The sequence below is a fragment of the Terrabacter sp. MAHUQ-38 genome (assembly GCF_014518425.1).
Lineage (GTDB): Bacteria > Actinomycetota > Actinomycetes > Actinomycetales > Dermatophilaceae > Terrabacter.
Map to the genome: position 1 here is coordinate 230,687 of NZ_JACVCU010000003.1, position 230,686 is coordinate 461,372.

Here is a 230,686-nt window from a genome sequence, read left to right on the forward strand (position 1 = left end):
CGTCCCAGTCCTCCTCCTCGATGTCGAGGTCGTCGGCTGGGGCGTCGGTGCTCATCCGCTGCTGGAGGACGGCGCGGTCCTCGAGCCACTCCTCCGGCATGTCGTCGAGGTAGGACTCGAACGCGTAGTCCTCGGCACCGGGCGCCTCGACCGCCGCACGCAGCGCCTCCCGGTCGGTCGGCAGCCGTTGCTCACTGCGCAGCACCGTCTGGGCGACGACGAAGCCGTGTCGGGTGGCGAACGCCTCGGCCGTGTCGGCCCGCCCGTCGGCCCACTCGCTCTCGACGAGGAGCGTGGTCCGGCCATGATCGGCCGCGACCCGCTCCCCCTCGGCCAGCAGGCGACTCCCGACCCCGAGCCCGCGCGCCGACGGCAGGACCGAGAGCCAGAGCATGGCGCTGTGCTGGTTGTCGCGGAGGGGAAGGTGCACCTCGAGCGCCCCGACGAGGTCGCCGCCGCGCCAGGCCCCGAGGGCCACGCGCTTCTTGTCGGCGCTCCGCACGAAACCCTGGATCTCCTCGAGGGTCCAGACACTCCCCCGGTCGCCGAACAGGTCGCGCTGCACGGCCGCGTGGACGCCGATCCAGTCACGCGCTGTCTGTTCCTGCTGCGGGTCGAGCAGGTCGACCGGACGGACGTCGAGGGCATCGAGGGTGTCGAGGGCATCGCTCATGCGGGCAGTCTGACGACCCCGCCGCGCCCACCGCGAGCGATTTGTCGGGTCGGCGGCACACGGCATACGCAGGGGGCCGCCGACGTTACAGGGACGTAAGACGCTCCCGGCGCGAAGGATGTGACACTGGCATGGTGTTCGGTTTCGGTAGGAAGACCCAGATGCCCACTCGTGACGAGGCGCTCCCCGGCCGCGAGACGCGCCCGTATGCCGTGAACCCCGTCCACGCCGTGTTCGGCACCCCGCTGGACGGGCCGTGGCCCGACGGCTCCGAGGTGCTCTACGTCGCGATGGGCTGCTTCTGGGGCGTCGAGCGGATCTTCTGGCGCCAGGAGGGCGTGGTCTCGACCGCCGCCGGCTACATGGGCGGCTACACCCCCAACCCCACGTACGAGGAGACGTGCACCGGCCTGACCGGTCACGCCGAGACCGTGCGCGTCGTCTACGACCCGACGAAGACGTCTCCCGAGCTGCTGCTCAAGGCGTTCTGGGAGAACCACGATCCGACGACGGCCAACCGGCAGGGCAACGACATCGGCACCGCGTACCGCTCGGCCATCTACTGGACCACCGAGGGGCAGCGCCTCGCCGCGGAGGCCACGCGCGAGGCGTTCCAGAAGGTGCTCGACGACAACGGGCTCGGGCAGATCACGACCGAGATCCGCTCCGCCGACGACGCCGGCCCGTTCTACCTCGCCGAGGACTACCACCAGGGCTACCTGCACAAGAACCCCGGCGGCTACTGCAACCACGGGCCCAACGGGCTCACCTGCCCCGTCGGGATCGTCCGTCAGGACCAGCTGCCCGCGCAGCAGGAGATCGCCCCGCCGGCCTGAGCCGGCACCGAGCCACCCGCACAGCACCGAGCCACCCGTATGCGGGTGGCTCGGTGCCGTTGTGGAGGCTCAGGGCGCGCAGGCGACCGACTCGAAGTGCCCGGGAGTCGTCGGGTATGCCGCACCCGACCCGTGGGCGTTGATGTCGGCCGTGAAGACCATGGCCAGCTCGCGGAAGGCCGAGGTGCCCGGTGTCGTCACGTCCGACGCCTGCCGTCCGGCGCCCGTCCCCCACGCGACCTGCTGGAGGAAGGTCTGCATCGCCGGGGAGATCTGCCGCACGTCGTTGAAGCCGCCGTAGGCCGCGTTGCAGTGCGTGTAGAGGTTGTAGACCCCGACCCAGTCGATGAGCCGGTCTCCCGGGTTCGGGCCGTTGGCCGCGACGTCGCCCTGCATGACGTCACGGTCCCAGCCGCCGTAGATCCAGTCGGTGCCCTGGTGGTGGCTGTTGTCGGCCGGGTCGGCGTTGTCGAGCCCGGTCAGCTCGAACCACAGGCACGGGTCGACGGTCACGGCGTTCTTGCCGTTGCCCGTCGTCTGCGGCCAGCTGCCCAGCGTGCAGCCCGAACCCGGCGTGTGGCTGCCGCGAGGTCGAACGTCGAGCAGGTCAGACCCGGCGATGTCCTGCTTGGCCACCACCGGCTCGCCGGTGCCACCGAACAGGTGGTCGACGAAACGGTCGTCGGTGCCTCGTGACGTCGGGTCGAACACGCCGTTGGTGCGGCAGTCGGGCGTCGCACCGTCGAGGGCTGCGTCGCAGCCCTGGCCGCCCCAGAGGACGTCCTCGCCGTCGCCGCCGTAGACCTCGTCGCCGCCACTGTCGCCGTTGGCGACGTCGTCGCCCCAGCCACCGTGGATGTTGTCGGCGTCGCTGCCACCGCGGATCAGGTCGCGACCGCCCTCGGTGAGTCCGGCGTGCGGCATGGCCGGGTCGGTCGACGTCCCGATCCACTGGTCGCCGTCGACGTCGTGGAGCAGGTCGACGCGCCGGTCGTAGGCGCCCCGGCGGAAGCCCGTGTAGGACTCGGCCGGCGGGCTCGTCAGCGACGTCGTGACCTGGGCCGGGGTGTCGGCTGCGCTCAGCAGCTGGTTCACCACGCCACCGCGGTCGCCCACGATCGCGTCGCGTCCGGCGTCACCGTCGATGCGGTCGTCGCCGAGCTCGCCGTAGAGGTCGTCGTCATCACTGCCTCCTGAGATCCGGTCGTTGCCGTCCTGTCCCCAGATGCCGTCGTCGCCGGTGTCGCCCCAGACCACGTCGTCACCGAACGCGCCACTCACCTCGCACGTGGCCTGCGCCGTGGTGCAGAACCGTGTGCTGGGCCCGGGCAGCGCCGGGTCGTGCGTACGCGACACGGTCGCGTCCGCGGGCACGGCACCGTCCGGGTAGCGGTCGGCGTACACCTTCTCCGAGCGCGCACCCGCCGCACCGACGAGCGTCCTCAGCAGCGACCCGTTGTCGCCGAGGACGACGTCGTCACCGCCGTTGCCCTCGATGACGTCGGCGCCGTCGCGGTAGCCCGGCGTCGGCGTACCACCGATGACGTCGTCCTGGCCGGGGACCGAGCTCGTGCCGCGCAGCAGCGCGGTCGGGCTCGCTGATCCAGGCCAGGCGGCAGTCACCGCGGCAACGGAGGTCCCGTGGGCCGAGGCCTCGCCGAACGGCAGGTCGCCGAACAGCAGGTCCGCTCCGCCGTTGCCCTGGAGGTGGTCGGCCCCGGCGTCACCTGTCACGGCGTCGTTGCCGTCCTGGCCCTCGAGCACGTCGACCCCGTCGCCGCCGGAGAGACGGTCGAAGCCGTAGAGCTGTGCCGACGGGGTCGTGAGCAGGTTGGCGCCGCGGTCCCAGGGCTCGATGACGCGCGGCGTCGTCGCGGCGCCCGGCGTGCTGCCGAGACGAACGGTCACCGACGTCGGCGCCTGTCCCGGGACGGGACGCAGCACCTGGCCGTTGTCGCCCAGGACGACGTCGTCGCCGGGACCACCGAAGACGGCGTCGTCGGTGTCGGGCTGACCGGCCGTCGTGGCGCCGGAGCCACCCGACGGCGTGGAGCTGCCGCCGACGAGGTCGTCGTCACCGAGGTCACCCTCGACCCAGTCGGTGTCGGGGCCGCCCTCGACGTAGTCGTCGCCGGCGTCGCCCTTGAGCCGGTCGGTGCCGCTCTGGCCGAGCACGACGTCCTGGCCCTCGCCACCGAAGACCTGGTCGGCCCCCGAGTTGGCGAGCACCGGGCTCGTGCCGAGGTCGAGCAGCTCGACGCGGTGCGTCAGCGCGAAGCCGCGCATCCGGGTGACCGGGGTCGTGTCGGCTGCCGCCACACCGGACGTGACGACCGCGTTGTCACCGGCGACGAGGTCGGGCCCGGCGTCACCGAAGAGGACGTCCCCGGCATCCGGACGCCCGACACCCGTCGTGGCCTGCTGGAACGACCCGCCGACGACCTCGTCCTCGCCCGCGTCGCCGTGCACGGTGTCCGAGCCGTTGTTGCCCTCGAGGTGGTCGGCGTCGTCGCCACCGTTGACCTTGTCGTCACCGAGGCCGCCGTATGCCGTGTCGTCATCGGCGCCGCCGAAGATCTCGTCGCCGCGGCCGGCGTCCGGGGACGTGCCGGCGAGGTCGAACGGGATCGCCTCGGCGTCGGCGCTCGTCGACGGGTCGTCGACGGTGCCGTTGTCACCGACGATGACGTCGCGTCCGGTGTCGCCGGAGAGGATGTCGCCCGCGCCGGCCGGGCCGACGTCGTCTCGACCCGCTGCCCGGGTGCCGCCGTAGAGGACGTCGTCGCCGTCGCCGCCGCTCGCGCGGTCGGAGCCGTCGTTGCCCTCGAGGACGTCGGTGCCGTCCTGGCCGTAGAGCTGGTCCTGGCCGCCGTTGCCGAAGACGAGGTCGGCGCCGACCTCACCGTAGCCACGGTCGTCGCCGGTGCCACCCCAGATGCCGTCGCCGGCGTCGCCGCCGAAGAGGACGTCGTCGCCCTGCTGGCCGCAGACGAGGTCGCCCGCGCCGGCCGCGAGGACACGGTCGCTCGCGCCACCGGCCGAGATGGTGTCGACACCAGCGCCACCGAGGACGAGGTCGTTGCCGTCGCCACCGGCCGCCGAGGTGCCCTCGGGCACCGCGTCGGACGCGACGGTGCCGGCGCGGCACGTCTCGTCGGCGCCCGAGCCGACCGTCGCGGCGTCGCGCAGGGCGTCGCCGAAGACCGTCGCCGGTCCGTCACCGCCGAGGACGTGGTCGTTGCCGCGGCCACCGACGAGCGTCTTGCTCGACGACGTCTCCCCGGCGGGGACCTCGAGGTGCTTCACGAAGCGGTACGCCCCGAACCCGACGCCCTCGATGACGTCCGGGCCGCGCGCGTTGCCGGCCTCGTCGAGGCCGCGGGCCCCCACGACGCTTGGCTCCGCGATGACGTAGTCGTCCCCCGGGCCGCCGAAGACGGAGTCCGTGCCGTAGCCGCCGACGAGGGCGTCGGGCCCGTCGCCGCCGATGATGCGTGCGTGCTCGCCGCCCTTCGAGTGGCTCGTCACGACGTCCTCCACCGAGCTGCCCCAGACCTCGTCGTCGCCCGATCCCGTCTCGACGATGTTGGGGATCGACGGCTTGCCCGCCGGGGTCGTCAGCGTGTCGGCCGTGCCGTTGTCGTCGACGCCGAAGGCGCCCTCGGTGGAGGCGTAGACCTTGTCCGGACCGGTGCCACCGGTCACCGAGTCGCTGCCGAGCCCGCCGACGAGGACGTTGCCCTTCGAGCGGATCGTGGTGCCCGCCGTGGCGCCGGGTCGGTCGGAGGCGACCCCGATCTTGTCGTCGCCGTCGCCACCGTTCACGCGGTTGTGCCCGAGGCCGACGCTGATGACGTCGAGCCCGCCACTGCCCTGGGCGCCCTGGGTCGGGTCGACGTCGAGCGCCGACCAGTCGATGACGTCGCCGAGGTCGACCTTGGTGATCTTCGGGTCGGAGTTCTCGACGTCCTCGGGGTTCAGGGCCGCGCTGACGGCCTTGGTGACCGTCGGCAGGGCGCCGTCACCCGAGACGAAGTCGTCGCCCTGGCCGGTCGTGATGGAGTCGTCGCCGGCCCCACCTGCGACGCGAGCCACCTTGCCCGCGACGTCCGCGGTGACGACGCGGTCGGCGCCGCCGCCCGCGTCGACCCACGATCTGCCGGTGCCCGTCTGGATCTGGTCGTCACCGGGGGTGCCGAAGACGACGGCGTCCTTGTCGAAGAGCGACAGGTCGCCCTGGCTCGTCGTCGACGACGGGTTCGAGTCCTTCTTGCCGTCGCCGACGAAGCTGACGACGAGCGGCGTCGATGAGCTACGACCGTCCACGACGACGCGCTTGAGGTTCGGGTCGAGGTAGTCGCGACGCTCACCCAGCATCTGCACCGAGAACCCGTCGAAGTCGGGGTTCGTGCCCGCGTCGTCGCCCGCCTTCTGCGCGAAGCGAAGCGCGGTCACCTTGACGACGTCCGCCTCGGTGTCGGCCGTGTTGCCCCACGGGTTGCCCCGTGCGGAGTTCGTGCCGAAGTGGCCGGCGAACACGACGAGCGTGTCGCCGCTGGTGCCGCCGAGCCGCGGCGGTGGAGGTTCGCAGTCCGGCTGGGCCGTGAAGTCGAGCAGGGTGATGTCCGCGATGTTGATCGAGAACGACACGCTGAACGGCGAGAAGCCGATCGTGACGTAGAGGCGCAGGAACAGGCTGAGCCGCCCGGTCGTCGTGAAGAGGCAGAGCGGGTTGTTGATCGCCGTCTGGAGGAACTCGCTGACGCGGAACTTGCCGTCGTTGTTCGGGTCGTTCCAGTGGAACCCGATGGTCAGGTGCAACCCACCCTCGATGCCGACGGTGATGATGACCGCCGTCACCGCGGCGCCGGCGGCGATCTCGCCGTCGAGCTGCACGACCGGCACGGGCCGTCCCTCGGAGTCCGTCGTCTTGAAGTAGAGACCGTCGAGGAGCTTGACGGCGTCGACGGGCGCACCCGCCTGGGCCGCTTCGACGGCATACCTGATGCCGGCGGTGTCGAGACCCGCCATGAAGCGCAGGGTCACCGAGGCGGAGCCGGACAGGGTCACCATGACGGGCGGCGGTGCGTACACCGGGCCGAACGCCTGGCGCCACGTGAAGCCGAGCGTCAGCGGCCCGCTGTCGAACTCGACGAGCGAGACGTCGCTGCCCATGAGCAGGCTGAACACCGACGACGGGTTGTCGAGGATCGGGAAGGAGAAGCCGGACGTGTTGGCGCTGCCCTTGTCAGTGCCCACGCCGAAGACCTTGCCCTTGCCGCCCTTCGTGTTGAGGGCGTTCTTGACCGTGGTCTCGTCGCCACCTGTCTTGGTGTCGATCAGGGAGCTGGACGTGCCGGGCTCGAGGCTGCTCGTCGGGGTCACGTCTGTGTCGAGCGCCTTCGACCCGCTCACGGTGAAGCTGCCGATCGGGATGAGGCACGTCGGGTCGCCGGGGCCTCCTCCGCAGTCGGGCAGGTTGTTGATCAGGGTGGTCAACGCCGCGATCCTGTCGACGAAGTCGAGCTTCGGCCCGCCGGCGAGCGTGTTGAACGTCTTCGCCAGCGTGATGAGGCTGACGTCCCCGCCACCGGCCATCCGGCTGAGGTCGGAGAGCACCGGGATGGGCGCATAGAGCGTGTCGATGACAGGCTGCAAGGGTCCGGTGACGGACTTCACCTTCTTGAGCACCGGCCCGAGCAGGTTGGAGAAGAAGCCACCGGCGTCGATCGAGACGTCCTTGAACTCGATGCTCGGGGCCCCGAGGTTCTTGAGGTCCTTGTTCGAGAACTCCCAACCGAGAACGAAGTTCGCCTGGACTCCGGGGAGCACCGAGTCGACCGAGGCCTTGACGATCCAGTCAGCCTTGATCTTCGCGGTCAGCGCGATCCCGAAGAGGGAGGCCGCGTCGCCGCCCGCGATGTCGGCGATCGTCAGCACCGAACCGGCCGTCTCCGTCGTGTCCCGGGACTTCAGGTCGACGAGGAACGCGCCGGCGAAGAGGGGCGCGGTGCCCTGCTTCTTGACGTCGATGTCGAGGAAGGCCAGCTGGGCCTTCATCGTCGCGGGCATGTCGAAGCGGGCGCCGAGGCCGAACTCCGGCGCCGCCGCACCGTCCTTCCACGCATCGTGCGTGTAGATGACGAAGCCGTCGTCGGTGTTGATCCCGGCCTTGAGGTGCAGCTGCAGACCGATGCCGTAGGTGATGGCGTCGTCCTCGCCCGCCTTGAGCGCGAGGCCGGGGATGCCGATGTCGAGCGGCAGCTCCTCGCCGTCGCCGAGGCAGCCGGAGCCGGCAACGCAGCCGTCGTCGGCGTTGACCGTGCCCGCCTTGATGTCGAACGCGACGTTGACGCCGTTGATGCTCGTCGTCGGGCAGTCGATGAGCATCGGCTTGGTGTCGACGGGCGTGTATGCCGTGGCGGTGGCGCTGCCGTCGTCGGTGTACGACTGGGCGCTGCCGGATGCCGCGTCGACGACCTTCACGAGCTCGTACGCGCCGCCGTCCTTGCTGCGCAGCACCTTGTACTTCGTGGCTCCGTCAGTGGCGGTCCACGACACCTTGATCGAGTTGGCGCCGCCGAGCGTCGTGAACGCCGTGGTCGTCTCGGCGCTCGCCGAGGGCACGGTGTCGCCGTCGGTGCCGGAGCCGCTGCCCTGGCTGGCGACGATCTCGTAGCGCCACTTCGTGGCCCCGGTGGCCGCCGGGGTCGCGACGAGCGTCGGGGCTGCGGTCGGCTCGAGCTTGGCCTTGCACTCGTAGTTGACCGTGAGGCTGGTCTTCTCGAGCCCGGCTGCCGTGATGGCCTCGTCGAGCTTCGTGTTGACGTAGTCGCGCGCCTCCTTGGGGCTGGCCGGGACGGATCCGAGCTTGGCCTTGATCTCGGCGCGCAGGCGGCCGATGGAGTCGGCGCCCTGCTGGAGGTCCTCGCCGACGAAGGGCAGCTTGCCGTCGAAGGTCGCGAGGCGCATGGCCTGTTCGATCTTCTCGAGGTAGCCGTCGAGGCCGGGGCCGATCTGGGTGAAGTCGGCGAACGCGTTGGCGAAGGCCGCCGACAGGTCGGGCAGCTCGAAGCGCTTCTTCGCGTCGTCGGGCGCGGGGAGGTTGCCGGTGAGGTCGACGAGGTCGGACGCGACGGTGGAGTCCTCGAGGCGCAGGGCCACGGTGCCCAGCGAGGTCGTGGGCCCGCCGGAGACGGTCGCGTAGAGCGGGACGACGCCGCAGACCATGAGCGGGGTGGTCAGGCCCTCGCCGCAGTCGACGGGGCTGTTCGACGCGTTGAAGTTCACGTCGAGGGCGGACAGGAACGTCGAGAAGCTGACCGGGGTGTCGGCAGTGGCTGCGGCATCCGAGAGGTCGAGGCTGAGGTTGGCCCGCAGCTTCGCCTGCTTCGCCGGGTCACCGCCGGGGTCGCCCGCCGAGACCGTCAAGGGGCCGATCGTCCCGGCGGCACGTCCGGTGAACGCGGCGTCGGCCGCGATGCTGACCTTGGAGTCGGCGAGCACCTTGAGCGACGTGGCGTCGCCGGGACCGGTGCCCGGCGCGAGAGGCACGACGAGGCCGACGTCGACCCCGCCCTTGACGTGCACCGAGCCCTGTCCGGTCGCGGCCGCCGAGACCAGGGACTTGTCCCCGCCGAGGTCGAGGCGCAGCGGGGCGTTCGTGCGGTAGTCGCGCTTCCAGTCGAGGTCGAGGACGACGCTGGGCGTGCCGCCGTCATCGAGGTAGCGGAAGTCCAGCGCACCATTGCCGAGACGGTCGTCGAGGAACTCGACGAGGTCCTGCATGTTCTGCGGCGGGTGCACCGACATCGCGTCGATGGCGTCGTCGAGCGGCGAACGGAAGGTGTATGCGGTGTCGTCCGCCGGCTTCGTCGGCCAGTTGTCGGTCAGGGTGAGGGTGTCACCCGAGGCGGCGGCCACGACGGCGACCTGCGTGCCGACGACGATCGTGCGACCGACGAAGGACGCGTCGAACGTGCGGCCCACGTGCTGAAGGGTGTTGGCGCCGTAGTTGACGTCGCTGCCGACGCCCGAGGTGTCGCGGCGCATGAGGTCACGCAGTGAGGTGCCAGTGCCGGGGATCTCCTGGCTGTAGATGCCGGAGGCCCCGCCGGGCTGCGCCTCGGCGAGCTGGGCGGCCAGGGTCTGGAGCGTCTTGAGGACGATCGCGAAGAGCTCGGCCTGTGAGCCCGGCTTGATGTCGAGAGCGAAGATCCGGTCGAGCTTGCTGAGGTCGAGCTGCGGTCCGTCGGCGCCGGAGAGCTGGGTCAGGTCGTTCCACGTCGCGGAGACGCCGACGTCGGAGCCGGCGGGCAGGAAGCCGTCGGCCTCGGGGATCGACACCGCGAGGGCGGCGGCCGCGCGGACGTTCACGTCGACGTCGAGGAGGCTGCCTGCCTGGCTCGGGCCGGTCGGGGTCGCCGTGACGAGCTGCTCGAACAGCTGGCGCAGCCGGATGTCGTGCTGGGCGTCTCCCGCCTGCTTCAGCCCGATCGAGAGCATGTTGCCGGTGCCGGCGGCCGAGCAGTCGGCAGGTGCCGAGCTGTTGCAGACCTTGAGGTTGCCCTTGAGCCGCACCTGGAAGAAGCCCGCGTTGGCCGTGAAGTCGACGGCGGTCTCGATCGGGAAGTCGGCCGTGAGGAGCGGGCTGCCGGTGCGCACCATGATGCGGTCGGGCCCGAGCGGCAGCGAGGTGACGTTGGTCGAGAACGCCCCGGTCTTCTGGAGGAAGGGGCAGGCCTCGGTGCTGCCCTCGAAGCCGATGCAGGCATCACCGGTGCGGGCGTCCTGAAGGTCGAGGACGAGCGTGAGGTCCGCGGCGAAGGACGGCTTGACCGTCGCGAAGGTCTGGGCGGCGTTCGCCCGCAAGATGCCGCGACGCGGTCCACCCACGACGGGCTGGTCGGTCAGCTGGTCGCCGAAGGTCACGGCGCCGAGCTGCGCCTCCGGGCCAACGATGACGAATGGCGTGGCGGCAGAGGGCTGGCCGCCGATCCACGGCCCCGAGAGAGTGAGCGAGTTCTTGGTGTTCGAGGCGATCTCACCCGCGGAGGTGCCCGCCATGACGCGCATGCCGACCCACTGGTCGGCCGTCCACGGCTGGGTGCCGTCGTCGAGCGTCAGCCCGCTCGCGGCATACGTTGCCGATGGCCGGGACGTGCGCGCCGCGCCGGCGTCCATGGAGACGCCGGACGACGGGGCCGTCTTGACCATCCGCATCCGGAAGACGAGCTTGCTCGTCGTCGCGTCCCACGAGAGGTTGTCGAGGCCTATCCCCGCCGCCTTGAGCTTGGTGATGAGGTCCTGGAGCGAGGTGAACGTGGGGTTGCCGACCGTCGTCGCGTCGAAGCCTGGTGGCGCCGGCTGGTCCGGGTCCGGCTGCTGGACGACGTTGGCCTTGAGGAAGTCGACGAGGACCTGGTTGGCCTTGATCGCGTCGGCGACGGTGCCACGCAGGAAGGGCAGGTCGAGGTTGCCGGTCGTGGGCAGCGGTCCGGCGCCGTCCGGGTCGAACTTCGCCTGCTGGATCCCGGTCAGCGCAGTTGCGACCTGGGCCAGGCCGTCGGCGAGGTCGCGCAGGCTCATGTTCTGGAACTTGCCGACGAGCGAGGCCAGGGTCGGAGCCGCGATCGACGGCGCGCCCGTCGAGATGTTGGGCCAGGTGATCGCGATGTCGGCTGCCACGTTGCTCGGGAAGCTAACTCCGGCAAGGCCGCTCGTGTCAGCAGCGATCGAGAGCGTGCCGTTGACCGACCCGGGCGTGCCGGGGTCGGAGGTCGAACCGGTCGGGTCGAGCGCGGCAGTGACGAGTCCGGCGAGCGACCCGTCGGCGGCGAGCTCTCCGTCACCGGTGCCCGCCGCGTCGAAGGCGAGGACGCCGTCGTTGTTCGGGTCGTTGACGCGCGCGAAAGCGTGCGCCTTGACCGTGAAGTCGGTGCTGCTCAGGGTGACCCCGAGGATGCCGACAGCGGCTTTCGCGGATGCCGAGAGCTGGGCCGTCACGTCGACGTCGAGGCGCGGGGCGTGCGGTCCGTCGCTGGCGAGGTAGACCTTGTTGGTCGTCGGGCCCGTCCAGACCACCCAGAGCGAGAGGGTGGCCTCGACGGTCGCGGTGACGCCCTTCGGCGACGACAGCTCCACCTTGGGGCTGGAGGAGCTCACGGCGAGGGCCTGCTGCGTCGCGGTTCGTGTCACGACGAGGTTGACGTGGACGCGCTTGCCGTCACCGAGGTCGTCGACGCTGATGTCGAGCGTGCCGGAGCGCCCGCCCGGGAGGGACACCGACTCCCCCGACGTGGCGAGGTCCGCCCACGTCGCCGTGCCGGCGAGCGCCCCGGCGACACCTTCCTCGACGAGGTCGTCGAGGCCGGCCAGTCCCCCGGGGCTGGCCGACACGAACGGGAGTGGTTTGCCGAAGGACCCGATGCCGGCCAGGCCACGGGTCCACACGGCGAGGTTCTTCGTCCCTCCGCCGCCGCCGAGGAGGGTCACCACCTGCTGCACCCCTGGATCGGGGTCGGCCGCGAAGGCCGGCGACGGCCCCGCAAGCGCTCCTACCACGACGAGGAGTGCGGTGACGCTGGCTCCGAGGGCACGACGAATCGACTTGCGCACCATGGTTTCTCCCAAGTGAGCGCGCGCGCCTGTGCTCGTTCCCTGGCGACCATCTCCCAGCGCGCGACCTGCTCGACAACGTAGTCACGAACTAGTCACGCGTCCGGCGAATCAGGAGAAAAGCGGACGATCCGGTAACTGCGGGGCCATTGGGACTGATGAGGCGTGGAGCGCGCCCGCGCACCGTGCGTGCCGGACGGTGGCAGGATGCCGCCCATGGCCGCCAAGACCTTCCACATCAGCCGCGAGACGACGATCTCCGCACCGCCGGAGCGCATCCACGCCCTCATCGACGACTTCCACGAGTGGCAGGCGTGGTCGCCGTGGGAGGGCCTCGACCCCGCCATGGACCGCACGTATGCAGGCGCAGACTCCGGGGTCGGGGCCGTCTACGCGTGGAAGGGCAACAGCAAGGCCGGCGAGGGCCGCATGGAGATCCTCGAGTCCGAGCCGCACCACGTCGGCGTCGACCTGCTGTTCGCGGCGCCGATGAAGGCCCACAACCGGATCGACTTCACCCTCACGCCGGTCGCCGACGGGACGCGCGTCGAGTGGGCCATGACGGGCCCGCGGAACCTCGTCATGCGCCTCATGAGCGCCTTCTGGTCGATGGAGAAGCTCGTCGGCCCCGACTTCGAGAAGGGCCTCGCGCAGCTCAAGCGGACCGCCGAGTCCGCATGAGCGACATCGTCATCCGCCCGGCCACGTCCGACGACGTCGCCGCGATCGTGGCGATGCTCGCCGACGACCCGCTCGGCGCGGCCCGGGAGGACCTCGACGACGCGCAGACGTATGCCGCTGCCTTCGCGCGCGTGTCAGCCGACCCCGGTCAGCACCTCGTCGTCGCTGTGCGCGACGGACGCGTCGTGGGCACCCTGCAGCTCAGCGTCATTCCCGGCCTCTCCCGCCGGGGCGCGACACGCTCGATCATCGAGGGCGTACGCGTCGCGCGCGGCGAGCGCGGCAGCGGCCTCGGCACCCAGCTCGTCACGTGGGCAGTCGACGAGTCCCGCCGCCTCGGAGCCACGCTCGTCCAGCTGACGAGCGACGCGAGCCGCACCGACGCCCGACGCTTCTACGAGCGGCTGGGGTTCGTCGCCTCGCACGTCGGCTTCAAGCTGCAGCTCGACTGAGGAGCGCCCGGCCCCGTCAGAAGATGCGGACCCGCTCGTCCTCGTCGAGCCACATCTCGTCGCCGGGCCTGACCGCGAACGCCTCGTGGAACTCGGTCACGTTGCGCACGGCGTTGCCGCGCACGTCCTGGGGCGAGTGCGGGTCGATGGCGAGCAGGCGGATCGCCTCGGCCTCACGGGTCTTGCCGCGCCAGACCTGCGCCCAGCCGATGAAGAATCGCTGCGGTCCGGTGAAGCCGTCGAGCTCCGGCATGCTGCCGCCCTCCGACGCGATGCGGTAGGCCGAGTAGCCGATCTGCAGCCCGCCGAGGTCGCCGATGTTCTCGCCGACCGTCAGGCCGCCGTTGACCGTGTGAGTCCCGTCGAGTCCCGCGGGCGTGTACGTGCTGAACTGCTCGATGAGGCGCTGCGACAACGCGTCGAAGCGCTCACGGTCGGCCTCTGTCCACCAGTCACGCAGCGCCCCCGTCCCGTCGTAGCGCGAGCCCTGGTCGTCGAAGCCGTGGCCGAGCTCGTGCCCGATGACTGCCCCGATGCCGCCGTAGTTGACGGCGTCGTCGGCCTCGAGGTCGAAGAACGGCGGCTGGAGGATCGCCGCCGGGAAGACGATCTCGTTCATCGACGGCATGTAGTAGGCGTTGACGTGCTGGGGCAGCATGAACCACTCGGTGCGGTCGATCGGCCGCCCGACCTTGGCGAGGTTGCGGTCCACCTCGAACGCCGTGGTGCGGCGGACGTTGCCGACGAGGTCGGTCGGGTCGATCTCGATCGAGGAGTAGTCGCGCCACACGTCCGGGTAGCCGATCTTCGGCGTGAAGGCCTCGAGCTTCTCGACCGCCTGGGCCCGGGTCTCGGGCCCCATCCACTCGAGCGAGGAGAACGAGCGCCGGAACGCCTCGACCAGGTTGGCGACGAGCTGCTCCATCCGCTCCTTCGCGGCGGGCGGGAACCAGCGCTCCGCGTACAGCTGGCCGACGGCCTCACCGACACCCGACTCGACGACGGCCACCCCGCGCTTCCAGCGCTCCTTGTTCTCCGGCTGGCCCGAGAGGGTGCGCCCGAAGAAGTCGAAGTCCTCGTCGACGAACGACTGCGGCAGCAGCGGCGCGAACTCCGACAGCGTGTGCCACGTCAGCCACGACCGCCAGTCGCCGATGTCCGTCGACTCGAGGGCGGCACCGAGGGCCGTGACGAAGCTCGGCTGGCGGACGACGATCTTCGTGAACGCGCCCTCGGGCGCCTGGAGCCCGGACAGCCAAGCGTCCCAAGGGAACCGCGGCGCCAGGGCCCTGGCCTCGTCGAGGGTGTAGGCGTTGTACGTCTTGATCGCGTCGCGGTTGGTGACCTTGTCCCAGTGCGATGCGGCAAGCACGGTCTCGAGGGCCATGATGCGGGTGGCCTTGTCCTCGGCGTCGGGAATGCCGGCGAGGCCGAGCAGCCGTCCGATGTGCGCGACGTAGGCGCCGCGGACGTCGGCGTACTTGTCCTCGCGGTAGTACGACTCGTCGGGCAGGCCCAGCCCGCCCTGCTCGAGGTAGACGACGTAGTCCTCCGGCGACCGCTCGTCGGGTGCGACGAAGTGGCGCAGCGGCCCGTCGACCCCGTCACGCTCGAGGCGCCCGATCGCGGCGCCGAAGCTGTCGATGGCGTCGACTGCCGCGACCTGCGACAGCACGGCCTGCAGGGGCGCGAGCCCGAGCTCCTCGATGCGGTCGGTGTCCGTGAAGCTCGCGTAGAGGTCACCGACCTGCCGCTTCGGTGTCCCGGGCGAACCGTCCTCGGCCGCGGCCGCCTCCTCGATGAGGTCGCGCACGCGCGCTGTCGACTCCTCACGCAGGATGTCGAACGTGCCGAAACGGGCCCGGTCGTCCGGGATCTCCGTCGTGTCGAGCCACGTGCCGTTGACGAAACGGAACAGGTCGTCCTGCGGCCTCGTGGACCGGTCGAGGGCGTCGAGGTCGATGCCGGACTTCATGAGCACGTTTGTCTCCCCACTGCGGGCGCCGGACCTCCCGGCGAGCGTGCTCCCGAGCCTAACCACGGCCCGGCGTCCTGCGGGCGAGAGGCCCTTTCAGCGGCGCAGCTTCCCGGCGACGACGCCGGCGAGCCCGACGATGAGCAGCATCCCGCCGAAGGCCCCGATCATCGGCGGGCCGACGAGGTGGAAGCTGAGGTCGGCGTTGGTGAGGTTGGCGACGAGGATGTAGGCGCTGACGATCATCGTCAGCAGGCCGAACATGATCGACCCGGGACGTGGACCCTTGCGCACGGTGACGAGGGCTGGGCGAGGTGCCTCGTGAGCGACGACCGGAGGCGGCCACGTCGGGTCCGGGGCGGACCCGGAGGGTGGCGGGAGGTGCGGCAGGGCCGAGGCCTCGTCGGCCGCGTCCGTGTCGGCCACGGTGTCGTCGGGCACGGGGGTGGCCGGCTCGACGCGGTACGGCGCCGGCGTCGGCATCGCGAGCGTGGGCGATGCCGGGATCGTCGTGGTCTCGTCCGGCGCCGCCGTCGGGTCGCTGAACTCCGGTGTGGAGGGGGTGTTCTCGTGCTGGGTCATCGGGCTCGTCTCCGGTGCGTTCGTGGACTCGGTGGTGGGCTCTGCGGTGGGCTGTGCGGTGGGGTCGTGACGCTCGGTGCTCATCGGGCGCCCTCCGTCGTGATGCCGATCGAGGCGAGGCCGACCTCGGCGTTGACGACGATGTCGGGGGTCCCCGTCGTCGAACCGAAGGTGACCCGCTTGGTCCAGTCGGCGCCCTCGTAGTCGAGCTGGTCGGGCCCACGCTCGCGCATCCCGTCGCCCGACACCTCTGGGCCCGTGGCGACGATGTCGCCGGCGCGTGCCTTCGCGTTGACGACGACGTTCGCCCCCTCGGGCACGACGATGTTGAGCTCGCCCAGCCCCAGGGTGGCCGTGACGGTGTCGGTGCCCTGGGTCGCCTGGTAGTTCGCCTTGCTCAGGTCGATCTTCATCTCGCCCACGCCGAGCTCGTAGTCCCGTGCGGGGGTCATCGAGGTCACGGTGAACGTGCGTTCACCGATGTTCCACGGCTGCGACAGGCCGTGGGGTGCGGCGGTCGTCGCGGCGGCGACGACCATGCCGACCACCGCGAAGAAGGGCAGGCCTCCCGAGCGTCGCCCGGCGATGCCGGCGACGACGACGCCCAGACCGAGCATGCCCACCGCAGAGGCGATCCCGACGGCCACGTTGTTGCCGGTCCACCCAGACGCGTCGGCGGCGGTCGAGACCACGACGCCCGTGACGATGGCCAGGCCGAGGACGAGCAGGCCGCCGGCGAATCCGATGGAGGGCGTCCGGTACCGCACCGGAGTGGGCGCCGGAGGCCGCGGCGTCGCGAGGGCTGCGCCGGCGTTGGCCGCCGCGTTGCCCGTCGAGGCGTATGCCGGGTGCGGCGCCGGGCCCGCCGGCACCGTGCCGCCGCCGGTTGCCGTCGCGCCCGGTTGCGGGGCACTTGCCGGGTCGGTCGAGGCGCTCCCATCGGTCGTACCGGCGCCGCGGTTCCTCCACGGAGCCTGGGCGAGCAGGTCGCGGCCGGTGTCGGTGCGCGTCAGGAACCACCACGCACCGGCGAGGAGGAGGGCGAAGCCGAAGAACCGGAAGCCCTGGAAGTCCCCGCCCCACCACGGGCCGCCGCCGAGGACCGAGATGACCGTCACGACGAGCAGGAAGATCGAGTGGCCCTCGCCGTGCTTCAGCGCGCGCTCGACGTGGACCTCCCCCCGCTCGTCGGGCATGAGCAGCCAGAGCACGAGGTAGAGGGCCAGGCCCATGCCGAAGAAGATCGAGAAGAGGATGAAGCCCGCACGCACGACCAGAGGGTCGACGCCGAGCCAGCGGGCCAGCCCCGTGGCGACACCGGCGAACCAGCGGCCGTCGGACTGCCGCATGATCCCGGGTCGCCTGAGGGCGGCGTAGAAGCCGTCCAGACCGTGCCCCTGCGTCGGGGCCCCATTGCTTTTCGTCATGCCACCAGAGTGTCGGCTGGGGCACGACCCAGCCATGAGGGTCGACCCTGAGCGCACCCTGACGCGACCCCCAAAGGAGGCCCGGATGGTCGCCCGAGCGGCTCGCGTGGGCGAGGATGGAACGGTGCAGACGGCATACGAGAACGGAACGGGCCCGGTGCGACCCGCCTGGCGGGCGACGCCCCGGCCCCCGCTCGTGCGCCACCGGCAAGGCAAGGTCGTCGCCGGCGTCGCCGCCGGGCTCGCAGCCCACCTCGGCGTCCCGGTCAACGCGGTGCGCATCGCACTCGTCGTGTCGAGCATCCCCTTCGGCGCGGGTCTGGCCGTCTACGTCTTCCTCTGGGCGACGATGCGCGAGGTCGGCGACGTCGATCCCGCGATGGCCGCCGCGGCGAGCCCGGGCATCGACCCCGTCACCGGCGCGCCGGTCCCCGGCGCTGCCGCGACGACGGGTGCGGCCGGCTGGGCCGGCGCCGCAACCGGGCCGGCGACCATCGGCGGGCACCAGATCGACCTCGCGAGCGTGCGCACCTGGCTGCGCAGCGGCAACCAGGCCGTCCTCATCACCCTGTTCGGTGTGGCAGCCCTCGCGCTCGCGGGTGCCCTGTGGCTGGGCAGCGCCGGCCTCGACGTCCATGCCGAGGTGATCCTGCCGATCGTCGCCATCGTCATCGGCGCGATCTTCTTCTGGTCGCAGCTCGACGACACCGATGCGATCGGCGCGCGCCGACCGGTGCGGTGGATCTGGCTCGTCGTCGGTCTCGGTCTCACGATCCTCGGCCTCGTCGGCCTGCTCGTGCGCGGGACCAACCTCACCGAGCTGTGGCAGGTCGCCGGCGCCGTGCTCGCCGCCCTGGTCGGGGTGGCCGTCCTGTCCGCGCCATGGGTCCTGCGGCTGTGGAGCAACCTCCGGCTCGAGCAGGCCGCCCGCATCCGCGCCACCGAGCGCGCCGACATCGCCGCCCACCTGCACGACTCCGTGCTCCAGACCCTCGCCCTCATCCAGCGCCAGTCCGCCGACGCCGCCACCGTGGCCCGCCTGGCCCGGGCGCAGGAGCGGCAGCTGCGCAGCTACCTCTACGACGAGGATGCGCGGGCCGGCAGCCTCGGCGCCGCCCTCACTGCGGCGATGGGCGAGGTCGAGGACCTCCACGGCGTGCCCGTGGAGCTCGTCGTCACCGGCGACCGCCCGATGGACATGCACCTCGACGCGCTCGTCAAGGCGGTGCGCGAGGCCACGTGGAACGCCGTGCGCCACGCGAGCCCCCCGGTCAGCACGTACGTCGAGGTCGGGCCCGACGCCGTCGAGGCGTTCGTGCGAGACCACGGCTCCGGCTTCGACCTCGACACCGTGCCCGACGACCGCGCGGGAGTCCGCGAGTCGATCATCGGCCGGATGGAGCGCCACGGCGGCACCGCGCGCATCCGTCGGCGTCCCGACGGCACCGAGGTCGAGCTGCGGCTACCGGTCGGCGAGCCGCCCCAGGGCGATCCGACCGCCACCCCCACCGCCACCCCGGCCCCGTCCCCGTCCGCGAACGCCACGCCGTCAGTCCCGAGCACCCCGGACCCCAAGACCCAGGAGCAGGCTTCATGACCGACCCGCGGACCATCCGCATCGTCATCGTCGACGACCACCACATGTTCCGCACCGGCGTGCGGGCTGAGCTGACATCGCTCGCGGCGTCGGCCGGGGCGGCGTCGTTCCAGCTCGAGATCGTCGGCGAGGCCGGCGCCGTCGAGTCCGCGGTCACGGCGATCACCGAGCAGCAGCCCGACGTCGTGCTCCTCGACGTCCACCTGCCCGGCGGCGACGGGCACGGAGGCGCCGACGTCATCCGCGCGTGTGCCGCCGTCCAGTCGCGGGCCGGTGTGCCCGTGCGCTTCCTCGCCCTGTCGGTGTCGGATGCCGCCGAGGACGTCATCGCCGTCATCCGGGCCGGCGCGCGAGGCTACGTCACGAAGACGATCAGCGCCGAGGACCTGCTGACCGCCATCGGGCGCGTCGCCGACGGCGACGCCGTCTTCAGCCCGCGGCTGGCCGGCTTCGTCCTCGACGCATTCGGCGCGGCGGCCGGTGAGGTCGCCGAGATCGACGAGGAGCTCGACCGGCTCTCGGCCCGGGAGCGCGAGGTCATGCGCCTCATCGCCCGCGGCTACCAGTACAAGGAGGTCGCGAAGGAGCTGTTCATCTCCGTCAAGACCGTCGAGACCCACGTCAGCTCGGTCCTGCGCAAGCTCCAGCTCAGCTCCCGCCACGAGCTCACCGCGTGGGCGATGGGCCGGCGCCTGCTCTGATCCACCCATCGCTGCTGCATTCGATGTATTCACGCAGCCCAGAAGCCGCGCCGATACATCGACCCGAGGTCAGGCGGGGGCGTGCAGGACTCGGCGCAGGGCCGTCACGACGATCTCGGGCGCGTCGGTGTGCACCCAGTGCCCGACGCCCTTGATCGTGAAGAGGCGCGTCCTCGGGAAGTGGCGGCGCATGCGTTCGGCGTCCTGGCGCTGGATGTAGCGCGAGTCGCCGCCCGCGATCCAGAGGACCGGGCCGGCATACGGCGGGAGGTCGTCGACGGCATCGGGCCAGTCCGCGATGCGTGAGCCCGACCCGAGCGCCGCGTCGCCCGCGACGAGGTCGAGGTTGACCTGCCAGCGCCACGAGTGGCCGTCACGCCGGAGGTTCTGCAGCAGGAACGCCTTGACCCCCGGGTCGGGTTCGTCGAAGCGCGCCTCCGCGTCGGCGCGGCTCGTCAGGTCGGTGAGCGGCAGGTCCTGCATCTCGCGGATGTAGCCCTCGAAACGCTCGAGCGAGCCGTAGCCCTTGGGCGCGATGTCGACGACCACGAGACGCTCGACGAGGTCGGGATGGCGCAGCGCGAGGACCATCGCGACCTTGCCGCCGAGCGAGTGCCCGACGACCGTCCACGGCTCCTCCGGCGCGGTCCCGCGGAGCGTCCCCGCGACGGCATCGGCGTATGCGTCGAGCGAGAACTCCTGTGACCACGGCGAGCGTCCGTGGTCGGGCAGGTCGACGAGCAGGCATCGGGCGTCGGTGCCGTGGGGCCCGCTCACGGCCTTGGCGATCTGCATCCAGTTGCGGCCCTGCCCGAAGAGCCCGTGGAGGAAGGCGATGCGCGGACCCGTCGTGCCCACCGACAACGTGTTGAGGGACTCCTGGTGACGTGCCGCGGTCATGCCCGCGAGCCTACGCGGCACTCGTCTCACGGCCGCGGCGCAGGTCGGTGAGACAGGGGTTCGGGGCGTGCCGTGCGTGACCTCACCGGAGTCCTCGGCCGACGTGAGGCAGATGTAACGCCCACGTCACAGCGGCTCGCTCGTCGTGCAACACCGGGTTCCTAGCGTGGGCGTCACGCTCTCGCAGCGTCCCATGCAACCCGGCTCGAGCAGCCCAGGAGGAACCGTGAGCACCACCACCGGAGGAACCACCGGCACCACCAGCACGACCGGCAGCGCCGCCGGGTCCCCCGTCCTCGCCCCCACGACGACCACCGAGGGCCCGAGCCGCTTCCGCGAGCTCACCGCGCCGAAGAAGCGCGTCATCCGTGACTGGGACCCCGAGGACACCGCCGCCTGGGAGGGCGGCAACAAGAACGTCGCCCGACGCAACCTCATCTGGTCGGTCGCGACCGAGCACATCGGCTTCTCGATCTGGTCGATCTGGTCGGTGATGGTGCTCTTCATGCCGCAGGCCGTCTACGGCTTCACGCCGGCGGACAAGTTCTTCCTCGTGGCCGTGCCGACTCTCGTGGGCGCACTCCTGCGCGTCCCCTACACGATGGCGACCGCGTTCTTCGGCGGTCGCAACTGGGCCATCTTCAGTGGCGTCGCCCTCCTCGTCCCGACGGTGCTGACGTGGTGGCTCATGGTCAACCCCGGCCACTCGCTGACGACCTTCCTGCTCGTGGCCGCCCTCGCGGGCCTCGGCGGAGGCAACTTCGCCTCGTCGATGACGAACATCAACGCCTTCTACCCGCAGCGGATGAAGGGCTGGGCCCTCGGCCTCAACGCCGGCGGCGGCAACATCGGCGTGCCGGTGGTGCAGCTCGTCGGCCTCCTCGTCATCGCCACGCTCGGCAACCGCCGCCCCGAGGTCGTCTGTGCCGTCTACCTGGTGCTGCTCGCGGTCGCGAGCATCGGGGCCGCGGTCTTCATGGACAACCTCGACCACCAGACGGCCAACCCGAAGGCGATGCTCGAGGTGCTGCGGCACACCGACGCCTGGGTCATCTCGCTGCTCTACATCGGCACGTTCGGCTCGTTCATCGGCTTCGGCTTCGCCTTCGGCCAGGTGCTCAACCAGACGTTCCTGGCCGGCCTCACCGGTGGCGCCGTGCCCACCCCGGCGCAGACAGCCGCAGCGAGCCTGCACGCCGCCCAGATCGCCTTCGTCGGACCGCTCCTCGGCTCGGTCAGCCGGGTCTGGGGTGGCAAGCTCGCCGACCGCCGCGGCGGCGCCGCGGTCACGCTCTGGACCTTCGTCGGCATGGCTGCCGCCGGCGTCCTCGTCACGCTCGCCGCCCGCTCCGACGACGTCACGAAGGGGGCCGCCACCGGCCTGCAGCTGACCGGTCTCATCGGTGGCTTCGTCCTGCTGTTCATCCTCTCGGGCATCGGCAACGGCTCGGTCTACAAGATGATCCCGGCGCTCTTCGAGGCGAAGTCGGCGACGATCCCCGGCCCGACGGTCGAGCGGACCGCCTGGTCGCGCTCGATGGCCGGCGCGCTCATCGGCATCGCCGGTGCGATCGGCGCCGTGGGCGGCGTCCTCATCAACCTCGGCCTGCGCGCCTCGTACCTGGGCGCTGCCAAGTCGGCCACGGCAGCCTTCGTGGTCTTCACGCTCTTCTACGTCGGCGCGGCCATCCTGACGAAGGTGCGCTACCGCCGATGACCGACGTCCGCATGCCGACTCGCGCGCTCGGAGGGGACACCCCCTCCGAGCGGGCGGGCGTCGCCACCCACTGCGCCTACTGCGGGCTCCAGTGCGCGATGACCCTCACCGGTTCGTCGGCGGCCGACCTCACCGTCACCCCGCGCCGCTTTCCCACGAACCGGGGTGGCCTGTGCCAGAAGGGGTGGACGAGCGCCGAGCTGCTGCGCACCTCGAGCCGCATCACGACCCCTCTCGTGCGCCGCGACGGCGAGCTCGTCCCCGTGTCCTGGGACGAGGCCCTCGACGTGGTCGCCGCTGCCATCGTGCAAACGCAGTCGGCACACGGCCGCGACGCCGTGGCGGTCTTCGGCGGCGGCGGCCTGACGAACGAGAAGGCTTACCAGCTGGGCAAGTTCGCGCGGGTCGCGCTGCGCACGAGCCAGATCGACTACAACGGCCGGTGGTGCATGAGCTCCGCCGCGGCGGCCGGTATCCGGTGCTTCGGCCTCGACCGAGGGCTTCCCTTCCCCGTGACCGACATCGGGTCGGCGCACGCCGTGCTGCTCCTCGGCGCCAACCCGGCCGAGACGATGCCGCCCTTCCTCACGCACCTCGTGCGCGCGGCCGACTGCGGGGGCCTCATGGTCGCCGACCCGCGGCTCACGCCGACGGCGGCCAAGGCCGTCGACGGCGGTGGCCTGCACCTGCAGCTGCGTCCCGGCACCGACGCGGCCCTGGCCCTCGGCATGCTCCACCTCGCGATCACCGAGGGGTATGCCGACCGCCGCTTCATCGCGGAGCGCACCACGGGCTTCGACGACCTCTGGTCGATCGCAGCGCAATGGCTGCCCGAGCGCGTCGAGCGCGTCACCGGTGTCGCCGTGACGACGATGCGCTCTGCGGTCGCCGCCCTCGCCCGTGCCCGCGACACCGAGCGCGGCGCGTACATCCTCTCGGCCCGCGGCACCGAGCAGCACGCGAGCGGCACCGACACGGTGACGGCCTTCATCGCCCTCGCCCTCGCGCTCGGCCTGCCGGGCAACCCCGGCACCGGCTTCGGCACCATCACCGGCCAGGGAAACGGCCAGGGCGGGCGCGAGCACGGCCAGAAGGCCGACCAGCTCCCCGGCTACCGCAAGATCGACGACCCGGCCGCCCGCGCGCACGTGGCGGCGGTGTGGGGCGTCGACCCCGCCGACCTGCCCGGTCCGGGACGCAGCGCCTTCGAGCTGCTCGCCTCGCTCGGCACCGAGGGCGGCCCGAAGGTCCTGCTCGTCCACGGCAGCAACCCGGTCGTCTCGGCCCCCGACGCCCGCGTCGTCTCCGAGCGCCTCGCCGCCCTCGACCTGCTCGTCGTCTGCGACTTCGTCCTCTCCGAGACCGCCGCCATGGCTGACGTCGTCCTGCCGGTCCTCCAGTGGGCCGAGGAGGAGGGCACGCTGACGAACCTCGAGGGTCGCGTGCTGCGTCGCCGTCGCGCACTCACGGCGCCCGCGGGCTGCCGCAGCGAGCTCGAGGTCTGGAGCGAGCTCGCGCGTCGGATCGGTTGTGGCACAGGCTTCCCCACCGACCCGCGCATCGTCTTCGACGAGCTTCGCCGGGCGTCCGCCGGCGGTCCGGCCGACTACTCCGCCGTGACGTGGGAGCGGCTCGACGCCGGCGAGAGCCTGCACTGGCCGTGCAGCACCGAGCGCCCGCAGGGCACCCCCCGACTCTTCCTCGACCGGTTCGCGACGCCCGACGGCCTCGCCCGGTTCGTGCCCGTCGACCACGTCGGTCCCGCGGAGGCCCACGACGCGGCATACCCCCTCGTCGCGACCACGGGCCGCGTGCTCCAGCACTACCAGTCGGGCGCGCAGACGCGGCTGGTCGAGGAGCTGTCGAGCGCCGCGGGAGACATGTTCGTCCAGCTGCACCCCGACACGGCAGAGGCCGCCGGCCTCGTGGAGGGCGAGCCCGCCGACGTGGTGAGCCGCCGCGGGCGCACCCGCGCGACCGTACGCCTCGACGACGACATGCGCCCAGACGTCGTGTTCCTGCCGTTCCACTGGGGCGGTGACGCGCGCGCCAACTCGCTCACCCACGCCGCCCTCGACCCGACCAGCCGCATGCCGGAGTTCAAGGCGTGCGCCGTCCGCCTGGAGGCCGTCTCATGACCCCCACCCCCCGCCGCGTCGTCATCGTCGGAAACGGCATGGCCGGTGCGCGTCTCGCGGAGGAGATCCGCCACCGCGATCCCGACGGCTCGCGGTTCGCCGTGACGATCGTCGGCGAGGAGCCGCACGCCGCCTACAACCGCGTGCTCCTCTCCACCGTCGTCGCCGGCAAGATCACGCCGCGCGAGACCCGTCTGAAGCCCGAAGGCTGGTGGGCAGCCCGCCACATCGAGGTCGTCACGGGTGCCCGCGTCAGCGCCGTCGACCTCGAGGCGCGCACGGCGACCCTGACCGGCACGGTGTCACCGGCCGACGACCGCCTGCTCGAGTGGGACGAGCTCGTCCTCGCAACCGGCAGCACGTCCTTCATCCCGCCCATCGAGGGCGTCGACCGCGACGGGCTGGACGCGTCAGGCCCGGACGGCGTCGTCGCGTTCCGCACCGTCGACGAGTGCCAGCGCATCGTCGAGCTCGCGGGGTCCGCCACGCACGCCGTCGTGCTCGGAGGTGGGCTGCTCGGCCTCGAGGCCGCTCGCGGCCTGCTGGGCCAGGGCGTCGACGTGACGATCGTCCACCCGATGGGCTTTCCCATGGAGCGGCAGATGGACGCCGACGGCGGTGCCGTGCTCGCCCGGGTCGTCCGCGAGCTGGGGGCCAAGCTCGTGCTCGGCCGCTTCGTCGCCGCCCGTCGATCCGCCGACGCCGAGGGTCCGGCTCGGGTCGTGCTCGACGACGGCTCCGAGCTGCCCGCCGACCTCGTCGTCATCTCGACGGGGGTGCGTCCGCGGGTCGACCTCGGCCAGAGCCTCGGCCTGGAGGTGAACCGGGGGATCGTCGTCGACGACCGGCTCGCCACGTCGGCCCCGCACGTCCACGCCATCGGCGAGTGCTCCGAGCACCGTGGCGAGGTGCCCGGTCTCGTCCAGCCCGGCTGGGACCAGGCGCGGGTGCTCGCCGACGTGCTGACCGGGGCCGACCCCGCCGCCACCTATACCGGCACGAGCGTGCTGACCCGGCTCAAGGCGCACGACATCGACCTCGCGAGCATGGGGTCGATCACCGTCGACGTGCACGACCCGGAGCACGAGGTCCTCTCGTTCACCGACCCGAGCCGAGGCCGCTACGCCAAGCTCGTCCTGCACGCCGACCGCCTCGTGGGCGCCATCCTGCTCGGCGTCGGTGACGCCGCCGGGGCCCTGACCCAGCTCTACGACAGCGGCTCGGCCGTGCCCCGGGACCGCCTCGCCCTGATGCTCGGACGCGCCGTGACGCGCAGCTCCGCGCCCGAGAGCGCCAACCTCGCCGAGATGCCCGGCAGCACGGTCATCTGCCGCTGCAACACGGTGACGAAGTCGGCCATCGTCGGCGCCTTCCGAGCCGGCGCCGGCTCGGTGCCCGCCGTCGCCGAGGCCACCCGGGCCACGACCGGCTGCGGCTCCTGCAAGGGCGCCGTCGAAGGCCTCTGCTCCTGGCTCCGTTCCTCCGAGCCCTCGACGAGCCCCGCCGCCCACACCTCATCCGACACCGACTCCACAGCAACCTCCGCGCCGGCGCCCGCCGCAGCCCTGGCCACCGCCCTCACCGAAGGAGCCGCATGATGTCCGCCCCCACCGGCACCAACACCGTCGCCCCCACTCGGACCGTCGTCGTCGTGGGCCACGGCATGGTCGGCCACCGCTTCGTCGAGGCCCTGCGCTCGCGTGACGCGGAGAGCACGTGGAAGGTCGTCGTGCTCTCCGAGGAGGCGGAGGCGGCATACGACCGCGTCGGGCTCTCCGCGTACGTCGGCGCCTGGGACCGCAGCGCGCTCGCCCTCGCGGGCAACACGTACGCCGGTGACCAGCTCGTCGACCTGCGCCTCGGCACGCGCGCCGACCACATCGACCGCGACTCCCGCAAGGTCACGACGAGCGACGGCGACGTCATCGCCTACGACGACCTCGTCCTCGCGACCGGCTCCTACCCCTTCGTCCCGCCGGTGCCCGGGCACGACTCGGCCGGATGCTTCGTCTACCGCACCCTCGACGACCTCGACGGCATCCGGGCCGCGGCGGAGCAGGCCATCGCCCGCGCCACGGCCGAGGGTCGCACGGCGAACGGGCTCGTCGTCGGTGGCGGCCTGCTCGGGCTCGAGGCGGCCAACGCGCTGCGCCTGCTCGGCCTCACCCCGCACGTCGTCGAGTTCGCCCCACGGCTCATGCCGCTGCAGGTCGACGAGGGCGGCGGTGCGGTACTCAAGGGCCTCATCAGCAACCTCGGCGTCCAGGTCCACACGGGGGCCGGCACGAGCTCGATCGATGCGCAGGACGACGGCCGGCTCGCCGTCGACCTCTCCGACGGCACGGCGCTGCTGACCGACCTCGTGGTCTTCTCCGCCGGCGTGCGCCCGGCCGACGCGGTGGGCCGGGCCGCCGGCCTCGACATCGCCGAGCGCGGCGGTGTCGTCACCGACGTCACGTGCCGCACCTCCGACGAGAACGTCTGGGCCGTCGGTGAGGTCGCCGCCGTCGAGGGCCGCTGCTACGGCCTCGTCGCTCCCGGCTACACCATGGCCGAGGTCGTCGCCGACCGGCTGCTCGGCGGTGAGGCGACCTTCCCGGGCGCCGACCTGTCGACCAAGCTCAAGCTCCTCGGCGTCGACGTCGCGTCGTTCGGCGACGCGATGGCAGCCACGCCCGGCGCGCTCGAGATCGTCCACACCGACGCCACCAAGGGCACCTACGCCAAGATCGTCGTCTCCGACGACGCGAAGACGCTGCTCGGCGGCATCCTCGTCGGCGACGCGTCGGCCTACACGACGCTCAAGGCGTACGTCGGCCGCGAGGTCCCCGGTGACCCGGGCGCCCTGATCTCCCCCGCCGGGGCCGAGCTCGGCGCCGACGCGCTGCCCGACGACGCCGTCATCTGCTCGTGCAACAACGTCACGAAGGGCTCGATCTGCGGCGCCATCGCCGAGGGGGCCTGCGACCTGGCCACGATCAAGGGCTGCACCAACGCCGGGACCACCTGCGGCGGTTGCCTCCCCACGGTCAAGAAGCTGCTCGTCGACTCGGGCGTCGAGCTGTCCAAGGCGTTGTGCGAGCATTTCGAGCAGAGCCGCGCCGAGCTCTTCGAGATCGTCGCCTCGACCGGCATCCGCACCTTCTCGGGGCTGATCAGCCGCTACGGCACGGGCACCGGGTGCGAGATATGCAAGCCGACCGTCGCCTCGATCCTCGCCTCGACGAGCAGCGACCACATCCTCGACGGCGAACAGGCGGCGCTGCAGGACAGCAACGACCACTTCCTGGCCAACATCCAGAAGAACGGCACCTACTCGGTCGTCCCCCGTATGCCGGGTGGCGAGGTCACCGCTGAGCAGCTGATCACCATCGGCCAGGTCGCGAAGGACTTCGACCTCTACGTCAAGGTCACCGGCGGCCAGCGCATCGACCTCTTCGGTGCCCGCGTCGAGCAGCTGCCGGCGATCTGGCGGCGCCTCGTCGAGGTCGGCATGGAGTCGGGCCAGGCCTACGGCAAGTCGCTGCGCACCGTGAAGTCCTGCGTCGGCTCGACGTGGTGCCGCTACGGCGTGCAGGACTCCGTCGGCATGGCCGTCGACCTCGAGCACCGCTACCGGGGGCTGCGCTCACCGCACAAGCTGAAGTTCGGCGTCTCGGGCTGCGCGCGCGAGTGCGCCGAGGCGCGGGGCAAGGACGTCGGCGTCATCGCGACCGACAAGGGCTGGAACCTCTACGTGTGCGGCAACGGCGGTCAGACGCCCGCGCACGCGAAGCTCCTTGCGAGCGACCTCGACGACGAGACGCTGCAGCGCTACATCGACCGGTTCCTCATGTTCTACGTCCGCACGGCCGACCGGCTCCAGCGCACGGCTCCGTGGCTCGACTCGCTCGAGGGCGGGCTCGACCACCTCAAGGCCGTCATCTGCGACGACTCGCTCGGCATCGCCGACGACCTCGAGGCCGCGATGGCGCGCCACGTCGAGGGCTACCAGGACGAGTGGAAGGCAGTCCTCGACGACCCGGAGAAGCTCGGTCGCTTCGTGTCGTTCGTCAACGCCCCCGAGGAGGCCGACCCGACCGTCGCGTTCGACGAGTCCGGGCCGCGCAAGGTGCCGGTCATGCTGGGCATGCCGTCCACGAACCGCCCGCGCTGAACCCAGACCGCCTGTGCCAGAAGGGATCCCCATCATGACGAGTCTCATCACCCCTCCCGAGGTCGCGCCCGTCGAGGAAACGCCTGTCGAGGACGTGGCGGTCCGGCCTGCTCGCACCGTCGTCCGCCCGGGCATCCTCCCCGCCCCCGGGCCCAAGCAGTGGGTCGCGGCGTGCTCCCTGCACGTGCTGGTGCCCGGCCGCGGCGTGGCTGTGCTGCTGCCGGGCGGTGGCCAGGCCGCCCTCTTCCTGCTGCCCAACGGGATGATCTACGCCGTCGACAACATCGACCCGTACTCCGGCGCCGCAGTCATGTCGCGGGGCCTGACCGGCGACCACGGCGGGGAGCCGACCGTCGCGTCACCGCTGCTCAAGCAGGTCTTCTCGCTGCGCACCGGCGCAGCGCTCGACGACCCCGACAACCCCGAGGTCGCCCTGCCCACCTACAGCGTCCGCGTCCACCACGGCGTCGTCCGCATCGGCATCCCCCTCCCCTGACCCCCGCTCCCCTCCACCCGCTCCCCTCCTCCGTCGAGTGGTCATTCCCGTACAGGCCCGGGCGTACGAAAGTGACCACTCGACGGGCAGTTCCAGTCGAGTGGTCACTCCCGTACAGGCCTGGGCGTACGAAAGTGACCACTCGACAGTGCTTTTCGGTCGAATGGTCACTTTCGCCCGGTGGTCAGGCCTGGACGAGGGCCGCGCGCACGGCGTCCTCGACGCCGGTCGTCGGGCGACCGGCGAGACGGGACAGGTCGCCGGTGTCGGTGAACAGCGCCCCGGCGGCGATTCCGCGGTCGCTGTCGGCGAGCACGGCGGCATACGGCTCGGGCAGGCCGGCCGTGACGAGCGCGGAGGTGTAGTCCTCGACGGACAGGTCACGGTAGGCGACCTCCCGGCCGGTCACGCGGCTCACGGCGGCGGCGTACTCCGCGAGCGAGAACGCCTCGTCGGCGCCGAGCTCGTAGACCGAGCCGTCGTGCCCGTCGCCGGCCAGCACTGCCGCGGCGGCCGCCGCGTAGTCGGCGCGGGTGGCCGCGCTCACCCGGCCGTCTCCGGCGGCGCCCAGGACGGCGCCGTGCTCCTGGACCGTCGGCAGCTGGCCCGTGTAGTTCTCGATATACCACGAGTTGCGCAGCAGAGCGTGCGGCAGGCCGGAGGCGGCGAGCAGCTCCTCGGTGGCGCGGTGCTCGGCGGCGAGCGCCAGGTCGGACGTGGCGGCCCGTGTGATGCTCGTGTAGGCCACGAAGCCGACGCCGGCACGCTTCGCGGCGTCGATCACGTTGGCGTGCTGGGCGACTCGCTGACCGACCTCGCTGCTGGACACGAGGAGCAGGCGGTGGACCCCGGCGAAGGCCGCGTCGAGGGAGGTCGGGTCGGCGTAGTCGGCGCGGCGCACCTCGACGCCCCGCTCGGCGAGGTCGGCGAGCGCCTCGGGCTTGCGCGCGGTGGCCACGATGTCGGAGGCGGGAGTACCTCCGTCGAGCAGGGACTCGACGACGAGGCGGCCGAGGTGGCCACTCGCACCGGTGACGAGGAGGGTCATGGGGTTCCTTTCGAGAGGATGGACACCCTCCAGAACGACGCATCCCGCGGCATACTTCCCAGAAGTTAGTACCCACTTTGAAGTAAGGTACTGGCATGACGGTTAGTCAGACACTGCGCCAGCACTTCCCCGACGGGGTCTTCGCCTCCGGATGCCCGAGCCGCGTCGTGCTCGACCACGTATGGAGCAAGTGGGGCACGCTCGTCATCCTCGCCCTGGCCGAGGGCGAGCCGCTGCGGTGGAGCGAGCTGCGCCGACGCGCCGAGGGCGTCAGCGAGAAGATGCTCGCCCAGACCCTGAAGATCCTCGAGGCCGACGGGCTGGTCCACCGCGACGCGCGGCCGGTCGTCCCCCCGCACGTCGAGTACTCCCTCACCGAGCGCGGTGCGCAGCTCGCCGAACGCATGGTGCCGCTCATGGACTGGATCGCCGACCACGCCGCCGCCATCGTCGCCGACGCGCAGGTGGCAGTGCTCACACGTTGAGGCGGTAGCCCCGTCGCACGACCGTCTGCACCAGGTGGCGGTCGGGAAGCGCCGAGCGAAGCCGGCTGACCGCCATGTCGAGCGCGTGCTCGTTCTCGGCGTCGGGCAGCTCGTCGAGCAGCCGCTCACGACTGAGCACCGCCCCGGGCTCTGACATCAGCGCGGCGAGCATCGCCCGCGGCCCGCGGGCCAGCGTCACGGTCTCGCCGCCGAACGTCACGACGCGCCCGTGCACGACGAGCGGGCCGAGCGCCGTCTGGACCTCCTCGACGCCGTTGAGCGTCAGGTGCTCGATGACCGTCCGGATGAGCGCGCCCATCCGGAAGCGCTCGGGCACGATCGGGGTGATGCCGAGGTCGAGCAGCGGTGCGGCCGTCACCGGACCGACCGCTGCCGCAGTCACGCCGCACCGCATGGCGTCGACGAGAACGCCGTCCATGCCGAGCTGGGCGGCCGCCGAGACCAGCCCGTCGACGGCGGGCGCCGACGTGAACGTGACGACGTCGACCTCTCGCGCCGCCACGGCGGCGATGAGCCGGCCGAGCCTGCTCTCGTCGGTGGGTCGCACCCACCGGTACGGAGCGACCGTGAGCACCGAGGCACCCGCCGAGCGCAGTCGTTCGAGCTGCTCGACGTCCTCGTGCCCGTGCAGCTGCACCGCGACCCGCTTGCCGCGGACGCCGTCCTCGAGGGCGAGCCCGACGGTCGACGCCGTCCGCTCGTCGTGGGCGATGCCGTCGTCGTCGTGGCCGGCGGCCCGCACGGCCCCACGTGCCTTCGGGCCGCGCACGATGATGCGGGCCCGGTCGAGGGTGCGGGCGAGGTCCTCCCCCAGGCCCGCCGCGTCGGCGCCCTCGATCCAGCGTCGGAAGCCGTATGCCGTCGTGACGATGACGATGTCGGGCCGGCTCTCGATGACGGCCCGGGTGTCGCCGACCAGGATCTCGTCCTCGTCGACCGGGGCGATGCGCACGGCGGGTGCGTGCAGCACCTCGGCACCGCGGCGCACGAAGGCGTCGATGAGGTCGTCGGAGCGGCGGTCGGAGGTGACGGCGATCCGGAAGCCCTCCAGCACAGGGCCGCTCGCCTCGACCCGCGTGGCGTCGGTGTCGGGGTCGCCCAGCTGGGCGGACCACTGCGTGGCCGGGTGCGAGCGGCGACCGCTAGCCCCGCCGGCCGCTGGCGCGCGCCCCTCCTGCTCGGTCGGTCGCTCGTTCACGCGAGCACACCGACGGGGGTGGCGTCGCGGGCCCCGACCCGGCGGGACCACACCTCCGACTGCCGTACGACCTCGCCGACGACGATCACCGCGGGCGAGGCTGCGCCTGCCCGGGCCGCGAGGTCGGGAAGGGTGCCGAGCGTGCCGACGATGCTGCGCTGGTCGGGAGTGAAGCCGCGCTCGACGACGGCAGCCGGGGTGTCCGTGGGCAGGCCGGCGCGTGCGAGCGCGGTCGTGAGGGGAACGAGGTTGTGCATGCCCATGAGCAGGACGATGGTGCCACCGAGCCCGGCAAGGGCCTGCGCCCGATGTGACTCCAGGGGGACATGGCCCGAGACGACGGTGACGACGTGGCTGACTCCGCGGTGGGTCACGGGTATGCCGGCCGCACCGGGAACGCCGACGGCCGACGAGACCCCCGGCACGACAGAGACCGGCAGGCCTGCCTCGACGGCAGCCGCGACCTCCTCGCCGCCGCGACCGAAGACGTACGGGTCTCCGCCCTTGAGGCGCACGACGGTGAGCCCGGCGAGGGCCCGCTCCACCATGATCCGCTCGATCTCGTCCTGTGGCACGGCGTGGTGGCCCGGCCGCTTCCCGACGTCGATCACCTCGGCGCCGGGCGCAAGGGCTGCGACGTCACCGACCTCCGCGAGGCGGTCCGTCAGCACGACGTCGGCGGTGGCGAGGGCGCGGAGCCCGGCGAGCGTCAGCAGCTCGGGACCCCCGGGACCCGCGCCGACGAGAACGACCCGACCTCGCGGCGCCTCCGGCACCGGCTCCGTGACGACCGCCGCACGGCCCGTGAGCGCCTCGCGGGCCGCGGTCCACGTCGATGCCGGCCCGACGATGACCGCCACGCGTGCGCGCGCGCACGCGTCGCCCGTCACCTCGTCGGGCGACGTGGCCAGGGTGACCGCGGCACCCGCGCGCTCGTACCGGCGGACGACGGATGCCGTGACCCCTGCTGGTCCGAGGACCAGCACGGGCAGCCCGGTGAGGTCGATGTCGATCAGCACGGCGGACTCCCTTCCGTCGCCGGTCGCGTTCTGCGTCGGTGCCCACGGTAGGAAGCGCGTGTTTCGCCTGCGTTTCGATCATGGGTTGCCCCGGTAACGACCGGCTCACCCGGTGGCCCGTGATGGGTGCGCCACCGTGGACCTGACACAGTGGCCGACATGACCAGGGAAGCGCCCGTTCTCATAGCAACCGCCCACGGCACGTCGTCACCGGCCGGGCGCGCGGCGATCGCGGGCCTGGTCGCCGCGGTCGCAGCGCGCCGCCCCGACCTCACGGTCCGGGCCGCCTACGTCGACGTGCAGCAGCCCGAGCCCGCTGCCGTGCTCGCCTCCCTCGGCGGCGCACGTGAGGGTCGGCTGGTGCCGCTGCTGCTGTCTGCGGGGTACCACGTCTACGTCGACCTGACCGACGCTGCCGACGCCGTGCCCGGCACGACGGTGGCGCCGGCGCTCGGACCCGACGACCGGTTGGCGGAGCTCCTCCGCCGGCGGCTCGTCGCGTCGGGCCTGCGTGACGACGACGTCGTCGTCCTCGGAGCGGCGGGTTCGTCGCAGCCGTCGGCCGTCGAGGACTGCCGCACGGTCGCCGACGCGCTCAGCCGGCTGCTCGGGCGACCGGTCACTGCCGCGTTCCTGTCGGCGGCCGAGCCCCGGCTCTCGGATGCCGTTGCAGCGCAAGGCCTTCCAGGCCGGCGCGTCATCGTCGCGACCTACTTGCTCGCGCCGGGATACTTCGCCGACCTCTCAGCGGCATCGGGCGCAGACGTCGTCACCCCGCCCCTGCTGCTCCCCGACGAGCCCGTCCCCGACGAGCTGGTCGACATCGTGCTCGAGCGCTACCTCAGCTGACGATCGCCCACGCGCCCCAGACCACGGCCAGCCCGACGGCGACGTTGGCGACGACGTTGACCACCGCGTCCCGTCGCCGGTCCTCGACCCACAGCTCGACCGTGTCGGCCGCGAGCGTGGACAGCGTCGACAGTCCCCCGCAGAACCCACCGATGAGAACGAGCGACCACGTGATTCCCAGCGCGTCCCGGTGCGCGACGACAGCCCCACCGACGGCGGAGGCGACCGTGTTGGCGAGGAGCACCCCGAGGGGCACCGGCCGCTTCGCGAGTCGCCGGACCACCCAGGTGCGCAGGAGGGCGCCGGCCGAGCCGGCTGTGACGGCGGCCACCCAGCCCCACCACGCGATCTCGGTCACCCGGCCTTCTCCTCGGACGCCAGGTGGCCACCGAGCCACATCCCGAAGGCGGCTGCGGCCACGCCGAGGACGATGCTCGTGAGCAGCCCGAGCGCGACGGCATACCCCGGCGTCGCGTCGGCGAGAGCGATGCTGAGCGCGGAGAACGACGTCAGCGAGCCCAGCACTCCCGACCCGAGCAGCGAGCGGACCTGCGGTCGCACGGGGATCCGCGCGAGCACGCCGAGCAGGAACGCCCCGACGACGTTGATGACGCTGATGCGCGGGTCCCAGCCACCTCCGCCACCCCCGCCGCTGGTGAGCAGGAGCCGCAGCAGCGTGCCGACGGCACCACCGATGGCCACGGCGAAGGGATGCATGCCGCGATTGTCTCAGCGACCCCGTGCCTCACGCGCGACGTATCGGCTCCGGGGCGTCGGCGGCGGTCCAGCACGCCCGGCATACTCGGAGCGTCCCACGCGAACCGAGGAGGTATGCCGCTGAGCTCGCCACGCCGCTACGTGACCCTGGCCGCCCCGGCCTCCGCGGAGATCGAGGTGCGCCGATCGCGGTTCCGCTGCGACGTCGCGCCGGTATCGGCGGAGGAGGGCGCACGCGCGTTCGTCGACGACGTGCGCAGGAGCAGTCGCGACGCTCGCCACCACTGCACGGCCTTCGTGCTGGGACCCCACGGGGCGACGGCGCGCAGCAACGACGACGGTGAGCCGTCGGGCACGGCCGGGGCTCCGATGCTCGACGTGCTGCGCGGCCGCGGCCTCACCGACGTCGTGGCGGTCGTGACCCGGTGGTTCGGCGGCACGCTGCTCGGCACCGGTGGCCTGATCCGCGCCTACGGGGATGCCGTCACGGCAGCCCTCGACGCGGCAACCCCTGCGGTCCGTGAGCTGCGTGAGGGACGAGTCGTCGACGTCGACCACGCGGCGGGGCCCCGGGTTGAGCACTCCCTGCGCGGGCTCGCCGGTGTCGTCGTGGGCGACGTCGAGTACCTCGCGACGGGCATGCGCCTCCACGTCGCCGCCGTGCCGGAGGCCGTCGGTGATGTCGACCGCACCGTGGCCGCCCTGACCTCGGGCGTCGGACGTGTGCGCCCGAGTGAGCCCTCGTGGGTCGAGGTGAGCGAGCACGACTGAGCCGCAGGGGAACTCATCCTCGCAGGTGCGACACCATCTCCCAGGCCGGATCGCGCGTCACGGTGACTGACGCCGAGCCCTCGGTCCACCGCTGGGCAGCCGCACGCACGAGGCCGGCGGCGCCTGTGGTGCCGTCGACGTAGACGTGCAGGACGCGCGTGCCCGCCGACGACTGGTGGGCGACGATCCGGCCCGTGCCGCCGAGGTCGACGGTGATCCCGTCCTCCAGGCGTCGCAAGGAGTCCAGCGAGCCGGGGCTCGGCAGGCCCGAGTCGTCCGTCGACAGGTACGGCAGGAAGACCGCCACATGGGTGTCGAGCTCGGGCGCCGTCGCGGCCGCCAGCGGCACCTGCGCCATCGCCACCAGCGGCCCCTCGGCGCCACTCCCCTGGAACATGACGTACTGCGGCTCGCCGTCCTGCGTCGTGTGCTCGGCCTTGAGGTCGCGGACGAGGCCCCGCAGCCACGTGATCGGGAACGCGTCGAGCGGTGTCGACTCCGCGGCCACCACCTCTCCGACCCAGCACTCGACGTCTTCCTCGCCGAGCACCGTGTCGAGCGCGAGGTAGGTGATCGTCGCGCGGGTGCCGTGGTCGACGTCCGGGAAGGCCGGGTGGTAGACGGTGACCGGGATGCGCAGCCCTTCGCGACGCGCGGTGATGACGACGTCCTTGAACGCGATGACGCGCCCGTTGACCTCCAGCTCCAGCCCGTCTAGGTCATCGACGGGCTGGCGGGTGTCGGCATAGGCCCAGGTCGCATCCGCCGGCGGAGCAGCACGTAGCCACCGCCGTGCGGTCCCGCGCAGGTCCGGGTTGCCCTCGGGACTCACGACGAGGAGGTGGGCGCTGCTCGTGCCGGCTGCCAGCTCCCAGGCGAGGTCGGGGTGGATCGCCCCGACGTGCGTGCTGACGGCCTGGCCGGCACGCTCCGGCGCCCGGTCCGCGACCGCCGTCGCGGTAGCCGTCGCGCCCTCGGCCTGCCACCACGCCCAGAACTGCGCGATCGCATCGGTTGGCGGTGTCTCGTCGCGCCGGCCGCGCCTGAACAAGCCCATGGCGTCATCCTGCCCGACGACGTGGTGTCCACGTGCGCCCGACCCCACGAGACCCGGCAGGCCGGGCTCGCCCGCGTGAGAGCATGCCTCCATGGGCTTCCAGATCGCCAACGAACCAGCCGCTGACCAGGTCCTGGACGAGCACCCGTTCGCCGTCGTCGTGGGGATGATGCTCGACCAGCAGTACGGCATGGAGCACGCGTTCCGCGGGGGTCACAAGCTCCTGAGCCGGTTCGGCACGCTCGACCCGGCTGCGATCGCCGCCGCCGACCCCGACGAGTTCAAGGCGATGTGCAGCACCCCGCCTGCGATCCACCGGTTCCCCGGGTCGATGGCCGCCCGGCTCCAGGAGCTCGCGGCCCTCGTCGAGAGCCGCTACGACGGTGACGTCACCAGGCTGTGGACCGAGGCGACCACCGGCAAGGAGCTGTTCAAGCGCGTGCAGGAGCTGCCGGGCTTCGGCAAGCAGAAGGCGCAGATCTTCGTGGCACTGCTGGCCAAGCAGCTCGGGGTCCGGCCCGACGGCTGGGAGGCCGTCGCGGGCGACTACGCACTGGACGGCTACCGCTCGGTGGCCGACGTCGTGGACTCGGACTCCCTCCTCAAGGTGCGGGAGTACAAGCAGGCGAAGAAGGCCCAGGCGAAGGCCACCCAGGACACCTGAGCCACGTCCCTTCTCGCGCACATGCTGCTGGGCTCGCTTCTCGTGGAAGCGAGCCCAGCAGCATACGTGTATGGGACGCGCCTCAGCTCGCGAGGAAGCCGAGCAGGTCGGCGCGGGTCAGCACACCGATCGGCTTGCCGTCCTCGACGACGAGGATCGCGTCGGAGTCCTCGAGCTCCTTGCGCGCGGCCGACACCGGCGAGCCGGCGCCGACGAGCGGCAGGCCGGGCTCCATGTGCTTCTCGACCGAGTCGGCGAGGTGGGCCTGGCCCGTGAAGAGGGCCTGGAGCAGCGCGCGCTCGCTCACCGAGCCCGCCACCTCACCGGACATGACCGGCGGCTCGGCCTTGACGACCGGCATCTGCGAGACGCCGTACTCGCGCAGGATCTGGACGGCGTCGCGGATCGTCTCGTTGGGGTGCGTGTGCACGAGAGCGGGCATGTCGCCGGACTTGCCGTGCAGCACCGACCCGACCGTCTCCTCGGTGTGGTCGTTGAGGAAGCCGTAGGAGTGCATCCACTCGTCGTTGAAGATCTTGCTCATGTAGCCGCGGCCCGAGTCGGGCAGCAGCACGACCACGACCGCGTCCTCGGGCAGGTCCTTCGCGGCCCGGATCGCCGCGACGACGGCCATGCCGCAGGAGCCGCCGACGAGCAGCCCCTCCTCGCGGGCCAGCCGGCGCGTCATCTCGAAGGAGTCCGCGTCGCTGACGGCGATGACCTCGTCGACGACGGACGGGTCGTAGGCGCCGGGCCAGAAGTCCTCGCCGACCCCCTCGACGAGGTACGGGCGGCCCGTCCCACCCGAGTAGACGGAGCCCTCGGGGTCGGCCGCGATGATGCGCACGGCGCCGTCGCTGACCTCCTTGAGGTACTTGCCGGTGCCGCTGATCGTGCCGCCGGTGCCGGCGCCCGCGACGAAGTGCGTCACCTTGCCGTCCGTGTCGCCCCAGACCTCGGGACCGGTCGTCAGGTAGTGGCTCTTGGGTCCCTCGGGGTTGTAGTACTGGTTCGGCTTCCAGGCCCCGTCGATCTCGCGCACGAGGCGGTCCGAGACGGAGTAGTACGAGTCCGGGTGCTCGGGCTCGACCGCGGTCGGGCACACGACGACCTCGGCGCCGTACGCCTTGAGCACGTCGCGCTTGTCCTGGCTCACCTTGTCGGGGCACACGAACACGCATGAGTAGCCGCGGCGCTGGGCGACGAGGGCCAGACCCACGCCCGTGTTTCCGCTCGTCGGCTCGACGATGGTGCCGCCGGGCCTGAGCAGGCCGTCGCGCTCGGCGGCCTCGACCATGCGCAGCGCGATGCGGTCCTTCACGGAGCCGCCGGGGTTGAAGTACTCGATCTTCGCCAGCACCGTGCACGTCACCCCCGCATCCGCGACGACGGACCCGAGCTTGACCAGTGGTGTGTTGCCGACGAGGTCGACGACGTTCTCTGCATACTTCACCCGACCATCCTAGGAGGGGCGTCCCACTGGACGAGACACGTGGTGCCGTGCGTGAACCTCGCGAACGGGCACGGAGCGTCGGGTCCGGGCGTTACCGTTGTGCACCCGGTTCGACGACGGGAGAAGGGGGCCTTTCAGATGGGGCGTGCACGGCGCGCGCGCAAGATCGCGCAGGCTGCGGCATACGGCAGCGGGATGGGCATGGCCGGCCTCGGCGCGCTCAGCCTGCTCGGCTACGCCCTCATCAAGGCGGAGGCCACCATGGCCCGCAGGATCGTCGGGCAGCCGTTCGAGGGTGCACCCGAGGACAGCGGCACCTACGGCTCCGGCCACGGCAGCCCGATCCGTTTCCTCATGCTCGGCGACTCGACCGGCGTCGGCATGGGCGCCGACCACGCGCACCAGACCATCGGCGCGATCGTCGCGAGCGGCGTCGCCGCGTTCAGTGGTCGACCCGTCGAGCTCACCAACGTCGCCGTCATCGGCGCCGAGTCCCCCGACCTCGACGAGCAGGTCGAGCGCGCGCTAGCGGCCGTGCCGCGGCCCGACGTCGCCGTCATCGTGATCGGCGCCAACGACGTCACGCACCGCATCGACACGTCGGTGGCCGTGCGCCACCTCGAGATGGCGGTGCGGAGCCTGCGCGAGGCCGGTGCGGAGGTGGTCGTCGGCACGTGCCCCGACCTCGGCGCCATCGAGCCGGTGGCGCAGCCGTTGCGGCTGCTCGCACGCCGGTGGTCGCGTGACCTGGCCGCCGCGCAGACCGTTGCCGTCGTCGAGGCGGGCGGTCGCGCCGTGTCGGTCGGCGACCTGCTGAGCGACGCCTTCTCGGCCGAGCCCACCGTCATGTTCAGCAAGGACCGCTTCCACCCGAGCCCGGCCGGCTACGCCCGTGTCGCCGCGGCGCTGCTGCCGACCGTGAGTGCCGCGCTCGACCTGTTCGGTGAGCGCAGCGCCCCGATCGAGCCCAACCTGCGCCGCGGTGAGAGCGTCGGTCCGGTCGCGAAGGCCGCCACCAAGGCCGTCACCCAGCCGGGCACCGAGGTCGCACCGGCCGTGGTCGCCGGGCAGTCCCGCGGGGCGCAGGGCCGCTGGGCCGTGCTGCTCCACCGCATCCGGCCCGCCGTTCCGCTCCCTGGGCTGCCGGGCAGCATCCCCACAGTCGGGAGCACTCCCGACCCGACGCCGTATGCCGCCGGGTCGCCTCGAGGGCTCGACGCCGCGGCCGCGGACCTGCCAGAGGGGCCGCCCGGCTCGGACGACCCCTCTGGGCGCATGACCAGCGGACTCAGCCGATCTTCATGACCTGACCGGCCTCGGGCGCCTTGATGCCGAGGTCCTCGTTCCACTTGGAGAAGTCGAGCTGACCCGGGCTCGACACCGAGCCGGTGAAGCGGACCACCTGGAACGCGTCCTTGGACACGTAGAGGGCGCCCTCCTTCTTGCCCTTCGAGTCGCTCAGGACCCAGCAGTCGACGCCCGAGACGGTCTCGCTCTCGACCTCGGTGGCGAGCTGCTCGGGCGTGACCGCACCGAAGGCCTTCTCGAGGAACGACTTGAGGGAGAGGCTCTCGGTCATCGCACCGGCCGACGCCGGCGCCTTGATGAACTTGTCGCCGGCCTTCTGCACCGAGGCCGGAGCCCCCTGCTTCTTCCAGAACGTCTGGTCGCCCTGGATGTAGATGCCGTCGGCGAGGGAGATGATGCGGGCCTTGCCGTCGCCCTCCATCTCGATGGCGATGTCGGCGGTCTTGCCGTCGCTCGTGCCCTTGAAGTCGATCTTGATGGTCTTGCCGCTCTGGTCGACCTCACCGACGAAGGCCCCCGACTTGGCGGCGAGGGCGTTGTCCTTGGCCTTCGTGAGGATCTCGGACGCCTCCGGGGCGTCAGTCGCCCCCGTCGAGCTTGCCGAGCTCGTCGAGCTGGTCGAGCCCGACGAGGCGGAGGACGCCGAGCCCGACGAGGCCGGGGTCGGCGTGTCGGACTTGGAGCACGCGGCGGCGCCGAGGCTGATCGCGAGCGCGCCCGAGAGGGCCACGACGCGAGTCGTGAAGGTCTTCATGGGTGGTCCCCCTGATGGTCGGCGGCCCGGAGCGAGACCCCGGGCACGGTCGGCGCAGCCTGCGCCGAGAACTGCTCCACCCTAGCGGCCGCCCCTCCGGCCCCTCCCGACGTGCCCCCGGCCACCGGCCGAGACGCAGGTCATGCCGGGCACCCTGTCCAACGGTACGTGGACGTCCTACCATCGAAGGGCTGAGCAAGCGCTTAGTCGCCCGTCGCACAGGCGTGCGGGCCGTCGATGAAGTCCGATGCACCAGCAGGAGAACCCCCGTGACCGAAGCCGTCATCGTCTCGACCGCCCGCTCGCCGTTCGGCCGGGCCTTCAAGGGCTCGCTCAAGGAGGTCCGCCCCGACGACCTCGCCGCCACGGTCATCCAGGCCGCCCTCGACAAGGTGCCCGCCCTCGACCCGAGCCTGGTCGAGGACCTCTACCTCGGCTGCGCCGAGCCCTCCGGTCGCCACGGCTCCAACATGGCCAAGGTCGTCGCCACGCTGCTCGGCCTCGACGCGACGCCGGCCGCCACCATCAACCGCTTCTGCGCCTCCTCGGCCCAGACGACGCGGATGGCCTTCCACGCCATCAAGGCGGGCGAGGGCGACATCTTCGTCTCGGCCGGCGTCGAGTGCGTCTCGCAGTACACCGACTGGGCCGGTGCCGGCGGCGCCAAGGAGGACCAGCAGAACCCACGCTTCGCTGACGCCAAGGCCCGCACGGCCCGCATCGCCGAGACCAACGAGACGTGGACCGACCCGCGCACCGAGGGCCTGCTGCCCGACATCTACATCTCGATGGGTCAGACGGCCGAGAACGTCGCGACGGCATACGGCATCTCCCGCGAGCGCCAGGACGAGTGGGGCGTCACGAGCCAGAACCGTGCCGAGGCCGCCATCGGCCGGGGCTTCTTCGACTGGGAGATCACGCCCGTGACGACGCCCGACGGCACGACCGTGGCGAAGGACGACGGCCCCCGCGCCGGGGTCACGCTCGAGGCGGTGCAGTCCCTGAACCCGGTGTTCCGCCAGGAGGGCACCGTGACGGCCGGCAACTGCTGCCCGCTCAACGACGGCGCCGCCGCGCTCGTCGTCATGAGCGACACCAAGGCGAAGGAGCTAGGGCTCGAGCCGCTCGCCCGGGTCGTGTCCACCGCCGCCACCGGCCTCTCCCCCGAGATCATGGGCCTGGGGCCGGTCGAGGCGACCAACCTCGCGCTCAAGCGGGCCGGCCTGTCGATCGGAGACATGGACCTCTACGAGATCAACGAGGCCTTCGCCGCACAGGTGATCGGCTCGGCCGACCAGATCGGCATGGACTATGACAAGCTCAACGTCAACGGCGGAGCCATCGCGATCGGGCACCCCTTCGGTGCCACGGGGGCCCGCATCACCGGCACGATCATCAACGCGCTGCGCGAGCGCGACGAGCAGTTCGGCCTCGAGACGATGTGCGTCGGCGGCGGCCAGGGCATGGCCGTCATCTTCGAGCGCCTCAGCTGACGGCCCGACCCAGGACACGTCGAGTGGGCACGTTCACCCCGGCCGGGTGAACGTGCCCACTCGACTCAGAGGGAGCGGCGTATGCCGACCAGCTCGGCCGCGACGTCCGCGGGGTCGGTGCCGGGCTCGACCCGGAAGAGGTCGAGGACCATGACGGTGAGCTGGTCCATCACGACGGCCGGTCCCAGGTCGGGCACCGGGTGGGGCGGCAGCCCGCGCGACCCGGCCGCGCGGTCAGCGAGCGACTGGACGAGCGCCCGGACGGACGGCATGCGAGAAAGCGCGTGGTCGAGCGGAAGCTGGTGCCACCGCTCGACCACGCGCCGGAGCTCGTCCGACACCTCCTGCGGGGTCGGCGATCCCACGCGAGGAGAGGTCATCGGTCAGTCGCGTAGACGCGCGAAGAGACGGACGAACTCGATGTAGAGCCAGACGACGGAGACGATCAGTCCGTGGGCGAGCAGCCACGAGTACTTGGCCGGCGCGCCCACCTGGACGGCGTGGTCGATCGAGTCGAAGTCGATGGCGAGCGAGTAGGCGGCGAGACCGACGCCGAGCAGCGACAGACCGATGCCGAGCGGGCCGCTGCCGCCGAAGCCCCAACCGTCGAGGACCCCGGTCCACTGCAGGACGACCTGCAGCAGGCTGAAGATCATGTAGCCGACGATGGCGAGGAAGAACATCCGTCGGGACTTCGACGTGACCTTGATGAAGCCCGTGGCGTAGCCGGCGTACATCGCGGCGAACGTGCACACCGTGGCCAGGACGGCCATGAGGACGACGCCCTCGTAGCCCCGGATCGAGTTGATCGTGTAGCTGAACGCTCCGAGGAACGCTCCCTCGACCACCGAGTAGACCACGATGAGCGGCACGGAGACCGTCTTCATGAACGCGATCGCGAGGCCCAGGACCAGGCCGATGACCATGCCGCCGAGCCAGATCGGACGGGCCAGGCCGGGCGAGCCGGTCACCATGACCCACGTGACCGCGCCGGAGGCGACGAGCAACGCGAAGAGGCCCAGGCTCTTCATGATGACCGCGTCGAGCGTGACCCGACCGGTGTCGACGGGGCCGGCGCTCTGACGGGCGTACATCTCGTTCAGCTGCTCGGCGGTCATCGCGTCCTGCGTGGCGTAGCCGGCGCCCATCGCCTGCTGGCCAGCGGGAGCCTGTCCCTGGCGCTGGGGGGAGCCGAAGCCGGCGTACCGCTCCTGCTCGATCTGCTTGTTGAGCCGGTCGAAGACCGGGTTTCCACCTGCCATGTGAGTGTGCTCCTTGGGGCACTGGCGCCACCGTTCGTGGCGACTGTCACCAGACTAAGCGTTCGGGGCCACCGTGCGGGTTCCCCGACGGCGCGCCACAGCGCGACCGCAACGGGATCGTGACGCGAGTGGACGACCCTCGACGCATCGACGGGAGGCATCGACCTGCGCCCGGCGGCATACTGGGCATCCCGCCCCCGTGGCCCAACTGGCAGAGGCAGGCGACTTAAAATCGCCAACGGTGAGGGTTCGAGTCCCTCCGGGGGTACCAAGCAGGGGCCGGTCGTCGCGGACAGCTCGTATCCGCCCTGCTCACGCCTTGGGCGTGGCGCGGCAGGCACCCCGCCGCACCGCCTAGAATGACCTGCGAGAACGAGGTCCAGGGGCTGATCCGTCGCGCTCCTTCACGACCGTGCCGCGCCCGGGGGGCGCGAACCTCACACCTCACGAAGGAGCAGCGGGTGCTGGAGCAGCGTGTCGCCGGAGCGACGACGACAGCTCCGCCGCGCACGCCGTGGCTCGCCGAGCCCCGCGTCGTCGAGTTCGTCGACCGGTTCAACGCCGCGCTCGTGCGCAGCTGGGCCGACCCGATGGTCCGCCGCGGCACCGCCGGCATGGCACTCGTCGCCGCCGGCTCGATCAGCCCGGCCTTCCTCCCCGGCGACACCTTCGACACCCCGGCCTCCCCTCTCATCGAACGCTTCGGCCTCGAGTGGCTCGGCACCGGGCTCGGTCGCGTCGTCACGACGGTCCTGCTCGCCGTCGGCATGCTGCTGCTCGTCGACGCGTGGCTGCGCATGCGCCCGGTCCACGGTCGCAAGGCGCCGTCGATGGCGTGGCTGCTGTGGAGCCTGCCGATCATGCTCGTGCCGCCGCTCTTCAGTCGTGACGCCTACAGCTACGCCGCCCAGGGCCAGATCGTCCTGCGCGGCATGGACCCGTATGCCGTCGGCCCGTTCTGGGTGGCGGGACCGTTCGCCGACCAGGTCGACCCGATGTGGGTGCAGACCCCGGCGCCGTACGGCCCGCTGGCCCTCCAGGTCCAGCACGCCATCGTGGCGTTCTTCCCGGAGAACGCGTACGTCTCGGCCGTTGCCATGCGGGTCCCCGCGCTGCTCGCGGTGGGCCTGCTCGCGTACGCCCTTCCCCGGCTTGCGGAGCGCTACGGCGTGAGCGGTCGGCACGCCCTTTGGCTGGGCGTGCTCAACCCGCTCGTCATGATGCACTTCGTCGGCGGTGCGCACGGTGACGCCGTCATGGTCGCGCTCGTGACGCTTGCACTGCTCCTCGCCAGCCGCGGACAGCTCATCGTCGCGACGATGACGCTCGCGGCCGCCACCGCGTACAAGCAGACGGCCGTCCTCGCCCTCGTCGGCATCGTCGGCATGGCCCTGCAGGCGCAGACCGACCTCGCACCGGGCGCCGCCGCCCGGCTCAAGGCGCTGGCGCGCCACGGGCTGGCGTACGGCTCGGTCCTCGTCGCGACGTTCGTCGCCATCACGACGCTGACCGGGCTCGGCTGGGGCTGGGTCGGCAACCTGTCGGTGCCGGTGTCGCTGCGCTCCCTGCTCTCGCCGCCGACGTTCGTCGGCAGTGCCGTCGAGTGGCTGATGCGCGTGGGCGGGATGCCCGAGAGCGCGACCGACGTGCCGGTCCCGCTGGCCCAGACGATCGGGCTCGTCGCCGGTCTGGCCGGTATCGCCTGGATCACGTGGCGGGTCGCGCCGCGCAACCCGGTGCTCGCGACGGCGGGCGCGATGCTCGTGCTCTGCGCATCCGGCCCGGTCCTGCACCCGTGGTACCTCCTCTGGGGAGGCCTGCTGCTCGCTGCGGTCCGCCTCTCCGCCCGGCAGCTGCGCACCATCGTCGTCGTGACGCTCTTCTTCGTCACCTACGGCGTCGTCGACGCCACGGTCTCCAACGGCACGTGGGCGCTCGGCGTCTCTGCGGCCCTGTGGATGGTCGCCCGGCTGCGCGCGCACCGCAGGCGCGCCCACGAGCAGGCGAACGAGCCGGTGCTGGTGACGGCACTCCCCCGCGCCTGACGACGCGCCGCACGACGCGCCCGTGGCGCGAGCAGCACCGGCGAGCGGCTCAGCCTCGCGGGCCCGGCGCGACGCTCAGGGCGATGCCGTCGAGGATGTCGTGCTCCGAGGTCATGACCTCGGTGATGCCGGCCCGCGCCGCGACGCGCTCGACGACCCGGCGCCAGACGAGCGCGCCGGCGCCGATGACGTCGACGCGGCCGGGGTGCATGTAGGGCAGCTCGGTCCGCTGCGCGCGAGACAGGTGCAGGAGGTCGTCGCACGCGGCCAGCACCTCGGCCACCGGCGCGCTCGAGAGGTGGATGCGCTCCGGCTGGTATGCCGGCAGGCGGAGCAGGTGCGCCGTGATCGTCGTGACGCTGCCGGCCAGCCCCACCAGGGTCGCGACACCGTCGATCGGGACCGTGGACTCGGCGAGGTCGATCGCCGCGTCGATGTCACGCGTGGCGGCAGCGATCTCGTCGGGCGTGGGCGGGTCGCTGACCAGATGGCGCTCCGTCATGCGCACGCAGCCGATGTCGACCGATCGCGCGGCCTCGACCAGAGCGGATCCGCGGACGAACTCGGTCGAGCCACCCCCGATGTCGACGACGAGATACGGACCCGGGACGCCTTGCGCGGCAAGGCCGGCCGTCGCGCCCGCAAAGGAGAGCGCCGCCTCCTCGTCACCGGAGACGACCTCGGGCGAGACCTCCGCGCCGTAGTGCTCGAGGAACGTCGCCCGAACTCCGTCGATGAACTCGCCCGCGTTGCTCGCGTCGCGCGACGCGGACGTGGCGACGAAACGCGCCCGCACGGCACCCAGGTCACGGCACGCCGCGGCATACTCCCGGGCGACGGCCAGGGTGCGCTCCATGGACTCGGGCGCGATGATGCCGGTGCGGTCGACACCGTGGCCGAGACGGACGATCTCCATGCGCCGCAGGACGTCGGTCACGGCGCCGCTGATGGCGTCGACGTCGGCGACGAGCAGGCGGATCGAGTTGGTGCCGCAGTCGATCGCGCCGACGCGGACCTTCGTCTCACTCATCGGAGGCTTCCGGGTCGGCGTCCTCGGCGGCGTGGATCGCGGCGCACGACGTCGGCGTCCACCAGTCGTCGAGCATCGCGAGCGCCTCGTCGCCGAGCGGGTTGACGCCGGGGCCGGCGGCCAGCGAGTGGCCGACGAGGACGTGCAGGCACTTGACGCGACTCGGCATGCCGCCCGCGGAGATGCCGTCGATCTCGGGCACGTCGCCGAGCTCGGCACGCTTCGCGAGGTAGTGCTCGTGGGCGCGCGCGTAGGCGGCGGCGAGCTCCTCGTCGCCCGCGAGGCGCTCGGTCATCTGCTTCATGACGCCGGCCGTCTCGAGCGTGCTGACGGCCCCGGTGAGGCGCGGACAGGTCGCGTAGTACGTCGTGGGGAACGGCGTGCCGTCGGGGAGCCTCGGCTCGGTGCGCAGCACGTCGGGCTCGCCGCACGGACAGCGGTGCGCCACCTCGGCGACGCCACGGGGACGGCGACCGAGCTGGCGCTCGACGGCGTCGAGGTCCGCCGTCTCGACCGGAGGCGGGGCGGGACGTGCGGGGTCCTTCACGCGGGGCTCACTCCTCGGGGCTGTCGGCTCAGCCGGCGTCACTTGGTGCGCGCGACACCGGCGGTCGGCCGGTCGGCGATCTGGATCGACTGCCACACCTTGCCGTACCAGGGCGAGGCCGCGTTGGCCATGGGTGCGGCGACGACGGGGCGCTCGGACGCCGGGGCACTCGCAGCGTCGGTCGAGGGGTCGATGACGGTGTAGGCGCGGTCGCCCACCCGGACGAACTTCAGGCGCTCGCGGGCCTGGACCTCGATGTACGCCGGATCCTTCCAGAGCGCCGCCTGGCGCTCGAGCTGCTGCACCGTCTGGCGCTGCTCGTCGACCTTGTCCTGCAGAGCGCTCGTGTCGCCGCGCTGCTGCACGAGCGATCGCAGCGTCGGCACGATGGTGACGGCGAGCATGACGAGGATGCCGAGCAGGATCGCGCCGCGCACCCAGGCCGTCGAGGCAGAGGGCGGCGTCGGCTGGGGCGTGCGGGCGCGGGCGGCCAGGGCGGGACGCTCCTTGCCGGCGCCGGGACGGCTCGGGCGCGAGGCGCCGGGCCGCGCCTGGCCGGGCCGAGTGCCCGACTGGCGACCCGTAGCGGTGCGCGCCGTGCCCGTCCGCGGGGTCGATGCGGGCGTGGGGCGTGGGGTCTGACGTGGTGCGGCCGGGCGCGCGCCACCGCCCGAGCGGCCCGTCGACGACGGGCGACCCGGGCGGGACGGCGTGCGGTCGGCCACGAGGTCAGCCCTCGGCGCCGAAACGGCCGGCGTCGAAGCGCGGGAACGCGCCGGCGCCGGCGTAGACCGCGGCGTCGTCGAGCTCCTCCTCGATGCGCAGCAGCTGGTTGTACTTGGCGACGCGCTCGGACCGGGCCGGGGCGCCGGTCTTGATCTGGCCGCAGTTCGTCGCGACGGCGAGGTCGGCGATCGTGACGTCCTCGGTCTCGCCGGAGCGGTGGCTCATCATGCAGCGGTAGCCGTTGCTCTGCGCGAGCGTGACGGCGTCGAGCGTCTCGGTCAGCGTGCCGATCTGGTTGACCTTGACGAGCAGCGCGTTGGCCGTGCCACTCGTGATGCCCCGGCCGAGGCGCTCGGGGTTGGTCACGAAGAGGTCGTCGCCGACGAGCTGCACCTTGGCGCCGAGCAGGTCGGTCATGGACTTCCAGCCGTCCCAGTCGTCCTCGTTGAGCGGGTCCTCGATGGACACGAGCGGGTACGCGTCGACGAGCTCGGCGTAGTAGGCGACCATCTCGTCGGCCGACTTGCTCGCGCCCTCGAACGCGTAGGAGCCGTCCTCGAAGAACTCGGACGCCGCCACGTCGAGGGCGAGGGCGATGTCACGGCCCGGCTCGTAGCCGGCGACCTTGATGGCCTCGAGGATGAGGTCGAGGGCAGCTCGGTTGGACTCGAGGTTCGGCGCGAAGCCGCCCTCGTCGCCGAGGCCCGTGGCCAGGCCGCGCTCGTGCAGGACCTTCTTGAGCGAGTGGTAGACCTCGGTGCCCCAGCGCAGGCCCTCACGGAAGGTCGGGGCGCCGATCGGCGCGATCATGAACTCCTGGATGTCGACGTTGGAGTCGGCGTGCGACCCACCGTTGAGGATGTTCATCATCGGGACGGGGAGCACGTGGGCGTTGGGGCCGCCGACGTAGCGGAAGAGCGGGAGGCCGGCCGACTCGGCGGCGGCGTGGGCCACGGCGAGCGAGACGCCGAGGATGGCGTTCGCGCCGAGGTTCTCCTTGTTGGCCGAGCCGTCGAGGGTCATCATCTCGGCGTCGATGAGTCGCTGCTCGCTGGCGTCGAAGCCGACGAGGCGCGGGTTGATCTCCTCGATGACGGCGTCGACGGCCTGCTCGACCCCCTTGCCGAGGTAACGACCCTTGTCGCCGTCACGGCGCTCGGAGGCCTCGAAGGCCCCCGTCGAGGCGCCCGACGGGACGGCCGCACGGGCGAACGTTCCGTCGTCGAGGCGGATCTCGACCTCGACCGTGGGGTTGCCGCGCGAGTCCAGGATCTCGCGGGCGCCAATCTCCTCAATGCTGGCCACTGACTCTCCTGTGCTGATGCTGCTCGCGCTGCCGGGCGCCGCCCGGCGGTGTTTCGAGCAGAAGGGGTGGGGTGGGATGGGGTCCGACGTGCCCGGCGAACGAGCCGCGATCGGGGCGGACCCCGACGCACACGGGGCACCGGTGCTGGCAACGAGCGTAGCCCGTGGCGCGGGCAGGCCGACGGAGCGACCCGGCATACGGGCGGGTAGGTGCTGGCCCGGCCGCCCCCGGGACAAACACGGCTCAATGCATCGAATCATTTTTTACCGATTCCTTACCATTCCCTGACCAGAACCCGGCATACTCGCACTTAGCCATCCGGGGGGGTGGAGCTGGTCGGAGATGGCACCGCTGGGTGCCGGGGGTGGGGTGTGGACATGGGTCAACCCATGCGTGAGTCGGGGGTAGTTCTTCTAGACGTCAGTGCGCGTCCCGTGACGCAGCCGCTCAGCGAGAGGGGCCGGGGGCAGCGACTGCTGCAGCTCGGGATCGCCGGGGGCGACCTGGTCATCATCGCTGCGGCGACGGCTCTCGCGGCGGTCGGGCGCACGAGCCTCGACGTCTTCGACGTCGCCAACGACGTCAACCAGGTCGCCCAGTCGGTCGGCCTGTGGATCGTCGCTGCGTGGATGGTCGCGAACCTGTGCCTCGGCACGTACACGAGCAGCCACCTCGGCGTCGGCACGATCGAGTACGCGCGGGTGTGCAGCGCCGCCGGCCTCACCGCCGGTGCCATCGGCATCCTCAGCTACCTCACGAAGTTCAACCTCTCCCGAGGCTTCTTCGTGCTGATCTTCGCGATCGGGCTGCCACTCGTGCTGCTGTGGCGCTGGTGGGCCCGACGCCTCGTGCACCGAGCCCACTCGAGGGGCCACCTGCTGACCCGGGTGCTCATCTCCGGATCGGCGGCGCACGTCGACGACGTGGCGGCCGTGCTCGAGCGCGAGTCCTGGCTCGGCTACCGCATCGTCGGCGCCCTCATCCCGAGCTCGCAGCCGACCCCGGCCACACCGCGCGGTGTCCCGGTCGTCGGCAACACCACGCAGACCGCCGAGTCGGTGCTCGCCGAGAAGGCCGACATGGTCGTCTTCACCGAGGGCGCCTTCCCGTCGGCCGTGGACTTCCGCCGGATCGCATGGGACCTCGAGGGCCACCACGTGCAGATGGCGGTCGTGCCGAGCCTCAGCGACATCAGCTCGGGACGCATGGCGATGCGTCCGGTCGGCGGCCTGCCGCTGGTGCACGTCGAGCAGCCGCAGAGCCTGGGCGCCTCGCGTGGCCTCAAGCGCGCCTTCGACTTCGTCGGCGCCACGCTCCTGCTGCTGCTCGCCTCACCCGTCATGATCGCCTTCGCCATCGCGACGAAGCTGCAGGACGGCGGCCCGGTGCTCTTCCGCCAGACGCGGGTCGGCCGCGACGGCGAGCTCTTCGAGTGCCTCAAGTTCCGCAGCATGGTCATCGACGCCGAGGCGCAGCTCTCCGGCATCACGCACCTCAACCAGAACGGCGACGGCGTCCTCTTCAAGGTGCAGCGCGACCCGCGCGTCACCCGGGTCGGCGCGGTCATGCGCCGCTACTCGATCGACGAGCTGCCGCAGCTCATCAACGTCATCAACGGCGACATGAGCCTCGTCGGGCCGAGGCCCGCGCTGCCTGCCGAGGTGCGTCGCTACGTCCCCGACGTGCAGCGCCGCCTCCACGTGCGTCCCGGCGTCACGGGCCTGTGGCAGGTCTCCGGCCGCAGCGACCTCTCGTGGGACGACACCGTGCGCCTCGACCTCTACTACGTCGACAACTGGTCGATCGTGCAGGACCTGTCGATCCTGGCCAAGACGATCCACGCGGTCGTCCGCTCGCGCGGCGCCTACTGAGGGGGGACCCCTGCGCCCGACGAGGGCCGCGTCACCGCACCCGGGTGACGCGGCCCTCGTCGTCTCCGCAACGGTTCGAGCGCGAGATCGGGCGCGAGATCGGGCGTGAGATCGGGCGCGGAATGTCGTGGGACGACAGCAACGGCGCGATCTCGCGCGCGACGAGCCCGGGGGCGTATGCCGTCCGGCCGGCTCAGGCGTCGTCGCGCGGCGGCGCGGTGGCCTCGCTCGCGGCGGCGAGGCCGCGCAGGGTGTCGCGGAGGGCAGCCTCGGCGTCCACGCCCTCGGCCCGGGCTCGGCGCACGAGGTCGAGCAGCTGCGCACCGAGGTCTCCCGTGGCGACGGCCGCGTCGACGAGGTCGTCGCGGCCGGCCTTGCGCAGCCGGGAGACGTACTTCTCGGCGCGGGCCAGCGCCGGCAGCGAGTGCGGCACGCCCTCGATGGGGTGCGTGCGGTGCTGCTTCTCCCCCGCCTTGATCGTCTCCCAGTTCGCTGCGACGGCGTCCGGGGTGTCGGCCTCGACGTCGGCGAAGACATGCGGGTGTCGGCGCACCAGCTTGTCGACGAGCGAACCCGCGACGTCGTCGATGCCGAAGGGCTGGCTCGGGTGCTCCTCGGCGACCCGCGCCTGGAACGCGATCTGCAGCAGCAGGTCGCCGAGCTCCTCCTGCATGTGCGCGGGGTCACCGGTCTCGATGGCCTCGATGGCCTCGTGCGCCTCCTCGAGCAGGTACGGCACCAGGGTCTCGTGCGTCTGCTCGGCGTCCCACGGGCACCCACCGGGCGAGCGGAGCCGGTCCATGACGGCGACCACGTCCAGCAGGCGCGCGCCGGGCACGTCGAAGGAACCTATGAGCAGCTCGACGTCGGGAGGTTCGGGCAGGCGGGTCACCTCGACGGCGATGGCGTCGCTGAGGCCCGGGTCGCCGTCGGACGAGCCGACCCACACGACGTCGCCGGACTCGGACGCGGTGACGAGGTCGCGCGCGAGCTGCGCCGGGTGACCGTCCTCGCGAGGGAGGACCTCGATGCCGGCCTCGACGATCGCGGCGACCTGCGGCTCGTCGGGACGGCCCCACACGGCATACGCCTGCTCGAGGCCCGCCCACGCCTCACGGGTGAGCAGACCCGGCGCGACGCGCGGGGTCGTCACGAGCAGGACGACGCGGGCAGTCAAGTCGAAGGCGCCCGAGGACTACTGGGCCGTGGCCGGCGCGGCGTTCGCACCCGGCTTGACCCAGTTGGGCGTCTGCTGGCCGATCGTGAAGTAGACCGGGCCCTCCTCGGACTTCACGACCGCGCCGTACTTCGGGTTGATCGAGATGTCGGCCTTCTTGAGGTCGTCGCGGTAGGCGGCGACGTCGGCCGGCGTCATGCGCTGCGACTGGATGAGGGCGACCGCCTCGACGAACTCCTTCGTCGTGTCGGTGGCGTCGGGGATCGAGGCGATGACGGAGGCGTAGGTCTCGTCGGGCTTCCAGCTGCCGGTCTTGGCGACGGCCTCCTTGAGCAGCGGGGCCGCGACGAGGGCCGTGACGACGATGTTCTCGGCGAAGTCGAGCTTGGCGGCCTTGAGCTGGTCGAACGTCTGACGCACGTCGGACTCGTGGATGACGTGCCCGTTGACGATCGCGGCGGCCTGCTGGCGCGTCTCGAAACCACACCCGCCCAGGAGCGACACGGCACCGAGCGCGGCGATGCCGACGACGGCGACGCGCCTCGTGGGCTGAGCTGACCAAGCCTTCACTGATTTCCTCCTCTGGCGGATGCGTCTGACATCCTACGGGGCGCCCACTGCGGATCTTGCCGCGGTCGACGAGGCGTCTGCTGCCGAGGCGATGTCGTCGAGCAGCACGGCCGAGATGAGCTGCCGCGCCCACGTCAGGACCTCGACGTCACGCAACGGCTTGCCACCCACGCGGGCCGTCATGGGCACGGGCACGAGGATCGTGCCCAGGGCCTCCTTGACGATGGTGCCCGGGTAGAGGCGCATGAGCCGCAGCTGCTGGCTCTCGCGCAGGTCCTTGACGGGGCCGAAGCGCACGACCCGGCCCTGGACGCCGATGTCGCCGATGCGAGCCTCGCGAGCGACGACGCGCAGTCGGGCGACCTCGAGGAGGTTCTCGACCGGCCGGGGCGGCGCGCCGTAGCGGTCGCGCAGCTCGGCCTCGATCTCGTCGACGGCCGCGAACGTCTCGACCGTCGCGAGCTTCTTGTACGCCTCGAGGCGCAGCCGCTCCCCCGGCACGTAGTCGTGGGGCAGGTGCGCGTCGACGGGCAGCTCGATCTTGATCTCGGCCGGCACGTCGGCGGCGTCGCCGCGGAAGTCCGCGACGGCCTCACCGATGAGCCTGACGTAGAGGTCGAAGCCGACCCCCTGGATGTGCCCGGACTGCTCGCCGCCGAGGAGGTTGCCGGCGCCGCGGATCTCGAGGTCCTTCATGGCGACGGCCATGCCCGAGCCGAGGTCGGTGTTGCTCGCGATGGTGCGCAGGCGGTCGTGGGCCGTCTCGGTCATCGGCTTCTCGGGCGGGTAGAGGAAGTACGCGTAGGCCCGCTCGCGCCCGCGGCCGACGCGGCCGCGCAGCTGGTGCAGCTGCGAGAGCCCGAGGACGTCGGAACGCTCGACGATGAGGGTGTTGGCGTTGGAGATGTCGAGGCCGGTCTCGACGATCGTCGTGCAGACGAGGACGTCGAACCTCTTCTCCCAGAAGTCCTCGACGACCTGCTCGAGCTTGTGCTCGCCCATCTGGCCGTGGGCGGTCGCGATGCGCGCCTCGGGAACGAGCTCACGCAGGCGCGACGCAGCCTTCTCGATGCTGCTCACCTTGTTGTGCACGAAGAAGACCTGACCCTCGCGGAGCAGCTCACGCCGGACCGCCGCGGTGATCTGCTTCTCGTCGTAGGCGCCGACGAAGGTGAGGACCGGGTGGCGCTCCTCGGGCGGCGTTGCGAGAGTGGACATCTCGCGGATGCCGGTGACCGCCATCTCGAGCGTGCGCGGGATCGGCGTGGCCGACATCGACAGCACGTCGACGGCCGTGCGCATCGTCTTGAGCAGCTCCTTGTGCTCGACACCGAAGCGCTGCTCCTCGTCGATGATGACGAGACCGAGGTCCTTGAACTTCGCGTCCTTGGCGAGCAGCCGGTGCGTGCCGATGACGAGGTCGATGGTGCCGTCGGCCATGCCGTCCATGACCTCCTTGGCCTCCTTGTCACTCTGGAAGCGCGACAGCGAGGCGACCTTGACGGGGAACTGGGCGTAGCGTTCGGCGAACGTCTGCTGGTGCTGGCTCACGAGCAGGGTCGTGGGCACGAGCACCGCCACCTGCTTGCCGTCCTGGATCGCCTTGAAGGCGGCGCGTACCGCGATCTCGGTCTTGCCGTAGCCGACGTCACCGCAGATGAGGCGGTCCATCGGGACCTGCTTCTCCATGTCGGCCTTGACCTCGTCGATGCTGACGAGCTGGTCGGGCGTCTCGACGTAGGCGAAGGCCTCCTCGAGCTCGCGCTGCCAGGGGCTGTCGGGCGCGAAGGCATGGCCCTTGGTGGCCTGCCGGGCGCTGTAGAGGCGGATGAGGTCGGCCGCGATCTGCTTCACGTAGCGCTTGGCCCGCGACTTCGTCTTGCTCCAGTCGGAGCCGCCCATCTTGTTGAGGGTGGGCTCCTCTCCGCCGACGTACTTGGTCACCTGGTCGAGCTGGTCGGTGGGGACGAAGAGGCGGTCGCCGGGCTGGCCGCGCTTGCTCGGGGCGTACTCGATGACGAGGTACTCGCGGGTCGCCCCGGCGACGGTGCGCTGCATCATCTCGACGAAGCGGCCGACGCCGTGCTGCTCGTGGACGACGTGGTCGCCCGGGCGCAGCTGGAGGGGGTCGACCTGGTTGCGGCGACGCGACGGCATACGCCGCATGTCCTTCGTCGACGTGCCACCACCGGGCTGGCCCGTCAGGTCGGTCTCGGTCAGCACCTCGATGCGGCCGCCCTCGTGGACGAAGCCGCGGCCGAGCGAGGCCGTGGTGACGTGCACCGCGCCCGGCACGAGCGAGTCGTCGCGGGACGTGTCGAGCGGCTGCACGGCGACCTCGCGGTCACGCAGCACCTCGGCGACGCGCTTGGCGAGGCCCGGGCCCTCGGTGACGACGGCGACGGCCCACCCGTCGCGGACCCGCTCGCGCAGGTGCTCGACGGCGCGGTCGGTGTCGCCGCGGAAGGCGTCGGGGTCGACGGACCGCACGGCGATGCGCTCTTCGACGTGGTCGTCCTCGATCGCGAGGTCGGCGTCGGCGACGAACGGGGTCAGCGTCCACCAGGCCCGGCCGGTGGCCTCGGCGTGCGCACGCACCTCGGCGATCGACCAGTACGAGGCGCTGCCGAGCAGTGACTGCAGGTCGACGGGGACGTGGTTGCCGGCCGCCGCGTTGGCCCAGCTCGCCTCGAGGAACTCCTCGCTCGTGGCGACGAGGTCGTGCGCGCGACGACGGACCCGCTCGGGGTCGGCGACGAGGACGATGGAGCGCTGCGGCAGGACGTCGAGGACCGACTCCATGCCGTCGACGAGAGCGGGGGCGAGCGACTCCATGCCCTCGACAGCGATGCCCTCGGCGACCTTGGAGAGCATCTCCGAGACGCCAGGCAGCTTGTCGGCGAGCGCCCGGGCCCGCGCGCGCACCTGCTCGGTGAGCAGAAGCTCGCGGCACGGCGGGGCCCACAGCCCGTGCTCGGCGACCTCGAGGGAGCGCTGGTCGGCCACCTTGAACCAGCGCACCTCCTCGACGGTGTCGCCCCAGAACTCGATCCGGACCGGGTGCTCCTCGGTCGGCGGGAAGACGTCGAGGATGCCGCCGCGGACGGCGAACTCACCACGCCGCTCGACGAGGTCGGTGCGCGTGTAGGCGGCGGCTGCGAGTGCGTCGACGACCTCCTCGAGGGGCCGGTCGTCGCCGGGGCGCAGCGCCACGGGCACGAGCTCGCCGAGGCCCTTCGTCAGCGGCTGGAGGATGGCCCGGACGGGCGCCACGACGACCGACAGCGGGCCGTATGCCGGGTCGTCGGGGTCCGGGTGCGCCACGCGTCGCAGCACGGCGAGGCGACGACCGACGGTGTCGCTGCGCGGGGAGAGCCGCTCGTGCGGCAGCGTCTCCCAGGACGGGAAGACGGCGACGCGCTCGGAGGGCAGGAAGAGACCGAGCGCCGATGCGAGGTCATCTGCCTCCCGCGTCGTCGCCGTGACGACGACGAGCGGAGCGGCGGCGGCGGCAGCTGGCGAACCGTCGGCCTGCTGGGCGAGCGCGGCGACCAGGAAGGGCCGGGAGCCGTCACTCGCGGAGACGTCGACGAGGCGTGAGCGGCCGACCTGGTCGAGGACGTGGCGGACATCGGGAAGCGCCCTGAAGGCGGACAGCAGTGGGTGCGGCATCAGTGCTCCAGTCTAGGTCGGTGCGGCGACAGCCTCCGACTCGGATGGGCGACGGACGCGGCGCTGGGCCGCGATGAGCTCAGCGCGGCGCGTGGAAGCGCTGCTGGGCGTCGAGCAGGCCGACCTCGATGAGCGACTCGACGGCGTCGGAGCCCTCGTCGAGCAGGAAGGGCAGCACCTCGGTGCGCTCGGCCTTCGAGAAGTCCTTGAGCACGAAGTCGGCGGGATCCTGGCGGCCCGGCGGCCGCCCGATGCCGAGACGCACGCGCAGGTAGTCGCGGGTGCCGAGCGACCGGGAGACCGAGCGCAGGCCGTTGTGGCCGCCCTCGCCACCACCCTGCTTGAGGCGTACGAGGCCCGCGTCGATGTCCAGCTCGTCATGGAGCACGACGACCCGGTCCACCGGCACGTCGTAGTACTTCGCGAGGCCCGCGACGGCGGAGCCGGACTCGTTCATGAAGAGCGACGGCACGGCGAGAACGACCTTCGGGCCGCCCACCCGCAGCCGTGTCTCCGCCACTCGGGCCCGGGCGGCCTTGTGCGCCTTGAACGTGGCGCGCCCGCCCACGGCCCGACCGGCGAGCTCGTCGACGGTCATCGCCCCGACGTTGTGCCGGTTGCCGGCATACCCGGGCCCGGGGTTGCCGAGCCCGACGACGAGCCAGGTGTCCATGCGGTCCTCGATCAGGGGTCAGTGCCGGAGCGGTGTCAGGCGGTGGTGCGCGCACGGGCCCCGCTGAGCCGAAGCTCCGACGGGACCCGTGGACGCGATGTGTGGCGCAGCGCGCCACGGATGAGGCGCAGGCTCAGGCCTCGGCGCCCTCGGCCTTGGCCTCGGCGCCTTCGGCGCTCTCGCCCTCCGCACCCTCGGCGGCCTCGCCCTCGGCGGCCTCCTCGTGCTCCTCGCGCTCGATGCCGGCCTCGGCCTCGGCCTCGGCGAGCTCGGCCTCGAGGGCCTCCTCGGAGATGGCCTGCGTGACGTTGACGACGAGCGCCTCGGCGTCGGTGACGAGGGTCGAGCCCTCGGGCAGCTCGACGGCACCGGCGAGGATCTGCGTGCCGGGCTCGAGGCCCTCGACCGAGACGACGACGTTCTCGGGGATGTTCGTGGCGAGCGCCTCGATCTGGAGCGTGTTGTGGTCGAGCGTGACGACGGTCTCGGGAGCGGCCTCGCCCTCGAGGTGGACCGAGACGTCGACGGTGACCTTCTCGCCCTTGCGGACGACGACGAGGTCGACGTGGTCGATGACCGGCTTGATCGGGTCGCGCTGCACGTCCTTGGCCAGGGCGAGCTGCTCGTTGCCCTCGACGACGATGGTGAGCAGCGCGTTGGCCTGCTTCAGCGCCATCATCGTGTCGTGGCCCGGGAGCGAGATGTGCACGGGGTCGGTGCCGTGGCCGTACATGACGGCGGGGATGTTGCCGGCGCGGCGGATCTTGCGGGCGGCGCCCTTGCCGAAGTCGGTGCGCTTCTCGGCGACGAGCTTGGTGTTGTCGGACACGGGTGTCTCCTGTGTATCTCGGATGAGGCGGTCTGGGTGGTCGGCCTCGACGCGGGACGACGCGCGGTGTTCGGCAGGACGGAACAGAAGGCCCAGGGTCCGCGCGCAGAGGCGGACCCGACCGTGGAGGAGCTCCACGTGATCAGGTACCGCGTCGATCACGGACCTGGGAACGACTGCCGCAGCAGCCGTGCACCGTCCCTCGCCGAGGCAACTGCTCGATCTTACGGGACGGAGCGCCGGCCGCGAAATCCGCATGAAGGGCCGGCCCGGTGGGCGAAGGGGCCCACTCGACCGTCCGCCCCGGTGGGCACTTCGACCTGCTCGAGAGGCTAGCGAGCCCCCTCGGAGACGTCGTCGACGTGCACGCTCGAGGGCGTGCTCGTCGCGGGAGCCTCGTCGGCCCGCACGGCGACGAGGCCGGCGACGATGAGAGCGCCGCCGACGAGCTGGACCGCGGTCGGCAGCTCGGCCAGGACGAGCCACGCGAAGACGACGGCGAAGAGCACCTCGGTGAGGGCGACGAACGAGGCGACCTTGGCACCGAGCATCCGCACCGCGGCGATGCCGGTGACGTAGGCGAAGGCGGCGGCGACCAGCGCGATGACGAGGACCGGCACCCACCAGGGCACCACGACCTCACCGAGCGGGACCTGCGGGTCGCCGTGGGTCATGTCGAGAACACCCATCAGGGCGGCGACCCACAGCGAGGCTGCACCGACGACGAGCCCACCACCGGCCAGGGCGAGGGGCGGGACGTCGTCGTCGACGTGGTCGGCGAGGAGGAAGTAGAGCACCAGGCAGACCGCCGCGGCGAGACCCCAGAGGACGCCGACGAGGCTGACGCTGGCGCCGCCGACGACGTCGAGGACGAGGAGCAGGCCGACGACAGCGAGGGCGACGCCCGCGAGGGTGAGCCGGCGAGGGGCGTGGCCGTGGCGCACCCAGAGCCAGCCGACGATGAGGACGGGCGCGAGGTACTCGAGCAGCAACGCCACACCGACCGACAGGTGGGTCACGGCGTTGAAGTACGCGAGCTGGCAGCCGGCGACGCCGGTCAGGCCGTAGCCGACGACGACCCAGGCGTTGCGGCGCAGGGCCGGCCAGCGGCCGCGGAGCGACCAGAGCGCCGGGACGAGCAGGACGAGCGCGGCCAGCGTGATGCGCAGGGTCACGACGAGGCCGGGCGACCACCCGCCGACGAGGAGCGACTTGCCGAACGCGCCGGACGTCGCGAACGCCGCGGCCGACACGAGGGCCACGACCAGCCCGAGGAGCGGGTGGGAGACGACCCGGACACCGGCGGAGGTCCGGCCCGGCGCGGGCTCCTGCACCGTCGCCGCCACTGTGAGCTCGCCGCCCTGAGCCGTCATGCCGTCACCACCCGTTCCCGCCGGTCGCTCATGCGCCACCGGTCCAGGGGTCACGTCAGGAGCTAAATTGATTACACTCATGACAGTAGCGACTACCCATGTCAGGAGTCAACGGCTTGTTCACCCATGACACCGAGGCGGCACTCATCGCGGCCGCCGCCCTGGTCAACACGATGCCCGGGAGCATCCCGGGCGACACGAGCGAGGACACCCTCACCTCCGTCGAAGAGCTCGAGCGGCTGTTCGCCGCCCAGCAGTGGACCGGCCGGTTCGACCGCGACACCGCCGAGCTCGACACCGTGCGGGCGCTGCGGCCCCGGCTGCGCGCCCTCTGGGAGGGAGACGAGGCCACCGTCGTCGCTCTCGTCAACGAGCTGCTCGCCGACGCCCGCGCTCTGCCCCAGCTCGTCGACCACGACGGCCTCGGCTGGCACATCCACGCGACTCCCGCCGATGCCCCACTCCCCCAGCGGATGGCCGTCGAGGCCGCGATCGCCGTGGTCGACGTCGTGCGAGCCGGCGAGCTCGACCGGCTGAGCATCTGCGAGGCCGAGGACTGCGACGACGTCGTCGTCGACCTGTCGCGCAACCGTTCACGCCGGTTCTGCGAGGGCGGCTGCGCCGCCCGGGCCCACACCGCCGCCTACCGCGCACGCAAGGCAGGCGCCTGACACCGTTGCCGTGAGGACTCACCGGCACGCGCCACGCACCGAGGCCGTATGCCGCCGGGCCCCACCCGGCGGCATACGGCCTCGTCGTGCGCTGGGCTGCTCAGGCCTTGCCGTCGAAGAGGCTCGTGACCGAGCCGTCCTCGAAGACCTCCTTGATCGCCATCGACACAAGGGGCGCGATGGACAGGACCTCGAGCTTGTCGAAGCGACGGTCGTCCGGGATCGGGAGGGTGTTGGTGACGATGACCTCCTCGACGCGGCAGGCCTTGAGGCGGTCGACGGCCGGTCCCGAGAGGATGGCGTGGGTCGCGGCGATGATGACCGCGTCAGCCCCCTGGTCCATGAGGGCGTCGGCCGCCTTGGTGATCGTGCCGGCGGTGTCGATCATGTCGTCGACGAGCACGCAGACCCGGCCCTTGATCTCGCCGACGACGCGGTTGGCGACGACCTCGTTGGGCCGGTTGATGTCGCGCGTCTTGTGGATGAAGGCCAGCGGGGCACCGCCGAGGCGCGAGCTCCAGTCCTCGGCGACCTTGATCCGGCCCGCATCGGGCGAGACGACCGCGAGGTCGAGGTGGCCGTACTTCTTGGCGACGTAGGCGGCGAGGATCGGCATGGCCATGAGGTGGTCCACCGGGCCGTCGAAGAAGCCCTGGATCTGCGCCGTGTGCAGGTCGATCGCCATGAGCCGGTTGGCGCCGGCGGTCTTGAAGAGGTCGGCCATGAGGCGGGCCGAGATCGGCTCGCGACCCCGGTGCTTCTTGTCCTGGCGGGCGTAGCCGTAGAACGGCAGGACGACGGTGATGCGCTTGGCCGACGCACGCTTCAGCGCGTCGATCATGATGAGCTGCTCCATGATCCACTCGTTGATCGGAGCGGTGTGGCTCTGGATGACGAAGGCGTCGGAGCCGCGGACCGACTCCTCGTAGCGCACGTAGATCTCGCCGTTGGCGAAGTCGTAGGCCGACGTCGGCACGAGGTCGGTGCCGAGCTCCTTGGCGACCTCCTGTGCCAGCTGCGGGTGCGCCCGGCCGGAGAAGACCATGAGGTGCTTCTCGGTCGTCTTGCTGATGCCGCTCATCCCTGGGCGCCCTTCGTGTCGTTGGTCGGCTGGGTGGTCGGCTCGTCGTTCGGGGCGGCTCGGGCGGACTCGGCGGCCCGGGCCGCCTCGTCGGTCTTGGTGCCGGCCCGCCGGCGCGCGACCCAGCCGTCGATGTTGCGCTGCTGCGCCCGGGTCACCGCGAGCTGACCGGGCGCGACGTCGCCGACGACGGCCGATCCGGCCGCGACGTAGGCGCCGTCTCCGATGGTCCGCGGCGCGACGATGACCGAGTTGCTGCCCACGAAGCTGTGCGCGCCCACGTGCGTGTGACTCTTCGTCACCCCGTCGTAGTTGGCGAAGATCGTGCCCGCGCCGATGTTCGCGCCCTCGCCGATCGTGGCGTCGCCGCAGTACGTCAGGTGCGGCACCTTGGCCCGGTCGCCGATCTGGGCGTTCTTCGTCTCGACGAAGCCGCCGATCTTGCCATGGGCCCCGAGGCGCGTCCCGGGCCGCAGGTACGAGAAGGGTCCGACGGTCGCGCCGGGCCCGATCTCGGCGAGCTCTGCCTGGGTGCGTACGACACTCGCGCCGTCGCCGACCTCGACGTCGGTGAGGGTCGTGTCCGGACCGATGACGCAGTCGCGGCCGATCGTCGTCGCGCCGAGGAGCTGCGTGTTGGGGTGGACGACGGTGTCGTGGCCGATCGAGACGTCGGCGTCGAGCCACGTCGTCGCCGGGTCGATGACGATGGCGCCCTCGCGCATGGCCTGCTCGACGGTGCGGCGGTTGAGCTCGGCGCCGAGGCGGGCCAGCTGCACCTTGTCGTTGACACCCTCGGTCTGCCAGAGGTCGGCGACGAGGTGGGCGCGAACCGTGAGGCCGCGGCCCCGCGCGATGGCGATGACGTCGGTGAGGTACTTCTCACCCTGGGCGTTGTCGGTGCCCACCTCGGTGAGAGCCTCACGCAGGACGGTCGCGTCGAACGCGTACAGGCCGCTGTTGACCTCGCGGATGGCGAGCTGCTCGTCGTCGGCGTCCTTCTGCTCGACGATCGCGAGGACCGAGCCCTTGTCGTCCCGGATGACGCGGCCGTAGCCCGTCGGGTCCTCGAGGGTCGCGGTGATGACGGTGACCGCGTTGGCGGACGCCTCGTGCGCCTCGACCAGGCCCTCGAGCGTCTCGGTCGTCAGGAGCGGCACGTCGCCGTAGGTGACGACGACGGTGCCGGACAGGTCAGCAGGCAGCACCTCGAGCGCGCACTCGACGGCGCGCCCCGTGCCCTTGACGTCGTCCTGGTCCGCCACGATCGCCTCGGGGTCGAGCTGGGCCACGTGCTCGGCGACGCGGTCGCGCTCATGCCGCACGACGACGGCGAGGTGGTGGGGGCTCGTGCCCCGGGCCGCCCGGATCGCGTGGCCCACGAGACTGCGGCCCCCGATCGTGTGGAGGACCTTCGGGGTCGTGGACTTCATGCGTGTGCCCTCACCGGCGGCGAGGACGATCACGGCGGTCGGCCGTCGATCGCTCACAGGGCGCAGCTCCTTTGTGGATGGGGGTGCACTCGGGTGCGGACGACCCCGGACCGCATGGCGTGGGGGCGCCGGGCCCATGCTACTCGGGCGCCGAGGGCCGGCTCGCCCGGCCGTGGGCAGGCCGTGACCCCCCTCACAAACGGGCCGGAAGCCGAGGACGTATGCCTCCGGCCGGGGCGCCCGGCGCCGCTCGCTTCGCACGCGGCGGCGTTGCTCCCCGGGTAGGAGTCGAACCTACGTCGCTAGTCCTGATTCAAAGTCAGGCGGGCCCTGCCGGCAGACCAACCGGGGAACGTCGCCGGCCGTGCCACGAGGGGCACCGGCGGGACCACCACAGGGTAGTGCAGGCCACGCCGGAGGCTTCGTGCGCGTCGTGGTCGTGGCCGACGGGCAGAATGGCGCCGTGAACGTCGACCGACCCGACCGAGCCGAACGCTCCCGCCCCCGGGCCCGGATGACGGGACCGGAGCGGCGCGAGCAGCTGCTCGCCGTCGGCCGCAAGCTCTTCGCCGACAAGGGGTTCGAGGCGACCACCGTCGAGGAGGTCGCCTCCAAGGCCAGCGTCTCGAAGCCCGTCGTCTACGAGCACTTCGGCGGCAAGGAGGGTCTCTACGCCGTCGTCGTCGACCGTGAGATCCAGGCCCTGCTCGGCGGAATCAGCGCCGCACTTGAAGAGCCCGAGGGCGCCCGGGTGCTGCTCGAGCGCGCGACGATGGCGCTGCTCGACTACATCGAGAGCGACCCCGCAGGCTTTCGCATCCTCGTGCGCGACTCGCCGCCGGGGCAGTCGACAGGTTCGTTCGCGAGCGTTCTCGGAGAGGTCGCCTCGCAGGTCGAGCACCTGCTCGCGGCCGAGTTCAAGCAGCGCGGCATCGACACGAAGTCGGCCCCGATCCACGCGCACATGCTGGTCGGCATGGTCGCCCTGACCGGCCAGTGGTGGCTGGATCACCGCAAGTTCAAGAAGGACCAGGTCGCCGCGCATCTCGTCAACCTCGCCTGGAACGGCCTGTCCGGGCTCGACCAGGCCCCCCGTCTCGTCACGGTCCCCCACCGCTGACCTGACCCGGGGAGCCCGGCTGGCACGACGGGTTCAGGAAGGCGTGAGCAGCTCCGTCCAGGTGTGGCCCACGGCGTCAGTGACCCGCACGACGACCGGCTCGGGACCGCCCGTGCCCGACTGCTCGAGGAGGGCCTGGCCGCGCCCGCCCGTGCACGTGACAGCCGACCTGAACGTCTGCGCGCACGTCCAGCTCGAGTTGCGCACGGTGAGGCGGCCGGAGCCCGACTCGTTGCTGATGCGGACCGTCACCGTGCCCGGAACCAACGAACGCACGCGCACCGAGATGCGAGCCGGGTCTCCGTCGGACACGAGCCGGGCCGTCATGGTGGGGGGAGGTCCGCCGGCCGGGGGCGGCGTCGTGCTCGGCGGAGGGGCCGGTGTCGTCGTGGCGGGAGGTCTGGGGGCCGGGGCCGGCGGCGGCTTCTCCACCGGGGCTTCCGTGCTGGTGCCAGGGCCGGCACTGCCGGCGTCTGCGGTCGGCCTCACCGGGTCGGGAGCCGGCCGCTCCACCATGGCCGTGGCGGGGCTCGGCGTACCGGTGACGGTGACGCGCCGAGGGGCCCGGCCCACGGACGGTATGGCCGACGCGCTGACGGTCGAGACCGGCTCACTGCGAGGCGCCGTGGCCCCGGGCGATTGGGTCGACCCGCCCCCAGCGGCGCGGGGCGCGGTCGCGGTGACGGCCGACGAAGGCGTGGGGGCGGCCGCCGGCGGCGGGGGCGCACCCGGCAGCGCCAGGGCTCCGGCCACCCCCGCCGTGATGGCCACACCGGCGACGAGACCGGTGACTCGGCTCGCGACCTGCGCCGCGGCGTCGATCGCCGGCGCGCCCGACGACGCGGGCGACAGCGGGCCGGATGACGGCGTTGACGACGAGGCGTCGGCCGCCCCGAACGGCCCCGACCCAGGCCCGGAACCGAGGACGCCGGACGACCCCGTCAGCACCGCTGTGCTGACGAACCCCGGCGTGCCCAGCCCGGCCGTGAGGACGAGCGGCACGAGCAGGGCCGGGAAGCCGTCGTGGATGAGCCTGAGGTCCGCTGCGAGCGAGGCGGCGTGCGGGCAGCCGGCGACGTGCGCCTCGGCGCGTTCGGTCTGGCGCCTGGGCAGCCGGCCCCGCACGAGCGCCCCGAGGTGGCTGATCGTCCAGCGGCACTCGTCGTCGTCGGCGTGCGCCAGGCCGCGCTGGGCACGGGCGTCGAGGTAGAGCGCGCGCAGGGACTCGCGGGCTCGCATCGCCCTGACGCTGACGGCGTTAGCCGTCATGCCGAGGACGGGTGCGACCGCGCGGGGCGCGGCGCCCTCCACGGTCGTGTGCCACAGCACGCGCTGGTCGCGCTCGGACAGTCCCGCGAACGCCTCCCGGACGAGTGCGAGGCCCTCCTCGTCGACGGCGAGGCCCGCGAAGGGGTCCTCGAGCGGCGGGGTGAGCTCGTCGAGGTCGTCCGGCTCGGTGGGCACGAGTCGCAGGTCGCGCCGGCCCTGGTCGATGGCGACGGTGCGCACGGCGGAGAGGAAGTACGCGCGGAAGTGCTCGTCGGGCCCGCGACCGTCGCGGATCAGCGAGAAGACGCGCGCGGCCGCCTCCGCGACGATGTCGTCCGGGGCCGCGCGTCCGCGGTGCCGGCCGGCGACGGCATACGCGGCAGGCAGGTGGCGGCGCCACAGCTCCCCGAACGCCTCGGCCGACCCTTCCCGGGTGAGCTGCAGGAGGTAGCCGTCCGGAGCCGAGGCCCACGCCTCGCTCGACCACAAGGTCGCGTCTGCCGACAACCCTTCGCCCTTCTACTGCCCCGAGTGCGAGCCAGTCTGCCAAGCAGCGGGGTGGGCGTCGAGCCGAGACACCGGCGCGTCCACTATCGGGACAAGACGGTCCGGATCGGGCGAGCCCGAAGGGGGTGGCAGGTTTCGTCCTCCCGAATGATCCCCTCCACGAAACCACGCGGGAGGACGAAACCTGACGGCACCACCGAAGACAACCCGTAGGGGCCACTCCCTCCCCTGACCAAGCGGGAGACCCCTGCGGTGCCGTCATCTGTATGACGTGCCATGACCCATTTCATGACACCCTTTTCCGAAATGGGAGCAAATGCCGGAAATTGACCCAGATTTTCTTCCACGGTGAGATGGCCGACCCGCCCGAGAGCCCCGCCTTACCGAGCCGAGACTTCCGTCTTACCCGGTCCGGGCGCCCTCTGACGGCGGGTGCGCGCGACCGCGAAGGTCCGCGTGAACGGGAAGAGCACCCCGAACGGCCGCCGCGGGTATGCCCTCTCGAGCTCACTCTCGTAGTCGGCGACGAACGCGTCGCGTTCCTCATCGTCGAGGACGCCGAGCACCGGGCGCAGGCCGGTGCCCCGCACCCACTCGAGGACAGGGTGCGGGCCGCCGGCCTGCGCCGGCAGCACGTGCTCGTACGTGGTCTGCCACACGTCGACGTCAGGGGTGAGGTCGAGCAGCAGCGAGGCGTACGTCTCCGGTCGGGCAACGGCCTGGGCGCGGTCGAGGCCCGGACGCAGGTCGTCGGCGCGGGGGTGGCGTGCGGCGACCTCGCGCATGAGGCGGTGGGACGGCGCGTCGAAGTTCGAGGGCACCTGCATCGCGAAGGTACCGCCGGGGGCGAGTCTCTCGAGCCACGACGGGATGAGGCGGAGGTGGCTCGGCACCCACTGGAGCGTGGCGTTGGTGATGAGTACGTCGATCGGCCCGCCGGACCCAGTGGGGTCCCAGTCCTCGGCGGCGGCCTCCACCCACTCGACCCGCCCGTCGACGTCGAGGTCACGCGCCTTCCTCAGCATCTCGGGCGAGCTGTCGACGCCGATGACGCGCGCGCCCGGCCAGCGCTGGGTCAGCCCCAGCGTCAGCTCCCCCGGACCGCACCCGAGGTCGATGACGAGGCGCGGGTCCCGGGCGTCGACCTGCGCGAGCAGGTCGGCGAAGGGTCGGCCGCGATGCCCTGCGAAGACGACGTACTGGCGCGGGTCCCAGGCGGCGTCCGAGGTGTGGTCGACCGCGCCGGGAACGGCGCCGTGACCCGGGTGGGGCGCCACCTCTGCGGTGACTGGGACTGTCGGTCCGTCCATGACGTCCTCACTTTCTTTCGATGTCAAGAGTCTTGACGGCGACTACAGTTGGCCCATGAGCGCCGACCGCAGGCCAGCCGATGACGTCGACGAGATCGTCGCGGCGTGGCGTCGCGAGCGCCCAGACCTCGACGTGTCGCCCCTCGAGGTCCTCTCGCGCGTCTCCCGGCTCGCCCGCCGGCTCGACCTCGCCCGCGGGTCGGCCTTCTCGGAGCACCTGCTCGAGGGCTGGGCCTTCGACGTCCTGTCGGCGCTGCGCCGCGCCGGCGAGCCGTACGAGCTGTCGCCGGGCGCGCTCGTGCAGCAGACGCTCGTCACCTCCGGCACGATGACCAACCGCGTCGACCGCCTCGAGCGCAGCGGCTTCGTCGAGCGCCGACCCGACCCCGGCGACCGCCGTGGCGTGCTCGTACGACTGACCCCGGCGGGGCGCGACGTCGTCGACTCGGCCATGGCCGACCTCATCGAGCAGGAGAAGTCTCTCCTGTCGGAGCTGAGCGCGACCGACCGCGAGCAGCTCGCGGGCCTGCTGCGGCGCATGCTGGCCCCGCTCGAGGCGCGCGCCGGCGGCGCCCAGGTCTGAGACCGGGCCGGCCTTCGGGTCACAGCGCCGGTCACGGCGCGGCCTGCTGGAACTCCAGCCGGTTGCCGACCGGGTCGGTCGTGTGGAAGCGGCGGAGCCCGGGGATGGCGTCGTCCCACGTGACGGGGGCACCGGCTGCCTCGACGGCGCGCGCCAGCTCGTCGACGTCCGATACGGCGATGCCCGGGTGGGCCTTGCGTGCCGGGGTGAACCCCTCCTCGATGCCGACGTGCACCTCGGCGGCACCAGCGCGGAACCACACGCCACCACGGGCGCGCAGCCGCTCCGGCTTCTCGAGCTCCGCCATCCCGAGGGCATCCACGTAGAAGGCTCGCATGGCGTCCTCGCAGCCTGCCGGGCCGGAGACCTGGACGTGGTGCAGGAACATCTCCATGTTCAGCAATTTATCTTGACATCAAGATAAATTCAACGGCCCGACGATGCTCGGGACCCTGGGCCGTACCTTTCGGTAACTCTGTCTCGTTTCTCCTGCACCGGGCCGGCCGCCTCGGCGTGACCCGACGAGCACTCCTAGGAGAACCGCGTGAACACCACCCGCAGGCACGTCCTCGCCATGGGACTGTGCGTCATCACGGCGGCGGCGGGAGCCCCGCTCGCGGCGGCGACGACGCCGGCCGCCAATCCCTCGGCCGGCACCGGCCCGACCACGACGCTCACCAACACGCTCACCGACACCGTCTCCGACCTGCTCGCGACGCTCGACACGAGGGCGCTGACCACGCCTGTCGTCCCGACGAGCGCCACCCGTACCGCCGTCACGAAGCTGCTGACGGCATCCGGCGCCGGCGCGCGCGCCACCTGGGACCCGCGCTTCGGCACGCTCCGTGCCCTGCGCGCCACCGGCTACCTGTCCGATGTCCGGCCCGGCTCCGCGGTCGACGTCGCGCGTGGCTGGCTCGCGTCGCAGCCGTCGGCGTTCGGGCTCACCGCCTCGCAGGTGCAGTCGCTGGCGGTCGCGCGCGACCACACGCTCCCCGGGACCGGCACGCACGTCGTCAGCTTCGTGCAGACGTTCGCCGGTGTGCCGGCCGCCCGCGGGGGCCGGCTCAACGTCGCCGTCGGGTCCGACGGCCGCGTCCTGTCGTATGCCGGCGAGTCGGCTCCCGGCACGACCCTCGGTGGCGCCTGGGTCCTCGGTGAGACCGGCGCGCTCCTCAAGGTCGCCGGCGCGCTCGCCCCGGGAACGGCGTACGCACCTGTCGCGGACGGCACGCAGGCCGGCTTCACGACGTTCTCGGCCGGCCCCTTCGCGGGACCCGGCTACGTGCGCAAGGTCGCGTTCCCGACGCGCACCGGGCCCGTCGCGGCATACAAGGTCTTCTTCCTCAAGAGCCAGACCGAGGCCTGGGAGGTCATCGTCGACGGCGCGACGGGCGCGGTGCTGCACCGCACGAGCGTGGTCCAGTTCGACGACGCCCACGGAACGGTCTATGACAACTACCCGGGCGCGGCGAGGGGCGGCCAGCCGCGCCAGCAGTCGTTCGGCCCCACGGCCCAGTCGCCGAAGGGATGGGTCGACCTGACCGGTGCGACGGGCACGGGGGTCACCACCCTCGGCAACAACGCCGACACGTACGCCAACTGGTCGAACTTCATCGGCCCCGTCGACAACGCGCCACGGCCGGCCGCCCCCGACGGCCACCTCGACTACGTCTACACGAACCAGTGGGCCGCGACGAAGGGCCAGACCGTGCCACCGTCGTACGCCTCGGACCTCAACCCCGCCGCGACGAACCTCTTCTTCCAGCACAACCGGATCCACGACGAGTACTACGCGCTCGGCTTCACCGAGACGGCCGGCAACTTCCAGGTCGACAACGGCGGCAAGGGCGGCCAGGGCGGTGACGCCGTCCGCGGCCTCGTCCAGGCCGGCGCCGCGTCCGGAGGCGCACCGACCTACACGGGCCGCGACAATGCATACATGCTGACCCTCGACGACGGCATCCCGCCGTGGAGCGGCATGTTCCTGTGGGAGCCGATCGACGACGCGTTCGAGGGGCCGCACCGTGACGGGTCGTTCGACATGTCCGTGATCCAGCACGAGTACACCCACGGCCTGTCCAACCGTTACGTCGCGGGTGGCGCGGGCCTCGCCTCGCAGCAGGCAGGGTCGATGGGGGAGGGTTGGTCGGACTGGTACGCCCTCAACCACGGGTTCGCGACCGGCCTGCTGACCAAGCCCATCGTCGGCGACTACGTCACGGGCAACCCCACCCGCGGCATCCGCAACTGGAACTACGACCAGAACCCGACGACCTTCGGTGACATCGGCTACGACCTGACCGGGCCCGAGGTGCACGCCGACGGCGAGATCTGGACCGCGACCCTGTGGGACCTCCGCAAGGCGCTCGTCGCCCGCTACGGCGCGGTCGCGGGAGGTGAGGTCGCCGCCCGGCTCATCACGGACGGCATGCCGTTGACGGCGCCGAACCCGTCGTTCCTCGATGCGCGCGACGGCATCCTCTCGGCCGACCTCGACCGCTACCACGGCGACAACACCGCACTCATCTGGTCGGTCTTCGCCAGGCGCGGAGCCGGCGCGTCGGCGCTCAGCGCGACGGGCGACGACACGGACCCGCAACCGGCCTTCGACCACCCGGCAGCCGCCCGCAACGGCACTGTGGCCCTCACCGTCGTCAACGCGACCACGGGTCAGCCGATCCGGAACGCGCGGGTCGTCCTCGGCCGCTTCGAGGCCCGCGTGTCGCCGCTGGTGCGCACCGGATCGGCGGGCGGGGCGAGCGTCAAGGCCGTCGCCGGCACCTACCCGCTCACGATCCAGGCGCCCGGCTTCGGCGCCCAGACGATCGAGGGGTTCTCGGTCGTTGCCGGGAAGAACACGGCGAGGAAGATCTCGCTCGCGCCGAACCTCGCGTCCACGGCCGCCGGCGCCACCGTCGTGTCGGTGTCCGACGAGGACGCGGGCCAGCCGGCGAAGTTCGCCTTCGACGACACCGCCGCCTCAGCGTGGTCGACGAGGAAGGACGCCGAGGGCTCCTACAACGCGGGGCCGGACGAGCGGGTCACCGTGAAGCTGGCCGCCCCGGCAACCGTCTCGTCGGTACGAGTCAGCGCGTTCAAGGCGACGAACGCCTCACGCTTCGCAGCCCTGAAGGACTTCACGGTGCAGGCCTCGCTCGACGGGGTCACGTGGACGACGGTGCGCACCGGCTCCTTCGGGTACCAGGCACCGCGGCCGACCGCCCCCGACCTCAACTACACGACGTTCACGCTGGCGACGCCGACGAAGGCCGCCTTCCTGCGCTTCTTCGTCGACTCGGTCCAGGGCGGCACGTCGACGTACGCGCAGGTCGCGGAGATCGAGGCGTTCGGCTCGGGCACCACCGTCGCCAACGGCACCGTGACCCCCGACCCCGACTTCACCGACAAGGGGACGATCGCCGTGCCCAACCCGGCCGCGGGCGACCCGACCGGGTTGCAGAACGTCTTCGGCGTCACGGGCACCGAGATGAACACGACGTGCACGTTCCCGCCCGCATCCCAGGGCGTCGACGGCTGGGTGACGAAGCTGCCCAGCGGCTTCTCCGACGGTCTGCACTCCGTGGCGGTCACCGGCACGAGCGAGGCGGACAGCACGGTCGGGCACGACCTCGACCTCTACTTCCTCGACAGCTCGTGCGAGCTGACGGGGTCGGTGGCCACGGCCTCGGCCGACGAGTCCGCTGTCATCCCGCCGGGCTCGGTCTTCGTCGTGACACAGCTCTACACCGGCGCGAACGTCACTGTCGCCGTCACGGCCGTCGACAACCGCTGACACTGCAACACCACCGGGCAGACCGCAACGCACCGGGATCCGACCCCGGTGCGTTGTCGGTTCCCGGTGTGTCGCGGGGAAGGGCCGGTTGGGTCAGCCGACGAGCTCGGCGGCCTCGAGCCACTCGAGCTCGAGCTCTTCGCGCTCGCTGACGACGGCCTGGAGCTTCTCGTTGAGGCCCGCTAGTGCTGCCGGGTCGGTGGCCCGCTCAGCCATCTCGCCGTGCAGCCGCTCCTCGCGGTCCTGCAGCCGCGAGAGCTGCTTCTCGATGCGGGCCATCGTCTTGCGGGCCTCGCGCACGTCGGCCGGGTTGGCGGTCGGCGCGGACGGCGACCCAACAGGTATGCCGTCTCGCTGGGCGCCGCTGGCAGCGCGCGCCGCAGACGTCGTGGCCGATGCGGACGCGGCCACGGCCGCCGCCCGCAGCCGGAGGTACTCCTCGACACCGCCCGGCAGGTCACGCAGGCGGCCGTCGCCGAGCAGGGCCAGCTGGTGGTCGCAGGCGCGCTCGAGCAGGTAGCGGTCGTGCGAGACGACGACGAGCGTGCCGGCCCAGCCGTCGAGGACGTCCTCGAGGGAGGTGAGTGTCTCGATGTCGAGGTCGTTGGTCGGCTCGTCGAGGATGAGGACGTTGGGCTCAGTGAGCAGGAGGCGGGTCAGCTGGAGCCGGCGCCGCTCGCCACCGCTGAGGTCACCGACGCGCGACTGCTGCCGCCCGCCTGGGAAGCCGAGGCGCGTCGCGAGCTGGCTGGCGCTGATCTCCTTGCCGCCCAAGGTCGTCCACTGCCGCACGTCCTCGATGGCCTCGATGACGCGCCACTGCTCGTACCGCTCGAGCTCACGCACCTCCTGGGTCAGGTGGGCGATGGCGACGGTCTTGCCGATCTTGCGGCGGCCGCTGTCGAGCGGGATCTCGCCGGTCAGGGCCCGCAGGAGGGTCGACTTGCCGGCGCCGTTGACTCCGACGATGCCGACCCGCTCCCCCGGCGCGAGGCGCCAGGTGACGCGGTCGAGCAGCCGACGCTCCACGGGCGGTGCGCCGACGGTGACCGTCGCGTCCTCGAGGTCGAGCACGTCCTTGCCGAGGCGCCGGCCGGCGAACGACGCGAGCTCGACGCTGTTGCGCGGCGCCGGCTCGTCGGCGATGAGGGCGTTCGCGGCGTCGATGCGGAACTTCGGCTTGCTCGTGCGGGCGGGCGGACCGCGCCGCAGCCAGGCAAGCTCCTTGCGCATGAGGTTGGCGCGGCGGTCGGCGACGACCCCGGCGAGGCGGTCGCGTTCGGCCTTCGCGAGGACGTATGCGGCATACCCTCCCTCGAAGGCGCTGACGCCGCCGGCCTCGACCTCCCACGTCATGGTCGCGTACGCGTCGAGGAACCACCGGTCGTGCGTGATGGCGACCGTCGCATTGCCCGGGCGAGGCCGCTTCGTCGCGAGGTGGTCGGCGAGCCAGGCGACGCCCTCGACGTCGAGGTGGTTGGTCGGCTCGTCGAGCAGGAGGAGCTCGGGGTCGGCGACGAGCAGGCGCGCGAGGGCGAGCCGACGGCGCTCACCGCCGGACTTCGGCCCGACGCGGCTCTCGAGGCCGCCGACGTTCTGCGCCTCGATGCCGCCGAGCAGGCCGGTCAGGACGTCGCGGATGCGCGGGTCACCGGCCCAGACGTGTTCGGGCAGGTCACCGAGGACGGCCTCGCGGATCGTCCACTCCGGGTCGAGCGAGTCCTCCTGCGACAGCATTCCGATGCGGATGCCACCCTCGCCGCCCTGCTTCGTGATGCGCCCCGCGTCGGCCTCCTGGAGGCCGGCCATGACGCGCAGCAGCGTCGACTTGCCGCCACCGTTGACGCCGACGACGCCGATGCGGTCGCCGGTGAGGACGCCGAGGCTGACGTCGTCGAGGACGTGCGTGGTGCCGAAGACGAGCGAGACGCGTTCGAGAGAGATGAGATTGGCCATCGGTGACTGACCCTACGGCCTGCGCCTGCGCCGACTGAAATGCGCGCCCGGGCCTCGAACGCAGGAAGGGGTCAGTCGCTGCGTGGCGTGGCGACGACCTGGGCGCCGTGGACCGGGCCCTTGGCCCGGCGCAGGTCACGGCACAGGTCGGACGCCGCCAGCGACACCGACAGGTCGAGGGCCGCCTCATGGCTCTCGGTGAGGAAGGCGACGGTCGGGCCGGAGCCCGACACGATGCCGCCGAGCGCGCCGAACTCGACACCCGCGTCTCGCAGCTCACGCAGCTGCGGGCGCAGGGAGAATGCCGCGGGCTCGAGATCGTTGTGCAGCGCGGCCCCGAGAGAGGCCGGTTCGCCCGACCGGAGAGCCGCCATCAGCTCAGAGCTGACCTTGGGCTCCGGCGCGTCGACACCGTCACGCTCACGCAGACGGTCGCACTCGGCATACACCTCGGGGGTCGACAGACCCGTGTCGCTGATCGCGAAGACCCAGTGGAAGGTGCCCCGAGCCAACACCGGCGCGAGCTGCTCGCCGCGGCCCGAGCCCATCGCATTTCCCCCCGTCAGCACGAAGGGCACGTCACTGCCGAGCGACGCCGCGAGCTCGGCCAGCTCGTCACGGTCGAGGCCGAGCCCCCACAGCTGGTCGCAGGCGATGAGGGTCGCCGCGGCGTCGGCAGAGCCACCGGCCATGCCACCCGCGACCGGGATGTCCTTGTCGATGCGGATCGAGAGGCGCTCGTCGACGTCCCAACGCTCGGCCACGAGGCGGGCGGCGCGGACCGCGAGGTTGTTGCCGTCGGTGGGGATGCGGTCGGCATAGGCGCCGGCCACGACGACCTGCCAGTCGTCCCACCGGGCGACGGAGACCTCGTCGTGGAGGGAGACGGCCTGGTAGACGGTCGCGAGGGCGTGGTAGCCGTCGGCTCGCCTCGGGCCGACGCGCAGCTCGAGGTTGACCTTGGCCGGGACCCGAACGGTCACGGCGCCGGGCAGTGTCGGCGCGACAGTCATGCGCCCACCCTAGGGGCCTTCCCGGTCCGGTTAGTCCTGATGGCGCCGACGACGCACGCGCGGCTCGGCGGCGGCGCCGGTGGGGCGGGCCTCGGCGATGCGGGCGAAGGTCGTGATGTCGAGCTGCTCGCCCCGCGTCCGCGGGTCGACGCCTGCGGTGACGAGCGCCTCCTCGGCCCGGTCGGGCGAGCCGGCCCACGATGCAAGGGCGCCCCGAAGCGTCTTGCGCCGCTGGAGGAAGGCCGCGTCGATGCACCGGAACACCTCCTCGCGGCTCGCGGTCGTCTTCGGAGGCTTGCGACGACGCATTGACACGAGGCCCGAGTCGACGTTGGGGGCCGGCCAGAAGACGTTGCGCCCGACGCGTCCAGCGAGCTCGACGTCGGCGTACCACGCCGCCTTCAGGCTCGGGACGCCGTAGATCTTGGAGCCGGGCTTGGCGGCCAGGCGCTCGGCCACCTCGAGCTGCACCATGACGAGCACGCGCTCGATCGACGGGAACTGCTGGAGGAAGGACAGTACGACCGGGACCGAGATGTTGTACGGGAGGTTCGCGACGAGTGCCGTCGGGTCCGCGCCCGGGAGCTTCGTGACGGTGAGGGCGTCGGCGGCGACGAGGCGAAGCCGGTCGACGTTGTCGGGCTGGAGAGAGCGGACGGTCTGCTCGAGCGCCCCCGCGAGCCGCGGGTCGACCTCGACGGCCGTGACGGACTTGACGACGGGCAGCAGGGCGAGGGTGAGGGAGCCGAGCCCGGGGCCGACCTCCACGACGACGTCGTCCGGGCCGACGCCGGCGACGCGGACGATCTTTCGCACGGTGTTGGCGTCGACGACGAAGTTCTGGCCCCACTGCTTCGTCGGCCGCACCTCGAGCCGCTCGGCCAGCTCGCGCACCTGCGCCGGGCCGAGGAGCGCGGCGTCGTCGGCCTGCGGCGCGGCGTGCTTCTTCGTCATGCGTTCACCCTATGGCGCGACGGGTGGGCTCGCCGCGGGCCGCCGCCCCGACGTCCCGTCGATGCCTGGGCGGACGCGAGAGCCCCCGACCGCGTGCGGTCGGGGGCCTCTGGCGGATGCCGGGTGTGCGCTCAGCCACAGCTCCACTGCGACGTGCCGTTGTCGTCGTAGGCGCGGTTGGCCACGGTGATCTGCTGCTCGCGCGAGGCGAGGTCGGCGCGCGACGCGAAGTCGCCGCCACCGTAGGCGAGCCACGTCGAGGTGAGGAACTGCAGGCCGCCGTAGTAGCCGTTGCCGGTGTTGATGTGCCAGTCGCCCCCGGACTCGCACTGGGCGATCTGGTCCCACATCGCTGCACGGGCCAGGTTGATGCCGGCACCGGAGCTCGAGCCACTGTCGCTCGTCGTGGTGGTCCTGGTCGTCGTCGCTGCCGGCCGCTCCTTCGTGCCGACGAGCAGGATCCGGTCGACCGGCTGCTTGGTGACCTTCGAGGAGATCTCCTTGGTGGACACGACCTTGCCGTCGACGACCGTCGTGCGGACGGTGACGACACGCTGACCGTCGACTCCGGCGCGCGAGACCTTCGTCTGGTCGGTGTAGAGGTCGTTGGTCTTCTTCTTCGTCGTGCCGTGGGCGATCGACTCGGTGACCTTCTTGTCCTTGGTCCGGACGCGCTGCACGACGACCTTGACGCCCGAGGTGAGGCGGGTCGTGACCGGCGGGTTGACCTTGTCGGTCTTCGCGAGGCGCACTCCGAGCTGGGTCAGGGCCTCACCGACGGTCGCGGCGGCGACGGTCTTGGTCGTCGTCTTGCCGTCGGCGGTGACCGTGACGGCCTTGGGCGTGACGATCGTGAGCGTGAGGCCCTGTCGACCGATCGTCTGCGAACGCGACACCGACAGGCGGGCGCCCTCGCCACGCAGGCCGAGCGCGAGCAGGGCGCCGTCGACCGTGGTCTCGGTCGTGCGCAGCGTGCGCGTCTTGCCATCGACGGTGAGGGTCAGCAGGCGGGCGTACTTCACGGTGACCGTGTCACCGTCGCTGATGGCGGTGCCGGCCGCGGGGACGACGACGTCGCCCTCCTTGACCGCGATGCCTTGGCTGTCGAGCACGTCACCGACGGTGGAGCCGAAGACGTGGGCGGTGGTGGCCTTGCCGTCCACCGACAGGTTGACAGTCTTGTCGAGCTGCGCCGCGCCGACTGCACCACCGGTGAGGACGACGGCTGCGCCAGCGGCGGCCAGGATCTTGGCATTGCGAGAAATCAAAGCACTCCGAACGTCGTAAGACCCGGGTGCGACGCGCTCTCGATCCGTCCGCCTCACGTCGTCGGGAGGAGGTCGATGCGGGGTAGCAACCGGCCAACAGTCGTCCACAGTGACCGATCAATGACGGAAAGGTCAAATTTCGATAACGACGGCCGGTGTCGTTGGACCCCCGATCAGCCGTGCGCTATGCGGTTTGCACCAGACGCTCTGCACCCCATGGTCCATAGACCCGTTCGCTGTTCTCGGACACGGCGCGGCACAGGGACGGGACGTCGATGTTGAGGACGCCGGCCATCGCGCGGATCGTGACCGGCACGAGAAACGAGGCGTTCGTGGCCCCCCGGTGCGGGGCCGGGGCGAGGTAGGGCGCGTCGGTCTCGACGAGCAGCCGGTCGAGGGGGATCGCGGTCAGCGCGTCGCGCAGGTCGCGGGCGTTCTTGAACGTCACGGTGCCGGCGAAGCTGAGGTAGTAGCCGCGTTCGACGCACTCGCGCGCCATGGTGAGGTCACCGGAGAAGCAGTGCAGGACCGTGTGCTCCGGCGCGCCCTCCTCCTCGAGGATGCGCAGCACGTCGGCGTGCGCGTCACGGTCGTGGATCTGGAGCGCCTTGCCGAGCCGCTTGGCCAGGTCGATGTGCCACCGGAAGCCGTCCTGCTGGACGGGCACTCCCTCGGGGCCGGTGCGGAAGTAGTCGAGGCCGGTCTCGCCGATGACCCGGACGCGGTCGTGCCCGGCACACCGCTCGACCTCGGCGTACGCCTCCTCCAGCTTCCCGGCGGCGGCGAGGCGAGGAACCTCGTTGGGGTGCAAGGCGATTCCGCCGACGAGCGCATCGTGTCGCTCGATCGCGTCCATGGTGAAACGGATGCCGTCGAGGTCGCAGCCGACCTGCACGAGACGCGTCACACCGACCGCACGGGCGCGCTCGATCGCGTCGGCGACGTCGAACGGCTCGTCGCCATCGCGCGTGATGTCGAGGTGCACGTGGTTGTCGACGACGTCGATGGGCAGCGGGTCGGGCAGGCGCTCCGGCAGACCGCGCTGCCCCGAAGCTTGAGGGCTCATGCGCTCTGGGCGGGGTCGGACGTGCCGGGGTCGGCGAGCCGCCGCCGCTCGTCCTCGATGACCTGCTCGGGGTCGAGCTTGACGAACACGCCGGTCGGCTTGGCGATCGGGGTGCCCACGATGACCGGCCGTGACCCCCAGGTCGGGGTGGCGGTGTACTCCCCGGTGATGACCGGGTAGCACCGCGAGTCGTCGTCGAGGTCGCGGACCGTCTCGAGGCGAGGCATCGGCATGAACTCGCCCTCGCCACCGAGCACCGCGTGGACCCGGTTGGCGGCATGCGGGAGGAACGGTGAGATGAGCGTGTTGATGTCCGAGACGGCCTGGGCCAGGGTGTGCAGCACCGTGGCGAGACGCTCACGCTGGTCGTCGCCCTTGAGCTTGAACGGCTCAGTCTTCGAGACGTACGCGTTGGCCTCGCCGACCACGCGCATGACCTCCGCGAGCGCCGCCTTCTGGCGGTGGCGCCCGAGTGAGGCACCCACGGTCTCGAACGCACCCCGCACGGTCGCGAGCAGCTCCTCGTCGACGGGCTCGGCGGCATACGGCTGCGGGATCTCACCGAAGTTCTTCGCGATCATCGCGGCGGTGCGGTTGACGAGGTTGCCCCAGCCGGCGACGAGCTCGCTGTTGTTGCGCTGGACGAACTCCGCCCACGAGAAGTCGGCGTCCTGGCTCTCCGGGCCGGCGGCGCAGATGAAGTAGCGGATCGGGTCGGGGCCGTAGCGCGCGACGATGTCCTGCACGTAGATCACGTGCTTGCGGCTCGTCGAGAACTGCTTGCCCTCGAGCGTCATGAACTCGCTCGCGACGACCTCGGTCGGGAGGTTGAGGGTGCCGTACTCCCCCGGCTCGCCGCCCTTGTCGCCCCGGCCTGCGTAGCCGAGCAGCTCCGCCGGCCAGATCTGGCTGTGGAAGGTGATGTTGTCCTTGCCCTGGAAGTAGTAGGACACGGCTTCGGGGTCGTTCCACCACTCGCGCCAGCGGTCCTCGTGGCCTGGGCCGAGCCGGCGGGCCCACTCGATCGAGGCCGAGAGATAGCCGATGACGGCGTCGAACCACACGTAGAGGCGCTTGGACGGGTTGTCCTCCCAGCCCTTGAGCGGGATCGGGATGCCCCAGTCGATGTCGCGCGTCATGGCGCGCGGCCGGACGTCCTTGAGGAGGTTCTTGGAGAACTTGATGACGTTGGGGCGCCAGGTGCCGGACGCCTCGCGGCCGTCGAGCCACTCGGAGAGCGCGCGGGCGAGGGCCGGCAGGTCGAGGAAGAAGTGCTGGGTCTCGATGAACTCCGGAGTCTCCCCGTTGATCTTGCTGCGCGGGTCGATGAGCTCCTCGGCGTCGAGCTGGTTGCCGCAGTTGTCGCACTGGTCGCCGCGCGCCTCGGGGAAGCCGCAGATCGGGCACGTGCCCTCGATGTAGCGGTCGGGCAGCGTGCGGCCCGTCGAGGGGCTGATGGCACCCTTCGTCGTCTGCTCGATCATGTAGCCGTTGGCGTGGACCTGGCGGAACATCTCCTGCACGACCGCGTAGTGGTTGCGTGTCGTCGTGCGGGTGAAGAGGTCGTAGGACAGTCCGAGGTCCGTGAGGTCCTGGGCGATGACGGCGTTGTACTTGTCGACGAGCTCCTGCGGCGTCAGGCCCTCCTCCTCGGCCAGCACGAGGATCGGCGTGCCGTGCTCGTCGGTGCCGGAGACCATGAGGACGTCGTGCCCGGCCATCCGCATGTACCTGCTGAAGACGTCGGAGGGAACGCCGAAACCGGCCACGTGGCCGATGTGGCGCGGGCCGTTGGTGTACGGCCAGGCGACGGCAGACAGGACATTGCTCATGGCGAGCAATCCTAGGCGGGCGGGACCGCCCCCCGCGCACGAGTATGCCCTCGCGCAGGGCCGTCCTGTCGCTGCCCGATCGGCCACCTTCTGGCGGAAGGGCGCCGCGGCGAGTAGGACTGAGGGATGACTGGACACATCGCACGCGCAGAGGTCATCGTCGACGCGAAGCCGAACGCCGTCTGGGACGCCTTGACGGACCCGGAGCAGGTCAGGGCGTGGATGGTCGGCACCACCGTGACGACCGACTGGCAGGCGGGCAGCCCCATCACCTGGCAGGGCGAGATGAACGGGAAGCCGTACGAGGACAAGGGCGAGGTGCTCGAGGCCGAGGCGCCGAGCCGGCTGTCGATGACGCACTACAGCCCGCTCATGGGCCAGGAGGACCGGCCCGAGAACTACCACACGGTGACCTACACACTCACTCCGACGAGGGACGGCCGCACCACGGTGGCGCTCGAGCAGGACGGCAACGAGTCCGCCGAGCAGGCGGAGCAGTTCTCGCAGAACTGGCAGAGCATGCTCGAGTCGCTCAAGCAGACTGCCGAGAAGTCCTGACCCGCAAGGGAGTCCGCCCGAAGCCTGAGTATGCCGCCCAGCTCGCTGGACGGCATACTCGGGCTCGGACGACTGGGGTCAGGCCAGTCGCGCCTCGAGCGAGATCGGGACCGCCTTGAGCGCCTGGCTCACCGGGCAGTTCACCTTCGCGTCCTCGGCCGCGGCCTGGAAGTCCTCGGCCGACATGCCCGGCACGTCACCCACGACGGAGAGCTTGATCTCGGTGATGCCCGTCCCGGGGACGAACGTCACCGCGGCCGTGGTGTCGAGGCTCGTCGGCGGGGTGCCGGCCTTGGCGAGACCGTTGGAGAACGCCATCGAGAAGCACGACGAGTGCGCGGCAGCGATGAGCTCCTCGGGGCTGGTCTTGCCGTTCGGCTCCTCCGTGCGCGCGGGCCAGCTGACGTCGTAGGTGCCGATGCCGGAGCTCTCGAGGGTGACCTGTCCGCCACCTTCGAAGAGCGAGCCCTCCCAGTGCGTGGTGGCGGTGCGAGTGGCGGCCATGGGTTCTCCTTCGCTGCAAGGGACGTCGCGGAGACGGGGCCGCGACGAGGTACCCGCCCAGCCTTGTCGCGATCCCCGGTCGACACAAGCCCGGCTCGCCCCTCGACCGGGCCGGCTGGTCAGCGCGCGGCGAGCGACGCGTCGTACAGCGCCTTCTTCGACAGGCCGGTGTGCGCGGACACGTCGGCCGCGACGTCCTTGAGCCGCTCCCCCGCCTCGACGCGCTGCCGTATGCCGGCCACGGCGTCCTCGAGGGACGGTGCCACCCGCTCAGCTCCCGCCACGACGATGGTGATCTCGCCCTTGACGCCGGCCTCGGCCCACTCGGCAAGCTCGGTCAGGGTGCCGCGACGCACCTCCTCGTAGGTCTTCGTGAGCTCCCGGCAGACAGCCGCGCGCCGGTCGGCGCCGAACGCGTCGCGCATCGCGGCCAGCGTGTCGGCGAGGCGGTGCGGAGCCTCGAAGAACACGATGGTGCGCCGTTCGTCCGCGACGTCGGCGAGCACCCGGGCCCGCTCACCCGGCTTGCGTGGCAGGAAGCCGTCGAAGCAGAAGCGGTCGACGGGAAGTCCTGACACGGCCAGTGCCATGAGCACTGCGCTCGGACCGGGGACGCACGTGACGCGGACGTCGGCCTCGACGGCAGCGGCGACGAGGCGGTAGCCGGGATCCGACACCGACGGCATCCCGGCATCGGTGACGACGACGACTCTCGCGCCCATGCCGAGTCGTTCGACGAGCTCGGGCGTGCGGGCTGCCTCGTTGTGCTCGTGGTAGCTGACGACCGAGCCGGACGGGGTGACGCCGAGATCGGCCAGGAGGCGACGGAGACGGCGAGTGTCCTCGGCGGCGACGATGTCGGCCGTCGCGAGCTCGTCGGCGAGCCGTGGGGCGGCGTCCCGGGGGTCGCCGATGGGGGTGGCGGCCAGGACGAGGGTGCCGGTGCTCATGGCGTCATCCTCGCAGGCGCCGGCCCGTCGCCATCGTCCTCGACTCCGCACGTGCGCACCCTGCTGCGAATGCCGCACCACCTCGGCCCTGCCGTGGCTCACGTCAGTCAGGCGGCGAGCATGAGCGAGAGGGCGCGTTCGAGCGGGCTGTCCATGGTGCCGGGCGGCAAGCCGGGGAGCAGCGGTGGCGCGGTCGAGCGATATCGGTGCCCGGTCGGGGGTCGTCGTCTCAACGGTGTGCGGGGCGCCCAGGTTTGGCCGGCCCGGATCTTGGGCGCTTCGGAGCCGACCGGGTGGGGCGATGGTGCGGGCGATCCGGCCGGGCAGCGTCTTGGTGTGGTTGCACCGCACGCACAGGCCCTGCCCGTTGTCGGCGCTGGTCGGGCCGCCGTCGGCGTGGTCGGTCACATGGTCGACGTGCCGGACCGGCGCGTCGCACCACGCGGTGCGGCAGACCCCGGCGTCGCGGGTGAGCAGGCAGCGGCGTAGCCCGCCGTCGAAGGTGCGCCGCGTCGAGTCCATCGCGACCAGCGCCCCCGCTGACGGGGTGGGTGTAGAGCCGCCGCAGCCATACGCTCGCTTGCGAGAGCCCTGCGGTCCGCGGTCGCTGGTCGCACCCATCGCGCCGGTCGCGCCGGTCGCGCCGGTCGCGCCGGTCGCGCCGGTCGCGCCGTTGAGGCCCGCGCGGTCCGTGGGGGTCGGGGGCGTGAGCAGGGCCCGGGCCCAGGCGGCCGGGACGGTGCCGTAGCCGGGAATCTGCGCCGGCGTCTCGCCGTGCCCGTCAATGCGACCATCACGGGGCCTGTCACCGTGCCTGGCGCCGAGCAGGGCCCGGTCGGTGATCACGAGCTGGATCTCGACCGGGACCGCGTCCGCGGTGGCCTGACCGGTCAGGCGGGTGACGAACGTGTCGGCCATGACCTGCCCTTGCCGCGCTCGTCCCCGCTCGCGGGCGGTGCCGGCCGCGACAGTGAGCGCGGCGTGCGCGGCCACGGCCTGCGCGACCGGCAGCAGCGCGGTCACGTATGCCATCGTGTCCGGCGCGGGGCGGATGGTGACCCGACGGTCGGCCCGCGCCCGAGCGGCCCGCGACATCACCGATGCCGCGTCGATCCGGTAGGCGACCGCCCGCACCCGCCGGGTCAGCTCCTTGTCCCCCAGCCCGCCGACCTGTTCGCCGAGCACTCCGGCGATCTCGGCGTCGACGAGGGTGCGCTGCTCGCTCGTCAGGGTCGCGGTCTCCCGGACGATGAGCTGGGCGCGCCACTCACTGAGGCGCCCGGCCGTCAGCGCCGCCAGCGTGTGCGGCATCTCCCGGGTCAACGCCAAGGCCAGCCCGACATGCTGCGCGCCGCGCACCGGCGACTCGTGCCGCGCCAACGCGACCTGAGCCGCCAGCCCGGTCACTGCCCGGGGTCGCCGCCTGAAGCGGATCGCCGAGACGCCCTCACCACCGCCGGCATCGTTCGCCGAGTCGCCCAGCCAGAGATTCCGCCCGCGCCTGGTCACGCGCGGCCCGCCAGCCCTCGAAGTCGCCCGAGTCCGAACACTCCCGCGCTCGCTCCCGCCATGCCTGTGCGACGTGCTCCTGCGAGTCGACGAACGCCGCCGTCACGCGCGCCTGCGCGGCGGCCGCCGCGGCCTTGACCCGCTCCAAGGCGGCCAGCTGGTCGATCCGGTCCGCATCGGACACCGCCCCGACGTCAGCCGGCTCGCCGTCAGCCGGCCCGCCGTCAGCCCGCACGTCCCGCCCGACCAGCGACAGCGCCGACACGAGAGCTTCCAAGCCCTCTGTCGTCGCCAGCGCCGATGATCCGAACATGTGTTCGATTCTATGCCAGAATGGACAGAACGGGAAGGGCTCATACACGGCCCAAACCCGATGTGCGGCCGCATGGCTGTCCACTATTCGAAACTCACGTTTCCCATGCTGGACCAGAAATCACGCCGAAACCTCCACGCGGTACGACAGGACCATGACCATCTCGGGACAGACCTCGACCGAGCAGCTGCTGGCGGCAGACCGACGCGAGCCGAACGCCGCGACGTTCGCAGCGGGCGTCTCATCGGCCCAGCAGCACACTGCGCTGCGCGCTTCCGTCCGCCAGCTCGGGGCGCTCCTGGGCGAGGCGCTCGAGCGGCACGAGGGCGCGGAGCTGCTGGCCCTCGTCGAGCGCGTCCGCAGCCTCGCGCGCCAGCCGAGCGACGACGACCTGCGTTCGACCCTCGCGAGCGTCGACGCGAAGACGGCCGTGGTCCTGGCCCGGGCGTTCACCGCGTACTTCCAGCTCGTCAACGTCACCGAGCAGCTGCACCGGTGGCAGGAGGTGACGGCGGTCCGCGAAGGCCCCCTCGCCGCCGCTGTCGGACGCATCGGCGAGGCGCTGGACGACGGCAGCGTCGACCGCGACCTCGTCAGCTCGGTCCTCTCGCGTCTCGAGTACCGCCCCGTCTTCACGGCTCACCCGACCGAGGCCACCCGTCGCTCCGTCATCGACCTGCTGCGCCGGATCGCCGACACCGTGCAGACCCTCGAGGACCCCCGCAGCGCGCCGGCTGACCAGCCGCGGCTCGAGCGCCGCCTGGCCGAGCTCGTCGACCTCGTCTGGCAGACCGACGAGCTGCGCATCCAGCGGCCGGAGCCGACCGACGAGGCGCGCACGGCCATCTACTACCTCAACACGCTCGCATCGCGGGTCGTCCCCGAGCTGCTCGCCGAGCTCGACCGCTCGCTCGCGACCATCGGCCTCGAGCTGCCGCCCGGCGCCCGCCCGCTCCGCTTCGGGGCCTGGGCAGGCGGGGACCGCGACGGCAACCCGAACGTCACCCCGCAGGTGACGCTCGAGGTCATCGGCCTGCAGCACGACGCAGGCCTGCGCGCCCTCATCGCCCACGTCGAGAACCTCCTGGCCGAGCTGTCCCCCTCGACCCGGGTCGTCGAGGTGACCGACGAGCTGAGCCGGAGCCTCGCGGCCGACGCCGAGGCCCTGCCCGTCACCTACGACGCGCTCAAGCGCCTGAACGCCGAGGAGCCATACCGCCTCAAGCTGAGCTTCGTACGCGTCCGCCTGCAGCGCACCCGCGACCGGCTGGCCAACGGCACCGCGCACGAGCCCGGCCGCGACTACGCCGGGTTCGACGAGCTGATGACCGACCTCGCCCTGGTCCGTGACTCCATGCTCGCGGGCGGCGACGAGCTCACCGGCAACGGCTCGATCCTGCGCCTCATCCGCACCGCGACCACCGTCGGCCTCGGCCTCGCGACGCTCGACATCCGCGAGCACAGCGGCAAGCACCACGAGGCCCTCGCCGACCTCTACGACCGCCTGGGCGAGCTGGACACGGCATACGGCGACCTCGACCGCCCGGCACGCACGGCGCTGCTGTCCCGCGAGCTCGCGTCGCGCCGGCCGCTGACCGGCAGCCGGGCCGCCGACCTCGGCCAGGCGGCCACCGCCTCGCTCTCGCTGCTGCACGCGATCCGCACGGCTCTCGACACGTACGGCCCAGAGACCGTCGAGACGTACATCGTGTCGATGACGCACGACATCGACGACGTGTTCGCGGTCGTCGTCCTCGCCCGTGAGGCCGGTCTCGTCGACACCGGCTCCGACACCCACGAGGCGACGGCTCGCATCGGCTTCGCGCCCCTCTTCGAGACGGTGGCCGAGCTCGAGGCCGCGGGTCCCCTCCTCGACGCGCTGCTGAGCGACCCGGCCTACCGCCGGGTCGTCGCGGCGCGCGGCGACGTGCAGGAGATCATGCTCGGCTACTCCGACTCGTCGAAGGACGCCGGAATCGCCGCGTCGCAGTGGCAGATCCACCGCGCCCAGCGGGCGCTGCGTGACGTGGCCCGCCGGCACGGCGTCGTGCTGCGGCTCTTCCACGGCCGGGGCGGCTCGGTCGGGCGGGGTGGCGGTCCCACCGGCGAGGCCATCCTGTCGCAGCCCTACGGCAGTCTCGACGGGCCGATCAAGATCACCGAGCAGGGCGAGGTCCTGAGCGACAAGTACACCCTCCCCGGCCTCGCCCGCTTCAACCTCGAGGTCGCCCTCGCGGCGGTGCTCGAGGCGTCGGTGCTGCACCGCAACTCCCTTCTCCCGAAAGACGTCCTCGACAGCTGGAACGGCACGATGGACCTTGTCGCCGGCCGCGGCCAGGACACCTACCGCAGCCTGGTGCGCGACCCCGGCCTCGTCCCGTTCTTCGTCTCGGCCACGCCCGTCGACGAGCTCGGCAAGATGAACATCGGCTCGCGCCCCGCCAAGCGACCCGGCGGCGCCGGTGGCCTCGAGGACCTGCGCGCCATACCCTGGGTCTTCGGCTGGACCCAGTCGCGCATCATCCTGCCGGGCTGGTTCGGCGTCGGCTCCGGTCTCGCCGCCGCCCGGGAGGACGGCCGCGAGGAGACCCTGCGCGAGATGTACGGCTCGTGGGCGTTCTTCCGCACGTTCCTGTCCAACGTCCAGATGACGCTCGCCAAGACCGACCTCGAGATCGCCGCCGGCTACGTCGACGAGCTCGTGCCGCCGGAGGTCGCGGGGCTCTTCGACACGATCCGTGAGGAGCACGCCCGCACGCTCGAGGAGGTGCTGCGCGTCACCGGCCAGTCAGAGCTGCTCGAGTCGGCGCCGACGCTGCGCCGCACGCTCGAGCTGCGCGACAGCTACCTCGCGCCGCTCCACGCCCTGCAGACCTCGCTCCTCGCCCGGTCACGCTCCGTGCCTGACGAGGCCGAGCCGGACGCCGACGTGCAGCGCGCGCTGCTGCTCACCATCAACGGCATCGCCGCGGGCCTGCGCAACACCGGCTGAGGGCGTATGCCGTCCGGTCGGCTCGCGCCCACACGCGCGTCAGTCGCCGGCCGGGTCTCCGATCGCCCGAAGCATCCGCCGCGCCTGCTCACGCATCGTGTCGCGCAGCTCCGGTGGGTCGAGCACCGTCATCTCCCACGGCAGCGCGCCGATGTGCATCGCCATCGCACCGAGGTGGTTGCCACCGGCTTCGAGGATGCACCGCGAGCGGCCGTCGGCGGTCACCGTGCCGACCGACGGCGGGATGTGCTTCTCCACCAACGACTTCGGCGCTTCGATGCGAACGCGCGCCACGTGGTCGTAGGCGTCGCGGGAGATCGAGCGCCGCACATACTCGACCGCGTCCGGCGCCTCGCGAGGTGTGAACCGCCACCCCCGCGCCTCCGCGTCGGTCATCCGGTCGAGCCGGAACGTGCGCCAGTCGTCGCGGTCGAGGTCGTAGGCGAGCAGGTACCAGCGACGTCCGGTGGCGACCAGGCGGTAGGGCTCGACGCGGCGCTCCCCGGAACCGCGCGGACCGGCATACGCGAAGGTGACCCGTTCGGTCTCGCGGACCGCTCGGGCCAACACGAGCAGGGTCGACGCGTCGACCGGTGAGGCTGCGCCGTCGAGGGTCACGGTCGCCTCGTGGATCGCCTCGACCTGCGAGCGCAACCGGGCGGGGAGCACCTGGTCCAGCTTCGCGAGAGTGCGCACCGCCGCCTCGCCGAGCCCCTCCACCGTGCCGCCCGCGGCGAGCCGAAGACAGACGGCGATGGCGACCGCCTCGGTGTCGTCGAGCAGCAGCGGCGGCAGGCGGCGCCCCGCCCCCAGCTGGTAGCCCCCGCCGGCCCCGTGTGCGGCGTTGACCGGGTAGCCGAGCTCGCGCAGGCGCTCGACGTCGCGCCGCACGCTGCGTGTCGTGACATCGAGGCGCTCCGCGAGCTCCGTGCCGCTCCAGACGGGTCGGCTCTGGAGGAGGTCGAGCAGCCGCAGGACGCGGGCCGTCGTGCCGGTGGTGCTCTCGGGCGTCGAGGACATGTCACGAGTGTGGCAGCCTCTGCGGACAGTTTCTGTCCTATATGGGTGCCACGATCGACTCATGACACAGACGCAGACCACCATCGACTGGACCCGAGTCGTCGTCGAGCAGGCCGACTGGCACTGGACACACCAGCTCCGTCCGCGCTTCGAGGGACTGACCGACGAGGAGTACCTCTGGGAGCCGACCCCCGGAGCCTGGAACGTGCACCCGCGCGGCCAGGGCATCACCGAGATCCAAGGCGGCAGCGGCGAGCTCACCATCGACTTCGCCTATCCCGAGCCCGTCCCCGCCCCGGTCACGACGATCGCCTGGCGTCTCGCGCACCTCATCGTCGGCGTCCTCGGCGCACGCTCGCACAGCCACTTCGGCGGGCCCGAGGCCGACTACCAGACGTTCGCCTACGCCGGCACGGCCTCCGAGGCCCTCGCCCAGATCGACGCCGCCTATGCCGCGTGGTTCGGAGGCGTGCGCACCTGGGACGTGGACGCCCTGGCCGAGCCGTGCGGTCCGGCGGAAGGACCGTTTGCCGAGTACTCCCGCGCCGAGCTCGTCCTGCACATCAACCGCGAGCTCATCCACCACGGTGCGGAGATCTCCCTGCTCCGTGACCTCTACGCCCACCGCAACGACTGAGAGAGCGAGAACCACCATGGCAGCACAGGTCCCACCCGTCGCCGACGAGCGCGAGAGCCTCATCGCCTACATCGACCAGCAGCGCGACGCGTTCGTCTCGGTCGCCTACGGCCTGACCGAGGAGCAGATCCGACTCGCGCCCACGGCAGGCACGCTGACGATCGGCGGGCTCATCAAGCACGTGACGCACTGTGAGCGCGGCTGGACCGAGCGGATGGCGGCTGCACCCGCGGCGCCGGCGCCTCCAGAGACGTCCGTCGAAGAGCAGGCCGAGGCCTACGGCAGCGACTTCGTCGTCACCGACGACGACACCCTCGAGTCCCTTCTCGCCGCTCTTGCCGCGCAGGGAGACGTGACCCGCGAGGTGCTGCGGCGGGCGGATCTCGGCGCACCGGTGCCGGTGCCGCGCGACGCGCCATGGTTCCCGAAGGACATCGACGCCTGGTCGGTGCGGTGGGTCGCCATGCACCTCGTCGAGGAGCTCGCGCGGCACGCGGGGCACGCCGACATCGTCCGCGAGTCGATCGACCGCGCCACGATGTACGAGCTCGTCGCCGGCCGTGAGGGCTGGCCCGAGACACCGTGGCTCAGGCCGTGGCGGCCGACGGCGGCGGCGACCGTCTGACGCGAGAAGCATTGCAGGACAAAGGCGAAGGGCCCTTGGGAGTATGAGTCTCAAGGGCCCTTCTGGTTGATCGGTCGATGGTGACGCTCCCGATCGACATCTCGTCGTCTCCGGTCCCGGCCGCCCCGTCACCCGGCTGCCGCAGTGGGTTGCCCCACCGTTTGGACCCTCGTCTCCGAGCTGTCCCGCTCTCCCCGAAGGGAGTGCGTGAGAGATTTCTACGCCCGTCGCGAGGGGCCCGCAACCGGTTCGGCGAAGAATTCTTCGCGTCCACAGGTCGTCGGCGTGTCGTCCACCGGAAAAGCCACCTTCTCCACATGGCCAAGCCGGCGGTGCACAGGTTGTCCCCCGGCCCTGTGGACAAACCGTCAGGTCGGGCTCGTCCCGTCCAGTCCTGCCAGGACGTCGTCGAGCAGGGCCGCAGCCCGGCCGGCCTCGCTCGCCCGAACGGCCTCCCCTGCGACGGCGTACAGCCGCTCAGCCTCGATCAGGCCGCGGATCTCGTCACCGACGATCTCGCGCTCGTCACCGTCGGTCAGCAGCAGGCGGTCGGCTTCCGCCGCACCGACTCCGATCGCCGCGCCCGCGACGTGGGCGGACGTCACCGGACCGCGTCCGTCACCGGTCGGCACGGCCTCGGCGTTGTCCAGCGCCGCGATCGCGGACCGCAGTGTCGCGGCCGCGGCGCGGTCGCGCTCGCGCAGTGCCACGGTGAGGCGGGACCGGAGGGTGGCGCGCAGCCTGGACGACGTCATGACCCACGACGGTATGCCGTCGGCTGCCTTGCGCGCCAAGGGTTAACCGTCAGGAGTGGGCCAGCAGTCGCTCGCGGAAGAACGACGTGACGCGGGCGACGGCCTCCGGGTGCCGGTGGTCGGTGAGCGTCGAGTGCCCGTAGCCGTCGAGCTCGACCGAGATGAAGCCGTCACCGAGCTGCGTGCGCAGCGTCTCGAAACGGGTGCCGGTGATCCAGTCGTGCCGATAGCGCACGCCGAGGACCGTGCACCCGTTGGCCGCCCTGTCCCGCACGACGGCGAGGTCGCTCGGAGAGAGGTTCACGTCCGCCGCCCGCGCGGCCCCGATGGGCAGCGGTGTCGCCGGCTGTGCGATCACGGGGGCCACGACGACGGGGTCGACCATCATCGCGAGCGCGAAGCCCCCGGTGACGCACATGCCGATCGCGCCCACTCCCGGCCCGCCGGCGGTGGCGAAGACCCGGCGGGCGAGCGATCGCAGCCAGCCGGCCAGCGGGGCCGTGCGACCGGTGGCGAACATCGTGAACTCCTTTGTCACGCAAAGGCGCGGCACGACACGGGCCGCCTCCCACGTACGCGGCGGCGCATGGGACGAGCCGAAGAGGTGAGGGAGGACCACCGTGAAGCCTTCGGCGACGAGCTCGTCTCCGAAGGCGATCACCTCCGGGGTCAGGCCCGGACTCTCGTGGATGACGACGATGCCCGGCCCCTCGCCGCGCTCGTAGACCGGGAACTCGAAGCCGTCGGCCACATGGCGACCGGCGGTCCATGCGGCGAGCAGCGACATCTGCCGAGCGTACGACCAGCGCGCGGCAGCGGGGGCCACACCCCAGCACACGGGGACCGGACTCTCGTCAGCCGGCTCACAGGCGCGCGTAGCTACGCTGGCGCCATGTCGATCCCAGCGACCGCGGCGCGCGGTCGGTTCGCCGGACTGCTCGCCCCGTCGGAGCGCGACCCGGAGCCGGTCGGTGACCCGGCCGCGCACCGGGGGCTGCGATGGGAGACCGTCCTCGTGCTGGGCGTGAGCCTCGGCTCGTCCGCCGTGTATGCCGTGCTCAGCATCATCGAGAAGCTGACGCGGCCGGTTCCGCTGTCGCAGCAGACGACAGCCATGAACGAGTCGGCCACGCCGGGGCGACCGTGGCTCGACCTCGCCTACCAGCTCGCCGGCATCGTCCTGCCGCTCGCCGCCGTGGCTCTTGCGCTCTACCTGCTGAACTCGGTGCGCCGCCCGTCGGTCGACGCACGCGCGGGTCACTTCGTCGGTCTCGACCGCCGCGAGCCCGGCCGGGACCTCCTGCGCGGCCTCGGGCTCGCAGCCGTCATCGGCATCCCGGGCCTCGCCTTCTACTTCCTCGCCAAGGCGATCGGCATCAACACGACGGTGTCGGCCGCCAACCTCGAGCCGGTGTGGTGGTCGGGTCCCGTGCTCGTCCTGGCCGCCGTCGAGAACGCCCTGCTGGAGGAGGTCGTCATGGTCGGCTACCTCTTCACCCGGTGGCGCCAGACGGGCTGGTCATGGCCGGTCGTCATCGGCCTCTCGGCCCTCGTCCGCGGCACCTACCACCTCTACCAGGGCTTCGGCGGCTTCGCCGGCAACATCGTCATGGGCCTCGTGCTCGGGCTCGTCTTCGTGCGCACCCGTCGCGTCATGCCGCTCGTCGTCTGTCACGCCCTCCTCGACATCGTCGCCTTCCTCGGCTACTCGGTCCTGCGAGGACGCGGCATCACCATCTGAGCGCTCCCCCCGCGGCCCTCACCTTCAGCGGCGGTCCTGGGCTCGCGCTGGGCACGGCGCGCGTGCGCCGCGCCCAGCCGCACTGCATACGATGGCGCCCATGAACTCGGCCAGGCAGGTGCGCGCTCGCCTGCTCGGAGACCCGGCCGACGACTTCCGGCTGGCCCGCCGAACGGCCGGCCGCATCGCGTGGCTCGGCTGGGGCGGCCCGCTCTTCTTCATGCTCGTCGGCGGCTTCATGCGGTTCTGGCACGTCGGCGCGCCGCACCAGCTCGTCTTCGACGAGACGTACTACGTCAAACAGGGCTGGTCGATGGTCCTGTACTGGTTCGAGATGAAGAACGACCAGCTGCTGCAGGACACGAAGCAGGTCGACCAGCACTTCACCGCCAACGACCCCTTCATCTACGGCACCGAGGGCGACTTCGTCGTCCACCCGCCGGTCGGCAAGTGGCTCATCGGCTGGGGCGAGGTGCCCTTCGGCATCCTCAACTCGCTCGGCTGGCGTTTCGCCGTCGCGCTCGCCGGCACGCTCTCGATCCTCATGATCGGGCTCATCGCCCGGCGGCTCTTCCGCAGCGACGTCCTCGGCACGGTCGCGGCCGCGCTGCTCGCGTTCGAGGGCCACCACTTCGTCCACTCGCGTACCGGGCTCCTCGACATCTTCGTCATGTTCTTCGGGCTCGCCGCGTTCGGCGCCCTCCTCATCGACCGCGACCGGGCGCGGGAGGTGCTGGCGCGCAAGGTCGGCGACCGGCCGCGCTCCGAGACGTCGTGGCTCGGGCCGTGGCTCGGCTGGCGGCCGTGGCGCTGGGTCGCCGGAATCACGCTCGGGCTCTCCGCGGGCGTGAAGTGGTCGGGCCTCTACTTCCTCGTCTTCTTCGGCCTGCTCACCGTGCTGTGGGACGTGGGCGCACGCCGGGCTGCCGGTGTACGCGGGTGGTCGGCCGGCGCTGTCCTGAAGGACGGGCCGTACGCGTTCGCCCAGCTCGTAGGCGCCGCGTTCGTCACGTACGTCGCCAGCTGGACGGGCTGGATCCTCACCCAGGGCGGGTCGTACCGCACGTGGGCGCAGAACAACCCGGAGACGACGCACGCGTGGCTGCCCGACTGGTGGCGCTCGCTCTGGGCCTACCACCAGCAGATGTACGCCTCGACGCAGGCGATCAACTCGCCGCACCCGTACCAGACCAACCCGTGGTCGTGGCTCATCCAGGGGCGACCGACGTCGTTCTTCTACGAGGGGCCGAAGAAGGGCGCAGACGGCTGCCTCGTCGACCAGTGCAGCAAGGCGATCACCTCCATCGGCACGGTCTCGATCTGGTGGGGCGCGACGCTCGCGATCTTCGTGCTGCTCTTCATGTGGGCACTGCGCCGGGACTGGCGAGCGGGCGCGATCCTGTGCGGCCTGTTCGCGGGCTACGTACCGTGGTTCTTCCTCGGCAACCGGACGATCTACTCGTTCTACGAGGTGGCGTTCGTCCCGTTCGTCGTGCTGGCGTGCGTGTACGTGCTGGGCCTGGCCATCGGGGGCCGCGACGCGTCGCCGACCCGGCGGCGGGTGGGCTACGGCGTGATGGGGGCGTTCGTGCTGGTGACGATCGCACTGTTCGCGTTCTTCCACCCGATCTACGTCGCCGACGTCATCCCGTTGTCGGAGTGGCAGGCCCGTATGTGGTTCCCCAGCTGGGTCTGACGGCGCGACGCTCCGCGGGGCGCATGATGGGTGAATGGACGTGCGGGTCGTGGAGGGGGCTGTCATGAAACGCGTACTGGGGCTGGCTGTCGGTCTCTACCTCGCGGCCGCGGTCGTCGGGTTGGTGCGCGAGCGCGCGGGGCTCATCGCCTGCGGCTGCGCGGACGACTGCTGGTGCCACCGACCGGGGCTACGGGTGTTTCGTTGGGTCTTTCCCCGCGGCCACAAGAGCGCGTGGACCGGAAGGCCCAAGTCGACTCTCGAGTCCTGAGGCCTGCCGCTCCCGGCAGGTGTGGGCATGAATCTCAGCTGCCACGTGCCTCGGCGAGGGTGAGCTGTCGCCTGTGGTGGTCGTAGTGCTGGGTCGGGTAGTGGTAGATCTCGCGGAGCGTCATGTACTCCTTGAAGTACGGGTCCCAGCCGACGGGGAAGTGCATGCCGCGGTCCAGCGCCGCCGCCGACTGTCGACGGAGCGACGACTGCAGGCTGTGGGTCACGCGGTCCATGAGCCGTTCCATGCGGGCGTACCCGAGGACACGCGCGCCCCCGAGAGAGCCGATGTAGTTGACGACGTGGAACGGCCGCGTGCCGGCGTCGAGGAGCGCCGCGAACCGTCTGGACACCGCGTCAGGGAGCCGTGCGAACGCGCGGACCAGCACGAGAAGGTTCCGCACGAGCAGGTAGCCGAAGAGCATGTGGAACAGCAGCTGCTCGTTGGTCCACCTGGTTCCGTCACTGGGCTGGCGCAGCTGGGCAACGGTGGCGGTGTCCAGCAGGTCCCGGAAGTCGGCGCGAGCTCGATCCAGCTCGGCGCAGATCTCGTCGGGCTCCATGGTTGGCTCGGAGCCGCCGTCAGGCTGGCTGTCACGAGGCCTCGGCCAACGATCCACCGTTCGGCTAGCTGCGCGTGACGGAGATGTCGTCGGCGTAGAAGCAGGTGCCCGGTGGGGCAGCGGAGACGTAGCCGTTGAGGTCCAGGGTCGAGGAGCCCGGGGCCGCGGCGACGTAGGTGGCGGTGACCTGCTGCCAGGCGGTGGTCACGGTGGCTGAGACGGTTGTCGACCCGGAGAGCGTGCTTCCGGTGTACTCGCGCAGCCGTAGCTTGAACGAAGCCCCTGCAGTGTCGGACCGGACCCACATGCTGACGGCGTAGGTGCCTGGCCCGCTCGTCGTGACGACGTTGGGTGAGTCGTTGAGCACGCAGGTGGCCGACGTCGAGCCGGTGTTCGCCAGCCGTGCCGCCCAGCCGCCGGAGTGGCCACCGCTGACCCGGCTCAGGGTGACCCCCGTTCCGGAGCCCGAGCTGTTCCAGCCCGAGGTGCTGACCTCGAAGCCGGGGTTCGCCACCAGGTTCGGGTCCGAGGCCGTCACCGTGACCGAGACCCGTGCCGTGTCGGTGCCGCCGCGGCCGTCGGCCACCGAGTAGTCGAACGCGTCTGATCCGGAGTAGCCCGCCGTGGGTGTGTAGGTGACGGTCCCGGCTGCGTCGACCTGCACCGCTCCGTGCGCCGGCTGGCTCGCGCCGGTCACCGTCAGCGTGTCGCCGTCGGGGTCCGTGTCGTTGTTGAGCACGTTCACGACGACGGCCTTGTCCTGTGTTGTCGAGGCGGTGTCGTCGAGGGCGTCGGGTGGAGCGTTCTGCACCACCCCGTCCGCGCGCGTCAAGGAGATGGTGTCGGCCTGGAAGCAAGTGCCCGGCGGGGTGGATGTCGTGTAGCCGTTGAGGTCGAGGGTCGACCCGCCCGGGTTGGCGGGCGAGTAGCGGACCAGCACCTCTTGCCAGGCGGCATCGAGGGACGCGGTGCTGGTCTGGGATCCCACGAGGGTCGTGCCGCTGTACTCGCGCAGACGCAGCCGGAAGAGGCCACCGGGCGTCTCGGACCGCACCCACAGTCGGGCCGTGTAGGTGCCGGCGACCGTTGTTGCGACCCAGTTCGGCGAGTCGTTGAGGGTGCAGCTGGTTTGCGAAGTGCCCGTGTTGGTGACGCTCGCCGACCAGTTGCCGGAGTGCCCGCCGGCTACTCGCTGGAGGACCACACCGGTCCCCGACCCAGCTGTGTTCCAGCCGGTCGTGTTGCTCTCGAAGCCGGGGTTGCCGACGTGGTCTCTCGGCGTGACCGTTACCGACACCGTGGCTGTGTCCTGGCCGTCACGACCGTCCCCCACGGTGTACTGGAACTGGTCTGGGCCGTTGTACCCAGGGCTCGGCGTGTAGCTGATCGTCCCGTCCCCGACCGCCACGGCGGACCCGTGGCCCGGCGCGCCGACGGCGGTCACGCTGAGGGGGTCACCGTCCGCGTCCGAGTCGTTGCCCAGCACTCCGATCGAGACGGAGGCTCCCTCTTGGGTCTGGGCCTGGTCGTCGACCGCTGTCGGAGGCCTGTTCGTGGGGTCGGCTGCGGTGACCGTCACGGACACCGTCGCCTGGTCGGCTCCGCCTCGGCCGTCGACCGCTGTGTAGGTGAACGCGTCGGTGCCGGCGTACCCCGGTGCGGGGGTGTAGCTGATCGTCCCGTTCGGTGCCGCAGAGGCGGAGCCATGCGCAGGCAAGCCGACGTTTCCCACCGAAAGGCTGTCGCCGTCGAGGTCGACGTCGTTGGCCAGCACGGGAACGGCCACAGTGGTGTCGGCCGGCGTCGACACAGCGTCGTCCTGGGCGTCCGGTGCCCTGTTCGGGGTCGGCACGAACTCGAGCGCCCCTCGGTCGTCGTAGCTTCGGGGGCCCACGCCCGTGTTCGTCGTGGCCGGATCGTCGACCCGGGCGGCACCGGTCAGATCGGTGGCGGTCTGCCCGCTGACTCCTGAGTCCGCAGAGTCGATCGCCGGTGAACCAGCAGACAGGCGGAAGTCCCCGGCGCCGGGCGCGCGCCATCGGGGGTCGGCCTGCAAGCCGCGGGCCTCCTGCCCGGTGGCGGTCCGGAGCGCCGCCACCGAGGAGTAGTTGACGCCGTTCCAGATGACCATGACGTCCGGGGAGGAGAGGAACATCAGGTCGCTGTTCATCGAAGAGCTGGTGTCGGAGGACGAGTCGACCCGGATGTTGCCGCGAGTGCGGGTACTGCCGATCCCGTTGTCGACCGAGACGTTGTTCGCGAATGCGGTGCCGGTGGATCCGCCCTCGGCGTTGAGGCCAGCCGTCGCGTTGCGGTAGATGGAGTTTCCGACGACGCGGTTGCCGGTCGAGCTGTAGACGTCGACGCCGTGGTCGCCGTTGTCGAAGGAGACGTTGTCGACGACGAGGTTGTTGAGGCTGCTGGTGTAGATGTTGATGCCGGAGTCCTCGTTGTGGTGCACCACGTTTCCCTTGAGGGTGTTGGACGTGGAGCGGTAGACATGGATTCCGGACGCCTCACGCACGTACACGCGGGCATTGCTGTAGACCTCGTTGCCGACGATCGTGTTGCCGGACGCGCCGGTCAGGTAGATCCCACGGTCGCTGTTGTGGTGAACCCTGTTGCCCGAGACCGACGAGTTCGTCGTGCCGTCCAGAATGATGCCCACCGCCTTGCCGGAGGAGGTGGTGACGCCGCTGCCCAGCACCTCGTTGTCGGCGACGGTGATCTGGGTCGAGTCCTCGATGTCGATGGCGTCGCCGACGCTGTCGGCAACTCGGAAACCACGGATGACCACCCAGCTGCGGTTCTCGACCTTGAAGGCGTGGCCATCGCTGTTGACGGTGACCACGGCGCCGGGCGCCGGGGTGAAGACGATCGGGCTCGTGGACGTCCCCGATTGGTCGACGTAGACCTCCTCGTCGTACGTGCCGCTCGCCACTTGGACCGTCTGGCCGGCCACGGCCACCGACGCGGCGCGGTCGATGGTGCAGAACGGTACGGCGGCGGTTCCCGGCCCCGTGTCCGAGCAGCTCGAGCTGTTGCGGTTCACGTACAACAACGGCTCGGCGGCCACCGCCGCGCCCGTGGGGCCGACCAGGCCCAACATCGCCGTCACGACCGGCAGCGCAGTCGCTCGTCGCCAATGGCGCGCGGACAGACGGGTCGCTCGTGTCTCGTCGTACGACTTGGTCATCGTCATCGGTCCCCCACGGCAGCGGCCGCTGAGGCCTCTGTGTCGTTTGCCGCTGCCCACTGGCGAGTGAACAAGAGTCCGGCCACCGACCGACACCTGCAAATGACGTAGACCTGATGGCTGAGGGGACTCCGTCGGTTCCAGCGCGCTCCGCTGCCTCCCGAATCGCGCCGTACACATCCAGAACATGAAGAAGGACCGGACGAAAACTCGGTCCGGTCCTTCTTCATGTTTGTGGAGCTGAGGGGGTTCGAACCCCTGACCTTCTCATTGTGAACAAATGCGGGGCTCGGATCGGGCGTCTCTCGGCGTTGTGCACACGTTGCACAGGTGTCAGCGGTGAGTCCCAACTTTCAGGCACCCGGGGGCACGGCTTCACCGGACGAGCAGCTGCCGATCGGGTCCGCGCCGTTGCTCATGCCCGCGGCATCCGCTGCGACCGGGCGTGATCGGCGGTCGAGGCCGCTGCGGAGGATGAACAAACGTGAGTCCCGACGATGGGGTCACTCGACCTCGGGCGGCCGCTTGAAGCGGCGAACCTCATGGGGCCAGCCGCAAGCCTCCGCGATCTTGCCCGCCCACACCTTGGCGGCCTCGTCATCGGCCACGTCGACCACGGCGAACCCGCCCAGAAACTCCTTGGTCTCGACAAAAGGTCCGTCGGTGATCATCACGGTGCCACTGGTGGGATCGGCGCTGTAGACCGGGCCGTCCTCCTCCTCCAACCCACCGGCGAACACGTAGACCCCGGAGGCCTTCATCTCGTTCACCACCGCCATGGCGAGCGGTCCGCGCCCACGGAACCACTCCTCGGAGTGGTCGCCCACCCACTGCTGATTGAAGTAGAGAAGGTACTCGGCCACGACTGCTCCCTCTGTTCCGGCGGACCTCGTTGGTCCGCGTTCATACCTACTACACGAACGGCGACGGCCGAATTCGACACGGTTGTCCCGGAGATGAGACTCCGATCCGGCGGCGCGGAGAGTCACGAGAGAGAAGCCGCCCCTCGCCCCGTGTTTCGCGGGTGCGGCGGTTTGCTGTGTGGTGGAGCTGAGGGGACGCCGTCGCCGCCGCGGCGCTCCGGGGGCTCCCGAATCGCAGGACTGCTCCACCAGACAGCAGAAGGGCCGTCACTCCTGTGACGGCCCTTCTGCTGTGTGGTGGAGCTGAGGGGATTCGAACCCCTGACCTTCTCATTGCGAACGAGACGCGCTACCAACTGCGCCACAGCCCCTCGGTGCGGAAGGAACGATAACACCACGCCGACCGGCATACCCAATCGGCACATCGCCGCTGGAGACGGTCGGGGATCGTCGGCGCCGTCCCCGAGAACCACCACGGCGTGGCCTGTGGGGACGAGACGGCACTGTCCCGGTCGCACGGATGCGACCGGGACAGCCGAGGGGGATGAGAACTGGGGGACGAACCGTCACGGAGGGCTGCGCTCACGGTTGCGGCGTCTCGAGACGCGAGCAGCGGGGCGAGGACGGACGTGTGACGGGGTGGGCGGGCGGCTGCTGCGCTGTGGACCGGAACCACCGCGGCGGGAGGGTCGGGGCACTCGGTCGCCCGGCGGGGGCTCGGCGAGGACGGCGGCGACGAGCTCGTCGAACTCGGCCTGCAGCAGGTCGTCGTCCGCGAGCACCAGCTCGGCGAAAGCGACCTCCACCTCGAGCTCGACGTCAGACACGGGGCCCGGCATCGTCGTCACCTCCATCACATCGGCCTGCCCGTCATGGATCGACAGCCACGTCAGATCTGTGGTGTGCGTTGTAGATTTGTTCTAGCACCGGCAGCAGCCTGATGCAAGACCACTTTTCGAGACGAGGCCCCGTGGCACGGTCCGACAGCGCCAGACCCGACGACGACCCGGACCGCGGGCTGTACGGCATCACGGTCGCGGCCGAGCTCGTGGGGATGCGCGTGCAGAACCTGCGGCTCTACGAGGCCCGCGGCCTGCTCGAGCCGCACCGCACGGCAGGTGGCACCCGGCGCTACAGCGGCAACGACCTCGAGAGGCTGCGACGCATCGGCGAGCTGCTCGACGAAGGCCTCAACCTGGTCGGCATCGGCAAGGTGCTGGGCCTCGAGAGCCGCGTGGAGCACCTGGAGACACAAGCCGCGCGGCGCCGGGGCACGCGGTGAGCGGCCGCGCGCTCGTCGGCGTCTCGGGGTGGCGCTACCCGTCCTGGCGCGGCGACTTCTACCCGAAGGGGCTGCCCCAGCGGCTCGAGCTGACGTACGCCGCCGAGCGGATGACGTCGGTCGAGGTGAACGGGTCCTTCTACTCCCTGCAGCGCCCGAGCTCGTATGCCGCGTGGCGGGCAGCCGTCCCCACCGACGTCGTGCTGGCCGTCAAGGGCGGACGTTTCATCACCCACATGAAGGCGCTGCGCGACGTCGAGACCGCGCTCGCCAACTTCTTCGCGAGCGGGGTGCTGGCGCTCGGGATGCAGCTGGGGCCGGTGCTGTGGCAGCTGCCCGAGCGGCTCGCGTACGACGCCGACCGCGTGTCCGCCTTCTTCGACCTGCTCCCGCGCACCACGGGCGAGGCGGCCCGCCTCGCGGGGGGACACGACGACAAGCTCGTCGACGACCGGGTGCTGACGACGTGCGAGGTCGACATCCCCCTGCGCCACGCGCTCGAGCCGCGGCACGCGAGCTTCGACTCGCCGGAGGCCAGAGCCCTGTGCTCCGAGCACGGCGTCGCCGTCGTCGTCGCCGACAGCGCGGGTCGCTGGCCGGTCATGCACGACGCGACGAGCGACTTCCGCTACGTGCGGCTGCACGGTGAGACCGAGCTCTACGCGAGCGGCTACACCGACGACTCGCTCGACCGTTGGGCCGAGACGTGCCGGGGTTGGCTCGACGAGGGGCACGACGTGCACGTCTACTTCGACAACGACGCGAAGGGGCACGCGCCCCACGACGCCGTGCGTCTCGTCCGGCGACTCGGCCTGACCACCGCGGCCTGAGCCGCCGGCTCCACGGACGCCACCCGAAGACGGCCTGGCCGTCCTCAGGCGATCCGCCGCGCCCCGGCATACGGTGGGCGCGCAGACCGTCCTCGCGCCCTGGAGGCACCATGACCGAGCACGTCCACAAGCAGCTTCCGCGCACGAGCGCGCGGGTGATCCGGCCGACGAACTGGCACGAGAGCCGCAAGGAGTCGCTGTCGTCCGGTGAGCGCGCGGCCGACATCCTGCGCAACAGCATGGGCAGCTGGACGTTCGTCTTCGCGTTCCTCGCGTTCATGGCGGTGTGGGCGCTCGTCAACACGGTGGTCAGGGCCTGGGACCCCTACCCGTTCATCCTGCTCAACCTCTTCCTCTCGATGCTCGCGGGCCTGCAGGGCGCGATCCTGCTCATCGCTGCGAAGCGGCAGGACGCCGTCGCCGCGGCCCTGGCCGAGCACGACTACGAGACCAACGTGGCTGCCAAGAAGGACGTCGAGACGCTGCTCGACCTCACCGGACGCCAGCTCGTCATGCTGCACGAGCTGCGCGACCGCATCGACGCGCTCGAGCGTGGCAGTGGGGCGAAGCCACCCGGACCGCTAGGTTCGTGACCGTGAGCCGAAGCGTCTACGTCGCCTCGCCGGAGGGCCTGACGGGCAAGTCCGCGGTAGCCCTCGGCCTGCTCGACGCCCTCATCCGCGAGGTCGGCTCGGTCGGGGTGTTCCGGCCGCTGACGACGTTGGGCACCGGGCCGCACGAGGTCGACCACATCGTCGACATGCTGGTCAGCCAGCCCGGCATGGACCAGACGTACGACGAGGCCATCGGCGTGACGTACGCGCAGGCCCACGACGACCCCGACGAGGCCCTGCACGTCATCGTCGAGCGGTTCGGCGCCCTGAGCGCCCGGTTCGAGGTCGTCGTCGTCCTCGGCTCCGACTACACCGACGTCTCGACCGGCACCGAGCTGTCGTTCAACGCGCGTGTGGCCGCCAACCTCGGCTCGGCCGTCGTGCTCGTCGTGCACGGCCGCGACCGCACTCCCGAGCAGATCAAGGTCGCAGCCGACGGCGCCATCGCCGAGCTGCGCGCCAACCACGCCCAGACGGTGGCCGTCGTCGCCAACCGGGTCGACCCGGACGAGGTCGAGGCCGTGCGTGCGGTCCTCGCCGCACTGCCCTTCCCGGTGACCGCGGCCATCCCCGAGAACGCCCTGCTGTCGGCACCGAGCTTCCGGGCGCTCGCCGACGCGGTCGGCGCGCGGCTCGTCCTCGGCAGCGAGTCGTGGATGGACCGCGACAGCCTCGGGCTCGTCGTCGCCGCCATGAGCCTGCCCAACGTCCTGGCCCGTCTCGGCACCGACGTCACGGTCATCGCGCCGAGCGACCGCACCGACCTCATCCCCGGGCTCATGCTGGCCCACCAGTCGGGCACCTTCCCGACGCTCGCCGGCATCGTCCTGACCGGTGGCTACCCGATTCCCGAGACGATCGCGCGGCTGTCGGCAGGCGTGCAGCAGGACCTGCCGATCGCGCTGACCGACGACGGGACGTTCCGGACGGCCGAACGCCTCATGCAGGTGCGCGGCCCGATGACGAAGGGGTCTCGCAACAAGATCGAGACGGCTCGCCGGCTCTTCTCCGAGAGCGTCGACCAGGTCGCGCTGCTCACGGCGATCGACGTGTCGGCGTCGGAGGTGCGCACCCCGTTGATGTTCGAGTTCCAGCTGATGGAGCGGGCACGGTCCGACCGGAAGCACATCGTGCTCCCCGAGAGCCAGGACGACCGCATCCTCGAGGCGGCCGACGTGCTGCTGCGCCGCGGTGTCGCCGACCTGACGCTGCTCGGCGACGAGACGAAGGTGCGGGCCCGTGGGTCGGCCCTCGGGCTCGACCTCGACGCCGCGGCGGTCGTCTCCCCCACCGAACCCGAGCTCGTCGAGCGCTTCGCGCACACGTATGCCGAAGCGCGAGCGCACAAGGGGATGACCGTCGGACGCGCGCGTGAGGTCATCACGGACATCTCGTACTTCGGCACGATGATGGTCCACCTCGGACTGGCCGACGGGATGGTGTCGGGGGCGGTCAACACGACGGCTCACACCATCAGGCCCGCCCTCGAGTTCATCAAGACAGCCGAGGGCGTCAAGACCGTGTCGAGCGTCTTCCTCATGTGCCTCGCCGACCGCGTCCTCGTCTACGGCGACTGTGCGGTCATCCCCGACCCGACGGCGGAGCAGCTCGCCGACATCGCGATCTCGTCGGCGCAGACGGCGCAGCAGTTCGGCATCGACCCCCGCATCGCGATGCTGTCGTACTCGACGGGGTCTAGCGGCTCCGGCGCCGACGTCGAGAAGGTCCGCGCCGCCACCGCGCTCGTGGCAGAGCGTGCTCCGGAGCTCGCCCTCGCGGGCCCGATCCAGTACGACGCCGCGATCGACCCCGTCGTCGGGCGCGCGAAGATGCCCGACTCCGAGGTCTCGGGCCGCGCGACGGTCTTCGTCTTCCCCGACCTCAACACCGGCAACAACACGTACAAGGCGGTGCAGCGCAGCGCGCACGCCGTCGCGGTCGGTCCGGTGCTCCAGGGTCTGCGCAAGCCGGTCAACGACCTCTCGCGCGGCGCGCTCGTGGACGACATCGTCAACACCGTCGCCATCACAGCCGTACAGGCGCAGGGCACGACACAGCAGGCCACGAGCCGGGCCACGACACAGCAGGGAGCCGCATCGTGACGGAGCGCCCCGTCCTCGTCCTCAACGCCGGCTCGTCGTCGCTGAAGTACCAGGTGCTCGTCCCCGAGTCGGGTGACGTGCGCGCGGGCGGGGTCGTCGAGCGCATCGGCGAGTCGGGCAGCGACGTGGCCGACCACGCGGCCGCGCTGGAGGCCATGACCGAGCGACTCCGCAGCGATGACGTCGACCTCGATGAGGTGCCACTGCGGGCGGTGGGCCACCGCGTCGTCCACGGCGGGCCCGACTTCTCCCAGCCGGTCGTCATCGACGACGCCGTGCTCGACCGGGTCCGCGACCTGAGCTCCCTTGCGCCCCTGCACAACCCGGCCGCCATCACCGGCATCGAGGCCGCGCGTGAGCGCTTCGACGTGCCGCACGTGGCCGTCTTCGACACCGCGTTCTTCTCGGCACTGCCGCCCCGGGCATCGACGTATGCCGTGCCCCGCGACCTCGCCGAGAAGCACGCGATCCGCCGCTACGGTTTCCACGGCACCTCGCACGAGTACGTCTCCCAGGCGGCCGCCGACCTGCTCGGCAGACCGGCGGCCGACCTGCGCCAGGTCGTCCTCCACCTCGGCAACGGCTGCTCGGCGTCGGCCGTGCGCGGCGGTCGCCCGGTCGACACGTCGATGGGGCTGACCCCGCTGCAGGGACTCGTCATGGGCACCCGCTCCGGCGACGTCGACCCGGGACTCCACGCGTACCTCGCGCGCGAGGCCGGCCTGTCGCTCGACGAGATCGACACGCTGCTCAACAAGAAGTCCGGCGTGCTGGGGCTCAGCGGCGTCAACGACTTCCGCGAGCTCGAGGACCGGCTCGAGGCCGGCGACGCGGCGGCTCGGCTCGCGTTCGACGTCGTGGTCCACCGGCTCAAGCACTACGTCGGGGCCTACCTCGCCATCCTCGGCGGTCTCGACGTCCTCGTCTTCACCGCCGGCGTCGGCGAGAACAGCACGACCGTCCGGGCCGCCGTGACCGAGGGCCTGTCCGAGCTCGGCATCACGGTCGACCCGGCGCGCAACGCCGCCCGCTCCAAGCAGGCACGCGTCATCTCGCCGGACGGGTCACGGGTCGTCGTCGCGGTCGTGCCGACCAACGAGGAGCTGGCGATCGCCCGCCAGACAGCACGGCTCATCGGCGACGGGGCCCGCCCGGGCGCCTGATGCCCCCGAGTGGTGCGCGAGCACAGGCTCTCAGGCGTCGCGCCGGGCTGCGAGGTACTCGCGCAGCGACATGGGTCTCTGCCCGGTCACGCGCTCGACGTCGTCGCTGACACCGGCGAGCTCGCCGGCGGCGACTGCGGTGTACGTGGAGACCCAGGCGTCCACCTGCCAGTCCGGCGCCCCGTAGACGGCGCGTGAGGCGTACGCCTCCTCGACCGTCTCGTCGTGGAAGCTCACCTCGCGGCCGGTCACGTCGCTGACGACCTCCGCCATCTGCGCGAACGTCAACGCCTCCGGTCCGGTCAGGGCGTAGGTCGATCCGGCGTGCGCCGCCGAGTCGAGGAGCACCGTCGCCGCGACCCGGGCGATGTCGGCGTGCGACACGACCGCGGCGCGTCCCTCGCCGGCGGGTCCACGGATGACGCCGTCCTCGCCGACCATCTGGTGCACGAACTCGAGGTAGAGGTTGTCCCGCAGGAAGGTCCAGTCCATCCCGGAGTCCCGGAGGTGCTGCTCGGTGGCCGCGTGGTCGCGCGCGAGGGTGAATGTCGCATCGGGCGACGCACCGAAGAACGAGATGTAGACGACGTGGCGCACCCCGGCCGCGGCCGCGGCGTCGACGAAGGTGCGGTGCTCGCGCAGCCGGTCCTCGTTCTCCGAGGCCGAGACCATGAAGAGCGTCTCGACGCCGGCCAACGCCACCTCCGCTGCCGACCCGTCGCCGTAGGTGGCCTGCACCGGCTCGGCGCCGGGAAGCGCGGGCGCGCGTGCGAGGTCGCGCACGACGAGCCGCTGCCCGACGCCTCGTGCTGCGAGGTCGCGGGCGACGAGGCCACCGAGCCAGCCCGTCGATCCCGTGACGGCGAGGGACGGACGGCCACGGTCGAGGGGTGCGCTCATGCTCCCGAGCGTACGCAGCAGCGTCGGGTCAGGCCGTACGCACCGCGACGCAGGTCGGCGCAGGCGCCACCGCAGCGGGGTGATCCACCGGAAGCGTGGCGCGGCGGCATACGGTGTGGTCGTGACCGACAACCCGGCTGCCGCCCCTGCCGTCCAGACGCCCGGCCCGTCGACCCCGGCCCGTGTCGACCCGAGGCCGTCCGAGCCGGACCGGCTCCCGGGCATCGAGGCGGCCGCGGTGCCGCCCGGCGTCCGCGTCGCCAGCGAGTGGTCGTGGCGGCTGCTCCTCATCGCAGCAGCCCTGTTCGTGCTCTCCGTCGCCGTGCGCGCCGTGTCGGAGATCGTCGTCCCCGTCGCCATCGCGCTCCTGCTGACGGCGCTGCTGCGGCCTGTCGCCACGTGGCTCCAGCGCCGGATGAAGCCAGGGGCGGCCGCCGGTCTCACGCTGCTCGGCACCATCGTGCTCGTCAGTGCCCTCTTCACTCTCGTCGGCTCCCAGTTCAGCAGCGGCTTCTCGGATCTGACGGCGCAGGTGGCGACCGGCCTCGAGCGCATCCGCGACTGGGTGCGCACGACCTTCAACATCACCGACGCCCAGTTCGACGAGTACTTCAACACCGTCCGCGACAAGGTGAGCGAGTCCGGCAACCTCGGTGCCACGGCGACGTCCGTGGGGCTGACGGCCACGCACTTCCTCGCCGGGCTGTTCATCGCCCTCTTCTCCCTCTTCTTCTTCCTCTACGAGGGGCCGCGCATCTGGAGCTGGATCGTGCGCCTGTTCCCGAGCGCGACCCGCCCCCGCGTCAACTCCTCGGGCTTCATCGCCTGGCACCAGCTGTCGGCGTTCGTCCGGGCGACGATGATCGTCGCCTTCGTCGATGCGGTCGGCATCTCCGTCGGCGCCGCGATCCTCAAGGTGCCGTTCGCCTTCGCGATCGGCATCCTCGTCTTCCTGCTGGCATTCATCCCGATCCTCGGCGCACTCCTGTCGGGAGCGGTCGCGGTCCTGCTCGCACTCGTCGCGCACGGCCCCGGCGTCGCCCTCATCATGCTGGCCGTCGTCATCGGCGTTCAGCAGCTCGAGTCGCACGTGCTCCAGCCGTTCCTGCTCGGCAAGGCCGTCAGCGTCCACCCCCTCGCCGTCATCCTCGCGATCGCGACGGGCTCGATCATCGCGGGCATCGTCGGCGCCCTCGTCGCCGTCCCGTTCGCGGCCGTGCTCAACGCCGTGGGCAAGCACATCTTCAGCGACGAGACGCCGGCCGAGCTCGACCGGGAGATGGCCGCGCACGCCGACGAGGGCGGGACACCAGCCAGCGCCTGACCCCGCCGTGTGCCGTGCGGCGGCCGCACGGCACACGGCCGGGTGCGCGTCGCGGACCTTCAGGTGGCTGGCCGGTGGGTCGCTCGGTTGCTCTCGAGTGGGTCTCGACGGCTACTGAGAGACGGCGCGCCGGGCGAAGAGGGCCCGGTCGTCGAGCTCCTCGGCCTCGTCGGCGAACTCCGGCGTGTCGAACACGTCAGCCGGGATGCCACCCTCGGTGTAGCGCGGCTCGGCCTTCGCCTTGAGCGCGTAGGTCGGGCGCGGCACGGGCACGGGGCTCCAGCTGCCCTCGGGCACCTCCTGCACCTCGGGGGCGGCCACCGGCACCTCACCCGTGACCGGGGCCTGGACGTCGAAGACGCCGGGCTCCGGCGGCTGGGTGGCCGCGCTGGGGGCGGAGCTGACGACCTCCGCCTCGGGGGCGACCGAGCTGCGGATGACCTGCGTGTCCTCGGTGGACAGGACCGGCTGGTGGGCCGGCGCGTAGTCGTCGTGGCGACGCCGACGCCGGCGGCCCTTGCCCTCGCCGTGTCGATCGTCCGAGCCGGACGCCGGCGCGGCACGCAGCCGGTCGGCCCTGGCCTCGGCCCGCAGCCAGACGAGGACGGCGACGACGGTGAGGACCGCGAACGGCACCGAGACCCACATGAGGACGCCGGTCACCGAGAGCGCGACCGACGTGGGCAGCCAGGCGACCGCCGCGAGGAGCAGCGCTGCGCGCAGGCGCCGCTGCGCGAGCGGCACGCGGACCGGCGCCGCGGCGGTGCCGTGACGGCGCGGGGCGTGGGGGCTCGACGTGCTCGCTGAGTCGGGCATGCGGTCCACCTCGGCGGCGTAGGGGGCGATGTCGTGGTCGGTGTGGCTCAGGTCGACGTGGTTGGGGTCGACGTGGTTGGGGTCGACGTGGTTGGGGTCGACGCGCACGTCGGCGGAGGCCCGCACCTGTCCGTCGGACCGGCGCGCGACGAGCGGCGAGTGGCGGTGCGCCGTGCCGGCCGGCACCGCCCGCTTCACGTCGACGGTCGGGCGGGCCATGCTCGCGGGCTTGACGGCGTACGAGTGGGGGCGCGGCGTGCGCAGCTCGGTCGTGGCGAGGGCGGGCCGCTTCTCGAGGACGCGCATCGCCTCGGAGAAGCCGTCGACCGAGCGCGACGCGGCCGCGTCCTCGCGGCGACGCGCCCAGTGCTGCACGAGGTAGGCAGCCCAGATCGCCACGATGACGACGAAGATCAGACTGCTGACAGGCACGTGACCCACGGTAGGACGCCGCTACGTGAGGTCCCCGCACATTCGAGGCGTGTCGCGCAAGAGGCTGGTGTTACACCTGTGACAGGCGTTCCATGAGGGTCGAGCCCCCGAGGTCCTCCGTCGTCACGGCGAAGGAGCGGTGGTCGCGCCAGGCGCCGTCGATGTGCAGGTAGCGTTCGCGCACCCCTTCGTCGCGCAGCCCGAGCCGTTCGACCACGCGCAGCGAGGGCAGGTTGTCGAGCCGGATGTTGACCTCGACCCGGTGCAGTCCACCGTCCCCCAGCGCATGGTCGATCGCCATGGCCAGCGCGCGGGTGGCGATGCCGCGGCCGGTGGCGGACTCGGCGATCCAGTAGCCGGCCGCGCCGGACTGCTGGGCGGCGCGGACGATGCCGAAGAGATGGACCTGCCCGACGATGCGGCCACCGACCTCGATGCACCAGGGCAGGGCGCGGTCGGCGCGGGCCTCGGCATCGAGGTCACGGACGAACTGGCGGAACGACACGGGCGGGCGCGTGGGGGCGCCCGGGGGCAGGGTCGGCTCCCACGGCTGGACGTAGGCCGCATTGTCGCGTCGCACGCGCTGCCAGTCGCGCTCGTCCGCGGCGCGCAGAGGCCTCAGCACGATGGCCGGCTCGGTGGACGCGTCGCGCAGCACCACGGGCCAGCGGGCCTGCCCGTCGCGGTGCGGACGCCACGGCATCCTCACGGTCGATCGCCCGTCGGAGGGTCATGGCGGATCACCGTGTGCCGCAGCGAGGTCAGGACGCCCTTCAGTGGTCGCTCCCGGGGACCTGGTCGAGCGCGTGGCCCAGGACGGGCTCGAGGACGTCGAGGGCATCGGCCACGCCCCCTCGTGAACCCGGCAGGTTGGCCACGAACGTGCGTCCGGCGACACCGACGAGGCCGCGCGACAGCATCGCGGTGGGAACGCCGCCGGCGACGCCTGCCGCACGGATCGCCTCGGCCACACCGGGCACGAGCCGGTCGAGCAGCGGCGCGGTCTGCTCAGGGGTCACATCGGTCGGGGTGAGCCCGGTGCCGCCCGTGGTCAGGACGAGCTCTGGTTCGCCGGCGAGCGCCACGCGCATCGCCCGGCCGAACTCATCGCCGTCTGGCACGACCACCGGCTCGCCGACGTCGAAGCCCCACGACCGCAGACGCTCGACGATCACCGGCCCCGACCGGTCCTCGTAGACACCGGACGCCGCCCGGGTCGACGCCGTGACGACGACCGCTCGCCGGCCGGTGCCGATGCCGTCACTCATGCCAGTCCCCCGAGCGGCCGCCCGACTTCGCGGTCACGCGCACGTCGGTGATGCGCCCGTGCTTGTCGACCGCCTTGACCATGTCGATGAGGGCGAGCGCTGCGACCGTGACCGCGGTGAGGGCCTCCATCTCGATGCCGGTGCGGTCGGCCGTGCGAACCGTGGCGGTGATGTCGGCGCCGTCATCAGCGACCGTGACGTCGACCTCGACGCCGTGCACGGCGATCGGATGGGCCAAGGGGATGAGCTCGGGGGTGCGCTTGACCGCCTGGATGCCGGCGATCCGGGCGACCGCCAGGGCGTCGCCCTTGGGCACCGTGCCCGATCGAAGGGCGGCGACGGCGTCGGCGCTGAGGAGCACACGCCCGGCGGCACTGGCCTCGCGGGCCGTCACTGCCTTGGCCGAGACGTCGACCATGTGGGCGCTGCCGTCGGGACGGACGTGCGTCAGCGAGGGCGCCTCGGCGCCGGCGGGCGGCTGCTCGCCCATCACGCCTCCTTGTCGAGCACGAGGACGTCGACGACCTCACCGGCGACGAGCTCGGTGACCTCCTCGGGGACCACGAAGAGGGCGTTGGCGCGGGCGAGGTCGGCGACGAAGTGCGAGCCCTGCCCGGCCACCGGGACCGCGACGAGGGTGCCCTCCGCCGAGCGCGAGACGACCGCACGGCCGAACTGGCGGCGACCGGCGAACGACTCGACGCCGGAGATGAGGGTGGCGGGTCGGAGGCGGCGCTTCTCGGGGGTGAGCCGCATGAGGCGGCGCAGGGCGGGACGCACGAACACCTCGAACGACACGAACGACGAGACGGGGTTGCCGGGCAGCGCGAAGATCGGCACGCGCCGCCCACCCGGCCCGGTGAGCAGCCCGAAGCCCTGGGGCTTGCCCGGTTGCATGGCCACCTTCACGAACTCGATGCCCTCGCTGCGCAGGGCGCTCTTGACGACGTCGTAAGCACCCATCGAGACGCCACCGCTCGTGATGACCACGTCGGCGCTCGCGACGACCTCGTCGAGCACCTCGAGCAGCTCGTCGTCGGAGTCGCCGACCGACGAGCGGATCTCGGCCGAGGCCCCGGCGCCGACCGCCGCTGCCCACAGCATCGAGGAGTTGGAGTCGTGGATCTGCCCGGACCGCAACGGCTTTCCGGGCTCGACGAGCTCCGCCCCGGTGGAGAGGACGACGACGTGTGGTCGACGGTGCACCTCGACCTCGGCATACCCACAGGCAGCGAGCAGGGCGAGGGTGCGCGGCCCCACGACTTCGCCCGCCGACACCACCACGGCGCCCGACGCGACGTCCTCCCCGAGCGGTCGCACGTAGCGCCCGGGGCTCACCGAGGAGCGGCACTCGACCTTTCCGGACGCGGCACCGTCCGTGTCCTCGACGGCGATGACCGCGTCGGCGCCGTCGGGAATTCGCGCACCGGTCATGATGCGGGCAGCCTCCCCCGGGCCCACCGAGAACGCCGGGTCGTCGCCGGCCGCCACCTCGCCGACGATCCGCAGACGCACCGGGGAGGCATCGGCGCCATCGAGCGACGCGGCCTGCACCGCATACCCGTCCATCGAGGAGTTGTCGAAGTGCGGGAGGTCGACCTTCGCGCGCACGTCGCGGGCGACGACGAGGCCGAGTGCCTCGGTGAGTGGTGTCGACGCGGTCGGAGCGGGATCGAGCGTCGAGAGGATCACCTTGAGGTGCTCGTCCACGGTGCGCAGCTCGCCAGGCGTGGTGACGGGCGCCGCTGTGGGAGTAGGCAGCTCGCCGAGGACCGCATCATCGAGGACGCGGCGGTAGCCGTCGATGAGGACGTCACCGACACAGCGCACGTTGCGTCCGAAGACGGGGTCGCCGATGACCCGCAGGCTCGTGCAGTCACGCATCGAGGGCACGCCCTTGGGGAAGCGCTTCTCGAAGCCCGGCACGAAGCGGTAGGCGGAGTCGAGGTCGACGTAGGGCTCGGGCCCGTCGACGGCCGCCACGACGTGGTAGCTCTCGTCGAGCGAGAAGAAGTCGGAGCGGATGACCAGCAGGTCGTTCGTCGTCTTCACCGGCCGGAATCGCGTGCGCGGCACGAGGATCGCCTCGGACCCCTCGAAGACCTCGATCGCGGTGCCCATCGCCGACTCCATCTGGATGACCTCGGGCGAGCTCGGGTCGGCGGGGTCGACGTTCTTGCGGTTGACGATGATCGGCAGGCCGAGGACGCCCTCCTTCGCCGTCATCCGCTCGCGCAGCACCTGGAGGTCGATCCACACGTTGTTGGCGTTGAAGGTGTTGTGCCGCTTGACGTCGCGGAAGTGCCGCTCGTCGCCCTCGGCGACCTGGGCGGTGTCGCGCAGCACGATGCGGCCGTCGCACTTGCGCACCGCGAGGTGGCCACCCTTGCGGTCGCTCTTCGTGCGCTTGCAGACCTCCGCCACGTAGGACAGGCCCCGCTCGATCATCCAGGCCGCGACGTCGGGGTCGCACGTGGCTCCGAGGTTGTCGGAGTTGGAGAGGAACGCGTAGCGGATCCCCTTCTCGAGCAGCGCATCGAGCACACCGGACGTGACGAGCGACACGTAGATGTCGCCGTGGCCGGGCGGGCACCACTCCAGCTCGGGGTCCTGGGGCCACTTCACCGGCATGAGGTCGTCGGGGCGCAGCTTGGGCTCGGCGTTCTGGATGAAGTCGAGCGGAAGGCCGTCGACCGGCAGGTCGGAGTACTTCGACAGGATCTTGAGCGACTCGTCCGAGGTGCGGAAGGAGTTCATCAGCACGAGCGGGAGCTCCACGCCCCACCGCTCGCGCAGTGCGAGGACCTGCAGGGCGATGATGTCGAGGAAGGTGAGGCCGTCCTTGACCTCGAGGGCCGACTTGGCGCCGGTCATGCCCATGCCGGTGCCGAGCCCGCCGTTGAGCTTGATGACCGCGGTCTTCGAGAGCGCCGCCCTGGCCTCGTCATCGGAGACCCTGACCTCCCGGAGGGTCTGGACCTCACGGAGGGGCTCGATGGACTCCTCCGGGATGGTCCCCTGCGCGCCGGCCTGCAGCTGCTCGTAGTAGTGCTCGAAGACCCTGATCGCCTCGGGACCGAGGCCCCGTTCGCGCATCAGTGCCACGGACGCGTGCAGCCCCTGGTCACTCATGGGCATCACCTTACGATGGGCCGCATGTGCGACACCCGAGTGCGCGGAATGTCCCGCTTGTGAGCCCGCTGGTCAAGGGTGACCTCCGTCACGCAGCGCGGGCCCGACGACGTGAGCTCGCGGCCACGATGGACCGCGACGCGGCCGCGGCGGCGATTGCCGAGGCCGTGCTGCGTTTCGTCCCGGACCGCTCGCGGGTGGCCGTCTACGAGTCCCTGCCCGACGAACCCCCGACGGGCCGCCTCGTCGAGGCCCTCCTCGCGGCGGGTCACGAGGTCCTGGTGCCCGTCCTGCTCGCCGACTGGTCGCTCGAGTGGAGGTATGCCGTCCCCGGCGCCTCGGGTCACCGCGGCACCGTGACCCGGCCGGTGGGGTCGCCGGACGTCGAGGCACGCGCCGGCTGGCTGGGCACCGACGCGCTCGCCACGTGCGACCTCGTCGTCACGCCCGGCCTGTCGGTCGACCAGCACGGCACCCGTCTCGGCCAGGGCGGCGGGTGCTACGACCGAGCGCTGGTACACCGCGACCCGGCCGCCCCGGTCGTGACGCTGCTGCACGAGGGCGAGCAGAGCGAGTCGGACCTGCCCGCTGACGAGCACGACCTCCCCGTCGACGGCTACGTCACGACGAGCGGACGCGTCGTCCGGCTGCGCTGACCGACGCGGGCGAGACCTCAGGGAGCCGGCGTCGGGCTGGGCGGGACGAGCGTGAGCTCGTCGTCGGCAGCGTCGTGCACCGCCGTCGCACTGAACGGCCAGGGGAACGTCTCGTTGTCGGCCCACGCGTCGATCTGGTCGGAGTAGTGGTCGTCGTACGTGTGCCCCGACTGCCCCGTCGAGTTGACCCAGCGTGACGCGTCGAAGTTCGAGAGGTCCACGACCATGCGCATCGACGGGCCACTCGTCACGTCGTAGCCGGGCCTGGAGGGGTTCCACGAGTTGGCGTTGACGATGGAGTTGCCGCCGCCGAGCTCGATGTCCTCGCGGTTGAAGAGGTTCTGGATGACGTCCGGCACGCTGTCGGCGCCCATGACCTGGTGCTTGAGGTCGAGCTGGTGCAGGCGGCCCCAGCGCCACGCCGCGGGCACCTTGCCGAGCTGGCGCGCGAGGTCGAGACGGGCCTCGACGAGGGCGCGCTTGAGGATCTCGCCCGAGCCCTCCGTGACGCCGGGCGTCGTCTTGTCGTCCCACCAGTCGTTCTTCGGGTCCTTGAGCAGCTGCTCCATGACGACCATCCAGCGGCTGCCGCCGTCGGGTGCGATGTCGGGCGGGAGCTCGTCGAAGGTGAACTCGAGCAGGTGCTTCCACACGGCGTTGTAGTACGCCGCCGAGGCCGAGTCGCGGGACTTGTCGTTGGGCTGGCTGCCGTCCCAGTCACGCAGCAGGCGCTGGGCCTGCGCCGTGAAGTCGTCGACCTGGACGGCCAGGAGCCGCTCGACGAGACCGGGCGCGTAGGTGTTGCGGCTGTCGCCCTGGATCTGCGACATCGTCTCGGGCGAGACCTTCGGGGTCGCGGCGAGGAGCGTGCGGATGCGCTGCGCGCGGAAGCCGTAGTCCCACTCGGACGTCAGGAACGGGGACGGGCTCGCCGTGACCGCCTGGTTGGCGGTGACGATGAAGCCCTCCTCCGGGTCGAAGGAGTACGGCAGCTGGTCGAAGGGCACGTAGCCCTTCCAGTCCCACTGCGAGTCCCAGCCCGGTGCCGGCCAGAAGCCGGGGGACGCCCCGGGCGTGGCCGACCGGCGGATCGGGATCTGGCCGGGCGACTGGTAGCCGATGTGGCCGTCGGTGTCGGCGTAGACGAGGTTCTGCGAGGGCACGGAGAAGAGCGCCGCCGCCTTGCGGAAGTCGGTCCAGTTGCGGGCCTTGTTGAGCGCGAAGATCGCGTCGGCGGCCGTCCCCGGGGTCAGCGCCGTCCACGCCATCGACACGGCATACCGGTTGGACTGGGGCGCCCCCCGCACGACGCTGCGGTCACCCGCGGCATCGATCTCCGGCACGATGTCGGACAAGATCGGTCCGTGCACGGTCGAGCGCACCCGCAGCGGCACGTCGGCGCCGCCCGCCACCTTGATGACCTCGTCGCGCATCTTCATGCGGGCGTTGAGCCCGTCACGCAGGTACGTGTCACCGGTGACCTGCTCGAGGTAGAAGTCGGTGACGTCGGCGCCGAGGTTGGTCATGCCCCAGGCAACCTTGTCGTTGTGCCCGATGACCACCCCCGGCAGGCCGGAGAACGTGAAGCCGGAGACCCGGAACGGGCAGGCCTCACTCACCGTGCGGCACTGGAGGTTCACCTGGGACCAGATGCCCGGGATCGAGAGCGAGAGGTGCGGGTCGTTGGCGAGGAGCGGTTTGCCCGTCGTCGTGCGCGACCCGGACACGACCCACGAGTTCGAGCCGATGTCGTCTCCCTGCCCGAGGCTGACAGGCACGGCCTCGACCGACGCGAGCGCCGACGCGATGGCGTCGTGGCCGTCGGCGGACCGCATCGCCGTGAGCGCGGCCGGCGCGGTGGAGGCGGCCTGGTCGGTCTCGGACGACGCCGGCTGCCAGTCCTGCTCGGACAGGATCGGCTGGTTGCGGTCCACCGGGTACGGCGGGTAGAGCAGGTTGATCTGCTTGACCGAGCGGTTGTTGCCACGGGAGAGGCGGGCCCGGCTGAGCTCGTCCTTGTAGTCGCCGCGCAGGTCCCACGCCATCGCCTTGAGCCAGGCCAGCGAGTCGACGGGGCTCCACGGCTCGACCCGGTAGTTCGGGTTGCGGCGCGCGAGCACGGTGTACTCGAGCGACATCTTCTCGGGCGACTCGACGGCCTTGATGTACGCGTTGACCCCGTCGGCGTACGCCTGGAGGTACTGGCGGGTCTCGGGGGCGAGCTTGGGCAGCTCTGCCTCGGCGACCCGGCGCCAACCCATCGCACGGACCACCTTGTCGCTCTGGAGGCCGGAGCTGCCGACGAGCTCGGAGAGCCGGCCGGCCGTCACGTGGCGCCGCAGGTCCATCTCGAAGAAGCGGTCCTGGGCGCTGACGAAGCCCTGCGCGCGGAAGAGGTCCTTGGCGTTGTCGGCAGAGATCGTGGGGACGCCGCGAGCGTCGCGGTTGACCGTGACCGAGCTCGTCAGGCCCTCGATCTCCAGCTGTCCGGAGGTCTCGGCGAACGACTGCCGCACCACCGAGATCGCCAGGATCCCCGACCCGACCACCGCCATGACGAGGAGGACGGCGATGAGCAGGACGATCTGACGGGCGCGCTTCAACCGTGACACGCACCGAGCCTAGGCCACGCTCGAGGGGCTCTGTCGCACCCCGTCCGGCGCCGCGCCACATCGTTGCCGAACCGTCTGCCCACCCGGTTCCGACGGCCGGACGTGGGGCGGACGAGCCCGCGGCCGACCGCGCCGGGGTGGTTGTATTGCCCCACACTGAGGGGAGCTGCCGGTGACCGCACTCGCGTCCATCACGTCGTCGACCATGACGCTCGACGACCTGACGCGCGTGCTCCTGGTCGGCTCCCTCGTCCTGCTCGTCGCCGTCGCCGCGGTCCGCCTCTCGGTCCGCTCGGGCCTGCCCTCGCTGCTCATCTACCTCGGGATCGGGGTCGCGCTCGGCAACGCCGGTGCCGGCATCGAGTTCGACGACGCGTCGATCACGCGCGTGCTGGGCTATGCCGCACTCGTGCTCATCCTCGCCGAAGGTGGCCTGACGACGTCGTGGAGCAACATCCGCCGGTCCGTCGCGCCGGCGGCCGTGCTCTCGACCGTCGGCGTGGTCGTGTCGCTGCTCGTCGTCGCCATCGCGGCCTACAACCTCCTCGAGCTGAGCTGGACCCTCTCGCTGCTCATCGGGGCGATCGTCACCTCGACCGACGCGGCTGCCGTCTTCGCCGTGTTGCGCAACGTCCCGCTGCCCAAACGCCTCTCCGGCACCCTCGAGGCCGAGTCGGGCTTCAACGACGCCCCGGTCGTCATCCTCGTGGTCGCGTTCGCCGCCCAGGGGATGCCCGGCGGAGAGGTCCAGGCGTGGTACGTCCTGCTCCTGCACGCCGTCGTCGAGCTCGCCGGCGGTGCCGTCGTCGGCATCGGGCTCGGCTGGCTGGGCGGCGAGCTGCTGCGGCGGGTCGCGGGCGCGTCGTCGGCCCTCTTCTCCATCGGCGTCGTGGCGCTCACCGTGCTCGCCTATGCCGCCGGCGCCGCCCTGCACGTGTCCGGCTTCCTCGCGACGTACCTCGCCGCGCTGGTGCTGGGCAACATGGGCCTGCCGAACCGCACCGGCTTCCAGAGCTTCGGCACCGCCCTGGGCTGGATGGCGCAGATCGGGCTGTTCGTGCTCCTCGGGCTGCTCGCCGACCCGTACCGCCTCGACGAGCAGCTCGTCAGCGCCATCACCGTCGGCCTGGTCCTGCTGCTCGTGGCCCGACCGCTGTCGGTGGTGCTGTCGACGGTCTGGTTCGGCGTCTCGTGGCGCGACCAGGCGTTCCTGTCGTGGGCCGGCCTGCGAGGTGCTGTGCCCGTCGTGCTGGCCACGGTCCCGCTCGTGACCGGCACCCCGGGCGCCGAGGGCATCTTCGACCTCGTCTTCATGCTCGTCGTCGTCTTCACGATCATCCAGGCGCCCACGCTGCCCTGGGTCGCGAGGCGGCTCGGGCTCACCGAGCAGGTCCACTCCGTCGACGTCGACCTCGAGTCGACGTCGCTCCTCGAGATCGGCGCCGACGTGCTGCAGGTGACCGTGGGGGCGGAGTCGCGCCTGCACGGCGTCGCGGTCTTCGAGCTGCGCCTGCCGAGGGGAGCCAACGTGACGCTCGTCGTGCGCGGTGGCGAGGGCTTCGTGCCGGAGCCGCACACGACGATCCGGCACGGCGACCGGCTGCTCGTCGTGACCACGTCGTCGGTGCGCGGCCGCACCGAGCGGCGCATCCGCGAGATCAGCCGCGGCGGGCGCCTGGCCGGGTGGCCGTAGACTGGCCTTCAGTTCATCCCATCGTCGACCTCGAGGTTCACCTGTGCCCACCTACTCCTACGCGTGCCAAGAGTGTGGCCACGCCTTCGACATCCGCCAGTCGTTCTCGGACGACGCCCTGACGGTGTGCCCGGAGTGCGGTGCCCCCCGCCTGCGCAAGGTGATCCACCCCGTCGGCATCGCGTTCAAGGGCTCGGGCTTCTACAAGACCGACTCGCGTGCGTCCGCGAAGACCGCGACCGGCTCCGGCTCCGGCTCCAACGGTTCGGGCTCCAGCGACGGCGGCACGAAGACCGAGACGGCCGCGTCGACCTCGTCGTCCGACTCTTCCTCACCCGCCGCCACGGGCGCGTCGAGCGCGTCGGCGGCTTCCTCGAGCACCTCGTCCAGCACGTCGTCCAGCACGTCGTCCACAGCCTCCTGACTCCCGGGGGCCTTGTCCCCACCCACCGGGGTATGCCGTCCGCGGCTTCGCGCGCCCACCCTAGGCTCGGCGCATGACGACTGAGCAGACGACCGTTCCCGACCCAGCCGGCCCGAGTGCGCCGGCACACGGCCCGCGCGCGGAGATCGGGGTCATCGGCGGCTCCGGTCTCTACGACTTCCTGGTCGACTACGAGACCGTCGCGGTCGACACCCCGTTCGGGCCGCCGAGCGACCCGCTCGTCGTCGGTGAGGTCGAGGGACGCAGCGTCGCCTTCCTCGCGCGTCACGGCAAGGGGCACCGCTTCGCCCCGCACCGGGTCAACTACCGTGCCAACCTCTGGGCTCTGCGCGCCGTCGGAGTGCGCCAGATCCTCTCGCCCTGTGCCGTCGGCTCGCTCCGACCCGAGCACGGGCCCGGCACGATCGTCGTGCCCGACCAGGTCGTCGACCGCACGTGGGGCCGCGCGCACACGGTCTACGAGCAGGAAGGGCCGGTCGTCCACGTCGCGTTCGCCGAGCCGTACTGCCCCCGCGGCCGTCAGGTCGCCCTCGACGCGGCCCGGCTGTCCGACCTGCAGGTCGTCGCCGACGGCACTCTCGTCGTCGTCAACGGTCCGCGGTTCTCGTCGCGAGCCGAGTCGCTCATGCACCAGCAGGCCGGGTTCGGCATCGTCGGCATGACGGCCATGCCCGAGGCCGCCCTCGCGCGCGAGCTCGCGATGTGCTTCACCACCATCGCGATGGTCACCGACCTCGACGCGGGGGTCGAGGGCGGCGACGCCGTCACCCACGAGGAGGTGCTGCGGGTCTTCGCCACCAACGTCGGCCACCTCACCTCCATCCTCCGCGACGCCATCGGACAGCTCCCCGCGCACGAGCCCGACGAGACGGCGACGTGCCCGTGCCGACGCAGCCTCGACGGGCTCGAGCTGCCGTTCGCGCTCCCGTGATGACCGCCACCCGGGCGGCAGGCGTGGCAGGGCCGGTGCCCGACAGTCCCCGTCGTCGCCGCGCCCGGCGCGCCCGGTGGCGGCGGTGGGTCGCAGCCGTCCTGGCCGGCGCTGCCGTCCTCGTCACCGTGGGAGCGCTGCGACCCGCCCCGGCTGACGGCTCCGGGGTGCCGACGGTCGTCATGCTCCGGGACGTCGCGGCCGGGCAGGTGGTCACGCGCGACGACGTCGAGCTGGTCGCCCGTCCCGCAGGTCAGCGGCCGAGCACCGCGCTCGCGGCCCTGGAGCCTGCCGTCGGACGAGTCGCCGCTGTGCGGCTGACGGTCCGCGAGGTCGTCACCTCCGAACGACTCGTCGGCAGCGGACTGCTCGCCGGCCAGCCCACCGACCACGTCGCCATCAGCGTGCCGGTCCTCGACGTCTCCTCGACGGGTGTCGGCGCCGGTAGCCGCGTCGACCTCTACGCCACCGGTTCCGGCACCCGGGCTGCCACCGACGTCGTCGTGCTCGCCGTCCACGACGCCGAGGAGTCCACGGGGCTCGGCACCGCGACCCCACCACGGGTGACCCTTGCCCTCGACCCGCGGCAGGCCGGAGAGCTCGCACGCAGCCTCAGCGCACTGGAGGCCGGACAGACTCTCGTCGTCGCCGTCCGCCAGCCGGGTGCACCTGCGCAGTAGGGTTTCAGACGTCCGCGCACCGACCACAGGCGTCCAGCGTGACCCGCCTGGGCGCACCACCGACACAGTGAAGACCTGGGGGTGACGCCATGGACAGAGCGAGGCGGGTCGGGCGTGGAAGGCGCGACCACCCCCCATGCCGGGCAGGCGACCTACCGTCCGTGCGGGTTCCACAGAGATAGGACTATCGAATGATCAAGGGCTTCAAGGACTTCCTGATGCGGGGCAACGTCGTCGACCTCGCGGTCGCCGTCGTGATCGGCACGGCTTTCGCCAAGGTCGTCGAGTCGTTCGTCACGGTCATCATGGACCTCGTCGGCAAGCTCGGCGGCACTCCCGACTTCTCGAGTTTCAAGCCGGGAGGGGTTGCCATCGGCGGATTCCTCACGGCCCTCGTCGGCTTCCTCGTCGTGGCCGCCGCGGTCTACTTCATGGTGGTCGTGCCGATGAACCTTCTCGCAGAGAGGCGCAAGAGCGGCGTCGAGCCGGAGCCCGAGGCTCCCTCCGAGGAGATCATCGTCCTGCAGGAGATCCGCGACGCCCTGCGCGTTCGCTGACCCATCCACCGTCCTCGGCCCCTCGTCGAGGCGGCCCGGGCGAGCCGCGTACGAAAGTGCCCACTCGACCTTGGCTTCAGGTCGAGTGGGCACTTCGGTGCGCTCGGGTCGCCGTCAGCCGGCAGAGACCCCAGCGGGGTCGGTCTCGTCAGAGGTGCCGGGCGTGCCGTAGGCGGTCGGCTTCTCGTAACCGCCGAGGATCTCGGCGAGTGCGAGCGGGCGGGCGGCATCGGCATGCCGACCGGCGCGCTGCAGGGTGCGCCCCAGGAGCAGGTGGGCGTAGGCCTCCGTCGGCGACTCCTCGATGATGCGCAGCAGCGTCGCCTCCGCACGGCCGAACTGAGCCGAGTGGAAGTAGGCACGGGCCAGCATGAGCCGCAGGTCGGTCGTCGAGTGCAGCACGGTCTCAGCCGGCACCGCAGCCGGCCCGGACGACTCGACCTCGTCGACCAGCTCAGCCAGCGCCGTCGCGGCGCCGATATGGTCACCTCTCTCGAAGAGGCCCAGGGCCAAGGAGAGGCGCAGCGAGAACGGGGTCGTCATGGTCATGCGCCCCACAACGCCGCACGGGCCGCCGGCATTCCGTCGGCCCGCACGCTGCCCCCTCACTCGTAGTGCGGAGGACGCTGCTCCTCGAGCCAGCGGTCGCCGACCCCCGAGCCGCCGGGACGCTCACCCCACCCGAGGTCGAGCTCGTCGCTGCCGCGCCGGAGTGCGGCGCCGGGCTCGGCCGCCCCGGCGTCCGCCTCCTCTGCGTGGTCGGCCGCTGCGCCAGTCCCCTTACGGAAGACCCTGCGACGTCTGCGCTTCGGAGCCTCTGGGGCGGCGGCCGGCGCGGTCGCGGGTGCGTCGTCACCGTCACCCGGGTCGCGTGGCGCTGGTTCCGCTGCGCCGGCCTCGTCTGTCGGCTCGACGGAGGAGGGGTCAGGGGTGCTGATCTCCGGTGGTGCGGGCGGCTGCGACGAGCGCGCGACGGTGACGAGGCGAGCGATCTCGCGTGCGGGGTCACGGAAGACGTCGGTGCTCCACACCCGCTCGTGCACCCAGCCGAGGCGGGTGAGCTGCTCGGGCCGCAGACGGTCACGGTCACGAGTGCTGCGCAGGGCGGCATACCGGTCGCCGTCGGTCTCGACAGCGAGAAGCGCACGCCCGCGGTGGTAGGGGTCCTCCACCGCGATGTCGATACGGTGGTTGGCGGTGCCATAGTCCTCGTGGACGGTCAGGCCCTCGCGGCGCAGCCGCTCGGCGAGGTCGTGGCGCAGCGGGTCGGTCGTGACGGGGGCCGCGGCGAAGGGCGTCTCGTCGTCGCCGGCGGCGCCGCGGCTCTCGGCGTAGGCGAGGAAGTCACGCAACATGACCGCCCCGCGGGCCTTGAGCCGGCTGGGGTCGAGGTCGGCGGCGCGCAGGGCAGAGACGACGGTCATCCGTGCCCGGGCGCGGGTGATCGCGACGTTCAGGCGCCGCTCCCCTCCCTCGATGTTGAGCGGCCCGAACCGGTGGAGCACCCGGCCGTGCGGCGTCTTGCCGTAACCGATCGAGAGGACGATGGCGTCTCGCTCGTCGCCCTGGACGCGCTCGAGGTTCTTGACGAAGAAGCGTTCGTCGCGGGCGTCGTCGAAGAAGTCCGCGACGTCCGGCGCCGTGCGCAGCGCCTCCGTGACGGCGTCTTCGAGCCGGTCGGCGTGCTTGATCCCGAGCGCGATGACGCCCAGCGACTCGGTGGGCCGGGTGCGCGCGTGGTCGAGGACGAGCTCGACGACGCGGGCGACCTCGCCGTCGGTCGTCTCGATGGTGTCGACACCCGGCTGGACGTCGGCCTGGCCGTCGACCGGCTCGAACGTGACGGCCGAGTCGATCGAGGTGCCGGGGAAGGTCGTGAGGCGCCCTTCGTACATCGCCTGGTTCGCGAAGGCGATGAGGCGTTCGTCGCGGCTGCGGTAGTGCCAGGTGAGGTTGCGCGTCGGCAGGGCGGCGGCGAGCACGTCGAGCACCGACTCGAAGCCCTCCGTCAGCGTCTCCTCGCCGACCGGCGCGTCGGACTCGTCGTCTGAGACGACCGTGAAGAAGTTCGTCGGCGGCAGCTGCCGCTCGTCCCCCGCGACGACGACCTGGCGGGCGCGCGAGATGGCCGAGATGGCCTGTGCCGGCTGCACCTGCGACGCCTCGTCGAAGATGACGACGTCGAACCAGCGGCCCGGCGGCAGGGTCGAGGCGACGACGAGTGGGCTCATCGCCCAGCACGGCTTGATGGCGGTGAGGGTGGTCGACGCCTGCGGCATCAGGTCGCGCAGCGGCTTGTGCCGGCGGGCCTTGCCGGCCTCGGCGCGCACGAGCGCCTCGTGCGCGGGGTTGTCGGACAGGACCTCGCGGACGTTGCGCGCGACGGCCGAGCGGACGCGGTCGACCGTGGCCGACTGGTGGGCTCGGTCGGCCTCGGCGAACTCGGCCACGTCGCGCCGGAGCCCGGCACCGTCGTGCGCGCCGTAGGCCGGGTCGCGCACCGTGATCTCCTGCGCGAGCGAGGCCCACCAGACGTGCTCGACCTCGGCGATGACGTGGTCGGTCGCGACTCCGCGCCGGGCGAGGTCGTCGACGACGCCGCCGAACCCGACGGCCCGCAGCTCGTCGAGCGCGGTGGTCACCTGCGGGAGCACCGCGATGCGGTCGGGGCGGCTGGCAAGGTCGGTGAGGCGTCCACGCAGGTCGCGCAGCGGGAGAGACGTCAGGGTCTGGCCGTCGCTGCCGACCTGGAGCCGCGCGTCGAGCCACTCGAGGTCGGCCGTGAGCGCGCCGAGGAGGGTGAGCCCCTCGTCGAGCCGTGGCGAGATCTCGGGCCGGCCGCCGCCACCGACGAGCGCGAACCAGTGGTCACGCTGCTCGCTCGCCGACACGAGCTCCTCGTGGAGGTTCGCCGGGGGCCGGCCCGGCCGCAGCAGGCGTTTGGTCTGCTGGCGGATCTTCCACCGGGCGACCCAGCCCATGTCGATGTCGCGCGCCTCGCGCCAGTCGCGGGTGGCCGTCGCGGCGATGTGCTCCTTGAGCGGGATGTCGAAGACCTCAGGGCGGAACACCTCCAACGTCTCTCGGACGCGGGACATCGTCTCGAAGGCGGACTTCCAGTCCTCGAGCGAGTTCGCCTCGGGCACACGGGATTCGGCCATGATCGCGTTGAGCTCGCGGGCGGCCGCGTCGATGCCACCGGTGCTGTGTCGCGTCGTGATGTCGAGCGCGCGCGCCGCGTCGTCGGGGGTGACGATGCGGGCGCCGAACCACGGGTCGTCCCCCTCGCGGGTCCACGCGCCGAGGCCCGCGGCGTCGCGCAGCCGGCGGCCGAGCTCGACGGCACGGGTGCGGCTCACGGCCGCCAGGTCGCGGCCGGTGAGCCGCACGTGGCACGTGGGCGGAGGCGTACGCGTACCGAGCTCGACGAGAGCCTGTTGTGCCTCGTGCGCGGACACGCCCCATGGCGCGCGGACGTCGTGCAGGGCACGGAGGTGGGTCTGCAGCCGCGCGCGCCGGTCGCGGAGGGTCGAGGTCGTGCGGTCGGCAGCTGCCCCGTCGTTCTCGACGGCGGCCTCGAGGCTCCGGGCGAACTGCTGGGCCGTCGCGCGCTTGTTGGTCGGCCCGTCGTAGGCGTCGAGGACGAGGTCGCCGAGGCCCAGCCGGTCGAGGCGGCTCAGGACGGCGTCGATGGCGGCACGCTTCTCGGCGACGAAGAGCGTCGACTTGCCCTCGGCCGCGAGGGAGGCGATGAGGTTGACGATGGTCTGCGACTTGCCGGTGCCGGGTGGCCCCTTGATGACGAGGTGCGCGCCCGCCCGGACGGCGTCGATGGCGGCGTGCTGCGAGGAGTCGGCGTCGAGGACGAGGTGCTCGTGCTCCGGGTCGGGATCGGCCTCGCTGTCGGGCAGGCGCAGCCGCACCGCCGCGAGCGCCGACTCGTCACCCGCGAGCGCGGCGACGACGTCGTGGTCGGCCAGGGTGTCACCCTGCAGGGCGAGGTCGGCGACCATCGGCAGCTTGGCGTAGGAGAAGGTGCCCAGCACGAGGCGTGGGGAGATCGCGAAGTCGGGCACGCGTTCGCACTCCCGGCCGAGGGCGGCATACACCGGGTAGGGGTCGAAGCCGTTGCCGACGGTCGCGAGGTCGGCGAGCGCGTCACCGTCGAGCTCGATGCCCTGCTCGGAGCGGAGGTACTCGCGCAGCACCGGGTTGAACTCGACCTCGGGGCCGAGGTCGATCTCGAAGTCCTCCTGCGCCGCGCCCGTGGGACGCAGCACGCACGAGCGCATCAGCAGGGGTGATGCCGGCGGGCGCGCCGCGCGGGGCACCGACCACGTGGCCATGCCGATCGCGACGAAGCCGGCCGCGATGCCCCGCTCCTCGCGCAGCTCGAGCGCCTTGGAGCGGATCGCCCGGGCCCGGCGGCGCGCCTCCTCGAAGGCCACAGGCTCGCGGACGAGGTCGGACAACCGCGTGCGGCGCCCCGCGAGCAGCATCGACACACCGCCGGGGTGCGCGGTCGTCAGGTCGAGCGTGCCGGAGGGCAGGTCGCGGTACCAGAGCAGCGTGTTGCGGCCGCCGAGGTCGACGAGGGTGCGCTGCCACGTCCGGACGGCGGCGCCCACGCGATCGGCACGAGGATCGCCCGAGGGCGACTCGGCCTCGCGGGCAGGGTCGGTCCTGGGGGCGTCGGTCATTCCAGCAGGCTAACGAACGAACGTCGGGGCGCAGGCCACCGACAGACCCACAGGACACTGATTCCCGACCGGCGTCGGGGGTCTCCGTCGGCGACCTGACGCTCCGCCGCGTCAGCCGACCTGCTGGATGCGCACCATGTTGCCGGCGGGGTCGCGGAAGGCACAGTCGCGCACGCCGTACGGCTGGTCGATCGGCTCCTGGACGACCTCGGCGCCGCTCGCGGCCACGGCCTCGAAGGTGTCGTCGACGTTCGTCGTGGCCAGGTTGATGCTGGCGAAGCTGCCCTTGGCCATCATCTCGGCGACGGCCCGGCGCTCGTCGTCGGTGAGCCCCGGGGTGGCGGCCGGCGGGTGCAGGACGATCGAGGTGGCCGGCTGGCCGACGGGTCCCACGGTGATCCACCGCATCCCGTTGTAGCCCACGTCGCCGCGGACCTCGAAGCCGAGGGTGTCGCGCCAGAAGGAGAGCGCGGCGTCCGGGTCGTCCTGCGGCAGATAGCTCTGGTGAATGGTGATGTCCATGGACGTCACGCTAGGTGGGACTCGGTGGCCGGCGCTTCTCGATTCCTGACCGGTCTCGTCACCTGTTTCGCGACGCACGCCGGCATGCCGTCCGTGGCCTCCGTGGCCTCGCGCCGGTAGACGCTGGGCGGCACCCCGACGAGCTCGGTGAAACGGGTGCTGAACGTGCCGAGCGACGAGCAACCGACCGCGAAGCAGACCTCGGTGACGCTGAGGTCGCCGCGGCGCAGCAGCGCCATGGCGCGCTCGATGCGCCGGGTCATGAGGTACGCGTAGGGCGGCTCACCGTATGCGGCGCGGAACTCGCGGCTCAGGTGGCCCGCCGACATGTGGACGTCGCGGGCGAGCGCCTCGACGTCGAGCGGCTGGGCGTACTCGCGGTCGATCCGGTCGCGGACCCGGCGCAGCCGCGCCAGGTCGCGAAGGCGCTGCTCGTCGGCGGGTCGACTCGTCACCCTTGGATGCTGCCACGCCGCGCTCGCCGTTGCCCAGCGGCGGCCCGCGCGCACAGCGGGACGCCCGACCCCAAAATGAGATGTGTCGAAGGACCCGGGCGCACCACCGAGGTGGTTAGGTACGTTTCGCGCCCACAGGGCGTAGCAACGCACAGTCGCACTGCCATGGAGGCACTCAAAATGTCGTTCGTCGACGCCATCAAGACCGTCCTGTCGAAGTACGTGACCTTCTCAGGGCGCGCCCGCCGCTCGGAGTACTGGTTCTGGCTCCTGGCCGTCGTCATCGCGAACTTCGTCGCCAGCTTCATCGACCGTGGCCTGGGCACCGAACCGGGCAGGGTCGGCATCATCTCGGGGCTCCTGGTCCTGGCGACGTTCCTGCCGAACCTCGCGGTCACGGTCCGCCGCCTGCACGACACCAGCCGCAGCGGCTGGTGGGTCCTCATCGGCCTGGTCCCGCTCGTCGGCGCGATCGTCCTGATCGTCTTCGCCGCCCAGGACAGCCACGGCGACAACCAGTACGGCCCCTCGCCCAAGGCCGTCGGGCAGGGCGGCGCTCCGGTCCTCCAGTGACCCGTCACGTCGCGTCGCACTGACGCGTCGCTGCTTTCAGGACCCCGGCCCGCTCCTCGAGCGGGCCGGGGTCTCGTGGTTCCGGCCGTATGCCGTGTGGGCCTTGCCGCGCTTCCACTGACCGATTTGTCCGATTCCGGAACGCTTGTGAGATCTGCTGGGTACCGTCGCCGCCATGACTGCTCAGACTCCCGCGTCGCCCTCGCCACGAGGAGCGGCGTTCGCCGCGCCCGGGCGGCGGCGCGTGCTCTCGGGCCTCGGGGGCGGAGCAACGGCGGCCCTCGCACACGCTGCCGCGGGGTCCGCGGCCACTGCGGTAGCGGCGCCGGCGGCTGTTACGGCAACGACCGCGGACGATCCCGTCCTGCACCTCCTCCGGCGTGCGACGTTCGGGCCCACACCCGCACTGGTCGCCGAGGTCCGCACGATGGGGACGACCGCGTGGCTCGACGCGCAGCTCGCTCCGACGACCAAGGTGCCGGATGCAGACATGGACGCGCTCCTCACGCGGTGGCCGCGACTCGGCTGGAAGACGTGGCAGGTGCGCGAACGCCTCGCCCCCGGCGACACCTGGGCCGTCATGGACGACCTCCTCGAGGCCCACCTCGCCCGGGCGCTGTTCTCCCGACGCCAGGTGCTCGAGACCGCCGTCGACTTCTGGACCAACCACCTCGTCGTCCCCGTGCCGAGCAGTGAGGTGTGGGACAGCTCGCACCTGTTCCAGCGCGACGTGATCCGCCGACACGCGCTCGGCAAGTACTCCGACATGCTCATCGCCGCGGCACGTCACCCCTCCTTGCTCAAGGTGCTCGACAACGCCGACAGCACGAAGAAGGCACCCAACGAGAACTACGGGCGGGAGCTGCTCGAGCTGCACACCGTAGGCATCGGACAGTTCACCGAGGCGGACGTGAAGATGTCGGCGCTCACGCTGACAGGGCTGAGCGTCGACTCCGAGTCGGGGCTCTTCTCCTACAAGCCGCAGCGCCGCTACGTCGGGGCCCTCCGAGTCATGGGCTGGAGCCACGCGAACACCAGCGCCGAGGGTGGCGAGTCCGTCGCCGGCGGCTACCTGAACTACCTGGCCAACCACCCGGCGACCGCAACCCGCATCGCGACGAAGCTCGCCACGCGGTTCGTGTCCGACGCTCCCCCAGCGACGCTCGTCAGCACCCTCGCGCAGGTGTACCTCGCCAACGCGACGGCGATCGCTCCGGTTCTGAGAGCCCTCTTCCTCTCGCCGGAGTTCGCGGCGTCCGCGGGGCTGAAGGTCCGCACGCCATACGAGGACGCCCTCGCCACGGTCCGCATCCTCGGTCTGACGCCGCCACCGGTGACGACGTCCGGCGACAGCGACCTGCGCCACCTCGTGTGGACGCTCCACGGCCTCGGGCAGCCCCCGATGGGGTGGCCGGCGCCGAACGGCTACCCTGACGTCGCCGCAGCGTGGGGTGGCGCGACGAGCACCCTCAACCGCTGGAACTTCCACCTCGGGGTCGCGGGCAACTGGTCCCTGACATCGATGAAGCGGCCCGCGCTGTCCACCATGCTGCCCGCGACCCTGCCCGCCACGTACGGCGCCCTCGTCACGGCGCTCGCGAGCAAGCTGCTCGTCACGCTGACCACCGTGCAGCGCGACGCGATCTGCCGCTTCCTCGACCACGCGCCCACGGACGCCCTCACAGCGGGCTCGGCCGCCGTCACCTGGCGGCTGCCGTCCGTCGTCGCCCTCCTGCTCGACTCCCCGAACTTCGCGATCCGCTGAGGACCACCATGACCAGCACACCCACGAGGTCGACGCCCCAGCTGCAGGAGTGCGGCTGCCCGCAAGGACAGGCGCTCGCCTCCCAGGTCTCCCGCCGCACGCTGCTCGCCGGCGCCGGCGCGCTCGGGGCGCTCGGCGCCGTCGTCGGTGTCGCCGGGCCCAGCGCGGCGACACAGCTCGCGTTCGCCGGTACGGCATACACCGGAGACACCCTGATCATCCTCAGCCTTCGCGGGGGCTTCGACGGACTGTCCGCGGTCGCTCCCGTCGGCGACCCGGCATACTTCACCGCTCGTCCCTCGATCGCCGTCCCGGCCTCACGGGCGATCAAGCTGGACAGCCTCTTCGGGCTGCACCCGGCGCTAGCGCCGCTCAAGGCGATCTGGGACCGCGGCGCGCTCGCAGCGGTCCACGCCGTGGGCCAGGTCAACCCGACGCGGTCGCACTTCGAGGCGATGGCCACGATGGAGAACGCGGCACCCGGGTCGACGCTGCGCACCGGCTGGCTCGACCGGATGATCGGGCTGAGCGGGCCCGTCTCGACGTTCTCCGCCGCCGCGGTCGGCTCGTCCTCGACGCCGCCGTCGATGATCGGCCCCAACGCCGAGCTCGCGATCCGCACGGTCGACAGCTTCAAGCTCGCCGGCGCCGACACGGACGCCGAGCGGGCTCGCTGGTCGACCGCGCTGAACGCCATGTATGCCGGCACGTCGGCCACGCTCGCCGGACCGACCCAGGTGGCGCTCGGTGCGCTGACGACGATGACCCAGGTGAATGCCGCGGGCTACACGCCCGCGAACGGCGCCCTCTACCCCAAGGGTGCCGTCGGTGACTCGCTGCGTGACCTGGCCCGGCTCATCAAGGCCCGGGTCGGGCTGCGCGCGGCCACGATCGACGTCGGCAACTGGGACATGCACACCAACCTCGGCGCGAGCGACTCCGGCTGGATGTTCCGTCAGCTGACCGAGCTCGGGCAGGCGCTCGCGGCGTTCGACCGGGACCTCGGCGCGCAGATGGGCGAGGTCACCCTCGTGACGCTCAGCGAGTTCGGGCGTCGCGTCGCCGAGAACGGCTCCGGCGGACTCGACCACGGGCACGGCAACGTCTCGCTCGTCATGGGCGGCGGCGTTCGCGGTGGACGCGTCTACGGGCAGTGGCCCGGCCTCGCCCCGGCGAACCTCGATGCCGGAGATCTCGCCGGCACGACGGACTACCGCACGATCCTCGCGGAGGCGCTCGAGCGGCGCGCGATGCTCCCGTCGACGACGGTCTTTCCCAACCTCAGCACCGACCGGCTCGGGATGTTCAACGCCAAGGTGTAGCTCCGGCCGCCCGGGCGGCGCGGATGCCCACGCCGCCCGACCAGCCGGTCGGGACGACCTCAACCAGGCCCTTGCGTGACTAGACGCATTCCGCGAAGTAGATGGCCACGTTCGTGATCCCGTGACAGCTCGGGCCGTTGAACTGTGCCAGCTCAGGGATCTCGTCATCGCGTCCGACGACGAAGGTCTGGAAGTCGACGGTTCCGTCTCCGTCGAAGTCGAACCCGATGAGCCCGTGGAAGCCTGCGCCGGTGTCAGGGTCGATCAGTCCCTGGGAGATCCGGGTGGCCACGCCGGCGGTCGACCACTCGATGCCGCTGGGCCCGAGGAGGACCTGGATCCCTGCCTGCGACGGCTTGCTCGCGTTGACGCATTCGGTGGCGAGCGACGGTCCTGCGGCCAAGACGATCGCCGACGCGGCCGCGAGGCCGGCCAGGCCAAATCGAGTCGTGCCCTTCATGTTCCCTTCCTTCCTGTGGTTTGAGCGGCACGCCCTGGGCCGCCCATCTCACAAGAGTCGACCTGCGCCGTGGCCTGCGCAGCCGTTTGGTCGAAGAGACCGGCGCCTCGCCAGACGGGTCAGCGAGGCGCTCGCAATCATGAACTGTCAACTCGTGCAACTCATCCCGTTTTGGGCGCAGCCGGGCCGAGTCGGTGCACTCGCTCCCCCCGCGTGCGCGCGTCGCGACGAACCGCGGATCGGATAACGCATGACAGCAACGTGGCGGAGTCCTACCTTGGGATCCGGGAGTGACACCAGGTCACCGTCGCCGTCCCGCTCTCTCTTCGTGGAGGCGTCATGGGCGTGCGGTGGTCGTTCAAGAAGTCCTTCGGCGGGACGGCTGTCGCCGTTCTCGCCCTGGCCGGGGGCGCGTTCGCCGTCGGTCCGCAGTCGGCGGTGGCGAGCGACTCCGGTGGCACCACCCGCCAGATCAGCAGTAGCGGCACCACGAGCATCGGGGGCGTGCCCGGCGGCCCGGACGGCCTGGCCTTCCCCGAGATCCGTGGCACGGAGTCCGACGCGGGCACCGTCCCCTCGGACGTCACCATCACGAACCGTGCGGCGAGCCGCCCGGGTCGAAGCGGCTCGAGCGTCGCGAGCGCCGGGACGACGAAGTCGAATGCTGAGCTCACAGGCGGCTTCGACGGGCTCGACCACCGGCAGCAGAGACTCGCCAACGGCGGCAACCAGTTCTCTCTCGAGCCGCCCGACCAGGGCCTGTGCGTTGGCAACGGCCGCGTGCTCGAGACCGTCAACGATGTACTGCGCGTCTACGACACGTCGGGCAACCCGCTCACCGGTGTCATCGACCTCAACACCTTCTACGGCTACGCCGCGGCGATCAACCGCACGACGGGCGCCCAGGGCCCCTTCGTCACCGACCCCAGCTGCATCTTCGACGCGGCGACGCAGCGCTGGTTTGTCACGGTGCTGACCCTCGACGTCGATGCCGACGGCGCCTTCACCGGCACGAACCACCTCGACACGGCCGTCAGCATGTCGTCCGACCCGACCGGCTCGTGGACCCTCTACCGGGTCGCCGTGCAGGACAACGGAACGGCCGGAACGCCCGACCACCACTGCGCGGGCGGCTTCTGCCTCGGCGACTACCCGCACATCGGGGCCGACGCCAGCGGCTTCTACATCACGACGAACGAGTACCCCTTCTTCGCCGACGGCTTCCACGGTGCACAGATCTACGCGTTCTCGAAGCAGGCGCTCGCGAGCGGTGCATCCACCGTGGCCGTCACGCAACTCGACACCGCAGGCCTCGATGCAGGTCACCCGGGCTTCACCGTGTGGCCTGCCGTCTCGTCGCCAGACCAGTTCGCGACCTCTGCCGGAGGCACCGAGTACTTCCTCAGCTCGAACGCAGCGGAGGAGGCCGACGGCTCCGGCTCGTCGAACCAGCTGCTCGTCTGGGGCCTGACGAACACCGCCTCGCTCGCGTCGACCCCGTCGCTGCGGCTGAGCCACGTCACCCTCGCGGTGAACCCGTATGCCGTGCCACCGCGCTCGGCCCAGAAGGCCGGCCCGGTGCCGCTCGCGGAGTGCCTCAACGTGCCGAAGTGCGCGCGGCTCGTCCTCGGCGCCCCGGACCACCTCGCCCCCGAGGTGGAGTCCCCGCTCGACAGCAACGACACCCGCATGCAGCAGGTGACGTGGGCCAACGGCAAGCTGTGGGGGGCGCTCGACACCGCGCTCACTGTCGACGGCCACAACCAGGCCGGTGTCGCGTGGTTCGTCGTGACGCCCGGCGTCACGGCCGCCGGCACGGTGACGGCGAAGCTGACCCTGAACGGCTACCTCGGGCTCGCGGGCAACAACGTCACCTACCCGGCCATCGGGGTCACGAGCAGCGGCCGCGGCGTCATGGCGTTCACGGTGGTCGGCGCCGACCACTACCCGAGCGCTGGTTACACGACGATCGACGCAATCGCCGGCACGGCAGCCGTGCACATCGCACGCGAGGGTGTCGGTCCGCAGGACGGCTTCAGTGGCTACAAGGCGTTCGGCAACCCACCGCGGCCGCGGTGGGGAGACTACGGCGCAGCAGCCGTTGACGGCACGACGGTCTGGACGGCCTCCGAGTACATCGCCCAGTCGTGCACGCTCGCGCAGTACCAGGCGGCCCCGTTCGGCTCGTGCGGCGGCACGCGAACGGCCCTGGCCAACTGGGGTACGCGGATCAGCCAGCTCAGCGTGAGGTAGTCGACGACGCGAGAGCACGATGGAGGTCACCCCACCAGCGGGGTGGCCTCCATCTCGTCCTCCGAGGCGCGGATCTCGGACGTCGATCCTCCAACCAGTCTCCGAGCCCGCGAGCCGCGTTCAGGACGAGAGGTGGACCATGCCGCACAGTGAGGGCCTCGGGACTGTCACCCTTCACGCGGTTGGCGCCGCCCCGGTGGCGGTGTGCGCCTGCGACGTACAGAGACGACGATCATCGCCATTCCGCAGAGGCCGCGGATGCCGCCGAGGACCGTGGCTCCAACACCGATGCCGACACCGATCTCCCGCAACGGATTCGAGCCATTCCGTCACCCACCAAGACGACCCAGAACTCGCCCCTTCCCGCGGCTCACGATCGGGATACCTGTCTGCCGAGCGGCCCAGACGCTGCAAGAGCTTCTCGATCATGTCCCCCCGGTAGCTCGCCGTGCACCCGGGAACGCCGACAGCGATCGCGGCCAAGACGCGCGCCCGCGGCGCGGGTGGCAGTCTGTCCTGATCCGTAGTCAGACGCACGCACTGGCCGCAGATGCCGCGCCCAATGGTGCCGGTGCCGGCCGTGCGCGAGACGGCCGCCTGGGTCCAGTAGCCTGTCTCCGTTGGCCGGCTCGGCAGGGTCTCGTTACAGCGTGGGTTACCGCGGCTGCAGCGAGGTCTCAGCGAGGTTCAGCCATGCCCCGCCCTCGTAGCTCAGGGGATAGAGCACCGCTCTCCTAAAGCGGGTGTCGCAAGTTCGAATCTTGCCGGGGGCACCACACGTTTTCGCAGGTCAGAGCGTGTTTTCGGTGCCGCCTTCCGCGGACAGCGGACGAACCGATCCCGGCCGGGTGCCCGTGGGGTTCCCGAGAGACTTGTTGACCCGATCGAGGGCCGCCCTGTCGGCGTCCGTCCCCATGAGGTGCCCGTACGTGTCGAGGGTGAGTTTCGCGGTCGAGTGACCGAGCCACGAGGACACGGTCTTGATGTCGACACCCGCCGCAATCCAGAGACTGGCCGCCGTGTGGCGCAGGTCGTGGGGGCGGCGGTCGCAAAACGCTGCGAACCATTATCATCCCCGGCTACCTTGTGCTCGGCGTCCCGGTCGGGGGCCTCGTGGAGGGGGTCACTTCCCGGGACGCCACCAGCAGCCACCACAGCGTTCGCGAGCTTCTGAGGCAGAGCGCGCCCGACTCCGATTCCGCACGCGCGACGCCTGCCCGGGCGAGTGCCGTCCCGGCCACTTCCACCTGTGGCCGATGTCGCAGGAGTACGGATCTGCTAACCAATTCCTATGGAATCGTCGAATATCAGGGCCGACCCCTTCTTGCACGCTGAGACGCGCGGCCCACCCTCGGACGGGCTGCGCCGACGGCGGCCTGAGCCACGGGTGACAGGATTTCAGTGAGTCGCCAGACGACGGCGCCGCGAGTAGGAGGGATGGGCTGTGTCCGATGGCCGTGTGGTGAGGCCGCGACGTCGCGGCGAGATGCTGCGTGGCGCGATTCTTGATGCGGCCTGGGTCGAGCTGCGGGAGCATGCCTGGGCGGGCTTCAGCATCGAGCGAGTTGCCGAGCGGGCCGGTACGGGCAAGGCCGCGATCTACAAGCGGTGGCCGAACAAGGCGACGCTGGTGCGTGAGGCGGCGGCGCGGATGGCCGTGCACAGTGGCTCGGAGTGGGTGTCGACCGGATCGCTCCGCGAGGACCTGATTGCGTATCTCGACAGCTCGGCGCGCTTTGTGGCTGGTCCTTTCGGGGAGTCGATTCGCGGCCTCGTCAGCGAGCCGATGCTGCCACGCGGCGAAGAGCTCGGTGACCATGGGCTCAACGGGCCTACTGTTGGGATCGTGGACGCAATCGTGACGCGAGCTCGTGAGGACGGCAGCCTCGGGCCCCGCCAGCCGGAGCGCTCCGTCCTGCACTTGGGCAACGCGCTGGTCGACTATCACTACCTGCTGAGTGGACGCGCCCCCACGCTTGATCTGGTGACCGAGATCGTTGACGCCATCTGGCTGCCCGTCCTCCGAGCGGCCTGCCACAGCTGACTGCAAGGACCGCGCCAAGGATCCTTGCCGCATGCCTCGACCAACAGATAGAGAACGCAACGTTCTCTATTGACAGGGTGTGAGAGCCGCCCTACCGTTCCCGGTGACCGCCTCGGGGACCGACGATGGAGCTCACATGAACCCGCAGCCCGACGACTCCCCCCGATCCCTGACCCGGCGCCATGCTCTGCTCGGCGGTGCAGCGGCCGCCGGCGCGGCCCTTACCTCTGGCCTCTTCAGCTCCCCCGCAGCTGCCGCACCTGCCGCCCCGGCGACGGGTCCGCGCGCCTTGGTGGACCTCACGCGAGGGACGTCGGCCTTCCCGCACGTGTGGGAGCGCGCCATCGCCGGGGACTGGGCCAAGCAGGCCCTACGGCGTGACTACCAGGACCAGCTGTTCACCTGCCACGACGAGCTAGGCATCGAGTCGCTGCGGTTCCATGGCATCTTCAACACCTCCATGAGCACGGCCAACGCCACCTACAACGGCGGCCGCACCCGCAACCCGTCGTACACCCAGGACAACTACTCCTGGTTCAACATCACCCAGATCTACGACGCCCTCGTGGACCAGGGCATGCACCCCTTCGTGGAGCTGAGCAGCATGCCCGAGTCGCTGCAGGCGAGCGCCCCGCCCTTCCGCGGCCTCCTGTTCGACTTCAACCAGATGGCTCCCAAGGACTTCGCCGCCTGGGGGAATCTCGTCGGCGCCTTCGCCAAGCACATGGTCGACCGCTACGGCCTCGCGGAGGTGCGCAAGTGGCCCTTCGAGGTGTGGAACGAGCCGAATCTCTTCACGTTCTACGACGGAGACCAACAGTCGTACTTCAACCTCTACCGCGCCGCCGCCGAAGCCATCAAGAACGTCGACGCCTCCCTGCAGGTGGGCGGCCCGGCCACCTCCGCCGGCCAGTTCTCCTTCGGGCCGCCGCGCACGCTCGGGACGCAGTACTACCGGGAGTTCATGCAGTGGGCGACGGCCAACAAGGTGCCGGTCGACTTCGGCACAGCCCACGGCTACGAGACCGACCGCGGTATCGGGCCAGAAGGGACAGCCAGCTTCTTCAGGCAGAACCGCGCCGACACCCCAGCGGGACTTCCGCTGTACATCACCGAGGTGAACGTGTCCTCGACGAACCACCCGAAGCTCGACACATCTGAGGCCGCAGCCAGCTTCCTGCGTACCGTCGTCGAGACCGTCGGAGTCGTCGATGCTCTGGCCGTCTGGACCTTCAGCGACATCTACGAGGAGCTGACCCAGGCAGACAACCCGTTCCACGGCGGCTTCGGACTGCAGACCATCCACGGAATCAAGAAACCGCTGTACCGGCTGCTGCAGATCCTGCACCACACCGGTGACCGCCGGGTCCCCCTCACCCTCACCGGGGCCCCGGCCACGGTCGGCGGCATCGCGGTGGCCAAGGACGACGGCGCGGTCGACGTCCTGCTGTACAACCACGTCCTCGCCGGCCCGAACCAGGCGCCCGCCGAAACCGCCACGCTCACCGTCAACGTCAGCGGGGTCGCACCCGGCGCCAAGGCTCGGATCCAGCGCATCGACGAGGACCACACCAACCCATACCGCGAATGGCTCGACCTGGGCTCCCCCGAGTACCCGACCCGGGCCCAGCTGCGGGCACTCGACGACGCCAGCGAGCTCCACGAGCGCAACCTCGATCTGCAGGGCAGCGGCGGGTCCCGAGAGGCCACCTTCACCATCACCCTTCCCGCGGAAGGCGTCGCCGCCGTGCACATCGCCCGAGGAAACCACTGACAGCGACTGTGTCCCCCGGCGTCAGCCAAAATGGAGACTCGGAGCCCAGCGTCGCGCTCAGCGGAACGCGGACTGGCCCGTCATGACCTGCCCGACGACGAGGGTCTGCATCTCGACGGTGCCCTCGTACGTCAGCACGGACTTGAGGTTGTTCATGTGGCGGACGGACCCGTCGAGCCCGACGACAAGCAGCGGTCGCTAAGCTCGGCGCGGGTCTCGGCCAACCTCCCGCCAGCGAGTCCCCAATCAAAGGCTTGACCCGTCACTCGGGTGCTGGTCCCGGACAAAGCGCCTTTGAGCTCACCGCCGGATCCGTTCCGGACGTGGTGTCGCCGCCAAGACAAGGCATGTGCAGGAGCTGTCCGATCCCGCAATCAGGGCGCACTTGCGGATCCGCCTTCGAGTCAGGGGCGTTGTGGCAATAAGCCGGTCAGCAGCCCGACGAGCGTGGTCGTCCCAACCCGGTATCGCGAGGCGGGGCAGGCATAGGAATCGTGCGGGCGTCACTGTTACACACGCTTTCGAGGACTGTGCGACGGCGTTCGCCCCCGGATGGGAGGGTCGGCGCATGCGCGTAGCGCCGCGCCCGTCGGTGAACGTACCCGACTGCACCCGAATGAGACTAGAACTGAGACTGGGCCAGTTCGGCGACTACTGGCCCGGGGGCCGCATAGACCCGGGCCAGTCGCGGCTTCAGTTTGACCGCCCGCGCCACCACCTTCGCGTCGACCGTGCCGCCCACGGCGTACGCCCCGATGCCGTCGCTCGAGAGGTCGGGGAAGATCAGGCTGCTGATCGCGACCCGACCAGCCGAACCCTGCTTCCGGTACGCCCTCTGGTCCCACGAGCGCGTCGCTGCGTTCAGCGAGCTTGTCGCACGTGGCCTCCTAGCTCGAATACGAGGCCGCCAACCCCGCGCGGAGCTACGGGGGGCCGAGAGTCGACTGTTCCGCGCCGCCCCTCCAACGGGTTAGGACTGGGCGTTTTGACCCAACTTTCCCGGCGCGTCGTCGATGCTCCAGAAAAGACCGTCTATGGAGCGCGGTCCAAGGAAAGCGCGGCACTCTCAGCGGGAGGTAGTGGTCGATGTTGGCATTGCCGGGCTGACCCGTGGAAACGTGTTGGGAGCGTTGAGCGCAAACGGTCTCCATCGATCCTCCTGCCACACTTTGCCACGCACGGTCCGAGTGGCTGGGCCTCGCACGAAGTGGCGGTGCGGAGTTTCTTGCGGTCCTCGGCGTGCCCAGGCGCTGGCAAACCAATCCCGCCGCAGCCGCGACGTTCGACGAGTTGGACGTAGCCGTGGCGTCGTCCGACGTGCGAGACCGGTGCAGACAGGTCCGCGGGCCTCCGGACGACCCGAGTCGCTCAGGCCTCACCGACGATTCGACGGACGCTCTCGACGACCATCTCGCGGCACCTCGCCCGACTGGGGCGACGCACCAGCGCCAGTTCTGGCGTGTGCAGGTGCCAGCTCATCGAGATCGCACGGACCTCGGTGAGCAGCTCCAGCGGCGAGTAGTCGGTCGTCAGCCTTCCGGCGTCCTGCGCGGCCGCGATCTTGGCGAGCTTCGCATTGTTGGACTCCACGATCGCCGGCAGCCGACCCTCGGGGCGTTCCAGCTGGTACCAGGTCGTCAGCCGGAGGGTGTCGGGATACCGCTCGTAGAGGTCGAAGGCACGCCCGGCGTACCCCGGGAGGTCGGTCGCGTCGAACTCGACGGCGTCGACGAAGGCGAGCGCTCGAGCGGCGAACACAGCATCGAAGAGCTCCTCCTTGTTGCCGAAGTACTTGTAGATCATCGCCTTGTTGGCTGCCGCGCTCTCCGCGATCCGGTCGACGCGGGCCCCGGCGATCCCGTACGCCGCGAACTCCACCGCCGCAGCGTCGAGGATCCGGGTGCGGGTCGCGTCTGCGTCTCTGGACATGCGCCCACTCTAGCAAGTAACTAGTTAGTTGCATCTGAAGCCACACAGTGCTTCACTTGAAACAACCAACCAGTTACTTACCAAGGAGTGCTCGTGTCCCTCGACCAACCCGCCCGCGACGGGCGAGGCGTCGTCCTCGCCGTGATCCTCGGGTGCCAGCTGATGATGGCGCTCGATGCCTCGATCGTCACGACCGCGCTGCCCCACATCCGGACTGAGCTCGGCTTTTCGGAGTCGTCCCTGTCGTGGATCCAGAACAGCTACGTCCTGGTCTTCGGTGGGCTTCTCCTTCTGGGGGCCCGCGCGGGCGACCTGCTGGGCCGCCGTCGCGTCTTCCTCAGCGGCGTAGCGCTCTTCACCGCCGCATCCCTGCTCGCCGGTCTCGCCCCGGGCGCCGGCATCCTCATCGCCGCGCGAGCCTTCCAGGGCCTCGCCTCTGCCTTCGCGATCCCGTCCACGCTGGCCCTGCTGCTGACCAGCTTCCCGGCGCCGCAGGAGCGCGCCCGCGCGATCGCTGTCTACAGCGCCGTGATCGGCGCGGGCGGCAGCATCGGGATCATCGTGGGCGGTCTGTTCACCGAGTACCTCTCCTGGCGCTGGGGCTTGATCGTCAACGTCCCGATCGGAGTGGCGATCTTGGTGCTCGCTCCCCGCTACCTGCCCGAGACCCCGCGAAAGCAGGGACAGGTCGACGTGCTCGGTGCGGTCAGCATCACCCTCGGCATGTCCTCGGTCGTCTTCGGGCTGGTCGAGGCCGCCCAGTCGGGCTGGACCGACGTACGCACTGCACTGCCGCTCACGGTCGGCGTCTGCCTGATCGCGGCGTTCGTGGCGGTCGAGCGTCGTACGCCGCAACCAGTGGTGCCTCTGCGACTGTTCGCCAGCGTGCAGCGCTCGGGGGCATACCTCGGCCGGATCCTGATCGTCGGCGCGATGTTCTCGACGTTCTACTTCCTGTCCCAGTACCTCCAGAACGTGCGCGGTCTCAGTCCCCTGGCCACCGGGCTCGCGTTCATCCCCATGACTGGGATGTTCTTCGCCATGGTCTACGTGGTCCGTGGGATCGGGTCACGGCTCAGCCGTCCTGCGCTGCTCCTCGCCTCCCTGGTGACGGCATTGGCGGGGATGGCATGGCTGAGCCGGATCGACGCGACCACCGCGTTCTGGCCGTGGATCCTTCTGCCACTGCTCGTACTGGGCGTCGGCCAGGGCATCGCGATCATCCTGTTCACCGAGCTCGGCGTCGCCGAGGTGGAGCCGGACGACGCCGGTGCAGCCTCCGGGCTGGTCAACACTGCCCACCAGCTCGGCGGATCGCTCGGGCTGGCGCTTCTCACCGTCGTGTACGGCGCCGCCGTGCATCACGATGCCACCCCTGTTGCCGCCCTCGCGGCCCATGGCTACGCGACGGTGTTCGCGGCGGCAACGGTCTTCTACGCATTCGCCGTCATCGTCGGCGTCACCATCCTCACCAGCCGCCGTCGGCAGCGCTTGACACCCGGCCCCGCGGTTGCCCCCGTGCGCCTCGGCACCAGCCGCTGAGCCGCAGCGCCACCTCCAGCCACAACACCCCAGACAAAACAACAGTGGCCTACATTTCCGTAGGGCCACTGTCGCCGATGTCCTGAGACATCACGTTGGCGGTGGCGGTGGGAGCCGTCGTTCGCGGTGGCGGTGGGAGCCGTCGCCTCCGCTTCGCTCCGGCTCCTCCCAAATCCCGCAGCGTCAACAGAATGACTGAGGGACCCGACGAAAAGCGTGTCGGGTCCCTCAGTCATTTGGCGGTGGCGGTGGGATTTGAACCCACGGTGGAGTCACCCCCACACACGCTTTCGAGGTCTGTGCAACGGCGTTCACGACTGGATTCGGAGCGTCGTGCACGCTCGCACGGGCCACCCGCGGACGTCTATGAACGAGCGCGACCCGGCCCGAAAGAGACTAGAACTGAGACTGCGGCCGTCCGGGCGAGACCCAGGCTGAAAGTCGGAAGGCCGGCGGTTCGACCCGTCGAGACTGCCGTACCGGGGCTCGACGTCGCGGTAGTCCGAGACGTCGTGTCCGCCGTCGGCATGGGCGAGGGGAACCAGGGCACGGTCCACATGGCGTCTACGCCGAGCTCGACGAGGTTGTCCAGCCGGCTATACAGACCGTTGAGATCGCCCTCGCCGTCATCGTCGGAGTCGAGGAAACTCCGCAGGTAGACCTCGTAGACGACGGCGTCTCGCCGCCACGCTCGCCATCGATCGTTTTCCCGACGAGGGTGTAGAGCCGCTGCGACCGCTGCCCCCGAAGCAGCATGGTCAGGCATGAACGCCTCCTTGGTCGCTCTCCCTCCTGTCGAGCTGGTTGGTCGGCCTGGTCATTGCGTTCCGACCAACCGGCTGGTGACGTTGGGCTGGCCGGTGGCCTAGTTCATCGGTGTGAACCATGCCGCGGTCTCGGGTCGGAGTGTGTGGCTTTGGCCCGTGCGGTCGGGGATGCCAGCGGGGTCGCTGGTGAGGATGAGCCGGCCGGGTATCGGGACGGTGTGCGCGGAGAAGTTGACGATGCACTGCCAGTCCTCGGCGCGGGCGAAGCGGAGTACTTGGGCGTCGCCACTGTCGACCCAGCAGAAGCCGTCGGTGTCGGCGAGCTTGCGTCGTAGGGTGATTGCTCGTCGGTAGAGTTCGAGGGAGCTACCGGGGTGTCCGTCCTGGGAGGACGCGGCGTAGGTGGCGAACCAGTCGGGCTGGGGCAGCCAGGCGCCGTTGTTGCCGAACCCGAAGGAGCTGCCGTCGACGGTCCAAGGCAGCGGCACGCGGCAGCCGTCACGACCCTTTAGCCGGTGGCCTGTGCGCTCGTAGACGGGGTCCTGCAGGGCGTCCACTGGGAGGTCGGCGACCTCGAGGAGGCCGAGTTCCTCGCCTTGGTAGAGGTATGCCGAGCCGGGCAGGGCGAGCATCATGACGGTGGCCGCGCGAGCACGCCGCTGGGCGGTCGCCTCGTCGAGCGGGAAGTGTGTGCCGTCGCTGCGGAGCCAGGCGTCCAGGTCGGTGCCGACGGGAAGGGCGTAGCGGGTGGCATGCCGGGGCACGTCGTGGCTGGAGACCACCCACGTGAGCGCTCCACCGACGCCGGCGTGCTCACCGAGGGAGCGGCTGATGACGGTGCGGAACTGGTCGGGGTGCCAGTCGGCCTTGAGCAGGGAGAAGTCGAAGATCTGCCCGAGCTCGTCCGCGCGGGCGTACAGGTAGGTGCGGCTGGAGGTCGGGTGCCACGTCTCGGCGACAGCCATGCGGGGCGGGTCGTACTCGTCGAAGATCCGGCGCCACGACCGGTAGATCTCGTGGACCTCGTCGCGGTCGTAGAGGGGGTCCGACCCGTCGAGTGGCAGCATCCCGTCGAGGTTGGGCTGGCTGCGCAAGGGGGAGCTCAGGTCCTTGGCGAGTGAGTGGGCCACGTCGATGCGGAACCCGTCGACGCCGCGGTCTGCCCAGAAGCGCAGTGTGTCCTCGAAGTAGTCCCGGACTTCGGGGTGGGCCCAGTTGAGGTCGGGCTGCTCGCGCGCGAAGAGGTGGCAGTACCACTGCCCGTCCGCCGTACGGTGCCACGCAGGACCCCCGAAGTGGGACCTCCAGTCCGACGGCGGCTCACGGCCGTCGGGTCCGCTGCCGTCGCGGAAGATGTAGCGCTCTCGGGCGGGCGAGCCTGGACCGGCCGCGACTGCCTCGAGGAACCAGGGGTGCCGGTCGGACGTGTGGTTGGGAACGATGTCGATGATGATGCGGACGCCGCGCTGGTGTGCATCGGCCACGAGTGCGTCGAAGTCGTCGAGCGTGCCCAGACGCGGGTCCACGTCACGGTGGTCGGTGATGTCGTAGCCGCCGTCGGCCAGTGGTGAGGGGTAGAACGGGCTCAGCCAGATCGCGTCGATGCCGAGCCTGCTCAGGTAGTCCAGCCGGCTGCGGATGCCGGGCAGGTCGCCGATGCCGTCCCCGTCGGCGTCGGCGAAACTCCGCGGGTAGATCTGGTAGATCACCGCTTGACGCCACCAGTCGGATGTAGGGGTGGTGGCGGATCTGTGGGCGGGCATGGGTGTCTCCTACAGGAGTGTTGCGTGGATGGAAATCCGTGGCCGCCGGCACTGAACGGGCGTCGGCGGCGACGGCCCGAGGTGGCACGGGCAGGTTCAGCCCTTGACGGCCCCGGCGAGCATGGCCTGGATGAAGTACTTCTGGAAGATCAGGAAGACGAGGATCGTCGGCGCCATGATGAGCAGCGCCCCTGCGTTCAGCAGCACGACGTCGGTGGAGTGGGCGCCGACGAAGCCCTGGAGGGCGCCGGCCATGGTCCGTTTGTTCGGGTCGTCGATGAGCACGATCGCGAGCAGGAACTGGTTCCACGTGCTGAGGAACATCAGCACGCCGAGCGATGCCAGCGCGGGGACCGCCAGGGGCAGCTGGATGTGCTGGAACGCCTTCCAGGGCCCGGCACCGTCGATGGAGGACGACTCGGAGATCTCGAGGGGCACGGACTGGAAGTGTGTGCGCATCCAGAACACGGCAAATGGCATGTTGAGGCCGATGAGCGGCAGGATCAGCCCGAGCTGGGTGTTGAGCAGGCCGAGCTGCTGCATCTGGTAGTACAGCGGCACGACGACGATCTCGTACGGCAGCGTCAGCCCGAGGAGCAGCAGCAGGAAGAAGACGTTGCCGAGCGGGATCCGGAGTTGCGCGATGGCGTACGCGGCCATCGAGGAGATGAGCATCGCGATTGGGACGACGCCGATGACGAGGATGGCGCTCGACTTCACCAGTGTGGTGATGTTGGCGACGTTCCAGGCGTCGACGAAGTTGTGCCAGTGCGGGCTGGTCGGGAAGGTGATGCCCGCTGGCGCGGTTCCCTGCGGCTGGAGTGCCGCTGAGAACATCGACAGCAGGGGGAACACCGAGAAGAGCGCGGCGGCGGTGAGCAGGATGGTCTTCGGCGCGGTGTCGCGCAGGCGGTCGAGCATCGGGATCACTTCTCCTTGAAGAAGCGCTGGATGGGCAGGATGACGGCGAGCACGATGAGGCTCAGCACGACCGCGAGGGCGGAAGACTGGCCGATCCGGTTCTCCGTGAAGGCGAGCTGGTACACCTGCACGCCCGGCACCTGGGTGGCGTAGCCCGGCCCGCCCTGCGTCGACATGAAGACGACGTCGAAGCTGGCCAGCGCGGCGATGATCGTGATGGTGATGCAGACGCCGATCTCCTGGCGCAGCCCCGGCAGGGTGATCGCGCGGAACTGCTGGATGCGGCCGGCGCCGTCGAGTGATGCCGCCTCGTAGAGGCTCCCGTCGATCTTCCCGATGCCGGCCATGAGCAGGAGCGTGCACAGGCCCGTCGCGAGCCAGGTGCCGATGACGCCGACGGCCGGCAGCGCCCACGTGAAGTCGCCCAGCCACGGGCGCGCGAGCGAGCCGAGTCCCAAGGCTCGCAGCATCTGGTTCACGGCACCGTCCGGGGAGTACATCCACGTCCACGCGATGGCGGACGCGGCGCCCGGGATGATCTGTGGCAGGAACATCAGCGTTCGTGCGACAGCGCCGGCCACCTTCGACCTGATCTCGCGAACGATCGAGGCAACGACGAGAGCGAGGAGCACGGGCAGGAAGGTGAAGAAGATGATGAGGATGAACGCGTGGACGATCGACGCGACCAGCTGGGGCTCGGTGAAGACGCGCACGTAGTTCTCGACGCCGACCGGGGTCGCGACGCTGATGCCGTCCCAGTCGAAGAACGAGTACTGCACCGCCGTGATGATCGGGTAGAGCTCGAACACGGCGTACATGACCAGGGCCGGGAGGGCGAAGAGCCAGCCCGCCCAGCGAGCGCGGCTGGGAAGTGCAGTTCCCCTGAACCGGTCGCCGAGGCCAGCCCCGCGTCGGGATCCGCGACGCGGCGCGGTGGCGGACACGGTGTCGGCGACGTCGACCGGCGTGGTGAGCCCGTCGACGGCGCTCATCGCTTCAGCTCTTCCTCGTACTTGGCCTGGACGTCGGTGACGAACTGCTCCGGGGTGGAGCTGCCACCGAGCAGCAGCTGGGTCTCCGGGTTCCAGGCGCGGTTGGAGATGCCGGCGGTGGCGTTCTGGACGAAGGGCACCTGACCGCCGGCGGCCGAGACCTCGGCGAAGGCCTTGGTGACGTCGGCCAGGACGGATCCCTGCTTGATGGTGGGTGCGGCCTGCGACTCGAGCCCGCTGGGCATGAAGCCGTTGTCGATGGCGATCTGGCGCGCCTCGTCGCTGGAGAGGAAGTTGAGGAAGGCCGCCGCGGCGTCCTTGTTCTTCGACCTCGACGGGATCCCGAAGGCCGTGGCGGCGTCGGACATCGCCGCGACCTTGCCTCCGGCGGTGGCAGGCGGCATGGCCAGGAAGCCGACCTCACGCGGCATCGTCTTGTCGAGGCTGGCCGCCTCCCAGTTGCCCCACGGGAAGAAGAGGCCCTTGTCGTTGGCGAAGATCGCGTTGGCAGCCGTGGCGTCCAGCGCGTTGACCGACGCGGGGAAGATGCCGGCCGCGTTCCAGTCCTGGACCTGCTTCGCGGCCGCGATGGCCTCCGGTGTCTTGATCGTCGCGCCGGGCGCGTTGAACACCCACTGCGACACCTTCTCGGGACCCATCGAGGAGTTGATGAGCAGCTGGAACGGGAAGACGCCGCCACCCTCCTTGTTGTGCACGACCATGCCGGTCAGACCGGCCGCCTTCGCCTTGTCCATGAGGGCCGTGAGCTCCTCGATGGATGCCGGGGGTGTCGTCATGCCGACCTGCGCGGCGAGCTTCTTGTTGTAGTACAGGCCCGTCATGGTGAAGCCACTGGCCTTCGCGTAGAGCGACCCCGAGCCGGCGACGCCGTCCTTGGCTCGGAACTGCGACAGCTGCGAGGTGGGCATCTTGTCCCAGCCGTATGCGGCGGCGTACGCGTCGAGGTTCGTCAGCAGGTTGTTCTTCGTCCCGGCAGTCACCGAGATGACGCGCACGAGGTCCGGCGGCGTGGCAGAGGCCAGCTGCCGCGGCTGGTTCTGGGTGGTGACGTTGTCGGGGTCGTAGGTGGGCGTGATCGTCACATTGGGGTGCTTCTTGGTGAATGCGGCGATGAGCACATCGTCGACGTTCTTGAGGCCCTGCCCGTCGTAGAGCTTGAGCGTGACCGGCTCGGTGCCGATCGACGTGCTCACCGACGTGGGCGTGGAGTCCGCGGCTGCGCCAGTGGAGGCGGCCGGGCCCGGCGCCGAGCACGCGGCGCCGCCGGCCACCGCAAGGGCACCGAACATGCCGATGACGACTCGGCGGGTCGGACGAGAGCTGATACCTGACCTGTGCATTCGATTCTCCTGCGCCGTCGAAGGAGTCGGCCACCTCGTGTCGCCGACCATGCCCTCCAAGCCGGAGGGGGAAGGTGTTGGAAACGCTTCCAGTTGGGAACTGTGACGGGGTTCTGGCCTGGATGTCAAGAGCCTGAGCATGATTCGAGACAGTCGCAGTGCTGGCGGCAAGCGGGGACGAGATGTGTGACGGTGCTGGTGAAAGCGTTTCCAGTGGTCTACGGTGGTGCGCGTGGAGGACGCGACACCGACGAAGGTGACCCTGGTCGACATCGCCCGCATGGCCGGGGTCGGCGTCGGCACCGCGTCGCGCGCCCTGAGCAACGCCAAGAACGTTGCTCCGGCGACGCGGGCGCGCGTGCTCCAGGTCGCCGAGGCGAACCACTACGTCGTCTCTCCCGAGGCCTCCCGGCTGGCCAAGGGCAACACGGGCCGCGTCGCTCTCGTCGTGCCGCACCTGTCGCGCTGGTTCTTCGGCTCGGTGGTCGAGGGCCTCGACTCCGTGCTCCGGGGGGCAGACCTCGACGTGCTGCTCTACCACGTCGGCGATGTGCGCGACCGGCACGAGTTCTTCGAGCGCCTGCCCGCGCGACGCAAGGTCGACGCCGTCGTCGTCGTCGGCTTCCAGGTCGAGGACATCGAGCGCGCGCGCCTCGAGACCCTCGGTGTGCACATCGTCGCGGCCGGCGGTCAGACCGCGGCCTATCCCTCCGTCCACATCGACGACCGGATCGCGAGCCGGCAGGCCGTCGACCACCTCGTCCACCTGGGCCACAAACGGATCGCAATGCTCGAGGCTGTCGACCCCGACCAACCGCATCTGCCATCCACGCGCTCGCCCGGCTACCACGACGCCCTGGCCGCCGCCGGAATCGCCATCGATCCCACCCTCGTGGTCAGCGCGCCCTGGGGAGGCGAGGACGGCGCCGCCTCGATGAGCAGGCTCCTCGGCCACCCCGACCCGCCGACGGGCGTCTTCGCACACTCCGACGAGGTGGCCCTCGGAGCGGTCCGAACCCTGCGCCGCGCCGGCCTGGAGCCCGGCCGCGACGTGTCCGTGGTCGGCATCGACGACCATCCGCTCGCCGCACTGTCCGACCTGACGACAGTGCGGCAACGGCCCGCAGAGCAAGGCGTCCTCGCCGGCCGCCTGCTGCTCGACCTGCTCGACGGGAAGGCCCCCACAGAGGCGTCCACGACGGTGCCCACCGAACTCGTCGTGCGCGGCAGCACAGCCCCGCCGCGGCGGCCCTGATCGGGCAACCAAGCTGAAGCTGACCCATGACTCATCGGCAGTCAAAGAATCCGACACCCGATCTGCCGGATTTTCTGGACTCCCTGGCCGGAGGTCTGGATGCCGATGATCGTGGACATACCGACACAAGAATCTGAATCCGTTCTGCAGGCCTGATGCCTGGAGTCGGCTCCCCGCCCGGCCAAGAAAGACAACAGACAGACGCCGTCACACAGACGACGCATCACTTTCTTAGTCCGCCTTTGTCGTGGGTCTTTCTGTGGCGGCCCAACGTCGTCGGCACGGCGGGAGTACATATGTCGCTTGCACCACGTCCCTTACGGACCGGCACATCACCCTCAACGACAGGTCCGATCTTGAACGCGCCCTCGCGGAAGCGTGTCCCTGGGAGTGATCCTCAGCCGGCACCGGACCACTGGGAAACCCCTTCGGCGCCGCCTGATGCCTTGACCATCCCTACGGAGTCGAGTGGCCCTCGCCGTTCACCGACCACCGGATGATGCGTCCTGCGAACCCAACTGCCCCCGGGGGAACCCCGGCGAACCTCCGCGAACGACCAGATGAGACTGACATGAGACTAGGACGGGAAACGCCGGTCAGCTCCCTCATTGGCTGACCGGCGTTTCCGCAGGTGAATGGCGGTGGCGGTGGCAGCCGTCGCCTCCGCTTCGCTCCGGCTCCTCCCAAATCCCGCAGCGTCAACACCAAATGACGCAGGACCCCGACGACAAGAGTGTCGGGGTCCTGCGTCATTTGGTGGTGGCGGTGGGATTTGAACCCACGGTGGATTCACCCCCACACACGCTTTCGAGATCTGCTCCTGCCCGTTCGCCCGGGGTACGCCGAAGCACGTCCACGCTCAGTTGAGTCGCAATCGAACCTTCCCGAACGGGAGCGACGGCGACCGAATGAGACTAGAACTGAGACTACGGCCGTTCGAACACATGGGACCGAGCGCCAGGATCGCTTCGACCCCCGTGCCGACGGCGCAACTGCGGACGACTCGGTGACGGCCCCATCAAAGCCGTGCAGCCGCTGGACGTGCGGGTGGATCGACAACCAACGTCGGCGCGGTCGTCGGCGCGTCGCTCAAGGCGACCGTCCCGAGGTCGCTGAGCGTGTTCCGTGCCATCGGTGTGGTGACCCACACGCCCCGTCAGCGGGTGGGCGTGCGATGGCTGGGCGGCGCCGGGCGCCCCCTGGATTGAGCTGTTGTCGTTGACACGGCTACCCAAAGTCAGAGTCTGGCCGGCGGTTCCAACTCGTGCTCGTTCCGGCGTGATGGGCGTGCGACCTGACCCGCCATACCCTGCCCTAAAACATTGGTTACGCCATAATTTTGCTTCGCGGTCCCCAGCAGGGCCGCACGCACAGCCTCGGGCGACGCGCTCGTCTCAACGTCCAGTTCGACCTTGGGCATCGACCGACTCCTTCGGGCCGCGGCCTGACGCATCCAAGCGTCAAGCAACACTCCAAACCTACGCGCCGGCGTGTGAATCGACCCGTTGCTCGAGGCGTCGGCCGCGTCTGGGTCCTCGCCCGCAGCGGTGGCAGGCGCGGTACCGGCCGTGCTCCTCGACAGCGCAATTCGATGGTGTGATCCGCGATGGCGGACCAGCATGAGCTGGTGGTGAGAGATCCCAGGTTGCCCCCTCAAGGCGGTCTGCCGATGGACAGCGTCGGCCGCGTCGTCGTGGAGATCGCCTGTGACGAGTCCGGGTTCTCCGGCACCAACCTGCTGGACGCGGCCACCCCGGTGTTCACGCACGCAAGTGTCGACCTCTGCGTCGACGAGGCGGCCCAGCTCCTCCGGGAGCTGCGGTCGGGGTTGCGAAGGTCGCTCAGCGAGGTGAAGTCCGCGCCGTTCCTCCGCGGTCCCCAAGCGGGTGAGGCGTTGGGGTGGCTGCTGGCGGCGCTGAGTGGGCGAGCGCATGTTCTCGTGGTCGACAAGGAGTACTTCCTCGTCACCCGGATCGTCGACCTGTTCCTCGTCGAGCCCTCGTACGCGGCTGGCACTCGGCTGACCCAGGACAACCGTCAGGCCGCGCTCACGCTCTATCGGGCCGGGCGGGCACATAGCCGCGAGTGGAGCGTCTTCCTCGCGGCCTTCGTCGACCTGGTCCGGACCAAGCGGAGGCATCGGCCGGATCACAGCGCTCTGGAACGCTTCTTCGAGGCCCGGGATGCGCTGGCCGTCGGGCTCGGCGCGGAAGCGACGGGTGTCCTCGACGGGCTCAGTCGCAGGCGCGTCGGCGCCCTCCTGACCCGGCTGGCGCAGGACGACCGGTCGATCCCGCCGCCGCTGGAGCCGATGCTGCCGGCGCTGGCCGAGACCGTCCTGTTCTGGAGCGCCGGACACCGGCAGGTGCTCGTGATCCACGATGAGCAGAGCGCGCTCACGGCGGGTCGGCTCAGGCGCCTCCAACAGGTCCTGACCGAGGGCACGGACTCCCCGGCCCCAGGTGCCCACGACGGCGCGGCGCGGCCGGGCCGGCTGTCACCGTTGGCTGGGCTGGTGACCGTCGACTCCCGCGACGACCCGCGGGTGCAGGTTGCGGACCTCTTGGCCGGGGTCGCCCGGCGGTTGCCAGACCTGGCCGATCAGGGCCTGCTCCAGCCCTTCCTCTCCCCCACCTCGCTGCGAGACCCCCAGCGATGACGACCGGTCAGACCGACGAGCTGACCGGGCCGATGACGCGGTCGTGCGCGGACCCACGATCCGCCCTCGTTCGTCGGGTACCACTGCTCCGGCGGACGTCTTACTGTCCAGACATGGCCCGTGAACTACAGAACAGACGAGGAGAACCCTCGGCGCAGAACGAGGGCTTGGCGGTCGAGCACGACCGGCTGGCGCAGGATCTGAGCGTCTTCGCCCGTCGTGTCGAAGCCGAACGCATCCCCGGGCTCGTGCTCGACGACATCGTGCGGGCGGCTGTCGAGCTGATCCCCGGCGCGGAGGAGGGCTCGATCAGCGTGGTCACCGGAAAGCGGGAGGTGACCTCCCGGCATCCGCAGGGTGGTGGGCTGCCCGCCCAGGTCGACGCCTTGCAGATGGAGACCGGGCAGGGTCCCTGCCTCGACGCGGCCTACCGGCACCAGACCGTGCGGGTGGCTGACATGACCGTGGAGGATCGGTGGCCTGAGTTCGCCTGCAGAGCGGCGGCCCTCGGCGTCATGAGCATGCTGTGCTTCCAGCTCTACGTCGAGCGTGACGATCTCGGCGCCCTCAACCTCTACAGCCGTACGCCGGGCAGCTTCGACGACGAGTCGGAGCATGTCGGGCTGCTCTTCGCCAGCCATGCCGCGATTGCCTTTGCCGACGCCGAGAAGGTCCGAAACCTCACCATCGCCGTTCACAGGCGGGACCTGATCGGACAGGCCAAAGGCATCCTCATGGAGCGCTTCAAGATCACGCCCGACCAGGCCTTCAGCATCTTGGTGAGCGTGAGCCAGCGCACCAACCGGAAGCTGTTCGACGTGGCCGAGGAGCTCACGGTCACCGGACGGATCGGTCCCTGACGCCGGCGGTCCGCTCACAGGCGCGGGTCGACCGGTTCTGACTCGAGGGCGAGGACGGCGAACACGGGCTCGTGCACCCGCCACAACGGTTCGCCCCGTGCGAGCCGGTCAAGCGCCTCGAGCCCGAGCGCGTACTCACGCAGGGCGAGCGAACGCTTGTGCCCGAGGTTGCGGTCCCTGAGCCGCTCGAGGTGCTCGGGCGCGGTGTAGTCGGGTCCGTAGATGATCCGCAGGTACTCGCGACCGCGCACCTTGAGACCGGGCTGGGCGAGGCCCTGGTGCGTGCGCACCAGCCCCGCCGACGGCTTGACGACCATGCCCTCGCCGCCCACCCCGGTCAGCTCGTCCCACCAGGTGACGCCGGCCGCCACCGACTGCGGGTCGGAGGTGTCGACGACGACGCGTCCAGTGCTGCGGAAGGTCTCGGGGTCGGCCGCGGCGAGGCGGTCGGCCTGCTCGAGATGCCAGAGGTGACCTCGCTCGTGCCAGGTGCTCCCCTCGCCCGCGAGGAGCTGGAAGGGGGCCAGCTGCACACCGTCCAGCCCGTCGACCTGCCAGCAGTAGCGTCTGTAGGCGACGGTGAAGGCCTCCGCGTGGACGCGCCGCCGGGAGGTGCGGTCGAGCAGGTCAGCGACGTCCAGTCCTCGCGCGTGGGCGCGCTCCAACGTCTCGACGGCGACCGGCAACGCAGCGCGGGCAGCGGCGCCGACGGCGGCATACTGCTCGCGCAGCAGGGGCTCCGCCTTGAGCGACCACGGGAGCAGCTCGGAGTCCAGGAGCAGCCAGTCGGTGCCCAGCTCCTCCCAGAGCCCGGCGCTGTCGACCGCCGCACGGACGCGGGAGAGCAGCTGCTCGGTGAGTGGGGTGTCGAGGAAGGAGCGGCCGGTGCGAGTGTGGATCGCGCCCGTCTCGCCCGCGCCGGCCCCGAACCGTCGCACCGCCGTGTCCGCGTCGCGGCACACGAGCACGACGGCCCGTGAGCCCATGTGCTTCTCCTCGCACACGACGTCGCGGACGCCCGCGTCGGCGTATGCGGTGAACGCCTCGTCGGGGTGCTCGAGCACGTCGGGACGTTTCGAGGTCGCGACCGGCGCCATCGTCGGGGGCAGGTAGCCGAGCCACCGCGGGTGCAGGGCGAAGCGGCTCATCACCTCGAGAGCGCCCGCGGCATTCTCGGCGCGGATCGAGATGCGGCCGTGGTGCGCGGTCTCGACGACGCGGCGACCGAGCACGTCGGCCAGGTCGAGGTCGTCGTCACCCCGCGACGAGCCGTCCGTGACCACCCCAGCGGAACCGGCGACGGGGAACGGCTTGGCCGGCTCGTACCAGACCTGCTCGGCCGGCACCTGCACCACCTCCTTCTCGGGGTAGCGCAGCGCCGTGAGGTGGCCACCGAAGACACAGCCCGTGTCGAGGCACATCGTGTTGTTGACCCACTCCGGGTCGGGTGTCGGCGTGTGGCCGTAGAGCACCATCGCGCGGCCCCGGTAGTCCCGGGCCCACGGGTAGCGGACGGGCAACCCGAACTCGTCGGTCTCCCCCGTCGTGTCGCCGTAGAGCGCGAACGAACGTACGCGTCCGGACGCCCGCCCGTGGTAGGCCTCCTTGAGTCCGGCGTGCGCGACGACGAGGCGGCCGTCGTCGAGGACGAGGTGCGAGACGAGGTCGTAGCACCAGTCGCGGACGGCGACCCGGAATGCCCCCGGCTCGTCGTCGAGCTGGGCGAGGGTCGTCTCGAGACCGTGGCTGACCTGGACCCGGGCACCGTCGAGCGCGCGGACCAGCTTGTGCTCGTGGTTGCCCGGGACGGCGAGGGCGTGCCCGGCCGCCGTCATGCCCATCGCGAGACGCAGCACGCCCGGGGTGTCGGGGCCGCGGTCGACGAGGTCACCGACGAAGACGACCCGTCGTCCAGCGGGATGGGACGCGTCGACAGCCCTGCCCTCGTCGTCGCGCTCGAGGACGTAGCCGAGACGCCCGAGCAGGGCCTCGAGCTCGGACCGGCAGCCGTGCACGTCACCGATGACGTCGAAGGGGCCGTGCTCGTCGCGCCGGTCGTTGAGCAGCCTCTCGCGGACGACCTCGGCGGACGCGATCTCGTCCACTCCGCTCAGCACGTGGACCTTGCGGAAGCCTTCCCTCCCAAGGCCTTTCAGGGACCGACGAAGCTGGTCATGGTGGCGTCTGACGACGTGCGCACCGAAGTCGCGATCGGGTCGAGCCCGGTTGCGCTCCACGGCGACCGACACCGGCACATCGAGGACGATCGCCACCGGGAGCACGTCGTGCGCCTTGGCCAGCTCGACGAGCTGACGCCGGGCGTCCTTGGAGACGTTGGTCGCGTCGACGACCGTGAGCCGTCCCGCGGCCAGGCGCTTGCCCGCGATGTAGCCGAGCACGTCGAACGCGTCCTTCGAGGCGGCCTGGTCGTTCTCGTCGTCGGCCACGAGCCCACGGCAGAAGTCGCTCGAGATGACCTCGAACCGGCCGAAGTGCTGCGCCGCGAACGTCGACTTGCCGGACCCTGAGGCGCCGACGAGGGCGACGAGGGCGAGCTCCGGAACGGCGATGCGCGTCATGCCGCACCCCCGCTGACGGACGAGGTGTCGTTGCCGGCGCGCACCGACACGGCGTCGCGCCGGAACAGCGCGAGCTGGGTGGGCGGGCCCAGCAGCGGGTCGGCCTCGCCGACGGGGCGCAGCTCGACGGCATACCCGTAGCGCTCGGCGACGTGAGCGGCCCACACGCCGAACTCGGCCCGCGTCCACTCGAACCGGTGGTCCGGGTGGCGCATCGCGCCGCCCGGGAGCCTCTCGTAGCGGACGTTGTACTCGGCGTTCGGGGTCGTCACCACGACCGAGGCCGGCCGCGCGTGCCCGAACACACTCCGCTCGAGCGCGGGCAGCCGGTCGAGGTCGAGGTGCTCCACGACCTCCATGAGCACCACCGCGTCATATCCCTCCAGGGCCCGGTCGCGGTAGGTCGCCGAGGACTGCCGGAGGGTCAGCCGGGCCCGCACGCTGTCAGGCATCCGCTCGAGGGCGAGCCGGCGCTCGGCGCGCTCGAGCACTCCCGCGGCCACGTCGAGGCCGACGACCTCGGTGAACGACGGGTCGGTGAGCAGCTCACGGAGCAGGGCACCCTCGCCGCAGCCGAGGTCCACGACGCGGTGGGCACCAACGTCGCGCAGGGCGCTCAGCACAGCGGCGGCACGCAGCCGGACGAGCGGCGTCGGCGGCTCGGACCCGTCGGCCGTCGCGTCGAGCTCGGACGCGTCCGTGAACGCCGACGAGGCGGTGTCGTCGAGAGCGTCGAGACGGGCCGTGGCGTCGACGACGAACGAGCGCTGATGCGCCAGGTAGCGTCGGGTGACGAGGTCTCGCTCGGGGTGCGACGCAAGCCACGCGCCGCTGTTGCGCACCAGCTTGTCCACCTCGTCGGTGCTCACCCAGTAGTGCTTGGCGCCGTCGAGGACGGGCAGGAGGACGTACAGGTGGCTGAGGGCGTCGGCGAGCGGCATGGTGCCCTCGAGCACCAGGTCGACGTACCGGGAGTCGCCCCACGCGGGCACCTGCGGGTCGAGCGCCACGGTGCGTGCCGTGACGTCCCAGCCCAAGGGGGCGAAGAGCCTGCCGCCGAGGTCGACGCCGCCCGAGCAGGGCACCGCCGGCACCGCGATGCGCAGCGGGAGCGGGACGCCTTCGAGGTCCGGCCTGGCCGCGCAGCGGCCCTTGAGCGCGGTGCCCCACACCTTCCCGAGCGCGACGGCGAGCATCGACGACGCGGCATACGGCCGGTCGTTGACGTACTGGGCGAGGGCGAACGCGTCGCCGCCGAACCGCTTGCCGCGGACGAGCCCGATCGGGTCCACCTCGAGCAGCAGCGCTGCGGTGCAACGGTCTTCGCTGACCTCAGGGTAGAAGACGTGCGCGGTACCGACGGGCAGGTCGAACGCCTGGACCCGGTCCGGGTGCTTGTGCAGGAGGTAGCCGAGGTCGCTCGCAGGCACACGTCCCGTGGCGGACTCCGTGGCGTTCGTGGTGATCGTCAGCAGCACGCGCACAGCCTACGTACACGGCCCTCAAGGGCTCAGGTCAATTGCCTCACGGTCACGGGTCAACGGGGAGCTCGACCTGTTCGAGCGGTTCGACGGTGGGGCCGTCGAGGATGAACCCGTCGGCGTCGAACCGCGAGCCGTGGCAGTTGCAGTCCCAGCTGGTCTCGGCAGGGTTCCAGCGCAGGGGGCACCCCAGGTGCGTGCAGGTCGGGTGCACCGCATGCAGATCGCCGTCGGGATCGCGGTACGCGCCCAGCGTCTCGCCGTCGACGTCGACCAGGCCACCGTGGCCCGGCTCGAGCTCGGCGGCAGGGATGGCCTTGACGCGGGCGACACGGCCACCGATGAACTCCTTGCCGACCTTCAGGTTGTCCTTGATGAGCTCGCCGACGGCCTTGGCGTCGCCGATTCGGCCTGCGTCGAAGGTCGGCAGCCAGGCGTTGTCACGGCCGGCCAGCAGGTCGGCCAGCATGACTGCGGCGGCGGTGCCGTTGCTCAGGCCCCATTTGTGGAAGCCGGTCGCCACGAGCACGTTGCGGCTCAGCGGCGAATGGCCGACGTACGGCAGCCGATCGGGCGTGGAGTAGTCCTGGGACGACCAGCGGTAGTCGATGGCCTCGACGTCGAACGTCGACCTGGTCCACTGCTCCAGATCGGCATATTTCGCCTCCGTGTCCGGTTCCGCGCCGGTCTCGTGACCGTTGCCGACCACGATCAGACCGTTGGGGCCGGGCGTGGGCCGTCGACCTGTTTAACCAGTACCCGCTGGTGTTAGAGAAGAACATGCACATCGAACGCGGGGTGCCCGGGCTGGACCGACTGGTCCGCGCCCTCGGCGAGCCGACCCGCAGGGCCGTCTACCTGGCTGTCGAGGACGCCCGGCGGCCGATGACGCGCGCCGACGTGGCGGAGACGGTCGGCATCAGCCGCCGGCTGGCTGCGTTCCACCTCGACAAGCTGACCGAGGAGGGGTTGCTCGAGGTGCACTAGCCCGGCCGGACGAGCGGCCCGGCGGGCCGGGGACCGGGCGGTCGGCGAAGGCGTACCGCGTGGGCTCGGTCGAGTTCGACCTCACCATCCCGCCCCGCCGCACCGACATCGCCGCCCGGGTCCTCGCCCTCACCATGGAGGAGCTGGGCCCCGATGGGCCACACCGGGAGGCGCTCCTGGGCCAGGCGCGGGCCTGCGGTACCGCACTCAGCCGAGCGCGCGAGCCCGGCTCCAGCCTCACCGATCAGCTCGGTCGGCTCGGGTACCGGCCGGAGCGCCGGGCCGACGATGTCATCGAGCTGCGCAACTGCCCGTTCCACCAGATCGTCACGGTCGCCCGCGACACCGTGTGCACGATGAACCACGCCCTGCTCGCCGCCTACACCGACGAACGGCACGAGCCTGTGACCAGCGTCCTCGAGCCGGCCGACGGCCGGTGTTGCGTCGTGCTGCGACCACTTCCCAGCGGTACCTGATCGTGACCGGCCACGCGCCCGCCGGGACGCAGCCTTCATCCGAAACACGGGGCTGAGGTCGGGACGGCCGATCGATGTCGTGGTCACGGTTCGCGCCCAGGACGGCACCACCCTGGTTCCAGCCACCCGCTCCACAGTGAGGCCCGCGATGTTCCAACCGAACGGTCCCGGCTGTGAGCCGACAGTCCGGGTCGCCGCGGTCACGGTCACACGACAGCGGTTGACGGTCGCCCGCGCCGCGACGAGCGCTTCGACCCGTGCTCTGGCACGACGGACCCTCACAGGGCAGGCAAGAATGGGTCGTCGCCGTCGTCGGCGATCCCGAGCCCCTCACTGGTCGAACGGATGCCGCATGTGCGTCGTCTCGACGGTGACGGTGCGGCCCGTGTCGTCAATGCCGGTGAGGGCGCTGATGGGCACGACGCGGTCGTTGCGGTGCAACCAGCGGAAGAAGGCCCGCACCAGCGCGGGGCCCTGCCTGTCGTCGGCGGAGTAGCCGAGCTCGGCCCCGAGCCGGTGGGAGGTGAACTCGAGGTGCGTCACCCGCAGCGGCTCGGGATGCCCGTCGCGTGGACCCCCGAGCGCCCACAGGTCGCGGAGCCGGCCGAGCCGTTCTCCGTCGGGCGACAGCCCGGTCCGCCCGAGGAGGCCACTGACCGGCCGGCCGTCAGGGCGGGGGCGCAGCGCGGCCTCGCTCTCCGACCCGCCCTCCGCGGCCTCGGTCGCCTCGGACGAGGCCGACTCGACGAGGTCACCGGGCCTCTCGTCGCTCGAGCCGCCCTTCGCGCCGGGGATGCGCGAGACGACGAACTCTCGCAGCCACAGCTCGAGCCCGAGGGTGCGGGCGAGGCGCCGGGCGGCCCACTCGTCGAGGGCGACGGCGGAGCCGATGTCGGTGACGTGCTCCATCGGCACGACGACCGGCGTCGGCTCGCGGTCGGGGTGCAGCCTGCTCCAGACCGCGTGGGTCCACGTGCCGAGCTTTCCCGGGAGCCGCTGGCTCAGCGCGGCCGGCCCGACCATGAGACCGGTGACGAGCCAGCGTCCGTCGACCTCTGCCAGCTCCACGTCGTCGACGTTTCCGAGCAGCTCACCCTCCGGGCCCACGATCTGGTGGTCGTGGACGCGGAGCACGAGGTCGACGCGTCGAAGTGCGTCCGTCGGGTCGTTCGCTCGGTCCGGCATGTCACTGACCTGCTCTCGTGATGATCATCAGCGGGATCGCCGCCACGGCCGCGACCCCGACGACGACGAGGTAGAACGTGCCCAGGGTGTTGGCGAGCCGGCCGTTCGCGTGCCGGCCCATGTAGGTGCGGTCGTTCGCCACGACGAGGATGGGGAAGTACGTCAGCGGCAGTGCCACCGCGCTGAAGACGACGGAGTACTCGGTCAGCATGATGGGGTCGACGGTCGTGAGCAGCGTGCCCACCCCCACGATCGTCGAGAGGAGCAGCACCGTGTGGAACCGGGCCGCCCGCAGTGGCTCGACGTACTTGCCCCACTGCCAGCCGAGGTACTGCGAGATGCTGTAGCCCACCGACAGCCCTGTCTCGCACGCGGCGCCGAAGGTGGCCGCGAAGAACCCCAGCAGCACGAGGGCGAGCCCGAGCTGGCCCATAGCCATCCCGACCGGAAGGCCGATCTGTCCCAGGGTGTCGACCTGGATGCCCTGCGACTGGAAGACGACGGCGGCAGAACCAGCGATGGCGAAGGAGAGGATGCCGCCGAGCGGGAACCCGACGAAGACATTCGCCCGCATGACGCCGAGATCCTTTGCGGTCCAATGCTCCTCGACGCCGCCGGAGGAGAAGAAGAACACCTCGTACGGTGTCATCGCCGCACCGAAGAGGGCGACGGCGTAGTAGAAGTACGTCGTGTGGCTCTCGTCGTGCGGCACGAGCGGCCGCGACGCCTGACGCCAGAGGTCCGACCAATCGGGCCCGAGCTGCCACAGGGCGACGGCGAAGACGATGAGCGCAAGGCCGGCGAGCCCGAACACGTTCTCGACCACCGAGAACTTCACGCGCCACAGCACGATCCACACGGCGGCGCCGACGACGGGGATCCACAGGTAGGGGTTGACGTTGGTCGCGAGCTGCAGCGCGAGCGCGATGCCGCCGATCTCGGCCGTGAACGTCAGCAGCGTCACGGCCATCGAGGCCACCAGGTTGGTCAGCCCCACACGGGGGCCGAGCCGCTCGCGGATGAGGTCGAAGGTGCCGCGTCCGCTGACGGCGGCGACGCGCCCGCTCATCTCGGCGAAGACGCAGATCCCCACGACGCCGAGGACCACGACCCAACCGAGCGACAGCCCGAACCGGGCACCGACGAGACCGTTCGTGACGAGGTCACCGATGTCGACGAACCCACCGATGGCAGTGAGGATTCCGAGCGCGATGGCGAAGAACTTCTTCATTTCAGCGCCTCGGCGGCCTCATCCAGCTGGTCCCCCAGCTGGCGCAGCTCTTTCAGGTCGTCGCGCAACGCGTCACGGTCGTCACGGCGCACCGACAGGCGAGCCGTCGACAGGGCGTCGCTGGTGTCACCGAGCAGGCCCATCACCTGGTCACGCAAGTGGTCGTCGTCGGCGGCCGGCGGGTCGACGTTGCCGAAGCTGTCCTCGATCGGGCCGAGCGCTTCGTCATGGTCGGTGAGGAGGGTTGTCGCGTACTGCTGGGTGAGGCGGTCGCCGAGCCGTGCCTCGACGGCGAGCGCTGCCGACCGCGCCTCGCTTCGGGCCGACTCGAGCGCCGCGACGGCGTTCTGGCGGTAGGCGCCGGTGTCCAGAGCCGGGGCGACACACCCGCCGGAGACCAGGACGCCAGCAGCCACGAACGCGGCCAGCCTCGCGCGAGCGCCGGTGGACCTCACGTGTGCTCCCGCAGCAGGAACCACGCGAGCAGCATCAGCAGCACGGCGAAGATGAGCCAGCCGCCGCCCAGGGCAAACCCTTCGGTCATCAACCCTCCTCGTACGCAAGCACGGCGACGCTCAACCCACTGCATACCCGCTGACGGCTCGCGCCGCGACAACGCCGACGGCGCGTCGCACACCACGATCGGGGCGAGAAGCGTTTCTCGCGGTGTGTACCCGGGTACTTCTCCCCTGTCGGTGCACTCACTGCGCCGGGGAGAGAGGCGACGATGCGTTCCAAGTTCGTGGTCATGGCGGCCGCTGTCGGGCTCCTGGCGGGGTGCGCCGGCGTCGGTGGCGGAAGCGGCGATGCCGGCGCAGGTGGCGGGACGGCGGGCGGCGGGACCCCGCAGGGCTCCCTGAAGATCATGGGGTTCGGCGGCGAGGACGAGGTCGGCCAGTCGCGGGTCAACGCGTTCAAACAGGCCTACGGCGGCGTGAAGGTCAGCAACGCCAAGGGCGACTTCGACGCGCAGCAGTTCCTCACCGCGCTGGCCAGCGGCAACCCGCCGGACCTGGTCTACATGGACCGCAACCTCATCGGCACGTATGCCAAGAAGGGCGCGATCGTCCCCCTCGAGGACTGCATCTCGAAGCAGCAGATCGACACGTCCCAGTACCGAGAGGCCGCCATGCGCTCGGTGACGCTGGCCGACAAGGTCTACGGCATCCCGGAGTTCTACATCGTCACGACGAACCTCGTCGACGCCAAGTCCCTGAAGGCCGCCGGTGTGCCGACCAGCGAGATCCAGACGAAGGACTGGGCCGCCCTCAAGGCGACGACGGCGAAGCTCTTCAAGAAGAACGGGAACAAGCTCGAACGCATCGGCTTCGACCCGAAGCTCCCCGAGTTCTTCCCGCTGTGGGCAACCGCCAACGGCGCCACCATCGTCAAGGAGGACGGGGCGCCGAACCTCAACGACCCCAAGGCTGTCGAGGCACTCGAGTACACGATCGGGCTCGTCAACGGCCAAGGTGGATGGACGACGTTCAAGTCCTTCCGTGACGCCTTCGACATCTTCGGCGAGAAGAACCCCCTGTCGGCCGGTTCGGTCGTCGCGTTCCCGATGGAGAACTGGTACGTCAACGTCCTCCGCGACTTCATCGGCAGCGGTCTCCAGCTCGACAGCACGCCGTTCACCGACCATGACGGCAAGCCCGTCAGCATGGTCGGCGGCAGCGCCTGGGCGATCCCCAAGGGCTCGAAGAACCCGGATGCCGCCTGCGCATGGGCCAAGACGATGACGGACAAGGCCACCTGGATGAAGGCGGCCGACGCCCGCATCGCCAAGGTCAAGCAGGACAAGAGCTTCTTCACCGGCCTCTTCACGGCGAACAAGCCTGCCGACGAGGAGATCCGGGCGAAGTACCTCACCGACGTGCCCGACGCCGGCTTCAAGCGGGCCATCGACAACTTCTACTCCACCCTCGACGACGCCGTGGCGCTCAACCCGTCGCCGGCCGGCGCCGAGATCGACGCAGCCTGGCGCAGCGGGGTCACGCGTGCGCTCGGTGGGCAGCCCGCCCAGCAGGCGCTCGACCAGGCGCAGAAGGAGGCACAGGCGGCGTTCACCAAGGCCAGCGGCAATGGCTGAGCGGTCCCGCCCGGGACTGCTGGAGCGGCGGGAGGCGCGAGCGGCATACGTCTTCATCGCCCCGTGGATCATCGGCTTCATCGTCTTCACGGCGGGGCCGATGATCGCGAGCCTGTGGCTGTCGTTCACCGACTACTCGCTCGTCGAGCCCGGTCAGGTCGTGGGCACGGCGAACTACCAGCAGCTGGTCGACGACCCACGTGTCGCGAAGTCGCTGGCAAACACGTTCGTGTATGCCGCCATGTTCGTCCCGCTGGGCACCGCGGTCGCGCTCGCGCTGGCCATGCTGCTCCACCGCGTCGGACGCGCGGCCGGGTTCTTCCGCACGGTCTTCTACCTGCCGGTGATGACGCCGGCCGTGGCCGCGGGGGCGATGTTCCTGCTCCTGCTCAACGGCCAACGTGGACTGGTCAACCAGGTGCTGGGATGGTTCGGCGTCACCGGACCGAACTGGACGACCGACCCGGCATGGCTGAAGCCGTCCCTGGCCGTGGTCAGCCTCTGGACCGTCGGGGGCAGCATCATCATCTACCTCGCCGCGCTCAACAACGTCCCGCGTCAGCTCCACGAGGCAGCCCTGCTCGACGGCGCCGGTCCGGTACGGCGTTTCGTGAGCGTCACGCTGCCGATGATCTCCGGCGCCCTGTTCTTCACGGTCATCACGCACACCATCGCGGCCATGCAGATGTTCGACCAGGCGTACACGATGTTCTACGGCCCCCAGCAGAAGTCGACCGCATCCGACGAGTCTCTCGTCTACATGGTCTACCTGTTCCAGAACGCCTTCGAGTTCTTCAAGATGGGCTTCGCCTCGGCCATGGCCTGGGTCCTGTTCCTCATCATCCTGGTCATCACCGTGATCCAGGTCAGGGTCGGCAACCGCTTCGTCTACTACGAGGGAGGCTCGACCCGATGAGCGTCGACACCCGGCCCGTGCCTCCGTTCACGGAGCCGCCCCCGAAGCCCGAGCCTGAGGGGCCCTCGACCCCGGTGGGTCCACCCGGACGCCGCCGGCGACTCGGCCCCGGCGCCGTCCTGCGCTGGTTGGCGCTGCTCGTCGCCACCGCCGCGTTCACCTACCCGCTCATCTGGCTCGTGAGCGCCTCGCTCAAGCCCAAGTCGCAGGTCTTCGACAACCGACTGGTGCCCGAGACGGTCCAGTGGTCCAACTTCGTCGAGGTCTGGGACGCCGGACCGGTGCTTCGTTGGCTCCTCAACTCCGGGGCGGTGTCCGTCATGGCAGCCCTCGCGGTGACGCTGTCGAGCGCCTTCGTCGCGTTCGGTTTCGCGTACTTCCGGTTCCGGCTGCGCGGCCCGCTCTTCGGGCTGGTCCTGGCCACGATGATGCTGCCGGGCGCCGTGACGATGATCCCGGTCTACCTCATCTGGCACCGGCTCGGACTCGTCGACACCCAGGTGCCGTTGTGGGCCAACAACCTCTTCGGCTCCGCGTTCTACATCTTCCTGATGCGCCAGTTCTTCCTCGGCATCCCGCGTGAGCTCTTCGAGGCGGCCCGGATCGACGGGTGCAGCCAGCTCGGTCTCTTCAGACGCATCGCGCTGCCGCTGTGCCGCCCGGCGCTCATCATCGTCTTCATCTTCGAGCTGCAGGCGAGCTGGTCCGACCTGCTGAAGCCGCTCATCTACCTGCAGACCGAGGAGTACTTCACCATGCCGCGCGGGCTCAAGCAGGTCATCGACGGGTTCGCGCTGTCGGGCGAGTACCACTGGGAGATCGCCATGGCCGCGACGCTGGTCGCCACACTGCCCATGATCCTCGTGTTCGCGTTCGCGCAGCGCTACTTCCTCGAGGGACTGGCGACCACGGCTCGGCAGGGCTGACGGCACACCCGGCGCGGCGGAAGGGTGTGCCGCCGGGCCAGGCCCCGCGGAATACGCCTCCTCAGACAGTCGCTTCCGTCAGAGCGGGTTCCGCTCGTCGTAGGTGTCTCCGTAGTAGGTCCCCACGCGGTCGCGGTACCCAGGATCCGTCAGGTCGTCCTCGCCGAGCTCTGGCGAGTCCTTGATCTGGTCCTTCGTGCGGTCGACGTAGACGCTCATGTCGTCCCAGTCGACCCGATCCACGGTGCCGGCCGGCAGCATCACCTTGCGGCCGAAGATCCACGGTCCGGTGTCGACGACGACGTAGCCTGCACCGACATCACGGCTGGCCGCGTCGATCTTGCCGATGTCGCCGTCCACGGCGTGGACCTTGAAGCCCGTCAGGTCCTCCTGGCTGGCCGAGACCCCCGTGGTCTCCCGATAGTTCCACGCGTCCCAGTTCTGGGTCGACATGGTCTCTCCTCCCGTTCGAGTAGGTACTGCGCCCTTACGCCTACCCGCCGCGCGTCGGCTCTAACGGTCCGCTCGTTCACGGCGTGTCGGGGGCATCTCGGACCGGGTCACGCGTCCCCGCTCAGGCCGCCGAGACGGGCAGTGCGATGACCGGCACGGGTGCGCAGCGCAGGATCTTGGAGGCCCGTGACCCCAGGAACACCGACGCCAGGGGACCGTGCGAGCTGGATCCGACCACCAGCACGTCACCGAGTGACCACCGCGCCTGCCCCATGGCCTCGCGCCAGCTGTAGCCGTCACCGATGACGACCTCGAGGGGGCGCGGGACGTCGGGAAGCCGGCGCACCTGGTCGAGCTCCTCGTTGATGACCTCACTGGTCCGCTGCGACCACTGGTCCACCACCAGGTCCTCGCCCGAGCCTGCCAGAGTCGAGGCGAACAGCATCTTGGGCCGCACCGAGAACGACGCGATCCGTAAGGAGCTGGAGGTGCGGACCGCGTAGTCGGCGGCCGTGTGCACGAGAGACCGGTCCTCGGAGCTGGCGCCGAACGCGACGGTGACCCGGCGGAGCCGGCCGCCCGGCTCCGCCTGGTAGCCGCGCGGGGCCAGCGCGACCGGGACCGGTGAGCTGTGCACCATGCGGTCGGCCACGCCACCCAGGCTGACCTGGCCCAGGCCGCCGTTCTCGGAGGACCCCAGCACCAGGACGCTGGCGTCGTGTCCCTTCGCCACCTCCAGCAGCCCCGTGGGGATCGAGGCGGCGTGGTGGAGCATGAAGGTCGTCCGGACGTCGGCGGGCATCGACGCCTTGGCCTGGGCGAGAGTCTGCTCGCCCCGCTCGATCAGGTAGGCGCGGTAGTCGGCATCGATGCGTTCCGTGCTGGGAGGCCAGGCTGCTGTCACCACGACCGCGACGACGACGTCCTCACCGGTCGACCGCGCGAGCATGGCGGCCAGCTCGAGGGACGCGGTGCCGCCCTCCTTGAGGGTGCACCCGGCGACGATGGTCACGAGTCCTCCACGAGGGCGGGCACGGCACGGTGGGCGATCACGTGCGTGACCGGGATCGGGTAGGTGCTGCGGGCGCGGTCGACCACGTCGTAGCGCTGCCAGACGGAGTCCTCCAGCGGCCGGGTGGCGATCACGATCTGGTCGGGACGGAACGTCTCGACCGCCTGCTCGAGCGCGCGCAAGGGGCGGTAGTCGCCCAGCTCTCCCTCGACGCTGAGGCTGTCCGAGCGGAGCGACGTGAGCGTGTGCTCCAGTCGCTGCCGGGCCGCCTCGGCGGTCGCGTTCCAGACCTGCAGCGGACCGTTGACGGCGGCCTGGCCGGTCTCGACCGGGCTGGCGGGCACGCAGACGAAGTACTCGGCCGCTCCCTCGGCGTCGATGCGGCGCAGCTCGTCGAGGAGCTCGCCCGAGTTGACGGTCTCGTTGGCCAGCACGAGCACCCGGCGCGCGTGGTCGGTTCCTGGAACCGCAGCGCCGCCGCGCCGCGCCAGGGCGAACTTGTTCACGGCGTACAGCACGAGGACCACGGCCCACGACAACAGGCTCAGCACCAGCTGCGAGCGCACACTCTCGGTGATCCCCATCTGCAGCAGCACCCCGACGATCGCCACCGCCGTCAGGATGGACAGCCCCGGGAAGAGCCACATCTTGACCTTGAGCGTCGACTCGTCGGTGCGCATCCGAAGCCGGATCTGGGAGATGGAGATGAGCAGGTAGACGAACAGGATGATGGCGCCCGAGGAGTTGAGCAGGAACAGGAACACCCCGTCCTCGTCGATGGCCGCCGCGATGACACAGAGGAAGCCCACGACCGACGAGGCGAGGATGGCGGTCCTCGGCACCCCGCGACCGGTCACCTTGACGAGCTGGGCCGGCGCCTCGCGTCGGGCCGCCAGCACGAACAGCATCCGCGAGGACGTGTAGAGGCCGGAGTTCAGGCAGGAGAGCACCGCGGTGAGGACGACGGCGTTCATGATGTCGTCCGCGTACGGGATGCCCATCTCGGTGAACGCAGCGACGAAGGGCGAACCGGAGAGGTCCTGCGAGTTCCACGGCAGGATGACGGCGAGCAGGAACACGGAGCCCACGAAGAACAGGCAGATGCGGGTGATGACCGAGTTGGCGGCCTTCGCCACGGCACGCTCGGGGTTCTCCGACTCGGCTGCCGCGATGGTCGCCACCTCGGCACCCACCATCGAGAAGATGACGGTGACCACTCCTGCCGTGAGTGCGGTCGGGCCGTGTGGCATGAAACCACCGTGGCTCCACAGGTTGCTGAGATCGAAGCCCTTGTCGGGCCAGGCACCGACGACGAACAGGGTGCCGCACACGATGAAGAAGATGATGGCCGCGACCTTGATGCCGGCGAACCAGAACTCGAACTCACCGAAGGACGACACCGAGATGAGGTTGGTGGCCGTCATCAGCAGCATCAGGACCAGGGCCGACGACCAGAGCGGGACGTCGACCCAGTACTGGATGATCTTGGCGCCGGCGACTGCCTCGAACCCGACGACGATCACCCAGAAGTACCAGTAGAGCCAGGCCACCGAGAACCCGGCCCACCCCCCGAGCGCGTTGCGGGCGTAGTCGGCGAACGAGCCCGTGGACGGGTTCGCCACGGCCATCTCGGCCAGCATCCGCATCACCATGATGATCAGGACACCGGTCACGGCGTAGGTGAGGAACGCGCCAGGGCCGGCGTCGTTGATCACCGCACCGGAACCGACGAACAGTCCTGCTCCGATGACGCCCCCCATGGCGATCATCGACAGTTGTCGTTGGGTCAGGGTCTTCTTCAGCTCAGGTCCAGCTGACATACGTGTCTCCAAGGGGAGGGCCTGCGAAGGCGGGGAGGATTCCGGTTGGTCTCGATGGACGTCGTGCCGGGATGGTCCGCGGAGGTCCGCGACCACCGGCCGGACCGGGAGTTGGTGGCGCTCACGGGTCGGAGCGCCGGGCGCGGACCGTCGGTGTCGCCTCGTGCTGCTCCGCGCTCTGGTGAAGCCTGTCGCCCTCTCCGGTCGCGTGGAAAGTGGCGGGAGCACGTGGCGTTCTGGGCCTTTCGTAAGCACTCCTGGTGCTCACCTGGCCGGGACAGGCCACGCCACAGGCTGATGGTGGGCCGCTGCGCGAAAACTCCTGGCCGGCAGGTGCCCCGACGCTAGTGCCTCGGCGTGGACACCGCGAGTTACAGGCGTACGAACGTCGCGCAGCGTTTTGTGACAGATGTCGAACGGCTCAGATCTCGCCGTGCTCCGTCACGAACGGAGCCATCGTGAGGCCGAGGTGGAGCACGAGGCGGTGGTCACCGCGGGTGAGGGCGAGCCCGGTGACCTGTTCGACCTTCTGCAGCCGGTAGTACACCGTCTGCCGGTGCACGTTCAGCGCGGCAGCGGTCTCCTGCACGTTGCCGCCGGCCTCCAGGTAGACCAGCGCCGTCTGGCGAAGATCGGGATCGCGCTGCTCGAGCAGGCGTCGCACGGCGGGGTCGAGCACTGCGCTGGCCAAGGCCCTCTCCGGGCCGCAGGCCAGCAGCCGGTAGACCCCCAGCTCGGGCCAGGTGGCGATGGGCCGCAGCGACTCGACGACCTCGGCCACCCGGGTGGCCAGCCGCGCCTCGTGCCAGCTCCCCCGAGCCTGGGCCAGGTTCGGGCGGATGCCGCCGACCCCGACCACGAGCGTGCTTCGCGCCGCGGGTGGCAGGCGTTCCGAGTACAGGTCCAACGCCTGACGGGCGATGTCGCGTGCCGCCTGGAGGCCGCCCCCGTCGACCGGCACGAGGAACGTGTGCTGCTCGTCCCCCCTCGCGGCCAGCACCGACCTCGGAAGCCGCCACAGGTTCATCGGCACGGGGGTGGCGGGCTCGATGGCAGCGGGCTCCGTGCTGGCCAGCCGAAGCACCACGGCGGCGAACGGGACCTCCCGCCCCACGATGCCGAGGTCGTGGATGGCCTCGGCGGCCCGCTCGACCGCTTCCGGGTCCGCGGACAGGAGGTCCTCGACCGTGTAGCCCAGCTCCTCGCGCGAACGTGCCTGCTGGGCCATCAGTGCGCCGGCCCGCTCGGCCAGTGCCTCCGCCGCAGGCAACCGGGCCTCGTCGATGCCGCCGTGCTCGTCGAGGAGCCAGAGGTAGCCGTAGGTGACTCCCTTCCAGCGGGCCGGCAGGCACAGCCGACCGAGCACCCCGAGCTCCGGCGACGCCGGGGTGCGCACCGGGACCTCGCTCGTCGCGATGCCGAACCCCTCGAACCAGTCCTGCACCTCGCGGGTCGAGTGCCGCTGCAGGATCGAGCGCAGGCGAACCTCGTCGACGTGCGCCTCGTGGGAGCAGAACGCGACGAGGTTGAAGTCGCGGTCCTCGAGCGTCGTCGGCCGCGCCAGCAGCCGGGCCACGTCCTCCACGATGTCCTGGAACTCCGGTCGCATGGTCTCCTCCAGGGTTCCGGCCGCGTGTCTGCGGGCATCCTCGCAGGCGCTTTGAGCAGATGTCCAAGAGCTCGTCGAACCTGTGTGGCACCTGTCCGGTGCTCCCCCGTCGCCTCGGCGCGTAGGTTCGCCGCCAAGCACCCCGCCCGGAGGAGACACCATGCTCGGATCCACGCTGCTGACGGCCTCTCGAAGCCCGCGCGTACGCCGCCTCGTCACGAGCGCGCCCGGCTCTCGGCCCCTGGTGGAGCGCTTCGTCGTCGGGGAGACCACGGCCGAGGCCCTCGACGCGACGCGCGTGCTCACCGGGAGCGGCCTGGCGGTGACCCTCGACCATCTCGGCGAGGACACGCTGGACGTGGCCCAGGCCCGCGCCACCCGTCAGGTGTACGTCACGTTGCTCGGCGGCCTGGCCGAGCTCGGGCTGGCTGACCGCGCCGAGGTCTCGCTCAAGCTGTCAGCGGTCGGCCAGGCGCTGCCGCGCGACGGTCACGACCTCGCCCTCGAGAACGCCCGCGCCGTCGCCGCCGCCGCCGAACAGGCGGGAACCACGGTGACCCTCGACATGGAGGACCACACGACCGTCGACTCCACCCTCGCCATCCTCCGCGAGCTGCGGGTCGACTTCCCCGGCACGGGAGCGGTGCTGCAGTCCTGCCTGTACCGCACAGAGGCGGACTGCCGTGACCTGGCCCATTCGGGCTCCAGGGTCCGTCTCGTGAAGGGCGCCTACGCCGAGCCGCCGTCGGTGGCGTACCCCGCCAAGTCGGACGTCGACCTCGCCTACGTCCGCTGCCTGAAGATCCTCATGGCCGGCGACGGCTATCCCATGGTCGCCAGCCACGACCCGCGGATGATCGAGCTGGCCGGCGTGCTGGCCGAGCGGAACGGACGCGCATCCGGCAGCTATGAGTACCAGATGCTGCACGGCATCCGCACCGGCGAGCAGCGCCGACTCGCCGCCGCCGGGGAGCGGGTCCGGGTGTACGTGCCGTACGGCGCCGACTGGTACGGCTACTTCATGCGCCGTCTGGCCGAGCGTCCGGCCAACGTCGGCTTCTTCCTCCGCTCGCTCTTCACGCGCTGAGCCCACTGCCCTCCCCGCACCCCTGACCACCGAAAGGACCCCCATGGATGCCGTCACCCAGGTGCCCGTTCCCGCGAACGAGCCGATCAACGACTTCGAGCCCGGAAGTGCCGCTCGCGCCCGGCTCGAGCTGGCCCTCAAGGAGCAGGCCAGCCGCCACGTCGAGCTGACCGCCACGATCGGAGGCGAGCAGCGCCACGGCGGCGGCCCCGAGATCGCGGTGGTGCAACCGCACGACCACAGCCAGCGGCTCGGCACCCTGCGCGGCGCGACCCACGACGATGCCCAGGCCGCGATCGCCGCCGCCCGCGACGCCGCCCCCGCCTGGCAGGCCATGAGCTTCGACGACCGGGCGGCGATCCTGCTCAAGGCCGCCGAGCTGCTGTCGGGCCCCTGGCGCGACACCCTCAACGCGGCGACGATGCTCGGGCAGAGCAAGACCGCCGTGCAGGCCGAGATCGACTCGGCGTGCGAGCTCATCGACTTCTGGCGTTTCAACGTCGCCTTCGCCCGGCAGATCCTCGCCGAGCAGCCGGCGGCCAACGCGCCCGGCGTGTGGAACCGGCTGGACCACCGCCCACTGGAGGGGTTCGTCTACGCCGTCACGCCGTTCAACTTCACCGCGATCGCGGGCAACCTGCCCACGGCTCCGGCACTCATGGGCAACACCGTGGTCTGGAAGCCGGCCCCGACCCAGCAGCTTGCGGCGCACCACACGATGCGGCTCCTGGAGGAGGCTGGCCTGCCACCGGGGGTCATCAACATGCTGCCCGGTGACGGTTTGGCGGTCTCCGAGGTGACACTCGCGGACCCCGCCCTTGCCGGCATCCACTTCACCGGCTCCACCCCCACCTTCCAGCGCCTGTGGCGCACGGTCGGTGAGAACGTCGCCGGGTACCGCTCCTACCCGCGGATCGTCGGTGAGACCGGCGGCAAGGACTTCGTGCTGGCGCACCCGTCGGCCGATCCGGCCGTCGTGCGGACCGCCCTGCTGCGCGGCGCGTTCGAGTACCAGGGACAGAAGTGCTCGGCAGCGTCGCGCGCGTACGTCGCCCGCAGCGTCTGGGAGCGGATGCGTGACGACCTCGTCGCCGAGACCGAGGCCCTGGCGGTGGGCGATGTCACCGACCTCGGCAACTTCATGGGCGCGGTGATCGACGAGCGTGCGTTCGCGAAGCACCGCGCCGCGATCGACCGCGCCCACGCCGACCCCACCATCACCGTGCTGGCCGGGGGCACCTACGACGACTCCGTCGGCTACTTCGTGAGGCCGACCATCCTGGGGTGCACCGACCCCGACAACGAGGTGTTCACCACCGAGTACTTCGGTCCGATCCTCGCGGTCCACGTCTACGACGACGCCGACTTCGAAGGGGTCGTCCACGCGATGGAGTCGGCCTCCGCGTACGGCCTGACCGGTGCTGTCATCGCGCAGGACCGCGCGGCGATCGCCTACGCCACCAAGGCCCTTCGGTTCGCGGCCGGCAACTTCTACGTCAATGACAAGCCCACCGGCGCGGTCGTCGGTCAGCAACCCTTCGGCGGCGCGCGGGGGTCGGGCACGAACGACAAGGCCGGTTCGGCCCAGAACCTGATGCGGTGGACGTCGACCCGCGTCATCAAGGAGACGTTCGTGCCGGCCACCGCCCACCACTACCCGCACATGGGGTGAGACCGATGGGCGAGTGCCACTGCGGGGACCACTTGAGGCGCTGCGCGGGGTGCGGGCAGGCGCGCTGCCTGCGCTGCGACCCGTACGTCTCCGACGACTGCCGCTAGGTCGGCCGGCGCGTGTCCAGCGAGCCGGCGCCGGGTGGCCCCTACGTCGTCATCGGCGAGACGCACGTGGCGCGGCGCGTCTGCGCGTCCCTGCACCACCGCGGGTGCGAGGTGTTGCACCTCGTCGCACCCGGCGACGAGGAGCTGCGCACGGCGATGACCCGGCAGCCGCGAGGAGTCGCCGTCCTGCTGCACGACGACGTCGCGGCGCTGCGCTACGCACTGGCCTCGGCCCACATCGACCCGACGGCCGAGCTCGTCGTCACGATCTTCGACCAGACCGTCGCAGACCAGCTCGTACGTCTCCTGCCGCACTGTCACGTGACCTCGCCGGCGCAGCTGGCTGCAGCCTCGCTCGTCGCACCCTGCCTGGCGCCGGATGCCCTCGCCATCCGTCGCACCGGTGGGGAGGCCCGGGCACTGCGACGGTCCGGCGACGCCCTCGCCGCCGCACCCTGGGCCCTCGGTCGACGGGCCCGGTGGCAGGCTCGGGTCGGCCGGGTAGCGGGCCAGCTGCGCCCGCACGACACCGGGAGCCGCATCCTCGTCGCCGGGCTCGCGGGGCTTCTCGCCGTCCTGCTCGGCGACTGGGCCTGGCTGACGCTGGTGGCCGGACACGCGTCAGCAGAGGCGTTCCACGAGGCTGCGCGGGTGGTGGCCACGGTGGGACCGGCCACGGCTGAGGGAGAGCCGATGCGCTACCTGCTGGTGTCCGCCCTGGCCATGCTCGTCACCGTCGTCCTCACCGCGACGTTCACCGCAGGTCTCGTCGACCGGCTCCTCGGACCGCGCCTCGTCGGTCTCGTGGGTGCGCGCGCCCTGCCTCGGTCAGGGCACGTCGTCGTCGTCGGGCTGGGACAGGTCGGCCTGCGCCTGTGCCAGGAGCTGCAGCGGCTGGGGGTGGCCGTCGTCGGCGTCGAACGAGACCCGCACGCCCCGAACCTCCGGCTCGCCCGGACCCTGCGGGTGCCCGTCGTCATCGCACACGGCGGCGACCGCGCGGTGCTCGAGCGAGTGCGGCTGCATCGGGCCCAGGCGCTGGCCGCGGTGGGTTCCGACGACCTCGACAACATCGCCGTCGCGGTGGCAGCCCACGGTGTCGCCCCCGGGACACGCGTCGTGCTTCGCGCGGGTGAGCACGAGGCGATCGCCGAGACCCGGTCGCTCCTGTCCCTCGGCACGACGCGCGACGTGACCCGCCTGAGCACGACGTACGTCGTCGCGCGGCTGCTCGGGATCCCGGCGGTGACAGCCGTCGCCGGGCAGGAGGACGGCGACTACGTCGCCGTCCCGGACGAGGGCGGCGAGGGTTTCGTCCGGTGGCCGACCTCCCCGCGCGAGCAGTGCTGCCACGTCGACTGATCCGGCCCCCGCCCACCGGTGGCGCACTGGCGGATCCACCGCGATCGGCCAGGACCGTCGCGCGCCCCGCCCTCAGGGGGATGTACCTGCAGAGACCGGATCCGAGGGAAGCGCCGAGGCCAGCAGCTCGGCGAGGTGGAGGGCCTTCACGTCCGCGAGGTCGTCGAGCTGGGTCCGGCACGAGAACCCGTCGGCGAGGACCACTGCATGCGGTTGCTTGCGCACGGCGGGGAGCAGATGCTGTTCGGCCACGGCGACGGAGACCTCGTAGTGCCCCTTCTCGACCCCGAAGTTCCCGGCGAGCCCGCAGCATCCGGACAGCGCGGTGACGGTGGCGTTCGCGCGCGCCAGCAGGGCCTTGTCGACGTCCCAACCCATGACAGCGTGCTGGTGGCAGTGCGGCTGGGCGATGACGTCGACTCCTCCCAGGTCCGGGGGCGTCCAGCCCGACCGGGTCAGCAGCTCGCTCAGCGTCACGGTCGCTGCGGCGACCCGGCGGGCGTCATCGGTGCCCAGCAGCTCGACGGCATCGGAACGCAGCACCGCGGTGCACGACGGCTCCAGCCCGACGATCGGCACACCGGCCGCCGCGTGCTCTGCCAGGGAGGCCACCGTCCTGGCCAGGAGCTTCTTCGCCGCGTCGAGCTGCCCGGTCGTGATCCAGGTCAGGCCGCAGCAGTGCGACCGGCTCACGAGCTCGGCGCGGTAGCCCGCGTCGGCGAGGACACGGACGGCAGCGTGCGCTGCACCGGGTGAGAAGCTCTCGGTGAAGGTGTCGACGAAGAGGATCGCCGGTGCGAGGTCAGCGCGCGCCGTGGCGGCGTGCGTGCGGCGGAAGGTGCGCGTCGCGAAGGTCGGGAGGTTGCGACGCGGGTCGACGCCGGCCGCACTGAGCGCCACACGGGACAGGCCCGGTGCCCGCATCAGCGCGTTGACCACTCGAGGGGCACGGGAGGCGATCCTCGACCAGCGGGGCAGCCAGCCCAGCGAGTAGTGCGAGACCGGGCGCAGCCGGCCCTTGTACGTCTGGTGCAGCACCTCGGACTTGTAGGTGGCCATGTCGACACCGGTCGGGCAGTCCGACGCGCAGCCCTTGCAGGCGAGGCACAGGTCGAGGGTGTCGTGCACGGCCTTGGAGGCCCAGCCGTCGGTGACGAAGGTCCCGTTGACCATCTCCTGCAGGACGCGGGCCCGACCGCGGGTCGAGTCCTTCTCGTTGCGGGTGGCGACGTAGGAGGGGCACATCACGCCCTGGTCGTTGTCGGCGCGGCACTTGCCGACCCCGGTGCACCGGTGCACGGCCTCACTGAAGTCGCCGGAGTCGTGCGGATAGGCGAAGGCGAGCTGTCGCCGCAACGGCGGCGCCTGCAGGACCCGGACCGCCTCCGTCACCGGCGGCGGGTCGATGATGACGCCGGGGTTCAGCACCGCGTCCGGGTCGAAGACCCGCTTGACGCCGGCGAAGAGCTCGAGCGCCTGGGGCGAGTACATCAGCGGCAGGAACTGGCTCCGGGCGCGACCGTCGCCGTGCTCGCCGGACAGGGAGCCGCCGTACTTCGCGACGAGCTGGGCCGCCGCGGTCAGGAACTGCTCGAGGACGACGGCGCCGTCCGGCCGGTCCAGGGGGAAGTCGAGGCGCACGTGCATGCACCCGTCGCCGAAGTGCCCGAACGGGAATCCCGCCAGCTGGTGGGCCTGCAGCAGGTCCTCGAAGTCGCGCAGGTACGCGCCGAGCCGGGCTGGTGGGACCGCGGCATCCTCCCAGCCGGCGTGTGCCGGCCGGTTCGCGGTGCTGCGCCCGGACAACCCGGCGCCGTCGGCGCGGATCTGCCACAACGCGTTCGCCTCCTGCGCGTCGAGGACCACGCGGGCTTCGACGCAGGGGATGGAGGCGCTCAACCGGACGGCCTTGGCCTCGCACTCGGCGGCCGTGTCACCGGCGACCTCGATGAACAGCCACGCGCGCCCACCGGGGAGCGGCGGGACAGCGGAAGGCCCACGACGCGCCCGGACCACGTCCACGATCCGCGCGTCGAGCCCCTCGCAGGCCGTCGGCCCGTGTTCCATGACGTCCAGGACGACGTCCGCGGCGTCCGGCATGGTGTCGAACCCGAGCACGACGAGGGTGCGGTACCTGGGCGCCGCGACGAGGTTGACGCTCGCTTCCGTCACGACCGCGAGCGAGCCCTCGCTGCCGACGAGGAAGCGGGTCACGTCGAAGCCGTTCTCCGGCAGCAGGTGCTCGAGGGCGTACCCCGACACCTGCCGCCCGAAGGTGGCGAACTCGGTGCGGATGACGCTGAGGTTGGCGCGCACCAGCTGTTCCAGGTCCGCGAGGAGCCGCCCGGCGTCACCGTCATGGGCCGCGACGGCCGGCGTCCCGGACTTCAGGGCGAGCGACGCACCGGCAGCGGTCAGGGCCTGCAGCGCGACGACGTTGTCGGAGGTCCTGCCGTAGCCCAGGCTGCGGCTGCCGCACGCGTTGTTGCCGATCATCCCGCCGATGGTGCAGCGCGACATCGTCGACGGGTCAGGGCCGAACAGCAGCCCGTGTGCTCGGGCGGCGCGCTGCAGGCTCGCCTGGACGACACCCGGCTCGACCCGGGCCGTGCGGGCGGACGGGTCGATCTCGAGGATGCGGTTCATGTGGCGTGAGAAGTCCACCACGATGCCTGAGCTGATGGCGTTCCCCGCCACGGACGTGCCGGCGCCGCGGGCGACGAGGGGGATCCCGTGGGCGCGGGCCACGGCGAGCGTGGCGCCCACCTCCTCCGCGTCACGAGGACGGACGACAGCCGTCGGGACCAGCCGGTAGAGGGACGCGTCGCTCGAGTAGTGCGCGCGGGACGCGTCGTCGGTGAGCACGTCACCCACGCCGGCGCGGGCCAGCGCGTCCGAGACCGCGGCCACCGTCTCCCTGGACGCGGCCGTCGACGTGACGGAGGAACCGGGAAGAGTGAGCGGGTCGAGGTCACTCATGGCCGCGGCATACGTGTGCTGCCTGGCACGATCGGCGCGCCTCTTGTCGGTGGGCGATGGTGTTCATCGTTCGTCCTCGGGGTCGCATCGCGGCGACCAGCACGTGCGGCGGTCGTCGACAGGATGGGGAGGCCAGTGTCCTCCCCATCCTGTCGTCTCAGACCGTGAAGTTCACACCCTGGGCAAGGGGCAGCTCGCCGGAGTAGTTGACGGTGTTGGTCGATCGTCGCATGTACGCCTGCCAGGCATCAGACCCGGACTCGCGGCCGCCGCCGGTCTCCTTCTCACCGCCGAACGCGCCACCGATCTCGGCACCCGACGTGCCGATGTTGACGTTGACGATGCCGCAGTCGGACCCCTCCGCAGACAGGAACCTCTCGGCCTCTGCCTGGTCGCTGGTGAAGATGCTCGACGAGAGGCCCTGCGGGACATCATTGTTCAGCGCGATCGCCTCCTCGAGGGTCTCGTAGGGCAGGACGTAGAGCAGGGGCGCGAAGGTCTCCTGCGTCACCACCGCTGTCTGGGAGTCGATCCGCACGATGGCCGGTGTGACGTAGTACGCGTCGGGGGCGACGTCCTGCAGGGCGCGGTCGCCGCCGGCGACGAGCTTGCCACCCTCCTCCGCTGCCTGGGCGATGGCCTTCTGCATGGCCTCGTACGCACCGGCGTGGATGAGCGGACCCACGAGCGTTCCCTCACTCATCGGGTTGCCGATCGGCAGCCGGGCGTAGGCCGAGACGAGCCGGTCGGTCAGCGCGTCGATCACGGAGGTGTGCGCGATGACCCGGCGCATCGTGGTGCACCGCTGGCCCGCGGTCCCGGCAGCGGAGAACACGATGCCCCGGACTGTCAGGTCCAGATCTGCGGTCGGGCTCACGACGGCGGCGTTGTTGCCGCCGAGCTCGAGCAACGAGCGCCCGAAGCGGTCCGCCACCCGAGGCCCGACCGCCCTGCCCATCCGGGTGGAGCCGGTTGCCGAGAGGAGGGCGACACCGGGGTGGTCGACGAGTGCCCGGCCGACGTCGGCGCCGCCGACGAGCACCTGGGACAGGTCGGCCGGCGCGCCGACCTCCGCGATGGCCCGAGCGAGGATGGCGTTGCTGGCCAGGGCCGTCAGCGGCGCGAGCTCGGACGGCTTCCAGATGACGGGGTCACCGCAGACCAGCGCGATGGCCGTGTTCCACGACCAGACGGCTGCCGGGAAGTTGAACGCGGAGATGACCCCCACGACACCGAGCGGGTGCCAGTTCTCCATCAGCCGGTGGCCGGGCCGCTCGGAGACCATCGTCCTGCCGTACAGCTGTCGCGACAGGCCGACGGCGAAGTCGCAGATGTCGATCATCTCCTGGACCTCACCGAGCGCCTCGGAGGTGATCTTGCCGACCTCGAGGCTGATCAGGGTGCCCAGGTCCTGCTTGTGCTCGGCGAGCAGCTCACCGAGGCGCTTGACCAGTGCGCCGCGAGCGGGTGCGGGGACGGTCCGCCAGGCCAGGAAGGCCGCCCCCGCTCGGACCACGGCCTCGTCGACGGCGCCACCGTCGACCCACCGCACCGAGGACAGCGGCAGGCCGTTGACCGGGGACGGGGTCACGGCGTCGCCGCTGATCGCGTCGAGGTCGACGCCGCAGCGGCGTGCCGTCTCCGCGGCCAGGTCGGCGAGGGCGGTCGTGTCGGTGAGCTGTTGCGTGCTCATGGGCGGTGCTCCTTTGTTCTGGGGTCGGTCGGGTGCGCCGCGGCGCTGGCGGGATCCGCGCCGGCGCGGGTCACACGATGTTCAGCTCGGGTCGCGTCTCGCTGGCGGCGAAGCGCTCGGCGTGCAGGCTGGAGATGTCGACGACCGGGGGCCTGCCGAGGTAGAGGTCGCGCATCACCTCGCCGATGGCCGGGCCCATGAGGAACCCGTGGCCGGAGAACCCGGTGGCGTAGAGGAACCGGGACACCTCGCGGGCTTCTCCGACGAGCGCGTTGTGGTCCGGTGTCATCTCGTACAGGCCTGCCCAACCGGCGCCCAGACCCGTCTCGGCCAGCGCGGGGACCCGGTGCTCGATGGCGTCGGCGAGTCGCGGCAGCCAGCCGTCGGACCGCTTCAGCTTGAAACCGGGCGTCTCGTCGGGGTCGGACATGCCCAGCAGCAGTCCCGGACCCTCGCAGTGGAAGTAGAGGCTGGTGGAGAAGTCGATGGTGAACGGGGTCCTGGGGTCGAGGCCCGGCATGGGCTCGGTGGTGAGGATCTGGCGGCGCATCGGCTCGACCGGCAGGTCCACGCCGACCATGTCACCCACCGCCCTGGACCAGGCGCCCGCCGTGCAGATCACCGTGTCCGTGGCGATCGTGCCGCGGTCGGTCACCACTGCGGTGACGGCGCCGCCCGTCGAGGCGATGTCGCTGACCGTGCAGCCGCGAAGGAGGTGGGCGCCGGCACGACGAGCGGCACCGGCATACCCGAGCACGACCGACTCCGGCGTGCAGTGACCGTCGGTCGGGGACCACGAAGCGGCGAGGAGCCCCTCGGTGCTGACCAGCGGTGAGAGTGCCTTGGCCTCGTCGACCTCGATCATGCGGCTCGGCACGCCGAGCTCGTTCTGCAGGGCAACGTTCCGCTCGAACGCGGCCACGTGGTCCGGCTGGTCGAGCAGGAACAGGTAGCCGACCTGGTGCAGGTCGATCTCCTGGCCGAACGTCTCCCTGAACGTCTCGAACGTCCTGAGGCTGCGCAGCCCCAGCTCGATGTTCACCCGGTCGGAGAACTGCGCCCGCACTCCTCCGGCCGCCTTGCACGTCGAGCCGGAGCCGAGCTCGTCCTTCTCGACCAGGACGACGTCGGTGACGCCCGCGCGTGCCAGGTGGTACGCGGTGGACACGCCCATGACACCGCCGCCGATGATGACGACGGACGCGTGGCTCGGGAACTCCGGGCGCTGCGCCATGGGGGGCCTCGATTCGTCTGGCGTCGTGAGGGGCGGGCTGGAGCGAAGGCGGTGGTCCCGTTCCGGCGGGGTGCCGGCCCTGCGCGTCCGACGGGCTCTCTCGCCCCATCGTCCGGGCATCGCATGCTTCACGACAAGCGAACCTTTCTGGGCTTTGATGTTTAGAATCCGTGAAGTCCCGTCAGCGTCGGAGAGGGTTGCACGTGATCGCGTCCTCGCGGTTGAACCTCACGCAGCTCGCCACCCTGCGCGAGCTCGTCCGCAGGGGGACGCTGGCTGCGGCGGCCGAGCACCTCGGATACACCCCGGGCGCCGTCTCGCAGCACATCTCCTCGCTGGAGCAGGCACTGGGCGTGCCCCTCGTGCAGCGCTCTGGGCGACAGCTCGTCCTCACGGACGCCGGACGGATCATGGCCGACTACGCCAGCCGGCTGCTGTCACTGGAGGCTGAGGCGATCGCCGTCACGAGGTCCGTCGAGGGCGGTGCGTCCGGGCCTCTGGTCGTCGGCACGTGGGGCAGCACCGCCGTGGGCCTGCTGGCCCCGATCGTGGAACGCATGGCGTCCGAGTACCCCGACGTCGTCGTGTCGTCGCGGGAGGTCGACGTGGACGAGGCGTCCGGCTCGGTGCGCCACGGCGACGTCGACATCGCGTTCGGCCTCGACTACGCCGACGCGCCGATGCGACGCCAGCCGGGCCTGTCCGTCGTCGAGCTGCACCACGAGACGTTCGTGGTCGCACTGGCCTCGACGAGCGAGACGTCGGGGCGTCGCCGGAAGGTGGCCACCGCCGAGGAGCTGGCTGCCCTGAGCTGGATCCTCGCACCGGAGTCCAGCCAGTTCGGGCGGGCGGTGCGGGCGGGCTTCCGCCGCCGCGGGTTCGAGCCCCGCGTGCTGCACGAGGTCACCGACACGGGTGCCTCGCTGCAGCTCGCGGCCTCCGGGCTGGGAGCGACGGTCGTGACGGACCTCATGCGCCGGCTCAACCCCAGCCTCGAGCTGGCGACGCTGGAGATGGCCGACCCCCTGACCCGTCAGATCGTGCTCATCACCCGTGGCGGATCGAGGCCGCGAGAGCCCGTCAGGGTGTTCGTCGAGGTGGCCCAGGACCTTGTGGCCGAGATGCTCGGTCCCGAGGCTCGCGCCTGAGACTGCGGCGACTGACCTCGCGACGACCGCAGGGCTCGGGCTAGGGCGAGATCGTGCGCCCGAGCACTGCCTCTGCAGCGCTCAGCGACGCCGCCGACTCCTGCGCGTAGATGTCCTCCGGCACGTTCACCTCTTGGCCCAGGACGTCTTCCATCCAGGACAGATCACGTTCGGCACCGCCGTGCTCCGCGTCCACGGCGCCGCGATCCGTGAGGTTCGACGCGAAGATGCCCGCGGCTGACCGGGGCAGGAAGTCCTCGTAGACGATCGGTTCGGGACGCAGCACGTCGGTCGCGACCAGGCCCGCGACCGTGCCTCGTCCGAGAGCGGCCACCTGCTCTGGGGCGGCCGTGCCCCCGGCGACCGCGTCGTCGACGGTGAAGGCGAAGAATCCCAGGCCCTGCGTGCACAGCTCTCGTTCGGTCGCCGGGAACCCCTGCGCCCACACCTCGGGGGCGATGTCGGCCCGGCTCAGCTCCGGGTTCGCGGCGACCCGGCGGTCGGCCTCGGCCGTCACCGCGTCGAAGCGGTCGCGCCCGGCGGGCGTCAGCGCGACCCCCCGGGCCTCGACCTCGCCGAACCGCACGCGCAGCGCGCCCTCGGTCACGCTGCCGTCCGGGTGACGGAACCTGCGGGGCTCGGACAGCGCCCGGAACGACGTCTGGCGCAGGAGCACATCGGGGCCGTCCCACCGAGGCGGCCCCTGGATCTCGTCGATCATCTCGACCCCTCGCGCCTGCATCGAGGCGTAGAGGTCGTCGATGTCGAGGACGCGTGGGGTGAGGTGGTTGATGTGGGTGGTCGTGACTCCCCCGATGTCGGCGGCCACTCCGGAGACCCGTTCCAGCTCGGCGTACCACGTGCGGTCGACCGGCTCGGGCGACAGCGCGAACGCGGCCGTCGCCAGGTCCAGGTAGCGGTCCGCGTCGGCGGACGACAGCTCGCCGTGGGCGACGGCGCGGTCGGCCAGCGCGAGCAGCTCGGGGGGGAACAGCTCTCGGGCCTCGATGAAGCGCTTGAGCCTGCCCTCGAGATCGACGTCGAAGAACCGGCGGTCCTCCGGGACGAGGACGGAGGTGAACACCCTGAACGGGTTCACGGCGAGCTCGGCCCGGTCAAGGGGACGGAACGCCGTGGACACCACCGGGATCGGCGCCGGAGCCGCGTCGCGCAGGTCGTAGAACCCGCACGGGAACATGCCGAGGGCGCCGAACACCCGAGAGACCTGTTGGAGCTCGCGCGGCGACCCGACGCGGATCGCTCCGTGGCGTTCGGCGGTTACCCGCTCCATGCTGCCGAGCCGCGCGGCGTCGGCGCCGCGGCGGGACATGACCCGCTGGTTCACCTCCTGCGACACCGTGACCAGCGTGGTGTAGGCCGGCACCTCGCTGCCGTACAGCGACGACAGGCGGGCCGCGAACCTGGCGCGCAGGTCGGTGCTGCTGACGGTCGTGGCGCTGCGCGCCTGCGGTCCGACTGCGTTCGGGCTCTTCATGGACGTCACCTTCCGTCGACCTGGCCCCGGAGCCGCATCGCGGCGCGCACGCGTTCCTGCGCGATCTCCCGGGCCGTGGCGTGAGTGGTCAGGTCGCGGGCGCGGGCCTCGGTCACGACCGTGACGGTGTTCTGCCGCAGCTTGGCCGAGATCATCGGGAAGACGTCGTCGGGGTCGACGGTGAAGGGTGAGTACCTCGCATCCATCGAGTGGGCGGCAGCCACGATGCCGCCGGCGTTCGCGACGAAGTCGGGCACGACAGTGACGCCCCGGCGGTGCAGCACGTCGAGCGCGTCAGGGGTCGTCGGCAGGTTGGCGCCCTCGACGACCAGCCGGGCGGTCGTCCTGAGTGCCAGGTCCCTGTCGATGACGTCCTCCCGGGCCGCCGGGATGAGGATCTGGGCATCGGCGGCGAGCGCGGCAGCAGCGGCCACGGCACCGCCGTACTCGACGACGCAGTCGTCACCGGCCTGCTGGCGCAGGTCCACGAGCTTGCCGATGTCGATGCCGCCTGCATCGACGACAGCGCCGCGGGAGGTCGACACGGCCGTGACCACGGCGCCGAGCTCGTCGAGCCTCTCGGCCGCGGCCTGACCAACGGCACCGAAGCCCTGGATGGCGACCGTCGCCCCCCGGATCGGCAGCGAGATCGCGGACGCTGCGGCATCCGTGGCCTCGGCGACCCCGAAGCCCGTGACGCCGAGCTCGTCGTAGGGCAGGCCGCCCAGGACCCGCGGCAGGCCCACGGCGGCGCCGCGGTCGCCGAGCTCGTCGACGAAGATCGCGGCGTCGGACTCGGTCAGCCCCATGTCGAGGCCGAAGACGTACTCGGTGGGCACCTCGTTCGAGAGGGCTCGCGCGAACGCCCGGAGGATCTCCTCCTTGTTCGGTGCGGTCGGGTCGCCGAGGATGCCGGCCTTCGCGCCTCCATGGAAGAGGTCGACCCCCGCCCACTTCCACGTCATCGTCCGAGCCAGCCGTGCGACCTCCGGAACGCTGAGGTCCGGGCTCATCCGGGTGCCGCCCTTGCCGACACCGCGAGCAGTGTTGTCGATGACGAGGACGCCGCGCAGCCCCGACCTGCGGTCGGAAACGCATACGACCTTCTCGGGCCCCCACTCGTCGATGAGCTGGAGGGTGTCGACCTGCATGCCGTTCTCCTTCGTTCGTCCCCGTCCAGCCTGCCGCGGCACGGGACCCTCCGGAAGGTGCTGCAGCCCTCGCCGTTCTGGATGCCCGGTAAGCATCTCTGGTGCTCGCAGAGACGACCGCCGACTATCCTCGGCGGTGCACGCGCCGTTGGTCGTCGCCGAGCTGGTCCTCGACCCGTCGAACACGAGGTGGCCACTGCGACACGGAGGGATCAGGACTCGTAATGCTCAACCCGGTGCACCTGCTGACCCTTACGACAGTGGTCAGGTGCGGGTCCTTCGCCGATGCCGCACGCCAGCTCGGCTACACGCCGTCGGCCGTCTCGCAACAGATCTCGACGCTCGAACGCGGCCTTCGGGTGCAGCTGTTCGAGCGCGACGCACGCAGCATCCGGCCCACGCCCGCGGCGGAGTTCATCGTCGCGAACTGCGGCGCCGCGTTGGGTTCGCTGCGCACTCTCGAGGACGACGTCAACCTGCTGCTCGGGGGCGTCATAGGACGCCTCAGGGTGGGCAGCTTCCCCTCGGCGAGCGAGCGGCTCCTGCCTGCTGCACTGTCGGAGTTCAGGCGTGACAACGAGCGCGTCGAGATCGGTCTGGACGAGGGTGAGTCCCATGAGCTGATGCCGCTGCTGCTGGCTCGCGAGCTCGACGTGGCGCTCGTCTACCGGTACGCGCTGGTGCCGCGCCCGTGGCCCCGTGGCGTGATGACGCGGCGCCTGCTCACCGAGGACCTCCTGCTCGTCCTCCCAGCCGATCACCCCCAGGCCGGCCACGACGTGGTCGACGTCTCGAGCCTCGCCGGCGAGACGTGGGTCTCGACGCGCAACGGGACGGCGGCTGCCACGATGCTGCGCCAGCTGTGCCGCGGTCACGGGTTCGAACCGTCGGTCTCCTACCGCAGCAACAACTACGGCGTCATCCAGGGCCTGGTGCGCGCCGGTCTGGGTGTCGCCGTCATCCCGGCGCTCGGTCACCAGCCGCACGACCAGCTGGCGGTCGCCCGAGTGGGCCCCGAGCCGACTCACCGTCACGTGTTCCTGGCGGTCTCGCCGACTGCACCACCACCACTCGTCAACGCCATCACGACGGCTCTGGAGCAGGCGAGCCGGGATCTGGCCGCGTCGGCCCTCGGCGTCTCGTCGACCGAGTGAGTAGCAGTCCGGTGCCGAGGGCCGACCAGCCTATGGCGGGCACGCTCCCCTGCCCCTGCGTCCGGTTGGCCCAGGGTGACCGTGGTGAGCTCGCGTCTGCCGAGTCCGACAAAACCCTCGTCCGGAGACGCTCGGCTGCCTACGCTCGTGGTCATGGTGGGGTGCAGGCGGCCGGACAGCTCCCGAAGATGACACAAGGCGTGGACGCAGCGGGAACGTCGGGTCCTGTCGGCGTGCCCGCGACTGGTCGCGCCGAAGCAACCAGACGCCACAGCGGCGGCACAGGTGCCACCATCATCGAGACCAGCGCCGCCACCAGCACGTCCACCCGTGCCCTTCGGCTCGTCGGCATCGCCGTCGCCTACTACCTCGGGGCCCGGCTCGGCCTCAACCTGCCCCTCGTCGGCAACGACGTCACACCGCTGTGGCCGCCGACCGGGATCGCCGTGGCCACGCTGCTCGTCGCGGGCCGTTCCTACTGGCCGGCCGTCGCCGTCGCCGCCCTGGCCGTCAACCTCCCGATCAGTGCGACGCCGCTGGCCGCGGCCGTGACGGCCGTCGGCAACACCCTGGCACCCGTGGTGGCCGTCACCCTCCTGAACCGGGTCGGTTTCCGCCGCCAGCTCGACCGGCAGCGCGACGCGATGGCGATCGTCTTCCTGGGGGCCCTGGGGAGCATGCTGATCAGTGCCACCATCGGCTCGGTCACGCTCGTCGCGTCAGGCGCCATCTCGGTGCAGCAGCTGCCCACGGCGATGGCGGTCTGGTGGACGGGCGACGCGATGGGGGTCCTCGTCGTCGCGCCCTTCCTGCTCTGCCTGCCGCTGTTCTGGGAGCAGCCGCGCTGGCCGACGGTGCAGTGGGTCGAAGGGGCGGCGATCCTCATGGTGGCGACCGGCGTCGTGACGGTGGCCTCGTTGACCGACCTGCCCATCCTCTTCCTCACCCTCCCGGTGGTCGGCTGGGCGGCGTGGCGGCTGCAGCTGCGCGGCGCCGCTCCGGCGGCTCTCATCGCCTGCCTCGTCGCGACGTGGTCGGCCGCCACGATGTCCGGCCCTTTCGAGGGCATGAGCCTGTTCGCGCAGATGGTCACCCTCCAGGGCTTCAACGCCTCCGTCGCCCTGACGTCGTTCTTCCTCGCCGCACTCGTGAGCGAGCGCATGGCCGCTGCCGCTGCCCTTTCCGACGCCGCCGCCGAGCTCGAGGCGCGGGTCGAGCATCGCACCGCGCAGCTGGCTGCCGCCAACACCCGGCTCGTCCAGGAGATCCATGAGCGGTCCGCGGCACAGGAGCTGCTGGGCCACGAGGAGGCCCGCGCCCAGCGCGAGCACCAGATCGCCGAAACCCTCCAGCGCAGCCTCCTGCCGGACCGCCTCCCCGACGTGCCGGGCGTGGCCCTCGCCGCGCGCTACGTCCCGGCGACGGCGGACCTCCAGCTCGGCGGCGACTGGTACGACGTCGTCCAGCTTCCCGACGGACTCATCGGCCTCGCCATCGGTGACGTCGCCGGGCACGGGCTCCAGGCGGCGGCGACCATGGTCCAGGTCCGGATGGCCCTGCGGGCCTATGCCCTCCAGGACCCGTCACCCCCGCAGGTCATGCTCGGCGTGCACGGGCTCGTCGCACAGCTCCCCGTGCCGGAGATGGTGACGCTGCTCTACCTCGTGTTCGACCCCTCGACGCGCCGCGTTCGCTGGACGAACGCCGGCCACCCGCCGGCCCTGGTCATCGGCGACGGGGCGGGAGCCTTCCTCACCGGCGGCCTGTCCCCGCCGATCGGTGTCACCGTCGACGGCGGCTTCACCGAGCAGACCCGCGTCCTCGAGCAGGGCGCGACGCTCCTGCTCTACACGGACGGTCTCGTCGAGCGGAGAGGCGTGTCGATCACCGAGGGCCTGGACCGGCTCCGCCGTGAGGCGGCCGCCGCTCCTGCCGACGCCGACCTCGAGTCGCTGTGCGACCTGCTTCTCGACACCTTCCTCGTCGAGCACCACGTCGAGGACGACGTCGCGATCATCGCCATGCGCCCGGCGGCATCCGTCGACGGCGAGCTGACCCTGCGCCTGCCGGCCGAGGCCCGCAACCTCGTCCAGGTGCGCGGCGCCCTGCGCCGCTGGCTGCGCGAGAACGGCGTGCCCGAGACCGATGTCAACGAGGTCCTCGTCGCCGCCGGCGAGGCGTGCGCCAACGTGGTGCAGCACGCCTACAGCGCCCAGGCCGACGCCGGCGACCTCGACGTCGAGGCCCGACTCGGAGACGGTGGGCTCGAGGTTCTCGTGCGCGACCATGGCCAGTGGCGCCCGGCCGCCGACCGCGGCGGAGGCTGGGGGCTGCAGCTCATGGAGGCGCTGATGGACGGGGTCGATGTCGAGCAGACGCCCGGGGGCACGGAGGTCCACCTGCACCGCCGCGTCGAGACCGGGGTGTCGCGTGAGTGACCTCGCCCGCATCGAGGCCCGGCGCACGGGCCCGGCCCACGTCGTCCATGTCACGGGCGAGGTCGACCTGTCCAACGCCCAGGAGCTGACCGATGCCGTCGCCCGCGACGTCCCCGACGACGTGACCCTCGTCGTTCTCGACCTCACCGGCACGACCTACGTCGACAGCGCGACCATCGCGACGCTCTTCCGCCTCTCGTCCCGGCTGCGCGAGCGCCGCCAGGAGCTGCGGCTCGTCGTGCCTCCGGACTCGCCGATCCGCGCGGTTCTCGAGCTGACTCACCTGAGCCACGTCATCCCGATCGACGAGCAGCCGTATGCCGTCCCGTCGGAGCCGCCGGAACCGCCGGAGCTGCCGGAGCCGCCGGCGCCACGAGCGCCGGGCGGCGTCGATCAGAGCAGCGGGTAGCCGCCGGATCCCGCCAGGAGCTCCCCCGACTGGTCCTCGAACGCTGCGCTGAGCTCGCCGGTCGGCCCGGACCGGGTGCGCGTCACCTCGATGACGAGCTGACCCGCGCGGAGCCGGTCGTCCAGGACCCGGGCCGGGCTCGAGACGTGCTCGGACGTCCGCGCCCCGTGCCGGTCGAGCACCGACGTGATGAGCCAACCATCCGGCACCTCCAGGTGCGCTTGGTACGTGCCCTGGTCGCCCGGTGCGAGCACCAGCCGCGTCACGGTCCCGACCAGGCCCGGGGGTGGCTGTGTGGTCGTCGCCGGCGACGTGCTGGAGGTGCTGGAGGTGCTGGAGGTGCTCGACGGGCTCGCGGCTGTCGAGGTGGCCGCCGAGGTCGTCGTCCCGGGTGGGTCCACGGTGCCGCCCTGCACGCGGGCCGGCTCGAGCAGCCCGGCCTCCTCGGCCGTCGCGACGCCGATGACGGGACCCGGGCCGCGGCCGGCGCCCGTCGCACTCGTCTCGGTGGCCTGGGTGGCCTCGGTGGCCTCGGTGGCCTCGGTCGTGTTCGGCCACGCCGACTCCGAGCCACCCGGCGCACGGGACCGCGAGTCGCGCCCGGTCGACGCGTCGGCCGCCACCTGGCCCGCAGGCTGGGACTGGAGCAGGAAGAGCGCGGCCGCCACGATGATCGCGACCGCTGCGACGACGGCGGCCGCCGAGCGGCCGGGCACCGAGAGCACCTTCCCGACGACGGTCGACCCTCCCGGCGCGGCCCCCACGTCGACGCCCAGTCCCTCGATGTCGTCGAGGAACGCCTCGACGCCGAGGACCGGCTCGGGTGTCCCTCCGGCTTCTGACCACACTGCCGCACCGAGGTGCCCCGCCCCGAGCGCACCCGGGGCCGAGGACCCGACACCGGCGCCCGCTCCTGCGGCCGCGGCGAACGCGCCAGGCAGCAGCGCCGGGGCGACCCGCAGCCGGATCGCGGCGTCGACGTCGATGACGTCGAGCACCGCCGCACGACACCGCGCACACCCGTCGAGGTGCTCGTCGACGCGCTGCCGCGCCTTGGCCGTCAGCGAGTCACGCACGTAGCCGCCGAGCTGGCGCCGCACCTCCCGGCACTGCAGGTCACCGGCGTTCGCGACGAGCTCTGACAGGAACACCTGGCGCAGCCGCTCACGCGCGCGCTTGCTGCGGCTGGCCACGCCGTTGGGGGTCGTGCCGAGGCGCGGGGCGAGCCGGTGCGGCTTCTCCTCGTGGACGACGAGCTCCCACAGCAGTGACCGGGACTCGTCCGGTAGTGACCGCCAGGCTGCCCACACGGCATCGCGTTCCTCGGCCTCGACAGCCGCGTCCTCCGCGGACGCGTCCGACACGCTGTCGACGGCTGCCTCGTCGTCGGTGAGCACGACCCGGCTCGTGTAGCGGCGGGCCACGTCGATGTTGACCCGGCGCAGCGTCGTCAGCAGGTAGGGCCGGAACGCCGTGTCGGGGCCGCCGCCCGATCGGATCGCGTCGAGGGTCCGGGTGAAGCTCTCGCTGACGAGGTCGTCGACGTCGCTCGGTGAGGCGATCCGGGTGGCGAGCCGCCGTGCCGCCGGCTCATGCCGCGTCCAGAGCTCGGCGTATGCCGTGTCGTCCCCGCTGCGCACGCTGTCCACAAGAGTCGCGTCGCGCGCCGGTACACCGAATGCTGACGCGTCCTCGACCCCCACCACGCCGGACACGCCTGCGTCGTCGCCGTTCTCTTCGTGCGCCCGCTCCACGCTCTCCCGTCCCTGGTCTGCCGGCCTGCTTCCGGCACATCGACCCGTCGTCCCGACTGGTGCATGGCCGGGCGCCGGGTCTCGTCCCCGACCCGGTCCGCGCGTCAGCAACGCACCTCACGCATCCTTCCCCTTGGAGACGCCGCAGGGGGCGAATCATGGCGCGACATGCCCACGGATGTGCACGGTCCACGCGGCTTGTGCGGGTTTGGGAGCGTTTGCGACACAGCTCGCCCGGATCGGCGTCTCCTCGTGTGACGCACTCTCTCGGACGGCGCGCCGGCCAGGGGGCCGACGCAGCCGTGGGGGCCGGGCCGAGGGTGCGTGACGGCCGGCCGCGATGGGCGCGGTCGGCCGAACGGTGGTGGGTGCTCCCGCGGAGGGGACGGGAGCACCCACCGAAACCGGGCGCTCCCGGTTGCTCCCCGGGCGCGTGGCGAGGCCGGTCAGGCGGTCTGGGTCGCGACCCCGCGCAGCAGCGCCAGGTAGTCCTCGACCGGGCGCGCACCCGACAGGGCGGCATACCCGTTGGCGACGACGAACGGTGTCGACGTGACGCCCATCGACCGCGCCCGCTGCTCGTCGGCTCGCACCTCGTCGGCGTAGACGTCGGAGGCGAGCACGGCGGAGACGCGCCGCTCGTCGAGGCCGCACTCGGCGGAGAGACGCTGGAGCACCTCGTGGTCGTCGATGGCGAGGCCCTCGCGGAAGTGGGCCGAGTGGAAGCGCTCCACGGCGGCGGACCGCAGCGCCGGGCCACCCATCTCGCCGCCGAGCACGCAGAGCCGGTGGGCGTCGAAGGTGTTGGCCCGCACGGCGCAGTCCCAGTCGAAGATGAGGTCGTCGGCCTCGGCGACCTCGCTCGCCGTCGCGTTCATGAGCCGGCCCGTCGCCCGGTCCGCGCCGTGCCGGGCGCCCACGTGCTCGTCGACGGGCACGCCCCCACCGACCGGGACGTCTGGGTCCAGCTCGAACGAGCGGAGCCGGACGCTGACGTGGTGGGGACGCTCGAACGCTGCGACGGCCGCCTCGATGCGCCGCTTCGCGGCCCATGAGTAGGGGCAGACCAGGTCGCTCCAGAGCTCGAGCTCGATGAGGGTCGTGGACTCGGCGGCAGGCTGCACGGTCATCACCTCAGTCAACCATGGACCGGTCTGGCCCCGGAAAGACGTTGCGCCCCCACCGGACTCGGTGGGGGCGCAACGGGAGGGTGCGGGAGCGAGCGCTCAGATGCGGCCGTACATCGACGGCGTGGTCCAGATGGAGTGGTTGCCGATCACGGTGCCGGTGCGCTGCGCGTCGATCATGCGGCCGGGGCTGACGTAGATGCCCACGTGGTAGATCGGCGAGCCGAAGAAGACGAGGTCGCCGGGGCGCGGGCTGCTGACCGGCGTCGAGGCCGCGGCCTGCGCCGACGCGGTGCGCGGGATCGAGATGCCGGCCTGGCGGTAGACGTAGGAAGTGAAGCCCGAGCAGTCGAAGCCCGACGGCGTCGTGCCGCCGTAGACGTACGGGACGCCGAAGAGTGACTGGGCGATGCCGATGATGCCGGTGGCGCTGGGGTCGGGGGCGACGTTGAGGGCGGTACGGCTCGCGGAGCGCGATGCGCGGTCGGACGCGGCCTCGCGCTCGGCGGCGGCCTCCTCGGCGGCCTTCTTCTCGGCGCGCTCGGTCTTGACCTTGATGTCCTCGATGACGACCGGCTTGACCGTCGCCGCCTTGAGAGCGGGCTTGGCGTAGCCGATGGCGGAGAGGGCGTTCGACGCCTTCAGGGTGCCGACCTGGGGGCCGACGACCGCCGGGCCTGCGACGGTGGAACCGTCTGCGGCGCTCGCCGGGCCGGCGAAGGTGGCCACGAGGCCACCCGAGGCCGCGACGATGGCGGCACCCTTCACGGCAGGCTGAGCAGACTCCTTGGCGATCGTCTTGAGCTCGGAGATCGCGTTGAATCGACCGGGGGCGCGGTGGCGCCCGGGAACGTTCTGAGCCACGTTTGACCTCTCGACGCCTACGAGGTGAGCTGTCGGGTTCGGGCTGGAGGTACTCGCCCGGCCTTCGCTCGGACCCGTTCGGGTCCACGGAGGGCTTCACCCCGAGGACGTCTCTCGACGCCCGGAGAAAGTGGTTCCCCCGCTCCTGCCATGCGGTTCGTACTGAGCCTCAGGTCGATGGCAGGACTAGGCGGTCCGACCCGGGGCACTCGCTCGACGGGGAGAGCAAGTGCGGCCAACCGTACCCAACCCCATGGTGCTTGTCACCTTGGGGTCCACCGAAGTCAAAGAATTTTCATCGACCGCGCACGAGGTGTGGCAAGGCATGCCAAGCGAACGCCCGGAGTGGGGCAAACCATGACGGACACGGCGTGTTCAGGCGGCCTGGCAGAAGACGTGGACGGCGACGTCCTGAGGCAGGGAGACACCCGTGGACGGCTCACTGCCCTCACGCACCGCCACGACGCGGCCGCCGTCACGCACGACCTCCACGCGAGCCCCGGGCACGACGCCTGCGCTCGTCAGCAGCGCGAGCGCCTCCGGGTCGACCTGCACGGGCTCGCCGATGCGGCGGATCGTGACCACCGCCGGCACGTCGCCGACCACTGCGCTCAGGGTGCTGAGGCCGCTGAGGAAGTCCTCGTCCTGGCTCACGCCGAGCTCGGCGAGACCCGGGATCGGGTTGCCGTAGGGCGACTCCAGGCCTTCGCCGATGAGGCCGAGGATCTTGCGCTCGACCTTCTCGGACATGACGTGCTCCCACCGGCACGCCTCGTCATGGGCGTACTCCCACTCGAGGCCGATGACGTCGACGAGCAGACGCTCGGCGAGGCGGTGCTTGCGCATGACGCGCGTGGCGAGCAGCCGCCCGTGGTCGGACAGCTCGAGGTGACGGTCACCGGAGACCGCGACGAGGCCGTCGCGCTCCATCCGGGCGACGGTCTGCGAGACCGTCGGACCGGAGTGGCCGAGACGCTCCGCGATGCGCGCGCGCAGAGGGACGATGCCCTCCTCCTCGAGCTCGTAGATCGTGCGCAGGTACATCTCGGTGGTGTCGATCAGGTCCGTCACGGTCATACCTTCTCAGAATCCTGGAGCGTCAGCGTCCGCTCGTCGCCGTGCCACGTGTGGGGTCGTGTCGTGGCACCCAGATGCGCAGCCATCCCGCCCCGACGAGCGCCCCCGCGCCGAGCACGACCGCGGAGGCGCCGAGGGACATGATGGTGCTCAGCCCTGACAACGCCAGGGGGCCCGCGGCCCTTCCCACGTCGGCGCAGAGGCGCCACCCACCGAGGAACTGCGTCCGGCCGTCGGCGGGGGACGCGTCCGCGCCCAGCGTCATGATCAGCCCTGCACCGAGCCCGTTGCCGACTCCGAGGACGGTCGCGGCCGCGGTCACCGCGACGAGGCTCGTCGCGAGCGGCAGCAGCGCCATGCCGAGGCCGAGCACCACCATGCTCGGCACGGCCGCGGCGACCCGGCCGTAACGGTCCATGAGCCAGCCTGACGGGTAGAACAGCGCCATGTCGATGGCGCCGGCCACGCCGAAGACGAGCGAGGTCTGCGCGGGCGAGAAGCCGACCGACTCAGCCCACAACGGCACGAGCGCCTCGCGGATGGCCCGCGCTCCCGCCACGCACATCGCGCCGGTGCCGAGCGTGAGCAGCACGTGCCTGTGCTGGATCAGGACCGACGCGACGCTGCGCGGCGCCCCCGCCGCCGCGAGCCGCTCGGCCGACCGGGTGACGTCGGGCGCGACGAGGACCAGCACGAAGGCGGCGATGCTCGCGACACCGCCCACGGCATACGCCGACTCCGTACCCCAGCGCGTGATGGCGAGCGAGCCGATGAACGGCCCGACGAAGTAGCCGATGCGGTGCACGCCGCCGAGCGTCGACAGGGCGCGGGCGCGCATCGGGACCGGCACCGCCTCGGTGAGGTACGCCTGTCGCGCGAGCCCGAAGAGCGAGCCGGCCAGGCCGATGACGAGCACCCCTGCGAACAGCACGGCGAGCCCGCCCGCGAGCGCCGCCACGAGCATGCCGACCGCCTCGACGACCGCCGCCACCAGCAGGGCCCGCCGCTCGCCGATGCGAGCCGCGAGAGCACCGGACGGGAGGTCGCCGAGGAGCTGGCCGAGTCCCATCATCCCGACGAGGAGGGCGGCCACCCCGACCGAGGCACCGAGCTCACGCGCCGAGATCGCGACGATCGGGGACACCGCGCCCGCGCCCGTCGAGCCCAGGAGCGTCGGGCCGTACGCCGAGAGCGCGATCGCGCGCAGACTGCCGGCCCGCTCGTCCCCGCCGCCCCGAGTATCGGTCACGCCACAGGACCCTAACGATTGGGTTTCTCGGCTGGCCCGGCCGACCGGGCGACGAAACCATGGGCGGATGGCAAGAACTCAGAGGACGAGCAGACCGAGGGCGGTGGAGGCGGCGTTGGCGGCGACGACTGCCAGGGCCAGCGTCACCGTGTCCTCGCGACCCCTGACGTGCCACCACCAGACGAGCAGCAGGGTCTCGACGGCGACCACGACCGTCTCGGCCCCGACGAGCTGCCACGGTGACCCGAAGCCGGCCGACACCGCATACAGCACAGGGTGGGTCACGGCGTTGACGCCGACCGCGCCGGCAACCGCGCGGCGCTTGCCCACCCACCTCGCCAGCCACGCGAAGGCGACGACCACCGGTACCTCGACCACCAGGGTCAGCGCCAGGGCCACGAGCGCGGCCGGGGTCACCGCGTGACCACGCAGACCCGGCCGCTCGGCACCAGCACCGACCCGGACATCGCCGCTCCGCGCTCGCGCGCCATCACGCTCCTCGTGCTCGGGACCGTCGCCGCGTCGCTCGCCGTCGCGCTCGGTTCTCCCATCGCGACGGCCGTCATCGGCCTCATCCTCTTCGGCATCCTGCACAACCTCCTCGAGATCCGCTACGTCGCGGGCCGCTTCTCCGGCGTGCTCGGCCGGCCGTTCCTCGACCTGCTCGTCGCGCTCATCACGGGCATCGTCGTGTGCCGGCTCCTCGTCGGAGTCCTCGGGCGACCGGCGCAGCTCGCCGAGATCCTCCTCGGCTACGGCGTTGTCGCCGCGGCGGCCTGGCACGGGCTCGACGGACGTCGGCGCGTCGCGGCCTGGGCCGTCGTGGGATCGGCGTCGGTCGTGTCGCTCGCCTTCCCGGCGTACCACTTCGTCGTGCTGACCCACCTGCACAACGTCGTCCCGCTGTTCTTCCTGTGGGAATGGTCGCGGCGCATCGTCTCGCGGCGGGGGCGGCAGGCCTTCCGCATCGTTCAGCTCCTGTGGGTCGTCGCCGTGCCGGCCGTCATCCTGCTCGGGCTGCTCGACGGGTCGCTCAACGCCGACCCGAGCCTCGTGCGCAGCGTCGTCGGTGACGGGCAGACGGTGCTGGCCTCGAGCGCCCCACCGGGTGCCGCGGCCACGGTCGTCGGCATGCGCTTCCTGACCGTCTTCGCGTTCATGCAGACGATGCACTACGTCGTCTGGGTCGCCCTCCTCCCCCGGGTCGCCCCCGATGCATCGGCGGCGTTCGAGGCTCGTGTGCCGTGGGTGACGGGCCCCAGGTTGTGGGCGATGGGCTTCATGGCGGCGGCCGTCTTCGCCGTCCTCTTCGGCGTCGACTTCGTCCAGGGCAAGGCGCTGTATGCCGCGCTGGCCAGCTACCACGCGTACCTCGAGCTACCCGTGCTGCTGGCCATGCTCGTCGGGGCGCGCGGTCTGGCCTCGGCGACGTCGGGCGGACCCGGCGACCTGACGGACGTCCCCGCGGACGTCCCCGCGGACGGCCCGGGCGGCGGAACGTCCGTAGGCCATCTCACGGCGGCACCGGTCGGCGCCGGGGCCGGCACGGGTCGCGGCCTCGGTCGGGACACTGCCGCAGCCGTCGCCCCTGAGGCGGAGGTCCATCCGTGACGTTCGCCGGCTCATTGCTCGTGCCCGCCGACGCTGCCGCACCGCCGGAACAGACGTGGGGACCGATGCTCGTCGTCGCACTCCTTGTCGTGGCCGTCGTCGCGCTCATCATCGGCTTCGGGCGGATCACGCGACGGCCCAGGTCCGGCGAGGACGTGCCCGGCCGCCCCGAGGCGTCGGCGTCCCCGCCCCCGGGTGCCGGCGACCCGGACGGCGAGACGACGACCGACGACCCGCTGCCCACGGATCCGCCGGAGGGCCGTCCGTAAAAAGGTCTTGCCGCCCGATTCGGGGGCGACGTACGGTCGAGTCGTCGAACAACGAAGGGAGGTGATCCGAGAAGTGATTTCTTCCGGAGCGTGTGAGGTGGCCACGCGATAGCCGCGTCCCCATCCACACCCATGGATGAAGCAGGGCAGTCCGACCTCGTCGGGCTGCCCTGTTCCCTGTCCGGGCGGCACCCGGTGCTCAGGGTTGGAGGCGCACCATCGTCCATGCGGTCTGGTCGGCGAGGTCGCCAGGCCCCTTGCGACGGAAGACGATCCGGTCATGGAGCCGGTTGCTGCGCCCCGCCCAGAACTCGACCTCGTGGCACACGATGCGCCACCCGCCCCAGAAGTCGGGGACGGGCACGTGGCCGCCGCTCTCCGTGTCGGGGAACCGCTCCAGCGCGGCCTGCCACCTGCGTTCCAGCTCGGCCCGGTCGGCGGCCGGCCGGGACTGGTCCGAGGCCCACGCCGACAGCCGGGAGCCGTAGGGGCGCGAGTCGAAGTACGCCTCGACCTCATCGCGGCCGATGAGCTCGGCGGTGCCACGGAAGCGGATCGCGCGGTAGATGGCGGGCCACGTCAACGAGGCCGCGATGTGGGGGTTCGCCTGCAGCTGCACGCTCTTCGCGGACTCGAGGTTGGTCACGAAGCCCGGCCCGCGCTCGTCGAAGAAGCGCATGAGGACGGTCCTCACGTCGGGTGCCCCGCTCGTGTCGACCGTCGCGACCGACATCGCGGTCGGCTCCGGCACGTCGAGGCGCTCGGCGGCGGCGGCGACTGCGGCGTCGACCCAGGCACTCGCCTGCAGGTACGGCGACGGGGCCACATCGGACTCGACGAGCCCGTCGCCGCGGTAGTCGACGCGGCGCACCACCGCGAGCCCGTCGTCGGGTGAGCTGTCCATGAGCCCAGACTAGGGTTGACGCGAGAAGGACCGCACGGGCGTCAGGCCACGGCGCGCGCGGACCCTGCGACGAGCCCCGGCACGCCCGGGGCTGTGAGGAGTCAGACGATGGCAGGCAAGGGCAAGCTCGTCACCCAGACCGTCAAGCTCGGCATCAAGTACGGCCCCCAGATCTGGGTGGCCACCCAGGCGCTGCGCGAGCCCGCGAAGCAGGCGGCGAACAAGGCGATCTCCAGCGAGCGGGCCCGGCGCCAGGCCATGGCCCACGCCACGTCGCTCGCCGACGGCAGCATCCTCAAGGTCTACCAGGGCGATGCCTCGCTCTGGGTGGTGTTCAGCGGCGACGAGCCGGTCGGCGTCCACCCGGAGACAGACCTGCCGCTCACGGCCCTCGTCGAGCGCGCCGACCTGACGAAGCGGATCCGTCCGCAGGACAAGGTGAAGGCCACCGACCGCGCCAAGGACGCCGCGACCGCTGCCCTGCGCCGGGGCAAGCCCAACCAGATCAACTGACACGCTGCGCAGACGTCAGTCGGCGATCGCGATCCCCAGCTCGGTGGCGAACGCGTCGGCGAGGTCGATGACCTGGTGGCGGCTGAGCGTCGCGCCCCTGAGCCCGGCCAGCCCGACCGGCGAGCGCAGCGTCGCCCCGGAGAGGTCAAGCGCGGCATACGTCCCGCGTCCGAAGGACGGCTGGACCAGCGTGCAGCCCTCGAAGGTCAGCCCTTCGACCGTCGCCTCCTGCAGGTCGAGCTCGGTGACGACGCAGTCGACGAAGGCGACGTCCTTGAGCTTCGCCCCCCGCAGGTTGAGGAAGTCGACCTTGCCGCCGCGCACCGTGACGTCGCGCCACGTCGAGCCCCAGGCCGAGACGGCAGCGAGCCGGCACCCCTCGAAGGTGGTGTCGGCGAGGCTTGCCTCGACGAGCGTCAGGCCGACACCGCCCACCCGCACCCACTCGGACTCGGACCACCGCGAGCCCTCGAGGTGCGCCTCGTCGAGCGTGCTGCCGACGAGCGAGCACTCGAGGAACGTGTGGCCCTCCGCGCGAGCCCGGGTGAAGTCGGTGCCGTCGAAGCGGACGGCGTCGTGGTAGTCGTCCCGCGTGGCGAACACCGCATCACGAAACTTGATCTGGTCGGCGGGTGACGGCATACGGTGAGTCTGGCAGCCACGACCGACGAGCCACCGCTCCCGGTCGCCGGCTGCCGGCCTCCACACCGCGGTGGTACCGCCTGCACAGCAAGGACCGACATGGCAGACAGCACGCCCGACCCTGACTTCAAGCCCGGACTCGAAGGCGTCATCGCCTTCGAGTCCACCATTGCAGAGCCGGACAAGGAGGGCGGGGCGCTGCGCTATCGCGGCGTCGACATCGACGACCTCGTCGGCCACGTCGACTTCGGCCACGTCTGGGGACTGCTCGTCGACAACGAGTTCGACCCCGGCCTGCCGCCCGCCGAGCCCTACCCGCTGCCGGTCCACACCGGCGACGTGCGCGTCGACGTCCAGTCCGCGCTCGCGATGCTCGCCCCCGTCTGGGGGTTCAGGCCGACGCTCGACATCGATGCAGACGAGGTACGCGACAACCTCGCCCGGGCGGCCGTCATGGCGCTCTCGTTCGTCGGCCAGTCGGCGCGCGGCCTCGACAAGCCGATGGTCCCGCAGCGCGAGGTCGACAAGGCGCGCACCATCACCGAGCGGTTCATGATCCGCTGGCGGGGCGAGCCCGACCCGCGGCACGTCGAGGCCGTCGACGCGTACTGGGTCTCTGCTGCCGAGCACGGGATGAACGCCTCCACCTTCACGGCGCGCGTCATCACCTCGACCGGCGCCGACGTGGCGGCCGCCCTCTCCGGCGCGGTCGGTGCGATGTCCGGCCCGCTCCACGGCGGCGCGCCCTCGCGCGTGCTGCACATGCTCGACGGCGTCGAGCAGCTCGGCGACGCCACGGCATACGTCAAGGGTGTCCTCGACAAGGGCGACCGGCTCATGGGCTTCGGCCACCGCGTCTACCGCGCCGAGGACCCGCGCGCCCGCGTGCTCCGCTCGACCTGCGAACGCCTCGGCGCCCCGCGGTACGAGGCTGCCGCGGCGCTCGAGCAGGCCGCCCTGGACGAGCTGCACGCCCGACGACCCGACCGCGTGCTCGCGACGAACGTCGAGTTCTGGGCTGCCGTCATCCTCGACTTCGCCGAGGTGCCGCCGTCGATGTTCACGCCGATGTTCACATGTGCACGCACGGCCGGCTGGTCGGCGCACATCCTGGAGCAGAAGCTGACCGGTCGGCTCATCCGTCCCTCGTCGCGCTACGTCGGTGCGGGTGAGCGCCGTCCCGAGGACGTCGCCGGCTGGACGCCGGACATCGGCCGCTGACCGTCCCCGCCTGCCCGCTGCTTCGACGAGCGGGCTGGCGTCCTCGCGCGTAGCCTCGCGACAGGAGTCACGAGGTCACTGAGTCGGGGAGACACGATGGTGCGGCGACTGCGAGTCCGAGGTTCGATCGCGCTGGCGGGCACGCTGCTCGCCGGAGCCGCGCTGGTCGCCCCGCACCCGCCGGCGGCCGAGGCCGCCCCCACGCTGCAGGTCACCACGGTCGTGTCCGGCCTCAGCTACCCGTGGGACATCACGTGGGTCGGCGACCTCATGCTCTACGACCTGCGTGGCGGGCAGGTGTGGAGCAAGCGCGGCGGCAACGCTCCCCGACGCGTCAGCATCTCCGGGTTCCCGGCGATCTACGTCAACAGCGAGGGAGGCCTGCTCGGTCTCGTCGCCGACCCCGCGGCATCGACGAACAAGCGCTTCTACACGTGCCAGTCGGTCCGCAGCTCGTCGGGCGGCGCCCTCGACGTACGAGTCCTGCGCTGGCGGCTGACGAGCGACACGAGCGCCGTGTCGGACGGCGCGCCAGTCGTCACCGGCCTGCCGATCACGACCGGGCGCCACTCCGGCTGCCGACTGCGGTTCGGCACCGACGGCAAGCTCTACGTCGGTACCGGCGACGCCGCGGTCGGCACCAACCCGCAGAACCTCGGATCGCTCGGCGGCAAGGTGCTCCGGGTCGGCTGGAACGGCACCATCCCCACCGACAACCCGTTCTACTCGCGCGGCGGCAACGCCCGCTACGTGTGGCAGTACGGCCACCGCAACATCCAGGGGCTCGCGCTGCGACCCGGCACGAGCGAGCTGTGGACCGCCGAGCACGGCACCAGCCGCGACGACGAGGTCAACCTCTCGCTGCGCGGCGCCAACTACGGCTGGGACCCCGTGCCCGGCTACGACGAGTCGACCCCGATGACCGACCTGTCGAAGTTCCCGTCGGCCCGGGTGGCGATGTGGTCGTCGGGCTATCCGACCGTCGCGACGAGCGGTACGACGTTCCTGCGCGGGTCGGCGTGGGGTGAGTGGCAGGGCGCCCTGGCCGTCGGCCTGCTCAAGGGCGAGGGCATCTACCTCATGCGGTTCAACCCGTCGCCGACGACGACCCGCGTGGCGTCGGTGACACGGCTCGCGGCCGCCCAGGGCTACGGCCGCATCCGGGCCGTGCAGCTCGGACCCGACGGGTCCCTCTACTTCACGACCTCCAACGGCAGCAACGACAAGATCGTGCGCATCCGGCCCACCGCCTCCGTGCCGAGCAGGTCGGGAGGCAGCCTCATCTCGCCGGTCGGCGTCACCGCGGCGCGCACGGGCACGCAGGTGGTGACCTTCGCCCGCGGCACCGGCGACGCCGTCTCGTTCCGTCGCAGCACCAACGACGGCTCCTCCTGGGGCGCCTGGACGTCTGCCGGTGTCACCTCGACCGACGCGCCCTCGGCGACGAGCTCGCGCCCGGGCCGCGTCGACCTCTTCACCCGCAACGCGTCACGCCAGCTCGTCCACACGTGGTTCCAGGACGGCATACGCAAGGGGTCGGCCAACCTCGGCGGCACCGTCATCGCCCAGCACGGCGCGTCGCTCGGCAACGGGACGATCGACGTGTTCGCCGTGGCCAGCACCGGCTCGGCCTGGCGCAAGCACTTCAACGGCACGAGCTGGAGCGGCTGGGTGTCCGCGGGTGGGGTCTTCACCTCAGGACTGTCCGCGTCGGCGAAGGCGGCCAACGGCACGATCCTCGTGACCGGGCGCGGCACGAACGGAGCGACGTACGAGCGCGTCTTCACCCCGAGCGGGGCGAGCACCGGTTGGGTGCGGCGCTACGACAACCTCGCGGCATGGTCCGACCGAGCGCTGGGAGACACGTGGCCGGGGCGGGCGCTCGTGGCGGTGGGCAACGGGGTCGACCGGCACGCGGTCCTCCAGCGCGGCAGCACCCTGACCGGGCTGGCGCCGGTCTTCACCTCGGCACCCGACGTCGTGACCCGGGCCGACGGCACGTTCCTGCTCTTCGGACGGGGCGCCGACGGGCACCTCTGGGTCTACAGCGGCAGGCCCGGCGCATACACCAGCACGTCCCTCGGCGGCACCGTCCGTTGACCGCCACCGTCACTCGTCGCCGCACCCCTTCGTCGTCGACGCACCTCCTGCAGCGGGTGTAGCCACGACCGGAGGTATGCCGGGCTGCTGGGCCTGCCGGCCGCGCGGGCTCAACCGGCACGCCTGCTCAGGGCCACCGCCTCGTTGATCCGGCGAGCGATGCGGTCGGGATGGCGCAGGTCCGCCCACACGAACCGCACCACGACCCAGCCCTCACGGCGCAGGGCGTCCTCCCGCCGCTTCTCGTCGAAGAGCGCCCGCGAGCCGTCGTACTTGACCTCTCCGTCGAACTCCACGAGGACCCGCGTGCCGTCCACTGCGAAGTCCGCTCGGAAGATGCCCGAGTCCGTGCTCACGCGGGCCTGCGGCGTGAAGGCGATGCCGAGCAGCCGCAACGCGTGCGCCAGCAGCGACTCACCGACGGACTCGATCCGCCCGTCCGCGTGGGCCAGCACTGCCCGCACCTGCGCGACGCCCGGGCGCCCGTCGAACGCGACAACCGCCGTCGACAGCTCATCCGATGTGACCATCGTGCGGTGCAGCGCGGCATCGGCGGCGACCAGGGCGGTCAGCGGCGAGCCGACGAGCCCGGCCTGGACGATGGCGATCGCAGTCGGGACACGGTCTCCGTCCGGCAGGCCGCCGACCGCCCGCGAGACGTGCAGCCCCCGCGAGCTCTTGTCGGACAGCCGGGTGCGATGGGTCAGATGCACGACCTCGAGGCCCGCGGCGTACGTCGGCAGTCCCTGCAGGACGAGGCAGCTGTGGTGGCTGACGACCGCGCGCCCACCCAGGCGGCGGAAGGCGGCCAGAGTGCGGAGTGCATGCAGGTCACGCTCGTCACGAGGGATCCGCGTGCTGTAGTAGCCGCGCAGGAGTGGCACGAGCGACCCGGCGGCCACCAGGCGAGCGAGGCCGTCGCCGCTCACTCCCCACCGCCGGGCGTCCGCGGCGGCAAGCACGTCGTCTCGGGCGATCGAGTCAAGATCGAGATCCATGGTCCGAGCCTGATGCAGAGAGCCACCAAGCGGGCCCGGTCCGTGCGTCGCTGTGGACAGCTGCCACACGGCCCAGACCCCTGTGGACGCTGCTGCACCCCGGCGACACCGCTGCACCCTCTGCAGCAGGTACGACGCCGACCAAGGGGGGCGACGGGGAGAGGCGCGCGGCATACCCGCCTCTTGGGACGACCTGCCCGGGCGTCCATACATCGAGCATGCGCGTCCGAGGCGTGGGCAGCTGCGGTTCAATGGACGCGGTGACAACGGCGTCATCCGCCCTCAACACGTCCGCCACACGCTCGCAACGTGGCCGCATTCCCAAGGTGAATCCGTGACCGAAGCACCCGCCGTGACCCAGCCCATCACCATCCCGGCCGAGCTCCTTCCGGCCGACGGACGGTTCGGCTCCGGCCCCTCGAAGGTCCGCCCCGAGCAACTCGAGTACCTCAGCTCCCTCGGACGCACCGTGCTGGGCACCTCGCACCGCCAGGCACCGGTCAAGAACCTCGTCGGCGAGGTCCGCTCGGGCCTGCGCGACCTGTTCAGCCTCCCCGAGGGCTACGAGATCATCCTCGGCAACGGCGGTTCCACCGCGTTCTGGGACATCGCCGCCTTCGGGCTGGTGCGCGAGCGCTCGCAGCACCTCGCGTTCGGTGAGTTCTCGAGCAAGTTCGGCAACGTCACGAAGGCGGCCCCGTTCCTCGGCGACCCCACGATCGTCAAGGCCGACCCCGGCACGCTCGCGACGCCGCACGCCGAGGCCGGGGTCGACGTCTACGCGTGGCCGCACAACGAGACCTCGACCGGTGTCATGGCTCCGGTCAAGCGGGTCGAGGGTGCCGACGCCGACGCGCTCGTCCTCGTCGACGCGACCTCGGGCGCGGGCGGCCTTCCCGTCGACATCACCGAGGCCGACGTCTACTACTTCGCGCCGCAGAAGTGCTTCGCCTCCGACGGTGGCCTCTGGCTCGCCGCCTTCTCCCCCGCGGCGCTCGCCCGCGTCGAGGAGATCGCCGCCACGGGCCGCTGGGTGCCCGACTTCTTCAGCCTGCCGACGGCCATCGACAACTCGCTGAAGAACCAGACGTACAACACGCCGGCCGTCAGCACGCTCGCGCTGCTCAACGCCCAGCTGCGGTGGATCAACGGCAACGGCGGCCTCGACTGGGCGACCGCCCGCACGAAGGACTCGTCGACCCGCCTCTACACCTGGGCCGAGCAGACCGAGTACACAACCCCTTACGTCCTCGACCCGGCCGCCCGCTCGCAGGTCGTCGGCACCATCGACCTCGACGACTCCATCGACGCAGCGGAGGTCGCCAAGACCCTGCGCGCCAACGGCGTCGTCGACGTCGAGCCGTACCGAAAGCTCGGCCGCAACCAGCTGCGCGTCGCGATGTTCCCGGCCGTCGACCCCGAGGACGTCACGAAGCTGACGCAGGCCATCGACCACGTGGTCTCCGCCCTGCGCTGAGTCCCCGCGCAGGTCCCGAGAGGGCCGGCTCCCGGATGCCGGGTGCCGGCCCTCTCGCGTGTCCTCGCCCCCGGGTGCGTGACCTTTCGCGGGCGAGCGTCGTTGACCCCGGAAGACCGCCAATGGGGGCGGCAGTCGTTCGAGGAGTCACCATGGTCCGCATCGTCCGCGCACGCACCACCGCGCGCCGGGTCGCTGCCGCCCTGCCCGTCATCGCCCTGGCGAGCGCCGGCATCGCGTTCGCCGCCACGCGGGGGCCCGACGCGGTCACGCCGACGTCGATCACGGTGCCCGACGCGGCGATCCAGGAGGGCAGCCCCCTCTACCCGCAGGCCGGTCCCGCACCCGCCCCGATGCAGCTGCCCCCGATCTACCAGACCTTCACGCCCGACTACGCGCGCGTCGACGTGCCCGCCGAGGCCCGAGGCGCCGTGACGGCCATCAGCGGGTTCGCGCCCGTGCGGCTCGACGCCAACGGCATTCCCTCGGTCGCCGTCGCGGCCTACCAGCGTGCTGCCGGCGTCCTCGGCAGGGTCAAGCCGGGCTGCGGTGTCGACTGGGCGCTGCTCGGTGCGATCGGCCGGGTCGAGAGCAACCACGCGCGCTTCGGCGGCAACGTCCTCGACGCCGGCGGTATCGCCCGGCCCGGCATCATCGGCATCCCGCTCGACGGCTCGCGTGGCACGGCCCGGATCACCGACACGGACGACGGCACCCTCGACCGCGACTCGGTGTTCGACCGCGCCGTCGGCCCGATGCAGTTCATCCCGACGTCCTGGCAGCTGGCCGGCCGTGACGGCGACGGCGACGGTGTCGCCAACCCGCAGAGCCTCACCGACGCCGTCACGGGCGCCGGCGTGCTGCTGTGCTCCGGCGGCACGGACCTGCGCCGGCCGGGCGCGGCATACCGTGCCGTGCTGCGCTACAACCACTCCGACTCGTACGTCCGCACGGTCCTGTCGATCGCCGACGCCTACCGCCGCGGCGTCACGGTCGTCCCCATGAACGCGATCCCCGCCGCCCGCCCCGCAGCCGGGAGCGGCTCGGCCACCCCCGAGGGCTCGGGGTTCGCGTATGCCGGCTCGCCGGCTCCCCGTCCGACGGCTTCGCCGAGCGCACGCCCCACACCGAGCTCCTCGGCGAAGCCGTCACACTCACCGTCAGCCAGGCCCGAGCCGTCCTCGTCGCCGAGGCCGTCGGGCGAGCCGAAGCCGGCACCCGAACCGTCACCGACGAAGCGCTCCCCCGGCATCACCGTGCCGCTGCCCTCGGTGCCCGGCGTGCCGCTGCCCTCGGTGACGGTACCGGTCCCGGTGCCGCCGGCGCCGATCCCGTCACCGACGGTGCCCGAGGAGATCGTCCGGCTGCTCGCCCTGCCGCACCTGCCGCTCCTGCCCGGCGACCCGAAGGACCTCGTCCGCGTGCTCGACCCTCGGACCGCGAAGCTGGTCTGCGTCCTCGACGAGAAGGTCGTCACGTGCCCCACGGGTGGCGTGCTCGGCTGACCTCCCCCACCGAGGCCGAGCAGCACCCCTGCGAAAGCGGGAGCGGCCGCCCCGTCCCGGGCGGCCGCTTCCGTCGTCTGCGGGCTGGTCGGCGTCAGGCGCCGGCGCCGGCGATCGGCGGGGCCGAGGAGTCGTCAGCCGCGCTGCCGCCGCCCTCGCGCCGGAGGTACTCCTCGATGGTCTCCAGGTCGTCGCGGTTGCGCTCGACGATGGTCAGCAGGTCCGACATCGAGCTGACCTCCTCGACCTGCTCCTTGATGAACCACTGCATGAACTGGTCGGACGCGAAGTCGTGCTCGTCGCGGGCCACGGCCGTCAGGGCGTTGACCTGGTCGCTCACCCGCTTCTCCTGGGCGAGCGCGAGCTTCACCGGCTCGACGACGTCGGAGAACGAGTTCGTCGGCGCGCCGACGCCGGGGACCGCCACGGTCGAGTCGGTGTCGAGGAGGTACTGCACCATCATCATCGCGTGGTCGCGCTCCTCGAGCGCCTGACGGTAGAAGAGCGCCGCCATCTGCGGCATCGTCAGGGTGTCGTAGTAGACCGCGATCGCGACGTACTGCTGGTGGGCAGCGAACTCGTGGCCGATCTGCTCGTTGAGCAGGTCGACGAACTTCTGGGCAGCCATGATGGCTCCTCCGCACTGGCTTCGACGGGGTGGGCGGGTCCCATCCTAGGGACCCGGCCGCGCCCGCCCGGTCAGCGGTTCACGATCGCAGCGATGACCGCGATCGCGATGAAGAGCACGAGCGCGGCGAGCGTGATGGCATGTCGGAACTTGAAGCTCACTTCGTCACCTCGGGGGCCGTCGGGACCTCCGAGGCGAGCTGGATGCGGAGCCGGGGTCGCGCTTGCGTCTGGAAGGTCACCGCGACATTCTGCCGACGCGCGACCCACAGGGCGACCGCGACCAGGCTCAGGCCGACTGCGACGGTGCCGATGCCGATGGTCCAGCGAGGTCCCCAGACGTCGCCGATCCAGCCGATCACCGGCGCACCCACCGGGGTGCCACCCATGAAGATGGCCATGTAGAGCGCCATGACGCGGCCGCGCATGACCGGGTCCACGCTCACCTGCACCATGGCGTTGGCCGTCGTGAGGGCGGTGAGCGCGGCCAGGCCGGTGGGCACGAGCAGGACCGCGAAGAGCACGTAGCTCGGCGCGATCGACAGGAAGGCGGTCGAGACCGTGAAGCCGAGGAGCGCGAGCAGCAGGACGCGAAGGCGTGGACGCGCCCGGCGGGCCGAGAGCAGCGCCGCCGTGAGCGAGCCGACGGCCATGACGGAGCCGAGCAGGCCGTACTCCCCCGCGCCCTTGTCGAAGACCTTCGTGGCCATGAGCGCCATCGTCAGCTGGAAGTTCATGCCGAAGGTGCCGAGCACGAAGACGAGCGCCATGACGAGGATGAGGTCGGGGCGACCCTTGACGTAGCGCAGGCCCGCCCGGATCTGTCCCTTGCCTCGCGCCCTCGGTGACGGGGTGAGCAGGGCGGTGTTCATCCGCAGGAGCGCGGCGAGCACGAAGACGAACGTCGCGGCGTTGGCGTAGAGCGCCGGAGCGATGCCGAACCAGGCGATGACGAGGCCGGCGACGCCCGGGCCGACGAGGCGGCCGAGGTTGAACGACGCGCTGTTGAGCGCGACGGCGTTGGGCAGGTGCTCGGTGTCGACCATCTCCGAGACGAACGTCTGGCGTGCGGGGTTGTCGACGGCGGTCGCGACACCCTGGATGAACGCGAGCGCGTAGACGTGCCAGAGCTGCACGACCTCAGTCGCGGTGAGGACCGCGAGAAGTAGCGCCGTGACGAGCAGGGCGGTCTGGGTCAGGAAGAGGATGCGACGCTTGGGGAAGCGGTCGACGAGCATCCCCGCGAAGGGCGCGAGGACGAGGAACGGGAGGAACTGGAGTCCTGTGACGATCCCGAGCGCGGTCGCCGAGTGGTCGGTGAGGACGGTGAGCACGAGCCAGTCCTGGGCGACCCGGCCCATCCACGTGCCGACGTTGGAGACGATCGCGCCGGAGGCGTAGATGCGGTAGTTCGGGATGGAGAGGGAGTGGAAGGTGGGGCTCATTCGCTGGCCACCTTGGCCAGCACGTCGGCCGCGCGCTGCAGCAGCTCCCGCTCCTCGTCCGTGAGGTGCTCGAAGCGCGAGAGCATCCACTCGTCGCGGTGCCGGCGGATGCGGCGCAGCGCCTTGCGCCCTTCGGGCGTGAGCGACAGGATCACCTGCCGCCCGTCGGTCGGGTCGTCGGCGCGGGCGACGTAGCCGCGCTCGACGAGGGCGCTCGTCGTTCGCTTCATGCTCGGCGCCGACACGCGCTCGATGTCGGCGAGCTCGCTGTTGGTGCGCGTGGTGTCCTCGAGGCGGGCCAGCACCGAGAAGTGGTGCGGCGGCAGCTCGCGGTCGGACTCGAAGCGGACGCGGCGCGAGATGCGCATGCACGCGAGGCGGATGTCGTTGGAGAGCGAGACGAGCTCAGCCCTCGAGAGGGAGGCGATCTGGGTCTTGGTACGCAAGGTGGTCCTCGGAAGTACAGTCTGGTGATGCTTAGCCTAACTCATTACCTCGGCTAACCATTCCCCCATTTCGCGTTGGACCTCTGGGTACGCGTGAAGGCCCCCTCCCCAGCGGGAGGGGGCCTTCACGGCATACGACGTCGGGGTTGTCTCAGGTGAGGACCGACTCCAGCGGGGTCTTGAGGAAGTACACGACGAAGAATGCCGCCACGACCCACAGCAGCGGGTGGACCTGGCGCGCGTGACCCTTCGCCACCTTGACGAGCACCCAGGCGATGAACCCCGCGCCGATGCCGACGGTGATGTTGTAGGTGAACGGCATGAGCACGATCGTGAGGAAGGCCGGCAGCGCAACCTCCATGTCGTCCCACTCGATGTTCTTGACCTGGGTCATCATCAGGAAGCCGACGACGACCAGTGCCGGTGCTGCGGCCTCGGAGGGCACGACCGCGAAGAGCGGGGCGAGGAACGTCGCGAGCAGGAAGAGCACACCGGTCACGATCGAGGCGAGCCCCGTTCGGGCCCCTTCCTCGACACCCGCCGCTGACTCGATGTAGGACGTGTTGCTGCTGACGCCGCCGGCGCCACCCGCGATCGCGGCGACCGAGTCGACGACGAGGATGCGGTCGGTGTGCGGCGGGTTGCCCTGGGCGTCGAGGAGCCTGGCCTCGGTGCCGATGGCGACGACGGTGCCCATTGTGTCGAAGAAGTCGGCGAGGAGCAGCGAGAAGACGAACATGGCGGCCGTGACGAGGCCGAGCTTCTCGAACGAGCCGAGCAGGCTGAACTGGCCGAGGATGCCGAGGTCCGGGGTGTTCGTGATCGACGGCGGGAGCGCGGGAACGGTGAGCTGCCAGGTGTCGGGGTTGGTGAGAGCGCCCTTGTCGTCGTACACACGCGGGCCGAGCTCGAAGATCGCCTCGAGGACCATGGCGAGCGCTGTCGCCGCGACGATGCCGATGAGGATCGCGCCCTTGACCTTGCGGATGAGCAGCACGGCGATGAGGAAGACGCCGACGACGAAGACCAGCGTCGGCCAGCCGTTGAGGCTGCCGCCGATGCCGAGCTCGCTCGGGACGGCGCCCGGCGTCGTGGGGCGGCGCGCGAAGCCCGCGTCGATGAGGCCGATGTAGGCGATGAAGAGGCCGATGCCCACCGAGATCGCGACCTTGAGCGGCGCCGGAATCGCTCTGAAGACGGCCTTGCGGAAGCCGGTCAGCACGAGCACGAGGATGATGACGCCCTCGATGACGACCAGGCCCATGAGGTCGGCGTACGTGATCTTGTCGGCCGCGTGGGTGATCACCATGCCGGTGATCAGGCCGTTGATGCCCAGGCCGGCCGCCAGGGCGATCGGGAAGTTCGCGAAGAGCCCCATCGCGATGGACATGACGCCCGCGATGACGGCCGTGCCGACCGCGACGAGCAGCTTGCTGTGGATCAGGTCGGTCGTGCCGCCGATCATCGTGCCCGAGCCGTCGACGACACCGGACAGGATGATCGGGTTGAGGACCACGATGTAGACCATCGTGAAGAACGTGACGAAGCCGCCCCGGACCTCCCGCGCGAGGGTCGACCCGCGCTCGGTGATCTTGAAGAAGCGGTCCAGCCCGGCCGCGGCCGCCGGACGAGTGCGCGTATCGGTGGACATGGCGCACACCCTAGTGGCGCGCCGTTCGGGCCGGGTGCCGAGACCCTAGGCTGTCTGCCGTGACCGACGAGCCCACCCACGACGAGCCGACGACGCCCCAGCAGATCGAGCCGCTCCACGTGCCGATGCTGCGGATCGTCGAGGTCGGAATCGCCCTGTGGGTCGTCGCGCTCGTCATCACGCTCGCCGTGCCCGCACTGCACGAGGGCGGCCGTGACTGGTGGCCGTGGGCCTGCGTCGCCGGCGTCCTGCTGGGCGGCATGGGGTGGGCCTACGTGCGCCGGGGCCGGGGCAACGCGCGCGACGCCGCCTGAGCGCCCTCTCGCGACCCGACGGCCCCAGAACGGACGAACCACCCGGTATGCCGGGGTGGTTCGTCCGAGGTCAGGGCAGTCAGTCGGTGACCGGGTCGTCGGAGCCGTGCTGCTCCTCGTCGGGCGCCTCGACCGACGACGTCTCCTCCGTCGGGAGCTCCTCGACCGGGATCTCCTCGACCGGGGTCTCGTCCTCGCCGGTGGGCTCGGCCGGGGTCGCGTCCTCGGCGGCGCGCTCGGCCGGCTCGAGGTCGACGGCGAACTCGTCGACGATCGGGTCGCCGACCGACGTCGGCTCGGGGTGGTCCATGTCGGTCTCGGAGTGGGCGCCGCAGCCGTGGTCGAGCGAGACGACGCGGCCGTCGGACGGGCTCCACTCGTTGGCGCACACCCCGAACGTCGCGCGCAGGGCGCCGGCCATCGGCAGGAAGTAGCCGCAGGTCGTGCACTGCGCGGTGGCCTTGAGCGCGATCTCGGACGTCGGGCCCGCCTCGCCTTCGTACCACCGGGTCGCGGCGACCTCGCGGCCCTCGGCCGAGAGCACGCGTGGCCGCCCCAGGCCGAGCTCGAAGAACGCCATCTGGTCGACGTCCTCGTCGCCCGTCGCCTCGAAGCCGTACTCGAGGTTCGGGTCGTCGGGACGGTAGGGCAGCACGTCGCCGGCGCCGAGGTCGCCGGGAGCCAGCCGGTCGGCATACGGCAGCCACTCGGGGGCGAGGACGGCGTCGGGGCCCGGCAGGAGGTTCGTCTCGCAGACCGTGGCGACCTTGGCCCGCGACACCCGTGCCACGCTGACGCCCCACCGCCACCCGCGGTACCCCGGCGACGTGCACTCGAACCAGTGCATGCCGAGGCGTTCCTCGAGCAGGTCCATGCCGAGATGGGCGCCGATGGTGCCGGGCTCGGCGACCTCCTCGAGCACGCCGCGCGCGAGATCGGCCGCCGCTAGGAGCACGGCGTCGGTCTTGGTGGGGGTGACGGTCATCCGGTCACTTCTCCAGCTCGTCCGCGAGGCCGCGCAGGGCCCGCGCGACGTTGGAGGTCAGCTTGCGCTCGGGCCGGCGGCCGCCGCGGTAGGCGTTGCCGATGCCGTCGAGCAGCTGGACGACGTCCTCGATGATGACGACGAGGTCCTCCGGCGTCTTGCGCGTCTGGGCGACCTTGTTGGCGGTCACCGACTGGACCGGGTCGAGCACCTTGACCGAGAGCGCCTGGGCACCCTTGCGACCCTCGACGATGCCGAACTCGACGCGCACGCCCTTCTTCAGGGTCGTGACACCCGCCGGGAGGGCGTTCGCGTGCAGGAAGACGTCCGCGCCCGAGTCCTCGGAGATGAATCCGAAGCCCTTGTCCGCGTCGTAGAACCTGACCTTGCCAGTCGGCACAGTCCACCTCGTTGCTCGTCGTCGGTCGCCCGTGTGATGGCACGACCCGATGGCGCTCCTTGCGCTCGGCTCCAGCCTAACGGCTCGGAGCAAACCGGATTTCGGGCCGTCAGGCCGGCGAGATGCCCCAGGTGCCCGTCCACTCCTCGCCCGGGTCCAGCACGACCAGGCCGTCTCCCGAGTTGAAGGCGTCGGCGGGACACGACATCGGCTCGACCGCGATGCCGACCTCACCCTTGCGGTCCTCGGCGATGGCGGTGAAGACCTGCAGCCACGGAAAGGCGGCGTCGGCCCAGAGGCTCGTCGTCCGGTCGGCCGCAGAGACGGTGCAGCGCCACATGCCGTCGTCGTCTCGCACGACGTCGGTGAACGCCGTGTCGAGCCGCGCGTCGCCGACGCGGCGCGCCTCGCGGAAGTCGAGGTCCGTGCCCTCGACCGGATGGGTGGCGTACGGCAGGAGACGCTCGTCGACCTCGAGCCACGACTCGGCCGGGATGCTCAGCTCGACGTCCGGCAGCAGGCTGTCGCCGATGGCGAGGTACGGGTGGGCACCGTAGCCGAAGGGCGCCGACGCGGGTCCGACGTTGCGGGCCGCCGTCGTGACGATGAGTCCGGAGTCGTCGAGGACGTAGGTGGTGCGCAGGTCGAGGAAGTGGTCCCAGCCCGGCTGGGGGTGCAGTCGGTAGCCGACCGTCACCATGTCGTCCTCCAGCTCGACGAGCTCCCACAGGGCCCAGCGCACCAGCCCGTGGCTGGCGTTGCCGCGGGCGACCTCGGTGACCGACAGCTGGTGCTCGGTGCCCTCGAACGTGTAGCGGCCGTCGCGGATGCGGTTGGGCCAGGGCATCAGCTGCTGGCCGCGTCCCGACGCACACGGCTCGTCGGCGTCGTAGCCGGCGACGAGGTCGACCCCGTCACGCGTCAGGGTGCGCAGTCCGCCGCCGACCTCGACGACGGTGGCCTCGAAGGGCCCGTGCTCGATGGTCCACTGCTGGCCGGTGGGGAACGCCGACGACTCGGCAGGTGACGCGGGCGAGAGCGCGCTCATGGGGGCAACGCTAGCGGGCGGCGGCGCCGCGCGAGGCGCAGCCCGCGGCTCTCCGGCGCGGAAGGCCGGCTCCAGGCCAGTAGGTTGGGAGGATGGCCACCCAGAGCCGGAGCCTCGCCGACGACATCCGCGGTCGCAGCGATGCCGAGCTCATCGACCTCGTGCTCGCGCGCCCCGACCTCGCACGCCCGGCTCCGGCCGACCTCACCAGCCTCGCGGCGCGGGCCGGCACCCGTGCGAGCGTGCAGCGAGCCGTCGAGGCACTCGACCGCGGCCACCTGCAGGTGCTCGAGGCGGTCGTCGTCGCGGGTGACGCCGCCGACCGCGACTCGCTGCTCCGGCTGCTGGGCACCGACGACGCACAGACCGTCGACGGGCTCGTGCAGGACCTCTGGCGCTCGGCGCTCGTGTGGCGCGGCGCCGACGGCGACCACGTCGTGCGCACCGTCCCCGAGGTGCTCGGCACCGCGGTTGCCGGCCTGGGGGCGCCGATGCGTGAGCTGCGGCCGTCTGCCCGGCCCGAGGAGGCCGACCCCGCGCACATCGCGGCGACGATCGCGGCGGCTCCCGACGACTCCCGCGCCATGCTCGAGCGCATGACGTGGGGCCCCGCCCTGGGCGTGCTGCCGACCGCGAGCGCCGGGCGCACGACGGCACGCTGGCTCATCGAGCACCACCTCCTCGTCCCGGTCTCGACCGACCGCGTGGCCCTCCCGCGCGAGGTGGGTCTCCTGCTCCGCGACGGCCGGCTGCACCGGACGACCGAGCTGACCCCACCGCCGATCGAGTCGCGGCAGGTGTCGCTGGTCGACGCTGCCGCAGGTGGCGCCGCGAGCGAGTGCCTCACCCATGTCGACGAGCTCGCCGCCATGTGGGGCGCCGAGCCGCCGCGGGTGCTGCGCGCCGGCGGCGTGGCCGTGCGCGACCTGCGCGCCACCCAGACGGCGCTCGACCTCGACCCGGACCACACGGCATTCGTGGTGGAGCTGGCGTATGCCGCCGGGCTCGTCGCCGACGACGGGGAGGTCGTGCCCGTGTGGGCTCCCACGTCGGAGATCGACGACTGGAGCTCGAGGGAGGCCGGCCACCGCTGGGCCACTCTGGCGCTCGCCTGGCTGGGCTCGACGCGCGCACCGCACCTCGTCGGCCGGCGCAGCACCGGCGCGGGTCCGGCCAACGCGCTCGGTCCCGACGTCCAGTGGCCCGCGATCCGCGCCATCCGTCGCGAGGTGCTGCGCGAGCTCGCGTCGCTCGAGCCGGGCGGCGCTCCGGCGCCGGACTCGCTGCGCGAGCGGCTCGCGTGGCGTCGACCCAACCGTGCGGCGTCGCTCCTCGACGAGGCCGTGGACGCGGTCCTGCGCGAGGCCGAGTGGCTCGGTGTCACCGGACGCGCCGCCCTGTCGGGGGCCGGCCGCGCCCTCCTCGGCGCCGGCACGCCCTCGACCCCGGACGAGACCGCCGCTCCGCCGGTCGACCGGGTGGCGGGCGCGATGTCACCGCACCTGCCCTCCCCGGTCGACCACATCCTCGTGCAGGCCGACCTCACGGCAGTCGCCCCCGGGCCGCTCGTCGGTGGCCTGGGGTCGTTCATGCGTCTCGCCGCCGATGTCGAGTCGCGCGGGGGCGCCACCGTCTACCGGTTCACGCCCGAGTCGGTCCGCCGGGCGCTCGACGCAGGATGGACCGCGGCCGACGTGACAGAGACGGTGCGCCGGTCGAGCCGAACCCCGGTGCCGCAGCCCCTCGAGTACCTCGTCTCCGACGTCGCCCGCAAGCACGGGCAGACCCGGATCGGTGGCGCGGCCGCCTACATCCGCTCCGACGACGCGTCGGTGCTCGACACGATGATCGCCTCACGAGACCTCGCGCCGCTGCGTCTGCGCCGTCTCGCGCCGACCGTCCTCGTGTCGTCGGCGGATCCTCGTGTGCTCGTGGACCTCTTGCGGGACAACGGGTTCGCGCCGGTCCACGAGGGGCTCGACGGTGCCGTCGTGCATTCGGAGACGCCACGCCGCCGGGCGGGGTCACGCCGCCGCAGCGCCGGTCCGACGGTGTCGCCGGTCGACCGCGCGCTCACGCAGGCCCTGGTCGACGGACTGCGCGCGGGTGAGGCGACGGCCGACCAGCGCCGAGCGGCCGACGAGGCGCGGCCGGGGCCTCGCATCCAGGCCATGGACCCGATCGTCACCCTCTCGCTGCTTCGCGACGCCGTGGCCGACCGGCACGGGGTCTGGATCGGCTACTCCGACGGCCACGGCGCGACGACGCGCCACCTCATCCACCCGCAGCGGGTCGAGGGTGGCCGGGTGCGTGCCACCGACGAGTCGGGGCACGAGAAGAGCTTCTCGGTCCACCGCATCACCGGTGCCACCCTCGAGAGCTGACCTTTCGACGGTCAGGGACCGGCGAGGGCGCGCACGACGTTCGACGGGCTCGGCCGACCGAGCTGACCCGCCATCCAGACCGACGTCTCGACGAGCGCGTCGAGATCGACGCCGGTCTCGACACCGGCACCGTGCAGCGCCCAGACGAGGTCCTCGGTGGCGAGGTTTCCGGTGGCCGACTTCGCGTAGGGGCAGCCGCCGAGGCCACCCGCCGACGCGTCGACGACGGAGACGCCGTCACGCAGCGCCGCCATCGTGTTGGCGAGCGCCTGGCCGTAGGTGTCGTGGAAGTGCACGGCGACCCGGTCGGTGCCGATGCCACGCGCGCCGAGCGCATCGAGGAGCCGGTGCACGTGGCCGGTCGTGCCCACGCCGATCGTGTCGCCGAGGCTCAGCTCGTGGCAGCCGAGGTCCATGAGCCGCTCCGCGGTGTCGACGACCTGCCCGATCGGTACGGGGCCCTCCCACGGGTCGCCGAAGCACATCGAGACGTAGGCGCGGACCCACATGCCGTCGGCCAGCGCGCGCTTCACGACCGGCTCGAACATGGCGTACTGCTCGGCGACCGACCGGTTGAGGTTCTTCTGGGCGAAGGTCTCGGTGGCCGACCCGAAGATCGCGATGGCCTGCAGGCCGAGCTCCTCGGCGCGGTCGAGGCCGCGCTCGTTGGGCACGAGAGCGGGCCGGCGCCGGCCGCGACCGGACTCGCCGAGGGCGCCGAGCACCTCCTCGGCGTCGCCCATCTGCGGCACCCATCTCGCCGGCACGAACGAGGTCGTCTCGATGGTGCCGAGCCCCGCCGCCTCGAGCCGACGGACGAACTCGACCTTCGTCGCGGCCGGCACCACGGTCTTCTCGTTCTGGAGACCGTCGCGGGGACCGACCTCGTAGATGGTCACCTTCGGGGGCAGCCCCGTCGCCGCCTCGACCTGTGGGGATCGCATTCGCCCATACTGTCAGGCGTGACGTCGCGCCCCTCATGCCCCGCAACACACCGGGCAACCCGCAAGACACCGGCGCCGGGAGCCGGTGGGTCGCCGACTGCCCGGTGTGTCGCGGTCGGGGCGCTCGCGGCGGGCGGGAACACGTGCGGCGCCCACGGGGTTGGACGAGTCGATGAATGACGGACCCCTGATCGTCCAGAGCGACAAGACCCTCCTGCTCGAGGTCGAGCACCCGCGCGCCGAGCAGGCCCGTCGGGCGATCGCACCCTTCGCCGAGCTCGAGCGCGCACCGGAGCACGTCCACACCTACCGGATCACCCCCCTCGGCCTGTGGAACGCGCGCGCCGCGGGTCACGACGCAGAGCAGGTCGTCGACGCCCTCATGACATTCAGCCGGTATGCCGTCCCGCACGCGCTGCTCGTCGACGTGGCCGACACGATGGACCGGTACGGCCGCCTCACCCTCGAGAAGGAGGGCTTCGCGGACTCGCCCGAGGGCACCCGGCTCGTGCTGCGTACGACGGACCGCCCCGTGCTCGAGGAGGTCCTGCGGCACAAGAAGATCAAGCCGTTGACCGGCGAACGCCTCGACGACCTGGCCGTCGCCGTCCACCCGAGCGAGCGCGGCACGCTCAAGCAGGAGCTGCTCAAGGTGGGCTGGCCCGCCGAGGACCTCGCGGGCTACGTCGACGGCGAGGCCCACCCGATCGGCCTGCAGCAGGACGGCTGGCACCTGCGGCCCTACCAGCAGCACGCCGTTGACGGCTTCTGGCACGGCGGCTCCGGCGTCGTCGTGCTCCCCTGCGGCGCGGGCAAGACGCTCGTCGGCGCGGGCGCGATGGCAGCCGCCCAGGCGACGACCCTCATCCTCGTCACCAACACGGTCAGTGCGCGGCAGTGGAAGGACGAGCTGCTGCGCCGCACCACGCTCACCGAGGACGAGATCGGCGAGTACTCCGGCGCGCGCAAGGAGATCCGGCCCGTCACCATCGCGACCTACCAGGTCCTGACGACGAAGCGGAAGGGCGCGTACGCGCACCTGGACCTGCTCGACGCCCGTGACTGGGGCCTCATCGTCTACGACGAGGTTCACCTGCTGCCCGCGCCGATCTTCCGGATGACGGCCGACCTCCAGGCCCGCCGCCGGCTCGGCCTCACCGCGACCCTCGTGCGCGAGGACGGCCGCGAGGCCGACGTCTTCAGCCTTATCGGCCCCAAGCGCTTCGACGCGCCGTGGAAGGACATCGAGGCCCAGGGCTACATCGCGCCCGCCGACTGTGTCGAGGTGCGGGTCAGCCTCCCCGACGGCCAACGCATGGCGTATGCCGTGAGCGAGCCGGACGAGCGCTACCGCCTCGCGTCGTGCTCCGATGCGAAGCTGCCCGTGATCGAGAAGCTCGCCGCACGGCATACGGGGGAGCCGACGCTGGTGATCGGTCAGTACCTCGACCAGCTCCACGAGGTGGCCGAGCTGCTCGGCTCGGACGTCATCACCGGCGAGACGACGGTCAAGGAGCGCCAACGACTCTACGACGCGTTCCGCACCGGCGAGATCAGCACGCTCGTCGTCAGCAAGGTCGCCAACTTCTCCATCGACCTGCCGGAGGCGAGCGTCGCCATCCAGATCAGCGGCACGTTCGGGTCGCGTCAGGAGGAGGCGCAGCGGCTCGGCCGGGTGCTGCGGCCCAAGGGAGACGGGCGCACGGCGCACTTCTACACGATCGTCAGCCGCGACACGGTCGACGCGGACTTCGCAGCACACCGGCAACGCTTCCTCGCGGAGCAGGGTTACGCGTACCGGATCGTCGACGCCGACGACCTCTAGGGACCACGCGCCCCCAGCCTGTGGCTGGCATCACCTGTCTCAATCCGCGACTGATGAGGCAAGGCAAGCCTTACCTATCTACGCTTTACCTGTGGGCAAGCTCAAGGCCAAGGACGTGGCGAAGCTCAAGCCGAAGTCCAAGTGCTGCAAGAAGAACCCGCGGTGCCAGAAGTGCGCCGTGGTGATCCACCGACTGTGCAAGCAGGACTGCGCGTCGATGTGCAAGAAGGACTTCAAGAAGGCCCTCGAGAAGGCGCGCAAGCGCTGACCCTCACACCCAGGGCGGGTGCGACGGAGGACCGGCTCGACGAAGGGCCCTGCCCGGGTGGGGCAGGGCCCTTCGCGGCTCCGTCGCGCCACAGGGTCGGCGACGGAGCCGGAGGACGCACGACCGGGTGACCCGCGGCCGGCGCGACGGTGGGCAGTCGTCCTCGTCGTCGCCGGGTCCGCCCCGATCGCGGTGACCAGCGTCGTTGGGCGGCCCCGTCGCCGCCCGTGGTCGTCGTCCTCGTCCTCGCCCCGATCACCTCCAGTGTGCCCCTTTTGTCCGTTTTGCGACAGCCTTCGGAGTTCTTGGCGCCAAGTCCGAGCGGACTCCCAGCCAACTCCCAGCCAGCGCGCCGACACTGTGATGGTGGACACCCAGACCGCCGCGACTCCCGAGGCCCGCCTGCTCGTCGTCGAGGACGAGCCGAACATCCGCGAGCTGCTCGCGACGTCCCTGCGCTTCGCCGGATTCGAGGTCGAGACCGCCGGCGACGGCACGACAGCCCTGGCCATGGCAGAGGAGTCCGACCCCGACCTCGTCGTCCTCGACGTGATGCTCCCCGACGTCGACGGGTTCGAGGTCACGCGCCGTCTGCGAGACCGCGGGCGCCAGCAGCCGATCGTCTTCGTCACCGCCCGCGACGCGACGGGCGACAAGATCCAGGGCCTCACGGTCGGCGGCGACGACTACGTGACGAAGCCCTTCAGCCTCGAGGAGGTCATCGCGCGCATCCGGGCCGTGCTGCGCCGCACCCGGGGCCAGGTCGACGACGGCGCGACGCTGCGCTTCCACGACCTCGAGCTCAACGAGGACTCCCACGAGGTGCGCCGCGGAGGGCGCATCATCGACCTGTCCCCCACGGAGTTCAAGCTGCTGCGCTACCTGCTGCTCAACCCCAACCGGGTCCTGTCCAAGCTGCAGATCCTCGACCACGTCTGGGACTACGACTTCCGGGGCGAGTCCGGCATCGTCGAGTCCTACATCTCCTACCTGCGACGCAAGATCGACGCAGACGGGCCCTCGCTCATCCACACCAAGCGCGGTGTGGGTTACGTTCTGCGGGTGCCCCCAGATCTGACCACGTCCTGACCGGATGGCTGACCTGACCGCCTCGGCGGCCGGCGCTCCGGGGACCAACCGAACCGCCCGCACGCGATCCCTCACGCGGCGGCTGCGCACGACGCCGCTGCGCTGGCGCCTTCTCGCCGTGACGTTGGGGCTCATCGCCGTCGCCCTCGCGGCCACCTCGCTCGTGGTGAGCGCGCTCCTTCGGGTCTACCTCGTCAACCAGACGGAGCAGGAGCTCGACGTCTATGCGTCGAGCCTCGCCGCAGTCCAGCTCTCGGAGCTCCAGCGGGCCGGCTCGAGCCTGCCGACCAACTTCACGGCGCGAATCATCGACCTGACGACGGGCAGGGTCGAGTCGCTCGGCGACGCCGCCTTCGAGGCTGACCGCGCCGCGATCCCGAATCTGCCGCTGTCGGACCCGCGGGTCACGAACCACACCACGTTCGACGTCTCCTCCCAGGGCGGTGAGGGACAGTGGCTGGCGCTCGCCCGGCTCAACGACGAGGGCAGTGCCATCGTCGTCGTCGCGCTGCCGCTGCGACCGCTCGAGGCCACGGTCACCCAGTTCCTCCTCTACGCCGCGCTCATCGGCGCGATCGCCATCGTCGTCAGTGGGGCCCTCGGCTGGTATCTCGTGCGCCGCACCTTCCGGCCGCTGACCCGCATCGAGGACACCGCGGCGAAGATCGCCGTCGGCGACCTGACCCAGCGCGTGGACGTGCCCGACACCGACGACGAGGTCGCCTCGCTCTCTCGCTCGCTCAACTCCATGCTGGCCCGCATCGAGCAGAGCTTCGCGGTGCGCGAGGCCAACGAGGCCAAGATGCGCCGCTTCATCGCGGACGCCTCGCACGAGCTGCGCACCCCCCTCGCGGCCGTCGGCGGCTACGCCGAGCTCTACCGCCAGGGCGCCCTCCCGACGGCCGACGCGGTGACCGGCGCCATGGGGCGCATCGAGTCGGAGGCGCACCGGATGAGCGGCCTCGTCGAGGACCTGCTCACCCTCGCCCGCCTCGACGGCGAACGACCGCTCGAGCTGCAGACCGTCGACCTCGCCGTGCTCGCCGCCGACGCCGCGCAGGACGCTCGCACCATCGCGCCCGGGCGCCACATCGTCACGACCGGCATCAACGGGCCCATCGAACCGACCGAGCTGCAGGCCGACGAGCGGCAGCTGCGCCAGGTCGTCACCAACCTCGTGACCAACGCGCGCGTCCACACGCCCGACGGAACCTCGATCGAGATCCTCGTCGGCCGAGGGGACCAGGACCACGTGGCGTTGCACGTGTGCGACCACGGGCACGGCATACCGAAGGAAGACCGCCTCGAGGTCTTCGAGCGCTTCTACCGCGCCGACTGGTCGCGCAGCCGCGGCAAGGGCGGCGGCAACGGCTTGGGACTCGCCATCGTCCACGCCATCGTCGGCGCGCATGGCGGCCGCGTACGCGTCGAGGAGACCGCGGGCGGCGGCGCGACGGTTGTCGTCGAGCTGCCGGTGCAGCCGCCGCTCCGTGGCTCGGAAGGCTCCGGCGGAGCTCGTCCAGGCACCTCGCGGCAAGGCACAGCGGATTCTTAGGAACGCCACAACGGAGTCCCAAGCTGGGTCGGTGTCATGGAGTCAACAGCCCAGATCGAGGAGGAGCCATGACCCTGGCACCCGAGGACCACACCCAGCAGATCCCGCAGGGCGGCTACTACGGCCAGTCCGCTCCACCTGCTCCGCCGGCACCGCCGACGCCTCCGCTCGGTGAGGGCAGCCGCCCCGAGCCGAAGCGCGACCGTCGCTTCGGGCAGACCGTCGGCACCGCCCTCCTCGCCGCGGTCCTCGCGAGCGGAGGCACGTATGCCGCCACGCAGCTCGGCGGGCCGAGCGCCGCCACGTCGACGACACCCGCCGCGACGGCGACGACGAACCCGAACCAGAACAGCTCCCCGACGGTCGTGCAGGGCAACGCGTCCAGCCCCGACTGGTCCGCCGTGGCCGCGGCGGTCGCTCCGAGCGTCGTCAGCATCGACGTCACGACGCAGCAGGGTTCGGGTGCCGGCTCCGGCGTCATCTTCGACCGCAACGGGCACGTCCTGACCAACAACCACGTCGTCGAGGGCGCAGGGGGCAACGGGTCGATCACCGTGACGCTGAGCGACGGGCGCACGTACGACGCGACCGTCGTCGGCACCGACCCGTCGACCGACCTCGCCGTCATCAAGCTCGCGAACGCGCCGAGCGACCTGACGCCGATCAGCCTCGGCGACTCCGAGGCGCTCAAGGTCGGCGACCCGGTCATGGCGGTCGGAAACCCGCTCGGGCTCTCGGGCACCGTCACCACCGGCATCATCTCTGCGCTCAACCGCCCCGTCAGCACCGGCACGTCCAACGAGTCGCCGTTCGGCCAGCAGCAGCAGTCCGGCGACGAGGTCGTCACCAACGCGATCCAGACGTCAGCCGCGATCAACCCCGGCAACTCGGGCGGCGCCCTCGTCAACAACAAGGGCGAGCTCATCGGCATCAACAGCTCGATCGCCTCGCTCGGCCAGGGGGCAGGCAGCCAGAGCGGCAACATCGGCATCGGCTTCGCCATCCCGGTCAAGGAAGCCAGGTCGATCGCCGATCAGCTGATCAAGAGCGGCAAGGCAGAGCACGCGTTCCTCGGGGTCAGCACCCGCGACACGGTCGTCACCGACGGCAGCGCCAAGCGCGCCGGGGCGCAGGTCGCCTCGGTGAGCAGCGGCACCCCGGCGGCGAACGCCGGTCTCAGGAACGGCGACGTCATCATCGCCGTCGACGGCCAGCGGGTCGACTCGGCCACCGCGCTCGTCGCCCAGATCCGCGAGATGAAGGCAGGCGACAAGACCACCTTGACGATCATCCGCAGCGGCTCGCGCCAGGACGTTTCCGTGACGCTCGCCGTCAAGCCGGACAGCGCGAGCTGACCGGTCCCCGATCCTCGCGCCGGGGTCACGGGAGGGTGTGCACCGCCCCCACGTGACCCCGGGCGAGGCCACATCCTGACCGCGTGCCCACGTGGGAACGACTCCGGCGACGATTGGGGACCTGCGGCCGACCCCGCGTACCCTTGCGCGGTGAGCCTGACCGAGAACGAGCTGGACCCCGACGCCGTCGTGCGCCTCGACCCCGAGGACGTCGCGACCGCCGTTCGCGTACTGGCACTCGCGCCCTCGCTCGACCTCGACGACCCCGACTTCGAGACCCTGAAGCGTGCCGCGTCGCTGATGTACAAGCGGCTCAAGAAGGACCGTCGCAACGCGAAGACGTGGGCCGAGCGCAAGGCGGACCGGCAGGTCATCGAGTCGACGGCGACCGGATCGCCGATGCGCATCGACGACGAGACCAAGGGAATCCCTTTGGTCTCCAATGCTGCCGGCGCTTTCGCCGGCGAGCTCATCAACCCGCGCGGCTGCTACATCTGCAAGACCGACTACACGCTGGTCGACGCCTTCTACCACTGGCTCTGCCCGGACTGCGCCGCCCGGTCGCACGCCAAGCGCGATCAGCGCACCGACCTCACCGGCAGGCGCGCCCTGCTCACCGGCGGTCGCGCCAAGATCGGGATGTACATCGCCCTGCGACTGCTGCGCGACGGGGCGCACACGACGATCACGACGCGCTTCCCGAAGGACGCGATGCGCCGCTTCGCGTCGATGGAGGACTCCGCCGACTGGATCCACCGGCTCAAGGTCGTCGGCATCGACCTGCGCGACCCGACCCAGGTCGTCGCCCTCGCCGACGAGGTGTCGGCGGCCGGCCCGCTCGACATCCTCATCAACAACGCCGCGCAGACCGTGCGCCGCTCCCCCGGCGCCTACAGCAACCTCGTCGAGCTCGAGTCGGCCCCGCTGCCCGACGGCCTCACGCTGCCCGAGATGGTGACCTTCGACCGGATCAGCGAGGCACACCCGGCCTCGATCGCCGGCGCGCTCGAGCGGCACGCGATCGTCCACCACGACGGCGAGTCGGTCGAGCACGCCATCGCCGCGCAGACCGCCGCCTCGATGACGGCCCTCGCGCTCACGGCCGGCCACGCCAGTCTCGAGGCGCACCGGGACGGCACTGCCGTCGACGCCGGCGGCCTGCTGCCCGACCTCCAGCGCACCAACTCGTGGACCCAGAAGGTCGAGGAGGTCGACCCCCTCGAGATGCTCGAGGTGCAGCTGTGCAACTCGACTGCGCCGTTCATCCTCGTCTCGAGGCTGCGCCCGGCGATGCGAGCGGCGGTCGCGGCCGGCGCCCGACGGGCGTACGTCGTCAACGTGTCCGCCATGGAGGGCCAGTTCTCACGGCGCTACAAGGGCGCCGGCCACCCGCACACGAACATGGCAAAGGCCGCCCTCAACATGCTGACCCGCACGAGCGCCGGCGAGATGTTCGAGACCGACCGCATCCTCATGACGGCTGTCGACACGGGTTGGATCACCGACGAGCGACCGCATGACGAGAAGCTGCGGATCGCCGCCGAGGGCTGGCACGCGCCCCTGGACCTCGTGGACGGCGCGGCCCGCGTCTACGACCCGATCGTCCTCGGCGAGGCCGGCGAGGACCTCTACGGCTGCTTCGTCAAGGACTACGAGCCCAGCCAATGGTGACCGGCCACCTCCGGGGTGGCATGCCTGGCGCTGTGCACTGAGTCATCGTGTGACTCACCAGGCGACTCGACGCACAGGCGCCGGCACTCCCCGTGTCGTATGCCGTGTGCCGCGGTTCCGGCGTAGCGTCCGGGTCATGATCACCGCAGTTCACAACCTCGTCTACTCCGACGACGCAGCAGCGACACGCGCGTTCTTCCGCGACGTCCTCCAGTGGCCCTACGTCAGCGATGCCGGCTCGACCGACGACGACGCTGCAGGTGCGGACGCGTGGCTCATATTCGGGACGGGCCCGAGCGAGGTGGGCGTCCACCCGACGCGCGGTCCCGAGGGCTCGTCCTGGAGTGCTCCGCGCCACCACGCGATGTCGCTCATGTGCGACGACCTGCAGGCCACGATGGACGAGCTGGCCTCGCGCGGGGGGCGCTTCACGACCGAACCGGCCGACCACGGGTACGGTCTCGTCGTGATGATGGCTATCCCCGGTGCGGACGACATCCAGCTCTACGAGCCGCGCCACACCACCGCCTACGACCGCTGACCAGAAGGGACGGGAACGTGCGCCAGCTCGCCCCCGACATGGACCCGGAGGTCGTGGCGCAGATCGACGCGCGACTCGCGCGTGCCCGCGACGAGCACGCGGTCCGCATCCCGTGGGCGATCGAGAGCGGCAGCCGCGCCTGGGGGTTTCCCTCTCCCGACAGCGACTACGACTGCCGGTTCTTCTTCGTCCGGTCCCGCGACGCCTACCTCGACCCGTGGCCGCCACGAGACGTCATCGAGACGCCGCTCGACGCCGTGTTGGACGTCAACGGCTGGGACCTGGTGAAGGCGGTCCGCCTCGCGGAGAACGGCAACGCGACGGTCGGCGAGTGGCTGCGTTCGCCGTTGGTCTACGACGGCGACGTGGCCTTCCGCGACGCCCTCCTCGACGCCTGCGACGCCCTCGTCGACCTCCACCGCGTGGGACGGCACTACCTCCATGTCGGGGAGGGGCAGTGGCAGCGCAGCGGAGCCGGTCGCGGGCACGACGTCGTGCTCAAGCGGGTCTTCTACGCGCTACGCCCAGCCGCGGCCCTGCACTGGATGAGGGTGCACGGGTCTGCGACCCCGCCCATGAACCTCACCGAGCTGTTCCAGCAGGCGCCACCACCCCACGCGCTGCGCGAGGCCGTCGACCGGATGGTCGAGGCGAAGGCCGTGACCCGGGAGCTCGGGACCGGCAGCGTGGACCCCGTCGTCGTCCGATGGGTCGAGGAGCAGCTGGCTGACGCACGCGACCGCTACGACGGCGACTCCGCGCCAGCCGGCTCGCGGCGGCGCCGTGCCGCGGCTGTCTTCCGTGAGCTCGTCGACGCCTGGGCGCCAGTCTGACGTCCCGAGCCGGCGATCTAGATCACCCGGGACGTGGCGTCCGTCGCTGCGGAGCGGTCGTCATGGCGACGCCGTCGGCGATGACCTCGCCCATGAAGGCGATGAGGTCACGACGGCGCCGGTCGGGGTCGGCGGCATACGTCGACGGGTCGTCGGGACGCTCGCGCACCCGCAGGGCCTCCTCGACGACCTCACGGTGGTGCGCGTACGCGTCGAGGGCCCAGCGGCCGGCGCCGGACTTCGACGTCGGCGTGCCGGTGAGGAGCAGGTGGACGAGGCGCGGCGCCCCGAGCGCGCCCCATTCGGCAGCCTGCGGCAGGGACGCCTCGCGCGGGTGGTGGTGCATCGCCTCGAGCTGTGAGCGCCAGTAGGTGTCGAGGTTCTCGCGCGTCGAGGCGTGGAGCGCAGCGTCGTCGCTCCAGATCACCAGGTCACGAAGAGCCTTGCCCCGCACCGTGATCCCGTGGTCGCGAAGCTCCCGCCACGTGATGTGCTTGACGTCGCAGTGCGTGCCCACGTCGAACCACTGGTGCAGCACGCCCGGCACGTCCGGCACGACGTCGGGGCTGCCCGCGAGGTCGTCCGCGACGACGTAGAAGCCGTCGTATGCCGGCTCGGGCCGGCGCTTGTCCAGCTCGGCGTGCACCTGCCGGAGCACGTCGACCTCGCCGTCGTCGGGGCGCCGGCTGGTGACCGCGACGAAGTCGATGTCGCTTCCGCCGTGGAACTCGCCGTCGAAGCCCACCGAGCCGTGCAGGTACAGCCCCTCGAGCAGACCCGGGAGGCGTTCGTCGAGCAGGGCGGCGTGCGCGTCGCACACGGTGCGCACCACCTCGGGCAGGTCTTCCCGGCTCGGGGTGGCCACGCGCGTCACACCGCCGCGCCGAACGTCGCGCGCGACGCGAGGGCCTCACGCAGCTCCGCGTCGGCATCAACCAGTGAGCGGTGCACGGCGGGCGTGAGGTCGTCACGAGCGATGGCCGCGGCGCTGAGGCGAGCCGTCTCGTCGGTGAAGACCCGCGGGAACGCGACGAGCACGACCCGGGACAGGGCGTCCTCGCCCACCCAGTCCGACATGGCGGGCACGTCGGTGAAGTAGCGCGGCACGTAGTCGACGACGAGGTCGTCGTCGGGCGCCGTCCAGAAACCCCGCGCGAGATGGACCATCTCGTAGTTGGAGCGCCCCTTCTGCCCTGTCAGCTCGGTCCACGCCCACGCCTTGACGTCCGCGTCGGGCAGGCACGCCCGGCACATGAGCGCGTTGAGGCTGCCCTGCAGCGTGTCGTCCTTGGCGTGGAAGGCGTCGATCTCGGGCATCCCGATGAGCCCACGTGAAGCGAGGTTGCGCACGACGATCCAGCGGAAGTCGCCGTCGTCCTCGAGTCCCGCCGGCAGGCCCTCGCCATCGGCCCAGGCACGCAGCAGGGTCGCGTCGGCGCTCGTGCCGGCGACGAGGCGGGCGGCCGCGAGCGACTCGGTCGTGCCTGGCGTCGACCGCTCGAGCAGCCCGGTGCCGGCGACGCTGAGCCGGGCGAGTGCCGCGTCCTGCGCCCCCCGCGGTACGAACCACGGCACGATCCGGTGCTCGGCGTACGCGGAGATCCGGGTCAGGATCGACGAGCTCGTCTCGACGGGCCAGGCCGCGTCGAAGACCTCGAGGAAGGCGCCGGGTGAGACGGTGGCGCCGTGCACGCCGTCGATGAGTGCCGACCACACGACGGCGCGCGCCTGGTCGTCGGGGACCTGCGCGAGCTGGGTCGGCAGCGCCGCCACGGTGGAGTCGGACAGACGTACGCGAGCCCAGGTCAGGTCGGACGCGTTGGGCAGCAGGAGCGCCGGCTCGGGCGTGCCCTCCAGCTCGGCGAGCCTCGTCTCGGGGCCGGTGATGGTCGTCGTGACCCGGCCCAGCTCGCGACCGTCGGTCCAGCCAGCGACGTCGAACGCGTGCGGCCGGTCTGCGGGCCGGTCGGCGGGCGACTCGCGCCGCGCGACCGCCGACTCGATGACGCCGCCCTGCTCCTCGACGTCGACCGAGATCGTGTCACGGTCGGCCGTGAGCAGCCAGGCGCGCGACCACGTCTCGAGATCCTTGCCGCTCGCGGCCTCGATGGCGGCGAGGAAGTCGGCGAGCGTCCCGTTGCCGTAGGACTTGTCGGTCAGGTAGGCGCGCACACCTCCGATGAAGGGTTCGTCACCGACGTACGCGATGAGCTGGCGCAGCGTGGCCGCACCCTTCGCGTAGGAGATGCCGTCGAAGTTCTGCAGGGCGCTCTGGGCGTCGAGCGCCTCGACGCCGGCGACCGGGTGGGTCGAGGGCGAGCGCTCGGCACCGTAGCCCCACACCTTGCGGACGATCGAGGAGTCGACCCAGGCGTCGGTGTAGTCGGTCGCGTCGACGAGGCAGCGGTGCGACATGTACTCGGCGAAAGACTCGTTGAGCCACAGGTCGTCCCACCACTTCATCGTCACGATGTCGCCGAACCACATGTGCGACATCTCGTGCGAGACGGTGTTGGCGCGGCCGAGGAGCTCGTCACGGGTGGCCGCACCGCGGAAGAGGTACTGGTCGCGGAAGGTCACGCAGCCGGGGTTCTCCATCGCGCCGGCGTTGAACTCGGGCACGAAGACCTGGTGGTACTCGCCGAACGGGTAGCGGATGTCGAACAGCCCGTGGAAGTAGTCGAACGACCGCTTCGTCACGTCGAAGAGCTCGGACGCGTGCCGCTCGAGCGGCTCACGCAGCGACGCCCGCGCGTGGAGGCCCAGGGGTATGCCGTCGTGCTCGTCGCGCACGGAGACGTAGGGTCCGGCGCACACCGTCATGAAGTACGTCGCGAGCGGCCTCGTCGTGGCGAGGCTCCACCGGCCGGGTCCGTTCTGCGTCGCGGCGCCGTTGCCGAGCACGACCCAGTCGATCGGCGCCCGGACCGTGACGTCGTAGGGCGCCTTGAGGTCGGGCTGGTCGAAGCAGGCGTAGACGCTGGGCGCGGCGTCGAGGAACAGGTGGCCGTAGACGTAGTCGCGGTCGTCGGCGGGGTCGGTGGCGCGGTGCAGGCCCTGGCCGTCGTGGCTGTAGGCCATGGTGGCGGCGACGACGAGCTCGTTGTCGGCGCGCAGGCCGGTGAGCGGCAGGCGCCCGTCGACGACGTCGGCCGGGTCCAGCGGCTCGCCGTTGAGCGAGGCCGCCTCGACGGAGCGCGCCTTGAGGTCGACCCACGATCCGGCGCCGGGCTCGGCGCACGTGAAGCGGACGGTCGTGTGCGAGCCGAAGACCTCGGCGCCTTGGTCGAGGTCGAGCTCGACGGCATACGACATGACGGTGATCAGCGAGGATCGCTCGCGGGCTTCGACCAGGGTGAGACTGCGCATGGAGCGAGCCTGCCAGATCGGCAGGCCCGCCGTCGCCGGGGCTGCCCGGCGCCGTGACCCTCAGGACCGGTGGGGGCCCCCCGCGAGGTTCTCGAGGCGCGCGATGCGCTGGTCCATCGGCGGGTGGGTCGACAGGAAACGCGTGACGTCCTGCGCCCGGAAGGGGTTGGCGATCATCATGTGGCTTGCGTTGACGATGTCCTGCTGCGGGGCGAGTGGCGCCCGTGCGACCCCTGACTCGAGCTTGCGCAGCGCGGAGGCGAGGGCCAGCGGGTCGCCGGTGAGCCTCGCGCCGTCCTCGTCGGCGTCGTACTCGCGGGTGCGGCTGATGGCCATCTGGATCATCACGGCGGCCATCGGCGCGAGCAGGCTCATCGCGAGCAGCGCGATCGGGTTCGGGCGGTCCTCGTCAGAGCTCCCGCCGCCGAACATGCTCGTGAACATCAGCATCTGGCCGATCGAGGTGATGACGCCGGCGATGGCGGCCGCGACCGAGCTGGTGAGGATGTCGCGGTTGTAGACGTGCATGAGCTCATGGCCGAGCACGCCGCGCAGCTCGCGCTCGTCGAGCAGGCCGAGGATGCCCTCGGTGCAGCAGACGGCGGCGTTCTGCGGGTTGCGGCCGGTCGCGAACGCGTTGGGGGCCTGGGTGGGCGAGATGTAGAGGCGCGGCATCGGCTTGCCCGCGGCGGTCGAGAGCTCACGGACGATGCGGTACATCGCCGGCGCCTGGGCCTCCGACACCGGGTAGGCGTGCATGGCACGGATCGCGAGCTTGTCGCTGTTCCAGTAGCCGTAGAAGGTCGTCGCGACGCCGATGAGCGCGAAGACCCAGATGAACCGCCCACCGCCGACGAGCGCGCCGATGCCGAGCAGGAGGGCCCAGATGCCGCCGAAGAGGGCGGCTGTCTTGAGCCCGTTGAAGTGGTTGTGCATGTCGGGTGAACGAGCAGGTGCGGGAGGGTGTTCCCACTGGGCGCTCGCTGGGAGGCTGCTGGACGGCCGGCGCAGAGGCCCGTGGAGGATTGTCGTCAGCGCGACGTCTCCCCGCCACCAGGGGCGGCGACGTCAGCCGAGGAGACGAAGAAGCAGGTCCGGCTGCACGCTGACGACGACGAGGACGGCTGCTGCGACGACGAGCCCGGCGACCATGACCGGCCGCCGCGTGACCGTGCCGAAGGCGGCCGCCGACGCGTCGGCGGTGATGACGGCGCGCAGCCAGCGCAGGTAGACCGCGACGCCGATGACCGCGTTGACGGCGGCCACGACCGCGAGCCAGATCCACCCCTCGGCGACGACGGGCTGCAACGCGGTGATCTTGCCGACGAGGCCGATGATGCCCGGCGGGAGACCGGCGAGCGAGGTCAGGGCGAGCGCGAGGGCACCGGCCCGCCACGGGCTGCGCTGCCAGAGTCCCTCGTAGGCGGCGATGGTGCGCCCGTCGTGCGGCCGGTCGCGCAGCGTGACGGCGACGACCGCGAACGCGACGAGCGTGGCGACGACGTAGGTGAGCAGGTAGGTCGCGCTCGCGCCCACGCCGAGCGCGGAGATGCTGACGAGCGGCAGCACGACCCAGCCGGCCTGCGCGACGGTCGACCACGCGAGGAGGCGCACGACGTCGTCCTGGCGCAGGGCCATGACGTTGCCGAGGGTCATGCTGAGCGACGCGAGCACCGCGATCGACAGCAGCGCCGGCGTGCCGAGCACGGCGACCGCCCGCAGCACGACGAGCAGGGCGGCGAGGGCGGCGATCTTCGACACCGTGGCGAGGAAGGTCGCGACAGGCACGGACGAGCCGGCGTATGCCGTCGGCGTCCACGCGTGGAAGGGCACGAGCGAGAGCTTGAAGCCGATGCCCGCCAGGACCAGCACCGTGGCGAGCGCGACGAGCCCCGCCGACACCGACGGCCACACGACGACGGTCGGTGCCGTGCCGGCCGCCGAGAACGCGCCTGCCGACGACAGCGCAGCGTCGGGCGTCAGGAACGGGCTGCCCGTCGCCGCGAACCACAGCGCCACGCCGAGGACGAGCAGCGCGAAGGACACGAGAGACGTGACGAGCAGCTGGGTCGCACCCGCGACGGCCGAGCGCCGGCCCGAGAGGGCGACCAGGGCGATGACCGGCAGGGTCGCGAGCTCGAGGGCGACGAGCCAGGTGCCGACGTCGCGGCCGGCCGCGACGACGACGGTGCCGGCGAGTGCGGCGAGGAGCAGGACCGCCTCCACCGGCTCGCGGGTGCTGTCGGTCGGGCGACGTCGGCGCGAGCGCGGCCACGCGAGGGCGATGCAGACGAGAGCCGAGACGGCGGCGGCCAGCTGGAGCGTGCTGCCGAGCGCGTCGGCCTGCCAGAGACAGACCTGCGGCAGCCCGTCGACGGCGGGCAGGCTGCTGCTGCCCGCGCCGAACCCGCCGGTGACGCAGAAGGTCTCGCGCGTGGAGCCGCCGCCGAGCGACAGGCCGGGCAGCGTGGTCGCCGCTGACCCGAGCGAGGCGAGTCCCGCGATGGCGTACGGCACGCGGCGCAGCCGAGGCAGGAGGAGGTCGGCGACGAGCACGAGCACGAGCCCGGCGACGGGCGCGAGGGCCGGAAGCAGCACGCCGTAGTCGATGGTCAGGCCCTTCACGGCGTCACCCCCAGGCCGGCGAGCAGGCCGGTGGTGGCTGCGTCGGACAGCCCGAGGAGCAGGTGCGGCACGAGGCCGAGCACGACGATGACGACGACGAGGGCCATGGCGACGGCCCAACGGGCACCGCGCGAGTCGGCGACCGGCTCTGCGGCCGGCCCCTCGGCTGCCTCGCTGCCTTCACCGGCCCAGACGATGCGGGCGACGCGCAGCGAGTAGGCGGCGGCCAGGGCCAGACCGGCGGCACCGAGCACCACGCAGACCCGCAGCAGCGCCACCGGGCGGTCGCGTGCGGGCGACCACGCGGCATACAGCGCGAGGAACTCACCCCAGAAGCTGACGAGGCCGGGCAGGCCCAGGGCAGCGGCGAGGCCGACGACGAGCACGAAGCCGAAGCGGGGCGCCTTGTCGCGCAAGGCTGCTCGTGCCACCTGCAGGTCGGCTGAGCCCCACTGCTCCTTGAGGTCCCCGACGACGAAGAAGAGGAGTGCGGCGACGACGCCGTGGGCGATGTTGCCGAAGAGGGCCGCCTGCAGGCCGGTCTCGCTGCCCGACGCGATGGCGAGCGCGACGAAGCCCATGTGGGCGACGGAGCTGTAGGCGATGAGGCGCTTGAGGTCGCGCTCCACCAGGCAGGCGAGGCCTCCCCAGAGGATGCCGACGACACCGAGGACCGCGAGGACGGGGCTGAGCGCCGCGACTCCCTGCGGGACCGTCGCGACGACGACCCGCACGATGCCGTAGGTGCCCATCTTGAGAAGCACCGCCGCGAGCAGCACCGAGCCGGCCGTCGGCGCGATGGTGTGCGCCGAGGGCAGCCACGTGTGAAGCGGCCAGAGCGGCACCTTGATGCCGAGGCCCAGCAGCAGCAGCGAGGCGATCGCGATCTCGAGGGGCCGGGCGATACCGGCGCCGTGCCGGTCGGCGAGGACGGTGAGGTCGCTCGTGCCCTGGTGGTGCACGAGGAAGAGGATGCCGACGAGCATGAGGGTCGAGCCGAGCACCGTGAAGAGCACGAAGCGACCCGCCGCGTCGGCACGGGTCTCGTCGCGCACGTGGTCGTCGCCGAAGCGGCGCACCAGCACCCACATCGGCACGAGGACGACCTCGAAGGCGATGAAGAAGAGGATCGCGTCGCGCGCGAGGAAGGTCGCGAGCGCGCCCGTCTCGACGAGCAGGATGCAGCCGAGGAAGGTAGAGCCGGTGCCGCCCTTGGGGATCGGCCCCGCGAGCGCGTGGGCGACCACGGCCACGGTGAGCAGCGCCGTGAGCAGGACGAGCGCGGCCGAGATGCCGTCGACGCCGAAGTGCCAGCGCACCCCGAGCGAGCGGATCCACGGCACGTCGACCTCGTGGCGGCCCCACACCACGACGACCGCGAGCAGCGCCGTCACGACGGTCGACCCGAGGGCGATTCCGCGCTCGACGCGGGACTCGCCGGGGATCGCGATGAGGGCGATCGCCGCGAGCAACGGCACGAGGAGCAGGAGGGTCAGCGCCATGCCGCCACCCCCAGCACCGCGACGAGCACGACCCCGCAGAGCAATCCGAGGAGGGACATGGACGGCACGGCGCGGTGACTGCGCTCACCGACCCTGCCGGCGCCCCGCGCCACGGCGGCCGTGGCCCGCGGGTAGGCGTCGACGACGTCGCGGTCGAGCACGACGACGAGACGGGCGAGCGCCGTCACCGCCCGAGCGAAACCGGCGTATGCCGTGTCGGCACCGAAGCCGCGCACCGCGGACTCGCGCACGCTGACGGGCAGGCGCTCCGCCACGTCGGAGCGGCCCCGGTCGCTGAGGACCCACACGGCAAGCGCGGCTCCGGCGACGAGCAGGACCGACAGGAGGGCGCCGACGAGCCCGACGTGGACTGCGCCGCGCAGGCTCGACAGGAAGAGGGTGCCGACGACGGTGAGGGCGGCGAGGACGGACACGACGAACGCGGCCGGCAGCGTGATCGGCTCATGGCCGTGGGCGTGGACCCGCTCCACCTCGGCGTCGTCGGCGCTGTCAGCGGCGGTCACGACGGCGACGTCCTCCTCGGCCACGATTGCGGTCTCGTCGTCGGGCGCAGGAGCTGTGGCCGCGACCGGGGTGTCGAGGAGGAGCCAGGCCCGGGTGCAGTAGGCGGCGGTCAGCACGACCGTGACGAAGAGCGCCACGACGACGATGCGGGCACCGGCCCCCGTGCCCTCGAGCGCGGCGTCGATGACGGTGTCCTTGGTGAAGAAGCCGATGAGCGGTGGCACCCCGGCCAGCGCCGCCAGGCCGATGCCCATCGACCAGCGCAGGGCCCCGGTGCGCCGCAGCCGCCCGCGGAGAGCAGCGATCGCCGTGGCTCCGGTGAGCACCGACAGCCACCCGGCCCCGAGGAAGAGGAGCGCCTTGAAGAACGCGTGCCCGATGAGGTGCGCGATGCCCGGGCCCACCCTCGGGTCCGTGGGCGTGGGTGCTGGTGCGGCCGCGAGGGCGGCGAGCATGACAGCGATCTGGCTCAACGTCGAGTAGGCGAGCAGACGCTTGAGGTCAGTCTGGGCGAACGCCAAGAGCGCGGCGTAGACCATCGTCACCGCCGCCAGCACGGCGAGCAGGGTACGCGCGCCGTCGTGGCCCGCGTAGAGCGGGAAGAGCCGGGCGACGACGTACGTACCGGCGGCGACCATCGTCGCTGCGTGGATCAGCGCCGACGCCGGGGTCGGGCCCTCCATGGCGTCAGGCAGCCAGTCGTGGAACGGGACCAGGCCCGACTTGCCGGCGACCCCGATCGCGACGCCGACCAGCCCGATCGTCAGCAGGGCGGGCTCGCCCGTGGCCGTGAGCACCGCGAACAGGTCGGTCGAGTGGGCGCGGGCGGCGAGGGCGACGATCCCGACGACCATGCCGATGTCGGCCACGCGCGTGACCAGGAAGGCCTTGTAGGCCGCGCGGCGGGCCGCGGGGCGTTCGCTGTCGTGGCCGATGAGCAGCCACGAGCACCAGCCCATGATCTCCCAGCCGACGAGCATGAGGACGAGGTCGGCCGACTGGACGACGAGCAGCATGCCGGAGGCGAAGAGCGAGACCGTCGCGGCGAACTGGCCGTAGCGCGGGTCGTCGCGCAGGTACCACGCCGTGAAGACCTGGATCGCCAGCACGACGAGGGCGACGACGAACGACACGAGTCCCGAGACGCGGTCGGAGAGCAGGTGCAGGGGCACGGCGAGGTCGCCGAGCGGCAGGCGCCCGAGGGTGTCGATGTCGGCGCTCCGCGACGGAGCGATCCACTGGATGAGCCCCAGGACGGTGACGTAGGCCGACACGGAGATCGCGACGGCCGAAGCGACGGCCCGCTGCCTGCGGGCGAGGAGGCCCAGGAGCCCGGCGAGCGCCGGGAGCACGACGACCATGCGCACGATCCAGCTCACGGGGCCCCCTCCCGAGCCGGCGCTCGGTCCATGGCGGGCTGCACGTCCGTGTCGGTGGGCTCGTCCTCGTCGTCACTGAGGTCCGGCACGGCCGTGAGGTCGATGTTTCCGCTGCGCCGGAAGAGCACGAGGATGATCGCGAGCGCGACCGTGATCTCGGCTGCGGCGATGGTGATGACGAAGAGCGTCAGCACGGGACCCGCGGACAACGGCGCCCCGGCCCGCGAACCCGCTGTCACCAGAAGGAGGTTCGCGGCGTTGAGGATGAGCTCGACGCCGATGAGCACCAGGACGGCGTTGCGCCGCGCGAGGACGCCGTAGACGCCGATGCCGGCGAGCAGGGCGACGAGCGCAGCCGGGAACCCGAGATGGATCACGGGCGCTCCCCCGCCGGCTGGGTCGCGTCCGCCAATGCCGACGGGTGGGTGGTGACGCGTACGGTCGGCGCCTCCTCGCGGGTCAGGACGAGACGCGAGACCGCGAACGCCCCGATGAGCGCGACGAGGAGGAGTACCGAGAGCAGCTCGAACGGCCAGACCCACGTGCCGAAGATCGCCTGGGCGACCTGCGGTGTCAGCGACTCGGCGGTGTCGAGGTCGGCCCTCGCGCCGAAGAAGAGGGGCAGCAGGAGCGACGCGAGCAGGATGGTCGTCGCGGCACCGAGCACGGCGCCGGCCACGCGCTGCCAGGCTGGGGTGTCGATCTCGGCGTGCGGGCCGATCGGGGCCCGGGTCAGCATCAGTGCGAACAGGACGAGCACGACGATGGCGCCCACGTAGACGAGCAGCTGCACGAGGCCGACCAGCTCCTGGCCGAGCACGAGGTACGCGCCCGCGAGCGACCCGAGCGAGACGAGCAGCCACAGGGCGGCGTGCACCACGTGCTTCGTCGTCACCGACAGCAGGGCCGACAGGGCGGTCACGGCGCCGACGGCGACGAAGACGATGTCGCGGGTCGTCACGCGCGGCCCTCCTCGTCGGACGCCCCTGGCTCGTCGGCCGACCGTGTGGGCTCCTGGGACGACACCGTGGGCAGCACCTGGGTCGAGTCGCCCTGTGCTGCAACGGTGTCCGCGGCCTCAGAGGCGTCGGAGACGGGAAGGACCGTCGTCTGCTCTACGTCGGAGGCCGGCGGCACGGTCCCCGGGGGCTGCGCGGCCGGAGACCTCGGGGCCGGAGGCTGCGCGGTCGGCATGACGGCCGTCCGCTCGACGCCTTGCTCGGCGCCCCGCTCGACGGCGCGCTCGGCGGTGCGCTGGGACGTTCGCTCGTCGGTCCGCTCGGCTGTCCGCTCCGCGCGCACCCGCGCCGGGCGGGCAGCAGCCCCGGCCCCACGCGCACCCGCGGGTCCGGCGCCGGGCCCGCGGGCGGGCTTAGCGGCGGCGGCGACCTCGGCCGGGTCCGGGCTGCCCGGGTCGAGCGCGGCCGGCGGCGGGACGGTGGCCATCCAGGCGCCGAGGCGGTCCTTCTCGTGGATCAGGTCGCGGATGTCGAGCTCGGCGTACTCGAACTCGGGGCTCCAGTGCAGCGCGTCGAACGGGCACACCTCGATGCAGATGCCGCAGTACATGCACAGCGAGAAGTCGATGGCGAACCGGTCGAGGACGTTGCGCTGGCGCGCCCGGCCG

General features: G+C 71.3%; 187 protein-coding genes, 4 tRNA genes, 2 pseudogenes and 1 riboswitch (2 of these 194 cut by a window edge). Of the genes and pseudogenes, 82 read left to right on the forward strand and 111 right to left on the reverse strand.

Features of this window, described 5'->3' with window-relative positions; translation table 11 throughout:
• Nucleotides 1-673, reverse strand: partial view of a GNAT family N-acetyltransferase gene (locus tag H9I49_RS12195; RefSeq protein ID WP_188030654.1) — the 5' portion only. The gene continues 365 nt to the left of window position 1, outside the view; only the first 673 of its 1,038 coding nucleotides appear in the window; its start codon is at nucleotides 671-673; its stop codon lies off the left edge, out of view.
• Nucleotides 674-834: 161 nt separating this feature from the next.
• Here H9I49_RS12195 and msrA point away from each other — a divergent pair, with 161 nt between their 5' ends.
• A complete protein-coding gene (gene msrA, locus H9I49_RS12200; RefSeq protein WP_255523921.1) occupies nucleotides 835-1,509 on the forward strand; it encodes a peptide-methionine (S)-S-oxide reductase MsrA in 675 nt (224 codons plus the stop codon).
• Nucleotides 1,510-1,578: 69 nt separating this feature from the next.
• On the opposite strand, the gene H9I49_RS12205 is transcribed toward msrA, so the two are convergent.
• Complete coding sequence (locus H9I49_RS12205) at nucleotides 1,579-12,129, reverse strand: calcium-binding protein (RefSeq protein ID WP_188030656.1); 10,551 nt, start codon at nucleotides 12,127-12,129, stop codon at nucleotides 1,579-1,581.
• 213 nt (nucleotides 12,130-12,342) lie between these two features.
• On the opposite strand from H9I49_RS12205, the gene H9I49_RS12210 reads away from it, so the two are divergent.
• Entirely contained in the window at nucleotides 12,343-12,807 is a 465-nt protein-coding gene (locus H9I49_RS12210; RefSeq protein WP_188030657.1) for an SRPBCC family protein, read from the forward strand.
• Complete coding sequence (locus H9I49_RS12215; RefSeq protein ID WP_188030658.1) at nucleotides 12,804-13,259, forward strand: GNAT family N-acetyltransferase; 456 nt, start codon at nucleotides 12,804-12,806, stop codon at nucleotides 13,257-13,259. Before H9I49_RS12210 ends, H9I49_RS12215 begins: the two co-directional genes overlap by 4 nt.
• 16 nt (nucleotides 13,260-13,275) lie before the next feature.
• Here H9I49_RS12215 and H9I49_RS12220 read toward each other — a convergent pair whose 3' ends face one another.
• The 3 genes from H9I49_RS12220 to H9I49_RS12230 form a co-directional block, all read right to left on the reverse strand.
• On the reverse strand, nucleotides 13,276-15,234 hold the full coding sequence (locus H9I49_RS12220; protein ID WP_188031197.1) for a M13 family metallopeptidase: 1,959 nt from the start codon (nucleotides 15,232-15,234) through the stop codon (nucleotides 13,276-13,278).
• Between the two features lie 96 nt (nucleotides 15,235-15,330).
• The gene (locus H9I49_RS12225) at nucleotides 15,331-15,900 is read right to left on the reverse strand and encodes a hypothetical protein (RefSeq protein ID WP_188030659.1); all 570 of its coding nucleotides are present in this window, start codon (nucleotides 15,898-15,900) and stop codon (nucleotides 15,331-15,333) included.
• The gene (locus H9I49_RS12230) at nucleotides 15,897-17,243 is read right to left on the reverse strand and encodes a PspC domain-containing protein (protein WP_188030660.1); all 1,347 of its coding nucleotides are present in this window, start codon (nucleotides 17,241-17,243) and stop codon (nucleotides 15,897-15,899) included. Before H9I49_RS12230 ends, H9I49_RS12225 begins: the two co-directional genes overlap by 4 nt.
• An 85-nt stretch (nucleotides 17,244-17,328) precedes the next feature.
• On the opposite strand from H9I49_RS12230, the gene H9I49_RS12235 reads away from it, so the two are divergent.
• Together H9I49_RS12235 and H9I49_RS12240 are read left to right on the forward strand one after the other, a co-directional pair.
• Entirely contained in the window at nucleotides 17,329-18,840 is a 1,512-nt protein-coding gene (locus H9I49_RS12235; RefSeq protein ID WP_188030661.1) for an ATP-binding protein, read from the forward strand.
• Nucleotides 18,837-19,541 (forward strand): response regulator transcription factor, encoded by a 705-nt coding sequence (locus H9I49_RS12240; RefSeq protein ID WP_188030662.1) that lies wholly within the window; start codon nucleotides 18,837-18,839, stop codon nucleotides 19,539-19,541. Before H9I49_RS12235 ends, H9I49_RS12240 begins: the two co-directional genes overlap by 4 nt.
• Nucleotides 19,542-19,610: 69 nt before the next feature.
• Here the strand turns inward: H9I49_RS12240 and H9I49_RS12245 are convergent, their stop codons facing one another.
• Nucleotides 19,611-20,441, reverse strand: coding sequence for an alpha/beta fold hydrolase (locus H9I49_RS12245; protein ID WP_188030663.1), 831 nt, complete (start codon nucleotides 20,439-20,441; stop codon nucleotides 19,611-19,613).
• 226 nt (nucleotides 20,442-20,667) lie between these two features.
• On the opposite strand from H9I49_RS12245, the gene H9I49_RS12250 reads away from it, so the two are divergent.
• Genes H9I49_RS12250 through nirD form a run of 5 tightly spaced genes read left to right on the forward strand, consistent with a single transcriptional unit; the run spans nucleotide 20,668 to nucleotide 28,948 of the window.
• Complete coding sequence (locus H9I49_RS12250) at nucleotides 20,668-22,158, forward strand: nitrate/nitrite transporter (RefSeq protein WP_188030664.1); 1,491 nt, start codon at nucleotides 20,668-20,670, stop codon at nucleotides 22,156-22,158.
• 11 nt (nucleotides 22,159-22,169) lie between these two features.
• The gene (locus H9I49_RS12255; protein WP_188031198.1) at nucleotides 22,170-24,296 is read left to right on the forward strand and encodes a molybdopterin oxidoreductase family protein; all 2,127 of its coding nucleotides are present in this window, start codon (nucleotides 22,170-22,172) and stop codon (nucleotides 24,294-24,296) included.
• A complete protein-coding gene (locus tag H9I49_RS12260; RefSeq protein ID WP_188030665.1) occupies nucleotides 24,293-25,894 on the forward strand; it encodes an FAD-dependent oxidoreductase in 1,602 nt (533 codons plus the stop codon). Before H9I49_RS12255 ends, H9I49_RS12260 begins: the two co-directional genes overlap by 4 nt.
• Nucleotides 25,891-28,452 (forward strand): nitrite reductase large subunit NirB, encoded by a 2,562-nt coding sequence (nirB, locus tag H9I49_RS12265; protein ID WP_370587548.1) that lies wholly within the window; start codon nucleotides 25,891-25,893, stop codon nucleotides 28,450-28,452. The genes H9I49_RS12260 and nirB overlap by 4 nt, the downstream gene beginning before the upstream one ends.
• A 34-nt stretch (nucleotides 28,453-28,486) precedes the next feature.
• Nucleotides 28,487-28,948, forward strand: coding sequence for a nitrite reductase small subunit NirD (gene nirD, locus H9I49_RS12270; RefSeq protein WP_188030667.1), 462 nt, complete (start codon nucleotides 28,487-28,489; stop codon nucleotides 28,946-28,948).
• 184 nt (nucleotides 28,949-29,132) lie between these two features.
• On the opposite strand, the gene H9I49_RS12275 is transcribed toward nirD, so the two are convergent.
• Nucleotides 29,133-29,996, reverse strand: coding sequence for an SDR family oxidoreductase (locus tag H9I49_RS12275; RefSeq protein ID WP_188030668.1), 864 nt, complete (start codon nucleotides 29,994-29,996; stop codon nucleotides 29,133-29,135).
• A gap of 95 nt (nucleotides 29,997-30,091) precedes the next feature.
• Between H9I49_RS12275 and H9I49_RS12280 the strand changes: the two genes are divergently transcribed.
• On the forward strand, nucleotides 30,092-30,481 hold the full coding sequence (locus H9I49_RS12280; RefSeq protein ID WP_188030669.1) for a helix-turn-helix domain-containing protein: 390 nt from the start codon (nucleotides 30,092-30,094) through the stop codon (nucleotides 30,479-30,481).
• On the opposite strand, the gene H9I49_RS12285 is transcribed toward H9I49_RS12280, so the two are convergent.
• Complete coding sequence (locus H9I49_RS12285) at nucleotides 30,471-31,604, reverse strand: uroporphyrinogen-III synthase (protein WP_188031199.1); 1,134 nt, start codon at nucleotides 31,602-31,604, stop codon at nucleotides 30,471-30,473. The two genes, H9I49_RS12280 and H9I49_RS12285, sit on opposite strands and share 11 nt — an antisense overlap.
• A 92-nt stretch (nucleotides 31,605-31,696) precedes the next feature.
• Nucleotides 31,697-32,719 (reverse strand): uroporphyrinogen-III C-methyltransferase, encoded by a 1,023-nt coding sequence (cobA, locus tag H9I49_RS12290; protein WP_188030670.1) that lies wholly within the window; start codon nucleotides 32,717-32,719, stop codon nucleotides 31,697-31,699.
• Between the two features lie 159 nt (nucleotides 32,720-32,878).
• On the opposite strand from cobA, the gene H9I49_RS12295 reads away from it, so the two are divergent.
• On the forward strand, nucleotides 32,879-33,568 hold the full coding sequence (locus H9I49_RS12295; RefSeq protein WP_188030671.1) for a sirohydrochlorin chelatase: 690 nt from the start codon (nucleotides 32,879-32,881) through the stop codon (nucleotides 33,566-33,568).
• Here H9I49_RS12295 and H9I49_RS12300 read toward each other — a convergent pair.
• Both H9I49_RS12300 and H9I49_RS12305 read right to left on the reverse strand, forming a co-directional pair.
• Nucleotides 33,561-33,926, reverse strand: coding sequence for a CrcB family protein (locus H9I49_RS12300; protein ID WP_188030672.1), 366 nt, complete (start codon nucleotides 33,924-33,926; stop codon nucleotides 33,561-33,563). The genes H9I49_RS12295 and H9I49_RS12300 overlap by 8 nt on opposite strands.
• Nucleotides 33,923-34,285, reverse strand: coding sequence for a CrcB family protein (locus H9I49_RS12305; RefSeq protein ID WP_188030673.1), 363 nt, complete (start codon nucleotides 34,283-34,285; stop codon nucleotides 33,923-33,925). The genes H9I49_RS12300 and H9I49_RS12305 overlap by 4 nt, the downstream gene beginning before the upstream one ends.
• Nucleotides 34,286-34,399: 114 nt before the next feature.
• Here H9I49_RS12305 and H9I49_RS12310 point away from each other — a divergent pair, with 114 nt between their 5' ends.
• Entirely contained in the window at nucleotides 34,400-35,056 is a 657-nt protein-coding gene (locus H9I49_RS12310; RefSeq protein WP_188030674.1) for a YigZ family protein, read from the forward strand.
• 13 nt (nucleotides 35,057-35,069) lie between these two features.
• Here the strand turns inward: H9I49_RS12310 and H9I49_RS12315 are convergent, their stop codons facing one another.
• Complete coding sequence (locus tag H9I49_RS12315; RefSeq protein ID WP_188030675.1) at nucleotides 35,070-36,113, reverse strand: DUF695 domain-containing protein; 1,044 nt, start codon at nucleotides 36,111-36,113, stop codon at nucleotides 35,070-35,072.
• 91 nt (nucleotides 36,114-36,204) lie between these two features.
• Here H9I49_RS12315 and H9I49_RS12320 point away from each other — a divergent pair, with 91 nt between their 5' ends.
• Nucleotides 36,205-36,777, forward strand: coding sequence for an HhH-GPD-type base excision DNA repair protein (locus tag H9I49_RS12320; RefSeq protein ID WP_188030676.1), 573 nt, complete (start codon nucleotides 36,205-36,207; stop codon nucleotides 36,775-36,777).
• Between the two features lie 82 nt (nucleotides 36,778-36,859).
• Here the strand turns inward: H9I49_RS12320 and H9I49_RS12325 are convergent, their stop codons facing one another.
• Nucleotides 36,860-38,230 carry a cystathionine beta-synthase gene (locus H9I49_RS12325; protein WP_188030677.1) on the reverse strand — a complete coding sequence of 457 codons (1,371 nt, stop codon included), beginning with the start codon at nucleotides 38,228-38,230 and terminating at the stop codon, nucleotides 36,860-36,862.
• Nucleotides 38,231-38,368: 138 nt separating this feature from the next.
• Here H9I49_RS12325 and H9I49_RS12330 point away from each other — a divergent pair, with 138 nt between their 5' ends.
• Complete coding sequence (locus H9I49_RS12330) at nucleotides 38,369-39,535, forward strand: SGNH/GDSL hydrolase family protein (RefSeq protein WP_188030678.1); 1,167 nt, start codon at nucleotides 38,369-38,371, stop codon at nucleotides 39,533-39,535.
• Here the strand turns inward: H9I49_RS12330 and H9I49_RS12335 are convergent.
• The gene (locus H9I49_RS12335; RefSeq protein WP_188030679.1) at nucleotides 39,519-40,292 is read right to left on the reverse strand and encodes a hypothetical protein; all 774 of its coding nucleotides are present in this window, start codon (nucleotides 40,290-40,292) and stop codon (nucleotides 39,519-39,521) included. The genes H9I49_RS12330 and H9I49_RS12335 overlap by 17 nt on opposite strands.
• 269 nt (nucleotides 40,293-40,561) lie before the next feature.
• Here H9I49_RS12335 and H9I49_RS12340 point away from each other — a divergent pair, with 269 nt between their 5' ends.
• On the forward strand, nucleotides 40,562-41,785 hold the full coding sequence (locus tag H9I49_RS12340) for an acetyl-CoA C-acetyltransferase (RefSeq protein ID WP_188030680.1): 1,224 nt from the start codon (nucleotides 40,562-40,564) through the stop codon (nucleotides 41,783-41,785).
• Nucleotides 41,786-41,850: 65 nt separating this feature from the next.
• Here the strand turns inward: H9I49_RS12340 and H9I49_RS12345 are convergent, their stop codons facing one another.
• Together H9I49_RS12345 and H9I49_RS12350 are read right to left on the reverse strand one after the other, a co-directional pair.
• Nucleotides 41,851-42,150, reverse strand: coding sequence for a hypothetical protein (locus tag H9I49_RS12345; RefSeq protein ID WP_188030681.1), 300 nt, complete (start codon nucleotides 42,148-42,150; stop codon nucleotides 41,851-41,853).
• Between the two features lie 18 nt (nucleotides 42,151-42,168).
• Entirely contained in the window at nucleotides 42,169-43,047 is an 879-nt protein-coding gene (locus tag H9I49_RS12350; protein ID WP_188030682.1) for a Bax inhibitor-1/YccA family protein, read from the reverse strand.
• Nucleotides 43,048-43,240: 193 nt separating this feature from the next.
• Here H9I49_RS12350 and H9I49_RS12355 point away from each other — a divergent pair.
• Together H9I49_RS12355 and mptB are read left to right on the forward strand one after the other, a co-directional pair.
• A tRNA-Leu gene (locus H9I49_RS12355) sits at nucleotides 43,241-43,318 on the forward strand.
• A 190-nt stretch (nucleotides 43,319-43,508) separates the two neighbouring features.
• Complete coding sequence (gene mptB, locus H9I49_RS12360) at nucleotides 43,509-45,092, forward strand: polyprenol phosphomannose-dependent alpha 1,6 mannosyltransferase MptB (RefSeq protein WP_188030683.1); 1,584 nt, start codon at nucleotides 43,509-43,511, stop codon at nucleotides 45,090-45,092.
• 49 nt (nucleotides 45,093-45,141) lie between these two features.
• Here the strand turns inward: mptB and H9I49_RS12365 are convergent, their stop codons facing one another.
• From H9I49_RS12365 to eno, 4 genes are read right to left on the reverse strand one after another with little or no spacing between them, the layout of a single operon-like run.
• The gene (locus H9I49_RS12365) at nucleotides 45,142-46,122 is read right to left on the reverse strand and encodes an exopolyphosphatase (RefSeq protein ID WP_188030684.1); all 981 of its coding nucleotides are present in this window, start codon (nucleotides 46,120-46,122) and stop codon (nucleotides 45,142-45,144) included.
• Nucleotides 46,115-46,669: a DUF501 domain-containing protein gene (locus tag H9I49_RS12370; RefSeq protein WP_188030685.1), complete on the reverse strand. Its 555-nt coding sequence runs from the start codon at nucleotides 46,667-46,669 to the stop codon at nucleotides 46,115-46,117. Before H9I49_RS12370 ends, H9I49_RS12365 begins: the two co-directional genes overlap by 8 nt.
• 38 nt (nucleotides 46,670-46,707) lie before the next feature.
• Nucleotides 46,708-47,394 carry a septum formation initiator family protein gene (locus tag H9I49_RS24460; protein WP_188030686.1) on the reverse strand — a complete coding sequence of 229 codons (687 nt, stop codon included), beginning with the start codon at nucleotides 47,392-47,394 and terminating at the stop codon, nucleotides 46,708-46,710.
• Between the two features lie 4 nt (nucleotides 47,395-47,398).
• Entirely contained in the window at nucleotides 47,399-48,700 is a 1,302-nt protein-coding gene (eno, locus tag H9I49_RS12380; protein ID WP_188030687.1) for a phosphopyruvate hydratase, read from the reverse strand.
• A 435-nt stretch (nucleotides 48,701-49,135) separates the two neighbouring features.
• Between eno and H9I49_RS12385 the strand changes: the two genes are divergently transcribed.
• Complete coding sequence (locus H9I49_RS12385; RefSeq protein WP_188030688.1) at nucleotides 49,136-50,572, forward strand: sugar transferase; 1,437 nt, start codon at nucleotides 49,136-49,138, stop codon at nucleotides 50,570-50,572.
• A 193-nt stretch (nucleotides 50,573-50,765) separates the two neighbouring features.
• Here the strand turns inward: H9I49_RS12385 and H9I49_RS12390 are convergent, their stop codons facing one another.
• The 6 genes from H9I49_RS12390 to H9I49_RS12415 form a co-directional block, all read right to left on the reverse strand.
• Nucleotides 50,766-51,749: a MazG family protein gene (locus tag H9I49_RS12390; RefSeq protein ID WP_188030689.1), complete on the reverse strand. Its 984-nt coding sequence runs from the start codon at nucleotides 51,747-51,749 to the stop codon at nucleotides 50,766-50,768.
• A gap of 18 nt (nucleotides 51,750-51,767) precedes the next feature.
• Nucleotides 51,768-52,319 carry a hypothetical protein gene (locus tag H9I49_RS12395; RefSeq protein WP_370587549.1) on the reverse strand — a complete coding sequence of 184 codons (552 nt, stop codon included), beginning with the start codon at nucleotides 52,317-52,319 and terminating at the stop codon, nucleotides 51,768-51,770.
• Nucleotides 52,320-52,352: 33 nt separating this feature from the next.
• Nucleotides 52,353-55,991, reverse strand: coding sequence for a transcription-repair coupling factor (gene mfd, locus H9I49_RS12400; protein WP_188030690.1), 3,639 nt, complete (start codon nucleotides 55,989-55,991; stop codon nucleotides 52,353-52,355).
• A 79-nt stretch (nucleotides 55,992-56,070) separates the two neighbouring features.
• Nucleotides 56,071-56,664: an aminoacyl-tRNA hydrolase gene (pth, locus tag H9I49_RS12405; RefSeq protein WP_188030691.1), complete on the reverse strand. Its 594-nt coding sequence runs from the start codon at nucleotides 56,662-56,664 to the stop codon at nucleotides 56,071-56,073.
• Nucleotides 56,665-56,797: 133 nt separating this feature from the next.
• Complete coding sequence (locus tag H9I49_RS12410) at nucleotides 56,798-57,493, reverse strand: 50S ribosomal protein L25/general stress protein Ctc (protein ID WP_188030692.1); 696 nt, start codon at nucleotides 57,491-57,493, stop codon at nucleotides 56,798-56,800.
• Between the two features lie 332 nt (nucleotides 57,494-57,825).
• Nucleotides 57,826-58,866 carry a DMT family transporter gene (locus H9I49_RS12415; protein ID WP_188030693.1) on the reverse strand — a complete coding sequence of 347 codons (1,041 nt, stop codon included), beginning with the start codon at nucleotides 58,864-58,866 and terminating at the stop codon, nucleotides 57,826-57,828.
• 98 nt (nucleotides 58,867-58,964) lie between these two features.
• Between H9I49_RS12415 and H9I49_RS12420 the strand changes: the two genes are divergently transcribed.
• On the forward strand, nucleotides 58,965-59,537 hold the full coding sequence (locus H9I49_RS12420; RefSeq protein WP_188030694.1) for a CGNR zinc finger domain-containing protein: 573 nt from the start codon (nucleotides 58,965-58,967) through the stop codon (nucleotides 59,535-59,537).
• A gap of 100 nt (nucleotides 59,538-59,637) precedes the next feature.
• Here the strand turns inward: H9I49_RS12420 and H9I49_RS12425 are convergent, their stop codons facing one another.
• From H9I49_RS12425 to H9I49_RS12435, 3 genes are all read right to left on the reverse strand, one after another.
• A complete protein-coding gene (locus H9I49_RS12425) occupies nucleotides 59,638-60,618 on the reverse strand; it encodes a ribose-phosphate diphosphokinase (RefSeq protein ID WP_188030695.1) in 981 nt (326 codons plus the stop codon).
• Nucleotides 60,615-62,108, reverse strand: coding sequence for a bifunctional UDP-N-acetylglucosamine diphosphorylase/glucosamine-1-phosphate N-acetyltransferase GlmU (gene glmU, locus H9I49_RS12430; RefSeq protein WP_188030696.1), 1,494 nt, complete (start codon nucleotides 62,106-62,108; stop codon nucleotides 60,615-60,617). Before glmU ends, H9I49_RS12425 begins: the two co-directional genes overlap by 4 nt.
• 216 nt (nucleotides 62,109-62,324) lie before the next feature.
• Nucleotides 62,325-62,403: transfer RNA gene (locus H9I49_RS12435), tRNA-Gln, on the reverse strand.
• Nucleotides 62,404-62,565: 162 nt separating this feature from the next.
• On the opposite strand from H9I49_RS12435, the gene H9I49_RS12440 reads away from it, so the two are divergent.
• Entirely contained in the window at nucleotides 62,566-63,171 is a 606-nt protein-coding gene (locus H9I49_RS12440) for a TetR/AcrR family transcriptional regulator (RefSeq protein WP_188031201.1), read from the forward strand.
• 33 nt (nucleotides 63,172-63,204) lie between these two features.
• Here the strand turns inward: H9I49_RS12440 and H9I49_RS12445 are convergent, their stop codons facing one another.
• Nucleotides 63,205-64,947 carry a sigma-70 family RNA polymerase sigma factor gene (locus H9I49_RS12445; RefSeq protein WP_188030697.1) on the reverse strand — a complete coding sequence of 581 codons (1,743 nt, stop codon included), beginning with the start codon at nucleotides 64,945-64,947 and terminating at the stop codon, nucleotides 63,205-63,207.
• A 380-nt stretch (nucleotides 64,948-65,327) separates the two neighbouring features.
• The gene (locus H9I49_RS12450) at nucleotides 65,328-66,257 is read right to left on the reverse strand and encodes a methyltransferase domain-containing protein (protein ID WP_188030698.1); all 930 of its coding nucleotides are present in this window, start codon (nucleotides 66,255-66,257) and stop codon (nucleotides 65,328-65,330) included.
• A 55-nt stretch (nucleotides 66,258-66,312) separates the two neighbouring features.
• Between H9I49_RS12450 and H9I49_RS12455 the strand changes: the two genes are divergently transcribed.
• Complete coding sequence (locus H9I49_RS12455; protein WP_188030699.1) at nucleotides 66,313-66,840, forward strand: MarR family winged helix-turn-helix transcriptional regulator; 528 nt, start codon at nucleotides 66,313-66,315, stop codon at nucleotides 66,838-66,840.
• 31 nt (nucleotides 66,841-66,871) lie between these two features.
• Here H9I49_RS12455 and H9I49_RS12460 read toward each other — a convergent pair whose 3' ends face one another.
• Nucleotides 66,872-67,234, reverse strand: coding sequence for a VOC family protein (locus H9I49_RS12460; RefSeq protein WP_188030700.1), 363 nt, complete (start codon nucleotides 67,232-67,234; stop codon nucleotides 66,872-66,874).
• Nucleotides 67,235-67,384: 150 nt separating this feature from the next.
• On the opposite strand from H9I49_RS12460, the gene H9I49_RS12465 reads away from it, so the two are divergent.
• The gene (locus H9I49_RS12465; protein WP_188030701.1) at nucleotides 67,385-70,636 is read left to right on the forward strand and encodes a M36 family metallopeptidase; all 3,252 of its coding nucleotides are present in this window, start codon (nucleotides 67,385-67,387) and stop codon (nucleotides 70,634-70,636) included.
• 93 nt (nucleotides 70,637-70,729) lie between these two features.
• On the opposite strand, the gene H9I49_RS12470 is transcribed toward H9I49_RS12465, so the two are convergent.
• The 6 genes from H9I49_RS12470 to metG form a co-directional block, all read right to left on the reverse strand.
• A complete protein-coding gene (locus H9I49_RS12470) occupies nucleotides 70,730-72,592 on the reverse strand; it encodes an ABC-F family ATP-binding cassette domain-containing protein (protein ID WP_188030702.1) in 1,863 nt (620 codons plus the stop codon).
• A gap of 71 nt (nucleotides 72,593-72,663) precedes the next feature.
• Nucleotides 72,664-73,605 (reverse strand): 4-(cytidine 5'-diphospho)-2-C-methyl-D-erythritol kinase, encoded by a 942-nt coding sequence (locus H9I49_RS12475; RefSeq protein WP_188030703.1) that lies wholly within the window; start codon nucleotides 73,603-73,605, stop codon nucleotides 72,664-72,666.
• A 30-nt stretch (nucleotides 73,606-73,635) separates the two neighbouring features.
• Nucleotides 73,636-74,559 carry a 16S rRNA (adenine(1518)-N(6)/adenine(1519)-N(6))-dimethyltransferase RsmA gene (gene rsmA, locus H9I49_RS12480; protein ID WP_188030704.1) on the reverse strand — a complete coding sequence of 308 codons (924 nt, stop codon included), beginning with the start codon at nucleotides 74,557-74,559 and terminating at the stop codon, nucleotides 73,636-73,638.
• Nucleotides 74,560-74,690: 131 nt separating this feature from the next.
• Nucleotides 74,691-75,827, reverse strand: a complete 1,137-nt coding sequence (locus H9I49_RS12485) for a resuscitation-promoting factor (RefSeq protein WP_188030705.1) — start codon at nucleotides 75,825-75,827, stop codon at nucleotides 74,691-74,693.
• Between the two features lie 184 nt (nucleotides 75,828-76,011).
• Entirely contained in the window at nucleotides 76,012-76,893 is an 882-nt protein-coding gene (locus H9I49_RS12490; RefSeq protein WP_188030706.1) for a TatD family hydrolase, read from the reverse strand.
• Complete coding sequence (gene metG / locus H9I49_RS12495) at nucleotides 76,890-78,725, reverse strand: methionine--tRNA ligase (protein WP_188030707.1); 1,836 nt, start codon at nucleotides 78,723-78,725, stop codon at nucleotides 76,890-76,892. The genes H9I49_RS12490 and metG overlap by 4 nt, the downstream gene beginning before the upstream one ends.
• Nucleotides 78,726-78,851: 126 nt before the next feature.
• On the opposite strand from metG, the gene H9I49_RS12500 reads away from it, so the two are divergent.
• A complete protein-coding gene (locus H9I49_RS12500; RefSeq protein WP_188030708.1) occupies nucleotides 78,852-79,283 on the forward strand; it encodes an SRPBCC domain-containing protein in 432 nt (143 codons plus the stop codon).
• 78 nt (nucleotides 79,284-79,361) lie between these two features.
• Here H9I49_RS12500 and H9I49_RS12505 read toward each other — a convergent pair whose 3' ends face one another.
• From H9I49_RS12505 to H9I49_RS12515, 4 genes and pseudogenes are all read right to left on the reverse strand, one after another.
• Nucleotides 79,362-79,787, reverse strand: a complete 426-nt coding sequence (locus H9I49_RS12505) for an OsmC family protein (protein ID WP_188030709.1) — start codon at nucleotides 79,785-79,787, stop codon at nucleotides 79,362-79,364.
• A 119-nt stretch (nucleotides 79,788-79,906) separates the two neighbouring features.
• Nucleotides 79,907-80,737, reverse strand: coding sequence for a 16S rRNA (cytidine(1402)-2'-O)-methyltransferase (gene rsmI / locus H9I49_RS23935; RefSeq protein WP_255523968.1), 831 nt, complete (start codon nucleotides 80,735-80,737; stop codon nucleotides 79,907-79,909).
• A gap of 339 nt (nucleotides 80,738-81,076) precedes the next feature.
• Nucleotides 81,077-82,246, reverse strand: a pseudogene (locus H9I49_RS24200) (DUF222 domain-containing protein); the annotation flags it as partial.
• Nucleotides 82,185-82,607, reverse strand: coding sequence for a hypothetical protein (locus H9I49_RS12515; RefSeq protein ID WP_188030711.1), 423 nt, complete (start codon nucleotides 82,605-82,607; stop codon nucleotides 82,185-82,187). The gene H9I49_RS12515 and the pseudogene H9I49_RS24200, both read right to left, overlap by 62 nt.
• Nucleotides 82,608-82,713: 106 nt before the next feature.
• Between H9I49_RS12515 and ppc the strand changes: the two genes are divergently transcribed.
• Nucleotides 82,714-85,551 carry a phosphoenolpyruvate carboxylase gene (gene ppc / locus H9I49_RS12520; RefSeq protein ID WP_188030712.1) on the forward strand — a complete coding sequence of 946 codons (2,838 nt, stop codon included), beginning with the start codon at nucleotides 82,714-82,716 and terminating at the stop codon, nucleotides 85,549-85,551.
• 39 nt (nucleotides 85,552-85,590) lie between these two features.
• Here the strand turns inward: ppc and H9I49_RS12525 are convergent, their stop codons facing one another.
• Nucleotides 85,591-86,571, reverse strand: a complete 981-nt coding sequence (locus H9I49_RS12525; protein WP_188030713.1) for a YafY family protein — start codon at nucleotides 86,569-86,571, stop codon at nucleotides 85,591-85,593.
• A gap of 61 nt (nucleotides 86,572-86,632) precedes the next feature.
• Between H9I49_RS12525 and H9I49_RS12530 the strand changes: the two genes are divergently transcribed.
• On the forward strand, nucleotides 86,633-87,208 hold the full coding sequence (locus H9I49_RS12530) for a DinB family protein (RefSeq protein ID WP_223128655.1): 576 nt from the start codon (nucleotides 86,633-86,635) through the stop codon (nucleotides 87,206-87,208).
• A gap of 16 nt (nucleotides 87,209-87,224) precedes the next feature.
• Nucleotides 87,225-87,833, forward strand: coding sequence for a DinB family protein (locus H9I49_RS12535; RefSeq protein WP_188030714.1), 609 nt, complete (start codon nucleotides 87,225-87,227; stop codon nucleotides 87,831-87,833).
• Nucleotides 87,834-88,201: 368 nt separating this feature from the next.
• On the opposite strand, the gene H9I49_RS12540 is transcribed toward H9I49_RS12535, so the two are convergent.
• Together H9I49_RS12540 and H9I49_RS12545 are read right to left on the reverse strand one after the other, a co-directional pair.
• Nucleotides 88,202-88,627, reverse strand: coding sequence for a hypothetical protein (locus H9I49_RS12540; protein WP_223128656.1), 426 nt, complete (start codon nucleotides 88,625-88,627; stop codon nucleotides 88,202-88,204).
• Between the two features lie 10 nt (nucleotides 88,628-88,637).
• Nucleotides 88,638-89,375, reverse strand: coding sequence for a dienelactone hydrolase family protein (locus H9I49_RS12545; protein WP_188030716.1), 738 nt, complete (start codon nucleotides 89,373-89,375; stop codon nucleotides 88,638-88,640).
• 105 nt (nucleotides 89,376-89,480) lie between these two features.
• Between H9I49_RS12545 and H9I49_RS12550 the strand changes: the two genes are divergently transcribed.
• From H9I49_RS12550 to H9I49_RS12560, 3 genes are all read left to right on the forward strand, one after another.
• A complete protein-coding gene (locus H9I49_RS12550) occupies nucleotides 89,481-90,329 on the forward strand; it encodes a CPBP family intramembrane glutamic endopeptidase (protein WP_255523923.1) in 849 nt (282 codons plus the stop codon).
• Between the two features lie 100 nt (nucleotides 90,330-90,429).
• The gene (locus H9I49_RS12555) at nucleotides 90,430-92,025 is read left to right on the forward strand and encodes a dolichyl-phosphate-mannose--protein mannosyltransferase (protein WP_188030717.1); all 1,596 of its coding nucleotides are present in this window, start codon (nucleotides 90,430-90,432) and stop codon (nucleotides 92,023-92,025) included.
• A gap of 64 nt (nucleotides 92,026-92,089) precedes the next feature.
• Nucleotides 92,090-92,296 (forward strand): hypothetical protein, encoded by a 207-nt coding sequence (locus H9I49_RS12560; protein WP_188030718.1) that lies wholly within the window; start codon nucleotides 92,090-92,092, stop codon nucleotides 92,294-92,296.
• A 34-nt stretch (nucleotides 92,297-92,330) separates the two neighbouring features.
• Here H9I49_RS12560 and H9I49_RS12565 read toward each other — a convergent pair whose 3' ends face one another.
• From H9I49_RS12565 to H9I49_RS12585, 5 genes are all read right to left on the reverse strand, one after another.
• Entirely contained in the window at nucleotides 92,331-92,858 is a 528-nt protein-coding gene (locus tag H9I49_RS12565; protein ID WP_188030719.1) for a DinB family protein, read from the reverse strand.
• 64 nt (nucleotides 92,859-92,922) lie between these two features.
• Complete coding sequence (locus H9I49_RS12570) at nucleotides 92,923-95,967, reverse strand: Ig-like domain-containing protein (protein ID WP_255523969.1); 3,045 nt, start codon at nucleotides 95,965-95,967, stop codon at nucleotides 92,923-92,925.
• Nucleotides 95,968-96,557: 590 nt separating this feature from the next.
• The gene (locus H9I49_RS12575) at nucleotides 96,558-96,917 is read right to left on the reverse strand and encodes a YciI family protein (RefSeq protein ID WP_188030721.1); all 360 of its coding nucleotides are present in this window, start codon (nucleotides 96,915-96,917) and stop codon (nucleotides 96,558-96,560) included.
• Nucleotides 96,918-97,212: 295 nt separating this feature from the next.
• A tRNA-Ala gene (locus H9I49_RS12580) sits at nucleotides 97,213-97,288 on the reverse strand.
• A gap of 195 nt (nucleotides 97,289-97,483) precedes the next feature.
• The gene (locus H9I49_RS12585; protein ID WP_223128657.1) at nucleotides 97,484-97,756 is read right to left on the reverse strand and encodes a hypothetical protein; all 273 of its coding nucleotides are present in this window, start codon (nucleotides 97,754-97,756) and stop codon (nucleotides 97,484-97,486) included.
• Nucleotides 97,757-97,887: 131 nt separating this feature from the next.
• Here H9I49_RS12585 and H9I49_RS12590 point away from each other — a divergent pair, with 131 nt between their 5' ends.
• From H9I49_RS12590 to H9I49_RS12610, 5 genes are all read left to right on the forward strand, one after another.
• A complete protein-coding gene (locus H9I49_RS12590) occupies nucleotides 97,888-98,199 on the forward strand; it encodes a MerR family transcriptional regulator (RefSeq protein WP_370587550.1) in 312 nt (103 codons plus the stop codon).
• Nucleotides 98,196-99,029, forward strand: coding sequence for a DUF72 domain-containing protein (locus H9I49_RS12595; protein WP_188030724.1), 834 nt, complete (start codon nucleotides 98,196-98,198; stop codon nucleotides 99,027-99,029). The genes H9I49_RS12590 and H9I49_RS12595 overlap by 4 nt, the downstream gene beginning before the upstream one ends.
• A gap of 110 nt (nucleotides 99,030-99,139) precedes the next feature.
• Nucleotides 99,140-99,622, forward strand: a complete 483-nt coding sequence (locus tag H9I49_RS12600; RefSeq protein ID WP_370587551.1) for a DUF1003 domain-containing protein — start codon at nucleotides 99,140-99,142, stop codon at nucleotides 99,620-99,622.
• A 2-nt stretch (nucleotides 99,623-99,624) separates the two neighbouring features.
• The gene (pta, locus tag H9I49_RS12605) at nucleotides 99,625-101,745 is read left to right on the forward strand and encodes a phosphate acetyltransferase (protein WP_188030725.1); all 2,121 of its coding nucleotides are present in this window, start codon (nucleotides 99,625-99,627) and stop codon (nucleotides 101,743-101,745) included.
• Nucleotides 101,742-102,908, forward strand: a complete 1,167-nt coding sequence (locus tag H9I49_RS12610; RefSeq protein ID WP_188030726.1) for an acetate kinase — start codon at nucleotides 101,742-101,744, stop codon at nucleotides 102,906-102,908. Before pta ends, H9I49_RS12610 begins: the two co-directional genes overlap by 4 nt.
• A 30-nt stretch (nucleotides 102,909-102,938) precedes the next feature.
• On the opposite strand, the gene H9I49_RS12615 is transcribed toward H9I49_RS12610, so the two are convergent.
• Complete coding sequence (locus H9I49_RS12615) at nucleotides 102,939-103,808, reverse strand: SDR family oxidoreductase (RefSeq protein ID WP_188030727.1); 870 nt, start codon at nucleotides 103,806-103,808, stop codon at nucleotides 102,939-102,941.
• Nucleotides 103,809-103,929: 121 nt separating this feature from the next.
• Between H9I49_RS12615 and H9I49_RS12620 the strand changes: the two genes are divergently transcribed.
• Nucleotides 103,930-105,132 (forward strand): AI-2E family transporter, encoded by a 1,203-nt coding sequence (locus H9I49_RS12620; RefSeq protein ID WP_370587552.1) that lies wholly within the window; start codon nucleotides 103,930-103,932, stop codon nucleotides 105,130-105,132.
• Between the two features lie 111 nt (nucleotides 105,133-105,243).
• Here H9I49_RS12620 and H9I49_RS12625 read toward each other — a convergent pair whose 3' ends face one another.
• The 5 genes from H9I49_RS12625 to glp form a co-directional block, all read right to left on the reverse strand.
• Complete coding sequence (locus H9I49_RS12625) at nucleotides 105,244-106,380, reverse strand: hypothetical protein (protein ID WP_188030728.1); 1,137 nt, start codon at nucleotides 106,378-106,380, stop codon at nucleotides 105,244-105,246.
• Between the two features lie 70 nt (nucleotides 106,381-106,450).
• Entirely contained in the window at nucleotides 106,451-107,083 is a 633-nt protein-coding gene (locus H9I49_RS12630; protein ID WP_188030729.1) for a GNAT family N-acetyltransferase, read from the reverse strand.
• Nucleotides 107,084-107,153: 70 nt separating this feature from the next.
• Nucleotides 107,154-107,648 (reverse strand): molybdenum cofactor biosynthesis protein B, encoded by a 495-nt coding sequence (locus H9I49_RS12635; RefSeq protein WP_188030730.1) that lies wholly within the window; start codon nucleotides 107,646-107,648, stop codon nucleotides 107,154-107,156.
• Entirely contained in the window at nucleotides 107,641-108,138 is a 498-nt protein-coding gene (moaC, locus tag H9I49_RS12640; RefSeq protein ID WP_188030731.1) for a cyclic pyranopterin monophosphate synthase MoaC, read from the reverse strand. The genes H9I49_RS12635 and moaC overlap by 8 nt, the downstream gene beginning before the upstream one ends.
• Nucleotides 108,138-110,780, reverse strand: coding sequence for a gephyrin-like molybdotransferase Glp (glp, locus tag H9I49_RS12645; RefSeq protein WP_188030732.1), 2,643 nt, complete (start codon nucleotides 110,778-110,780; stop codon nucleotides 108,138-108,140). Before glp ends, moaC begins: the two co-directional genes overlap by 1 nt.
• A gap of 59 nt (nucleotides 110,781-110,839) precedes the next feature.
• On the opposite strand from glp, the gene H9I49_RS12650 reads away from it, so the two are divergent.
• A complete protein-coding gene (locus H9I49_RS12650; RefSeq protein WP_188030733.1) occupies nucleotides 110,840-111,436 on the forward strand; it encodes a 5-formyltetrahydrofolate cyclo-ligase in 597 nt (198 codons plus the stop codon).
• 17 nt (nucleotides 111,437-111,453) lie between these two features.
• On the opposite strand, the gene H9I49_RS12655 is transcribed toward H9I49_RS12650, so the two are convergent.
• Nucleotides 111,454-114,048 carry a penicillin acylase family protein gene (locus H9I49_RS12655; RefSeq protein WP_370587553.1) on the reverse strand — a complete coding sequence of 865 codons (2,595 nt, stop codon included), beginning with the start codon at nucleotides 114,046-114,048 and terminating at the stop codon, nucleotides 111,454-111,456.
• A gap of 172 nt (nucleotides 114,049-114,220) precedes the next feature.
• Here H9I49_RS12655 and H9I49_RS12660 point away from each other — a divergent pair, with 172 nt between their 5' ends.
• The 5 genes from H9I49_RS12660 (at nucleotide 114,221) to mscL (ending at nucleotide 118,354) form a co-directional block, all read left to right on the forward strand.
• Nucleotides 114,221-115,741, forward strand: a complete 1,521-nt coding sequence (locus tag H9I49_RS12660) for a potassium/proton antiporter (RefSeq protein ID WP_370587554.1) — start codon at nucleotides 114,221-114,223, stop codon at nucleotides 115,739-115,741.
• 43 nt (nucleotides 115,742-115,784) lie between these two features.
• On the forward strand, nucleotides 115,785-116,165 hold the full coding sequence (locus H9I49_RS12665) for an FmdB family zinc ribbon protein (protein WP_188030734.1): 381 nt from the start codon (nucleotides 115,785-115,787) through the stop codon (nucleotides 116,163-116,165).
• A gap of 73 nt (nucleotides 116,166-116,238) precedes the next feature.
• Complete coding sequence (locus H9I49_RS12670) at nucleotides 116,239-117,117, forward strand: S-methyl-5'-thioadenosine phosphorylase (protein ID WP_188030735.1); 879 nt, start codon at nucleotides 116,239-116,241, stop codon at nucleotides 117,115-117,117.
• Nucleotides 117,117-117,797, forward strand: a complete 681-nt coding sequence (locus H9I49_RS12675) for an SAF domain-containing protein (RefSeq protein ID WP_188030736.1) — start codon at nucleotides 117,117-117,119, stop codon at nucleotides 117,795-117,797. Before H9I49_RS12670 ends, H9I49_RS12675 begins: the two co-directional genes overlap by 1 nt.
• 191 nt (nucleotides 117,798-117,988) lie before the next feature.
• Nucleotides 117,989-118,354 (forward strand): large conductance mechanosensitive channel protein MscL, encoded by a 366-nt coding sequence (mscL, locus tag H9I49_RS12680; RefSeq protein WP_188030737.1) that lies wholly within the window; start codon nucleotides 117,989-117,991, stop codon nucleotides 118,352-118,354.
• A gap of 114 nt (nucleotides 118,355-118,468) precedes the next feature.
• On the opposite strand, the gene H9I49_RS12685 is transcribed toward mscL, so the two are convergent.
• From H9I49_RS12685 to H9I49_RS12700, 4 genes are all read right to left on the reverse strand, one after another.
• Complete coding sequence (locus H9I49_RS12685; RefSeq protein ID WP_188030738.1) at nucleotides 118,469-118,903, reverse strand: tetratricopeptide repeat protein; 435 nt, start codon at nucleotides 118,901-118,903, stop codon at nucleotides 118,469-118,471.
• A gap of 56 nt (nucleotides 118,904-118,959) precedes the next feature.
• Nucleotides 118,960-123,054 carry an AAA domain-containing protein gene (locus H9I49_RS12690; RefSeq protein WP_188030739.1) on the reverse strand — a complete coding sequence of 1,365 codons (4,095 nt, stop codon included), beginning with the start codon at nucleotides 123,052-123,054 and terminating at the stop codon, nucleotides 118,960-118,962.
• Nucleotides 123,055-123,165: 111 nt separating this feature from the next.
• Nucleotides 123,166-123,576, reverse strand: coding sequence for a VOC family protein (locus H9I49_RS12695; RefSeq protein WP_188030740.1), 411 nt, complete (start codon nucleotides 123,574-123,576; stop codon nucleotides 123,166-123,168).
• 5 nt (nucleotides 123,577-123,581) lie between these two features.
• The gene (locus H9I49_RS12700; protein ID WP_188030741.1) at nucleotides 123,582-124,031 is read right to left on the reverse strand and encodes a helix-turn-helix transcriptional regulator; all 450 of its coding nucleotides are present in this window, start codon (nucleotides 124,029-124,031) and stop codon (nucleotides 123,582-123,584) included.
• Nucleotides 124,032-124,196: 165 nt separating this feature from the next.
• Here H9I49_RS12700 and H9I49_RS12705 point away from each other — a divergent pair, with 165 nt between their 5' ends.
• The 3 genes from H9I49_RS12705 to H9I49_RS12715 all read left to right on the forward strand — a co-directional run bounded on the left by H9I49_RS12705 (nucleotide 124,197) and on the right by H9I49_RS12715 (nucleotide 127,691).
• Nucleotides 124,197-124,604, forward strand: a complete 408-nt coding sequence (locus H9I49_RS12705) for a DUF805 domain-containing protein (protein ID WP_255523924.1) — start codon at nucleotides 124,197-124,199, stop codon at nucleotides 124,602-124,604.
• 175 nt (nucleotides 124,605-124,779) lie between these two features.
• Nucleotides 124,780-126,369 (forward strand): DUF1800 domain-containing protein, encoded by a 1,590-nt coding sequence (locus tag H9I49_RS12710; protein WP_188030742.1) that lies wholly within the window; start codon nucleotides 124,780-124,782, stop codon nucleotides 126,367-126,369.
• 8 nt (nucleotides 126,370-126,377) lie between these two features.
• On the forward strand, nucleotides 126,378-127,691 hold the full coding sequence (locus tag H9I49_RS12715; protein WP_188030743.1) for a DUF1501 domain-containing protein: 1,314 nt from the start codon (nucleotides 126,378-126,380) through the stop codon (nucleotides 127,689-127,691).
• A 79-nt stretch (nucleotides 127,692-127,770) separates the two neighbouring features.
• Here the strand turns inward: H9I49_RS12715 and H9I49_RS12720 are convergent, their stop codons facing one another.
• The gene (locus H9I49_RS12720) at nucleotides 127,771-128,151 is read right to left on the reverse strand and encodes a hypothetical protein (protein ID WP_188030744.1); all 381 of its coding nucleotides are present in this window, start codon (nucleotides 128,149-128,151) and stop codon (nucleotides 127,771-127,773) included.
• A 339-nt stretch (nucleotides 128,152-128,490) separates the two neighbouring features.
• Here H9I49_RS12720 and H9I49_RS12725 point away from each other — a divergent pair, with 339 nt between their 5' ends.
• Together H9I49_RS12725 and H9I49_RS12730 are read left to right on the forward strand one after the other, a co-directional pair.
• On the forward strand, nucleotides 128,491-130,404 hold the full coding sequence (locus H9I49_RS12725; protein ID WP_188030745.1) for a hypothetical protein: 1,914 nt from the start codon (nucleotides 128,491-128,493) through the stop codon (nucleotides 130,402-130,404).
• A 700-nt stretch (nucleotides 130,405-131,104) separates the two neighbouring features.
• Nucleotides 131,105-131,180: transfer RNA gene (locus tag H9I49_RS12730), tRNA-Arg, on the forward strand.
• Nucleotides 131,181-131,194: 14 nt separating this feature from the next.
• Here the strand turns inward: H9I49_RS12730 and H9I49_RS12735 are convergent.
• A complete protein-coding gene (locus tag H9I49_RS12735; RefSeq protein WP_188031209.1) occupies nucleotides 131,195-131,434 on the reverse strand; it encodes a hypothetical protein in 240 nt (79 codons plus the stop codon).
• A gap of 414 nt (nucleotides 131,435-131,848) precedes the next feature.
• On the opposite strand from H9I49_RS12735, the gene H9I49_RS12740 reads away from it, so the two are divergent.
• Nucleotides 131,849-132,448: a TetR/AcrR family transcriptional regulator gene (locus H9I49_RS12740; RefSeq protein ID WP_188030746.1), complete on the forward strand. Its 600-nt coding sequence runs from the start codon at nucleotides 131,849-131,851 to the stop codon at nucleotides 132,446-132,448.
• 136 nt (nucleotides 132,449-132,584) lie between these two features.
• Nucleotides 132,585-134,222, forward strand: a complete 1,638-nt coding sequence (locus H9I49_RS12745; RefSeq protein WP_188030747.1) for a hypothetical protein — start codon at nucleotides 132,585-132,587, stop codon at nucleotides 134,220-134,222.
• A 1,368-nt stretch (nucleotides 134,223-135,590) separates the two neighbouring features.
• On the opposite strand, the gene H9I49_RS12750 is transcribed toward H9I49_RS12745, so the two are convergent.
• A complete protein-coding gene (locus H9I49_RS12750) occupies nucleotides 135,591-136,151 on the reverse strand; it encodes a TetR/AcrR family transcriptional regulator (RefSeq protein WP_188030748.1) in 561 nt (186 codons plus the stop codon).
• 93 nt (nucleotides 136,152-136,244) lie between these two features.
• Here H9I49_RS12750 and H9I49_RS12755 point away from each other — a divergent pair, with 93 nt between their 5' ends.
• Complete coding sequence (locus H9I49_RS12755) at nucleotides 136,245-137,693, forward strand: MFS transporter (RefSeq protein WP_370587555.1); 1,449 nt, start codon at nucleotides 136,245-136,247, stop codon at nucleotides 137,691-137,693.
• Between the two features lie 364 nt (nucleotides 137,694-138,057).
• On the opposite strand, the gene H9I49_RS24465 is transcribed toward H9I49_RS12755, so the two are convergent.
• From H9I49_RS24465 to H9I49_RS12780, 5 genes are all read right to left on the reverse strand, one after another.
• The gene (locus H9I49_RS24465; protein WP_370587556.1) at nucleotides 138,058-138,459 is read right to left on the reverse strand and encodes an alpha-amylase family glycosyl hydrolase; all 402 of its coding nucleotides are present in this window, start codon (nucleotides 138,457-138,459) and stop codon (nucleotides 138,058-138,060) included.
• Between the two features lie 99 nt (nucleotides 138,460-138,558).
• Entirely contained in the window at nucleotides 138,559-140,223 is a 1,665-nt protein-coding gene (locus H9I49_RS12765) for a glycoside hydrolase family 13 protein (RefSeq protein ID WP_188030749.1), read from the reverse strand.
• A 96-nt stretch (nucleotides 140,224-140,319) separates the two neighbouring features.
• Nucleotides 140,320-141,144: a carbohydrate ABC transporter permease gene (locus tag H9I49_RS12770; RefSeq protein WP_188030750.1), complete on the reverse strand. Its 825-nt coding sequence runs from the start codon at nucleotides 141,142-141,144 to the stop codon at nucleotides 140,320-140,322.
• A 5-nt stretch (nucleotides 141,145-141,149) separates the two neighbouring features.
• The gene (locus tag H9I49_RS12775) at nucleotides 141,150-142,136 is read right to left on the reverse strand and encodes a carbohydrate ABC transporter permease (protein ID WP_188030751.1); all 987 of its coding nucleotides are present in this window, start codon (nucleotides 142,134-142,136) and stop codon (nucleotides 141,150-141,152) included.
• On the reverse strand, nucleotides 142,133-143,497 hold the full coding sequence (locus H9I49_RS12780) for an ABC transporter substrate-binding protein (RefSeq protein WP_188030752.1): 1,365 nt from the start codon (nucleotides 143,495-143,497) through the stop codon (nucleotides 142,133-142,135). Before H9I49_RS12780 ends, H9I49_RS12775 begins: the two co-directional genes overlap by 4 nt.
• A 232-nt stretch (nucleotides 143,498-143,729) precedes the next feature.
• Between H9I49_RS12780 and H9I49_RS12785 the strand changes: the two genes are divergently transcribed.
• The 3 genes from H9I49_RS12785 to H9I49_RS12795 all read left to right on the forward strand — a co-directional run bounded on the left by H9I49_RS12785 (nucleotide 143,730) and on the right by H9I49_RS12795 (nucleotide 148,271).
• Nucleotides 143,730-144,752 carry a LacI family DNA-binding transcriptional regulator gene (locus H9I49_RS12785; RefSeq protein ID WP_370587557.1) on the forward strand — a complete coding sequence of 341 codons (1,023 nt, stop codon included), beginning with the start codon at nucleotides 143,730-143,732 and terminating at the stop codon, nucleotides 144,750-144,752.
• 1,669 nt (nucleotides 144,753-146,421) lie between these two features.
• Entirely contained in the window at nucleotides 146,422-147,411 is a 990-nt protein-coding gene (locus tag H9I49_RS12790; RefSeq protein WP_223128659.1) for a DUF3800 domain-containing protein, read from the forward strand.
• A 113-nt stretch (nucleotides 147,412-147,524) separates the two neighbouring features.
• Nucleotides 147,525-148,271: a GAF and ANTAR domain-containing protein gene (locus H9I49_RS12795; protein WP_188030754.1), complete on the forward strand. Its 747-nt coding sequence runs from the start codon at nucleotides 147,525-147,527 to the stop codon at nucleotides 148,269-148,271.
• 14 nt (nucleotides 148,272-148,285) lie between these two features.
• Here the strand turns inward: H9I49_RS12795 and H9I49_RS12800 are convergent, their stop codons facing one another.
• The 4 genes and pseudogenes from H9I49_RS12800 to H9I49_RS23955 form a co-directional block, all read right to left on the reverse strand.
• The gene (locus H9I49_RS12800) at nucleotides 148,286-150,850 is read right to left on the reverse strand and encodes a polynucleotide kinase-phosphatase (RefSeq protein WP_188030755.1); all 2,565 of its coding nucleotides are present in this window, start codon (nucleotides 150,848-150,850) and stop codon (nucleotides 148,286-148,288) included.
• Entirely contained in the window at nucleotides 150,847-152,328 is a 1,482-nt protein-coding gene (locus H9I49_RS12805) for a 3' terminal RNA ribose 2'-O-methyltransferase Hen1 (protein WP_188030756.1), read from the reverse strand. Before H9I49_RS12805 ends, H9I49_RS12800 begins: the two co-directional genes overlap by 4 nt.
• A 52-nt stretch (nucleotides 152,329-152,380) precedes the next feature.
• Nucleotides 152,381-152,800 carry a Rieske 2Fe-2S domain-containing protein gene (locus H9I49_RS23950; protein WP_255523974.1) on the reverse strand — a complete coding sequence of 140 codons (420 nt, stop codon included), beginning with the start codon at nucleotides 152,798-152,800 and terminating at the stop codon, nucleotides 152,381-152,383.
• A pseudogene (locus H9I49_RS23955) lies at nucleotides 152,798-153,049 on the reverse strand (FAD-dependent oxidoreductase); the annotation flags it as partial. The pseudogene H9I49_RS23955 and the gene H9I49_RS23950, both read right to left, overlap by 3 nt.
• Nucleotides 153,050-153,111: 62 nt before the next feature.
• On the opposite strand from H9I49_RS23955, the gene H9I49_RS12815 reads away from it, so the two are divergent.
• Both H9I49_RS12815 and H9I49_RS12820 read left to right on the forward strand, forming a co-directional pair.
• Entirely contained in the window at nucleotides 153,112-153,318 is a 207-nt protein-coding gene (locus H9I49_RS12815; RefSeq protein WP_188030757.1) for a helix-turn-helix domain-containing protein, read from the forward strand.
• A gap of 59 nt (nucleotides 153,319-153,377) precedes the next feature.
• Nucleotides 153,378-153,794 carry a hypothetical protein gene (locus tag H9I49_RS12820; protein WP_188030758.1) on the forward strand — a complete coding sequence of 139 codons (417 nt, stop codon included), beginning with the start codon at nucleotides 153,378-153,380 and terminating at the stop codon, nucleotides 153,792-153,794.
• A 330-nt stretch (nucleotides 153,795-154,124) separates the two neighbouring features.
• Here H9I49_RS12820 and H9I49_RS12825 read toward each other — a convergent pair whose 3' ends face one another.
• Genes H9I49_RS12825 through H9I49_RS12835 form a run of 3 tightly spaced genes read right to left on the reverse strand, consistent with a single transcriptional unit; the run spans nucleotide 154,125 to nucleotide 156,665 of the window.
• The gene (locus tag H9I49_RS12825) at nucleotides 154,125-154,979 is read right to left on the reverse strand and encodes a PRC-barrel domain-containing protein (RefSeq protein ID WP_188030759.1); all 855 of its coding nucleotides are present in this window, start codon (nucleotides 154,977-154,979) and stop codon (nucleotides 154,125-154,127) included.
• Nucleotide 154,980: 1 nt separating this feature from the next.
• Nucleotides 154,981-156,210, reverse strand: a complete 1,230-nt coding sequence (locus H9I49_RS12830; protein WP_188030760.1) for an NRAMP family divalent metal transporter — start codon at nucleotides 156,208-156,210, stop codon at nucleotides 154,981-154,983.
• Nucleotides 156,207-156,665: a hypothetical protein gene (locus H9I49_RS12835; protein WP_188030761.1), complete on the reverse strand. Its 459-nt coding sequence runs from the start codon at nucleotides 156,663-156,665 to the stop codon at nucleotides 156,207-156,209. The genes H9I49_RS12830 and H9I49_RS12835 overlap by 4 nt, the downstream gene beginning before the upstream one ends.
• A 272-nt stretch (nucleotides 156,666-156,937) precedes the next feature.
• On the opposite strand from H9I49_RS12835, the gene H9I49_RS12840 reads away from it, so the two are divergent.
• The 3 genes from H9I49_RS12840 to H9I49_RS12850 are packed head-to-tail and all read left to right on the forward strand — an operon-like array spanning nucleotide 156,938 to nucleotide 160,144.
• On the forward strand, nucleotides 156,938-158,302 hold the full coding sequence (locus tag H9I49_RS12840) for an extracellular solute-binding protein (protein WP_188030762.1): 1,365 nt from the start codon (nucleotides 156,938-156,940) through the stop codon (nucleotides 158,300-158,302).
• On the forward strand, nucleotides 158,295-159,218 hold the full coding sequence (locus H9I49_RS12845; protein ID WP_188030763.1) for a carbohydrate ABC transporter permease: 924 nt from the start codon (nucleotides 158,295-158,297) through the stop codon (nucleotides 159,216-159,218). Before H9I49_RS12840 ends, H9I49_RS12845 begins: the two co-directional genes overlap by 8 nt.
• Nucleotides 159,215-160,144, forward strand: coding sequence for a carbohydrate ABC transporter permease (locus tag H9I49_RS12850; RefSeq protein WP_188030764.1), 930 nt, complete (start codon nucleotides 159,215-159,217; stop codon nucleotides 160,142-160,144). Before H9I49_RS12845 ends, H9I49_RS12850 begins: the two co-directional genes overlap by 4 nt.
• Before the next feature lie 78 nt (nucleotides 160,145-160,222).
• Here H9I49_RS12850 and H9I49_RS12855 read toward each other — a convergent pair whose 3' ends face one another.
• The 4 genes from H9I49_RS12855 to H9I49_RS12870 form a co-directional block, all read right to left on the reverse strand.
• A complete protein-coding gene (locus H9I49_RS12855) occupies nucleotides 160,223-160,597 on the reverse strand; it encodes a PRC-barrel domain containing protein (RefSeq protein ID WP_188030765.1) in 375 nt (124 codons plus the stop codon).
• Between the two features lie 121 nt (nucleotides 160,598-160,718).
• Nucleotides 160,719-161,609, reverse strand: a complete 891-nt coding sequence (locus tag H9I49_RS12860; RefSeq protein WP_188030766.1) for a universal stress protein — start codon at nucleotides 161,607-161,609, stop codon at nucleotides 160,719-160,721.
• Nucleotides 161,606-163,429, reverse strand: coding sequence for an amino acid permease (locus tag H9I49_RS12865; protein ID WP_188030767.1), 1,824 nt, complete (start codon nucleotides 163,427-163,429; stop codon nucleotides 161,606-161,608). The genes H9I49_RS12860 and H9I49_RS12865 overlap by 4 nt, the downstream gene beginning before the upstream one ends.
• Before the next feature lie 421 nt (nucleotides 163,430-163,850).
• A complete protein-coding gene (locus tag H9I49_RS12870; protein ID WP_188030768.1) occupies nucleotides 163,851-165,038 on the reverse strand; it encodes a CdaR family transcriptional regulator in 1,188 nt (395 codons plus the stop codon).
• A gap of 160 nt (nucleotides 165,039-165,198) precedes the next feature.
• On the opposite strand from H9I49_RS12870, the gene H9I49_RS12875 reads away from it, so the two are divergent.
• The 3 genes from H9I49_RS12875 to H9I49_RS24470 all read left to right on the forward strand — a co-directional run bounded on the left by H9I49_RS12875 (nucleotide 165,199) and on the right by H9I49_RS24470 (nucleotide 169,266).
• A complete protein-coding gene (locus tag H9I49_RS12875; RefSeq protein ID WP_188030769.1) occupies nucleotides 165,199-166,125 on the forward strand; it encodes a proline dehydrogenase family protein in 927 nt (308 codons plus the stop codon).
• Nucleotides 166,126-166,168: 43 nt separating this feature from the next.
• Entirely contained in the window at nucleotides 166,169-167,797 is a 1,629-nt protein-coding gene (gene pruA, locus H9I49_RS12880) for an L-glutamate gamma-semialdehyde dehydrogenase (RefSeq protein WP_188030770.1), read from the forward strand.
• Between the two features lie 119 nt (nucleotides 167,798-167,916).
• Nucleotides 167,917-169,266, forward strand: coding sequence for an NAD-binding protein (locus tag H9I49_RS24470; protein ID WP_188030771.1), 1,350 nt, complete (start codon nucleotides 167,917-167,919; stop codon nucleotides 169,264-169,266).
• 72 nt (nucleotides 169,267-169,338) lie between these two features.
• On the opposite strand, the gene H9I49_RS12890 is transcribed toward H9I49_RS24470, so the two are convergent.
• The 3 genes from H9I49_RS12890 to H9I49_RS12900 form a co-directional block, all read right to left on the reverse strand.
• Nucleotides 169,339-172,245: an FAD-binding and (Fe-S)-binding domain-containing protein gene (locus H9I49_RS12890; protein WP_188030772.1), complete on the reverse strand. Its 2,907-nt coding sequence runs from the start codon at nucleotides 172,243-172,245 to the stop codon at nucleotides 169,339-169,341.
• Between the two features lie 157 nt (nucleotides 172,246-172,402).
• A complete protein-coding gene (locus H9I49_RS12895) occupies nucleotides 172,403-173,938 on the reverse strand; it encodes an aldehyde dehydrogenase family protein (RefSeq protein WP_188030773.1) in 1,536 nt (511 codons plus the stop codon).
• A 70-nt stretch (nucleotides 173,939-174,008) separates the two neighbouring features.
• On the reverse strand, nucleotides 174,009-175,172 hold the full coding sequence (locus H9I49_RS12900; protein WP_188030774.1) for an FAD-binding oxidoreductase: 1,164 nt from the start codon (nucleotides 175,170-175,172) through the stop codon (nucleotides 174,009-174,011).
• Nucleotides 175,173-175,375: 203 nt separating this feature from the next.
• Between H9I49_RS12900 and H9I49_RS12905 the strand changes: the two genes are divergently transcribed.
• Nucleotides 175,376-176,320 carry a LysR family transcriptional regulator gene (locus H9I49_RS12905; protein WP_188030775.1) on the forward strand — a complete coding sequence of 315 codons (945 nt, stop codon included), beginning with the start codon at nucleotides 175,376-175,378 and terminating at the stop codon, nucleotides 176,318-176,320.
• Nucleotides 176,321-176,360: 40 nt separating this feature from the next.
• On the opposite strand, the gene H9I49_RS12910 is transcribed toward H9I49_RS12905, so the two are convergent.
• Both H9I49_RS12910 and H9I49_RS12915 read right to left on the reverse strand, forming a co-directional pair.
• On the reverse strand, nucleotides 176,361-177,815 hold the full coding sequence (locus H9I49_RS12910; RefSeq protein WP_188030776.1) for a VOC family protein: 1,455 nt from the start codon (nucleotides 177,813-177,815) through the stop codon (nucleotides 176,361-176,363).
• A 5-nt stretch (nucleotides 177,816-177,820) separates the two neighbouring features.
• The gene (locus H9I49_RS12915; protein WP_188030777.1) at nucleotides 177,821-178,966 is read right to left on the reverse strand and encodes a Glu/Leu/Phe/Val dehydrogenase; all 1,146 of its coding nucleotides are present in this window, start codon (nucleotides 178,964-178,966) and stop codon (nucleotides 177,821-177,823) included.
• 224 nt (nucleotides 178,967-179,190) lie between these two features.
• On the opposite strand from H9I49_RS12915, the gene H9I49_RS12920 reads away from it, so the two are divergent.
• The 3 genes from H9I49_RS12920 (at nucleotide 179,191) to H9I49_RS12930 (ending at nucleotide 182,967) form a co-directional block, all read left to right on the forward strand.
• Nucleotides 179,191-180,120, forward strand: a complete 930-nt coding sequence (locus H9I49_RS12920) for a LysR family transcriptional regulator (RefSeq protein WP_188030778.1) — start codon at nucleotides 179,191-179,193, stop codon at nucleotides 180,118-180,120.
• A gap of 200 nt (nucleotides 180,121-180,320) precedes the next feature.
• Nucleotides 180,321-182,558 (forward strand): MASE1 domain-containing protein, encoded by a 2,238-nt coding sequence (locus H9I49_RS12925; protein WP_370587558.1) that lies wholly within the window; start codon nucleotides 180,321-180,323, stop codon nucleotides 182,556-182,558.
• The gene (locus H9I49_RS12930) at nucleotides 182,551-182,967 is read left to right on the forward strand and encodes an STAS domain-containing protein (protein ID WP_188030780.1); all 417 of its coding nucleotides are present in this window, start codon (nucleotides 182,551-182,553) and stop codon (nucleotides 182,965-182,967) included. The genes H9I49_RS12925 and H9I49_RS12930 overlap by 8 nt, the downstream gene beginning before the upstream one ends.
• Here H9I49_RS12930 and H9I49_RS12935 read toward each other — a convergent pair.
• From H9I49_RS12935 to H9I49_RS12960, 6 genes are all read right to left on the reverse strand, one after another.
• Complete coding sequence (locus H9I49_RS12935) at nucleotides 182,952-184,721, reverse strand: sigma-70 family RNA polymerase sigma factor (protein ID WP_188030781.1); 1,770 nt, start codon at nucleotides 184,719-184,721, stop codon at nucleotides 182,952-182,954. The genes H9I49_RS12930 and H9I49_RS12935 overlap by 16 nt on opposite strands.
• Before the next feature lie 446 nt (nucleotides 184,722-185,167).
• Complete coding sequence (locus tag H9I49_RS12940; protein WP_188030782.1) at nucleotides 185,168-185,851, reverse strand: DsbA family protein; 684 nt, start codon at nucleotides 185,849-185,851, stop codon at nucleotides 185,168-185,170.
• Nucleotides 185,852-185,947: 96 nt separating this feature from the next.
• Entirely contained in the window at nucleotides 185,948-186,712 is a 765-nt protein-coding gene (locus tag H9I49_RS12945) for a C40 family peptidase (protein ID WP_188030783.1), read from the reverse strand.
• Nucleotides 186,713-186,714: 2 nt separating this feature from the next.
• A riboswitch (cyclic di-AMP (ydaO/yuaA leader) is annotated at nucleotides 186,715-186,880 on the reverse strand.
• 207 nt (nucleotides 186,881-187,087) lie between these two features.
• Complete coding sequence (locus H9I49_RS12950; protein WP_188030784.1) at nucleotides 187,088-187,783, reverse strand: metal-dependent transcriptional regulator; 696 nt, start codon at nucleotides 187,781-187,783, stop codon at nucleotides 187,088-187,090.
• Between the two features lie 28 nt (nucleotides 187,784-187,811).
• Nucleotides 187,812-189,038, reverse strand: coding sequence for an MFS transporter (locus H9I49_RS12955; RefSeq protein WP_188030785.1), 1,227 nt, complete (start codon nucleotides 189,036-189,038; stop codon nucleotides 187,812-187,814).
• Nucleotides 189,039-189,116: 78 nt separating this feature from the next.
• The gene (locus H9I49_RS12960) at nucleotides 189,117-189,455 is read right to left on the reverse strand and encodes a hypothetical protein (RefSeq protein WP_188030786.1); all 339 of its coding nucleotides are present in this window, start codon (nucleotides 189,453-189,455) and stop codon (nucleotides 189,117-189,119) included.
• A gap of 3 nt (nucleotides 189,456-189,458) precedes the next feature.
• On the opposite strand from H9I49_RS12960, the gene H9I49_RS12965 reads away from it, so the two are divergent.
• Both H9I49_RS12965 and H9I49_RS12970 read left to right on the forward strand, forming a co-directional pair.
• Entirely contained in the window at nucleotides 189,459-190,649 is a 1,191-nt protein-coding gene (locus tag H9I49_RS12965; protein ID WP_188030787.1) for a hypothetical protein, read from the forward strand.
• A complete protein-coding gene (locus H9I49_RS12970) occupies nucleotides 190,646-190,918 on the forward strand; it encodes a hypothetical protein (RefSeq protein ID WP_188030788.1) in 273 nt (90 codons plus the stop codon). Before H9I49_RS12965 ends, H9I49_RS12970 begins: the two co-directional genes overlap by 4 nt.
• A gap of 199 nt (nucleotides 190,919-191,117) precedes the next feature.
• Here H9I49_RS12970 and pdxH read toward each other — a convergent pair whose 3' ends face one another.
• Nucleotides 191,118-191,822, reverse strand: coding sequence for a pyridoxamine 5'-phosphate oxidase (gene pdxH / locus H9I49_RS12975; RefSeq protein ID WP_188030789.1), 705 nt, complete (start codon nucleotides 191,820-191,822; stop codon nucleotides 191,118-191,120).
• A 108-nt stretch (nucleotides 191,823-191,930) separates the two neighbouring features.
• On the opposite strand from pdxH, the gene H9I49_RS12980 reads away from it, so the two are divergent.
• Complete coding sequence (locus H9I49_RS12980) at nucleotides 191,931-192,335, forward strand: hypothetical protein (protein WP_188030790.1); 405 nt, start codon at nucleotides 191,931-191,933, stop codon at nucleotides 192,333-192,335.
• 15 nt (nucleotides 192,336-192,350) lie between these two features.
• Here the strand turns inward: H9I49_RS12980 and H9I49_RS12985 are convergent, their stop codons facing one another.
• Nucleotides 192,351-192,977, reverse strand: coding sequence for a pentapeptide repeat-containing protein (locus H9I49_RS12985; RefSeq protein WP_188030791.1), 627 nt, complete (start codon nucleotides 192,975-192,977; stop codon nucleotides 192,351-192,353).
• A gap of 99 nt (nucleotides 192,978-193,076) precedes the next feature.
• Here H9I49_RS12985 and H9I49_RS12990 point away from each other — a divergent pair, with 99 nt between their 5' ends.
• Together H9I49_RS12990 and H9I49_RS12995 are read left to right on the forward strand one after the other, a co-directional pair.
• Nucleotides 193,077-194,198, forward strand: coding sequence for a citrate synthase 2 (locus H9I49_RS12990; protein ID WP_188030792.1), 1,122 nt, complete (start codon nucleotides 193,077-193,079; stop codon nucleotides 194,196-194,198).
• Between the two features lie 96 nt (nucleotides 194,199-194,294).
• On the forward strand, nucleotides 194,295-196,298 hold the full coding sequence (locus H9I49_RS12995; protein ID WP_188030793.1) for a PQQ-dependent sugar dehydrogenase: 2,004 nt from the start codon (nucleotides 194,295-194,297) through the stop codon (nucleotides 196,296-196,298).
• 110 nt (nucleotides 196,299-196,408) lie between these two features.
• Here the strand turns inward: H9I49_RS12995 and H9I49_RS13000 are convergent, their stop codons facing one another.
• Nucleotides 196,409-197,296 carry a DUF559 domain-containing protein gene (locus H9I49_RS13000; protein ID WP_188030794.1) on the reverse strand — a complete coding sequence of 296 codons (888 nt, stop codon included), beginning with the start codon at nucleotides 197,294-197,296 and terminating at the stop codon, nucleotides 196,409-196,411.
• 352 nt (nucleotides 197,297-197,648) lie between these two features.
• On the opposite strand from H9I49_RS13000, the gene serC reads away from it, so the two are divergent.
• Nucleotides 197,649-198,773 (forward strand): phosphoserine transaminase, encoded by a 1,125-nt coding sequence (gene serC, locus H9I49_RS13005; RefSeq protein WP_188031213.1) that lies wholly within the window; start codon nucleotides 197,649-197,651, stop codon nucleotides 198,771-198,773.
• Nucleotides 198,774-198,925: 152 nt separating this feature from the next.
• Nucleotides 198,926-200,278 (forward strand): lytic transglycosylase domain-containing protein, encoded by a 1,353-nt coding sequence (locus tag H9I49_RS13010; RefSeq protein ID WP_188030795.1) that lies wholly within the window; start codon nucleotides 198,926-198,928, stop codon nucleotides 200,276-200,278.
• Nucleotides 200,279-200,372: 94 nt separating this feature from the next.
• Here H9I49_RS13010 and H9I49_RS13015 read toward each other — a convergent pair whose 3' ends face one another.
• From H9I49_RS13015 to H9I49_RS13030, 4 genes are all read right to left on the reverse strand, one after another.
• Nucleotides 200,373-200,906 carry a ferritin gene (locus H9I49_RS13015; protein WP_188030796.1) on the reverse strand — a complete coding sequence of 178 codons (534 nt, stop codon included), beginning with the start codon at nucleotides 200,904-200,906 and terminating at the stop codon, nucleotides 200,373-200,375.
• 157 nt (nucleotides 200,907-201,063) lie between these two features.
• Nucleotides 201,064-202,350 carry an MFS transporter gene (locus H9I49_RS13020; protein ID WP_188030797.1) on the reverse strand — a complete coding sequence of 429 codons (1,287 nt, stop codon included), beginning with the start codon at nucleotides 202,348-202,350 and terminating at the stop codon, nucleotides 201,064-201,066.
• Complete coding sequence (locus tag H9I49_RS13025; RefSeq protein ID WP_223128662.1) at nucleotides 202,347-202,796, reverse strand: MarR family winged helix-turn-helix transcriptional regulator; 450 nt, start codon at nucleotides 202,794-202,796, stop codon at nucleotides 202,347-202,349. The genes H9I49_RS13020 and H9I49_RS13025 overlap by 4 nt, the downstream gene beginning before the upstream one ends.
• 151 nt (nucleotides 202,797-202,947) lie before the next feature.
• Nucleotides 202,948-204,447 (reverse strand): NCS2 family permease, encoded by a 1,500-nt coding sequence (locus H9I49_RS13030; RefSeq protein WP_188030798.1) that lies wholly within the window; start codon nucleotides 204,445-204,447, stop codon nucleotides 202,948-202,950.
• A gap of 59 nt (nucleotides 204,448-204,506) precedes the next feature.
• Here H9I49_RS13030 and H9I49_RS13035 point away from each other — a divergent pair, with 59 nt between their 5' ends.
• Nucleotides 204,507-204,761: a DUF2530 domain-containing protein gene (locus H9I49_RS13035; protein ID WP_370587560.1), complete on the forward strand. Its 255-nt coding sequence runs from the start codon at nucleotides 204,507-204,509 to the stop codon at nucleotides 204,759-204,761.
• A 79-nt stretch (nucleotides 204,762-204,840) separates the two neighbouring features.
• Here the strand turns inward: H9I49_RS13035 and H9I49_RS13040 are convergent, their stop codons facing one another.
• The 3 genes from H9I49_RS13040 to H9I49_RS13050 form a co-directional block, all read right to left on the reverse strand.
• Complete coding sequence (locus H9I49_RS13040; RefSeq protein WP_188030799.1) at nucleotides 204,841-205,746, reverse strand: DUF3027 domain-containing protein; 906 nt, start codon at nucleotides 205,744-205,746, stop codon at nucleotides 204,841-204,843.
• Nucleotides 205,747-205,750: 4 nt separating this feature from the next.
• Nucleotides 205,751-206,146: a cold-shock protein gene (locus tag H9I49_RS13045; protein WP_188030800.1), complete on the reverse strand. Its 396-nt coding sequence runs from the start codon at nucleotides 206,144-206,146 to the stop codon at nucleotides 205,751-205,753.
• A 109-nt stretch (nucleotides 206,147-206,255) separates the two neighbouring features.
• Nucleotides 206,256-207,194, reverse strand: a complete 939-nt coding sequence (locus H9I49_RS13050) for an aldose 1-epimerase family protein (RefSeq protein ID WP_188030801.1) — start codon at nucleotides 207,192-207,194, stop codon at nucleotides 206,256-206,258.
• Nucleotides 207,195-207,286: 92 nt separating this feature from the next.
• On the opposite strand from H9I49_RS13050, the gene H9I49_RS13055 reads away from it, so the two are divergent.
• Nucleotides 207,287-209,578, forward strand: coding sequence for a helicase-associated domain-containing protein (locus H9I49_RS13055; protein WP_188030802.1), 2,292 nt, complete (start codon nucleotides 207,287-207,289; stop codon nucleotides 209,576-209,578).
• A gap of 11 nt (nucleotides 209,579-209,589) precedes the next feature.
• On the opposite strand, the gene H9I49_RS13060 is transcribed toward H9I49_RS13055, so the two are convergent.
• Nucleotides 209,590-210,522, reverse strand: coding sequence for a hydroxymethylglutaryl-CoA lyase (locus H9I49_RS13060; RefSeq protein ID WP_188030803.1), 933 nt, complete (start codon nucleotides 210,520-210,522; stop codon nucleotides 209,590-209,592).
• Between the two features lie 172 nt (nucleotides 210,523-210,694).
• Here H9I49_RS13060 and H9I49_RS13065 point away from each other — a divergent pair, with 172 nt between their 5' ends.
• The 8 genes from H9I49_RS13065 (at nucleotide 210,695) to H9I49_RS13100 (ending at nucleotide 219,659) form a co-directional block, all read left to right on the forward strand.
• Nucleotides 210,695-212,347 (forward strand): DNA repair helicase XPB, encoded by a 1,653-nt coding sequence (locus tag H9I49_RS13065; protein ID WP_188030804.1) that lies wholly within the window; start codon nucleotides 210,695-210,697, stop codon nucleotides 212,345-212,347.
• A 91-nt stretch (nucleotides 212,348-212,438) separates the two neighbouring features.
• Nucleotides 212,439-212,615, forward strand: a complete 177-nt coding sequence (locus H9I49_RS13070) for a hypothetical protein (RefSeq protein WP_188030805.1) — start codon at nucleotides 212,439-212,441, stop codon at nucleotides 212,613-212,615.
• Nucleotides 212,616-212,981: 366 nt separating this feature from the next.
• The gene (locus H9I49_RS13075; RefSeq protein ID WP_370587561.1) at nucleotides 212,982-213,704 is read left to right on the forward strand and encodes a response regulator transcription factor; all 723 of its coding nucleotides are present in this window, start codon (nucleotides 212,982-212,984) and stop codon (nucleotides 213,702-213,704) included.
• Between the two features lie 4 nt (nucleotides 213,705-213,708).
• Entirely contained in the window at nucleotides 213,709-215,259 is a 1,551-nt protein-coding gene (locus H9I49_RS13080; RefSeq protein ID WP_188030807.1) for a HAMP domain-containing sensor histidine kinase, read from the forward strand.
• A 68-nt stretch (nucleotides 215,260-215,327) separates the two neighbouring features.
• Nucleotides 215,328-216,614, forward strand: a complete 1,287-nt coding sequence (locus H9I49_RS13085; RefSeq protein ID WP_188030808.1) for a S1C family serine protease — start codon at nucleotides 215,328-215,330, stop codon at nucleotides 216,612-216,614.
• Between the two features lie 150 nt (nucleotides 216,615-216,764).
• The gene (locus tag H9I49_RS13090; protein WP_188030809.1) at nucleotides 216,765-218,285 is read left to right on the forward strand and encodes an SDR family NAD(P)-dependent oxidoreductase; all 1,521 of its coding nucleotides are present in this window, start codon (nucleotides 216,765-216,767) and stop codon (nucleotides 218,283-218,285) included.
• Between the two features lie 136 nt (nucleotides 218,286-218,421).
• Complete coding sequence (locus H9I49_RS13095) at nucleotides 218,422-218,826, forward strand: VOC family protein (protein ID WP_188030810.1); 405 nt, start codon at nucleotides 218,422-218,424, stop codon at nucleotides 218,824-218,826.
• Between the two features lie 17 nt (nucleotides 218,827-218,843).
• On the forward strand, nucleotides 218,844-219,659 hold the full coding sequence (locus H9I49_RS13100) for a DNA polymerase beta superfamily protein (RefSeq protein WP_370587562.1): 816 nt from the start codon (nucleotides 218,844-218,846) through the stop codon (nucleotides 219,657-219,659).
• A 22-nt stretch (nucleotides 219,660-219,681) separates the two neighbouring features.
• Here H9I49_RS13100 and H9I49_RS13105 read toward each other — a convergent pair whose 3' ends face one another.
• From H9I49_RS13105 to H9I49_RS13145, 9 genes are all read right to left on the reverse strand, one after another.
• Nucleotides 219,682-220,524 carry a nucleotidyltransferase domain-containing protein gene (locus H9I49_RS13105; protein ID WP_188030811.1) on the reverse strand — a complete coding sequence of 281 codons (843 nt, stop codon included), beginning with the start codon at nucleotides 220,522-220,524 and terminating at the stop codon, nucleotides 219,682-219,684.
• A gap of 5 nt (nucleotides 220,525-220,529) precedes the next feature.
• The gene (gene pepN, locus H9I49_RS13110) at nucleotides 220,530-223,028 is read right to left on the reverse strand and encodes an aminopeptidase N (protein WP_188030812.1); all 2,499 of its coding nucleotides are present in this window, start codon (nucleotides 223,026-223,028) and stop codon (nucleotides 220,530-220,532) included.
• A 60-nt stretch (nucleotides 223,029-223,088) separates the two neighbouring features.
• Nucleotides 223,089-223,964, reverse strand: coding sequence for a zinc metalloprotease HtpX (gene htpX, locus H9I49_RS13115; protein ID WP_188030813.1), 876 nt, complete (start codon nucleotides 223,962-223,964; stop codon nucleotides 223,089-223,091).
• A 132-nt stretch (nucleotides 223,965-224,096) separates the two neighbouring features.
• Nucleotides 224,097-225,653, reverse strand: coding sequence for a proton-conducting transporter membrane subunit (locus H9I49_RS13120; protein WP_188030814.1), 1,557 nt, complete (start codon nucleotides 225,651-225,653; stop codon nucleotides 224,097-224,099).
• Nucleotides 225,650-227,155 carry a NuoM family protein gene (locus H9I49_RS13125; RefSeq protein ID WP_188030815.1) on the reverse strand — a complete coding sequence of 502 codons (1,506 nt, stop codon included), beginning with the start codon at nucleotides 227,153-227,155 and terminating at the stop codon, nucleotides 225,650-225,652. The genes H9I49_RS13120 and H9I49_RS13125 overlap by 4 nt, the downstream gene beginning before the upstream one ends.
• Nucleotides 227,146-229,059 carry an NADH-quinone oxidoreductase subunit L gene (locus H9I49_RS13130; RefSeq protein ID WP_188030816.1) on the reverse strand — a complete coding sequence of 638 codons (1,914 nt, stop codon included), beginning with the start codon at nucleotides 229,057-229,059 and terminating at the stop codon, nucleotides 227,146-227,148. Before H9I49_RS13130 ends, H9I49_RS13125 begins: the two co-directional genes overlap by 10 nt.
• Nucleotides 229,056-229,436 (reverse strand): NADH-quinone oxidoreductase subunit NuoK, encoded by a 381-nt coding sequence (gene nuoK / locus H9I49_RS13135; RefSeq protein ID WP_188030817.1) that lies wholly within the window; start codon nucleotides 229,434-229,436, stop codon nucleotides 229,056-229,058. Before nuoK ends, H9I49_RS13130 begins: the two co-directional genes overlap by 4 nt.
• On the reverse strand, nucleotides 229,433-230,020 hold the full coding sequence (locus H9I49_RS13140) for an NADH-quinone oxidoreductase subunit J (RefSeq protein ID WP_188030818.1): 588 nt from the start codon (nucleotides 230,018-230,020) through the stop codon (nucleotides 229,433-229,435). The genes nuoK and H9I49_RS13140 overlap by 4 nt, the downstream gene beginning before the upstream one ends.
• A protein-coding gene (locus H9I49_RS13145) for an NADH-quinone oxidoreductase subunit I (protein ID WP_188030819.1) crosses the window boundary here: on the reverse strand, nucleotides 230,017-230,686 show its 3' portion. 242 nt of this gene lie beyond the right edge of the window; only the last 670 of its 912 coding nucleotides appear in the window; the start codon falls outside the window, past its right edge — the gene reads right to left on this strand; it ends in the stop codon at nucleotides 230,017-230,019. The genes H9I49_RS13140 and H9I49_RS13145 overlap by 4 nt, the downstream gene beginning before the upstream one ends.

Bases quoted from the DNA above. Each gene is read 5' to 3' on its own strand.
- H9I49_RS12420 (WP_188030694.1), top strand. From the start codon at position 58,965: ATGTCAGGAGTCAACGGCTTGTTCACCCATGACACCGAGGCGGCACTC.
- H9I49_RS12845 (WP_188030763.1), top strand. From the start codon at position 158,295: ATGGCTGAGCGGTCCCGCCCGGGACTGCTGGAGCGGCGGGAGGCGCGA.
- H9I49_RS12295 (WP_188030671.1), top strand. From the start codon at position 32,879: ATGACCAGGGAAGCGCCCGTTCTCATAGCAACCGCCCACGGCACGTCG.
- H9I49_RS13030 (WP_188030798.1), bottom strand. From the start codon at position 204,447: ATGTCCACCGATACGCGCACTCGTCCGGCGGCCGCGGCCGGGCTGGAC.
- H9I49_RS12350 (WP_188030682.1), bottom strand. From the start codon at position 43,047: ATGGCAGGTGGAAACCCGGTCTTCGACCGGCTCAACAAGCAGATCGAG.
- H9I49_RS12865 (WP_188030767.1), bottom strand. From the start codon at position 163,429: ATGTCAGCTGGACCTGAGCTGAAGAAGACCCTGACCCAACGACAACTG.
- H9I49_RS13060 (WP_188030803.1), bottom strand. From the start codon at position 210,522: ATGCGATCCCCACAGGTCGAGGCGGCGACGGGGCTGCCCCCGAAGGTG.
- H9I49_RS12815 (WP_188030757.1), top strand. From the start codon at position 153,112: ATGCACATCGAACGCGGGGTGCCCGGGCTGGACCGACTGGTCCGCGCC.
- rsmA (WP_188030704.1), bottom strand. From the start codon at position 74,559: ATGACGAAGAAGCACGCCGCGCCGCAGGCCGACGACGCCGCGCTCCTC.
- H9I49_RS12900 (WP_188030774.1), bottom strand. From the start codon at position 175,172: ATGGCGCAGCGCCCGGAGTTCCCGAGCCACGCGTCCGTCGTCATCATC.
- H9I49_RS12910 (WP_188030776.1), bottom strand. From the start codon at position 177,815: ATGAAGAGCCCGAACGCAGTCGGACCGCAGGCGCGCAGCGCCACGACC.
- msrA (WP_255523921.1), top strand. From the start codon at position 835: ATGCCCACTCGTGACGAGGCGCTCCCCGGCCGCGAGACGCGCCCGTAT.
- pepN (WP_188030812.1), bottom strand. From the start codon at position 223,028: ATGCGCAGTCTCACCCTGGTCGAAGCCCGCGAGCGATCCTCGCTGATC.
- H9I49_RS12795 (WP_188030754.1), top strand. From the start codon at position 147,525: ATGGCCCGTGAACTACAGAACAGACGAGGAGAACCCTCGGCGCAGAAC.
- H9I49_RS12305 (WP_188030673.1), bottom strand. From the start codon at position 34,285: ATGCATCCCTTCGCCGTGGCCATCGGTGGTGCCGTCGGCACGCTGCTG.
- H9I49_RS12895 (WP_188030773.1), bottom strand. From the start codon at position 173,938: ATGAGCACGCAACAGCTCACCGACACGACCGCCCTCGCCGACCTGGCC.
- H9I49_RS13080 (WP_188030807.1), top strand. From the start codon at position 213,709: ATGGCTGACCTGACCGCCTCGGCGGCCGGCGCTCCGGGGACCAACCGA.
- H9I49_RS12455 (WP_188030699.1), top strand. From the start codon at position 66,313: ATGAGCGCCGACCGCAGGCCAGCCGATGACGTCGACGAGATCGTCGCG.
- glp (WP_188030732.1), bottom strand. From the start codon at position 110,780: ATGAGTGACCAGGGGCTGCACGCGTCCGTGGCACTGATGCGCGAACGG.
- H9I49_RS12310 (WP_188030674.1), top strand. From the start codon at position 34,400: ATGCCGCTGAGCTCGCCACGCCGCTACGTGACCCTGGCCGCCCCGGCC.
- H9I49_RS12210 (WP_188030657.1), top strand. From the start codon at position 12,343: ATGGCCGCCAAGACCTTCCACATCAGCCGCGAGACGACGATCTCCGCA.
- H9I49_RS12840 (WP_188030762.1), top strand. From the start codon at position 156,938: ATGCGTTCCAAGTTCGTGGTCATGGCGGCCGCTGTCGGGCTCCTGGCG.
- H9I49_RS13040 (WP_188030799.1), bottom strand. From the start codon at position 205,746: ATGACCGTCACCCCCACCAAGACCGACGCCGTGCTCCTAGCGGCGGCC.
- pdxH (WP_188030789.1), bottom strand. From the start codon at position 191,822: ATGGACAGCTCACCCGACGACGGGCTCGCGGTGGTGCGCCGCGTCGAC.
- H9I49_RS12850 (WP_188030764.1), top strand. From the start codon at position 159,215: ATGAGCGTCGACACCCGGCCCGTGCCTCCGTTCACGGAGCCGCCCCCG.
- H9I49_RS12535 (WP_188030714.1), top strand. From the start codon at position 87,225: ATGGCAGCACAGGTCCCACCCGTCGCCGACGAGCGCGAGAGCCTCATC.
- H9I49_RS13000 (WP_188030794.1), bottom strand. From the start codon at position 197,296: ATGGATCTCGATCTTGACTCGATCGCCCGAGACGACGTGCTTGCCGCC.
- H9I49_RS12780 (WP_188030752.1), bottom strand. From the start codon at position 143,497: ATGCACAGGTCAGGTATCAGCTCTCGTCCGACCCGCCGAGTCGTCATC.
- H9I49_RS12545 (WP_188030716.1), bottom strand. From the start codon at position 89,375: ATGTCGCTGCTCGCCGCATGGACCGCCGGTCGCCATGTGGCCGACGGC.
- H9I49_RS12940 (WP_188030782.1), bottom strand. From the start codon at position 185,851: ATGACCGTGCAGCCTGCCGCCGAGTCCACGACCCTCATCGAGCTCGAG.
- H9I49_RS12775 (WP_188030751.1), bottom strand. From the start codon at position 142,136: ATGAGCGCCGTCGACGGGCTCACCACGCCGGTCGACGTCGCCGACACC.
- H9I49_RS12230 (WP_188030660.1), bottom strand. From the start codon at position 17,243: ATGACGAAAAGCAATGGGGCCCCGACGCAGGGGCACGGTCTGGACGGC.
- H9I49_RS12705 (WP_255523924.1), top strand. From the start codon at position 124,197: ATGGAGGCACTCAAAATGTCGTTCGTCGACGCCATCAAGACCGTCCTG.
- metG (WP_188030707.1), bottom strand. From the start codon at position 78,725: ATGAGCAATGTCCTGTCTGCCGTCGCCTGGCCGTACACCAACGGCCCG.
- H9I49_RS12685 (WP_188030738.1), bottom strand. From the start codon at position 118,903: ATGACCATGACGACCCCGTTCTCGCTGCGCCTCTCCTTGGCCCTGGGC.
- H9I49_RS12460 (WP_188030700.1), bottom strand. From the start codon at position 67,234: ATGGAGATGTTCCTGCACCACGTCCAGGTCTCCGGCCCGGCAGGCTGC.
- H9I49_RS12890 (WP_188030772.1), bottom strand. From the start codon at position 172,245: ATGAGTGACCTCGACCCGCTCACTCTTCCCGGTTCCTCCGTCACGTCG.
- H9I49_RS12720 (WP_188030744.1), bottom strand. From the start codon at position 128,151: ATGAAGGGCACGACTCGATTTGGCCTGGCCGGCCTCGCGGCCGCGTCG.
- H9I49_RS12715 (WP_188030743.1), top strand. From the start codon at position 126,378: ATGACCAGCACACCCACGAGGTCGACGCCCCAGCTGCAGGAGTGCGGC.
- H9I49_RS12500 (WP_188030708.1), top strand. From the start codon at position 78,852: ATGACTGGACACATCGCACGCGCAGAGGTCATCGTCGACGCGAAGCCG.
- H9I49_RS12225 (WP_188030659.1), bottom strand. From the start codon at position 15,900: ATGAGCACCGAGCGTCACGACCCCACCGCACAGCCCACCGCAGAGCCC.
- H9I49_RS12985 (WP_188030791.1), bottom strand. From the start codon at position 192,977: ATGCCGTCACCCGCCGACCAGATCAAGTTTCGTGATGCGGTGTTCGCC.
- H9I49_RS12470 (WP_188030702.1), bottom strand. From the start codon at position 72,592: ATGGCCAATCTCATCTCTCTCGAACGCGTCTCGCTCGTCTTCGGCACC.
- H9I49_RS13015 (WP_188030796.1), bottom strand. From the start codon at position 200,906: ATGGCTGCCCAGAAGTTCGTCGACCTGCTCAACGAGCAGATCGGCCAC.
- H9I49_RS12220 (WP_188031197.1), bottom strand. From the start codon at position 15,234: ATGAAGTCCGGCATCGACCTCGACGCCCTCGACCGGTCCACGAGGCCG.
- H9I49_RS12670 (WP_188030735.1), top strand. From the start codon at position 116,239: ATGACGACTGAGCAGACGACCGTTCCCGACCCAGCCGGCCCGAGTGCG.
- H9I49_RS12870 (WP_188030768.1), bottom strand. From the start codon at position 165,038: ATGCGACCGGAGTTCCAGGACATCGTGGAGGACGTGGCCCGGCTGCTG.
- H9I49_RS12710 (WP_188030742.1), top strand. From the start codon at position 124,780: ATGACTGCTCAGACTCCCGCGTCGCCCTCGCCACGAGGAGCGGCGTTC.
- H9I49_RS12530 (WP_223128655.1), top strand. From the start codon at position 86,633: ATGACACAGACGCAGACCACCATCGACTGGACCCGAGTCGTCGTCGAG.
- H9I49_RS12255 (WP_188031198.1), top strand. From the start codon at position 22,170: ATGCCGACTCGCGCGCTCGGAGGGGACACCCCCTCCGAGCGGGCGGGC.
- H9I49_RS12800 (WP_188030755.1), bottom strand. From the start codon at position 150,850: ATGACGCGCATCGCCGTTCCGGAGCTCGCCCTCGTCGCCCTCGTCGGC.
- H9I49_RS12770 (WP_188030750.1), bottom strand. From the start codon at position 141,144: ATGCTCGACCGCCTGCGCGACACCGCGCCGAAGACCATCCTGCTCACC.
- H9I49_RS23950 (WP_255523974.1), bottom strand. From the start codon at position 152,800: ATGCTGGCCGACCTGCTGGCCGGCCGTGACAACGCCTGGCTGCCGACC.
- rsmI (WP_255523968.1), bottom strand. From the start codon at position 80,737: ATGAGCACCGGCACCCTCGTCCTGGCCGCCACCCCCATCGGCGACCCC.
- H9I49_RS12675 (WP_188030736.1), top strand. From the start codon at position 117,117: ATGACCGCCACCCGGGCGGCAGGCGTGGCAGGGCCGGTGCCCGACAGT.
- H9I49_RS12550 (WP_255523923.1), top strand. From the start codon at position 89,481: ATGTCGATCCCAGCGACCGCGGCGCGCGGTCGGTTCGCCGGACTGCTC.
- H9I49_RS13050 (WP_188030801.1), bottom strand. From the start codon at position 207,194: ATGAGCGCGCTCTCGCCCGCGTCACCTGCCGAGTCGTCGGCGTTCCCC.
- H9I49_RS12245 (WP_188030663.1), bottom strand. From the start codon at position 20,441: ATGACCGCGGCACGTCACCAGGAGTCCCTCAACACGTTGTCGGTGGGC.
- htpX (WP_188030813.1), bottom strand. From the start codon at position 223,964: ATGCACAACCACTTCAACGGGCTCAAGACAGCCGCCCTCTTCGGCGGC.
- nirB (WP_370587548.1), top strand. From the start codon at position 25,891: ATGATGTCCGCCCCCACCGGCACCAACACCGTCGCCCCCACTCGGACC.
- H9I49_RS12875 (WP_188030769.1), top strand. From the start codon at position 165,199: ATGCTCGGATCCACGCTGCTGACGGCCTCTCGAAGCCCGCGCGTACGC.
- H9I49_RS12235 (WP_188030661.1), top strand. From the start codon at position 17,329: ATGGTCGCCCGAGCGGCTCGCGTGGGCGAGGATGGAACGGTGCAGACG.
- H9I49_RS12240 (WP_188030662.1), top strand. From the start codon at position 18,837: ATGACCGACCCGCGGACCATCCGCATCGTCATCGTCGACGACCACCAC.
- H9I49_RS12205 (WP_188030656.1), bottom strand. From the start codon at position 12,129: ATGGTGCGCAAGTCGATTCGTCGTGCCCTCGGAGCCAGCGTCACCGCA.
- nirD (WP_188030667.1), top strand. From the start codon at position 28,487: ATGACGAGTCTCATCACCCCTCCCGAGGTCGCGCCCGTCGAGGAAACG.
- H9I49_RS13085 (WP_188030808.1), top strand. From the start codon at position 215,328: ATGACCCTGGCACCCGAGGACCACACCCAGCAGATCCCGCAGGGCGGC.
- H9I49_RS12695 (WP_188030740.1), bottom strand. From the start codon at position 123,576: ATGGACATCACCATTCACCAGAGCTATCTGCCGCAGGACGACCCGGAC.
- H9I49_RS13125 (WP_188030815.1), bottom strand. From the start codon at position 227,155: ATGGCGCTGACCCTCCTGCTCCTCGTGCCGTTGCTCGCGGCGATCGCC.
- H9I49_RS12560 (WP_188030718.1), top strand. From the start codon at position 92,090: ATGAAACGCGTACTGGGGCTGGCTGTCGGTCTCTACCTCGCGGCCGCG.
- H9I49_RS12830 (WP_188030760.1), bottom strand. From the start codon at position 156,210: ATGAAGAAGTTCTTCGCCATCGCGCTCGGAATCCTCACTGCCATCGGT.
- H9I49_RS12505 (WP_188030709.1), bottom strand. From the start codon at position 79,787: ATGGCCGCCACTCGCACCGCCACCACGCACTGGGAGGGCTCGCTCTTC.
- H9I49_RS12525 (WP_188030713.1), bottom strand. From the start codon at position 86,571: ATGTCCTCGACGCCCGAGAGCACCACCGGCACGACGGCCCGCGTCCTG.
- H9I49_RS12690 (WP_188030739.1), bottom strand. From the start codon at position 123,054: ATGACCGACGCCCCCAGGACCGACCCTGCCCGCGAGGCCGAGTCGCCC.
- H9I49_RS12275 (WP_188030668.1), bottom strand. From the start codon at position 29,996: ATGACCCTCCTCGTCACCGGTGCGAGTGGCCACCTCGGCCGCCTCGTC.
- H9I49_RS12635 (WP_188030730.1), bottom strand. From the start codon at position 107,648: ATGAGTGACGGCATCGGCACCGGCCGGCGAGCGGTCGTCGTCACGGCG.
- H9I49_RS12450 (WP_188030698.1), bottom strand. From the start codon at position 66,257: ATGGACGGACCGACAGTCCCAGTCACCGCAGAGGTGGCGCCCCACCCG.
- H9I49_RS12330 (WP_188030678.1), top strand. From the start codon at position 38,369: ATGGGGCGTGCACGGCGCGCGCGCAAGATCGCGCAGGCTGCGGCATAC.
- mscL (WP_188030737.1), top strand. From the start codon at position 117,989: ATGATCAAGGGCTTCAAGGACTTCCTGATGCGGGGCAACGTCGTCGAC.
- H9I49_RS12320 (WP_188030676.1), top strand. From the start codon at position 36,205: ATGGGCTTCCAGATCGCCAACGAACCAGCCGCTGACCAGGTCCTGGAC.
- H9I49_RS12365 (WP_188030684.1), bottom strand. From the start codon at position 46,122: ATGAGTGAGACGAAGGTCCGCGTCGGCGCGATCGACTGCGGCACCAAC.
- H9I49_RS12260 (WP_188030665.1), top strand. From the start codon at position 24,293: ATGACCCCCACCCCCCGCCGCGTCGTCATCGTCGGAAACGGCATGGCC.
- H9I49_RS12440 (WP_188031201.1), top strand. From the start codon at position 62,566: ATGACGGGACCGGAGCGGCGCGAGCAGCTGCTCGCCGTCGGCCGCAAG.
- H9I49_RS12555 (WP_188030717.1), top strand. From the start codon at position 90,430: ATGAACTCGGCCAGGCAGGTGCGCGCTCGCCTGCTCGGAGACCCGGCC.
- H9I49_RS12725 (WP_188030745.1), top strand. From the start codon at position 128,491: ATGGGCGTGCGGTGGTCGTTCAAGAAGTCCTTCGGCGGGACGGCTGTC.
- H9I49_RS12990 (WP_188030792.1), top strand. From the start codon at position 193,077: ATGGCAGACAGCACGCCCGACCCTGACTTCAAGCCCGGACTCGAAGGC.
- mfd (WP_188030690.1), bottom strand. From the start codon at position 55,991: ATGCCGCACCCACTGCTGTCCGCCTTCAGGGCGCTTCCCGATGTCCGC.
- H9I49_RS12570 (WP_255523969.1), bottom strand. From the start codon at position 95,967: ATGTTGGGCCTGGTCGGCCCCACGGGCGCGGCGGTGGCCGCCGAGCCG.
- H9I49_RS12915 (WP_188030777.1), bottom strand. From the start codon at position 178,966: ATGCAGGTCGACACCCTCCAGCTCATCGACGAGTGGGGGCCCGAGAAG.
- H9I49_RS12565 (WP_188030719.1), bottom strand. From the start codon at position 92,858: ATGGAGCCCGACGAGATCTGCGCCGAGCTGGATCGAGCTCGCGCCGAC.
- H9I49_RS12790 (WP_223128659.1), top strand. From the start codon at position 146,422: ATGGACAGCGTCGGCCGCGTCGTCGTGGAGATCGCCTGTGACGAGTCC.
- H9I49_RS12425 (WP_188030695.1), bottom strand. From the start codon at position 60,618: ATGAGCGGCATCAGCAAGACGACCGAGAAGCACCTCATGGTCTTCTCC.
- H9I49_RS12855 (WP_188030765.1), bottom strand. From the start codon at position 160,597: ATGTCGACCCAGAACTGGGACGCGTGGAACTATCGGGAGACCACGGGG.
- ppc (WP_188030712.1), top strand. From the start codon at position 82,714: ATGACCATCTCGGGACAGACCTCGACCGAGCAGCTGCTGGCGGCAGAC.
- H9I49_RS12995 (WP_188030793.1), top strand. From the start codon at position 194,295: ATGGTGCGGCGACTGCGAGTCCGAGGTTCGATCGCGCTGGCGGGCACG.
- H9I49_RS12335 (WP_188030679.1), bottom strand. From the start codon at position 40,292: ATGAAGACCTTCACGACTCGCGTCGTGGCCCTCTCGGGCGCGCTCGCG.
- H9I49_RS12750 (WP_188030748.1), bottom strand. From the start codon at position 136,151: ATGTCCAGAGACGCAGACGCGACCCGCACCCGGATCCTCGACGCTGCG.
- H9I49_RS12615 (WP_188030727.1), bottom strand. From the start codon at position 103,808: ATGAGCGCACCCCTCGACCGTGGCCGTCCGTCCCTCGCCGTCACGGGA.
- H9I49_RS12600 (WP_370587551.1), top strand. From the start codon at position 99,140: ATGACCGAGCACGTCCACAAGCAGCTTCCGCGCACGAGCGCGCGGGTG.
- H9I49_RS13095 (WP_188030810.1), top strand. From the start codon at position 218,422: ATGATCACCGCAGTTCACAACCTCGTCTACTCCGACGACGCAGCAGCG.
- H9I49_RS12980 (WP_188030790.1), top strand. From the start codon at position 191,931: ATGGCAGGCAAGGGCAAGCTCGTCACCCAGACCGTCAAGCTCGGCATC.
- H9I49_RS12315 (WP_188030675.1), bottom strand. From the start codon at position 36,113: ATGGGCTTGTTCAGGCGCGGCCGGCGCGACGAGACACCGCCAACCGAT.
- H9I49_RS12215 (WP_188030658.1), top strand. From the start codon at position 12,804: ATGAGCGACATCGTCATCCGCCCGGCCACGTCCGACGACGTCGCCGCG.
- H9I49_RS12920 (WP_188030778.1), top strand. From the start codon at position 179,191: ATGCTCAACCCGGTGCACCTGCTGACCCTTACGACAGTGGTCAGGTGC.
- H9I49_RS24465 (WP_370587556.1), bottom strand. From the start codon at position 138,459: ATGCCTGACCATGCTGCTTCGGGGGCAGCGGTCGCAGCGGCTCTACAC.
- H9I49_RS12630 (WP_188030729.1), bottom strand. From the start codon at position 107,083: ATGCCGTGGCGTCCGCACCGCGACGGGCAGGCCCGCTGGCCCGTGGTG.
- H9I49_RS12475 (WP_188030703.1), bottom strand. From the start codon at position 73,605: ATGACTGTCGCGCCGACACTGCCCGGCGCCGTGACCGTTCGGGTCCCG.
- H9I49_RS13065 (WP_188030804.1), top strand. From the start codon at position 210,695: ATGAATGACGGACCCCTGATCGTCCAGAGCGACAAGACCCTCCTGCTC.
- H9I49_RS12765 (WP_188030749.1), bottom strand. From the start codon at position 140,223: ATGCCCGCCCACAGATCCGCCACCACCCCTACATCCGACTGGTGGCGT.
- H9I49_RS13055 (WP_188030802.1), top strand. From the start codon at position 207,287: ATGGCCACCCAGAGCCGGAGCCTCGCCGACGACATCCGCGGTCGCAGC.
- pth (WP_188030691.1), bottom strand. From the start codon at position 56,664: ATGGACACCTGGCTCGTCGTCGGGCTCGGCAACCCCGGGCCCGGGTAT.
- H9I49_RS13020 (WP_188030797.1), bottom strand. From the start codon at position 202,350: ATGAGCCCCACCTTCCACTCCCTCTCCATCCCGAACTACCGCATCTAC.
- H9I49_RS12745 (WP_188030747.1), top strand. From the start codon at position 132,585: ATGAACCCGCAGCCCGACGACTCCCCCCGATCCCTGACCCGGCGCCAT.
- moaC (WP_188030731.1), bottom strand. From the start codon at position 108,138: ATGGGCGAGCAGCCGCCCGCCGGCGCCGAGGCGCCCTCGCTGACGCAC.
- H9I49_RS12415 (WP_188030693.1), bottom strand. From the start codon at position 58,866: ATGACGGCTCAGGGCGGCGAGCTCACAGTGGCGGCGACGGTGCAGGAG.
- H9I49_RS12585 (WP_223128657.1), bottom strand. From the start codon at position 97,756: ATGCCGGGCCCCGTGTCTGACGTCGAGCTCGAGGTGGAGGTCGCTTTC.
- H9I49_RS12280 (WP_188030669.1), top strand. From the start codon at position 30,092: ATGACGGTTAGTCAGACACTGCGCCAGCACTTCCCCGACGGGGTCTTC.
- H9I49_RS12825 (WP_188030759.1), bottom strand. From the start codon at position 154,979: ATGCCGGACCGAGCGAACGACCCGACGGACGCACTTCGACGCGTCGAC.
- pruA (WP_188030770.1), top strand. From the start codon at position 166,169: ATGGATGCCGTCACCCAGGTGCCCGTTCCCGCGAACGAGCCGATCAAC.
- H9I49_RS13010 (WP_188030795.1), top strand. From the start codon at position 198,926: ATGGTCCGCATCGTCCGCGCACGCACCACCGCGCGCCGGGTCGCTGCC.
- H9I49_RS12490 (WP_188030706.1), bottom strand. From the start codon at position 76,893: ATGAGCCCTCAAGCTTCGGGGCAGCGCGGTCTGCCGGAGCGCCTGCCC.